Here is a 219,560-nt window from a genome sequence, read left to right on the forward strand (position 1 = left end):
TTCGTCCCGGTCACGACAGCCGCCCTCTCCCCCGCCAGCACCCGCACCCGTGCCCTTTCTCGCATCCGCACGCATACACGTACGGATCGGAAGCCCCCAGCACTCACACCGCTCATGCCTTCACCAGCCCCGTCACATTCCCCCCGAGCGCCAGATACACGTCCTCCAGGCTCGGTGTGGCCAGCGTGAAGTCGTCCAGCGCGGTGAAGGCCGCCCCGCCGGTGACGGTGGCGACGGCCGCGCGGGCCTCCTCGGGTGCCAGCCGCAGCGTCCATCGCCGCCCCGACTCGACGGCCCGGTCGCGCAGCGCGGCGACCTCGGGGACGTGCAGGGGCGCCGACTCCCGCCAGACGAGATCGACGCGCACCTCCCCCGCGACCTGCTCCTTCAGCCCGGCCGGGGTGTCGCAGGCGATCACCCGCCCCCGGTCCAGGACAGCGACCCGGTCGAGAACCGTCTCGGCCTCGATCACGTTGTGCGTCACCAGCAGGACCGTCGTACCGCGCTCGGCGCGCCGCCGGTCGACCGCCGACCACACCGCCCGCCGGGCCACCGGATCCATGCCGGTGGTCGGCTCGTCGAGGACGAGCAGCGGCCGTTCCCCGACCAGCGCGGTGGCGAAGCAGGCGAGCCGCCGCTGTCCGCCGGACAGCTTGCGGATGGGCCGGGCGGTCAGTGGGGTGAGCCCCAGTTCCTCCAGGACGGCGTCCCGTTCCGCCCGCGCCTGCCGGACCTCCAGGCCACGCAGCCGAGCGGTGGTCTCGACGGCGAGCGACACGGTCAGCTCGTCGAGGGCGCTGGACTCCTGGCCGAGGTAGGCGAGGATGCGCGCCGCCCGCTCCGGGTGGCGCACGATGTTGTGGCCCAGGATCTCGACGCTGCCCCGGTCGGGACGCATCAGGCCGGTGATCTGCCGCACGAGGGTCGACTTGCCGGCGCCGTTGGGCCCGAGCAGTCCGAAGATCTCACCGCGCCGGACGTCCAGATCGACGGCGTCGGTGGCCTTCACCTCGGGTGTTCCGGGGGAACCGCGCCGGCCGCGTACCGCCCGATAGGTCTTCGTGAGATCGCGCACCGCGCACACGACATCGTCACCGTGTCGGGCTTCGTGTGCCGTGCGCGTACTCACGAAGGACGAGAGTACGGGGTGCCCGACTCCGCCAGAAATCCAACCCCCGGTCACAAGGGCCCGGCTCACTCCCCGGCGGGCGCGTGCTCCGCGGCCGTACGGACGTCGATCTCGCGCCAGAAACCGGCCCTGATCGCATACCGGTCGTGCTCGTCGATCTGGTCGTCCTTGTGGGCGAGCAGGCCGAAGCGGGCTGCGTAGCGCAGCAGCTCGCCGTCGATGCGGTGCGGGATGCGGGGGTACATCGTGGACAGTTTCTGCAGGTTGGCGGGCTCGGGAAGCCGTTCCATCCAGCGACGCGCGAACACCTGTCCGACCTCGTACGGATCGCCGCCGACCGTGGTGATGTCCTCCTCGCGGTCCGCCCAGCGCTGCTCGGCGGAGGTGAGCTGGGCGAGCGTCGGCATGGCGGCGACCTCGGGGGGCTCGGAGGCCACGCCCGGCCGGTCGACCCAGCCCTTGTCGGAGGACCAGCGCAGGGTCGCGTTCGCGGGCTGCTGGGCGGGCTGGGCGCCGGGGGCCCGCAGCGCGGCCAGGTCCTTGGGGGTCGGTACGCCCTTGGGGGCGGGCACGCGCTCCTGCGCGCCGTTCTGCGCGGCGGGCGCCGTCGCGTGCTCCTGCTGCTCGTCGGCGGCCCGCTCGGCGCCCTGACCGAGCGCCGACTCGGGCAGCGGCGCGGAGAGGATCGCGGCGATCTCGGGCCGGGGCGCGGGCGGCGGCGCGCAGACCCCGCCGAGGTCCTTGGCGCGTACGGCCTTGGTGATCCACGTACGGTCGAGGACGCGCCGCTCGTCGGCCTCGGCGACCAGGTCCTCCGACTGGTTGTAGTCGCCGTCGGCGGCCTGCACGGCCCACAGGTGTACGGCGACGCCGTGCTCCTTGGCGGCCATCATGCCCGGCAGCAGATCGCCGTCGCCGGTGACGAGGACGATGTCGGAGCAGGCGCGGTTGCGGGCCAGCTCGGTCAGCTCGGCGTGCATGGCGGCGTCGACGCCCTTCTGGGCCCACCGTCCGTCGCTGCGGGTCAGGGCGCCGAGGCGGACGGTGACCCGGGGCATCACGCGCAGCCTGCGGTGTTCGGGCTGGGGCACCCGGTCGGGGGCGCCGTCGAACCAGTAGATGCGCAGCAGCGGCCGTTCGGTGTCCGACTCGGCGCGTTCGCGAAGGCCCTGGATGAGGGCGGTGTGGTCGACGGTGATGCGGGACCGCGAGGGCTCTCCGGCGAGAAGACTCGCCGCGGCGCCGAGCAGATACCCGGCATCCACCAGGACGATGCAGCGGTCCACGCGATCCACCCTCTTTCCGGGAGGTTTGCTTCGGGCTTGCTTCGAGTCTGCCCGACCGCGCGGGGGTTAACGGCCCGAACTCGATCTTCGGCGTGGCGTTTCCCTCGTCGGCCGAGGGTCTCACCGCACGACAAGACCTTATTACGCAGGGTAATTCTCCGACATGCACGCTTTGTCGGGTCATGTGAATCTGAAGTCGGTCCTGGTCCCCAGATCCCCCTCAGGAGGCAGATCACCATGGCCAAGAACAAGAAGCAGAGTCGCCAGCAGCACCAGGCGTCCCAGGCCGAGCGCGGTGCCGAAGAGGCGAAGTCCTCCTCGATGGAGTCGCAGGCCGAGCAGCGCGCCACCCAGGTGACTCCCGGTGATATGGCACGCAAGGGCCGGCAGAAGCGATTCGGCCACAACTGAGCCGTTGTTGAAGCTCAAGCACCGCGAGGGGCGCATCCGTCAAGGGCGCGCCCCTCGCACACGTCAGTTGATCAACCGGCCAGGCAGGACGGCCCGAGCAGCACCTTCAGGTCGCCGAAGAGCGCCGGGTCGGGCTTCACCCGGTGCCGGTCGAGCCGCAGCACCGTCGTCTTGCTCGGTCCCTGGAGCCTGATACGGACCTCGCTCTCGCCCTTGTGGTGGCTGAGGATCTCGCCGAGCCTGCTGATCATCGGCGGGGTGACCTTCAGGGCGGGGATGGTGAGGATCACGGGCGCGTTGGTGCCCGCGTTCGACAGGTCGGGGACCTGGAGTTCCATCGCGACCAGCCGGGGCACGTCCTCGCGCTTGTCGAGGCGTCCCTTGACGAACACGACGGCGTCCTCGACGAGTTGGGTCGACACCAGCTGGTAGGTGGCCGGGAAGAACATGCACTCGATGGAACCGGCGAGATCCTCGACGGTGGCGATGGCCCAGGCGTTGCCCTGCTTGGTCATCTTGCGCTGGAGCCCGGAGATGATCCCGCCGATGGTGACGACCGCGCCGTCGGCGTGCTCACCTCCGGTGAGCTGGGAGATACCGGCGTCGGCCTTGTCGGAGAGGACGTGCTCCAGGCCGAAGAGCGGGTGGTCGGAGACGTACAGGCCGAGCATCTCCCGCTCCTGGGCGAGCAGATAGGCCTTGTCCCACTCGTCGGTGGTGAACTCGATGTCGAGACCGAAGCCGGGCTCGCTGGTGTCCTCGTCGCCCATGCCGCCGAAGAGGTCGAACTGGCCCTCGGCCTCTTTCCTCTTCACCGCGACCACGTTGTCGATCATCGGCTCGAAGTGCGCGGTGAGGCCCTTGCGGGTGTGGCCCATGCTGTCGAAGGCGCCGGCCTTGATCAGCGATTCCGTGGTCCGCTTGTTGCAGACGACCGCCTCGACCTTGTCGAGGTAGTCGGGGAAGGAACCGTACTTCCCCTTGGCGTTGCGGGACTTGATGATCGACTCGACGACGTTCGTACCGACGTTGCGCACCGCGGAGAGGCCGAAGAGGATCACGTCGTCGCCCTGGGCGGCGAAGTTGGACATCGACTCGTTGACGTTGGGCGGGAGCACCTTGATGCCCATGCGCCGGCACTCGTTCAGATAGATCGCGGACTTGTCCTTGTCGTCCTTGACCGAGGTGAGCAGTCCGGCCATGTACTCGGCCGGGTAGTTGGCCTTGAGGTAGGCCGTCCAGTACGAGACCAGCCCGTACGCGGCGGAGTGCGCCTTGTTGAAGGCGTAGCCGGCAAAGGGGACCAGGACGTCCCACAGGCCCTGGATCGCTTCGTCGCTGTAGCCGTTCTTCTTGGCGCCGGCCTGGAAGATGGTGAAGTTCTTGGCCAGTTCGTCGGGCTTCTTCTTGCCCATCACCCGGCGGAGGATGTCGGCCTCGCCGAGGGAGTACCCGGCGATGATCTGGGCGGCCTTCTGCACCTGCTCCTGGTACACGATCAGGCCGTAGGTGACCGCGAGGACCTCCTCCAGAGGCTCCTCCAGCTCCTTGTGGATCGGGGTGATCTCCTGGAGCTTGTTCTTGCGCAGGGCGTAGTTGGTGTGCGAGTCCATGCCCATCGGGCCGGGACGGTAGAGCGCCGAGACGGCGGAAATGTCTTCGAAGTTGTCGGGCTTCATCAGGCGCAGCAGGGAGCGCATGGGCCCGCCGTCGAACTGGAAGACGCCGAGGGTGTCGCCGCGCTGGAGGAGTTCGAAGGTCGCCGGGTCGTCGAGCGGGAGGGCCAGCAGGTCGAGGTCGATCCCCTTGTTGGCCTTCACCATCTTGACGGCGTCGTCCATGATCGTGAGGTTGCGCAGGCCCAGGAAGTCCATCTTGAGCAGGCCGAGCGACTCGCACTGCGGATAGTCCCACTGTGTGATGGTCACACCGTCGGTGTGCCGGACCCAGATCGGGGCGTGGTCGACGATGGGCTCGCTGGACATGATGACGCCGGCCGCGTGCACACCCATCTGCCGGACCAGGCCCTCGACGCCCTTGGCGGTGTCGATGACCTTCTTCACGTCGGGCTCGTTCTCGTACATCGACCGGATCTCGCCGGCCTCGCTGTAGCGCGGGTGCGAGGGGTCGGTGATGCCGTTGAGGTCGATGCCCTTGCCGAGGACGTCGGCGGGCATGGCCTTGGTGAGCCGGTCGCCCATCGCGTACGGATAACCCAGCACGCGCGCGGAGTCCTTGATGGCGTTCTTCGCCTTGATCTTGCCGTACGTGCCGATCATGGCGACCTTGTCGGCGCCGTACTTCTCCGTCACGTACCTGATGACCTCGACGCGCCTACGCTCGTCGAAGTCGATGTCGACGTCGGGCATGGAGACGCGCTCGGGGTTGAGGAACCGCTCGAAGATCAGACCGTGCGGGATCGGGTCGAGGTCGGTGATGCCCATGGCGTACGCGACGATCGAACCGGCGGCGGAACCACGGCCGGGGCCGACCGCGATGCCCTGCTTCTTGGCCCACATGATGAAGTCGGCGACGACGAGGAAGTACCCCGGGAACCCCATCTGGATGATGACGTCCATCTCGTACTCGGCCTGCTTCTGGCGGTCCTCGGGGACGTTGCCGTTGAAGCGGCGGTTCATGCCGAGCCGGACTTCTTCCTGGAACCAGGTGACCTCGGTGAAGCCGTCCGGGATGTCGAACTTGGGCATGAGGTTCTTCGCCTCGAACATGCCCGCGGTGTCGACCTGTTCGGCGACCAGGAGGGTGTTGGCGCAGCCTTCCTGCCAGGCGTCCGACTGGTCGATGGCGTACATCTCGTCGGTGGACTTCAGGTAGTAGCCGGTGCCGTCGAACTTGAAGCGGTCCGGGTCGGAGATGTTCTTGCCGGTCTGGATGCACAGCAGCGCGTCGTGCGCCACCGACTCGTGCGCGTACGTGTAGTGCGAGTCGTTGGTGACCAGCGGCGGGATACCGAGCTTCTTGCCGACCCGGAGCAGGTCCTCGCGGACCCGGTGCTCGATGTCGATGCCGTGGTCCATCAGCTCCAGGAAATAGCGGTCCTTGCCGAAGATGTCCTGGTATTCGGAGGCCGCCTTCACCGCCTCGTCGAACTGGCCGAGGCGCAGCCGGGTCTGCAGCTCGCCGGAGGGGCAGCCCGTGGAGGCGATGAGGCCCTCGGACCACTGGGAGATGGTCTCCTTGTCCATACGCGGCCACTTCTGCAGCCAGCCCTCCGCGTACGCGTCCGAGGACAGCCGGAAGAGGTTGTGCAGGCCCGTCGAGTTGGCCGCCCAGATCGTCTTGTGGGTGTAACCGCCGGAACCGGACACGTCGTCACGCTTCTGGTGCGGCTGGCCCCACTGGATCTTCCGCTTGTTGCGCCGGGACTCGGGCGCCACATACGCCTCGATGCCGATGATCGGCGTGACCCCCGCCTTCTTGGCGGTGTGGAAGAAGTCGTACGCCCCATGGAGGTTGCCGTGGTCGGACATGGCGATATGGGTCATGCCCATCTCGTTGCACGCGTTGAACATGTCCTTGAGCCGCGCGGCACCGTCCAGCAGCGAGTACTGGGTGTGGACGTGCAGGTGCGTGAACGGCGGCTTTGACACGGCGTGGCCTCCATGGAAAACACTCGGCGACAGGCTGCGGGCAGTCTGGGGGGACAGCGACGAAGTCTATGCCTCGGCACTGACAGCGGGAGGGGTCTCCCCCCTACCTTGATGCGTGGGTCGCGGGCACTCAGGCGTACCTTCGAACGTTGGAGGGGACACGGAGTGATCCGGCCCGCCGGGCGGCCCGTCCGGCCCCATTCGTCATGCACCACCTGCACCAGGAGGCACCCAGCGATGTCGGTTCCGCAGCTCAGCGCCGAGCACCGCGGCGAGGAGATCCTCACCGTCTTCGACACCGCGTTCGGCCAGCTCCTGGCCGCCGACCCGGCCGCGTTCCGCGTGAAGTTCCGCAAGATGGCGGCCTCGGCGTTCGCGTTCTACCGGGGCACGGCGTGCCTCTTCTACCACGACCTCGACGAGGAGAAGCGGGGCGGTCCGTATCTGGACGACCGCACCGCGCGCGTGTGGATCCACGGCGACCTGCACGCCGAGAACTTCGGCACGTACATGGACTCCCAGGGCCGGCTGATCTTCAACGTCAACGACTTCGACGAGGCGTACGTCGGCCCCTTCACCTGGGACCTCAAGCGCCTCGCCGCCTCCCTGGCCCTCATCGGGTACGCGAAGGCGCTCTCCGACGAGCAGATCAGCGAAGTCGTGCGGACGTACGCGGGCGCGTACCGCGAGCGGATCCACGCCCTGGCGACCGGCGCGAAGAGCGACGAGGTGCCGCCGTTCACCCTGGACACCGCCGAGGGGCCGCTGCTCGACGCGCTGCGCGACGCCCGTTCGCTGACCCGCTTCGGGCTCCTCGACTCCATGACGGAGATCCGTGACTTCGAGCGCCGCTTCGCACCGGGCGGCGGCTCCATCGAGCTGGACGCGGCCACGCGCTACAAGGTGCTGGCCGCCTTCGACGGCTACCTGGAGACCCTGCCGGAGTCGTCCCTGACCCGCCCGGACTCGTACCGGGTGAAGGACGTCGTCGGCCGGCGCGGCATCGGCATCGGTTCGGCCGGGCTGCCCTCGTACAACATCCTTCTGGAGGGTGCCACGGACGCCCTGGAGAACGATGTGGTGATCTACATCAAGCAGGCCCAGACCCCGGCGGTCTCCCGGCACATCACCGACCCGGCGATCAGCGGCTACTTCCAGCACGAGGGCCACCGCACGGTGATCTCGCAGCGCGCCCTCCAGGACCACGCCGACCCGTGGCTGGGCTGGACCGAGCTGGACGGCCGCGGTCAGCTGGTCGCCGAGGTGTCGCCGTACGCCGTGGATCTGGACTGGGGCGACATCGACGACCCGGAGGAGATCGCGGCCGTGGTCGCCGACCTGGGCCGGGCGACGGCCACGATGCACGCGGCGGCGGACGACCAGTCCGGCGAGTCCCTGGTGCCGTTCTCCACGGAGCGGGCCATCGACGCGGCGATCGCGGCCGACGAGGCGGGCTTCGCGGACATCCTGGTGGACTTCGCCCACGAGTACGGCACACGCGCGCGTGCCGATCACCAGATCTTCGTGGACCTGTTCCGCAACGGCCGGATCCCGGGCCTGTAGACACGCCTACAGACACCTCCCGGAGGCCCCTTCCGGACCCCCTGTGGACCGTGCCCGCGCTCACAGGGACCTTTTAGGGGCCTCTTACGGGAGTCCATGACACACTTCCTCCGCTATGGACATATCCGGGACCCAGCTCAGAGCCGTACGCGCGGCGCTGTTCACGGCACTCGTCGTGACGCTCAGCAGCGCGTCGCACGTGCTGCTGTCCCGCGTCCCGCTGCCGATGGGGACGGTGGCCGTGATCGCCGCCGCCGTCTTCGTCGTCGCGTACGCGCTGGCCGGCCGTGAGCGCGGCTTCGGCCGCATCGCGGCCCTGCTGATCCCGCTGGAGCTGGCCGCCGACACGGTCTTCACCACCGGTCAGACGGTGTGTTACGGCCGGGCGGGCGGCCCGGTCACCGGCCCGCTGCGCTCCGTCGGCTTCGACGTGCTGTGCGCCGGCGACAACGTCGGCACCCCGCTGGCACGGGTGGCCGACACCGACCGGGTCGGGGCGCTGCTCGCCCACGCCGACCCGTCGACCGCCTGGCTGCTGCTGGCCGCGCACATCGGCGTGGGACTGCTGGCCGCCGCCTGGCTGCGCCGGGGCGAACGAGCCCTGGGCCGGCTGCTGGAGGCGCTCACCGCCGCCGGCTTCCGCCCGCTGCTGCTGGCCGCCGCAGTGATCGTCCGGTCCGCCCCGGCGGTACGCCGCCTGCCGCGACCGGCGCAGCGCGTCGCGACTCCCCGCGCGCGTCTGCTCACGCACTCCCTGGGACGACGAGGACCGCCGAGTCCGCTCGCCTTCGCCTGAGCGACGGCACCGAGCACCGGCAAGTCCCCTCGTCCATATCCGCGTACGACGCCCATGACGCGTACGCGTTCCCCAGGGAGATCATCAGCATGAGCAAGCGGAACAGCCAGGACGCCAAGAACGCGGCCCGTGAGCGGCTGCGCCAGGAGCGCGAGCGCCAGGCCAAGCGCGACAAGGTCAGGCGGCAGCTCATCGTGGCCGGCGCCGTCGTCGGCGTCCTCGCGATAGCCGGCGGCATCGGCTACGCGGTCGTCCAGGGCAACAAGCCCGGCTACTGGGACGAGGCGAAGGACGCGAAGGTCGTCGCGCCGGCCAACACCACGGGCACGAACGGCACGACGGTGGTCCTCGGCAAGAGCACCGCCAAGAAGACCCTCAAGCTGTACGAGGACCCGCGCTGCCCGATCTGCGCCCAGTTCGAGCAGACGGTCGGCTCGACCCTCAAGGCGGACTTCGACGCGGGCAAGTTCAAGATCCAGTACATCGGCGGCACGTTCCTCGACGGTGACACCGACAGCAACGGAAAGATCGAGATCGGCTCCCGCGGCGAGGGCTCCAAGAACGCGATGAGCGCCATGGGCGCCGCGCTGAACGTGAGCCCGGAGGCGTTCCTGGAGTACAAGACGGCGCTCTACTCGGCGAAGTACCACCCCGACGAGAGCGACGACAAGTTCAAGAGCGACGACTACCTGATCAAGGTGGCGAACACGGTCAGCGCGCTCAAGAACAACACGAAGTTCCAGACCGCCGTCAAGAACGGCACGTACGACGCCTGGGCGCTGGCGATGTCCGAGACGTTCAACACCAACAAGGACGGCGTCAACGGCACCCCGAGCCTGGTGATGGACGGCAAGAAGCTCACGGCCCCGAACAGCGAGAACGCGCCCATGACGGTCGCCGACTTCAACACGGCGATCGAGGCGGCGCTGAAGGCCTGAACAGCGGGTTCCGGTCCGGTCGGAGCGTCTGCCGTACGCTCCGCCGCCCGGCCCCAGTGGACGATCAGCCGAAGAGCGGGCGAACTTTAGTGATTTCGCCCGCTCTACTGGCCTACTGATCAGTAATCTCAGCGCCCGTGACGAGTCGAAGCAGTTCCTCCGAGTCCACGGGCGCCCGGGTCAACTCCCTCGCCCCGCGCCGCCGTACGGTCGTCAAGGCCGCGGCGGCCACCGCAGTACTGGCCGGTCCGCTGGCCGCCGCGCTGCCCGCCAGTGCCGCCGCCGAGACCCCCGCCTTCCTGCACGGGGTCGCCTCCGGCGATCCGCTGCCCGACGGTGTCCTGCTGTGGACGCGGGTGACGCCCACCGCCGAGGCGACACCCGGCTCCGGGCTCGGCCCGGACACCGAGGTGAGCTGGACCGTCGCCCTCGACAAGGCGTTCACGAACGTCGTCTCCAAGGGCTCGACCACCGCGACGGCCGCCTCCGACCACACGGTCAAGGCGGACATCCGTGGCCTCGCTCCCGCCACGGACTACTGGTTCCGCTTCTCGGCCGGCGGCACGGACTCCCCTGCCGCCCGCACCCGCACCGCGCCCGCCGCCGACGCCGCCGTGTCCAACCTCCGCTTCGGCGTGGTCTCCTGCGCCAACTGGGAGGCCGGCTACTTCTCCTCGTACCGCCATCTCGCGGCCCGCGGCGACCTGGACGCCTGGCTGCACCTCGGCGACTACATCTACGAGTACGGCACAGGCGAGTACGGCACCCGCGACACCGTCGTACGCCCGCACGCCCCCACACACGAGATCCTCACGCTGGCCGACTACCGCGTACGGCACGGGCGTTACAAGACGGACAGCGACCTGCAAGCCCTGCACGCGGCAGCTCCCGTCGTCGCGATCTGGGACGACCACGAGTTCGCCAACGACGCCTGGTCGGGCGGCGCCGAGAACCACACCGAGGGCACGGAGGGCGCCTGGGCGACCCGGCAGTCCGTCGCGAAACAGGCGTACTTCGAGTGGATGCCGGTCCGCCCGGCGATCGCGGGCACCACCTACCGCCGCCTCCGCTTCGGCAAGCTCGCCGACCTCTCCCTCCTCGACCTGCGCTCCTTCCGCTCGCAGCAGGTGGCCGTGGGCAACGGCTCGGTCGACGACCCGGAGCGTACGATCACCGGCCGGGCCCAGCTGGACTGGCTGAAGTCGGGACTGAAGGCATCGGACACCACCTGGCGGCTGGTCGGGAACTCGGTGATGATCTCGCCGTTCGCCATCGGCTCCCTCACCGCCGACCTCCTCAAGCCGCTCGCCGAACTGCTCGGCCTGCCCAAGGAGGGCCTCGCCCTCAACACCGACCAGTGGGACGGCTACACGGACGACCGCCGTGAACTCCTCGCCCACCTGCGCTCCAACGCGATCCGCAACACCGTCTTCCTGACCGGCGACATCCACATGGCCTGGGCCAACGACGTGCCCGTGGACGCCGGCACCTACCCGCTGTCCCCGTCGGCCGCCACGGAGTTCGTCGTCACGTCGGTCACCTCCGACAACCTCGACGACCTCCTCAAGGTCCCCGAGGGCACCGTCACCGCGCTCGCCGCGCCGATCATCCGCGCGGCCAACCGGCACGTCCACTGGGTCGACACCGACCGCCACGGCTACGGCGTCCTGGACATCACCGCCGCCCGCGCGCAGATGGACTACTACGTACTCTCCGACCGCACGAAGACGAACGCGACGTCGACCTGGTGGCGTTCGTACCGCACGCCCAGCGGCACGCAGAAGATGGAACGGACGTACGACCCGGTGTAGCCCTGTAGCGGAACAGCCCTACAGGCTCCCTACAGGCTGTCGAGGAAGCCGAGCGCCACCCGCCAGGTGGCCTCGGCCGCCTCCTCGTCGTAGTCCGGGAGGTCGGGGTCGGTGTAGAGGTGACCGGCCCCGGCGTACCGGTAGATCTCCACGTCGGCGCCCGCCTTGCCCATCTGGAGATACCAGGAGCCCAGCCAGTCGTCGGGCTCGAAGGCGTCCGGCTCGGCCACGTGCAGCTGGACCGGCAGCTCGTCCACCGACGCGGTCTCGGCGATGTCCGACGTGCCGTGCAGCAGCAACAGCCCTCGGGCCTTCTCGTCGCCGAGCGCGAGTGTCTGCGCTGTCGCGGCGCCGAAGGAGAAGCCGGCGTACACCAGACCCCGCCCCGAGTAGGGCGCGGCGGCGAGGATCGCCCGCTTGAGCAGCTCGTCCTTGCCTATGGCGTCCTTGCAGGCCCTGCCGTCCTCGACGGTCTCGAAGGTCTGCCCGTCGAAGAGGTCGGGGGTCCACACCTCGTGTCCTGCCGCCCTCAGCCGGTCGGCGGCGGCGGACACGGCGGGACGGAGCCCATAGGTCGAGTGAAAGAGCATGACGTTCATGAGGACATCGTGCCAGCCACCACTGACAACAGCCCCCAGCAGCCGAGCCTCGCAGTGTGCGTGAGGACACCCGAGGTCACATGTTCACGACCCCCGTTCTCCGGTTACGTTCTCCGGCATGGAGAACGTACTGCGCCCGCTGATCGTCCTCGGTGGCTCGGTCGTGCTCACGCTGCTCATCGGCTGGGTCACGGACCGCTTGCTGCGGAAGGCGGACGAACGGCAGACCGAGACACCCCTGTGGGGACTGCTGCGGCAGGCCCGCGTGCCCTACCAGCTCGTCCTGTGCGCGGCACTGCTCCGGGGGTCGTACAACCAGGCCGACCTGCTCCAGGAGCACCATGAAGCCGTCGGCCAGGCCCTGACGCTGGTGCTGATCGGCGCGACGGCCTGGCTGATCGTGCGCATCGCGGTGGCGATCGTGGACACCTCGTACTCGCGGTACGCCCGCGCCCACCGCGACCCGGCCCGGGTCCGCCGGGTCCGCACCCAGGTGTCGCTGATCCAGCGGGTGGTCGCGGCGATCGTGGGCGTCGTGGCGGTGGCGGCGATGCTGCTGACGTTCCCGGCGATGCGCGCGGCCGGCGCCTCGCTGCTGGCGTCGGCCGGCATCCTGGGCATCGTCGCCGGTGTGGCGGCCCAGTCGACGCTGGCCAACATGTTCGCGGGGTTCCAGATCGCCTTCGGCGACATGGTCCGCCTGGGCGACACGGTCGTGGTGGACGGCGAGTGGGGCACGGTCGACGAGATCACGCTGACGTTCCTGAGCGTGCGCACCTGGGACGAGCGCCGCATCACGATGCCGGTGTCCTACTTCACGTCGAAGCCCTTCGAGAACTGGTCGCGGGGCGGCGCCCAGATGACCGGGATCGTCTACTGGCAGCTCGACCACACCGCGCCCATGGAGGCGATGCGCGAGAAGCTCCGCGACCTGCTGCGCGAGTGCCCGGCCTGGGACGGCCGCGCCTGCGACCTGTGTGTCACGGACGCCACTCCGAGCACCATGGAGGTACGCGCGCTGGTGACCGCGAAGGACGCGGACGACGTCTGGAAGGTCCGGGTCCACGTCCGCGAGGGCATGATCCGCTGGCTGACCGAACACCACCCGTACGCCCTCCCCCGGGTCAACACGGCGGACGCGTCCCTGCCCCCGGGCACGGAGGCCGCACGCCGGTCCCAGGACGGAGCACCTCGAAGGGCGCACGAGCCACCACGTACGGCCGGCCGAGGCTGAACCACGGGCGGGTACCTGGGGGCGGGAAGACTCAGAGAGAGCGGCGCATCGCCAGATGCGCGATACCGGCCTCGAAGAACTCGTCCCCGTACCCCGCGTACCCGAGCCGCTCGTAGAACCCCGACGCCGAGGTCTGCGCATGCAGATCCACAGCGCCGAGCCCCAGCTCCTCAGCCGCCCGCTCGATCCCCCGCACCAGCGCGACCCCGACGCCCAGCCCGCGCGCGTCCTTCCGCACCGCGAGCCGCCCGAGCGACCCCACGGACAGATCGCCCCCGGTCCGCCCGGCCGCGGCCTCCCCGTACAGCAACCGCCCCGTACCGAGTGCCACCCCGTCCTCCCGGACGGCCAGCACATGCAGCGCACCGGCGTCGAACTCGTCGTACTCCAGGTCCTCCGGCACGCCCTGCTCCGCGACGAAGACCTCCTTGCGCACCGCGAAGCAGGCCTCGCGGTCGGCGGGATCCTCGACGACACGCACGATGTACGCCGCCGGCAGGCTCATGCGTACGTCTCCTCGCGGACCCGCTCCAGGGCGTTCGCCAGGTCGTCCGGGTAGGTGCTCTCGAATTCGGCCCATGTCCCGTCCCCGGGGTGCTCGAACCCGAGGCGGACGGCGTGCAGCCACTGGCGGGTCAGGCCGAGCCGCTTGGCGAGTGTCGGGTCCGCCCCGTACGTCAGGTCGCCGACGCAGGGGTGCCGGTGGGCGGCCATGTGGACGCGGATCTGGTGGGTGCGGCCGGTCTCCAGTTTCACGTCGAGCAAGGAGGCCGCGCGGAACGCCTCGATGAGGTCGTAGTGCGTGACGGACGGCTTGCCCTCGGCCGTGACCGCCCACTTGTAGTCGTGGTTCGGGTGCCGGCCGATGGGCGCGTCGATCGTGCCGCTCATCGGATCGGGGTGGCCCTGGACCAGCGTGTGGTAGCGCTTGTCGACCGTGCGCTCCTTGAACTGGCGCTTGAGCGATGTGTACGCGCGCTCCGACTTGGCCACCACCATCAGGCCCGAGGTGCCGACGTCGAGCCGGTGCACGATGCCCTGGCGCTCGGCGGCACCGGAGGTGGAGATGCGGTAGCCGGCGGCGGCGAGACCGCCGATGACGGTCGTCCCGGTCCAGCCGGGCGACGGGTGCGCGGCCACGCCCACGGGCTTGACGATCACGACGATGTCGTCGTCGTCGTGCACGATCTCCATGCCCTCGACCGGCTCGGCCACGACCTGCACGGGCGCGGGCGCCTGCGGCATCTCGACCTCCAGCCAGGCCCCGCCGTGCACCCGCTCGGACTTCCCGACCACCGATCCGTCGACCATGACCTTCCCCGCGGCGGCCAGCTCGGCCGCCTTCGTACGGGAGAAGCCGAACATGCGGGAGATGGCGGCGTCGACGCGCTCGCCCTCCAGGCCGTCGGGCACGGGCAGGTTGCGGATCTCGGGAACGGTGCTCACCCGTCGAGTATGCCGGACCGGCCCGGCACCCCCTGACCGAGCCTGTGGATAAACCCCGGCCCAGTACTACAGTCCTACGACTCTTCAGTCCTTGTGGACGGTGCCGTCCGGGTCGAGCCCCTTGAAGGACAGCAGGACGATCAGGATGCCGCCGCAGACGATCGCCGAGTCGGCCAGGTTGAAGACCGCGAAGTGCTTGGGCGCGATGAAGTCGACGACCGCACCCTCGAAGACGCCCGGCGAGCGGAAGATCCGGTCGGTCAGATTGCCCAGCGCGCCGCCGAGCAGCAGCCCGAGAGCGATCGCCCAGGGCAGGCTGTAGAGCTTGCGGGCCAGTCGGGCGATCACGACGATCACGGACGCCGCGATGACCGTGAAGATCACGGTGAAGGCCTCACCCATGCCGAAGGCGGCGCCCGCGTTGCGGATCGCCTCGAACTTCAGCCAGTCCCCGATGATCTCGATCGGCGCGTGGTGCTCCAGCTTGGCGACCACGATCATCTTGCTGACGAGGTCCAGCGCGTACGCCAGCGCGGCGACCGTGAACAGCACGAGGATCCGGCGCTTGCCCCGGGGCCGCTCGTCCGGGCTCGGCGTCCCGGCGTCGTCGGAACCGGGGTGCTCCGGCTCGGCCCCCGCCGCGTCTGGGATGTCCGGCGTACCGATGATGCGCTCCGCCTCTGCCACGTGAGTCCCTCAACCTAGGTTCCTGACTGAGGACGAGGGTACGACACGCCTCCAGGGCCACAGGAGAGCACTGGGCGTTCCACGACAGGTCGGCAGCACGGTCAGTAGCGCCGCTCCTGCTTCTGCTTGCACTCGACGCACAGCGTCGCGCGCGGGAAGGCCTGCATACGCGCTTTGCCGATCGGGTTGCCGCAGTTCTCGCACAGGCCGTAGGTGCCCGCGTCCAGCCGCTCCAGGGCCCGCTCGTCCTGGACGAGCATCTCGCGCGCGTTGGCCGCCAGGGCCATCTCCCCCTCCCGCGTGATGTTCTTCGTACCGGTGTCCGCCTGGTCGTCGCCCGCGCCGTCCCCCGAGTCCCGCATGAGACCCACGAGCGACTGCTCGGACCTGGTGATCTCGGCGCGCAGCCGCAGCACCTCGGACTGCAGCTCGGTGCGTGCCTCCGCCACCTCCTCCGGGGTCCATGGGTCCTCACCGGGGCGTACGGCGAGTTCGCCGGGCTCCGCCGCCGCGGCGAGCCGTGCCTTGGGTACCGCGCTGGGCTTCTTCGCCGCCGTGGCCGTGCCAGGAGTCTTCTTCGCAACCACCGTCGTGGCTCCCGTCGTCTTCGCGGCCTCGGCCGCGCCCGCCTTGTTGGCCGTGCTCTTCGTGGAGGTACGTGTGCCCGCGGCGCTTCCGGAGGCGGCGGTCTTCTTCCCGACGGCCTTCTTGGCGACGGCCTTCTTGGCCGCCTTCTTCGCCACCGCCTTGGTGGCAACCGCCTTCGTACCCGCCGTTTCCGTGGCAGCCGTCTCCTTGACCGCTGTCTTCTTGGCGGCCGCTTCCGAGGCCACCGTTTTCTTGGCGGCCGTCTTCTGGACCGCCGCCTTCTTCGCGGTGCTCTTCTTCACCGCGCTCTTCTTCGGAGCGGCCTCCTTGGGGACGGCTTCCTTGCCCCTGACCCGCTGCACCCCCGCGGCACCCGCCGCACCCTCGGCCGAGCCCCTCGCGGAACCCTCCGCCGCCCCTCCCCGGACGCTCTTCTTGACGTCCGCCCCCTTGCCCCTGCCGGAGGCTTCCGCGGTCGCGGATCCGGTGGATCTGCTGGACGCCGACTGCTGTACGGCGGTCTTTTTCGCCACCATGGCCGCGGCCCCTTCACATATTGTGATCTTGCTCGCGAATCGTGCTGGGACGATAAATCGACTTGAGTCCCGCGGCAACGGGGCACGCCGCCCGATTCGCCCGCCCCGCCGGTCCCGCGGGGCAAGCCTGCAAGCGTTGTGCCCAGCTCCCCGCCGGGTAATCCGCCGAGCCGGGCGTCCCGGAATGCGGACACCCGACCCTCGCCATTCGGGTGGCTCGGAAAACCGGTCGGCCGCTGTCCGTGGGTCGCCGTACACTGGGCGGAGCGAGAAGCGTGGATGGGGACGAGTAGCGACGTACGCAGCCCAGAGCGACCCGGGGACGGTGGAAGCCCGGGGGCGAGCGCGACGCGAAGATCACCCCGGAGCCGCCGGAAGAAAGCCGCAGCGAGGCGAGCAGGACAGCCAAGGCCAGTAGACCCGGTATCGCGACCCCAATGAGGGGGCTCATCGGTGCACACGCAGGCACCGGAGAGCCAAGGAGGGTGGTACCGCGGGAGTACGCCGTACACGGCGTCCGGAGAATTCCGGCTCTCGTCCCTCCGACGGAAGGCAGAAAGTCCGCCGGAGGAAGCTCGCTGATGACAACGCCGACGTACCGCCAGGTGCCCGCCCAGGTCGACCTGCCCGCCCTTGAGCACGCCGTGCTCGACTTCTGGCGCGAGCAGAAGATCTTCGCCAAGAGCCTTGAGCAGTCCGAGGGCCGCCCCGAATGGGTGTTCTACGAGGGCCCGCCCACCGCGAACGGCATGCCCGGTGCCCACCACATCGAGGCCCGCGTCTTCAAGGACGTGTTCCCGCGCTTCCGCACCATGCGCGGCTACCACGTGGCCCGCAAGGCCGGCTGGGACTGCCACGGCCTCCCGGTGGAGCTGGCGGTCGAGAAGGAGCTGGGCTTCTCCGGCAAGCAGGACATCGAGGCGTACGGCATCGCCGAGTTCAACGCCAAGTGCCGCGAGTCGGTGACCCGCCACACGGACGCCTTCGAGGCGCTCACGACCCGCATGGGGTACTGGGCCGACCTCCAGGACCCCTACCGCACGATGGACCCCGAGTACATCGAGTCGGTGTGGTGGTCCCTGAAGGAGATCTTCAACAAGGGCCTGCTCACCCAGGACCACCGCGTCGCCCCCTGGTGCCCGCGCTGCGGCACGGGCCTGTCGGACCACGAGCTGGCGCAGGGCTACGAGACGGTCGTCGACCCCTCCGTGTACGTCCGTTTCCCGCTCACCTCCGGTCCGCTGGCCGGCGAGGCCGCCCTCGTCGTCTGGACGACGACGCCCTGGACGCTGGTCTCCAACACGGCGGTCGCCGCGCACCCCGACGTCACCTACGTGGTGGCGACGAACGGCGACGAGAAGCTGGTCGTCGCCGAGCCGCTGCTCACCAAGGCGCTCGGCGAGGAGTGGCAGCCCACCGGCCGGACCTTCACCGGCGCCGAGATGGAGCGCTGGTCCTATCAACGACCGTTCGAGCTGGTCGAGTTCCCGAAGGACGAGACCGCCCACTACGTGGTGAACGCGGAGTACGTGACGACCGAGGACGGTACGGGTCTGGTCCACCAGTCCCCCGCTTTCGGTGAGGAAGACCTCAAGGTCTGCCGCGCGTACGGCCTGCCGGTCGTGAACCCGGTCCGCCCGGACGGCACCTTCGAGGCGGACGTCCCCCTCGTGGGCGGTGTCTTCTTCAAGAAGGCGGACGAAAAGCTCACCGAGGACCTCCACGCGCGCGGGCTGCTCTTCAAGCACATCCCGTACGAGCACAGCTACCCGCACTGCTGGCGCTGCCACACCGCGCTCCTCTACTACGCGCAGCCGTCCTGGTACATCCGCACCACCGCCGTCAAGGACCGTCTCCTCCAGGAGAACGAGAAGACCAACTGGTACCCGGACACGGTCAAGCACGGCCGGTACGGCGACTGGCTGAACAACAACATCGACTGGGCGCTCTCCCGCAACCGCTACTGGGGCACCCCGCTCCCGATCTGGCGCTGCGAGGAGGACCACCTCACGGTCGTCGGCTCCCGCGCGGAGCTGACCGGGCTCACGGGCACCGACCAGTCGGCCCTGGACCCGCACCGTCCGTTCATCGACGAGGTCACCTTCGCGTGCCCCCAGGACGGCTGCGGCACGACGGCGACCCGCGTCCCGGAGGTCATCGACGCCTGGTACGACTCGGGTTCGATGCCGTTCGCGCAGTGGGGCTACCCGTACAAGAACAAGGAGCTGTTCGAGTCCCGCTACCCGGCGCAGTTCATCAGCGAGGCCATCGACCAGACCCGCGGCTGGTTCTACACGCTGATGGCGGTCGGCACCCTGGTCTTCGACAAGTCGTCCTACGAGAACGTGGTGTGCCTCGGCCACATCCTCGCCGAGGACGGCCGCAAGATGTCCAAGCACCTGGGCAACACCCTGGACCCGATCCCGCTGATGGACCGGCACGGCGCCGACGCCGTCCGCTGGTTCATGGCGGCCGGCGGCTCCCCCTGGGCGGCCCGCCGCGTCGGCCACGGCACCATCCAGGAGGTCGTCCGCAAGACGCTCCTCACCTACTGGAACACGGTCGCCTTCCAGGCCCTGTACGCGCGTACGTCCAACTGGGCGCCCAGCGCGGCCGATCCGGCCCCCGCCGACCGCCCGGTCCTCGACCGCTGGCTCCTGTCCGAACTCCACGCCCTCACCGACCAGGTGACGCAGTCCCTGGAGTCGTACGACACCCAGCGCGCCGGCAAGCTCCTGTCGGCCTTCGTCGACGACCTGTCCAACTGGTACGTACGCCGGTCCCGGCGCCGCTTCTGGCAGGGCGACAAGGCCGCGCTGCGCACCCTGCACGAGGTCGTCGAGACGGTCACGAAGCTGATGGCCCCGCTGACCCCGTTCATCACCGAGCGGGTCTGGCAGGACCTGGTGGTGCCGGTGACCCCGGGCGCCCCCGAATCCGTACACCTGACCTCCTGGCCCGAGGCGGACCTGTCCGCGATCGACCCGGAGCTGTCGAAGCAGATGGTGCTCGTACGGCGGCTGGTGGAGCTGGGCCGGGCCACGCGCGCGGAGTCGGGCGTGAAGACGCGCCAGCCGCTGTCCCGCGCGCTGGTCGCGGCGACCGGTTTCGACACCCTGGACCGCGAACTGCACGCGCAGATCACGGAGGAGCTGAACGTCAGCTCCCTGGCGTCCCTCTCCGAGGTGGGCGGCAGCCTGGTCGACACGACCGCCAAGGCCAACTTCCGCGCCCTGGGCAAGCGGTTCGGCAAGCGCGTCCAGGACGTGGCGAAGGCGGTCGCGAACGCGGACGCGGCGGCGCTGTCCCTGGCCCTGCGCGAGGGCACGGCGTCGGTGGAGGTGGACGGCGAGACGGTGACGCTGGCCCCCGACGAGGTCATCATCACGGAGACCCCGCGCGAGGGCTGGTCGGTGGCGTCCGACTCGGGCGCGACGGTCGCCCTCGACCTGGAGATCACGGAGGAGCTGCGCCAGGCGGGCCTCGCCCGTGACGCGATCCGCCTGATCCAGGAGGCCCGCAAGAACAGCGGCCTCGACGTGGCCGACCGCATCGCCCTCCGCTGGACGTCCACGGACCCGGCGGTGACGGCGGCCCTGACGGAACACTCGCCCCTGATCGCCGACGAGGTCCTGGCAACGGACTTCGCAGGAGGCGAGGCGGACGACACGTACGGCGCCCCCTTCACCGACGAGGGCCTGTCCCTGACGTTCCGCCTGCGCAAGGCGTAACAGCACGTACGAGGGCCCGGTGCAGCGCCCCTTCAGGGGCGCGGGGAACTGCGCGACCAGCCCCCACCGGGCCCGCAGCCAAAGAACCACGAAGCACAACACAAAAGGGCGGGGCCCCGGATAAAAATCCGGGGCCCCGCCCTGAACGCCGCCGACGCCTAAGGCGTAATAAAGGCCGTCAGTTGTCGTCCTCGTCGATCAGGAACCCACGCATCGGCGAGGGAGCCTGACCCATCGGGGACGGGCCCTGCGGCCGGACCGGAGCCATGGGCTGGGTCATGGCCGGAGACATCTGCTGCTGACCGCCGTAGGACGGAGCGGCCGGGCCGGGACCACCCATGCCACCGCCCATGCCCTGGTTGCCGCCGTACGACTGGGCACCGGCGCCGGCCGGAGCCATCGAGGGCGCCGGGGACGGCGGCAGGGATGCCGTGGCCGGAGTGCGCGGCGGGGCCAGCGAGTCGTCGGCCTGGGTCTCCAGCTGACGCAGCTGCGACTCCAGGTAGGACTTCAGACGGGTGCGGTACTCGCGCTCGAAGCCGCGCAGATCCTCGACCTTGCGCTCCAGCGTGGCGCGGGCGGACTCCAGGGAGCCCATCGCGACGCGGTGCTTCTCCTGCGCGTCCCGCTCAAGCGCGTCGGCCTTGGCGCGGGCGTCGCGCTCCAGGCCCTCGGCGCGGCTGCGGGCCTCGCCGACGATCTTGTTGGCCTCGGAACGGGCCTCGGCGATCGCCTGGTCGGCGGTCTGCTGGGCCAGCGAGAGAACACGCGCGGCACTGTCGCCACCGGGACCCTGACCGGGGCCGCCCATCGGGCCACCCATGGGACCGCCCATCGGGCCGCCCATCTGCTGCATCTGACCCTGCATCTGCTGACCGGGCATCTGCTGCATCTGGCCGGGCATGCCGCCCTGGCCCATCTGACCCTGCATCGGACCCTGGCCCATGGGGCCCTGACCCATCTGACCCTGCATCGGGTTCTGACCCATGGGGCCCTGACCCATCGGGCCGGGACCCTGCGGACCACCCTGGCCACCGGGGCCGGGGGGCAACTGCGGCGCACCGCTGGGCAGCTGGGGCGGGCCGCCCATGGGGCCGCCCATCTGCTGCTGCGGCGGGCCCGATATGCCGGCGGGCACCGGGCCGCCCGGTCCTCGCATGCCCTGCTGGGGCATTCCCTGCTGCATGCCTTGCTGGGGCATGCCCTGTTGCTGCATGCCCTGCTGCTGATCCTGTTCCGGAGGCTTGCGCATGCCCTGTTGCTGGTTCTGCGCGGCGGCGCGCGTGGCAGCGGCCAGCTTGGCGCGCAGATCCTCGTTCTCGCGGAGCAGGCGGGTCAGTTCGGCTTCGACCTCGTCGAGGAAGGCATCGACCTCGTCCTCGTCATAGCCTTCTCGGAGGCGGACGGTCGTGAACTGCTTGTTCCGCACATCCTCGGGGGTCAACGGCATCTCTTCACCTCAACGTAGTCATCGGCAGTCGGCAAGACCGTATCGTCCACAGTCACCCCGCGAGTTTGGTCACGACGGTGATCAGGATGTAGACGATGATCATCAGTACGAAGAAGGACAGGTCAAGTGCCACGCCCCCGAGACGCAGCGGCGGAATGAACCGCCGCAGAAGCTTGAGCGGTGGATCAGTGACAGTGTAGGTGGCCTCGAGAACGACCACCATCGCCTTGCCAGGCTGCCACGAGCGGGCGAACTGGAAGACGTAATCCATGACCAACCGGAAGATCAGCACGATGAGGAAACACATCAGCGCGACGTAGAGCACTTGTAGAACCACGCTCATGATCCGTGCTTCCCTCTCCCCTGTTCGGTACTGCTGTCTGGCCCTGCGTATCAGCTCTGGTTGAAGAACCCGCCCTCTGCGATGCGGGCCTTGTCCTCCGCCGTGACATCGACGTTAGCAGGCGACAACAGGAACACCTTCTGCGTCACCCGCTCGATGCTGCCGTGAAGACCAAACACCAAACCGGCCGCAAAGTCGACAAGTCGCTTCGCATCTGTGTCATCCATCTCAGTGAGATTCATGATCACCGGCGTGCCCTCACGGAAGTGTTCCCCGATGGTACGGGCCTCGTTGTAGGTCCGGGGGTGGAGTGTGGTGATCCGGTAAGGCTCTCGTTCCGACACGACCTTGGGCATGATCACCGGTGCGTTCTTCTCCAGGCTTTGGCGTTCTTGTGTGATGGATGCCACGGGCGCGATCCGCGCCGGACGCCCGGACTCGGCGCCAAGCGAGGCGGAATGCGGCACCGGATCACGCGGCGCGGACGGCTGCACCACTCGTACCGATTCGTCCCTTTGGGACTGATGAGGCTGGTGTGACTGGTGCGAACCGTGCGGCTGGTGCGAGGGCTCACGCCGCCGCAGGTCGCGCTCGGGCTCCGGGTCCAGTTCGGGTTCGAAGTCGTCATCGGGGTCGAAACCCCGGCCGTCGTACCCATCGTCCTCCACGAGGCCGAGGTAGACCGCCATCTTGCGCATCGCGCCGGCCATGCTCCGAGTCCTCCGCTCTGTGGTGGATCGACTGACGAATGCCAAGTGCCCGCGATCCACGAGGTCGTTATGCCGCCCCTCGGCGGTAATGACCATATTTTCTGCTGTGGTCCGACTTCCTGGCGACGTTACCCGAGCCTGGGACGGACTCCGAGTACCGCACTGCCGACGCGCACATGTGTCGCTCCGGCCGCCACGGCCTGTTCGAGGTCCGCACTCATCCCTGCGGACACCATGTTCGCAGCCGGATGCCTGTGGCGCATAGCAGTCGACAAATCCATCAGCCGCTCGAACGCCGCCAGTTCACGTCCCGCGTACGGTCCGGTCAGTGGTGCGACGGTCATCAGACCGGCGAGCCGCAGCCCCTCGGCCCCCGCCACGAGGTCGGCCAACTCCCCGATCCCGCCCGGTCCGACGCCTCCGCGCTCCCCTCGCCCGCTCTCCTCCGCGTCGAGCGCGACCTGGATCAGACAGCCCACCTCGCGCCCGGCCCGTACGGCCTCCTTCGACAGCCCGGAGACCAGCCGGTCACGGTCGACGGACTGCACGACCGAGGCGTAACCGACCACGGAACGCACCTTGTTGGTCTGCAGCTGGCCCACGAAGTGCCAGGTGAGCGGCAGATCCGCGCACGCCTCGGCCTTGGGTGCCGCGTCCTGGTCCCGGTTCTCGGCCACATGACGCACACCCAGCTCGCACAGAATCCGCACATCGCTCGCGGGGTAGGTCTTGGTGACGACGATCAGCGTCACCTCCTCGCGCTTGCGGCCAGCCGCCGAGCAGGCCGCCGCGATGCGCTCCTCCACCGCCGCCAGATTCGCGGCGAGTTCGTCCCTGCGTTCCGTCATGTCCTATCAGTCCAGCCAGACATAGCCCGCGAGCCGCCCGGTCGTGCGGTCCCGTCGGTACGAGAAGTGGTCGGCGGACTCCCGCGTGCACACCGGCGACTGCTCCCGGTCGTGCACCCCGAGCCGCTCCAACTGCGCGTGCACCCCCGCCGCCACGTCGACCGCCGGGGTGCCCCAGCTGGTCTCCGCGTACGCGGCCGGTTCGACGGCGGCGACCTCGGCGCGCATCTCCTCCGGCACTTCGTAGCAGCGTCCGCAGACGGCGGGGCCGGTGCGGGCGACGATCCGGGCCGGGTCGGCGCCGAGCGATTCCATGGCGTCCACGGCGGCGGGGACGATTCCGGCGACCATACCGGGCCGGCCCGCGTGGGCCGCGGCGACCACCCCGGCCACCGGATCGGCCAGCAGGACCGGTACGCAGTCGGCGGTGAGGACGGCGAGCGCGAGACCGCGGGTGGCGGTCACCAGGCCGTCCACGGGCGGAGTGAGGCGAGTGGTCCACGGCCCGTCGACCTCGGCGACGTCGTTGCCGTGCACCTGGTTCATCCAGACCACCCGGTCCGGGTCGAGACCCAGCGACTTGGCGGCCAGTTCACGGTTCGTACGGACGGCGTCGGGGTCGTCGCCGACCGCTCCGCCGAGGTTGAGCCCCTCGTACGGAACGGCGCTCACCCCGCCCCACCGGTCGGTGAAGGCGAAGTGCGCGCCGCTCGCGTCGCTCGTTCCGGAGCGCTGTCCTATCACTTCAGGAAGTCCGGCACGTCCAGCTCCTCTGCGGCGCTGTCCGAGTAGGACCGGGACGGCGGGACCGGCGGGGAGACCGGGAGTTCGTTGACCGGCTCCGGGGCGGGTGCCGGGGCCTCCTTCGGCGTGACGCTGCCGAGCGAGCCGAAGGACGGACGGCTCTCGGCCCGTACCGGCGTGGGTTCGTCGCGCTTGGCGCCGGCCGAGCCGAGGATGTTGTCGCGCTTGGCCGGGGGCTGACCCCCGTCGAAGCCGGCCGCGATGACCGTGACCCGGACCTCGTCCCCGAGCGCGTCGTCGATGACGGCGCCGAAGATGATGTTGGCCTCCGGGTGTGCGGCCTCGCTGACCAGCTGGGCGGCCTCGTTGATCTCGAACAGGCCGAGGTCGGAGCCGCCGGAGATGGAGAGCAGGACGCCCCGGGCGCCGTCGATGGAGGCTTCGAGGAGCGGCGAGGAGATCGCCATCTCGGCAGCCGCCACCGCGCGGTCGTCGCCACGGGCCGAACCGATGCCCATGAGGGCCGAACCCGCCTCGGACATCACGGACTTGACGTCCGCGAAGTCGAGGTTGATCAGACCGGGGGTGGTGATGAGGTCGGTGATGCCCTGGACACCGGAGAGCAGGACCTGGTCCGCCGACTTGAAGGCGTCGAGGACCGAGACCTGGCGGTCCGAGATGGACAGCAGGCGGTCGTTGGGGATGACGATGAGGGTGTCGACCTCTTCGCGGAGTTCGGCGATGCCGTCCTCGGCCTGGTTGGCCCTGCGCCGGCCCTCGAAGGTGAACGGGCGGGTGACCACGCCGATCGTGAGGGCGCCCAGGGAGCGGGCGATGTTGGCCACGACGGGCGCGCCGCCGGTGCCGGTGCCGCCACCCTCGCCGGCTGTCACGAAGACCATGTCGGCCCCCTTGAGGACCTCCTCGATCTCCTCGCGGTGGTCCTCGGCTGCCTTGCGGCCGACGGCCGGGTTGGCTCCGGCGCCGAGTCCGCGGGTGAGTTCGCGACCGACGTCGAGCTTGACGTCGGCGTCGCTCATCAACAGCGCCTGCGCGTCGGTGTTGATGGCGATGAACTCGACGCCCTTCAGACCGACCTCGATCATCCGGTTGATGGCATTGACACCACCGCCGCCGACACCGATGACTTTGATGACTGCGAGGTAGTTCTGCGGTGCTGCCACGTCGAAGGCCTCTCGCCTCGAGTTACGTGTCGCCGCCTCGCGGTGCCGCGAACCGACAACTCATGCCGAAGTGGGACGGTCCGAACGCCGACCCGAACCCTAACGTTGAAGTTTAGGGTTACCAGTGTGTCTGTTCCTTGGACTCTTCCGAACAGGACACTAAGTCGACAAGTGGCGCACGTTCAACGAACACGCCGAACCTCCCGTTTTTCTTTTCACCCTATGTGATCAGGCATAGCCATGCCCAACCAGGGTGCTGGCCTGCGCGGATGTGCGTCAACTCCCTGATGACGCAGGGGCGGTGGGAACGCTCACGTCGAAGTGCCGAGCCCCCGGAGCCGCTTTCATGAGAGCGGTGAGGGCCCGCGCCTTCGCGTCGCCCTGCTCACCGCTCCCCCACGCGACGGTCCGGCCGTCGCCCAACTCCAGCGAGATGGAGTCGTACGAACGGACCTTGACGGCCTTGGTGAGGCGCGCGACGGTGCTCGGCAGATCCCCCGCCACCCGCACCGCCTCCCGCGTCAGCCGGTCGCTGCCGAAACGGCGCAGACTCGCGGTCTGCGAACCGGTCCGGGACAGCGTCAATTCCAATGCGGGTACGCCTTCCGGGGCACGGGAAACCGTCGCGAAACGCACGCCTTTCGCGTCCACTTCGACATACTTGCTCCCATTCCCAGGGCTTTTGACAATCAGCACAGGGGTGCGTTCGACCACTTTCAGCCCGATTCCGTGCGGCCAGGATCGGCTGACTTCAACCGAGTCAATTCGGGGCAATTTCCTGAGCAGTCGGGACTCGATGGCTCCGGTGTCGACGGAAACGAGCGGATCCCCGACCGGCACGTCGGCGGCCTCGCGCACCTGCGCCTGCGTCAGAACCCCGGTCCCCGACACCGATACGCGCTCCACACGCGTCCACCGGGACCCGTAGAGGACCCACAGGACGCCTCCGCCGAGGAGGAGCAGGGCGAGGACCAGGATGACGATCGTACGAACCCTGCGCGGCCCCAACCGCCGCAGGAGGCCCGGCAGACGGGGCGGGCCGGAGGTGTCCTGCTGTCGTTCGCCACGTTCGGCAGTCGTCGCTCCGGCCACTGGCCCTGCCCCGCCTTCCCTCGTCGTCGCCTATCGGTGGCGTGAGGCGATCGCCTCGTACACCATGCCGACGAGCAGGTCGTCGGCGTCCCGGCGGCCGAACTCGCTGGCGGCGCGGGACATCTCGTACAGCCGGTGGGGGTCGGCGAGCACGGGCAGGACGTGTCGCTGCACCCACTCGGGCGTCAGGTCCGCGTCGTCGACCAGGAGTCCGCCGCCGGCCTTGACCACCGGCTGGGCGTTCAGCCGCTGTTCGCCGTTGCCGATGGGCAGCGGGACGTAGGCGGCCGGGAGTCCGACGGCGGAGAGTTCGGCGACGGTCATCGCGCCCGCGCGGCACAGCATCATGTCGGCCGCGGCGTACGCGAGGTCCATCCGGTCCACGTACGGTACCGGGATGTAGGGGGGCATCCCCGGCATCTGGTGGACCTGCGGCAGTTCGTTCTTCGGGCCGACCGCGTGCAGCACCTGGATGCCGGCCTGCTGGAGGTACGGCGCGACCCGCTCGATCACCTCGTTGAGGTGCCGGGCGCCCTGCGAACCGCCCGAGACCAGCAGCGTCGGCAGACTCGGGTCGAGCCCGAACGCGGCGCGTGCCTCGGGGCGTACGGCGGCCCGGTCCAGGGTGGCGATGGAGCGGCGCAGCGGGATGCCGATGTAGCGGGCGTCCCGAAGCTTGCTGTCCGGGGTGGAGACGGCGACCTGGGCGGCGTACCGCGAGCCGATCTTGTTGGCGAGGCCGGGGCGTGCGTTGGCCTCGTGGACGACGATCGGCACGCCCAGGCGCTTGGCGGCGAGGTAGCCGGGCAGGGCCACATAGCCGCCGAAGCCGACGACGCAGTCGGCCTTGGTGCGTTCCAGGATCTGCTCGGCGGCCTTGATCGTGCCGCGCAGCCGCCCGGGGACGGTGATCAGTTCGGGGGTGGGCTTGCGTGGCAGCGGGACCGCGGGGATCAGCGCCAGGTCATAGCCCCGCTCGGGAACGAGCCGGGTCTCCAGACCGCGTTCCGTGCCCAGGGCCGTGATCCCCACGGTGGGATCAGCCCTGCGCAGGGCGTCCGCGAGGGCGAGCGCGGGCTCGATGTGGCCGGCGGTCCCCCCACCGGCGAGTACGACATGCACCGAAATTCACCGCTCTCCGGACGAACGCGCCGCCGAGGCACGCCGTCGCATCGTGTTCCATCTCCGGGGGCTCCGATCGGACACCGGACCCCCAGCCCCCCGTTTTCTACCAAAGCGGGGTTGCCGCAACGAAAGCGCCGCCCGCGCACCTGGTTCGTCACGTGCGAAGGCGATCAGCAGTCCGATGGCGAACATGGTCGGAAGCAGGGCGGAACCCCCGTAGGAGAACAGCGGGAGCGGGACACCGGCGATCGGCAGCAGGCCGAGCACCGCACCGATGTTGACCACCGCCTGAGCGGTGATCCAGGTGGTCACGCCTCCCGCGGCATACCTCACGAAGGGGTCCTCCGTGCGTCCGGCCACGCGGATACCCGCATAGCCTAGGGCCGCGAAGAGGGCGAGCACCGACAGCGTCCCCGCCAGGCCCAGTTCCTCACCGGTGACGGCGAAGATGAAGTCCGTGTGCGCTTCGGGTAGTTGCCCCCATTTTTCCACACTCGCGCCGAGGCCCGACCCGAACAGGCCACCGGAGGCGAGCGCGTAGATCCCGTGCACGGCCTGCCAGCAGGAGGTGGCCCCGGTGCCCGGCTCGGTGGCGCCGATGCACTGGAAGCGGGCCATACGGTTGGGGCTGGTCTTGATGAGAACGAGCCCGATGAACGTGGCGATCGACAGCACACCCACGAACAGCCGCGTGGGCGCCCCGGCCAGCCAGAGCAGCCCGAACAGGACGGCGGTGAGGATGATCGCCGTCCCCATGTCACCGCCGAGCATGATCAGGCCGAGCAGCATGAACGTCACCGGGACGAGCGGCACCAGCATGTGCTTCCACTGCGAGAGCAGCCGCTTGTCCTCCTTGCGGGCGATCAGGTCGGCGCCCCACAGCACCAGGGCGAGCTTGCCGAACTCGCTCGGCTGGACGAGAAAGGACCCGCCCAACGAGATCCAGTTCTGATTCCCGTTGATGGACACCCCTATCCCCGGCACTTGCACGAGGACCATCATGAAGACGGACCCGGCGAGGATCGGATAAGCGAGCGCCCGGTGCAGCTTCACCGGCATCCGGGAGGCGGCGAACAGCAGCACCCCGCCGATCGTGGCGGCGAGCAACTGTTTGCGGAAGAAGAACGTCCCGGGCTTGGACAGCTGAAGCGCGGTGATCTGAGAGGCCGAGTAGACCATCACCAGCCCGAGCACGGTGATCAGCAGCGACCCACCGAGGATCACGTAATAGGCGGTCAGCGGCCGGTCCCAGGCCCGCTGGATCCGCCGCTGGAGGGCGCGTACGGGGTTGTCGCGGGGAGGCCGAGGGGCAGCAGGCCGCCGAACCCGCACGGCCCGCTGAACAGGCGGACGCCCAGTACGACTACTGGCGGCCATCAGCGCCTCCGAGAGTGGCGCGCAGCGCCCTCGAAGGGGCGCGGGGAACTGCGCGACCAGCCCCCACCGGCCCGCAGCAAACAAACCGCCGATGATTCCCGAGCCATATCCGACCTCACGCGTCCCTCCAAGGCCCCCGAAGACACCGTCCGCGGCCGAAGACCGACCGTCAGGTCCCCGCCCCGAGTTCGCGAACCGCCTGCGCGAACGCGTCACCGCGTTTGTTGTAGTTGGCGAACATGTCCATCGACGCACAGGCAGGCGCCAACAGCACCGTGTCCCCGGCACCGGCCAGGCCCCGCGCCGAGCGGACCGCCGCGAGCATCGCCCCAGTGTCGGTCCGGTCCAGGTCGACGACGGGTACCTCCGGCGCGTGTCGCGCGAGCGCTTCGCCGATGAGCGCCCGGTCGGCGCCGATCAGCACCACCCCGCGAAGTCGCTTCGCCGACTTGGCGACCAGCTCGTCGAAGGTCGCGCCCTTGGCGAGCCCGCCCGCGATCCACACGATCGACTCGTACGCCGCCAAGGAGGCCTCGGCCGCGTGCGTGTTGGTCGCCTTGGAGTCGTCGACGTACGCGACCCCGTCCACATCGGCCACGTGCGCGATGCGGTGCGCGTCCGGGGTGAAGGCCCGCAGCCCGTCCCGTACGGCCTTCGCGGGCACCCCGTAGGCCCGTGCGAGGGCAGCCGCGGCAAGGGCGTTGGCGATGTTGTGCGGGGCCGGCGGATTGACGTCCGCGACCTCGGCCAGTTCCTGGGCGTTCTGCTGCCGGTTCTCGACGAAGGCGCGGTCGACCAGGATGCCCTCGACGACGCCGAGTTGGGACGGCCCGGGGGCACCGAGCGTGAACCCGATGGCCCGGCAGCCCTCCTCGACGTCCGCCCCACGCACCAGGTCCTCCGTGGCCTTGTCGGCCACGTTGTAGACACAGGCGACCCGATTGCCCTCGTAGATACGGCCCTTGTCGGCGGCGTACGCCTCCATGGAGCCGTGCCAGTCGAGGTGGTCGGGGGCGAGGTTGAGGACGACGGCGGAGTGGGCGCGCAGAGACGGCGCCCAGTGGAGCTGGTAGCTCGACAGCTCGACGGCCAGGACGTCGTACGTCTCCTCGCCGAGGACCACGTCGATGATCGGTGTGCCGATGTTGCCGACGGCGGCCGTACGCAGGCCCGCCGCGCGGAGGATCGAGGCGAGCATCTGGGTCGTGGTCGTCTTGCCGTTGGTGCCGGTGATCGCCAGCCAGGGGGCTGCGTCCGGGCCGCGCAGCCGCCAGGCGATCTCCACGTCACCCACGACGTCCACGCCCGCCGACGCAGCCGCCGCGAACAGCGGTGAACTCGGCTTCCAGCCGGGCGAGGTGACGACCAGTTCGGTCCCCTCGGGCAACGTCTCCGCGTCGCCGAGGCGGACCTCGATGCCGTCCAGGGCCGCCGCGCGTTCCCGGTGGGCCTCGGAGTCGCCGCCGTCCACGACGGTGACGACGGCGCCGAGGGCGGTCAGGGCGCGGGCGGCGCTGATGCCGCTCACGCCGAGTCCGGCGACGGTGACACGCACGCCGTTCCAGTCGCTGCCCTGACCGGACGTCACTTGTCGGCCGCCCATCCCGCGTAGAAGATGCCCAGTCCGACGATCACGCAAATGCCCTGGATGATCCAGAAGCGGACCACGATGAGCACTTCGGACCAGCCCTTGAGCTCGAAGTGGTGCTGGAGTGGCGCCATCCGGAAGACCCGCTTGCCGGTGAGCTTGAAGGAGCCGACCTGGATGACCACCGACATGGTGATCAGCACGAACAGGCCGCCGAGGAGCGCGAGGAGCAGCTCCGTACGGGAGCAGATCGCGAGGCCGGCGAGCGCGCCGCCCAGGGCCAGTGAACCGGTGTCGCCCATGAAGATCTTGGCGGGCGACGTGTTCCACCACAGGAAGCCGAGACAGGCACCCATCAGCGCCGAGGAGACGACGGCGAGGTCCAGTGGATCTCGTACCTCGTAACAGGCGGACGGGTTGGTCAGGGTCGCCGCGTTGGCGCAGGACTCCTGGAACTGCCAGACGCCGATGAACGTGTACGCGCCGAAGACGAGGACGGAGGCGCCGGTGGCGAGGCCGTCCAGACCGTCCGTCAGGTTCACGCCGTTCGACATCGCGAGGATCATGAAGAGCGCCCAGACGACGAACAGCACCGGGCCGATCGACCAGCCGAAGTCCTGGACGAAGGAGAGCTTCGTCGAGGCCGGCGTGTTGCCGCGGTTGTCCGCGAACTGGAGCGAGAGCACCGCGAAGGCGATACCGCCGGTCAGCTGACCGGCCATCTTCGCCTTGGCCCGCAGACCGAGCGAGCGCCGCTTCACGATCTTGATGTAGTCGTCCAGGAAGCCGACCAGGCCCATGCCGCCCATCAGACCGAGCACGAGCAGCCCGGAGAAGGTCGGCGGCTTGCCGGTGATCAGCTTGGACAGGAAGTACGCGGCGATCGTCGCCAGGATGAAGGCGATACCGCCCATGGTCGGCGTACCGCGCTTGGCGTGGTGCTCGCGCGGGCCGTCGTCACGGATGTACTGGCCGTAGCCCTTCCGGGCCAGCAGCTTGATCAGCAGCGGGGTGCCGACCAGCGTCAGGAACATACCGATGACGCCCGAGAACAGGATCTGGTTCATCATCGGGCGGCGACCTCACCCTCGACGCCGCCGACGAGCAGCGCCTGCGCCACCCGTTCGAGCCCGACCGACCGGGACGCCTTCACGAGCACGACATCCCCTGGGCGCAGCTCGCTGCGCAACAGGTCGACAGCCGCCTGTGCGTCGGACACGTGCACCGACTCCTCACCCCACGAACCCTCGTTATATGCGCCCAGTTGGAGCCAGGACGCTTCCCTGCCCCCGACCGCGACGAGCTTGCCGACATTGAGCCGGACGGCGAGCCGTCCGACCGCGTCGTGCTCGGCGAGCGCCTCGTCCCCCAGCTCGGCCATCTTGCCGAGCACCGCCCACGTACGGCCCCCCCTTGCCCGTGAGGCTGTACCCATGGCGGCAAGCGCGCGCAAAGCCGCTCTCATGGACTCGGGGTTCGCGTTGTAGGCGTCGTTGACGATCGTCACGCCGTCCGGGCGCTCGGTGACCTCCATCCGCCAGCGGGAGAGGGAGCCCGCCTCGGAGAGCGCGGTGGCGATCTCGTCTGCGGACATGCCCAGCTCATGGGCGACGGCGGCGGCGGCGAGCGCGTTCGACACGTGGTGCTCACCGTACAGGCGCATGGTCACGTCGCTTGCACCGGAGGGTGTGTGGAGCCTGAAGGCGGGCTGTCCCCTGTCCGTGAGTCGTACGTTCTCGGCGCGTACGTCCGCTTCGCCGGACTCTCCGAAGAAGATCACCTTCGCCTTTGTTCGAGCCGCCATGGCCCGTACGAGGGGATCGTCGGCGTTGAGGATCGCGGTGCCGCCGTCCGCCGCCGAGGGCAGTGCCTCGACGAGTTCGCCCTTCGCTTGTGCGATCTGCTCACGTCCGCCGAACTCGCCGATGTGGGCGGTGCCGACGTTGATGACGAGGCCGATCCTCGGGGGCGTCAGATCCGTCAGGTAGCGGATGTGACCGATTCCGCGGGCGCCCATCTCCAGGACCAGGAACCTGGTCTCCTCGGTGGCGCTCAGCGCGGTCAGCGGAAGTCCGATCTCGTTGTTGAGCGAGCCGGGCGTGAAGACGGTCGGCGCCTTGTGCCGGAGCACCTGGGCGATCAGGTCCTTGGTGCTGGTCTTGCCCGCGGAGCCGGTGAGGGCCACGAGGGTCGCGCCGAGCTTCTGGACCACGTGCCGCGCGAGGGCGCCCAGCGCCCGCTGTACGTCGTCCACGACGATCGCGGGTACGCCGACCCGACGGGACGCCAGTACGGCGACGGCGCCCGCCTCGACGACCTGGGCCGCGAAGTCGTGGCCGTCGACGTGCTCGCCGGCGAAGGCGACGAAGAGGCTGCCGGGCTCCACCTCACGGGAGTCCCTGACGACCTGTCCGGTGACCTGGACCGACGGATCCGGTATGTCGTAAGTCTGCCCGCCGACGACTGCTGCGATCTCGGCGAGGGAGAGGGCGATCACAAGTTCATCCCTGGGTCTTCTGGATGGCTTCTCGAAGCACCTGGCGGTCGTCGAACGGACGGACCACCCCGGCGATGTCCTGGCCCTGCTCATGGCCCTTGCCCGCGACCAGCACGGTGTCCCCGGGCCGTGCGCGGGCCACGGCGGCGGCGATGGCCGCGCCCCGGTCCTCGAACACCTGGACCTCGCCGCGCTCGTGCGCCGGCACGGAGGCCGCGCCCTGGAGCATCGTCGCGAGGATCGCGAGGGGGTCCTCGGAGCGGGGGTTGTCGGAGGTCAGTACGGCGGTGTCGGCGAGCCGGGCCACTGCGGCGCCCATCGGCTCGCGCTTGGTCCTGTCCCGGTCGCCGCCGCAGCCGAGCACGACGTGCAACTCGCCCTCGGTGACCTTGCGGAGGGCCCGCAGCACCGATTCGACGGCGTCCGTCTTGTGCGCGTAGTCGACGACCGCGAGATACGGCTGGCCCACGTCCACCCGCTCCAGGCGCCCCGGCACTCCCGGCACCTCGGCGATGCCGTCGGCGGCGATCTGCGGGTCGAGCCCGGCCTCGGCGAGGGCGACGATCGCGGCGAGGGTGTTGGCGACGTTGAAGGTGCCCGCGAGCGGCGATCTGGCCCTGATCCGCTGGTCCTTGGGGCCGACCACCGTGAACGTCGAGTCCATCGGGCCGATCCGGACGTCGTCGGCGCGCCAGTCGGCGTCCGGGTGCCCCTCGGCGGAGAAGGTGACGACCGGTACGGCGGCCTCCCGGGCGAGCCGTCGGCCGTAGGCGTCGTCGAGGTTGACGACCCCGAGTTTGCTGCGTCGGGGAGTGAACAGCCCGGCCTTGGCCTGGAAGTAGTCCTCCATGTCGGAGTGGAACTCCATGTGTTCCGGGCTGAGGTTGTTGAACACGGCGATGTCGAAGACGCAGCCGTCGACCCGGCCGAGGACCAGCGCGTGGCTGGAGACCTCCATGGCGACCGCCTCGACCCCGCGCTCGCGCATCACCGCGAACAGGGCCTGGAGGTCGGTGGCCTCGGGGGTGGTGCGCTCGGACTTGATGCGCTCGTCGCCGATGCGGGTCTCGACCGTGCCGATCAGTCCGGTGGCCCGGTCCGTCTTCAGACCGCCCTCGACGAGGTACGCGGTGGTGGTCTTGCCGGAGGTGCCGGTGATGCCGATCTGGAGCAGGTCGCGCCCCGGACGGCCGTAGATCGTGGCCGCCAGTTCGCCCATCCGCGCGCGCGGGTCGTCGGCCACCAGCACCGGGAGGCCGGTGGCGGCGGCGCGTTCGGCGCCGGTCGGGTCGGTCAGCACGGCGGCGGCGCCGAGGCCGGCCGCCTGCGTGACGAAGTCGGCGCCGTGCAGCCGGGCCCCCGGGAGGGCGGCGTACAGATCGCCGGGGCGGACGGCGCGCGAGTCATGGGTGATGCCCGTGACCGCGACGACCACGTCCCCCGTGGTCGGGGGCTGTGGGGCACCCAGCTGTCCGGCCAGTTCCGCGAGGGGTGTGGCGGTCACATGAACCGGCCTCGGCGGTCCCGGATATGTCACAGGAACGCCCTTCTGGGTGGATTGGTACTGATCGGCGTTTGGCACGGCGGTGAGCGTACCGGGCGCACCCCCGGACGAGCGAAGTGAGGGCGCGGCCGGGGCGTGCGCCGGGGCGCTGTGCCCCGGGTCGCGAGAGTCGGGAGAGATCGTGTTCACGAGCTGTTTCCTGGCTGGTTTCCGTGCTGATCAGGGTGTGAAGGCCACGGGGAGATTCGCGGCCCTGGCCCCGGTGGGCGGTACCTGAAGGGTCTTCAGGGCGAACTCCATGACCTCCTTGTAGATGGGGCCACAGATCTGGCCGCCGAAGTAACTGCCCTTGGTGGCGTTCTGGATGGCGCAGTAGACGGTGATGCGCGGGTTGTCGGCGGGCGCGAACCCGGCGAACGACGAGGTGTAGCCGTGGTAGCGGCCGGTGGCCGGATCCACGCGGTTGGCCGTACCCGTCTTGCCCGCCACGCGGTAGCCGGGAATGCGCGCCTTGGTGCCGGTGCCCTCCTCGTCGTCCACGACGGACTCCAGCATCCTGGCGAGGGTCTTCGCCGTCTTCTCACTGACGACGCGGGTCTTCTTGGGGTCGGCGGCAGGGGTGAACCGGCCGTCGGCGCCCTTGGTGCCCCGGATCAGGCTCGGCTCCACGCGGACACCGCCATTGGCGATCGTCGAGTAGACGGAGGCCGCCTGGAGCGCGTTGAGGGAGACGCCCTGGCCGAAAGGAATCGTGAACTGCTGCGAGGTCGACCACTCGTCGGGCGGCGCGAGGATGCCCTTGGTCTCGCCGGGGAAGTCGATCCCGGTGTAGCTGCCGAGACCGAACTTGCGCAGATAGGAGTAGAGGACCCGGTTGGACTGCGCCTGCGTCTTGCCGAGCTGGCCGGTGGCCAGGATGGTGCCGATGTTGCTGGACTTGGCGAGCACGCCGTTGAGCGTGAGGTACCAGGTCGGGTGGTCGATGTCGTCCTTGAAGAGCCGGTCGCCCCGGTGCAGCCGGTTGGGCACGACGACATGCGTCGCGGGCGTGGCCACGTTCTCCTCCAGTACGGCGGCCATCGACATGACCTTGGCGGTGGAACCGGGCTCGAAGGCGTCCTGGAGGGCCGCGTTGCCGAGCGCGTCCGGGCTCGCCTTCGTCAGGTCATTGGGGTCGAAGCCGGGCGAGTTGGCCATGGCCAGGATCTGGCCGGTCCGGGTGTCCTGCACTATCACGTACCCGCGGTCCGCCTTCGACTCCTTCACCTGCTCGGTGATGGCGTTCTGCGCGGCCCACTGGATGTCGCGGTCGATGGTCAGTTCGACATCGGTACCGGGCACCGCGGGCGTCTCGGTGGAATCGGCGGTGGGCACCTGCCGTCCCCCTGACTGCGCGTACCGGATCTTGCCGTCCTGCCCGGCCAGTTCGCCGTTCAGCTGCTGTTCGAGGCCGCCGCCGCCCTTGCCGTCGGCGCTCACCCAGCCCAGCAGTCCGGCGGCGAGTCCGCCGTTCGGATAGACGCGCTTGCTCGCGGGCACGGCCAGCACACCGGCGAGGACGTTCACGGTGTCCGGGTCGGTTCCGGACTTGGCCGCCAGGGTCGACTTCAGATCCTTGATCTGCGTCCACACCTGGGGGGTCTGGCGGTGCGCGAGGAGCGTGTAGCGCGTGTTCGGCGTCTTCAGCTTCTTGGCGACGGCGTCCGCGTCCTGCCCGAGGATCGGCGCAAGGAGTGCGGCGGCCTGCTCGGGGGCGTCGGCCAGTTTCGTGCTCTTCGGCGTGAACATCGTCGGGTCGGCGGTGATGTCGTACGCGTCCACGCTGGTCGCCAGTTCGACGCCGTTGCGGTCGGTGATCTCGCCGCGCTCGGCGGCCAGGGTGCGGCCGACGTACCGGTTCTGCTCGGCCTTGGCGGCGTACTCGCTCGCGTCGACGGCCTGCACCTGGAGCAGCCGTACGACGAAGGCGATCAGCACCAGGGCCAGCGCGAGGCTGACCATGCGCAGCCGGGGCCGGGGGCTGCCGAGCCGGATGACATTGGGCCCGCCCGGGCGAGGGGCGGCGGGGCGGCGGGCGGGTCGGGCGCCGGGGCCCGGACGCCGGTCGGCGCCGGGGCGGGCGGACCTGGCCGGGGCGGGCACGCGACGGCGCGGCGGTTCCCTGTCGGACACTTCCGTCACCTGCCGGGGGTCGTGGAGGGGAGGGTGGGGGTGGCTACGGGGACCTGCGCGGCGGACACCGACACGGAGGGGGTCGGCGTAGGCGTAGGCGTCGGCGCAGGGCTCGGAGTAGCGGTCGGCGTCGGGCTGGGCACAGGCTCGGGCACGATCGCCTCGGGCGGGACCACCTCGGGGATCCGCAGCGCCGCCTGCTCGGCCGGGCTCGGGACACCCTTGACGGTGCCGTCGGGGTTCAGGAAGGCCGGGTCGCCGCCGGGCACCATGCCGAGTTCCCTGGCCCGGCGCTGGAGGGCGTCGGGCGCGGCGTAGGCGTCCACGTCGCGCTGGAGGGCCTGTTCCTCGTCGGTGAGGCTCTTGGTGTCCTTCTGGAGGTCGTCGAGGCGGAACCCGCCTTCGCTGAGCGCGGAGTTCAGCACGAGGAGCCCGATGAGACCCCCGCCCAGCAGAAAGACGACGAGCAGGACGAAGGGGGTACGGGCGGCCTGCCCCGGCCCCGCGGGGAAGAGCCGCGCGAGCCGGGCGGCCCGGCCCTTCAGCTCGGGATTCCTACTCACTCACAGTCCCCTCGGCTCACTCGGTGTCCTCCCTGATGCGCTCGGCCCCGCGCAGTCGCGCCGGGGCGGCTCGCCGGTTCTCGGCGACCTCTTCCTCGGTGGGAAGTTCGGCACCACGGGTGAGCAGCTTGAGCCGCGGCTGGTAACGCTCCGGCACGACGGGCAGTCCGGGGGGCGCGGTGTTGGCGGCGCCGGCCGCGAACACCTGCTTGACCAGCCGGTCTTCGAGCGAGTGGTACGACAGGACGGCGATCCGTCCGCCGACGGCGAGGGCCTTCACCGCAGCCGGGATCGCCCGTTCCAGGACGGTCAGTTCACCGTTGACCTCGATGCGCAGCGCCTGGAAGGTGCGCTTGGCGGGGTTTCCGCCGGTGCGCTTGGCGGCCTGCGGCAGCGAGTCGCGGATCAGTTCGACCAGCCGGGCACTGTTGCCGAACGGCTCCTTGTCACGCTCGCGCACGACCGCGGAGACGATCCGCTTGGCCTGCTTCTCCTCGCCGTACGCCCTGAGGATCCGGACGAGTTCACCGGCGGGGTAGGTGTTGAGGACCTCGGCGGCGCTGATCCCGGTCGTCTGGTCCATGCGCATGTCGAGCGGCGCGTCCTGGGCGTAGGCGAACCCCCGGTCGGCCTCGTCGAGTTGCATGGAGGAGACCCCGAGGTCGAAGAGGATCCCGTCGACCTTCGGCAGACCCAGGCGGTCGAGTACGTCGGGCAGCTCGTCGTACACCGCGTGCACCAGCTCGGCCCGCTCGCCGAAGGGGGCGAGCCGCTCCCCGGAGATGCGCAGTGCCTCCTTGTCGCGGTCGAGGGCGACCAGCCGGGCCTCGGGGAAACGGGCGAGGAGCGCCTCGCTGTGGCCGCCGAGGCCGAGGGTGCAGTCGACGACGACCGCTCCGGGCCGCTCCAGTGCGGGGGCCAACAGGTCCAGGCACCGCTGGAGCATCACCGGGACGTGTCGACTCTGGCTCAAGGGGCCCTCTCAGGTCCGGCACGGCCAGCCATACGTACGCGCCGCGCACGCGGGAAATCAAACTTCGCGTCACTTTAGTCCACGGTGACTGCCGGTCAATCAACCGGCCTGCGCGTCGCGGCAACCTGTCCACCGAAGCCGTAAATCGCCAGCAATCACCCGTACGGGTACACTCGCACCACCCGTGTGGGTTACCTCACAACAACGCTCATTGATGTTCTTTGTCCCCTCTCACAGCGGGCCCGGAAGGGCCGTGACCAGTACCGTCATGGTTATGACGACTTCCGCATCAGTTCCCACCGGACCCGAAGGCGCCATACGCACCGAGGGCACCGTCATCGACCGTCTCGTCGAGGCCAACGAGCGCTATGCCGCCGCCTTCACCGACCCGGGGATGGACGCCCGTCCGGTGCTCCGGGTGGCGGTGGTGGCCTGCATGGACGCCCGTCTCGACCTGCACGACGCGCTCGGCCTGGAGCTGGGCGACTGCCACACCATCCGTAACGCGGGCGGTGCGGTGACCGACGACGTGATCCGCTCCCTGACCATCAGCCAGCGGGCGCTCGGCACCCGCAGCGTCATCCTCATCCACCACACCGGCTGCGGCCTGGAGTCCCTCACCGAGGAGTTCCGGCACGAGCTGGAGGTCGAGGTCGGCCAGCGTCCCGCGTGGGCGGTCGAGGCCTTCCGGGACGTCGACCAGGACGTACGGCAGTCGATGCAGCGCGTGCGCACCAACCCGTTCCTGCTGCACACCGACGACGTCCGCGGCTTCGTCTTCGACGTGAAGTCGGGCCTGCTGCGCGAGATCGACCCCGCGTAACCGAACCGGAACGCGCATCCTTACGTATGTCTCTACGAAATTTACCCTGCACTTCAGGGCCGAAAAGGCCGGAAAACCAGACATAGCCCTGCCAGTTATCCACAGGCGAGTGACACGAACCGGTAACGGCAACAAGAATGCGGGTGTGGCGTCACGCGGAACTTCTCCCGCGTGCCGTCCGTGTTTCGGGGTGGGCCGGTCCGCATCGCAGCGCGTCGGCCCGGAGAAAGAACGGGCCTAGGAGGGCCGTGTGACGACCTATGACGATCGAGCGAGCCTCACTGATCTGACCGCCACTGTGGAGCGAGTCCGCAGTTCGGTGGAGGGAGTGATCGAGGGCAAGCCTGAGGTCGTACGGCTTTCGCTGACCGTGCTGCTCGCCGAGGGGCATCTTCTGATCGAGGATGTCCCTGGCGTCGGCAAGACCATGCTGGCGAAGACGCTGGCCAAGTCCATCGACTGTTCCGTGCGGCGCATTCAGTTCACGCCGGACCTGCTGCCCTCGGACATCACGGGTGTGTCCATCTGGGACCAGCAGCGCCGCGACTTCGAGTTCAAACCGGGGGCGATCTTCGCGCAGATCGTGATCGGCGACGAGATCAACCGTGCCTCGCCGAAGACCCAGTCCGCGCTGCTTGAGTCCATGGAGGAACGCCAGGTCACCATCGACGGGACGACCTACGAACTGCCCAGCCCCTTCATGGTGGTGGCCACCCAGAACCCGGTCGAGATGGAGGGCACCTACCCGCTCCCCGAGGCACAGCGCGACCGCTTCATGGCCCGCGTCTCCATCGGCTACCCGAGCGCCGAGGCCGAACTCCAGATGCTGGACGTCCACGGCGGTGTCTCACCGCTGGACGACCTCCAGCCGGTGGCCCACGCGCACGACATCGTGAAACTGGTCGAGGCCGTCCGCAACGTCCATGTCGCGGACTCGGTCCGGCGGTACGCCGTGGACCTGGTCGGCGCCACGCGCAACCACCCCGACCTCAGACTCGGCGCCTCGCCGCGCGCGACGCTGCATCTGCTGCGCGCCGCGAAGGCGTCCGCCGCCCTGAGCGGCCGGGAGTACGCGCTGCCGGACGACGTCCAGGCCCTCGCCGTGGCCGTCCTCGCCCACCGCCTGCTGCCCACCGCCCAGGCCCAACTGAACCGCCGGACGTCCGAACAGGTCGTCCAGGAGATCCTCCAGCGCACCGCGGTACCGGCGGCGCCCCAGCAGCAGAGCGGCTTCGGCATGGGCCGCTCGGCGCCCGACTTCGGGCAGCAGCCGCCCCGGAGGCTTGGATGAGCGCAGGCGCCCCGGGGCACCCGGAGGACGACGACAAGGGCGACAAGGGCGGGGTGCGCACGGCGCTGGCCGGTCTCACCACCCGTGGGCGCTCCTTCCTGGCCGCCGGAGTCGCCGCCGCCATCTGCGCGTACGTCCTGGGGCAGAGCGATCTGCTCCGGGTGGGGCTGCTGCTCTCCGTACTGCCGCTGGTCTGCGCGACCGTCCTGTACCGCACGCGCTACCGGGTGGCGGGCAGCCGCAGGCTCTCCCCCGCGCGCGTGCCCGCCGCCGAGGAGGCCAGGGTCCATCTCCGCATGGACAACGTCTCGCGGCTGCCCACGGGCCTGCTGATGCTCCAGGACCGGGTGCCGTACGTGCTCGGTCCGCGCCCCCGGTTCGTCCTGGACCGGGTGGAGGCGGGCGGGCGCCGCGAGGTGTCCTACCGCGTCCGCTCCGATCTGCGGGGCCGCTATCCGCTGGGCCCGCTCCAGCTGCGGCTGACCGACCCGTTCGGCATGTGCGAGCTGACCCGCTCCTTCTCGACGTACGACACCCTGACGGTCATCCCGCGCGTGGAGGCCCTGCCGCCGGTGCGGCTGACCGGCGAGGCCAAGGGGTACGGCGAGGGACGGCAGCGCTCGCTCGCACTGGCCGGCGAGGACGACGTGATCCCGCGCGGGTACCGCTACGGCGACGACCTGCGCCGCGTGCACTGGCGCTCCACCGCCCGCTACGGCGAGCTGATGGTGCGCCGCGAGGAGCAGCCGCAGCGCGCCCGCTGCACGATGCTCCTCGACACCCGGGGCATCGCCTATCTGGGCGCGGGCCCGGACTCGGCCTTCGAGTGGGCGGTCTCGGGCGCCGCGTCCGTCCTGGTCCACATGCTCGAACGGGGCTTTTCCGTACGGCTGTTGACGGACACGGGCAACTCCGTGCCCGGCGAGGGCGGTGAGGGTTTCGCGGGCGCCAGCCAGGAGTCGGCGGACGCGGCCGGGCTGATGATGGACACGCTCGCGGTGATCGACCACTCGGACGGCATGGACATCTCCCGCGCGTACGACGTGCTGCGCGGCGGCGGTGAGGGACTGCTGATGGCCTTCTTCGGCGACCTCGACGAGGAGCAGGCCCAGGTGGCCGCGAAGATGCGTCAGCGCAGCGGCGGAGCGGTCGCCTTCGTGCTGGACAGTGAGACCTGGGTGCGCGAACCCAACGATGTGCCGGGTCCGGAGGACCCGGGCGAGGAGTCGCTGCGGATGCTGCGCGAGGCGGGCTGGACGGCGGTACGGGTGCCGCGAGGGGCCGCGATGAGCGACCTGTGGCGCCAGGCGGACCGGGAGCGTTCTGGTCTCGGCGTGGTCGGTGGCGGGGAGGGACGGTCATGAGCGGGCGCGCACGACTGGCGCTGTGCGCCTGGGTGGCCACCATGCTGGCGGGGTGTGCCCTGCTGCCGCTGGTCGACGACGTGAGCTGGCTGCTTCAGGTGGCCTTCCTGCTGGGCGTGCAGACGGTCGTCGGTGCGGGGGCCCGGCGGGTGCCGCTGGCCTGGCCGCTGACGGTGGCGGCGCAGTTGCTCGTCACCCTGTTCCTGATGACCCTGGTCTTCGTCCGGGAGCAGGCGTTCTTCGGCCTGATCCCCGGCCCCGAAGCCTTCCAGCAGTTCGGCACGCTGCTCCAGACCGGTACGGAGGACGTCGGGCGGTACGCGATCCCGGCGCCGCTGTCCGACGGCATACGCCTGATGCTGGTCGGCGGTGTGCTGCTGATCGGGCTCGCGGTGGACACCCTCGCGGTGACGTTCCGGGCCGCCGCTCCGGCCGGGCTGCCGCTGCTCGCGCTGTACTCCGTCGCGGCCGGGCTGGCCGACGGCGGCGGTGCCTGGCTGTGGTTCCTGCTGGCCGCGGCGGGCTATCTGATGCTGCTGCTGGCCGAGGGCCGGGACCGGCTGTCGCAGTGGGGCCGGGTCTTCGGCGGCGCGCCACGCGCCCCGGGCGAGCAGTCGTCCGGCGGCGCGATCGCCCCCGTACGCACGGGACGGCGGATCGGCGCGGTCGCGCTGGGTGTCGCCCTGGTGGTGCCGCTGGCGCTGCCCTCGCTCGACGGCGGGCTGCTGGACGCCACCGGGACCGGTGTGGGCACGGGCAGCGGAGGCGGCGGCACGATCTCCGCGGTGAACCCGCTGGTGTCGCTGCGCGACAGCCTGAACGTGGACGAGGACCGCCAGGTCATGTCGGTGCGCAACAGCACCGAGGACACCCAGGACCTGTATCTGCGGATCGTCTCGCTCGACTCCTTCGACGGCACCGCGTGGAAGCCGTCCCAGCGGCACATCCAGGATGTGCCGGACAAGTTCCCGACCCCGCTCGGCCTCAGCGCGGACGTGCGGCGCACCGAGATCACGACCACGATCTCGGCGGCGGACTGGTACGCCCAGGACTGGCTGCCGATGCCGTATCCCGCGACCGGGGTGAAGATCGACGGCAGCTGGCGCTTCGAGCCGGTGGGCCGCACCCTCGTCGGTGACCACGGCCAGAACACGCGTGGTGCGCGGTACACGGTGACGAGCCTGGACGTGCAGCCGACCGCGGAGCAGCTCGCCGAGGCGCCGGAGCCCGACCCGGCGCTGGTGCGTGAGTTCACTCAGGTCCCGGAGTCGCTGCCGGCGATCGTGGCGCGCACCGCGCGCGAGGTCACCGCCGGTTCGACGAACGCCTACGAGCAGGCGGTCAAGCTCCAGGACTGGTTCTCGGTGAGCGGTGGCTTCCGGTACGACACCCAGGTGCAGGTCGGCAGCGGCTCCAACGCGATCGCGAAGTTCCTGCGGGACAAGGAGGGCTTCTGCGTCCACTTCTCCTTCGCGATGGCGTCGATGGCCCGCACGCTGGGCATTCCGGCCCGGGTCGCGGTGGGCTTCGCGCCGGGCACGCCGGAGCCGGACGGCACGGTGTCGGTGGGGCTGCGCGACGCGCACGCCTGGCCCGAGCTGTACTTCGAGGGCGTCGGCTGGACCCGTTTCGAGCCGACCCCGACCCGGGGTTCGGTGCCCGAGTACACGCAGTCCCAGGCACCGGGCAGCACCATCCCGGACCCGGACGTGCCCTCCCAGAACGCCTCCGTTGCGCCCTCCGACTCCGCCTCGGCGAGCGAGACGTGCACGGCGGCGCAGCGGCGGCTGGACGGCGGGTGCGCGAGCGAGTCCGCACAGGTGGCGCTGAGCCAGGGCGACGACGACGGCTGGTGGTCGGCCGCGCTGGGCTGGACGCTGGGTGCGCTGGCCCTGGTGGGTCTGCTGCTGTTGCCGATGCTGTGGCGGCTGCGGATCCGGGCCGTACGGCTCGGGGCGCACGGCCGCAGCGAGGCCGACGCGGCGGTCCACGCCCTGTCGGCCTGGCAGGAACTGACGGACACCGCCTGGGACTTCGGCATCAGCCCGGAGGAGTCTCAGACGCCTCGCAAGGCGGCTGCCCGGATCGTGCGTCTGGGCCATCTCGATCCGCCGGCGGCGGACGCGGTGCACCGGGTCGCGGACGCCGTGGAGCAGGTTCTGTACGCGCCGGTTCCACGCCCGACGGCGGGGCTCGCGGAGGATGTGCGCCGGGTGACCGAGGCCCTGCGCACCACGGTGGGCCGGGGCACGCAGCTGCGTGCGATGTTCGCCCCGCGTTCGACCGTACGAGTGGTGTGGGCCCTGTCGGCGCGCTTGGCGGCGCTCGGTGAGCGCGCGTCGGCGGCCAGGCCGAACCTGCGCAAGCCATGGGGTCAGCACAGCTGACGGCGCGGAGACCGGAAATGGCCGGTGGCCCGAAACCCCTGAGGTTTCGGGCCACCGGCCATTTCACGTCTCGCGGTCGGTCACGATGCCGGGTTCAGTACCCCTAAGGGCTACTGGCCACCCTGCTGTTCGTCACGGCGCCGCTGCCAGCGCTCTTCGATGCGGTCCATCATGGAGCGCCGCTGCCGACCCTGTCGGCGAGCGTGCGGGGCTCCGGGGGCGGCGGCACCCGCGGCGGGCTGTTCACCCGGCTTGGGAGCCTTGCGCCAACCTGTCACGGCCAGGACCGCACAGCCCAGCATGACGAGGAACCCCACCACGCTGACCCAAATCTGCTGTGCGACCATTCCGGCCATGAGGAGCGCGATACCCACGAGGAATCCAGCGACCGCCTGATACACCCGTCGCCGGGTGTACGTGCGCAGCCCGCTTCCCTCAAGCGCTGTCGCGAACTTGGGGTCTTCGGCGTACAGCGCTCGCTCCATCTGCTCAAGCATTCGCTGCTCGTGCTCCGAGAGCGGCACGGAGTCCTCCTCATCGTGCAGTCGCCGGGGCGACCGGGGGTCCCCTTCAGGATAGGCAGGGAATCGCCCCCGTGAAACCCGCCCCTCTACGCCAATTGGCAACCGGAATCCGCCATGGCCGTCCCGGTTCGCTGAAGCGTTCATTCCCCAGCAACCGGCCCGTCATGCCGAGCGGTCTCCCTCGATCATACGGCTCCGGGCGCCCGATCGGGTGGCCTGTGGCGTACTCCATGTGCGGCCGAGCCCCTGATCAGCGGTCCGCCACCGGAGGGGGGCTCAGGCCTCGGCGGCACCCGGCGTCTCGCCGAGCACATGAAGCTGCGTGGCCACGGAGTGGAACGCGGCCTGCTCGGCCGCCGCGGCCTCCAGTTTCAGCAGGGCGTCCAGGGCTCCCGGCTCGGTGTCCACGAGGACGCCGGGCACCAGGTCGGCGAAGATCCGCACACCGTGCACGGCGCCCACGCTCAGGCCCGCGCCCTCGACGAGCGCGGTGAGCTGTTCGGCGGTGAACCGGTGGGGTACGGGGTCGCTCTCGCCCCAGCGGCCGTTCGGGTCGTCGAGCGCCCGCGTGGCCTCCTTGAAGTGCCCTGCGAGGGCGCGAGCGAGCACGGCGCCGCCGAGGCCTGCGGCGAGCAGGCTGAGGACGCCCTCGGGGCGCAGGGCGGCCACGACGTTACGGACGCCCTCGGCGGGGTCGTCCACGTACTCCAGGACACCGTGGCAGAGCACCGCGTCGTAGCCGCCGCGCTCGACGACGTCGAAGAGGCCGTGGGCGTCGCCCTGGACGCCCCGGACGCGGTCGGCGACGCCGGCCTCGGCGGCCCGGCGCTCCAGTGCGAAGAGCGCGTTGGGGCTGGGGTCGACGACGGTGACACGGTGGCCGAGGCGGGCGACGGGCACCGCGAAGTTGCCACTGCCGCCCCCGGTGTCGAGGACGTCCAGCGACTCGCGCCCCGTGGTTTTGACCTGCCGCTCCAGGGCGTCCTGAAGAACCTCCCAGACCACGGCGGTCCGGAGAGAAGCGCGGGGGCGCATCGGGTCCGACACGGCAGTTGACTCCTCGGCGCGGCGCCACCGCTTGTGCGGCGGAGCGAACGGGGCGCCCTCCCGGCCCCGATGGGCTGCGGAAAGGCTGCGGCTTCCCCACCTTATTGCCTCCGGTGACATACCCGGTCATCCGTCTCAGCCCGCGTCGGGGACGCCCCTGTCCCCTGCCCGTGCGGGGCCCGGTCCCGGGGGTGCGTCGGCGTCGCGGTGCGGCTGTGGGAGCACCGGCCGGGAGGACGAGCATCCACTCGGCACCGCCCCGGACGACATCCCCGCGCCATCCGCCTCACCCCACGTCCGAAACGCCGCGCCCCCTCCTGGCGCCGGGGCGTCTCCAGTGCCTGGCGGGGCTGTCGTAGCACCGGCCAGCGGGCAAGCATCCGGTTCAGCATCGCCTCCGACGGCATACCCGGTCATCCGGCTCAACTCGCGTCCGGGACGCCCCGGTCCCCTCCCTGTCGCGGGTCCGGCTCCGGGGGCGTCTCCGGGTCCTGGCGGGGCTGGGGAAGCACCGGCTGGAGGACGAGCATCCGCTCGACGAGGCGCAGGAACATCGCCACGTCGCGTATCAGGTCGTCGGCGTCGCGGTTGCTGGCCGCGCCCTGGATGCCCGCCTCGGCGCGGGCGCGGCGGCGGGCGCCGGAGGCGAACAGGACGCTCCACTCGGCGAGTTCGGGTGCTATCTCGGGGAGCACCTCCCAGGCGCTGCGGATGCGTGCGCGGCGCCTGGAGGTGGGTTCGGGGCGGCCCCGGGCGGCGAGCACCGCGGCGGCGGTGCGCAGGGCGGCGAGGTGGGCGGTGGCGTACCGCTCGTTCGCGGTCTCCAGGACGGCCGCCTCGTCGAGTCCGGCGCGGGCCTGGGCGAGCAGGTCGAGGGCGGCGGGCGGGGCCGTGGCCCGGCGGAGCACGGGGTGTACGTCGCCCGCCGGTCCGGTCAGTGAGGGGGCAGGGCCGGGGGCGCGGCGCCGACGGGCGGCGGCTGCGTTCGAGCTGGCCATGACGAACCTCCTGTCGTCTGTGTGACGGCCCGTCCCGACGGGAGGTGCCGTATGTGCCCATCGTGAGGTATGCCACTGACAATCCGTTCTGACCTGGTCTTTTGCTTCGATCGAAGGTTCGGGTTAGCTTTTGCACTGACCAGTCAGTTCAAAAAGTCGGCGCAGAAAAGGCGCAGAAAATTGGGGGAACCGTGGACGGTCCGCACGGGCTCGGGGTGACCACCCGGGGCTTCGGGCTCAAGGGGCCTCGCGGCTGGGCGTTCCGTGAGGTGTCCTTCGACGCGGAGCCCGGCTCGCTGATCGCGGTGGAGGGCCCGTCCGGATCCGGGCGCACCTGCCTGCTGCTGGCGCTCACGGGCCGGATGAGGGCCACCGAGGGGTCGACCACGGTCGGCGGGTGGAGCCTGCCCAAGCAGCTCGCGGCGGTGCGTCGTGCGAGCGCGCTCGCGCACGTCCCCGGTGTCACCGACCTTGACCCCGCCCTGACCGTCGGGGAGCACCTGCGGGAACGGGCGCTGCTGGAGCGCAGGTTCGGCGGTTCCCTGCGCGGGCTGCTGCGGCCACGGGCGGAACGGGCGGGCGAGGCGAGGCTGCGCGTGGACACCGCGCTGACGGCCGCCGGTCTCGACCGCGAGGCCCTGCCCAAGGGCTCCCGGACCGCCGTACGCGATCTGGAGCGGCTGGAGGCGCTGCGGCTGTCCCTGGCGCTGGCGCTGGTCGGCCGGCCCCGGCTGCTGGGTGTGGACGACACCGACCTGAAGCTGTCGGACGCCGAACGGGCCGAGGTGTGGGCGCTGTTGCGGTCCCTCGCCGAGGCCGGGACGACCGTCGTGGCGGTGTGCAGCGAGGCTCCCGAAGGGGCCGTCGTCGTGTCGACGGCGCCGCAGGAGAAGCCGACGGAGACTCATGAGAAGGAGACGGTGGATGCGCTCCCCGCGACTGGCCGCGCTTGAGCTGAGGCGTTTCGGCCGGGGCAGGCTCCCGCGCGCGGCGCTTGCCTCGCTCCTGTTGCTGCCGCTGCTGTACGGCGCCCTGTACCTGTGGTCCTTCTGGGACCCGTACGGCAGGCTCGACCGGATCCCTGTGGCGCTCGTGAACGACGACAAGGGGGCGAGCGTCTCCGGGAAGAAGCTCGTCGCCGGTGCCGACATCGTCAAGGGGCTGCGCGACAGCGACACCTTCGAGTGGCACGAGGTGAGCGCGGCCGAGGCCCGGGAGGGCGTCGAGGACGGCACGTACTACCTGTCGCTGACCATGCCGGCCGACTTCAGCGCGCGGATCGCGTCGAGTTCGGGCGACTCCCCGGAGACGGGCGCGCTCCAGGTGCGGACGAACGACGCCAACAACTACATCGTCGGGCAGATCTCCCGGACGGTGTTCGGCGAGGTGCGTACGGCCGCCTCCACCAAGGCCTCGCGGTCGTTCCTGGACCGGATCTTCGTCTCGTTCTCCGACATCCACGGGGAGACCGTGAAGGCCGCCGAGGGCGCCGACACGCTCACGGGTGGCATCGACAAGGCCGAGCAGGGGTCCAAGGACCTCGCCGACGGGCTGAAGGACGCCGAGGCGGGCAGCGGCAAGCTGGTCACGGGGCTGAAGAAGCTCGACACGGGCGCGGGCGATCTGGCCGACGGTTCACGGCAGGTCGCGGCGGGCACGCGGACGCTCGCCGACAAGGTCCACGGGGTCTCGGACCGGCTGGGGCCCTTCCTCAGGGACAACGAGAAGACCATTGGGGACACCGCTCAGCTGGTCGCCGACTCGGCCGGTACGGTCCGGCGCAACCTCGGTACCCTGGTGAAGGCCGCCCCGGCCGCCGCCAAGGGCGCCCACGCGGCCTCCGACACCCTGGACGGGGTCTACAGGGCGCGTTGTGTGACCGCGGTGCTGCCCGACGCCGCGTGCGCCGACCTGAAGAAGGCCCGGCAGGCGGCGGCTGACGTGGCGACGGTCGCGGACGACGTCAACACGCTGGTCGCCGACCAGAACGGCGATCTGGACAAACTTGACCAGCACCTCGCCACTCTCCAGAAGCAGGCCCAGGCGCTCGCCGACCGCGCCCCGCGTCTCTCCGAGGACCTCGACGACGCCGTCCGCAAGGTCGACGAGCTGAACGAGGGGGCTGCACAGGTCGCCGCGGGAGCGAAGAAGCTGCACACCGGGCTCTCCACCGCCAAGTCCGGCGCGGTCGCCCTGGACACGGGCGTCGGGGACCTCAAGGCGGGCGCGGACACGCTCTCCGGAGGCATGTTCAAGCTCGTCGACGGCTCCGGGAAGCTCGCCGGCGGGCTGCACGACGGCGCCGCGCAGATCCCCGACTACGACCGTCAGGACCGCGACGCACGCACCGAGGTGATGTCCGACCCGGTCCAGCTCGCCTCCCAGGACCTGCACAAGGCGCCCAACTACGGCACCGGGTTCGCCCCGTACTTCATTCCGCTGTCCCTGTGGGTGGGCGCGATGGTCGCCTACATGCTGATCCCGCCGCTCAACCGGCGGGCGCTCGCCGCGGGTTCCTCGGCCTGGCGCATCACGCTGGCGGGCTGGCTGCCGGTGGCCGCCCTGGGCGTGCTCCAGACCGTGGCCCTGATGTCCGTACTGCACTGGGCGATCGGCCTGGAGATGGTGCGGGCGGCCGGGACGGTGGGCTTCCTGTTCCTGGTCACGGCGTGTTTCGCGGCGATCGTCCAATGGCTGAACGCACGCTTCGGAGCGGCGGGCCGGATCCTCGTACTCGCCTTCCTGATGCTCCAGTTGACGTCCGCGGGCGGCACCTATCCCGTGCAGACCAGCCCCGACTTCTTCAACGCGATCCATCCCTTCATGCCGATGAGCTACGTCGTCGAGGCCCTGCGCAGGCTCATCACGGGCGGTGGGCTCGGCCCGGTGTGGCAGGCGTGTGCCGTGCTGGCCACGTTCACGGCGGGCGCCCTGGCACTGACCGCCGTGTCGGCCCGGCGCAGGCAGGTGTGGACCCTGGACCGGCTGCACCCGGAGCTGAGCCTGTGACGTCTCGTCAGCGTGGGCCCGGTGTTCCTGTGAGAATCAGGGCCATGGAACGCAGCAGCACCCCGTCGGGCGGCAGTACGCGCCGCGAGGCCACCCGGCAGAAGCTCTACGAGGCCGCCGTCACGCTCATCGCCGAACAGGGCTTCTCCGCCACCACGGTGGACGAGATCGCCGAGCGGGCCGGGGTCGCCAAGGGCACGGTCTACTACAACTTCGCCAGCAAGTCCGTCCTCTTCGAGGAGTTGCTGCGGCACGGCGTGGAACTCCTCACCGCCTCCCTGCGGGAGGCAGCGGAGCGGACCGAACGGGACGGCGGCACCAAGGTCGACGCCCTGGACGCGATGATCCGGTCCGGGCTCGAATTCATCAGCCGCTACCCGGCCTTCACCCAGCTCTACGTGGCCGAGCTGTGGCGCACCAACCGGAGCTGGCAGTCGACCCTGATGGTGGTCAGACAGCAGGCGGTTGCGGTCGTCGAGGGCGTCCTGCGGGAGGCCGTGGCGGGCGGCGAGCTGAGCGACGAGATCGACGTCCCACTGACCGCTGCGGCCCTGGTCGGCATGGTCCTGGTCGCCGCCCTGGACTGGCAGTCCTTCCAGCCGGAACGCTCCCTGGACGACGTCCACTCGGCACTGTCCCGGCTGCTCCAGGGACGGGTCGGCGGCAACCGCTGAGCAAGCGGGTCGGGCACATCGGATCTGGGCGCACAGGAAAGCGCCGGTCCGATGTGGCCGCGTCCCCCTCGGGCCACCTCGAACCGGCGCTTCCTTCCTGCTCCCCCGTTTTCCCCGTTCCCCCGTGTTCCCCCGTTGGCCCCCGTGCGGTCGCTCCCCCGGGTCCCCCGGTGTCTCGCTCCCGCCGACAGATCGGCGGAAGGAGCGGTCCAGGGCGCCGGCACCGTTCCGCCGCCCCGTGTCGGCGGTACCGGAGCCGTGCCCTTTTCCGTGGCTCCACTCTCTCGTTCCCGCAGGTAGCGGCCCATCCGTGCGCGTACTCATCTCTCGTCCTAGGTACGTGTACTCAGCACTGCGCACTCACCCCCAGGACGCGTCGTTGCCGACTGGTTACGATCGCCTCCGTGTCCGTACTCCCTCTGGTCTTCACCAGCGGCTGGGCCAGCGGTGTCAACGCGTACGCGGTGGTGCTGCTCCTCGGCTTCTTCGGCGCGACCGGGCTGACGGACGAGGTCCCCGAGTCGCTGCAGCGCCCCGAGGTGCTCGTCGCGGCGGGCGTGCTGTTCCTGTGCGAGGCGGTCGCCGACAAGATCCCGTACGTGGACTCGATGTGGGACGCGGCGCACACCGTGATCCGGCCGGTCTCCGGGGCCGTCGTCGGGGCGCTGCTGGCCGGGCAGAGCGGTTCGCTGTCCGATCTGGCGGCGGGCGCGATCGGCGGTTCGACGGCGCTGGCCAGCCACGCGGTCAAGGCCGGGACGCGGATGGCGGTCAACACCTCGCCGGAGCCCTTCAGCAACGTGATCGTGAGCTTCGCCGAGGATCTCGGGGTCGGCGGCATCGTGACGTTCGCGATGTTCCACCCGGAGGCTGCGGCGATCATCGCGGGCACGCTGCTGCTCGCCGGGCTGGCCCTGCTGTTCTTCCTGGTCTCCCGGATCAGACGGTTCCTGCGGCGCCGGGCCCAGCGGCGGGAGGAGAGACGGCTTGTCAGTGGGGGCGGATAAAGTCCCTGGCATGGCACGAGTTGCGGTGATCGGCGCCGGCATGGGCGCGATGGCGGCCGCTGTCCGGCTGGCCGTCGCGGGCCACCGGGTGGCGGTGTACGAGCGTGGGGAGACGTACGGCGGAGCGGTGCGCCGCTTCGAACGCGACGGCTTCTCCTTCGACACGGGCCCCGGGCTGCTCACCCTGCCCGCGGTCTACCGCGACCTGTTCGTCAAGACCGGCAAGCAGCCCCTGGAGGAGTGCGTCGAGCTGGTCCAGGTGGACCCGTCCGCACGGCACGTCTTCCCGGACGGTACGGCGGTCTCCGTGCCGAACGCGTCCCGCGCGGGCGTCGTCCAGACCCTGGACGCGGCTCTCGGGGCCGGGGCGGGCGACCGCTGGGGCGACTTCCTGGTCAGGGCACGCGAGGCCTGGGACCGCACCCGCAGGCCTCTGCTGGAGGAGCCCCTGTGGACCGACTGGCAGGTGCTGGCCGAGCGCGAGCCCTATCCGGCGGTGCCCCACAAGCGGCTGCTGCGCACCCGTCGGGCCGGCACCCTCGCCGAGATCGGCGCCTGGGAGCTGCGCGACCCGCGCCTGGCCGCTCTCCTGGAGAGCCACGCCCTCGCGTACGGCCTCGATCCCCGGGACACCCCGGCGAGCGCGGCCGTGCTGCCGTACATGGAGCACGCCTTCGGCACCTGGTACGTCCGGGGCGGCGTCCGGGAGTTGGCGCGCGCGGTGTACGAGCGGTGCGTGGCCCGGCGGGTCGAGTTCGTCTTCGGCGCCGAGGTCACGGCGATCGTCGAGAAGGACGGCCGGGCGGCGGGCGTGGAGCTGGCCGACGGGACGGTCGCGGAGGCGGATCATGTCGTGGCGGGCGTGGATCCCGTACGGCTGAGGGCGCTGACGGAGCACGCGCTCGACGGGGACGGTGATGTGATGCCCGACACATCGACGCCGTCGCCGGGCCGGTTCACCGTGCTGCTGGCCCTGCGCGGGGCCCGGGAGGCGGGTGCCGCGCATCGCACGGTCGTGCACGCGTCCGACCGGGAGGCCGAGTTGGACTGGGTGAGCGGGGAGGGCAACGGGCCGGTGCACCCCACGGTGACCGTGCTGCGGCCGGACGATCCCGGACTGCGGCCCGACGAGGAGCACGAGTCCGTGGTCCTGACGGCGACGGCCCCGCCCAAGGGGGACTGGGTCGCGGAGGGCTCGGCCGAGCGGTTCGCGGACCTCGTGGTCGGAGCCGCCGAGGCGGCCGTACCCGGGCTGCGCGAACGCGCCCTGTGGCGGGAGATACGCACGCCCGGCCGGAGCGTCGACGAGACGGGCGCCTTCTGCGGGGGCGTTCCTGCACCGTCCCTCGCGGGCGGGAAGGGGGACTTCCTGCGTCCCGCCAACAGCACCCGGCTGCCGGGGCTGTATCGCGTGGGCGGCTGGTCGCACCCCGGGGGCGGGCTGCCGCACGCGGGGATGTCGGGCGCACTGGTGGCGGGACTGATCGTGGAAGGGCCGGGCTTCAGGGGCTCGCAGTGAGCCACTGGCACCCGACCCCGACACCCTGATGCGGGCGGAACGGCACTGGAAGACGAAGCGGTACTAGAAGCGGTACTGCTGCTCGTCGTACCCGTTCCCGTGCGTCTGCCCGTTGCCGTTGCCCTGGCCGTTGCCGTTGTCCTGGTAGTACTGCTGCTCCGGCGGGAGTTCACCGCCGTACAGCGGGTCGTCGGTGTTGCGCTGCTGCGGGACCCAGACGCCGTTCCCCGGGGTCTCGCCGTAGCCGGCGTTGCCGTACTGGTCCTGGGTGTAGCCCTGCTGGCCGTACTGCTGCTGGTCGTAGCCGGCGTCGTACGAGTTGCCGCCGTAGCCCTGGCCGATGTACGGGTCGGAGTAGGCGGCGTACTGCTGCTGGCCCGAGGCGTCGTAGCCGTACTGCTGCTGGTCGTAGCCGGTGTAGCCGTCGTACCCGTAGTTCTGGTCGGTGCCCTGGGCCGCCGTCGCGTACGACTGGTCCTGGCCCGCGCCCGCGTAGGACTGGTCCTGGCCGTTCGCCGCCGCGTAGGCCGCGTCGCTGTATATGCCGTACGAGCCCGTGTCGTCGGGGAGGGGCTGCGGTTCGTAGACGGCCGTGCTGTCGGCCGCCATGGGCCGACCGGTGCGGGCGGGGGTGAAGACGTCGTCCCGGTCGTAGTCGCGGTCGAAGTCCTGGGCCTGGCGGTACGTTCCGGCACCGGTGTCGTAGGCGTCGTTCCCGAAACCGTCGGCGGGGGTGCCCGCGAAGTCCGTGTCGGCGCCGTTGCCCGGTCCGTACGCGCCCTCGGACGCTTCGAGGTCGGAGACCTCCAGGCTCGGGTCCTTGTACTCCCCCTCGCCACGGTCCCTGCCCTTGCCGAAGCGCGCGAGGAAGCCCGGGCGGCCCGCGACGGCCCAGCCGGCCGAGAAGCCGCTGCGGAACGACAGCGTGACGTAGGTCTGCCCGACCGCGAAGGCCGCGGCGCCCAGACCGATGACCAACACGTTCGGGATGAGCACGCCGAGGACCACGCCGAGGAAGCCGACGAAGGCCAGCAGTCGCCAGCGCAGCCGCGCCTTGTACTGCAACAGCACTTCGCCGAGCAGCCACAGCGCGACGACGCCGAACGCGATGTAGAGGACCGTCCAGCCCATGTACGCCCCTCTCCCAGTGACCGCTACGCAGTGTGTCGTACGCCGGTGCGGCCGGTCTAGGCCCGCTGTGGGTGGTGCAGACCCAGGTTCTCGTAGATTTCCAGCGATGCCGTGGAGTTGTTCAGCGTAATGAAGTGCAGTCCGGGGATTCCCTCGGCCAGCAGTCGCGCGCAGAACTCCGTGGCGAACTCGATGCCAATGGAGCGTACAGCCGCCGCGTCGTCTTTGGCTGTGAGGATCCGCTCTTTCAGAGCCGAGGGGATCGCCGCGTTGCTGAGCTGCGGCAACCGCTCCAGCATCCGCACGCTGGTCACGGGCATGACCTCGGGGATGACGGGGGTCGGACAACCCGCCGCCGCGACCGCGTCACGCAACCGCAGATACGACTCCGGGTGGAAGAACATCTGGGTGATCGCGTAGTCGGCGCCGGCCCGGCACTTGTCGACGAAGTGCGTGACGTCCGTCTCCCGGTCCGGGGAGCGCGGGTGCGTCTCGGGGAAGGCCGCGACACCTACGCAGAAGTCGCCCGACTCCTTGATGAGGCGCACGAGTTCGGCGGCGTACGTCAGACCGCTCGGGTGCGGTACCCACTCGGCCATCGGGTCGCCGGGCGGGTCGCCGCGCACGGCAAGGATGTTGCGGATGCCCGCGTCGGCGTACTGGCCGATGATGTTGCGCAGTTCGGCGATGGAGTGGTTGACCGCGGTGAGGTGGGCGACCGGGGTGAGCGTCGTGTCGGAGACGATCTGCTGGGTCTCCTTGACCGTGCCCGCCCGCGTCGACCCGCCGGCGCCGTACGTCACGGACACGAAGTCCGGGGCGACCGCCTCGACCCTCCTGAGCGCGTTCCACAGGTTCCGCTCGCCCTTGGGTGTTTTCGGCGCCGAGAACTCGAAGGAGAACGTGGTCTTGCCGGAGGCGAGCATGTCACGCACAGTGCGCGCGTGGTCAGTCCTGGTGGACGCGGTTCCGAGGGCCATACCCGCAGGTTAGTCAGGGGGCGGCGGTCCCCCAACCGGATGGCGGAAATTTGCCCTGATTGTCGTCTTGTTGTCCACCCCTCGGACACCCTCGCGACGAACGCCTACAACGAACGCAGCCGCTTGGCGAACTCCGCCGCGGCCGCGCCCGGGTCGTCCGCCTCCGTGATCGCCCGTACGACGACGACCCGGCGGGCGCCCGCCGTCAGCACCTCGTCCAGGTTGCCCAGGTCGATGCCGCCGATGGCGAACCAGGGGCGCTCGGTGGCCAGCCCGGCCGTGTACCGGACCAGGTCGAGGCCGGGGGCGTGGCGGCCCGGCTTGGTGGGCGTCGGCCAGCAGGGGCCCGTGCAGAAGTAGTCGACGCCCTCCTGGACGGCGGCTGCCGCGGCCTCGGACTCGGCGTGCGTGGAGCGGCCCATGAGCACGTCCGGGCCCAGGATCGCGCGGGCCGCCGGGACGGGCAGGTCGCCCTGGCCGAGGTGCAGTACGTCGGCACGGGCGGCGTGGGCGACGTCCGCGCGGTCGTTCACCGCGAGGAGCCTGCCGTGCCGGGCGCAGGCGTCGGCGAAGACCTGGAGGTGGTCCAGTTCCTCGGCGGCCTCCATGCCCTTGTCGCGCAGCTGCACGATGTCGACCCCGGCGGCCAGGACGGCGTCCAGGAACTCGGCCAGGTCGCCCTGGCGGCGGCGGGCGTCGGTGCAGAGGTAGACCCGGGCGTCGGCGAGCCGGGCGCGGGCGGTGCCGGCGTCGGCGTCGGCGGTCGCCCCGGGCACGGTGTCGGTCGTCTCGGGCATACGTGGGTCCCCCCATGGGCGCGCCCCGGGGTGTTCTCCCCGGGAGCGCCCCTCTGTGGCGGCGCAGGGACACGGCCCGTACGCCGAACGGCTGGTCCGGTCAGACGGCGAGCGCCTGGGCGCGGCGCTTCACCTCCGTGCCGCGATTCTCGCTGAGGGCCTGCGCGGGGGTGCCGGGCAGGCTGGGGTCGGGAGTGAAGAGCCACTCCAGCATCTCTTCGTCGGAGAAGCCGTCGTCCCGCAGGAGCGTCAGGGTGCCGGTGAGGCCCTTGACGACCTTCTGCTCGGTCCCGTCGATGAAGGCGGCGGGGACGTGCAGCGCGCGGTTCTCGCCACGGCGTACGGCGATCACTTGGCCCTCCTTGACCAGCTGCCGGACGCGTGTCACCTCGATGTCGAGGATTTCCGCGATGTCGGGCAGCGTGAGCCAGGCGGGGACGAGAGCATCGATCTTTGCGTCAATCTCGGTCACGGGACAAGCCTGCCATCCCGCACTGACAGTCGGAAGCCAGGCCCCTCCGACCTGCGCCGTTCCGGTGCCGCCGAGCCCCCGTCGCGCTATGCCGTGGCCGCCTTCAGGGGCCGGGACGGGTCCCTCAGCGCCTCGGCGTCCATGAGAGCGCCCGCCTCGATCAGGCGGCGCCCCTGGGCCAGGTCCCGGGGGCGGCCCACGGCCAGCAGGGCGACCAGCCGACCCGCCAGCAGCCAGCACACCGTCCAGGCGGGGCCGGCCGGGTCGCCGCGCCACAGGGTGGTGTCGGCGGAGCCGTGGTGGCCGACGTACTGGACGAAGCGGCCGAACTGCTCCGACCAGAAGTACGGGACCGGGTCGTAGACCTCCGGGGACTCCCCGATGATGTTCGCGGCGACCGTACGAGGTCCCTGGAGGGCGTTGTCCCAGTGGTGGACCAGCAGGCGCCGGCCGTACCTTCCCGAAGGGAAGGAGGCGCAGTCGCCGACCGCGTAGACGTCCGTCGCGGAGGTGCGCAGGTGGTCGTCGGCGACGACCTCCCGGTGCTCGCCCAGGGCGACACCCGAGTCCGTCAGCCAGTCCGTGGCCGGGCGGGCCCCGATGCCGACGACGACGGCACCCGCGGGCAGCCGCGAGCCGTCGTCGAGCACCACCGCGCCGGGCTCGACGCGGGCCACGCGCGCGTGGGTGCGCAGCGAGGCACCGCTGTCGGCGTACCAGGCGGCCATCGGCGCGGCCACCTCGGCGGGCAGGGCGCCCGCGAGCGGCCGGTCGGCGGCCTCCACGACGGTGACCGCGCAGCCCGCCTCGCGCGCGGCGGTGGCGAACTCGGCGCCGATCCAGCCGGCCCCGACGACCACGATGTCGTGCTGGCGCGCGAGGACGGGCCGCAGCCGTTCGGCGTCGTCGAGGGTGCGCAGCAGATGCACTCCGGGGACGCCCTCGGTGCCCGGCAGCCGGATCGGTTCGGCGCCGGTGGCGAGGACCAGGGCGTCGTACGGCACTGGCCCGTCGGCGGTGTCCAGCTCGTGTGGGCCGGGGCGGACGCCCAGCACCTCGCGCCCGAGCAGCAGTTCGATGCCGAGGGCCTCGAAGTCGACGTCGAAGGCGGAGCCCTCCGCCTTGCCGAGCAGCACGGCCTTGGACAGCGGCGGCCGGTCGTACGGCTGATGGGGTTCGGCGCCGATCAGCGTGACGGTGCCGGTGAAACCCTGCTCGCGCAGGGCCACCGCGGTCTGCACCCCGGCCATGCCCGCGCCCACGACGACCACGCGCCGCGGCTGCGGCACGCCCCGCGTGCCCTGTGCCTGCGTCTGCTCGCTCACCCGGTCACCATAGACAACTGACAAATTGTCAGTCAGTGGGCGCGGCCCGTGACCTACTCCACACCCGCCTGCTCGACCTGCTCCACCACGCTCGTTCCGCTGCCCGGCTGCGACTCCCACTCCCAGGTCTCCGACAACCGCAGCCGCCCGTCGGGCAGTTCGAGCACCTCGGAGACACAGTGGCCCGAGGACGTCGTCCCGTCCCGCTTCAACTGCACGTAGCGGAAGTCGAGACGGTCGCCTTCCCGCGTCCCCACGAGATGGCCGCGTACGACGTCGCCGCCCGCGTACTCGGCCCAGATCTCGCCGTCCTTCTCGTGGTAGGTGAACCGGGTTCGCGTGCCGACCTGACCCGGTGCCTGGTCCTCGACCGGGGCGAGGACGAGACCGTCGAGCGAGCGGGCCATGGGCGGAGGCTCCCTTACGTGTGCGATGCGCTGCGGGCTAGGGTGGCCAGCGTAAGCACTCGCGGGAGCCCGGACGGACCGGGCTGAGAGGGAGGCTGGCGGCCTCCGACCGTACGAACCTGATCCGGGTCATGCCGGCGAAGGGAGGGGCTGGACGCCCATGTCGCGTACACACACCTCGGACGTCGTTGTCGTCGGAGGCGGGATCATCGGGCTGGTGACGGCCTGGCGGGCCGCGCAGCGCGGGCTCGCCACGACCGTCGTGGATCCCGCGCCGGGCGGCGGGGCCGCTCAGGTGGCGGCCGGGATGCTGGCCGCCGTCACGGAGCTGCACCACGGCGAACAGACCCTGCTCGGGCTGAACCTGGAGTCGGCCCGTCGCTATCCGGACTTCGTGGCCGAGCTGACCGAACTGACCGGCCGCGACCTCGGCTACCGCCGCTGCGGCACCCTCGCCGTCGCGCTCGACGCCGACGACCGCGCCGAACTGCGCGAACTGCACGCCCTGCAACGGCGGTCGGGCCTGGAGTCGGAGTGGCTCTCGGGGCGCGAATGCCGGCGCCTGGAGCCGATGCTCGCGCCGGGCGTGCGCGGGGGGCTGCGGGTGGACGGGGACCACCAGATCGACCCCCGGCGGCTGGCCGGGGCGCTGGTGGACGCGTGCGGGCGGGCCGGGGTGGTGCTGCGCCGGACGTGGGCCGAGCGGCTCGTCGTACGGCGGGGGCGGGCCGTGTCGGTGACGGACTCCGACGGCGACGACCTGGCCGCCGGATCGATCGTGCTGGCCGGGGGCAGCCTCAGCGGGCGGCTCGCGGGGGTCCCTGAGGCCGTGCTGCCGTCCGTACGGCCCGTGAAGGGGCAGGTGCTGCGGCTGACCGTGCCGGAGCGGTACGCGCCGTTCCTGAGCCGTACCGTGCGGGCCGTGGTGCGCGGCAGCCAGGTCTATCTGGTGCCGCGCGAGAACGGCGAGCTGGTCGTCGGGGCGACGAGCGAGGAGCTGGGCTGGGACACGACGGTCACGGCGGGGGGTGTGTACGAGCTGCTGCGCGACGCCCATGAACTCGTCCCCGGGATCACCGAGTTGCCGCTGACGGAGACGCGGGCCGGGCTGCGTCCCGGATCCCCGGACAATGCGCCGCTGCTCGGCCCGACCGCGCTGGAGGGGCTGCTGCTGGCGACGGGGCACTACCGGAACGGGGTGCTGCTGACGCCGGTCACCGGTGATGCGCTGGCGCACGCGCTGGTCACCGGTGAACTGCCGGACGAAGCGCGGGCCTTCACTCCCCGGCGGTTCGACGGCGTACGCATGGAGCGTATGGAGCAGCTCGTATGAATGTTCTGGTCAACGGTCGGCCGCGCGAGGTCTCCCCCGGTACCGCGCTCGACGTTCTGGTGAAGTCCCTCACCGCGGCGCCCTCCGGAGTGGCCGCCGCGCTCAACGAAACCGTCGTCCCGCGCGCGCGGTGGTCGTCGACCCGCCTCTCCGAGGGAGACCGCGTCGAAGTCCTCACCGCCGTCCAAGGAGGCTGAACCATGGCCGACGATCCCTTTGTCCTCGGTGGTACGTCCTTCACGTCCCGGCTGATCATGGGTACGGGGGGTGCGCCCAGCCTCGATGTGCTGGAGCGGGCGCTGGTGGCCTCCGGCACGGAGCTGACGACGGTCGCGATGCGGCGCGTCGATCCCTCGGTGCACGGCTCCGTGCTGTCGGTGCTGGAGCGGCTCGGCATCCAGGTGCTGCCCAACACCGCGGGGTGCTTCACCGCCGGGGAGGCCGTGCTGACGGCTCGGCTGGCGCGGGAGGCGCTCGGTACGGATGTGGTGAAGCTGGAGGTCATCGCCGACGAGCGGACGCTGTTGCCGGATCCGGTCGAGTTGCTGGACGCGGCGGAGGTGTTGGTGGAGGACGGGTTCACGGTGTTGCCGTACACGAACGACGATCCTGTGCTGGCTCGTAAGTTGGAGGACGTGGGGTGTGCCGCTGTTATGCCACTCGGGTCGCCTATTGGGTCGGGGCTGGGGATTCGTAACCCGCACAACTTTCAGCTGATCGTGGAGCACGCGCGTGTGCCGGTGATTCTGGACGCGGGGGCCGGGACCGCGTCCGATGTTGCTCTGGCGATGGAGTTGGGGTGTGCGGGGGTGATGTTGGCGTCGGCCGTTACCCGGGCGCAGGATCCTGTGCTGATGGCGGAAGGGATGCGGTACGGGGTATCCGCGGGGCGGTTGGCCTACCTGGCCGGGCGGATTCCTCGGCGGCACTTTGCTTCGGCTTCGTCTCCTGTTGCTGGGGTTGCCTGGTTGGATCCTGAGCGGCCCGGTTTTTAGGCACCCGGGGTTTCACTTCCGTTTGATTTCCCGCCCGCACCACCCGTTTCCAGCCCGTTAACCAGTGGACCTCTCCTGTGGGGGTTCCTCGCCGTCGGCGGCCGCCCCGTGCGATCTGCGTCACAGGTCGGCTTCAGTCCCGCTGCTTTCCCGGCCGAAACCGTGGGGTTGTCAGCGGCGGCTCGTACACTCACCTGCGTGGATACGACCCTTCAGGACCCTCTCGTCGGGCAGGTGCTCGACGGCCGCTATCGCGTGGACGCGCGGATCGCGGTCGGCGGGATGGCCACGGTCTACCGGGCCGTGGACACCCGTCTCGACCGTGTGCTCGCCCTCAAGGTGATGCATCCGGGGCTCGCGGCCGACGTGTCCTTCGTCGAGCGGTTCATCCGGGAAGCGAAGTCCGTGGCCCGGCTCGCGCACCCCAATGTCGTACAGGTCTTCGACCAGGGCGCCGACGGGTCGTACGTCTATCTCGCCATGGAGTACGTCGCCGGGTGCACCCTGCGTGACGTGCTGCGCGAGCGCGGCGCGCTCCAGCCGAGGGCCGCGCTCGACATCCTGGAGCCCGTGCTCGCCGCACTCGGCGCCGCGCACCGGGCCGGGTTCGTGCACCGCGACATGAAGCCCGAGAACGTCCTGATAGGGGACGACGGTCGGGTCAAGGTCGCCGACTTCGGGCTCGTGCGTGCCGTGGACACGGTGACGAACACCACCGGGGCCGTCATGGGCACCGTCTCCTATCTCGCGCCCGAGCAGATCGAGAGCGGCACCACCGATCCCCGGGTCGATGTGTACGCCTGCGGCATCGTCCTCTACGAGATGCTGACCGGCGACCAGCCGCACTACGGCGACTCCCCCGCGCTGGTGCTCTACAAGCACCTGCACGAGGACGTGCCGCCGCCGTCGGCCCTCGTCCCGGGACTGGCCTTCGAGCTGGACGAACTGGTCGCCCTGGCGACCGCGCGCAACGCCGACATCCGCCCGTACGACGCCGTGGCGCTGCTCGCGCAGGTCCTGGAGACACGCGGCTCGCTCGACGCCGAGCAACTGGACGCCGTACCCCCGCAGGCCGTCGCCTCGGGGCACGACAACGCCGAGGACCTGACGAGCGTCATCCCGCGCGCGGTGTCGGTGCAGCGGGCCCTGAACGTACAGCGGCCTCTGCCCGTCAACGAGGACGAACCCCCCGTCGACGAGCGGCGACAGCACGTCAACCGGACCAGTCGGCTCGGTGCCGTCGCCGCCCCGGAGGCCGCTCCGCCCTCCCGGCGGGCCCCGCGGTCACGGAAGCGGCGTACGCCCATCGCCATCCTCGTCGCCCTGCTGCTCGTCCTCGGGGTGGGCGCGGGCGTCTGGTACATCAACTCCGGACAGTTCACCCAGGTCCCGGCGGTGCTGGCGCAGACCGAGGACCAGGCCAAGGCTCGGTTGGCGGAGGCCGGGCTCGACCTCGGGAAGGTCGACGAGGCCTACAGCGACACCGTGGAGCGCGGCACCGTCATCAGCACCGACCCGGAGGTCGGCGCCCGGATACGGAACAACGACTCCGTGGACCTCACCGTCTCCCTGGGGCCGGAGACCGTGCCGGTGCCCCAGCTCGCCGGTTACCGCCTCGACAAGGCCAGGGCCCAGCTGAAGCGGGCCGGGCTGGAGCCGGGCCGGGTCACCCGGGAGTTCAGCGAGGAAGTGCCCCGGGGTTCCGTGATCAGCACCGACCCCGATCCCGGCACCGAGCGGCGCGCCGGTTCAGCGGTCGCCCTCGTCGTCAGCAAGGGCAGCCCGGTGGAGGTCGCCGACGTCACCGGCGCGACCCTCGCCGACGCGCAGGCCGAGCTGGAGGAGGCCGGGCTCAAGGTCGAGGTCGCCACCGGGACCGTCACCTCGGACGAGTTCGAGGCGGGGCAGGTCGCCGTCCAGTCACCGGAGAGCGGCACCGAGGCGGCCGAGGGCGACACGGTCACGCTCACGATCTCCAAGGGCCCCGAGATGATCGAGGTCCCGGATGTCGTGGGCGACAGCGTCGCCGACGCCAAGGAGGCCCTGGAAGGGGCCGGGTTCCAGGTCGACGAGGACCGGGGGCTGCTCGGGCTCTTCGGCGACACCGTGAAGAAGCAGTCCGTGAAGGGCGGCAAGACCGCCGCCAAGGGGTCGACCATCACCATCACGATCCGCTGACCCCGGAGGCCGACGGATCGTGACATCCGCCGACGGGAGGCGCCGCGTCGCGTGACACCCTGACAGGGTGACCAGCAAGCAGCTCCGCAACCCCGTCGGCGGCCATGTTCCCGTGGCCGGCGGTCTCCACTCCGTCGGCCTGTCCTACGCCCGCGACCTCCTGGCCGAGACCGTCCAGGTCTTCGTCGCCAACCCGCGCGGCTGGGCGACGCCCGTCGGCAGTCCACGCCAGGACGAGGAGTTCCGCGCGGCCTGCGCCGAGGCCTCGATCCCGGCGTACGTCCATGCCCCGTACCTGATCAACTTCGGCTCGCACACCGAGGCGACCGTCGAGCGGTCCGTGGAGTCGCTGCGGCACTCGCTGCGGCGCGGGCGGGAGATCGGCGCGCTGGGCGTGGTGGTGCACACCGGGAGCGCGACGGGCGGACGGGAGCGGTCCGTGGCCCTCCAGCAGGTCCGGGAGCATCTGCTGCCGCTGCTCGACGAGCTGACCCATGACGACGACCCGTTCCTCCTCCTGGAGTCGACCGCCGGGCAGGGCTCCTCCCTCTGCTCGCGCACCTGGGACTTCGGGCCGTACTTCGAGGCGCTCGACGCCCATCCGAAGCTCGGCGTCTGCCTCGACACCTGCCACATCTTCGCGGCCGGGCACGATCTGACCGGGCCCAGCGGGATGCACCAGACCCTCGACCTGCTCGTGGACACGGTCGGCGAGGGGCGGCTGAAGCTGATCCACGCCAACGACTCCAAGGACGTCGTCGGCGCCCACAAGGACCGGCACGAGAACATCGGCGCCGGTCACATCGGCGAGGACCCGTTCCGCGCGCTGATGACCCACCCCGCGACCGAGGGCGTACCGCTGATCATCGAGACGCCCGGCGGGAAAGAGGGGCACGCGGCGGACGTGGAGCGACTGAAGAAGCTCCGGGAATACCCCTAGGGGGTATACGGTTGGTGGGTGAGAACGAGGCCCACGACACCGTGAGACCGTGACACCCGGGGGTTCCCATGGAGCACGAGACACACGCACACCACCAGCACGAACACCACCACGCACCCGCAGCTACCTGGTCCGTGGCCGTCCAGGCCACCCTGCACTGCCTCACCGGCTGCGCCATCGGCGAGGTGCTCGGCATGATCATCGGCACGGCCTTCGGCTGGGGCAACGTACCGACACTGATCCTGGCGATCGTCCTCGCCTTCTTCTTCGGGTACGCGCTCACCCTGCGCGGCGTCCTGAAGGCGGGCGTCGGATTCCGTACGGCCGTCCGGGTCGCGCTCGCCGCCGACACCCTCTCCATCGCCGTGATGGAGCTGGTCGACAACGGCGTGATCACACTGTGGCCCGGCGCGATGGACGCCCAGCTGGACGATCTGCTGTTCTGGGGCGCGCTGGCGATCTCACTGGCGGTCGCCTTCGTGATCACCACGCCGGTCAACAAGTGGACGATCGGCCGGGGCAAGGGCCACGCGGTGGTGCACCAGTACCACCACTGACCTCAGAGCTCGGGGCCGTCCCCCGGCTCCTCCTGGTACGAGTAGCGCTGCTCGCGCCACGGGTCGCCGACGTTGTGATAGCCGCGCTCCTCCCAGAAGCCGCGGCGGTCGGCGGTCATGTACTCGACCCCGCGCACCCACTTGGGGCCCTTCCAGGCGTACAGATGGGGCACCACCAGGCGGAGCGGGAAGCCGTGTTCCGCGGTGAGGAGTTCGCCGTCCTTGTGGGTGGCGAAGATCGTGCCGTCGGACGCGAAATCGGCCAGCCGGAGGTTCGAACTGAAGCCGTACTCGGCCCAGACCATGACGTGTGTGACCTCGGGCGCCGGCGGCGCGGCCTCGAGAATCGTCCGGGCCGGAATTCCGCCCCACTCGGCGCCGAGCATGCTGAACTTCGTGACGCAGTGCAGATCGGCCACGACGGAGTTGTACGGCAGAGCCGTGAACTCCTCGTGGTTCCAGCAGTGCTTCTCGCCGTCGGCGGTGGCGCCGAAGACCCTGAACTCCCAGCGCTCGGGGCGGAATTTGGGTACCGGGCCGTAATGGGTGACCGGCCAGCCGCGTTGCACTCGCTGCCCCGGCGGCAATTCGGGCTGCGCCGCACCCCCTGAATCGCGCTCTCCCGATTCACGTTCCACCGGCTGACCCATGACTCCATCCTGACAGACCAGGCAGAGTGCGCATGACCAGGCCTGTCCAGACATGCACGGATTCCAACAAGTCCGGATAACTTGGACTAAGCATGCCCTAACTTACTAAGTACGCACTTACTGGACGATCTTCGGCGGCGGTGCAATCATTCGGCGGCGGTGCAATCATTCGGCGGCAACCTCCCCAGTTCCCCCCGCTTTGGAAGGAGCCTCTGCAATGCAGGGCGACCCCGAGGTCATCGAATTCCTCAACGAGCAGCTGACCGCTGAACTCACGGCGATCAACCAGTACTTCCTGCACGCGAAGATGCAGGAGAACTTCGGCTGGACGAAGCTCGCGAAGTACACGCGGCACGAGTCGATCGACGAGATGAAGCACGCGGAGGTGCTCACCGACCGGATCCTGTTCCTGGAGGGCCTGCCGAACTACCAGCGGCTCTTCCACGTACGGGTGGGGCAGACCCTCACGGAGATGTTCCAGGCCGACCGGCAGGTCGAGGTCGAGGCGATCGACCGCCTCAAGCGCGGTATCGAGGTCATGCGCGGCAAGGGCGACATCACGTCGGCGAACATCTTCGAGTCGATCCTCGCCGACGAGGAGCACCACATCGACTATCTCGACACTCAGCTGGAACTGGTGGAGAAGCTCGGTGAGGCGCTGTACATCGCGCAGCTGATCGAGCAGCCGGAGAGCTGAGAACCGATCCCTGGGCCTCAGGGCTCAGGCGGCCTCGTCCAGCTGTTCGGCCAGGACCGGCTGACCCTCGTCCACGAGCCCACGGGTCGGGCACGCGCCCCTGCCCAGCAGCGCCTGGATGCGTCGTACGCACGAGCCGCAGTCCGTGCCCGCCTTGCAGGCCGATGCGATCTGGCGGGGGGTGCAGGCACCGTCCGCCGCGTGCTTCTTCACTTGCGCCTCGGTCACTCCGAAGCAGTTGCAGACGTACACGCGGGTCCACCTCCCGACGGGAATCCAAAGGTCGTGCCGTCCCGAAGATCGGTGAGGCTAACCTAACCTTACCCGGCTCACAGAAGGCTTAAAAGTGGCGTGGGGCGCGGATCGTATGTGATCCGCGCCCCACGCCACACTCCTGTAACAGGCGAAAAGCCTGCTGATCTACTACTGGTCGCGGTACATCTCCGCGACCAGGAACGCCAGGTCAAGGGACTGGCTGCGGTTCAGACGGGGGTCGCAGGCCGTCTCGTAACGGTGGTGGAGGTCGTCGACGAAGATCTCGTCGCCGCCGCCCACGCACTCGGTGACGTCGTCGCCCGTCAGCTCCACATGGATACCGCCGGGGTGCGTGCCCAGCTCCTTGTGGACCTCGAAGAAGCCCTTCACCTCGTCGAGCACGTCGTCGAAGCGGCGGGTCTTGTGACCGGAGGCCGCCTCGAAGGTGTTGCCGTGCATCGGGTCGGTCACCCAGGCCACCGTCGCACCCGACGCCGTGACCTTCTCGACCAGCTCGGGCAGCTTGTCCCGGACCTTGTCGGCGCCCATACGGACGATGAAGGTCAGCCGGCCCGGCTCACGGTCGGGGTCGAGACGCTCGATGTACTGGAGCGCCTCCTCGGCCGTCGTCGTCGGGCCGAGCTTGATGCCGATCGGGTTGCGGACCTGGGAGGCGAACTCGATGTGCGCGCCGTCCAGCTGCCTGGTGCGCTCACCGATCCACACCATGTGCGCCGAGACGTCGTACAGCCGTCCGGTGCGGGAGTCGACGCGGGTCAGCGCCGACTCGTAGTCCAGGAGCAGCGCCTCGTGCGAGGAGTAGAACTCGACCGTCTGGAACTCGGCCGGGTCCGTCCCGCAGGCACGCATGAAGTTCAGCGCGTTGTCGATCTCGCGGGCCAGCTGCTCGTACCGCTGGCCGGACGGGGACGACTTCACGAAGTCCTGGTTCCAGGCGTGCACCTGGCGCAGGTCGGCGTAACCGCCGGTGGTGAAGGCGCGGACCAGGTTGAGCGTGGAGGCGGAGGCGTTGTACATCCGCTTCAGGCGCTCGGGGTCCGGGATCCGGGACGCCTCGTCGAAGTCGAAGCCGTTGACCGAGTCGCCGCGGTAGGTCGGCAGGGTCACGCCGTCGCGGGTCTCGGTGCCCTTGGAGCGCGGCTTGGAGTACTGGCCGGCGATGCGGCCGACCTTCACGACCGGCACGGAGGCCGCGTACGTGAGGACGGCGCCCATCTGGAGGAGGGTCTTCAGCTTGGCGCGGATGTGCTCCGCGCCGACGGCGTCGAAGGACTCGGCGCAGTCGCCGCCCTGGAGCAGGAACGCCTCTCCCTTGGCGACGGCCGCCATCCGGGCGCGCAGCTGGTCGCACTCCCCCGCGAAAACGAGCGGGGGATACGACTCCAGCTCCGCAACGACTGCGCGCAGAGCCTCGGTGTCGGGGTACTCGGGCTGCTGCGCCGCGGGCAGGTCTCGCCAGGTGTTGCCAGCGCTCGCGCTGGTCTTAGCGTTCACGGTCACGACCCCAACATTACGGGGTCATGTCGGGCGTCCATCCGCCTGCTCATCAAGTGAGACGGGGTTCGCTCGTTCGGGTCCGGTGGGCGGAATGGCCGGTCCGTGCGCCGGTTCACACCTCGTGTGGCACCCGTGGTGTATGGTCCGTCGCATGTTCGCGCACCCGACCCAGATCCAGAACTGGTGGTGGACCGCTCACCCGGCGGCCCACTGACTGCGCGTACGCAAGTCTTCGCGAAGGCCGCCCGAGGGGCGGCCTTCGGTGTTTCCGCGGACTTCCGCACCGGGCCGTTCCTCTCACTCGACTGACGATGGATGAGGAACGAGGAACCATGCGACTCGACCGGCTCCTGCACGACACCCGCCCGTTCGCCCTGCTCCGCCGTCGTACCCCCGGCCACGATCACGACGTGGTCGAACTGCTGCTCGGCCCGGTGACCACGTACGACCGGCTCGCCGACATCCCCGACGAGGGCCTCGCCCTGATCCCCTACCGCCAGATCCGCGAGCGCGGCTTCGACGTCCGCGACGACGGCACTCCGCTCGCGGTGCTCACGCCCGAGGAGACGTACGAACTCCCGCTGGCGGAGGCGCTGGAGCAGCTCCCCGCGCACGACGTGCGGGTCGAGGGCGGTGGGTTCGACGTCAGGGACGAGGAGTACGCCGACATCGTCGGGCAGGTGCTGCGGGAGGAGATCGGGCGGGGCGAGGGGGCCAACTTCGTCATCCGCCGGACGTACGAGGGTGAGATCCCGGGGTTCGGACGCGCCGACGCCCTCGCGCTGTTCCGGCGGCTGCTGGTCGGGGAGCGGGGCGCGTACTGGACGTTCGTCGTGCACACCGGGGAGCGGACGCTGGTCGGGGCCAGCCCCGAGGTGCACGTGCGGATGTCCGGCGGGACGGTGGTCATGAACCCGATCAGCGGGACGTACCGCTATCCGGCCGAGGGGCCGACCCCCGAGCATCTGCTCTCGTTCCTCGCCGACGGCAAGGAGATCGAGGAACTGTCGATGGTCGTCGACGAGGAGCTCAAGATGATGTGCACCGTCGGTGACATGGGCGGGGTCGTGGTCGGGCCGCGGCTGAAGGAGATGGCCCATCTCGCGCACACGGAGTACGAGTTGCGCGGCCGGTCCTCGCTGGATGTGCGCGAGGTGCTGAAGGAGACCATGTTCGCAGCGACCGTCACCGGGTCGCCCGTGCAGAACGCCTGCCGGGTGATCGAGCGGCACGAGGTCGGTGGGCGCGGTTACTACGCGGGCGCGTTGGCGCTGGTCGGGCGGGACGCGGGCGGGGCCCAGACCCTCGACTCGCCGATCCTCATCCGGACCGCCGACATCGCGCCGGACGGACGGCTGCGGGTGCCGGTCGGCGCCACGCTCGTCCGTGGCTCGGACCCGGCGGGCGAGGTCGCCGAGACCCACGCCAAGGCGGCCGGGGTGCTGGCGGCGCTGGGCGTCGTACCGGGGCGGCCCAGGGAGACGGGCGTACGGCCGAGGCTCGCGGACGATCCACGGGTGCGGGCGGCGCTGGACGGGCGGCGGGCCTCGCTGGCGCCGTTCTGGCTGCGGATGCAGGAGCGGACGGAAGAGCTGACCGGGCACGCGCTGGTCGTCGACGCCGAGGACACCTTCACGGCGATGCTCGCGCACGTCCTGCGGTCGTCGGGCCTCGACGTGACCGTGCGGCGGTACGACGAACCGGGGCTGCGGGAGGCCGTCGTACGGCACGAGGGGCCGTTGGTGCTCGGGCCCGGTCCCGGTGATCCGGGTGATCCGGCCGACCCGAAGATGCGGTTCCTGCGCGAACTGACCGCCGAGGTGCTCCGCGATCATCGGCACGGAGTCCTCGGTGTCTGCCTCGGGCACGAGCTGATCGCGGTGGAGCTGGGGCTGGAGATCGTACGAAAGGAAGTGCCGTACCAGGGCGCGCAGACGGAGATCGATCTGTTCGGGCGGACGGAGACGGTCGGCTTCTACAACAGCTTCGTGGCGCACTGCGACGACGAGACGGCGGCGGAGCTGGCGGCGCATGGGGTTGAGGTCAGCCGGGGTGAGGGTGGGGAGGTGCACGCGGTACGGGGTCCCGGTTTCGCCGGCGTGCAGTTCCACCCGGAGTCGGTGCTGACGCTGGACGGGGCGAGTGTCGTGCGGGAGTTGGTGGCGGGGGTTCAGTCCCTGCGTGCGCGGTAGTTCTTTTGCCGCGGGCCGGTGGGGGCTGGTCGCGCAGTTCCCCGCGCCCCTGAAAGGCCGGGGCTGCGCCCCGTGCCTTCCAGGCCCGCAGGGCCGGAGTTTTTAGGGGCGCGGGGAACTGCGCGACCAGCCCCCACCGGGCCGTCAGCCGAAGAACACACCGACCTCCTCGTACAGCTTCGGATCCACCGTCTTCAGCCTCGCCGTCGCCTCCGCGATCGGAACGCGGACGATGTCCGTGCCGCGCAACGCGACCATCTTGCCGAAGTCGCCGTCGCGGACCGCGTCGATGGCGTGCAGGCCGAAGCGGGTGGCGAGCCAGCGGTCGAAGGCGCTGGGGGTGCCACCGCGCTGGATGTGGCCGAGGACCGTGGTGCGCGCCTCCTTGCCCGTGCGCTTCTCGATCTCCTTGGCCAGCCATTCGCCGACGCCGGAGAGGCGGACATGTCCGAACGGGTCGAGGGACTGGTCCTTGAGGACCATGTCGCCGTCCTTCGGCATCGCGCCCTCGGAGACGACCACGATCGGGGCGTACGAGGCCTTGAACCGTGAGGTCACCCAGGCGCAGACCTGGTCGACGTCGAAACGGTGTTCGGGGATGAGGATGACGTTGGCGCCGCCCGCGAGCCCGGAGTGGATCGCTATCCAGCCCGCGTGGCGGCCCATCACCTCGCAGACCAGGACGCGCATGTGCGACTCGGCGGTGGTGTGCAGCCGGTCGATCGCCTCCGTCGCGATGCCGACCGCGGTGTCGAAGCCGAAGGTGTAGTCGGTGGCGGACAGGTCGTTGTCGATCGTCTTCGGTACGCCGACGACCGGAATCCCGTGTTCGTCGGTGAGACGGGCCGCGACTCCGAGGGTGTCCTCGCCGCCGATCGCGATGAGCGCGTCGACCTGCTGTGCGGCGAGGGTCTCCCGGATACGGGCGATGCCGTTCTCCTGCTTCAGCGGGTTGGTGCGGGAGGAGCCGAGGATGGTGCCGCCGCGCGGGAGGATGCCGCGTACGGCCGGGATGTCGAGGCGGACGCTGGTGCCCTCCAGTGGACCTCGCCAGCCGTCCCGGAAGCCGACGAACTCGTAGTCGTACTCCTGTACGCCCTTGCGGACGATGGCCCGGATGACGGCGTTGAGCCCGGGGCAGTCGCCGCCTCCGGTCAGTACTCCGACGCGCATGGAAAAAGTCCCTTCGCCGCGGATGTCCGACGAAGGATCAGTGTGACGTGCGTCTCACGCCACGTCGAGGCTCCTCACGCGACGCAGAGTCACTCGTCGCCCGGTCACTCGTCGTCGAGGCCGCGCTGTATCGCGTAGCGCACCAGTTCCACCCGGTTGTGCAGTTGCAGCTTGCCGAGGGTGTTCTGGACGTGGTTCTGGACCGTGCGGTGGGAGATGACCAGGCGTTCGGCGATCTGCTTGTAGCTGAGGCCCTTGGCCACCAGCCGCAGTACTTCCGTCTCGCGGTCGGTGAGCTGCGGGGCCTTGGGCTCGTCGGCGCCCGCGGCCGGGGCCGGTTCGGAGGCCAGTCGGCGGTACTCGCCGAGGACCAGACCGGCCAGCCCCGGGGTGAACACGGGGTCACCGACCGCCGTACGGCGTACCGCGTCGAGCAGTTCCTCGGTCGAGGCCGACTTCAGCAGATAGCCGGTGGCGCCCGACTTCACGGCCTCCAGTACGTCGGCGTGCTCGCCGCTCGCCGAGAGGACCAGGACGCGCAGGGCGGGGTTGGACCCGACCAGCTCCTTGCAGACCTGGACGCCGGGCTTGGCGGGCAGGTTCAGGTCGAGCACGAGGACGTCCGGTGCGACGGCGCGGGCACGGCGTACGGCCTGTTCGCCGTCGCCCGCCGTGGCGACCACGTCGAACCCGGACTCGGCGAGGTCGCGGGCGACCGCGTCGCGCCACATGGGGTGGTCGTCCACCACCATCACGCGGAGCCGCCGCTGTGCCTCTTCCCCGTTCACGTTCTCGGTGTCCGTCATCGCTTCTCCGCCTTCCCCCGTGCCGACCTGGTGTCCTTCGGTACCGTCAGTTCGACCTCGGTGCCCTGCCCCGGCACCGAGATCAGCTCGGCGCCGCCGCCGAGATCGCGCAGCCGGCCACGGATCGACTGGGCCACGCCGAGCCGTCCCTCGCCCTCGGCCTGCGCGAGCCGCCCCTCCGGAATGCCGGGCCCGTCGTCGCGCACGGTCACGACGACCGAGTCCGGCTCGTCCTCGACCAGGATCCAGGCCCGGGCACCTTCCCCGGCGTGCTTCCGTACGTTGTCCAGCGCGGCGCCGACCGCCGCGGCCAGTTCCTTGGCTGCGGCCCGGGCGAGTGGCACGGGGGCGCCCGGCTCGGAGAGGGTGACCGTCGAGGTGGCGTACGGGACGAGCAGGGTGCGCAGATCGACCGGGTCCGGCGAGTCCGGGTCGGAATCCGGCTCCCCCGCCGGGTGTACGAGGGTGCCTTGCGCCCCAAGTCCCGTGTGGTCCGGCGTCCTTGGCCCCGACACGAGGCCGCCGGAGACCAGGGCGCGCAGCGCGACCTCCTGCTCGCCGGCCATCCGGCCCAGTTCCCCGGCCTCGCCGCCGAGCACGGCGCCGCGCCGCTGCACCATCGCCAGCACCTGGAGGACGCTGTCATGGATGTCCCGGGCGAGGCGCTCGCGTTCGCGGGTCGCGGCCTCGATCTCCAGGGCGCGGGCGAGGGTGCGCTCGGAGGCGCGGGCGACCTCGACGACGTACCCGATGGCGATGGAGGCGACCCACACCAGGACCACGTTGTGGACGGTGTCGCGGGCCGGGGTGCCGCGCTCGACCAGGTTCGTGACGGCGACCAGCGTCGAGGCGAAGGCCGCCCAGCGCCAGCCGCCCTTGATCGCGAAGGCCAGCACGGAACCGGCCGTCCATATCGACGGCATCGTCGGACCGCCCGAGGCGACCCGCTCGTGCGCGTCGGCGACGGGCGTGAGGAGGATGCCGGTGAGCGCGACGGTGAGGTCGGCGGTGAGGAAGCGCTTGGTGCAGCTGGCCGCGTTGGCCACCTTGGGGAGGGTCGCGAGGGTCCAGACGAACAGCACGGAGAAGTAGGCGACGGCCACCCAGGGCCGGGCGAACCCCTCGTACGAGTTGGCGAAGAGCCCGATCGCGTACAGCATCGTCATGATCCGGTAGCCGGTGAGCGCACGCCACAGCGGCTGCTCGACCGACATCCGCATCACCTTCGGACGCCCGCCCTTGTCCCGTACGGCCAACTCGCGTACGCCCATGTCCCCCCACCCCCGACCCCTGGTACCGCTTACTTGGCGGCCGACCGTTCCTTCTCCAGCGCCTTCTGCGCCTGCTTCTCGGCCTTCGCCGCGTCCGCGATCCGGCGCTTGGCGGCCGACGCGTAGATGTCGACGTACTCCTGGCCGGAGAGCTTCATGATTTCGTACATGACCTCGTCGGTCACGGCGCGGAGCACGAAGCGGTCGTGTTCCATGCCGTGGTACCGGCTGAAGTCGAGCGGCTCGCCGATGCGGATGCCCGGGCGCATCAGCTTGGGCATCACCTTGCCCGGCGGCTGGATCTTCTCGGTGTCGATCATCGCGACCGGGATCACCGGCGCCCCGGTGGCGAGCGCCACGCGTGCGAGGCCGCCGGGCTTGCCCCGGTAGAGGCGGCCGTCGGGCGAGCGCGTGCCCTCCGGGTAGATACCGAACAGCTCACCGCGCTCGATGACCTCGACACCGCTCCTGATCGCGGCCTCGCCGGCGCCGCGCGCTCCGGAGCGGTCGACCGGGAGCTGGCCGACGCCCTTGAAGAAGGCGGCGGTCATCCGGCCCTTGAGGCCGGGCGTCGTGAAGTACTCGGCCTTCGCGATGAAGGTGACCTTGCGGTCCAGGACCGCGGGGAGGAAGAACGAGTCGGAGAAGGACAGGTGATTGCTCGCCAGGATCGCCGGGCCGTCGGCCGGAACGTTCTCCAGGCCTTCCACCCAGGGCCTGAAGGCAAGCTTCAGCGGCACCCCGACGGAAACCTTCATCGCGCCGTACAACAACCGAGTTCCTCCCGTGTCTGTCGATCAGACCTTAACCCGCAGCACTGTCAATGAGCCCGACGGCCCTGGTCGGTGTCAGTGGGGTCGCGTACCGTGAAGTACTCACACCACTCCATGAACAGGAGACCGATGGTGCCGGTCCTTCCTGGAGCCGAGCCGTACCGCCATGAGGGCGGTGAGGTCGGAGTCCTCCTCTGCCACGGTTTCACCGGTTCCCCGCAGTCGCTGCGCCCCTGGGCGGAGTACCTCGCCGAGCGCGGACTGACCGTCTCGCTGCCGCTGCTGCCCGGACACGGCACGCGCTGGGAGGACATGCAGCTCACCGGCTGGCAGGACTGGTACGCGGAAGTGGACCGCGAGCTGCGCGCTCTGCTGGCGCGCTGCACACAGGTGTTCGTCTTCGGTCTGTCGATGGGCGGCGCGCTGACGCTGCGGCTCGCCGCTCAGCACGGCGACCGGATCAGCGGCATCGTGGTCGTCAACCCGGCGAACAAGGTGCACGGCCTTGCCGCGTACGCCCTTCCGGTACTGCGTCATGTCGTGCCCTCGGTGCCCGGCATCGTCAGCGACATAAAGAAGGAAGGCGTCGAGGAGGTCGGTTACCCCAGGGTCCCCCTGCACGCGGCGCACTCGATGCGCCGGTTCTACCAGGTGGTCGACGGTGAACTGCCGCAGGTCACGCAGCCGGTGCTGCTTCTGCACAGCCCGCAGGACCATGTGGTGCCGCCGGCCGACTCGGCCCGGATCCTCAGCCGCGTTTCGTCGACGGACGTGACGGAGATCCTGCTGGAACAGAGCTACCACGTCGCGACGTTGGACCATGATGCGGACCGGATCTTCGAGGAGAGCCACGCGTTCGTCCTCCGGCTCGCACCCGCGGCCGGCAAGGAGGCCACGGACTCGGGCGAGGACTCGGGCGACGTACAGGTGCCGCACCAGAGCCGGCAGGGAGACCAAGTGGGGCAGCAGGAAGGGACGGCCACGGGTGGCTGAGCACGACTCCGACCGTGAGCCGGAGGAGAAGGGCGTGCCCTTCGACGAGGCGGCCGCGTGGGCCGCGATCGTCGAGGCGTACGGCGACGAGCCGCCGGACCCGCCCGGCGCCAAGCCGTTCAAGTCGGTCGAGGATCTCGCGCTGCTCGAACCGGACACGAACGACGAGACCGGTGACGCCGGCGACCCCGACCCGAAGGGCAACGCCGACAAGGTGGCCAAGGGCGACGGGCAGCCCCCGAAGCCGCTGGGCAGCTCCGTCGCCTTCGCCCCGGGCGTCGGCGGGGGCGGCCCGCGCGACTACACGGCGCCGGACGCGACCGAGGACGACTTCGACGATGACGACGAGGGCCACTTCGTCCCGCCGGAGCCGCCTCCGCTGCCCGCCGCCGACACGACCGCCCGGTTCGCCTGGCTGGCGGTGCTCGGCGGCCCGCTCCTGCTGCTGCTCGCCGTCCTGCTGGGCTGGGACATGACCTGGTGGCTGACGACACTGGGCATCGGCGGGTTCCTCGGCGGGTTCGCGACGCTGGTGATGCGGATGAAGGGCGACGAGGACGACGAGGAGGATCCGGGGCGGGGGGCTGTGGTCTGACCCCGGCCACCTGCTTCAGGACGCCGGGATTCTGAGGGCGGCCAGGACCGGCAAGTGGTCCGTGGCCGCCCTCAAGTCTGTCTCCGTCACTCCTGGAAGGCCCGTCGGCACCCCGCAGCCCAGGACCTCGATGCCTGGGGTGGCCAGGATCGCGTCGATGCGCTGGTGCGGGTCGGTGGGGGTCGAGGTGTACTCCGTGCCCCAGGGTGCCGTGGCCCAGCAGTCCTGGAGGCCGGTGGCCAGGCGCCGGAAGCTGCGGCCCGCGGGGCGTTCGTTGAGGTCGCCGCCCGCGACCGCGTGCGGTACGTCCAGTGCGGCGAGCCGGTCGAGGAGCATGCCCGACTGCTCGTACCGCTCGTCCTTCTGCAGGCTGAGGTGACAGCTCAGTACGCCGAGCCGGGCGCCCCCGAAGCGGACGACCGCCGTGGCGAAGCCTCTGCGGTGCTGGCCGGGGGTGAGGGGGAGGAGGACGTCCTCGGTGCGTTCGACTGTCGCGCGCAGGGAGCAGAGGAGGGCGGGGCCGGCGGCGGTGGCTCCGCCGGAGAGGAGTACCTGGCCGGAGGCGGATGCGAGGCGGGCCAGTTTTTTGCGCCAGCGGAAGAAGCGGGGGGCTTCTTGGATGAGGACGAGGTCGGGGGTGCAGGCGGTGATGACTCGGGCGAGGGCGGTGGTGTCGTCTCGCATGGAGCGGATGTTGTAGCTGAGGACTCGGATGACGGCGGAACCGTCGGGGTTTGTACGGGGGTTGGGTAGCGGGGGGGTTGTCGCCATGGTGGTCAAGATACGGAGGCCGATTGGGGGGAATACCGGGAACTCGCCGTGAGGGGTGCGGTTGTTGGCCGTGTGCCGGCCGGTGGGGCTTCTCGCGCCCACGCGGCGGTAGCCGCAGATCAGATACAGCCCCGCGCCCCTAAAAACAAGACCGCTCGCCGTCCCCTTGCAAAGGAACGGCGAGCAGCCACAGCCATGGGGCCTGTTTACATGATCGGGTCGGGTTCGCGGGCCAGGTCCGCTGCTCCCACCATGCCTGCCTTGTTGCCCAGTTGGGCGGCGATGACGTCGGCCACCGGGCGCCAGTTGCCGCCTACCAGCCAGCGTTTGTAGGACTTGCGGATGGGGTCGAGGACCAGTTCGCCCTCGTCCGAGAGGCCGCCGCCGACGATGAAGGCGGAGGGGTCGAAGAGGGAGGCCAGGTCGGCGAGGCCGGCGCCGGCCCAGCGGGCCAGTTCGCGGTACGAGTCGACCGCGACGGCGTCGCCCTGTCTCGCGGCCATCGAGATGTGCTTGCCCTCGATGCCGTCCGGGGTGCCGTCGCCGAGGGAGAGGAGCACCTCGGCGTTCTCGGGGGTCGCGTTGGCGCGCTGCTTCGCGTACCGCACGAGGGCCCGCCCCGACGCGTACTGCTCCCAGCAGCCCTGGCTGCCGCAGCCGCACTGCAGGCCGTCCGGGACCACGCGGATGTGGCCGAACTCGGCGGCCACGCCGAAGTGGCCGCGGCGCAGCTTGTTGCCGATGATGATGCCGCCGCCGAGGCCGGTGCCCAGGGTGATGCAGATGACGTTGCGGTGGCCCTTGCCCGCGCCGAACTTGTACTCGCCCCAGGCCGCCGCGTTCGCGTCGTTCTCGACGACGACCGGCAGGCCCACGCGTGCCTCGACCTTGTCCTTCAGCGGTTCCTGGCGCCAGTCGATGTTGGGCGCGAAGTAGACCGTGGAGCGCTGGCGGTTCACGTATCCGGCGGCGCCGATGCCGACGCCCACGATCTCGTGCCCGGCGCGCGCGCCCTCGACGGCGGCGGCGATGGCGTCCACGATGCCCTCGGGCGTGCCCGGGGTCGGCACCTTGTGGGTCGAGAGGATGTTGCCTTCCTCGTCGACCACACCGGCCGCGATCTTCGTGCCGCCGATATCGACGCCGATGGTGAGTCCCATGAATCCCTCAGTTTCGGTCGAGCCCCGCTACGGCCCACCGTACCCGAGCCCCTGACCCGTCGAGGGGGGTGTCAGTCCAGGTCGATGCGCTCGCCGGACCCGGTGCCCTCGCCCCGGTCGTCACCCCAGTTCTTCGCGCGGTCGGTCTCCCGGGACGTCCAGCGGCGTTCCTGGGACTCGACGGCCGAGCGGTAGGCGGCGAGCAGTTCGTTGCCCGCCGCGGCCAGGTGGTCGAAGACGTCCGGGTTGCGTTCGATCACCGGTTCCACGGCGGCCTTGGCCTGCTGGACGACCTGCTGCACCACCTGCTGGGCGGTGCCCTGGGCGACCGCGCCGAGCAGTGGTGACTGCAGGGACGACAGCTTGTCCGAGACGGCGTCGACCAGCTTGCGCAGTTCCTCGGCGGCGGAGCCGGGGGGCGGGCCGTACCGGGCCCGGCGGCGGGCCTTCTCCGCTTCGAGGTCCTCGGCACAGGCCTTGGCCCACGCGTCGGCGTCGGTGGCGCGCGTCTCGTACGGTGCCTCGTCGGCCGCGTCCCCCTGAGCGGCGTCGGGTGTGGGGCGCTCTTCGCTCATGGCGGACTCCTGACTACGGTTCGTCTCTTTGACGGTACCTGAACGGGTGCGGGCGGTTCATCGTGTCTGCGGCCACAGATCCGGGTCCGGCGCGAAACGGATCCTCAGCTCGCCCTCGCGCAGGGCGGCTCCGGCCACCGTGCAGCGGCGCAGCGCCGAGGGCAACGGGACGATACGGCGGAACGGGCCGACGGTGAGGACGAGATCGTCGCCGCGCCGGACCAGGTCGAGGTCGTCGCGTATCGCGCCGGGCAGCGGGATGTGCCAGACGAGCACGCCGTCGTCGGCGAGGTGGTCGGTGACGGGCCACTCGATGGGGGTGGTGGCCGCGTTGACGGCGGGTGCGCGGAGTGCGGCGAGGTCGTCGGTGCCGCGTGGGTCGTGCCCGAGGTGCGGGACCTGGTGGAGAGGGAGGGCGTACGTCTGCGGCCAGTCCTCCAACGCCTTGCGCTGCTGGGCCGTGATGGAGGCGAGCCAGGGGTCGATGGAGGGTTCCGGCAGGACGCGGTTGGCGATCAGCGTGTCCGTGCGCAGGCCGCGCAGGGCGGCTCCGGTGATGGCGGCGCGTACGGCGTCGGTGCCGGCCGGGCCGGGTTCGGCGACCAGTCGTACGACCGTGCCCGGGTCCTCGACGACCGCGGTGACGGCGGCCAGTTCCACGTCCCAGCGGGCGGCGGCGTCGTACAGCCAGTCCGCGGGCATCGGGACGCCGGCGAGGCGGCCGAGTACGGGGCGCAGGGCGCGGGCGGCCTGGCGTTCGGCCGGGAGGAGGCGGCGCAGATAGCGGCGGAGTTCGTCGGGGAGCGCGAGGAGGGCGAGGGCCTGCGGGGTGGGCGGGAGGTCGACGACCAGGAGGCCGTACGCCTCGGAGAGCGCGGCGTCGCGCAGGGCGCGCAGGAGGGCGAGTTCCTCGGCGCCGGGGAGGGGGGTGAGTTCCTCGGGGTCGAGCCGGGAGGCGCCGAGGAAGTCGAGGACGTTCGTGGCGCGTTCCTGGAAGGCGGTGAGGTCGGCGCGGAAGCGGTCGGCCGCGTCGGGGCGCCAGGCGGTGAGGTGGGGGGTGCCTGGTACGGAGACGGGGTTGGGGCCGGTTTCGATGCCGAGGGCTGCGCCGAGGGTGTCGGTGCGGTCGGTGCTGAGGACGAGGGTGGGGGTGCCGTCGCGCGCCGCGGTCAGTGCGGTGGCCGCAGCGAGGGTGGTGCGGCCGGAGCCGCCTGGCCCGGTAAGGAGGATGGTGCGCATGGGGGTGAACGGTATCTCGCCCCCGCCGCCCCTACCCGTCCCATCCTCGGGGGCTCCGCCCCCGAACCCCCGTATCGCGCTGAACGCGCTCGTCCTCAAACGCCGGACGGGCTGGATATCCAGCCCGTCCGGCGTTTGAGGACAAAGGGGGGTCTGGGGGCACAGCCCCCAGGGATGGGAAGGGTAGGGGCGGCGGGGGCGAGGAAACTACTTGGGCTCCTCCACGCGCTTCTTCAAGCCCGCCAGTGCCCGGTCGATGATGACCTTCTCCGCCTTGCGCTTGATCATCCCCAGCATCGGGATCTTGACGTCCACCGTCAGCTGGTAGGTGACCTCCGTCGCCCCGCCACCCGCCGCCTTCAGGATGTACGACCCGTCCAGCGCCCGCAGCATCTGCGACTTGACGAGGGTCCATGAGACCTCGTTCTCGCCGGTCCAGGTGTAGCCGAGCGTCTGGTCGTCCTTGATCGCCCCGGCGTCCATGACCAGCCGGACCTGCTCGGCACGCCCCTGGGCGTCGGTCTTCAGAACCTCCGCCTCCTTCACCTCGCCGGTCCAGTCCGGGTAACGGGCGAAGTCGGCGATCACCGCCATCACCTCGTTCGGTGCCGCCTCGATCGTGATGCTCGAACTGGTGAATTCAGCCATCGCTGTGGCTCCTCCAGATGCGGTCCGGTGAGGGAGGTTTGGTGCGCACGTATGTGCAGCGTGAAGGCTACCCCGCGCAGCCCGGCCCGCTGTCATCCGCACCCGCACACACCGGACTCACCGGGCTCACCATTCGAGCACCCACGGCTTCCCGCTCCCCGCGAAGTGCCCCACGTTGACGCACTCGGTGGCACCGATCCGCATCCGCCGGGCCAACGGCTGGTGGACATGACCGAACAGCGCGTACCGGGGGCGCGTGCGCCGGATCGCGTCCAGCAGAGCGCGGCTGCCGCGTTCGAAGCGGCGCGCGACCGTGTCGTACACCAGCTCCGGCACCTCCGGCGGGATGTGCGTGCACAGCACGTCGACCTCGCCGAGCGCCTCGACCTTCGCCGCGTACTCCTCGTCGCTGATCTCGTACGGCGTGCGCATGGGGGTGCGCAGCCCGCCGCCGACGAAGCCGAAGACCCGGCCCCCGATCTCCACCCGCTCCCCGTCCAGGACTCGGGTGCCCGGACCGGCGTACTCCGGCCAGAGTGTCGGCATGTCGACGTTGCCGTAGGTGGCGTACGTCGGTGTCGGGAACGCGGCGAACAGTTCGGCGTACTGCTTGCGGACCGCCTTCTCGATGACCGTCGCCCGGTCCGTGCCGACGCCCGCCCACAGCCGGGCCCCCAGTTCGCGCGCCTCCTCGAAGCGGCGGGCCGTGCGCAGCTCCACGAGGCGGCTCGCGTTCTCGGCACCGAAGAGGTCGGGGAAGATGCCGCGCGAGTGGTCGGCGTAGTCGAGGAAGAGGACCAGGTCGCCCAGGCAGATCAGCGCGTCCGCGCCCGCACCGGCCGCGGCCAGGTCCCGCACGTTGCCGTGCACGTCGCTGACCACATGAATACGCGTCCTCAGGTTGCCCTGCGGTGTGGGTGCCATGGCGATCAAGGGTAGGCGTGTGCGGCATGGGTGAACAGGACAGGGGGGGTCCCCGACGGTTACTGGTCAGTCAAGAAAACCGTGCACTACTGTGCGTAAAAGACACCAACCCGTGTGACGCCGCGAACATCTCGCCGGACCCCCCTGTCGTAGCAGCCATACCGACGGGTAACGTCCGGGCAGTCCAGTCCGTGCTCAGGATTTCAACTACGAGGTCCATGAGCACTTGCCCGAGCCATGGACCGCACCGTCGCATCGCACAACGTCGTGGCGCCGGCGCCCTATGAGGAGCAGCAGTCTTGCGCGAGTTCAGCCTTCCGGCTTTGTACGAGGTCCCCGCGGACGGAAATCTGACCGACATCGTCCGTCGAAACGCCGCGCAGCATCCGGATGTCGCCGTCATCGCCCGCAAGGTGGGCGGCGCCTGGCAGGACGTGACGGCCACGACCTTCCTCGCCGAGGTGCACGCCGCCGCGAAGGGCCTCATCGCCTCCGGGATCGAGCCGGGCGACCGGGTCGCCCTGATGTCCCGTACGCGCTACGAGTGGACGCTGCTCGACTTCGCGATCTGGTGCGCGGGCGCGGTGACCGTGCCGGTGTACGAGACCAGCTCCGCCGAGCAGGTGCAGTGGATCCTCAGTGACTCGGGGGCCACCGCGATCGTCGTGGAGCTGGACGGCCACGTGGCCTCCGTCGAGTCGGTGCGCGACCGGCTGCCCGCGCTGAAGCACGTCTGGCAGATCGACGCGGGCGCGGTGGAGGAGCTGGGGCGGGCCGGCAAGGACGTCTCCGACGCGACCGTCGAGGAGCGCAGCTCGCAGGCGAAGGCCGACGATCCGGCGACCATCGTGTACACGAGCGGTACGACCGGCCGGCCCAAGGGCTGTGTGCTCACCCACCGGAGCTTCTTCGCCGAGTGCGGGAACATCGTCGAGCGGCTGCGGCCCCTCTTCCGTACCGGCGAGTGTTCCGTCCTCCTCTTCCTGCCGCTCGCGCATGTCTTCGGGCGGCTGGTGCAGATCGCGCCGATGATGGCGCCGATCAAGCTGGGCCTGGTCCCGGACATCAAGAACCTCACCGACGAACTGGCCTCGTTCCGGCCGACGTTGATCCTCGGTGTGCCGCGGGTCTTCGAGAAGGTCTACAACTCGGCGCGGGCCAAGGCGCAGGCGGACGGCAAGGGCAAGATCTTCGACAAGGCCGCCGACACGGCCATCGCGTACAGCCGGGCGCTGGACGACCCGTCGGGCCCGTCGTTCGGTCTGAAGATCAAGCACAAGACCTTCGACAAGCTGGTCTACAGCAAGCTGCGCAACGTCCTCGGCGGCAAGGGAGAGTTCGCCATCTCCGGCGGCGCCCCGCTCGGTGAGCGGCTCGGGCACTTCTTCCGGGGCATCGGCTTCACGGTCCTGGAGGGCTACGGCCTCACCGAGTCCTGTGCCGCCACCGCGTTCAACCCCTGGGACCGGCAGAAGATCGGCACGGTCGGCCAGCCGCTGCCCGGCTCGGTCGTGCGCATCGCCGACGACGGCGAGGTGCTGCTGCACGGCGAGCACCTGTTCAAGGAGTACTGGAACAACCCGGGCGCGACGGAGGAGGCGCTGGCCGACGGCTGGTTCCACACCGGCGACATCGGCACCCTCGACGAGGACGGCTACCTCCGGATCACCGGCCGCAAGAAGGAGATCATCGTCACCGCGGGCGGCAAGAACGTCGCCCCGGCCGTGATCGAGGACCGTATCCGCGCGCACGCGCTGGTCGGGGAGTGCATGGTGGTGGGCGACGGGCGGCCGTTCGTGGGCGCGCTGGTCACCATCGACGAGGAGTTTCTGGGCCGTTGGGCCGCCGAGCACGGCAAGCCGGCCGGTTCCACCACGGCGTCGCTCGCCCATGACCCGGATCTGCTCGCGGCGATCCAGGGCGCGGTCGACGACGGCAACGCCGCGGTGTCGAAGGCGGAATCGGTGCGGAAGTTCCGCATTCTGGCCTCCCAGTTCACCGAGGAGTCGGGCCACCTGACGCCGTCACTGAAGCTCAAGCGCAATGTGGTGGCGAAGGACTTCGCGGACGAGATCGAGGCGATTTACCGGGGGTGAGTGCCCCATGGGACAGGTAGTTCGTTGAGTGCGGGTCGGTGGGGGCTGGTCGCGCAGTTCCCCGCGCCCCTAAAGGGGGCGCTCATGTCGCCGTGTCTTCCACCAGCACCCGCGCCATCGTCCGTTCCGCGAGTGCCGTGATCGTCACGAACGGGTTGACCCCGATCGAGCCGGGGACCAGTGAGCCGTCGGTGATGTACAGGTTCGAATAGCCCTTCACTCGCCCGTAGTTGTCGGTCGCCTTGCCCAACACGCAGCCACCCAGCGGGTGGTAGGTGAAGTCGTCGGCGAACACCTTGTTGCTGGAGCCGAACAGGTCGTACCGGTAGATGGTGGAGTTGGCCGCGTTGATCCGGTCGAAGAGCTTCTTGGCCATGGCGACGGACACCGCGCTCTGGGCGGCGGTCCAGCCCAGCCGCGCCGAGTCGGTCGCCGAGTCGTAGGTGAACGAGGCCCGCTGCGGATTCTTGGTGATCGCCAGGTACAGACTCACCCAGTGCTCCAACCCCGTCGGCAGCGGGGCGATCTCGGCGAAGACGGGGTTGTCGGCGTTGGCCCAGTCGTCGATGCCCATCACCGGCATCGTCGACTGGTTCGCCCCGACCGTGTCCCACAGGTGGTTGGCCCGCCCGAGCATCACGTTGCCGTTGGTCCCCCAGCCGGTCCCGACGCTGGCGTCGAGCGCGGGCAGCGCGCCCGTCTCCCGGGCCCGGACGAGGAGTTCGGTGGTCCCGACGCTGCCGCCGCCGAGGAAGAGGTAGGTGCACCCGTACTGCTTGGTCGCGACGACCGCGCCGGTGTCGTCGATCCGGTCGGCGGTCAGGATGTACGTCCCGTCGGCGGCCCGGGTGATCGCCCTGACCCGCTCCATGGTGGTGATGGTGACGTTGCCGGTGCCGAGCGCGGAGGCGAGATACGTCTTGTCGAGGCTCTTCTTGCCGTAGTTGTTGCCGTAGATGACCTCGCCGGCGAGCGCGGACTTGGTGGCGGTGCCGGCCGCCTCGCGCTGCATGTAGGCGAAGTCGTAGACGCTCGGTACGAAGGTGGTCTTCAGGCCGGTGTTCTGGGCGTGGGCGCGGGAGATCCGGGAGAAGCGGTACCACTCGGTGGACTCGAACCAGGTGAGGTCGACGGTGTTGACGCCGAGCATCGCGCGGGCTCGCGGGAAGTAAGTGCCGTACATCTCAGTGGCGTTGACACCGGGGAACTGCTCGGCGAAGTACGACTGGAGCGGGGTGACGGCCATGCTGCCGTTGACCAGCGAACCGCCGCCGACACCCCGGCCGAGGAACACGGACATGTTGTTGTAGTGCACGCGGTCCAGGGCGCCGGGGTAGGGGGTGATGTCCTTGTTGACGACGTCCAGCCACAGGAAGCTGGCGAGGGGCGCCTCGGTACGGGTCTTGAACCACATGGAGCGCTTGTCGGGGGCGGAGGTGGAACAGAAGATCTTGCCGTCGGAGCCCGCCGTGTTCCAGAGCCGGCCCATCTCGATGACGAGGGTGCGGATACCGGCCTGGCCGAGGCGGAGGGCGGCGACAGCGCCCCCGTACCCGGAACCGATGACGATCGCGGGGGCGGATTCGACCGCGGCGGGTTCGACCGCCTGGGCCGACTGGAGGCCGACGCGGGTGAATCCGAGAGCGGCGGCCGTCTGGAACGCGGCCATGCCCAGTATTTGACGTCTCGTCAGCTGATGCTGCATCAGCTGACGGTGTATCAGCTTTTCTGTCATGACCGCAGCATCGGCGGAAATCCAGCCTCCGCCTAGTAGGTGCGTACCTATGCGTGCCTACGTATTGGGCACTCCGGACGCATGCGTCACAGCAGCGTCTTCAGCCCCTCGGCCAGCAGGTCCCAGCGCCACTTCTCCTCGACCCAGGCCCGCCCCCGCTCCCCCATCCGGGCGCGCAGTTCGGCGTCGCCGAGCAGGACGGTGATCCGGTCGGCGGTCTCCTCCACGGAACGGCCGCGCACCACCCAGCCGGTCTCGCCGTCCAGGACCGCGTCCGGCGCGCCCCCGGAGTCACCGGCGACCACCGGCAGCCCCGTCGCGGACGCCTCCAGGTAGACGATCCCGAGCCCCTCGACGTCCAGACCGCCCCGGCGCGTCCGGCACGGCATCGCGAAGACGTCCCCGGCGCCGTAGTGGGCGGGCAGCTCGGCCCAGGGCACCGGCCCGGTGAAGCGGACCGAGTCGGCGACCCCGGTCTCGTGCGCGAGCTTGCGCAGCTCCCGCGCGTAGGGCCCGCCGCCGACGATCAGCAGCACCGTCTCCGGCTCGGCGGCGAGGATGCGGGGCATGGCCAGGATGAGTGTGTCCTGCCCCTTGCGAGGAACCAGCCGCGAGACGCACACGATCACGGGCCGGTCGGTGAGCCCGAGCCGCGCGCGGACGGCCCCACCCCCCGACTCCGGGTGGAAGGTCTTCTCGTCGACCCCGGGCGGCAGTTGGACCATCCGCCGAGCGGCCTGCGGACTCAGCGCGGAAGCGATCCGCGACCGCGTGTACTCGCCCAGGTAGGTGATCGTGTCCGTCGACTCGCCGATCCTGCGCAGCAGTTGACGCGCCGCCGGCAGCTGCGCCCACCCGGCCTCGTGACCGTGGGTCGTCGCCACCAGCCGCTCGGCGCCCGCCTTCCGCAGGGCCGGCGCCATCAGCCCGAGCGGCGCCGCCGCCCCGAACCACACCGACGTACAGCCGTGTTCACGCAGCAGCCCGACGGCCCGCGCGGTGACCGCCGGTGTCGGCAGCAGCATCGTCGTCCGGTCCCGTACGACGGTGAAGGGCTGCTCGGCGTCGAAGGCGGCGGTGGCCCGGACGCCCTCATGGCCACGCTTCCAGGTGGAGGCGTAGACGACGAGCTGTGCGGGGTCGAGCCGCAGCGCCATGTTGTGCAGGAACGCCTGGATACCGCCCGGCCGGGGCGGGAAGTCGTTCGTCACGATCAGGGTCTTGTGCATCGCCGCCGACCCTACCGAACCGTCTCCCGCACCCTCCCAGAACCCTCACAGATGCCAGGCCCCGTTTGATGGCATTCGCACAGCCGAGCGGGAGATCATGTCCGCGCATCGGTTGACGTACGCACACCGCACGGCGGCACGAACAGGGGTTCAGGTGGACATCGCTGGCAGAGACCGGCCGCGGCTGCCCGTGGCGCTGCTGGGCACCTGGGGCCTGACCCGGCTGCTCCTGCTGCTGTTCGTGTTCAAGGTGTTCGTCTTCCCGGGCCCGGACGTCACGAGCGATGTCTCGGTGATCTACCACGGCTGGTACGAGGTGCTGCGCGAGGGCACCTTCCCGCTGGCCGACGTCACCTGGCAGTACCCGCCCGCCGCCGCCCTGGCGATCCTCTCCCCCGCGACCCTGCCCTTCCTGTCCTACGCCCAGGCGTTCTTCGTCCTGGCGTTCGTGGCGGACCTGACAGTCCTCTCCCTCCTCCTCTACGCGGGTCTGCGCCCCGGCCGGACGCTGCGCGGTGCCTGGGTGTGGGTGGTGGGCGTACCGCTCCTCGGCCCGACCGTGTACGCCCGGTACGACGTGATGGTGACCGCCGTGGCCGTGGCCGCGCTGCTCGCCGGTGCCCGGCATCCGCGCCTCATGGGCGCCCTGACGGCCTTCGGGGCGCTGCTGAAGGTCTGGCCCGCGCTGCTGCTCGTAGGGGCCGTACGACGCCGGGCATGGGCCTCGGCGGCGGTCACGGCGGCGGCGCTGGCGTCGCTCTTCGCTGTGACGATGCCCGGCGCCTTCGCCTTCCTGACCTTCCAGGGCGACCGGGGCACCGAGGTGGAGTCGCTGGGCGCCCTTGTCTTCCATGTGGGCCGGCACTTCGGCTGGGAGGGGCAGGTGGCGCTGAACTACGGCTCCATCGAGTTCCTGGGCCCGTTCGTGGGGACGGTGAGCACGGTGGCGTTGCTGCTGACGGTGGTCGCCTTCGGCTGGCTGCTGCTGTGGCGCCTGTGTGCGACCCGCTTCCGTCCGCACACTCTGGCGGACGCGGCGTTCGTGGCGGTGCTGCTGTTCACGGTGACCAGCCGAGTCATCAGCCCCCAGTACATGGTGTGGCTGGTGGGCCTGGCGGCGGTCTGCCTCTGCTTCCGCGCGAGCACGATGGTGTTGCCGGCCGCCTTGGTGGTGATCGCCTGCCTGGTGACGGTCCTGGAGTTCCCCATCGGCTTCGCCCACGTCGTCGCCAGCGACACCTACGGCATGACCCTCCTGTTCACCCGCAACGGCCTCCTGGCGGTCGCGGCCCTGACGGCGTCCCTGGAACTCTGGCGCACGACGGTCCCACCCCGCCGGGCCCCACTCCCCCCGATCCCGAACCGCCCGACCCACGAGAAAGAACCTCTGGGCTCGCCCTGACACCTCTTTTCGCCCCCGCCGCCCTTACCCGTTCCCATCCTGGGGGCTGCCGCCCCCAGACCCCCGCTCGGCCTGAACGGCCTCGTCCTCAAACGCCGGACAGGCTGACTGGGGGTGCGTGCGGGTGGGTGGGAGAGTCGCGCTGAACGCGCTCGTCCTCAAACGCCGGACGGGCTGGAGGGTGCCTGGGCTCGCCTTGCAGCATGCGCGCCGGCCACCCCGGCCAACCCGCTTTCGGCTGGGGGTCCGGGGGTTATCCCCCGGGAAGACGCAGTAGCCCGTCCGGCGTTTGAGGACAAGGCCCGTTCAGGGCCGTAGCGGGGGTCTGGGGGCGCAGCCCCCAGGGATGGGAAGGGTAGGGGCGGCGGGGGCGAAGAACTACACCAGCTGAGCCCGCAGATAGTCCCGCCACAACCCCGTGAACTCCGCCGGCGTCGTCCCCAGCACGTCCGCCATCGCCCCCTCCACAGCCCCCGCCCGCGTCCCGTGCGCCCCCACCGCCCGGTAGAACTCCCCCAGCCGCACCTCCCCCCACCGATCGGCGATCAGCCGACACGCCAGCCAACCCCCCTCGTACGCCTGCGCCAACTTCCCCGCATCCCCACCGAACCCGAAGTCCGAGTCCCGCGGAAGCGCCTCCGGCACCTCCCCGGAGGCCACGGCCCGCGCCAGTTCGGGCGCCGCCTGGACCGCCGTACGGCCCGTGGACCGGTAGCCGACCCAGTCCGCGTACCCCTCGGACAGCCACAGGGGCGTGGCGGCCGTGGTGGCGGTACGCGTCGCCACGTGCGTGGTCTCGTGGGTGAGCACGACCTGCTTGCCGAAGTCCCCGAGCACCCCGTACGCCTCGGGGTTGACGATGACCCGGTCTGCCGGCGCCTTCGCCGACCCGCCCACCTCCCCGGTCGTGACCGCCGCGATCCCCCGGTAGGAGGAGGCGGGCGACCCGAGCAGCCCGGCCATCCCCTCCAGCGACTTCGGTACGAGGACCACGACCCGTCTCGTCCACGCCCGGCCCCACGCCTCCGTCACCGCGGGCACGGCCCGGTCGGCGAGACCCGCGTACAGGCGCAGGGACTCCGTCGACTGCCCGACCCCGAGGACGAGGCTGTGCATGCCGTGCACGGCCTGCACGGTCCCCTGGTCCCACAGCTGCTGGCCGGTCTTCCGGGCGGGCTCGTCGGCGTCGACGTACCACTGCCCGCCGTCCCGCTCGGTGAGGCGCAGTGTCCGGCCGACCTTCACTGGTGCCTTGTCGATGCCCTCGACGCGGTAGCTCAGCTCCACGTCGGCGGTCGCCGCCTCGCCGTCGGTGCGGTGCAGGGCGGTCAGCCGGTACGACCAGGCCGCCAGCGGGAGCGCGCGCAGCCGGGTGAACTCCCCCGGCGCACCGGTCCGCGCGTACGCCGGTCCGTCACCGGCCAGGACGGCGGCGGCCCGCCGGTCCAGCAGCCGTCGTACGTCGGCGGAGGCGGTGTCGGTGCCCGACGAACCGCCGCCGCACGCTACGAGAGCGACGAGCGAGCCCAGGACCAGCCAGAGCGCCACACCCCGGACCCGCCACGCATCCCACGCCCGCCTTCGACCAGCCACGCCGACGATCGTACGGGCCGACTGTGGAGAAAGCGGACGGTCAGACCCTGGTGACCGACGACACCGGCATCATGCCCACCGGGTCGTACCGCACCGGCGCGCCCGGATAGGGGGCGTGGATCACCTGGCCGTTGCCCACGTACATCCCGACGTGGCTGGCATCGGACCGGTAGGTGACCAGGTCGCCGGGCTGGGCCTGGGAGAGCGGGACCTGCTGGCCGGCGTACCGCTGGGCCTGCGAGGTGCGCGGCAGGGAGACCCCTGCCTGCGCGTACGACCACTGCATCAGGCCCGAGCAGTCGAAGCCGGAGGGCCCGCTGGAGCCCCAGATGTACGGGCTGCCCAGGGCCGCGCGGGCCGCGGCGACGGCCGTTGCCGCACGGGCGTTCGGTGCGGCGGCGTTCCCGGGGTCGGGCAGGTCGGCGCGGTCGGAACGGGAGGCCCGGTCGTAGGCGGCGCGGTCGGCGGACGGCAGGGAGTTGAGCAGCGCCCGCGCCTTGGCCAGCTTCCGTTCGACGGTCCGCTTGTGCGTCGCGACCGCCTTGCGGCTCTTGTCGAGTTCGGTGAGCTTGCCGGTGGCCTCCGAGCGCTCCTGGGCGAGTTCCCGCATGGCCGACTGGAGTTCCCGCAGCTCACCGGCCTGGTGGACGCTGATCCGGTCGAGCGCGGCGGCCTTCTCCAGGTACTCGTCCGGGTCGTCGGAGAACAGCAGGGCGAGCGAGGGGTCCATGCCCCCGGCCCGGTACTGGGCGCCCGCGAGCGAACCGAGCGCCTCCCGCATGGTGTTGATGCTCTCCTGCTGCCGGGCGATCCGGTCCTGCGCCCGGGTCACCTGCTCGCGCAGCGCGTCGGAGCGCTCGTCGGCCCGGTTGTAGGACTCGGTGGCCTTCTCGGCCTCCGCGTAGAGCCGGTCCACCTCGGCCCGGGTGTTGCCACCCGGCGCGGCGACGGCCGACGGCACGGCGGCGCCGAAGGCGGCCGCGGCGGCGGACAGCACGGTGAGAACGGTGCCCGCGGCGGCGGCGCCCCGGTCGAACCCGGACGGTGCAAGGCGGCGATGGAACCCCACGAGAAGCCGCACTCCTTCCGCTGGCTGACGCTGACGTGCCCCCGGTATTGGGGGGCGCGGCAGACAGTAGCCGTGCGACTACGCGTGGGCCAAAGACCTCGACGGCCACACACAGTCACGCCCCGCCTATGACGCAGGTCATCGGCGGGGCGCGGGGTCAGCGAAGGGTGTCGGGATTCGCCCGTTCGGGCGTCAACGTGTCCTGATCTTGAACAGACCCGGAAGGAGTACGACGATCCGATCCGGCGAAGAGCAGATCAGATCCGTACACCGAACTGGAAGGGCATGTTGTCGATCGACTCGTACCGCACGACCGTGCCGCTGCGCGGCGCGTGCAGGACCTGGCCGTTGCCGGCGTAGAAGCCGACGTGGTGCTGGTCGCTGTAGAAGATGACCAGGTCACCGACCTGGAGATCGCTCTGCGAGTAGATGCGCGTCCCCGCGCTGGCCTGCGCCTGCGAGGTGCGGGGGATGGTGATGCCGGCCTGGGCGAACGCCCACGACGTGAAGCCCGAGCAGTCGAAGGAGTCGGGGCCCGAGGCGCCGTAGACGTACGGCGAGCCGATCTTGCTCTGCGCGGCGGCGTACGCGGAGCCGGCGCGGCCGGTGACGGCCGCCGCACTGCTCAGGGCGGAGCGCTCGCTGGCCCGGGTGGCGCGGGCGTCGGCGGCGGCGAGGGCCGCCTTCTCCGCGGCCGTCATCGAGTTGAGGATCTTGCGCGCCTCGGAGAGCTTGCTCTGGACTTCCTTCTTCTTCTTGGCCAGCTCGGCGCGGGTGTCCGCGAGGTCCGCGAGCTTCTCGGTGGCCTCGGAGCGCTGCTGGGCGAGCGCGCGCTGCTTCTCCGTGACCTTCTTGAGCGTCTCGACCTGCTGACTGCTCAACTGGTCCATCGTGGACGCCTTGTCGAGGTAGTCGTCGGGGTCGGCGGAGAGGAAGAGCTGCACGGAGGGGTCGATGCTGCCCGTGCGGTACTGGGCGGCGGCGGCGAGTCCGAGGCTGTCACGCAGCTCGTTGAGCTCTTCCTGGCCGCGGGCGACGTTGTCCTGGAGAGTGGAGATCTCCTTCTCCAGCTTGTCCTGCTTCTCCTGAGCACCGTTGAGCTTCTCGCTCGCCTGCTCGGTCTGCTCGTAGAGCTTGTCGACCTTGGCCTTGACCTCGTCCTTGCTCGGCTTCTCGCTCGGCGCGGCGTTCGCGGCGTTGGCGCTGAGGGCCACGGCGGCGGCTGCGGCGGTGGTGAGCACGGTCACACGGGTGCGGCTCGGCTGCTTCGGTCGACGATGGGACGCCACGGAGGCGAACTCCTTCTTCTCCCGCCGTCACTCCCATTGAGTGATCACCCGAGCGGAGGTTCGAGGCCTGACCCTAGTGACCTCCCTGTGATCACTTCAAATCCTCGCATGAAAAATGTTTGTCACACGTGCATTCTTTACACACAACTCACATCAGGTAACGCCCGTTTGACACTACGTTGCGTGACAGTTCCGCCAATTCGGGCATTCAGCGCGTACGTTACGGACCGCCGTCAGCCGCGCGAGAACCGCTTCAGCAGCACCACCGAAGCCACCGGCCGCGCCCCCGCCTTGGCGATCCCGTCGGCCACCTCGCGGTCCGTCGAGACGACGATGACCGGCCGGCCCGGCGGCTCCGCGCGCACCAGCTGACGGATCAACTCGTCGGCGGTGACACCGGCCTTGGAGAACAGCACCCGCACCCCGCGCGGCGGCGCCAGCAGCACCGGAGCGGCCAGTTCGGCCCCGTCGAAGACACAGGTGACCTCGGCGCCGGTCTGCGCGGCGAGCTGCGAGAGCTGCCCGAGCAGCCTCAACCGCTGCTTCTCCAGGGGCATCTGGGGATAGCCGGTCTTGGTGACGTTGTACCCGTCGACGACCAGATGGGCCTGCGGCAGCGCGAGAAGCTGGTCGAGAATGGCGGGGTCATTTTCGGACAGGGCCCGCGCGGCGATGTCTTTCGGGGTCATTCGTCCCGGTTCGACCGCGTCCACGGTCTCGGCCGGCCGCACCGACACCGGCGGCAGCGCCAGTTCCCGCCGCAGCCCCTGGGCCGCGTCGAGTACGGTGTCGAGCAGCAGCCGTACGCGCATGTCCTCGACGCTCCGCCCCTCCCGGGCGGCGCGTCTGCTGGCCTCAAGGGCCGCCTCGACCTCCACGAGCCGCCCCTTGAGCCGCCGGGCCTCGCTCTCGGCCGCGGAGACCTGGGCGTGCTCCTCGGTCCGTACGGCGTCGATCTCGGCGTGCACCTTGCGCAAGGCGGCCTCGCCACGCTTGACGTCACTGAGGGCGGCGCGCAGCTTGCGGTGAAGCGATTCGGCTTCCTTCTTGGCCGACTCCAGCTCCGTGCGCAGCCGCTCGGTCTCGGTACGGGTGAGGTCGCGGGCGGCGCCCAGTTCCTCGCGCAGCCGCTCCAGCTCGGCCCGGCTCTCCTCGTCGGCGCGCTCGGCGTCGGCCCGCTGCGCCTCCTCACCGGCCGCGGCGACGAGCTTCACCCAGCCCGTGGGCCGCAGCACATAGGCCGCGGCGGCCACGTCCAGTGGATCGGCGGCCGGCGGCGGCGACCCCGCGTCGAGAGCGCCCGCCAGCTCGGCCTGCGCCTCCCGCAGCTTCTCCCCGATGCGCTGCCGGAACAACGTGTCGGTCTCCAAGGCGGCAGCCATGGCATTGCCGGCGAACTTGGCCCGCCGATTGGGTGCGAACCGCGCGTACTGCCGCAACTGGGCGGGCAGTTCGGCCACGGTCAGCCCGCCGAAACCATCGGACACGATCTGTACGACGCGCCTGCGCACGCCGTCGGGCAGCGGGCGGTCGAGCACCTCGGCGGCGCCGTCGCCCGGCCCCCCGCCTGTGGTCTCCACCATCCGTCACCCCAGCCCATTCCTGTGCGGGGCCCGCTCCCTGTCAGGAGCCGGCGCCCGGCCTGTCCACGAGTTCCACCTGATCCACGGCGTTGCACCAGCGGCAGCGCACCGACTCGATGGTCTCACTGACCACCTCGCGCTCCTCCACGTTCGGCGCCCCGGCGAGGTCCAGGTGCACGTACTCCACCACCTTGGAGGAGCGGGTCACGTCGAAACGCGTGAGGTTGCCGCACAGGGCACAGCGCCACCGGGTCGTCTCGGTCGGCAGAGGAACCGTCATCGTGGATATGTTCGCTTTCCTTCTAGTGTCCGTGCTGCGCCAGATTCCCTGGAGCGTGTGGCTCGTAACCCTAAGGCCTGGTGGGTACCCACCGCCCGTCCGTCCACAGCGGCGAGGCGGTCTGCACTGTTCGGTCCCGTTACGTCATGCTCTGTAGCCATGATCGGCAAGTTCGAAAAGTGGCGTACGGCGGCCCCCGGACCGGTCCACAGGTCGATCCACAGGTCGATTCGCGTCCAGTCGGCGCCGGTGACGTACGGCCTGATCGCCGTGTGCTGCCTTCTGTTCGTCATCGGCCCCGCCTCGGGCCTCAACCCCGGCTACGGCACCGGGGACGCCCTGCTCGCCGCCCAGCGCGCCTACTTCCGCCGCTGGGGCGTGGTCCCCGCCGACCTCTTCGCGGGCGCCCCGCGCGCCACGCTCACCCCGGCGACGGCGCTCTTCGTGCACGGCAGCTGGGTCCACCTGCTGGGCAACATGCTCTTCCTCTACGTCTTCGGCGCGATGACCGAGGAACGCCTCGGCCACCTGGAGTTCGCCCTCTTCTACCTGGGCTGCGGCTACCTCGCCCTGCTCGGCTACGCCGCCGCCAACGCCGGCTCGCAGCAGACGCTGGTGGGGGCGTCCGGTGCGATCTCGGCGATCCTGGGCGCGTTCCTGTACCTGTTCCCAGGCGCCCGCGTCACAAGCCTCTTCCCGTTCCTCTTCTTCCTCCCCCTGCGCTTCCCGGCCTGGCTGACCCTCCCCTTCTGGGCGACCCTCCAGTGGGTGGCGGCGGGGAGGGCGTCGTCGGGCCCCGGGGTGGCGTACTTGGCGCACGTCGTGGGCTTCGGCCTGGGCTTCGCGTACGCGTGGGTGCGATACGGCGGTGCGACTAAAGTGAGGGCCCCAGTGAAGGCGCCCGAGGGAGAGAACCAGCCGTGATCACCGCGATCGTGCTCATCAAGACCAGCGTGGACCGGATCCCCGAGATCGCGGAGAGGATCGCCGCGCTGGAAAGCGTGAGCGAGGTCTTCTCCGTCACCGGCACGTACGACTTGATCGCGATGGTCCGAGTCAAGGCCCACGAGGACCTGGCGGAGATCATCCCGGGCAGCATCAGCAAGATCCCGGGCGTGGAGGCGACGGACACCCACGTGGCGTTCCGGACCTACTCCCAGCACGACCTGGAGGCAGCGTTCGCGATCGGGCTCGATTCGTAGGGTTCATCGGCGGGTGCGGGTGCGCTGTGGCTTGTCGCGCAGTTCCCCGCGCCCCTAGGTTCGCTGCAGCCGGCCCGGATTGTCAGACCGCCGGAACGCACCGCCCGTCCTCGGTCCGGTACTGCCACCGAGCCCCGTCCCGCACAAGCTCCTTCACCGCACCCACGAACCGCTCGACATGCTCGTCCGGCGTACCCGCCCCGAAGCTCACGCGAATGGCGTTGAGCGACTTCTCGCCGGGAGCCGCCTCAGGCGCCCCACACTCCCCCTGAGTCTGCGGGTCACTCCCCAGCAGCGTCCGCACCAGCGGATGCGCGCAGAACAGCCCGTCCCGCACCCCGATCCCGTACTCCGCGGACAGCGCCGCCGCGAAGTGCGAGCTGTTCCACCCCTCGACGACGAACGAGATGACCCCGACCCGGGGCGCGTCGTCCCCGAACAGCGAGAGAACCCGGACCTCGGGCACCTCCGCCAGCCCCGCCCGCACGGTGTCGATCAGGTACTGCTCCCGGGCCACCAGCGAATCGAAGCCGGCCTCGGTGAGCGCCTTGCACGCAGCCGCGATCGAGTAGGCCCCGATCACGTTCGGCGACCCCGCCTCGTGCCGCGCCGCGCTGTCGTGCCACTCCACGTCCACTCCCCCGTCCGCACGCCGCGTGACCTTACGACTGGCGCCGCCCCCCGCGAGGTACGGATCGGCCGCCCGCAGCCAGTCGGCACGCCCGGCCAGGACACCGGAGCCGAAGGGCGCGTACAGCTTGTGCCCGGAGAAGGCGACCCAGTCGACGTCCAGGTCCTGGACGGAGACGGGGTGGTGCGGGGCGAGCTGGGCGGCGTCCAGGACGATCCGGGCACCGTGCGCGTGGGCGGCGGCGGCCAGCTCCCGTACGGGCCACAGCTCACCGGTGACGTTGGACGCGCCGGTGACGCAGACGAGGGCCGGGCCGTGAGGGTCGCGGGCGGCGAGGGCCTCCTCCAGCGTGGCCACGGCCTGCTGCGGGGTACGCGGGGCGTTGAGGTAGGTGACCTGGGCGTCCTTCCAGGGCAGCAACGAGGCGTGGTGCTCGGTCTCGAAGACGAAGACCTGGCACCCGGCGGGGAGCGCGGCGGCGAGCAGGTTGAGGGAGTCGGTGGTGGACCGGGTGAAGATCAGCTGGTCGTCGGCCCGGCAGTCCAGGAACTCCGTGACCGTCCGGCGGGCGTTCTCGAAGAGGTCCGTCGACAGCTGGGAGAGATAGCCGGCGCCCCGGTGCACGCTGCCGTAGTAGGGCGCGTACGCCGCCACGTCGTCCCAGACCCGCTGGAGCGCGGGCGCGCTGGCCGCGTAGTCGAGCGCCGCGTAGGTGACCTCGCCACCGGTGACGAGCGGGACGGTGACATCTCGGCCGAGAACGGGCAGAGGCGAACAAACCGTCTGGGCGGCGGCAACGGTGGAGACAGACATGGCGAACTCCCGTGAGAGACAAGAGGAATCACCGCGCGAGCGCATACGGCTCAAGCACGGGAAGGAAGGAAAAAAGGGTGCGCGGAGGCGGGGCTCGGCAGCCCTATCGCATTCGCTTGCTCACGGAAGACTCCCTCGAACGACCAGGACCCCTGGTGTCGAGAGGGGCCCGCGCTTGCCGTAAGCCTTGCTGCTTACGGCCTGGTCTTCATCCCGGGGCACCCCGCCACGGACGGAGGGTTGCCGGACAGTCGGCCGGGGCCTCATGACTGTCACTCATGACCTGGTGCAGAAAATACGTGAAGTGATCGACGCCCCGCAACCCGTGTCCGGATCGCGGGACGCCCATCGGCACGGAATTACTTGTTGGTGGCCGCCACCCAGCGCTCCAGCGTCCGCTTGGCCGCACCCGAGTCGATCGACTCCGCAGCCCTCTCCATACCGGCCCGGAGCTGCTCGGCGAGCGGTCCCCCGGTCGGATCCAACGCCACGAGCGCCGCCGCCGAGTTCAGCAGTACGGCATCACGTACAGGCCCGGTCTCACCGTCGAGGAGACGGCGGGCCACCTCCGCGTTGTGCGCCGGGTCGCCGCCGCGCAGCGCCTCCACCGGCACCAGTTCGAGTCCGGCGTCGCGCGGGTCGAAGGTCTCCTCGGTGACCTTGCCGTCCCGGACGATCCAGACGTGGGAGGTGGCCGTGGTCGTCAGTTCGTCGAGGCCGTCGTCACCGCGGAAGACCAGGGAGGAGTTGCCGCGTTCGGCGAAGACACCGGCGACGATCGGTGCCATCAACGGGTCGGCGACGCCCACCGCCTGGGCCTTCACCTTCGCCGGGTTGGTCAGCGGACCGAGGGCGTTGAACACCGTACGGATGCCCAACTGGCCGCGGGCGGCGCCCGCGTGACGCAGCGCCGGGTGGAACTTGATGGCGAAGCAGAAGGTGATGCCGGCCTCCTCGGCCACCTCGGCGACCCGCTGCGGGGTCAGATCGAGGTTGACGCCGAGCTTGGCCAGGACGTCCGAGGAGCCCGACGCCGACGAGGCCGCCCGGTTGCCGTGCTTGACGACCTTGGCGCCGGTGCCGGCCACGACGAGCGAGGACATCGTGGAGATGTTCACCGTCTTCGCGCCGTCGCCGCCCGTGCCGACGATGTCGACGGTCCGCCCGGACACCTCGATGACGTTCGCGTGCTCGTACATCGCCCGGACCAGGCCGGTGATCTCCTCCACCGTCTCGCCCTTGGCGCGCAGCGCCACCACGAACCCGGCGATCTGCGCGTCGGTCGCCTCGCCCCGCATGATCTGGTCCATCGCCCAGGCCGTGGCGTCGGCGCTCTGGTCCCGGCCGTACAGCAGGGCGTTCAGCACCTCGGGCCAGGAACGGCCCGCCGCGGTGTCGCCTCCTGCGGGGGTCACAGCGCTCATAAGGCCGCTCCAGGGTGTCGTACGAGAGGGGAACTCTCGACAGTCAGAAAGTGTGCTCCCACCCTATCCAGCCAGGGGCACGGCAAAGGGCCCCGTCCGGTGATCGGACGGGGCCCTTCGACTGTGTGGCGAAGCGAGGGGATCAGTGGTGGCCGTGGCCGCTCGTGATCTCCTTGTACTCATCGGCGGTCGGCTTGGCGATCTGGCCGTCCTCGCCGTAGTACGACTTGCTGAGCTTGGCCCGCAGCTTCTCCGGGCCCTTCACCTTGCGCTCGACACCGTTCTCGTCGACCGTCGCGCCGATCGCGGCCGGCTCGTACTGCTCGTGAGCCGTGAGCGTGTGCAGGGCCTCCTGGCTGAGCGGCTCGTGCACCTCGATGAACTCACCGTGCGGCAGGCGCTTGATGATGCCCGACTCGCGGCCGTGCAGCACCTTGTCCTTGTCGCGGCGCTGGAGGCCGAGGCAGATCCGCTTGGTGGCGATGAACGCGAGGACCGGGGCGACGAAGAACGCGATGCGGACGAACCAGGTGATCGCGTTGATCGACAGGTGGAAGTGGGTGGCCCAGAGGTCGTTCCCACCACCGATCAGCAGCACCATGTACCAGGTGATCCACGCGACACCGAAGGCCGTACGGGTCGGCGCGTTGCGCGGGCGGTCCAGGATGTGGTGCTCGCTCTTGTCGCCGGTGACCCAGGACTCGATGAACGGGTAGACCGCGATCGCGACCAGGACCAGCGGGAAGATGATCAGCGGGATGAACACACCCAGGACGAGTGTGTGACCCCAGGCGTTGATCTCCCAGCCCGGCATGACACGGATCAGGCCCTCGGAGAAGCCCATGTACCAGTCGGGCTGCGCGCCGGTGGACACCTGGTCCGGACGGTAGGGGCCCATGGTCCAGATCGGGTTGATCGAGGCGATGGCCGCGATGACCGCGATGACACCGAAGACCAGGAAGAAGAAGCCTCCGGCCTTGGCCATGTAGACCGGCAGCAGCGGCATGCCGACGACGTTGTTGTTCGTCTTTCCGGGGCCCGCGAACTGCGTGTGCTTGTGGTAGAAGACCAGGATCAGGTGCGCCACCAGCAGGCCGAGCATGATGCCCGGCAGCAGCAGTACGTGGACCGAGTAGAACCGGGCCACGAAGTCGCCGCCCGGGAACTCGCCGCCGAACAGGAAGAACGACAGGTACGTGCCCACGACCGGCACGGACAGGACCGCGCCCTCCATGAAGCGCACACCGGTGCCGGAGAGCAGGTCGTCCGGGAGCGAGTAGCCGGTGAACCCGGTGAACATGCCCAGGACGAACAGCAGGAATCCGAACACCCAGTTGACCTCGCGGGGCTTGCGGAACGCACCCGTGAAGAACACGCGCATCATGTGCACGAACATGCCGGCGAGGAAGATCAGCGCCGCCCAGTGGTGGATCTGCCGGATCAGCAGACCACCGCGCACATCGAAGGAGATGTGCATGGTCGAGTTGAACGCCTCGGACATCAGCTGGCCCTGCAGCGGGATGTAGCTGCCGTGGTACTCCACCTCGTTCATCGACGGGTGGAAGAACAGCGTCAGGTACACACCCGTGAGGATGATGATGATGAAGCTGTAGAGGCAGACCTCGCCCAGCATGAACGACCAGTGGTCGGGGAAGATCTTGCGCATGTTGGCCTTGGCCAGGCCGTAGATGCCCAGCCGGCCGTCGGCCCAGTCGGCGACCCGCTCACCGGCGGGCGCCTTCTCGCGCGACGAACGCGCGTCCGTGGTGTTTGCCGTAGTGCTCATCCGCGCTCCCAGAAAGCAGGACCGACGGGCTCGGAGAAGTCGCCGAGCGCCTCAAGGTAGCCCTCGTCGTTCACGCCGATGCGCAGCTGCGGCAGGGCGTGACCGGCGGGGCCGAAGATCACCCGGGCGCCGTCGGAGAGGTCGAAGGTGGACTGGTGGCAGGGGCAGAGCACGTGGTGCGTCTGCTGCTCGTACAGGGAGATCGGGCAACCGACGTGGGTGCAGATCTTCGAGTACGCCACGATGCCCTCGTGGGACCACTCGAGCTCGCGCTTGTCCTTGATGTTGTCCGGCTGGATGCGGACGATCATCAGGGCGGCCTTGGCGATCTCGGTCTGGAACTCGTGGTCGTCCTCCTCCAGGCCCTCGGGCTTGGCGAAGGTGAGTGAACCGACCACGACGTCCGAGGGACGCAGCGGCTCGTTCGTGTTCATGTTGACGAGCAGCTTGCCCTTGGACCACAGGGTGTGGCGGAGCTTCGTCCCGGGCAGCGGGCCGAGGTCGCGGAGCAGGACGACGCCGGAGAGCGGGAACAGGGCCAGCGCGCCGAACATCGTGTTGCGGACCAGCTTGCGCCGGCCGATCGCGGACTCCTTGGCGCCCTGCTTGAAGTCGGCCAGGACCTTCGCCTTGACCTCGGGCGGCGCCGCGATCGCGTGCCGCTCGTCGACGAGTTCCTCGTCGGACATCAGGGTGCGGGCCCAGTGGACCGCGCCCGCGCCGATCGCGAAGAGCGCGATCCCGAGGGTCAGGCCCAGCGCGAAGTTCAGCGCGTTGATGTGCCCGATCGGGAAGACGTAGATCGCCTTGTCGTGCGGGATCCCGACGTACGAGGCGATGAAGCCGACGGTGGCCAGCATCGACAGCGTGAACATGAAGGCGACCGCGCGCTCGGACCGCTTGGCGGCCCGCTCGTCGATGTCCTGGACGCGGTGCTCGTGGGGCGGCAGCCCCGGGTCCGCGAACGGGTCCTTGTCGTCGGCTACGCCCACAGCACCGTGATTGTGCTGGTCGGTGGCCCGCTCGGCGGGCAGGTTCTCTTCTGGAATGTCTTGGCTACTCATGACTTCTTGGCCTTTGCGGTCCGAGCGGCGACCCAGACGGCGACCGCGATGAGCGCTCCGAGGCCGAAGATCCAGGCGAACAGGCCCTCACTGACCGGTCCGAGACCGCCCAGACCGAGACCGCCGGGCTCCACGGTGTCATCGCCGTTGACCGCGTCGAGGTACGCGATGATGTCCTTCTTGTTCTTCTCCGACAGCGTCGTGTCGGGGAAGGACGGCATGTTCTGCGGGCCGGTCTGCATGGCCTCGTAGATGTGCTTCGGGTCGACACCCTCAAGGTCCGGGGCGAACTTGCCGTGCGTGAGCGCACCGCCCTTGCCGGTGAAGTTGTGGCACTGGGCGCAGTTGGTGCGGAAGAGTTCGCCACCCTTGGCGATGTCCGCGCCGTCGGGGCCGTACTGCTCCTCGGTCGGCACGGACGGACCGGCGCCCAGCGACGCGATGAACGCCGCGAGCTGGTCGATCTCGGCCTGCGAGTAGATGTTCTTCTTCTTCGGGATCTGCGCGCCCTGCGAGGTCGCGGCCGGCATACGGCCGGTCGCCACCTGGAAGTCGACCGCCGCGGCGCCCACGCCCACCAGGCTCGGACCGTCGGAGGTGCCCTGACCGCCGGTGCCGTGGCAGCTTGCGCAGCCCACGGAGTACAGCCGCTGTCCCTCGGTGATGGTGAGGGACTGGGCGGTTTCATCGGCCTGTGCCTTGCTCGCGGGTGCGAGTGTGGCGTACAGCCCCCCGACGGCCGCCAGCGCGATGAGTAGGACGACGACCGCCGCCAGCGGATGGCGTCGTCGTGCGGAGAGCTTTTTCACGGATTACCCCGGTGTCAGGATCTTCAGCGTCGAGTCTTCTGGGAGGTATCGGGCGGACCCGATGTGAGGATCGGGCGGGCCCGGCTACTTGATCATGTAGATCGTGGCGAAGAGCCCGATCCAGACGACGTCGACGAAGTGCCAGTAGTAGGACACGACGATCGCGGCGGTCGCCTGCTCATGAGTGAACCTTCGTGCCGCGTACGTCCTGCCGAGGACGAACAGGAAGGCGATGAGACCGCCGGTCACGTGCAGACCGTGGAACCCGGTGGTCAGGTAGAACACCGAGCCGTACGGGTCCGACGAGAGCGAGAGGCCCTCGTGCTTGACCAGCTCGGTGTACTCGAAGACCTGACCGCCGATGAAGATCGCACCCATCACGAAGGTGACGATGAACCACATCCGGAGCTTCTTCACATCACCGCGCTCGGCGGCGAACACGCCGAGCTGGCAGGTGAGGGAGGAGAGCACCAGGATCGTGGTGTTGGCCGCCGAGAACGGGAAGTTCAGGTTGGAGGCCATCTCCTTCCAGTGATCCGGACCGGTCACCGATCGCAGGGTGAAGTACATCGCGAAGAGGGCCGCGAAGAACATCAGCTCGGAACTCAGCCAGATGATGGTTCCGACGCTGGTGAGGTTCGGCCGGTTGACCGACGGGTGCGCGTGCCCGGTTTCTACTGTCGTTGCTGTCGCCACGACCGACATTATGTCGGTCGCTTATCCCGCCCTCACCCCGGGGGGTGCCGTTCGGAGTGTTGGTGGGGTGTGTCCAGCCCGTATGGCCCATCGGACAGCCGTGTGAGCGGTGTTCCGACGGTGTTCAGACCGGGGGTCCGAAGGAGTAGCATCCGGCTGTCCGTACGACGCTGATGTCTCGGAGGGAACAATGCAGCCGACCGCCACGGTGCTGGTCTACAGCGACGACTCCAACACCCGCGAGCAGGTGCGGTTGGCGACGGGGCGGCGGCCTGCGCCGGATGTTCCCGCCGTCGAGTTCCTTGAGTGTGCGACTCCCGCTGCTGTCCTGAAGGAGTTGGACAAGGGCGGGATCGATGTGTGCGTGCTTGATGGTGAGGCCGTGCCCATGGGGGGCATGGGGATGTGCCGGCAGATCAAGGACGAGGTGTTCGAGTGTCCGCCGGTGCTGTTGCTGATCGGGCGGCCTCAGGATGCGTGGCTGGCGACGTGGTCTCGGGCGGACTCGGCGGTCACCTTGCCGGTGGATCCGGTGGAGTTCGCTTCTGCGTTGGCTTCACTGTTGCGGTCGAAGAAGGCACTCAGCGCCTAGGGGGGGGTGGGGGGTTCGGTTTTCGTGGCGGGTGCTGCGCCGTTGTGGCTTGTCGCGCAGTTCCCCGCGCCCCTGACTGCTCCTCAGGCTGACGTCGGTCGTAGCTTTGCCGTCTGGACAGTGGTCTGGCCTGCTGTCGTGCCGTTTGTCAGGGCACTTCCCGCTTGCCATTTCTGCCAGTTGAGGTTCCAGTCGCCGAAGCCGTTGCCGAAGGTTTCCATGGTGTCGCCGTAGGAGTTGACCACCTTGACCACGTCGCCCTCGCGGACGGTGTCGAAGAACCACTCGGCGTTGCCGGTGCTCATGCCGGTGCAGCCGTGGCTGACGTTGGCGGAGCCCTGGGAGCCGACCGACCAGGGGGCGGCGTGGACGTACTCGCCGCTCCAGGTCACCCGGGTGGCGTAGTAGACCGGCAGGTCGTAGGACTCGGCGCTGCCCTCGGCTATGCCGATGCTGGTGCCGCGCATGCGTACGAAGTACTCCTTGCCTAGTACGACCTTGACGCCGTTGCGGGTCTCGAAGCCGGGCTTGCCCGTGGTGACCGGGATGGTGTTGATCACCTCGTCGTTCTTGTAGACGGTCATCTCGTGGGACGACGCGTCTGTGACGGCGACGACCCGGTCGCCGGTGGTGAACTTCAGGGGCTTGGCCGTGCCACCCCAGAGGCGGTCGGCGATCTTGATGCCGGGCAGGTTGCTGTGCACCTGGACGGTGGCCTTGGCGGGCCAGTACTCCTTGGGGCGGTAGTGGAGTTCCTTGTCGTCCACCCAGTGCCACGCGCCCTCGGCGGCGGGGGTCGAGTCCACCTTGAGGGCGCGCTCGACTATCGCGCGCTGCGCCTTCTCCCGTACGGGCTGGCTGAGTTCGGCCGTCACCGGCTGGCCCACGCCGTAGGTGCCCGCCTTCGGGCCGAAGGTGACGTTCAGGCGCTTCTTGGTGGTGGGCCTGCTGGTGTCGAAGGCGATGGTCTCGCGGCCGGGGGCCCCGTCCTCGTCCTCGGTGCTCACGCGGACCGTGTAGCGGGCGCCCGCGGCCAGGGGTGAGGTGCTGTGCCAGCGGCTGCCGTCGGCGGAGAGTTCGCCGGCCACGTAGCGTCCGGTCGCGTCGACGGCCGTGACGTCCGTGATGCGGCCGTCTGAGTCCTCGGAGGTGACCTCCAGGGGCTTGTCCGGGTCGGCCTTCTTCCCGTCGTCGACGGAGCCGCCGAAGGAGATCTGCTCAGCCGCGTCGTACGGCTTCGCCGAGAGGGGGTGACCGTCGGAGCCGCAGGCGGTGGCGGAGGCGCCCAGGGCGGCCACCAGGAGGGTGCAACTGACGACCGTACGGTTACGCGGTGAGTGGCTCATGCCCTCACGCTAAGAACGTACGTCGGCCTCGGCGCGGCGGGTGATCCGTGCGGGGGAACGAGGGCGTGGCAAAAGAGGGAGCCCGGACTCTCCTGACGGAGTGTCCGGGCTCCCTTGGGTGCCGAGCGTGTTACTGGGTGCGGTTCTCACCGCGGTAGTACTCGAAGACCCAGCCCCACAGGCCGATCAGGAGCAGCGGGGCCGCGAAGTACGCCAGCCACCAGCCGATCGCGACGCTCAGGAAGAGCAGCGCGCCGCCGATCGCCAGCGAGAGCGGCTGCCAGCTGTGCGGGCTGAAGAACCCGACCTCGCCGGCGTCGTCCGCGATGTCCGCTTCCTTGTTGTCCTGGGCGCCCACGTCGACCCGCCGGGCCGTGAAGGCCAGGTAGTAGCCGACCATGATGCACAGGCCGAAGGCGAGGAAGAGCGCCGTGGTGCCCGCCGGCTCCTTCGACCACACGCCGTAGACGATCGCCATGGCGAGGACGAAGACGGCGAGCCAGATGAACATCTTGCCCTGGACCTTCACTTGCCCGCCTCCTTGCCGCCGACGAGGGCCTTCTCGCCGTGACCGGCGTTCTCCAGCTGGTCGAGCGCGGCGATCTCCGGGTGGTGCAGGTCGAACGCCGGGGATTCACTGCGGATACGCGGCAGGGTGAGGAAGTTGTGGCGCGGGGGCGGGCAGGACGTGGCCCACTCCAGCGAGCGGCCGTAGCCCCACGGGTCGTCGACCTCGACCTTCTTGCCGTACTTCGCGGTCTTCCAGACGTTGTAGAAGAACGGGAGGACCGAGAGGCCGAGCAGGAACGAACTGATCGTCGAGATCGTGTTCAGGGCCGTGAAGCCGTCGGCCGCGAGATAGTCCGCGTACCGGCGCGGCATGCCCTCGGCGCCCAGCCAGTGCTGGACGAGGAAGGTGCCGTGGAAGCCGATGAACAGGGTCCAGAAGGTGATCTTGCCGAGGCGCTCGTCGAGCATCTTGCCCGTCATCTTCGGCCACCAGAAGTGGAAGCCGGAGAACATCGCGAACACCACGGTGCCGAAGACGACGTAGTGGAAGTGCGCCACCACGAAGTAGGAGTCCGAGACGTGGAAGTCCATCGGCGGCGACGCCAGGATGACACCGGTCAGACCACCGAAGGTGAAGGTGATGAGGAAGCCGGTGGCCCAGAGCATTGGTGTCTCGAAGGACAGACTGCCCTTCCACATGGTTCCGATCCAGTTGAAGAACTTCACGCCCGTTGGGACGGCGATGAGGAACGTCATGAAGGAGAAGAACGGGAGGAGGACGCCGCCGGTGACGTACATGTGGTGGGCCCACACCGTCACGGACAGGCCGGCGATGGCGATGGTCGCGCCGATCAGGCCCATGTAGCCGAACATCGGCTTGCGGGAGAAGACCGGGATGACCTCGCTGATGATGCCGAAGAACGGCAGGGCGATGATGTACACCTCTGGATGCCCGAAGAACCAGAACAGGTGTTGCCACAGCAAGGCGCCACCGTTTGCGGCATCGAAGACGTGTGCGCCGAATTTCCGATCCGCCTCCAGCGCGAAGAGCGCGGCGGCGAGCACGGGGAAGGCGAGCAGGACCAGGACCGCGGTCAGCAGCACGTTCCACACGAAGATCGGCATGCGGAACATGGTCATGCCGGGGGCGCGCATGCAGATGATGGTGGTGATGAAGTTGACCGCGCCGAGGATGGTGCCGAAGCCGGAGAAGGCCAGGCCCATGATCCACAGGTCGGCGCCGATGCCGGGGGAGCGGACGGCGTCGGAGAGCGGGGAGTAGGCGAACCAGCCGAAGTCGGCCGCGCCGGAGGGGGTGAGGAAGCCGCCGACGGCGATGAGGGAGCCGAACAGGTAGAGCCAGTAGGCGAACATGTTCAGCCGCGGGAAGGCGACGTCGGGGGCGCCGATCTGGAGCGGCATGATCCAGTTGGTGAAACCGGCGAACAGCGGTGTCGCGAACATCAGCAGCATGATCGTGCCGTGCATCGTGAACGCCTGGTTGAACTGCTCGTTCGACATGATCTGCAGACCCGGCCGGGCCAGCTCGGCGCGCATGAACAGCGCCATCACGCCACCGATGCAGAAGAACGCGAACGACGTCACCAGATACAGCGTGCCGATCGTCTTGTGGTCCGTGGTGGTGAGCCACTTGATGACCACGTTGCCGGGCTGCTTGCGCCGTACCGGCAGCTCGTTCTCGTACGAGTCCTCAGCTGCGGCGGCACCCTGGGGTTCGTTGAGGATGCTCACAGGTTTGTCGTCTCCCGGTTCTTCTCGTGGCTCGTCTGCGCGATGCCGGCGGGAATGTAACCGGTCTGCCCCTTCTTCGCGAGGTCCTTGAGGTGCTGCTCGTAGCGCTCGGGGGAGACGACCTTCACGTTGAACAGCATCCGGGAGTGGTCGACGCCGCAGAGTTCCGCGCACTTGCCCAGGAAGGTGCCCTCCTTGTTGGGGGTCACCTGGAAGGCGTTGGTGTGGCCCGGGATGACGTCCTGCTTCATCAGGAACGGCACGACCCAGAAGGAGTGGATGACGTCACGCGAGGTGAGGACGAAGCGGACCGTCTTGCCCTTGGGGAGCCAGAGGGTCGGACCGGGGTTCCCGGTCTGCGGGTTCTTCGTCGCGGGCGTGCCGACGTCGTAGACACCGCCGGCGTCGGCCGGGAAGTCCTTCTTGAACCGGTCCGGAATGGCCGCCAGGTTCTCGTCGGTGTTCGCGTCGCCGGTGGAACCCGGAACGTTCTCGATGTAGTTGAAGCCCCAGCTCCACTGGAAGCCGACGACGTTGACCGTCAGGTCGGGCTTCTTGGAGGTGTCGAGGAGCTTCGACTCGTCACGTGCCGTGAAGTAGAAGAGCACCGAGACGATGATCAGCGGAACCACGGTGTACAACGCCTCGATGGGCATGTTGTACCGGGTCTGCGGGGGTACCTCGACCTTGGTGCGGCTGCGCCGGTGGAACATGGCGCTCCACAGGATCAGGCCCCAGACCAGCACGCCGGTGGCGAGCGCGGCTGCCCAGGATCCCTGCCACAGGGAGAGGATCCGAGGGGCCTCTTCCGTGGTGGGGGTGGGCATACCAAGGCGGGGGAAGTCCTTGTATGTGCAACCGGTCGCGGTCACCAGGACCAGGCCCGCAGTCATCGCCTGCAGCAGCTTCCGCCGCATCGGGCGCCGCGGCGTGGGGGTACCGCCCGCGCCCTTCAGGCAGCGGGGGAGGTCGGAGCCGTTGGGACTCACGTAGCGCCTTCCCGAGAGTCTCGCCCGCGCGGGTTGGCTGCGGCCTGCCTTCTGGGGGTCGGTCGCCGCGCTGCGTCGGGCAGGGGTTTGGATGTTTATGCGGACCAAACCCTACTGGACGCAATTTGGGGTCGCGCGGGGAGGGTCCCCAACGCGCCGGGGGTCACCCCGAAGGGGTCTGGGCGCCCAATGGGGTGGGGGGTTCTTGGTGGTTGGCGGGTGCGGGTCGTGTGTGGCCGGTCGCGCCCCGCGGCGGAGCCGCTGATGACACAGCCCCGCGCCCCTGGGTGGGACCTCGTACCCCTTCTTGAGGACTTAGCGTTGGTGTGTGTCCTACTTCGATGCTGCCTCTGCTGCTCCCCTTCATCCTGTTGCTCGGCAGGCTCTGCTTGCGTCGCTCGATGAGGGGTGGGCCGATCCCGCACGTTTGTACAGGGAGGGGCGGCGGGCTCGGTTGTTGCTCGACGCGGCTCGGGAGGCTGCCGCAGAGGCGGTTGGGTGCCGTCCCGATGAGCTGACGTTCATGTCGTCCGGCACCCGGGCGGTGCACGTCGGCATGGCGGGCGCTCTTGCCGGGCGGCGTCGCGTCGGACGCCACCTGATCGTGTCAGCGGTCGAACACTCGTCGGTGCTCCATTCGGCGGAGGAGTGGGAGTCGTCGGGTGGGGAGGTGACCACGGTCGCGGTGGATCGTGGCGGTTCCGTTGCCGTCGAGGGGTACGAGGACGCCCTCCGGTCGGACACCGCGCTGGCCTGTCTCCAGTCGGCCAACCACGAGGTGGGGACCGAGCAGCCGGTCGCCGGGGTGGCCGAGGTGTGCCGGGCGGCCGGGGTGCCGTTGCTGGTGGACGCGGCGCAGTCGCTCGGGTGGGGGGCGGTGGCCGGGCCCTGGTCGTTGCTCGCCGCCAGTGCCCATAAGTGGGGTGGGCCCTCCGGGGTCGGGCTGCTGGCCGTGCGTAAAGGGGTGCGGTTCGCGGTTCAAGGGCCCGTGGACGAGCGGGAGTCGGGGCGGGCGGCCGGGTTCGAGAACCTGCCGGCGATCGTCGCGGCGGCGGCTTCGCTGCGTGCCGTACGGGCCGAGGCGGCCCAGGAGGCGGTACGGCTGCGGGAACTGACGGAGCGGATCCGGGCGCGGGTGCCTCAGCTGGTCCCGGACGTGGAGGTGGTCGGCGATCCGGTGGGGCGACTGCCCGGGGTCGTCACCTTCTCCTGTCTCTATGTCGACGGGGAGACTCTGCTGCACGAGCTGGATCGGGAGGGCTTCTCCGTCTCGTCCGGATCGTCCTGTACGAGCAGCACCCTGACGCCGAGCCATGTGCTGCGCGCGATGGGCGTACTGAGCGAGGGCAATGTGAGGGTGTCGCTGCCCGTCGGGACCCCGGCCGAGGACGTCGAGCGGTTCCTGACCGTCCTGCCGGGTGCGGTGGCGACCGTACGGGAGAAGCTGGGCGCGCCGGTTCCGGTGACGGTACGGGAGGACGACACCCTCGTCGTGGACGCCCTCGGCAAGCGGTGCCCGATCCCGGTGATCGAGCTGGCGAAGGTCATCGGCGACGTCCCGGTGGGCGCCACGATCCGCGTCCTCTCGGACGACGAGGCGGCCCGCCTGGACATCCCGGCATGGTGCGAAATGCGGGAACAGGAATACATGGGCGAGGAGCAGGCGGAGAAAGGAACGGCATATCTAGTCCGCCGGTTGAGCTAAACGCGCCCGATAGGGGCGCGGGGAACTGCGCGACCAGCCCCCACGCACCCGCAGACGAAAAACTCAGCCCAGATGCCCCTGAACCTCCACCGCGGCCTCATCCCCATAAGCCTTACGGAACCGCTCCAGGAAGTTGACCCGCCGCAACTGGTACTCCTGGGTGCCGACAGTCTCGATGACCAACGTGGCAAGCATGCATCCCACCTGCGCCGCCCGCTCCAGCGAAACCCCCCACGCCAGCCCCGACAGGAACCCCGCCCGGAACGCGTCACCGACACCCGTCGGCTCGACCTTCGCCTCCTCCTCCGGGCAGCCGACCTCGATCGGGTCCTCGCCGTCGCGCTCGATGCGTACGCCCCTGGCGCCGAGGGTGGTCACCCGGGTGCCGACCTTGGCGAGGATCTCGGCGTCGGACCAGCCGGTCTTGGACTCGATGAGGCCCTTCTCGTACTCGTTCGAGAAGAGGTACGCCGCGCCCTCCAGCAGGACCTTGATGTCGTCGCCGCCCATGCGGGCGATCTGCTGGGAGAAGTCCGCGGCGAACGGGATGGACCGGGTGCGGCACTCCTCGGTGTGGCGGAGCATCGCCTCCGGGTCGTCCGCGCCGATCGAGACCAGGTCGAGGCCGCCGACGCGGTCGGCGACGGTCTTCAGCTCGATGAGCCGGGCCTCGCTCATCGCGCCGGTGTAGAAGGAGCCGATCTGGTTGTGGTCGGCGTCGGTGGTGCACACGAAACGCGCGGTGTGCAGCGTCTCGGAGATCCGGACCGAGTCGGTGTCCACGCCGTGGCGGTCCAGCCAGGCGCGGTACTCGTCGAAGTCGGCGCCGGCGGCCCCGACCAGGATCGGCGTGGTGCCGAGCTGGCCCATGCCGAAGGCGATGTTCGCACCCACACCGCCCCGGCGTACGTCGAGGTTGTCGACCAGGAAGGACAGCGAGACCGTGTGCAACTGGTCCGCCACGAGCTGGTCGGCGAAACGGCCGGGGAAGGTCATGAGGTGGTCGGTGGCGATGGAGCCGGTGACTGCGATACGCACGGCGAGGACACTCTCCTGCAAGGGGAGGCGGATTGACAGTTCACGCTACCCGGTCGGCCCGTGCGCGCTGTAGCAGGCAAAACTACCCGATAGTAGATCTTTCTCGGACGGGTATCCGGTGCATACGGTTCCGGTATGACGAACTTCAAGGTCAACCCGGTCCAGCAGGTGCGCCACGACCTCGAAGGCGGCCTGGCCTCCCTGCGCGGCGACTGCGCCCGGATGGCACCGCACTGGGCGGCTCCGGACCGGGTCGTCACCCTGCCCGTCTCTCCGTCCCGTATCCATGGAGTGACGGTCCCGCAGGCCTCGGCGCTGCTGGTGGACGCGATGTCCGAGTACGGCTACTGACGGGCGGCGACCGGCGGCACCCCGCCGACCAGCGCTCGAAGGGAACCGTGCGCTCCCCCGTTGCGTCCCATCGCTGTCCCCCGTAAAGAGGACGCGGTGTACGACCCCACGGTGCCTGTCGGTGACAGGACCGGGCCGGTCGGGACAGCCGGGACAGCTGGGAGCCGAAGGAGCGATGCGGTGAACACCGAGCGACCCGATCACGACGACGCCGACGACAAGGCCCCCGAGGCCGACGCCGGCGGCACCACCGAGGCCGTACCGGAGGAGAGCGGCGCGGAGGAGCGCCCGTCCCCGCGCCGGTCCCCGGTCCTCGTCGCCTCGGTCGCCGCCGCGGTCCTGCTCGTCGGGGGCGGCGGGGCGTATCTCGCCACCAGCGCGACCGGCGGCTCGGGCGGCGGCCGTACGGACAACACCGCGGCGCCCGGCGGCGACGGCACCACTCCCCCGGCGCTGGCCCTCGACGGCTACACCGGGGGCGACGGCACGGGCGGTACGAGCGGAATCGCGCCCGGCGAGCCCGACCCGAACGGCGTGACCTATCGCGCCGACGGCACGCTGCCCGCCGGGCCCGCCTCGGCGCCCGTGTACTCGACGGCGGAGGACGAGATCACCGCCGCCGAGGTGACCCGGCTGGCCGAGGCGCTCGGCGTCGAGGGGAAGCCGGTCACGGAGGCCGAGAGCTGGCTGGTCGGCGCGGCGAAGGACGGCACGGGTCCGGTTCTGCGGGTGAACAAGCAGGCGCCGGGGACCTGGTCCTTCAGCCGGTATCTCGCGGGCGGCACCGACAACTGCGAGAGCACGACCGTGTGCACGCAGAACTCCGGCGACGAGACGACCGTGAAGCCGGTGAGCGAGGCGGTTGCGAAGAAGGCCGCGGCGCCGATCCTGAAGGCGGTCGGCCAGGACGACGCGAAGCTCGACGCCAGTCAGCTCATGGACACCCAGCGGGTGGTGAACGCCAACCCGGTGGTCGGCGGGCTGCCGACGTACGGCTGGACGACCGGCATCCAGGTCAGCGCACAGGGCGAAGTGGTGGGCGGCAGCGGCCAGTTGGCGACGCCGGTGAAGGGCGACACGTATCCGGTGCTGGGCGCCAAGGCGACGCTGGCCCTGCTCAACGAGCCCGGGGCGGTGACGACTCCCGAGCCGCGCATGGGCATCGGCGGCTGCGCCACCCCCGTACCGCTGAAGGACCGTCTGGAGGCGCCGTGCGGTACGACGACGCGGGCGAAGGAGTCGCTCACCGTCGACAAGGCGGTGTTCGGGCTGGCCTCGCACTCCGTGTCCGGGCGGCCGGCGCTGGTGCCGTCGTGGCTGTTCGAGGTACGGGCGGAGGGTGCCGCCGAGAGCTTCACGGTGACGTATCCGGCGGTCGATCCCAAGTATCTGGCCGGGGCCGGGAGCGGTGCGGAGCCGTCTCCGACGGCCACGCCGACCGCGCCGGGCGACGAGCCGTCGGCCCCGACGACGACGCGTGACACGAAGATCGAGGGCTACACGGTCGCCGACGACGGCAAGGAGCTGACGGTGGGCTTCTGGGGCGGGGTGTGCAGCAAGTACTCGGCCTCGGTGGAGGAGAACGGCGAGGTGACGGTGACCGTGACCTCGACGACCGAGAAGGGCAAGGTCTGCATCATGCTCGCCAAGGCCACGTACGAGACCGTACGGCTGGACGAGCCTTTGGGTGACCGGAAGGTCGTCGGGGCGGACGGGCAGGCGATCCCCGAGGGCGACTTCGCCAAGAGGTGACCCTCGGCACAGATGAAGGCGGCGCCCCCGTCGGAGGGGGGCGCCGCCTTCCTGTTGGGCTATGGCCTAGCTGAAGGAGTCGCCGCAGGCGCAGGAGCCCGTCGCGTTCGGGTTGTCGATCGTGAAGCCCTGCTTCTCGATCGTGTCGACGAAGTCGATGGAGGCGCCGCCGAGGTAGGGAGCGCTCATCCGGTCGGTGACGACCTTGACGCCGCCGAAGTCCTTGAGAACGTCACCGTCGAGGGAACGCTCGTCGAAGAACAGCTGGTAGCGCAGACCCGAGCAACCGCCGGGCTGAACCGCGACGCGCAGGGCGAGGTCCTCGCGGCCTTCCTGGTCGAGCAGGGCCTTGACCTTCGCCGCGGCGGCGTCGGACAGGATGATGCCGTCGGTGACGGTGCTGGTCTCGTCCGATACGGACATCTACATCTCTCCCGGGTTGTACGGAGACTGCTTGCCGACGAGTGCAACCGGCGGGGCCGCGGATTCATTCCGGGCCGAGAGTCTGTCTTTCCGTTCTCCCTCCATGCTCGCACACACGCAAGAACGCGAACAGCGACCTGTGGACGGACTCCGGACAGGCCGCGGGATTCATGTCACATCGACGCTATGGACCTCGTCAAAGTGACGTGAAGGGCTTACCATAGATAGCGTCAATTCGACGAAAAGGTCCATCCTTCATCAGCACAGCCCGCAGAACAGAAAGGGTGCGTGTCGTGACCACCGCCCAGACCCAGGAACTCGACGTACAGCCGTCGCCCCTCGCCCTGCTGCTCCTCGGCCGTGAGGCCGACCCGCGGAGCGAGCGTGGCGTCGAGTGTCCCGGCGACCTGCCCTCCCCCTCCGACCCGGACCTGGTGGCACGTGCCCGTGCGGCCAAGGAGAAGCTCGGCGACAAGGTCTTCGTGCTCGGCCACCACTACCAGCGCGACGAGGTCATCCAGTTCGCGGACGTCACGGGCGACTCCTTCAAGCTGGCCCGGGACGCGGCGGCACGGCCGGAGGCGGAGTACATCGTCTTCTGCGGTGTGCACTTCATGGCCGAGTCGGCGGACATCCTGACCGGCGACGAGCAGAAGGTGGTCCTGCCCGACCTGGCCGCCGGCTGCTCGATGGCCGACATGGCGACGGCCGAGCAGGTCGCCGAGTGCTGGGACGTCCTGACGGAGGCCGGGGTGGCCGAGCAGGTCGTACCCGTGTCGTACATGAACTCCTCGGCGGACATCAAGGCGTTCACCGGCAAGCACGGCGGCACGATCTGCACCTCGTCCAATGCCGAGCGCGCCCTTGAATGGGCGTTCGAGCAGGGCGAGAAGGTCCTGTTCCTGCCGGACCAGCACCTGGGCCGCAACACGGCCGTACGGGACATGGGCATGTCGCTCGACGACTGCGTCCTGTACAACCCGCACAAGCCCAACGGCGGCCTGACCGCGGAGCAGCTGCGCGACGCCAAGATGATCCTGTGGCGCGGCCACTGCTCGGTGCACGGGCGGTTCTCGCTGGACTCGGTGAACGACGTCCGGGCGCGCATACCCGGGGTGAACGTCCTGGTCCACCCGGAGTGCAAGCACGAGGTGGTGGAGGCGGCGGACTACGTCGGCTCGACCGAGTACATCATCAAGGCCCTGGAGGCGGCTCCGGCCGGTTCCAAGTGGGCCATCGGGACCGAGCTGAACCTGGTACGCCGGCTGGCGAACCGTTTCGCGCCCGAGGGCAAGGAGATCGTCTTCCTCGACAAGACGGTCTGCTTCTGCTCGACGATGAACCGCATCGACCTCCCGCACCTGGTCTGGACCCTGGAGTCCCTGGCCGAGGGCAAGCTGGTGAACCAGATCTCGGTCGACCGGGAGACGGAGGCGTTCGCGAAGCTGGCGCTGGAGCGGATGCTGGCGCTGCCGTAGGGCCCGTTCCCACCTCGGGCCCGGTGCCCCGCTGTCACCCCGAGTCGGGTTCCCGCTCGGGGTGCGCGGGGTCGATGCCGAAGACCGTGCCGTCCGGGGTGGCCGCGATCAGCGCGCCGCCGTACGGCAGCACCGCGGGCTTGATCGCGTCGCCGTTCGATACCTGCTCGACGCGCGCGGGCGTCTCCCAGAGCAGCGTGCCCTCGCGGGCGTCGAGCGCGGCGACCCGGCCGCTGGGGCTGGCCGCGTACAGGGTGCGGGTCCCGGTGTCGTAGGTGGGCGGGCCCGAGTGCTCGACGCCGGTCCGGGTCGTCCACAGCTGCTTGCCGGTCAGCGGGGACACGGCGCTCACCTGGCCGTCGGCTCCGGTGATCCAGAGGGTGTCGGCGGCCAGTGTCACCGAGCCCGTGTAGGGCTTCGCCGGTATCGTCTTGGTGCTCGTCCCGGTGTCCGGGTCCACCAGCAGGAACATGCCGGACGTCCCGTCCTCGGCGGACGCCTGTCCGTCGGTTCCCGCCACCATGACGACCAGTCTGCCGCCGGCGCCGCCGAGCAGGGCGGTCTGGTACGGGACCTCGAACCGCCGGACCACCGAGCCGTCGGACAGGTCCAGTTGGAGAATCTGGGCGGCCCGGGGGTCGTCCGTCATCGGGAGGCAGTGCGCGTACAGGCTCGTGCCGACGGTGGTGAACGTGCAGGAGGTGTCGGCCGGCAGCTGCGTGGTCCAGCGGTCGGAGCCGGTGCGCGGAGAGCGGGCCGTCACCAGTCGGCCGCCGGCGTCGGTGGTCATGACGAGGTCGCCGGTCAGGGCCACCTCGATGTTGGTGTCGTTCACCTCACGGGACCACAGCTCGTCGCCGCTCTCCGTGTCGACGGCGACCACGCGGGTCGTCGCGTCGACGGAGTTCTCGTTCGCGTAGGCGGCGTACCGGACGAGCATCGCGCCGTCCCGCACTCCGAGGAGCGCGAAGTCGTTCCGGCCCCCGCCGCCTCCTTCGGCGGCCGTCGCGAGGGAGGAGCGCCAGACGGTGGCGCCGGTACGGCCGTCCAGCCGTACGGGCAGGATGCTGCTGCCCGCGCAGTAGACGGCGTCCTCGTACCGCTGGCAGGTGGAGTCGCCCCGGTTGCCGTTCTCCGTGCCCAGCGGGTTGACCTCGCCCCGCTGGGCCGTCTCCAGCACCGTCGTCCGCCAGGGCTGCCAGCCGGTGGGCACCGCGGCCCACCGGGAGTTCGCGGCCGGGGCGGTGCCCACCGAGGAGTCGTCCGCGAAGCCCGGCCCGAAGCGGATGTACCACCCCGTCGCCAGGACCAGCACGCCCAAGGTGCAGACCGTCGCCAGCACCGGGCGGACCCGGCGGCCCCGTGCCCGTCTGGCCCTGGCGCGTGTGACGCGGGTGGGAGCCGCCGGGTCGGCACCACCGGCGTGGGTCTCCTCGATGGTCCGCAGCACGTCCCGGCGGAGCGTCACGGTACCCGGGTCACCGGGGTCGGGTTCGGGCAGGACCGCCGCGAACTCCCGGGCCAGCGCGTCGAGTCCGGGCCGGTCGGCGACCTCCTTGGTCAGACAGCGCTCCAGGACCGCGCGCAACGGCTGCGGCACGCCGTCCAGTTCGGGCGCCTCGTGGACGACCCGGAAGGCGGTCATGTAGGGGCTGTCGGCGTCGAAGGGGCCGCGTCCGGTCGCCGAGAACACCAGGAGCGCCCCGAGGGAGAAGACGTCCGAGGCGGGTCCGACCTTGCGGGCGTCGGTGAACTGCTCCGGCGACATGAAGGGCGGGGTGCCGATCATCTGGCCGGTCTCGGTCAGGGTCTGGTGGTTCTCGGCGGCGCGGGAGATGCCGAAGTCGATGACGCGGGGGCCGTCGTCGGCCAGCAGGACGTTCGCCGGTTTCAGGTCGCGGTGCACGACCCCGGCCCGGTGGATGTCCCGCAGTGCCTCGACCAACCCGAGGGCCAGCTGGCGCAGTTCGGCCGGGCGGAGGGCGCCGCCCTCGCGGATCCGGTCGGCGAGGGAACGTCCTGGCACGTACTGGGTGGCCATCCAGGGCCGTACCGCCTCGGGATCGGCGTCCACGACCGGTGCGGTGAAGGCGCCGCTCACCTTGCGGACGGCCTCGATCTCCTGCCGGAAGCGGGCACGGAAGACCTTGTCCTCGGCGTACTGGGCGTGCACGACCTTCACGGCGACCTCACGCCCGGAGCGTGATCTGCCCCGGTAGACGATCCCCATGCCGCCGGAGCCGAGCCGGTCGACCAATTTGTACCCGCCGACCGATTTCGGGTCCTCCTTGTGCAGCAGCACGCCCGAATCCCCTTCCCATGTACGGCAGTTCGAGCCACACAATACGGAACCCGATCACGCCGACGGCCGGGTACCGAACCTTGGGGGTTCGGTACCCGGCCGCCATGGGGTCGGACGGACGGTCACACGCCCGCGGGCTCCGCCTCCTGCACCGGGGTGCCCGTCCTGTCGGCCTTCTTCGCCGCCTTCTTCTTCGCCCGCCGTTCCTTCCGCAGCTCCACCATCGCGTAGAGCGTCGGCACCAGGAGCAGCGTCAGGAGCGTCGATGTGATCAGGCCGCCGATGACGACCACCGCGAGCGGCTGGGCGATGAAACCGCCCTCGCCCGTCACGCCCAGCGCCATCGGGAGCAGGGCGAAGATGGTCGCCAGGGCCGTCATCAGGATCGGGCGGAGACGGTGCCTGCCGCCTTCCACCACGGCTTCGACGACTCCGTAGCCCTGGCCGCGGTACTGGTTGATCAGGTCGATCAGCACGATCGCGTTCGTCACCACGATGCCGATCAGCATCAGCATGCCGATCATCGCCGGGACGCCCATCGGCGTGCCTGTGATCACCAGCAGGCCGATCGCGCCGGTCGCCGCGAACGGGATCGACACCAGCAGGATCATCGGCTGGATCAGCGAACGGAACGTCGCCACCAGGAGCATGAAGACGATCGCGATCGCCGCCAGCATCGCCAGCGCCAGGTTCTTGAACGCGTCGTCCTGATCCGAGGTCACCCCGCCGATCTCCGCCGTCGCGCCCTCCGGGAGCTTCAGCGCGTCCAGCTTCGTCGTGAGGTCCGTGCTGACCGCACCCGTGTTGTCGCCGGTCGGGCGAGCGGTGATCGTCGCGGCCCGCTGGCCGTCGATCCGGGTCATCGACACCGGGCCGTCGACGAGCTGTACGTCCGCGATGTCACCGAGCTTCACCGCGCCAAGCCGGAGCGCCTTCAGCTCGTCGAGCGTCTCGGCCGGCTTCGCCGCCCTGATCACGACGTCGCGCTCGGTGTCGTCCAGGATCGCCTTGGCGGCCGTCGTGCCCTTGACCGCCTCGGCCACCGCCGCGCCCAGCGTCTGCTGGTTGTAACCGGCCGCCGCCGCCTTGGAGTTGGCCCGTACCGAGATGCGCGGCACGCTCTGCGCCAGGTTGCTGGTGACGTCGGTGACGTCGTCCAGGCCCGCCACCGTGTCGCGTACCTCGTCCGCCGCCTCGCGCAGGACGTCCGCGTCGGCCGCCTTCACAACCACGCTCAGGTCCTGGCTGCCGAAGCCGTCACCGGCCGCGATGGTGGTCGTACCGATGCCGGAGAGCTTGGCGAGGCCCTCCTCGATCCGGTCCTGGACGTCGTCCGCCGACGCGGAGTCCTCCAGCATGATCTGGTACGAGGCCTGGTTGGTGTCCGTGCCGCCGCCGAAGGCCGCCAGGAAACCGGACGAGCCGATCGTCACCTGGTAGTCCTTGACGCCCTTCACGTCCGCGAGCAGCTGCTCGACCTTCTGCGCCTGTACGTCGGTCGCCGCCAGGCTCGTACCCGGCTTCAACTGCTGCTTGACGGTGAGGACTTCCTGCTCGCCCTGGTCGAAGAAGTTGGTCTTCAGGAGCGGGGCCATGCCGAAGGTGCCGATCAGGACGACCGCCGCGATCGCCACGCTCATCAGCCGGCGCCGGGTCGCGAACCGCAGGACAGGCACGTACACACGCTGGAGCCTGCTCTTCGCCTCCTTCTCCTCGGCCAGCCTGCGGGCCTCGTCCGCGTCGTCCGGGGTGTCCTTGGGGGCGCGCAGGAACCAGTACGAGAGGACGGGTACGACCGTCAGGGAGACCAGGAGCGACGCCAGCAGGGCCGCCGTCACCGTCAGGCTGAACGCGCCGAACAGCTGGCCGACCATGCCGCCGACGAGGCCGATCGGCAGGAACACCGCGACCGTCGTGAGCGTCGAGGACGTCACCGCGCCCGCGACCTCCCTGACCGCCTTGAGGATCGCCTCCTGGCGCTCCTCGCCGTAGCCGAGATGGCGCTTGATGTTCTCCAGGACCACGATCGAGTCGTCGACGACCCGGCCGATCGCGATCGTCAGCGCGCCCAGCGTCAGCATGTTCAGGGACAGGTCCCTGGTCCACAGGACGATCAGCGCCAGGACCACCGACAGCGGGATCGAGACCGCCGTGACGAGGGTCGAGCGGACCGAGGCCAGGAAGACCAGGATCACGATCACCGCGAAGAGCAGGCCGAGGCCGCCCTCCGTGGTCAGGCCCTTGATGGACTTCGCCACCGCCGGGCCCTGGTCGCTGACCACCGTGATGGTCGAACCCGCGCCCAGGTCCTTGCGCATGTCGGCGAGCTTGTCCTCGACCGCGTCCGAGATCGCGACCGCGCTGCCGTCGTTGTCCATCGTGACGCTGACCGCGAGGCTCGGCTTGCCGTCCGTACGGGTGATCGAGTCGGCCTTCGCCGACTCCTGCTTGACGGCCGCGACGTCGGCGAGGCGCACCGGCCTGGCCTGGGAGCCGGGCGCGCCCGTCACCATCAGGTCCTCGATCTGCTGGACCGAGGTGAAGCCGCCGCCGACCTGGACCGTGCGGTTGTTGCCGTCCTCGTCGAAGGAGCCTGCCGGGACGGTCGCGCCGCCCGCCTGGAGCGCCTGGGCGAGGGCCGCGGAGGTGAGGCCCGCCGCCGTCAGCTTCTTGTCGTCCGGGGTGACGGTGATCTGGAGGTCCCGTACCCCGTCGACCGTGACCTGGCCGACGCCGTCGATGGCCCGCAGGTCGGGGACCACCGTGCGGTCGAGCCGGTCGGCGAGGGCCTGCTGGTCCTGGTCGGACGTCACGGCGAGGACGACGGTCGGGATGTCGTCGGTCGAGCCGGCGACGACCTGCGGGTCCACATCGTCCGGGAGCAGCACGCGGGCCCGGTTGACGGCCTGCTGGACGTCGGCCACGAGTTGCTTGGTGTCGTTGCCGAAGTCGAAGGACGCCGTGATCAGGGCGTTGCCCTCGCTGGCCGTGGAGGTGACTCCGGTGATGCCGTCGACGCCTTCGAGGTTGTCCTCGATGGGCTCGACGACCTGCTTCTCCACCACATCGGGGGACGCACCCTGGTAGGGCGCCAGCACGGACACCACCGGGAGTTCGATGGTGGGCAGCAGCTGTTGCTTGAGCTGCGGTATCGCTATCGCTCCGAAGACGATCGCGACGATCGACATCAGCCCTATCAGGGCCCGTTGCGCGAGGCTGAACCTGGACAGCCAGGACATGGGTGAGCGTCTCTCTTCTGTGGCCTGAGCGGAGGAAGGGCGCACGCGTGACACCTACACGCATCACACATATGAGCGCCTGCCCCTACACCCTGAGCCATAGGGCACCCCTGTTTCGTAGCCCTCAGGTCCCGTTTCCTTACCCGGTTCCTACTCCGGCCGCAGTACGCCCTTCGAATCTCACTCCACCCTTGGCCGTACCAGCCCCGACTCGTACGCGATGACGACGAGTTGGGCCCGGTCCCGGGCGCCCAGCTTGGCCATGGCCCGGTTGACGTGCGTCTTCACCGTCAGCGGGCTGACTTCGAGGCGTTCCGCTATCTCGTCGTTGGAGTGCCCGCCGGCCACCTGTACGAGCACCTCGCGCTCCCGTCCGGTCAGCGCGCCCAGCCGCTCGGCGCGGGCCGGGTCGCGGCCGTCGTCCAGGACGTCGCCCTGTGCGAGGAACTGGGCGATCAGCCCCTTGGTGGCGGCCGGTGACAGCAGTGCCTCGCCGCCGAAGGCGACCCGGATGGCGTTGAGCAGTTCGTCGGGCTCGGCCCCCTTGCCGAGAAACCCGGACGCGCCCGCGCGCAGCGACTGCACGACGTACTCGTCGACCTCGAACGTCGTCAGCATGACGACCCGTACATGCGCGAGCCCGGGATCCGCGCTGATCAGCCGGGTCGCGGCCAGCCCGTCAGTCCCCGGCATCCGGATGTCCATCAGCACGACGTCGGCCCGCTGCTCCCGCGCGAGCCGCACCGCCTCCGCCCCGTCGGACGCCTCCCCGACCACCTCCATGTCGGACTCCGAGTCCACGAGCACCCGGAAGGCGCTGCGCAGCAGGGCCTGGTCGTCGGCGAGCAGGACACGGATCGTCATGGGCGGCCCTCACAAATCGTCATGCGCGTTTCATACGTCGTCGTGCGCGGCTCATACGGGGGTGGCGGCGCTGTCCGCGGCTCGCGGGCTGCTCTTCACCGGCAGGATCGCATGCACCCGGAAGCCGCCTCCGTATCGGGGACCTGCGGTGCAGTCGCCGCCGACCGCGGTGACCCGCTCCCGCATCCCGAGCAGCCCGTGCCCGCCGCCCTCCTCCGGCCCGTCGTCCTGCCCGGGCCCGTTGTCGAGCACGGTGATCTCGATGTTCGGGCCCACGCGTACGACGCTGACCTCGGCCTTCGCCTCCGTCCCCGCGTGTTTCTGTACGTTCGTCAGGGCTTCCTGGATCACCCGGTAGGCGGCCAGGTCGATGGCCGCGGGGAGGGTGGTGCCCTGGTCGGCGCGGGCGACCTCGACCTGGAGACCGGCGTTGTGGAAGGTGCCGACCAGCTCGGCGAGCCGGTGCAGACCAGGGGCGGGCTCGGTGGGCGCCTCCGGGTCCCCGGACTGCCTCAGCAGCCCGACGGTCGCGCGCAGCTCGTTCAGTGCGGAGCGGCTGGCCTCCCGTACGTGGGCGAGGGCCTCCTTGGCCTGGTCGGGGCGCTTGTCCATGACGTGCGCGGCGACTCCGGCCTGGACGTTGACGAGGGCGATGTGGTGGGCGACCACGTCGTGCAGATCACGGGCGATCCGCAGCCGCTCCTCGGCCACCCGGCGACGGGCCTCCTCCTCACGGGTGCGTTCGGCCCGCTCGGCGCGCTCTCTTATGGCGTCCACGAAGGCCCTACGGCTGCGTACGGCGTCCCCGGCGGTCGCGGCCATGCCGGTCCAGGCGAAGATGCCGAGGTTTTCCTGCGCGTACCAGGGCAGGGGGCCGGCCAGCATCGCGGAGCCGGTGAGGACGGTCATCGTGAGGAGGCCGACGCGCCAGGTGGTGGGGCGGTCGGTCGTCGACGCGACGGTGTAGAGGGCGATCACGGCGGACATCGCGACGGGGGCGCGGGGATCGGCGGTGATGGACTCGACGACGGAGGCGGTGCCCGTGACCGCGAGCACCTTCATGGGGGCGCGGCGGCGGAAGACGATCGCGGCGGCGCCGAGCACCATGAGGACCAGGCTCAGGGCGTCGGGGTTACGGGCGGTCCAGCCGCCGCCGTGCTTGCCGTGCGGGTCGACGAACGAGGCGGCCAGCATGCAGACGAGGACGGCCGCGGCGAGGGCCACATCCAGCACGAGGGGGTGCGCCTTGAGGTGACGCCGGGCGCGCTGGAGGGTGCTCACGTTTGTCAAGGTAACCCACCTGGGCGTTGAGCCGAATGGAACCTCAGCCCGGGATCAAGCCGTCGTCGCCCAGTAGTTCCCGGACCTCCTCCAGCGTCGCGTCCGGCGACGGGAGGATGAGGTCCGACGGGTCCAGGGCGTTGTCCGGCAGGGGTTCGCCGAGATCGCGGACCTTGTCCAGCAGGAGGTGGAGGGTGCGGCGGAAGCCGGGGCCGTCGCCGGTCTCCATCTCCGCCAGGAGCACGTCGTCCAGCTTGTTGAGTTCGGTGAGGTGGCTGTCCGCCAGCCTCACCTGCCCCTCCCCCATGATCCGTACGATCATGTCGCCCTCCTCAGGCGTGGGCTACTGCTTGTCGAACCGCGGAGTGTCCTTCGGCTGCTGCTGGGACTGCTGCTGGCCCGCACCGCCCTCGATGGCCTGCTGTCCCGACGACGAACCGCCGGCCAGCTCGGCCTTCATGCGCTGCAGCTCCAGCTCCACATCCGTACCACCGGAGAGCCGGTCCAGCTCGGCCTGGATGTCGTCCTTCGCCATGCCCGTGGGGTCGTCGAGGGCGCCCGAGGCGAGCAGCTCGTCGATCGCGCCGGCCCGCGCCTGGAGCTGGGCCGTCTTGTCCTCGGCCCGCTGGATCGCCAGGCCGACGTCGCCCATCTCCTCGGAGATGCCGGTGAACGCCTCGCCGATCCGGGTCTGGGCCTGGGCGGCGGTGTACGTCGCCTTGATCGTCTCCTTCTTCGTACGGAAGGCGTCGACCTTGGCCTGGAGGCGCTGCGCCGCAAGGGTGAGCTTCTCCTCCTCGCCCTGGAGGGTCTGGTGCTGTGTCTCCAGATCGGTCACCTGCTGCTGGAGGGCGGCACGGCGCGAGAGCGCCTCACGGGCCAGGTCCTCACGGCCCAGCGCGAGCGCCTTGCGGCCCTGGTCCTCCAGCGTGGAGGACTGCTTGTTCAGCTGGGCGAGCTGCAGCTCCAGGCGCTTGCGGCTGGTCGCCACGTCGGCGACTCCGCGGCGCACCTTCTGGAGCAGTTCCAGCTGCTTCTGGTACGAGTAATCGAGGGTTTCGCGCGGGTCCTCGGCCCGGTCAAGGGCCTTGTTCGCCTTCGCGCGGAAGATCATCCCCATACGCTTCATGACACCGCTCATGGGCTTCGCGCGCCCCCTTCTGACGGACTCCAGCTCCAGCACCTGCAACAGGACCAACAGTACGGGCCCTGCCTCCATTACCGCACTGTTCCGGGCCCGATGCGCTCATCCCCAAGGACGACTGCGATCTGTCCCACTCCGGCGTAGGGAGTAGGTGGCCCCCTACTGTCTGTCCACTGTTCTCTCCCTCGTCCGGTGTTGTTCCCGTGCTTCTACAGACGTCCGGTGTTGCCGGATCGTTCCCCACTCGGCTGGGGTCCATGCCCCGATACCCCTTACCCTTGGGTTTTGTGTTCCGTAGCCGCGCCAAGGAAGAGAAGGCCCCCGCCGACAAGGCGGCCGTGACCGACTCCAAGCAGACCCGTGACCCGCAGGCCCCGAAGGGCAGGCCCACTCCCAAGCGGAGCGAGGCCCAGACCCAGCGCCGCAGCGTGGCCAATACGCCGAAGACGCGCAAGGAGGGGGCCAAGCGACAGCGCGAGGAGCGCCGTGCCGCGATGGACCGCCAGCGCCAGGCCCTCGCCAGCGGGGACGAGCGTTATCTCCCCGCCCGCGACAAGGGCCCGGTGCGCCGCTTCTCGCGCGACTTCGTGGACTCGCGCTTCTGTGTCGCCGAGTTCTTCCTGCCGATGGCCGTCGTCATCCTCGTGCTGAGCATGGTGCGGGTCGGCGCGCTGCAGAGCATCGCGCTGCTGCTGTGGCTCTTCGTGATCGTGCTGATCATCGTCGACTCGGTCGGTATCGCGATCCGGCTGCGCAAGCAGCTGGCCGCCCGCTTCCCGAACGAGCGGACGAAGGGCGCGGTCGCCTACGCGCTGATGCGCTCCCTCCAGATGCGTCGCCTCCGGCTGCCGAAGCCGCAGGTCAAGCGCGGAGAGCGGCCCTGAGCACTACGCCTTTCTCCGGGGGAGCGGCGGATGCCTGGCTGCACAGGCTGGGCGGGCTGCGGAATGTCGTACGGCAGGAACTGGTGGCCCGGCAGCTCGACGAGCAGATAGCCGGGCGGTTTCCGGTCGGGCAGCGGTTGCGGGTCCTTGACGTCGGTATGGGCCAGGGCACGCAGGCGCTGCGGCTGGCCCGGGCCGGTCATCAGGTCACCGGTGTCGAGAAGGACCCGAAGATGCTCGGCGCGGCCCGCGAGGCCCTCGCCGCCGAGCCGGAGGGCATCCGTGACCGCGTCCGTCTCTTCGAGAGCGACGGCCGCGACACCGGGGTGCACTTCCTCCCGGGCAGCTTCGACGTGGTGCTCTGCCATGGCGTACTGATGTACGTCGAACTGCCGGACGCCCTGCTGGCGGGGCTGGCGCGGATGCTGGCGCCGGGTGGGCTGTTGTCGTTGCTGGTGCGCAACGGGGACGCCCTGGCCATGCGGGCGGGGCTTGCCGGGGACTGGGCAGGTGCCCTGGGTGCCTTCGACACGGACTCCTACACGAACCGGCTCGGGCTTGAAGTGCGGGCCGATCGGTTGTCGGTGTTGACGGGGACGCTTGCGGGGATCGGGGCGCCGTTGCACGCGTGGTACGGGGTGCGGGTGTTTACGGATACGGCGTCCGACGACGCCGAGATTCCGGGCGAGGCCGAGGTTGAGGCGTTGCTGGCCGTGGAGGAGCGGGCGGGGCGGACGGATCCCTATCGGCAGGTGGCTGCGTTGCTGCACCTGTGTGGGGTTCGGGGCTGAGGGGTTGTATGTTGGCCACCGGCCGGTGGGGGCTGGTCGCGCAGTTCCCCGCGCCCCTAAAGCGCCCCTGAAGGGGCGCTTTAGGGGCGCCCCTTCAGGTACCGCTACGCGTCCTGGGCGTCGTGCAGGCTCATCGGGCCGTAGATCTCTGTCGTGTCCTCGAAGAGCCGTACCTGGTCCGTGCCGCCTGCGAGAAGGTCCTTCCAGTACTCACCGATCCAGGACTCGGCGTCCCCCTGCGTCGTGAACTCCTCGGGCTCCACCGCGGGCTGGACCTCCGCCCCGTCGGTCTTCTCGAACCGCCACGTCCATGCCGCCATGTACGCCTCCCAGATGTGAACCGCTGCAGACCAGGAGCCTGATCTTGCTCCGGCTCCTGGTCCGAGAGCCTATCCGGACGCGCAAGACCTGCGGGGACACGCGAAAATCAGGTTCGTGGAACTCACTCTGCTCGGCACCGGTGCCCCCGCGGGACTCCCCCGCCCCGACTGTGCGTGCGCGGCCTGTACCGGCGCGCTCGGCGTGCACGCGCGGGCGGCCACCGCGCTGCTCGTGGACGGCTCGCTGTTGCTCGACCTCACCCCCGGCGCCGTACTCGCGGCCGCGCGCGCGGGGCACTCCCTGGGCGGCGTGCGGCAGGTGCTGCTGTCGCATCCGCACGACGGGCCCGCCGTCGAGGTGCCGGCGGGGCTGCCGCAGCCCGGACGGGTGCCGGACGGGCGGGAGTTGGCGCTGCTGACCGGGCACCGGGTGCGCGCGGTCCCGATGGACGCGCCGGGCACGGGGTACGCGGTGACCGGTCCGGACGGGCAGCGGCTGCTGTATCTGCCGCCGGGTGGGGCGCCGTCCGGGCTGGACGAGAACGGTCCCGCGTACGACATGGTCCTCGCGGATGTCGTGGGGCGGCCGGACGCGCTGGCCCGGCTGCGGGCGGTGGGTGCGCTCGGGCCGGCCACGGACGTGATCGCCGTCCATCTGGACCATGACGTGCCGCCGGGTGCGGAGCTGCGGCGCAGGCTCGCGGCGGCGGGTGCGCGGGCGGTGGCGGACGGTACGACGTTGACGGTCGGGGTGTACGAGGACGTGCCGGACGTGCCTCGGCGGACGCTGGTGCTGGGGGGTGCGCGCTCCGGGAAGTCGGTGGAGGCTGAGCGGCGGTTGGAGGCGTTTCCGGATGTGCTGTACGTGGCGACGGGCGGGGCGCGGAACGGGGACGGGGAGTGGGCGGCGCGGGTGCACGCGCATCGGGAGCGGCGGCCTGGGTCGTGGAGTACCGCCGAGACCTGCGACCTCGTGCCGCTGCTGGAGGAGGACGGGGCGCCGCTCCTCATCGACTGTCTGTCGTTGTGGCTGACGGATGCGATGGATCGGGTGGGGGCGTGGGACGACGCGGAGTGGGCGGGGGGTGGGGAGAAGGAGCTGCGGCGGCGGGTACGGGAGTTGACGGGGGCGGTTCGTTCCACGCGCCGAACTGTCGTCGCCGTGTCGAACGAGGTGGGCTCGGGGATCGTCCCGGCGACGGCGTCCGGACGCCGCTACCGCGACGAGCTGGGACGCCTGAACTCGGCGTTCGGGGCGGAGTGCGAGCACGTACTGCTGGTGGTGGCGGGCCAGGCGGTCGTACTCCGGGGCTGAGGCCGGGTGTGGCTGGGGTGAGGGTGGGTCGCGCAGCCCGGCGCTGTACGGGGTGCCGCTGCGCCCACCCGTGCCGCCCCTAGCGGCACGCATGCCCGCAGCTATGCGGATTGGCGCGCCCCGTAGGGGGCGCGAGGAACTGCGCGCTCAACCCCCACCGGCCCGCAGCCGGGCAGCTAGGGACGGGCGGGTCTTCAGGGGCGCGGGGAACTGCGCGACCAGCCCCCGCCGGGCCGCGGCTACCGCACCGCCCCTCCCCTCCTCGCGATGATTCGGTACGTGTTCGCCAAGCGCGCCCTGCGCAGCAGAGCCTGCGGCTCGCGGCGATCCGTCGTGATGATCGTGCAGCGCTGGGACTCCAGTTCCGTCACCAGGTTCGCCGGCGGCATCAGGTGGAGGTGGCGAGGCTGGGCGTACCACGGCCACCACCTCCCCAGCAGCGTGCCGACCGCACAGTGCGGATCCGGGACCTCGATCAGAAGGTGACCGCCCGGCCGCAGGACCCGAAGAGCCGCGCGGAGTTCCTCACGGGGATCCGGCGTGTGCTCCAGGTGATGGAACATGCTGACGACGTCGTAGCGGGCGCGCAGGCCGTTGACGATCCTCTCGTCGGTCAGGCGGCCCCGGTACGCCTCCTCGATGTGGCCCGAGGCGCGGGCCTTCTGGACGCGGCGGGTGGTGTCCACCCCGTCGAACGCCGTGTAAGGGAAATAGCGCTTCGCCGCCGCCGGGAACGCCCCCTCCCCCGTCCCCACGTCCAGCCAGCTCTCCGGCTCCGGAAAGCGCAGCATCGCCCGGGCCGCCGCCCGGTGCCGACGGGCCGCGACCGGGTGCCGGGCCTCGGGCAGGTCCCGGTGGTGGAAGGCGAGGCCCTCCGCGGTGAGGCGCGGGTTCTGGAAGGCGTGCGCGCAGTCCCCGCACTCGTCGACCACGAACGTCCCCGGCCCGCGCCGCCCCCGCTGTCGGAGGTCCGGCGCTCGCAGGCGGGTGCGTAGCCGCTTCGAACCGCACCAGGGGCAGTTCTCCCGACGCGGCTCGTGGAACCCGTCGATCGTCCCGGTCTCCTGTGGGGCGGGGGGCATGGGCGGCTCCTGCCGACTGCGGTGCTCCGACATTGCGTATCAAAACGTTACGTAGGGGATCGTGATCCCGGGTGCAATGACATGGCTTCCACGTGGCGGCGCCCTGTTCGATCGCTGCCGGTACTGTTCGGCGAATGAGCTCGCTTAATCTCGACGACTTCACCGATCTGATCGAGCGTCCCGACGGCGGTGTGCGCCGCGACGCGGAGGCGCGCAGGGAGCGCCAGATCGTGCCGCCCGGATCACTCGGGCGCCTCGACGACCTGGGTGAGTGGCTGGCGGCGGCGCAGTCCTCCGTACCGGTGAAGCCGGTCGAACGGCCGCGTGTCGTGCTGTTCGCGGGGGATCACGGGATCGCCGGGCAGGGCGTGTCGGCGCGGCCCGCCGGCAGCGCCGATCAGTCGGTCCGGGCCGTGCTCGACGGGTCCAGCCCCGTCGCCGTGCTCGCACGCCGGCTCGGGGTGCCCGTACGGGTCGTCGACATGGCGCTGGACTGCGAACCGGACGCCCTGCCCGACGGGGTCGCCGGGCACCGGGCGCGGCGCGGCAGCGGGCGGATCGACATCGAGGACGCGCTGACCCTGGAGGAGGCGGAGGCCGCCTTCCTCGCGGGGGTCGCCGTGGCCGACGAGGAGGCCGACTCCGGTACGGATCTGGTGGTCCTCGGCGATGTGAGCGTCGGCGGGACCACGCCCGCGTCAGTGCTGGTGGCCGCGTTGTGCGGGACAGACGCCTCCGTCGTCACCGGGCGGGGCGGGCTGCCGATCGACGACCTGGCGTGGATGCGCAAGTGCGCCGCGATCCGTGACGCGCTGCGGCGGGCCCGGCCGGTGCTCGGGGACCAGTTGCAGCTCCTCGCCACGGTGGGCGGCGCCGATCTCGCCGCGACGACCGGGTTCCTGTTGCAGGCCGCGGTGCGCAAGATGCCGGTGATCCTGGACGGTGTCGTATCGGCCGCCTGTGCGCTGGTCGGCCAGCGGATCGCCTTCCGGGCGCCGGACTGGTGGCTCGCCGGGCACAACAGCGGGGAGCCGGCCCAGGCGAAGGCCCTGGACCGGATGGCGCTGGAGCCGCTGCTCGACCACGGCGTGACCGTGGGCGAGGGTGCCGGGGCACTGCTGGCCCTGCCGCTGGTGCAGGCCGCGGCGGCCCTGGCGGCAGAGCTTCCCGAGGTCCCCGAGGCGCCCAAGACGGAGGAGGCGACTCCCGAGGTCACGGCGGAGACCTCCGAGGCAGAGGGCCTCTGACCGGCGGGACACATGGGGCACACGGCATGAAATGCCCCATATGATCTCCCTCTATGGGAGATGCCCCGCTCGCGCCGAACGTTCAGCGACGCCCCAGCACCACCGCCTCACGGCGAGCCGCCGCGTTCGCCGTCTGGTATCTGCGGGTCGTCACCTTCGTCAATCTCCTCAGCGCGGTGTGGGTCTCCTTCGGGAACGACGTACGGCGGCACAACGAGGAGAACTTCTACACGCCGTACCTGCTGACCGCCGGTTTCGCCTCCGGTGTGTTCACGATGTTCCTCGCGATCACCATGCGGCGCCGCAAACGGGCCGCCTGGATCCTGAACATCGTGCTCGGCTCGCTGTTCCTGCTGCTGTTCGCGCTCGCGATGTTCTTCGCGGAGATCCGGGAGCACGCGCAGAACTGGGTCTCGCTCGTCCTCACCGCGGCCTTCGTCGCCGCGCTCGTCGTGGGAAAGCGGGAGTTCTACGCCAAGGGCGACCGGTCCAACCCGCGGCTCGCCGCCGCCGTCGCGGTCGGCGGGCTGCTCGTCTGCTCGCTCCTCGCCGCGCTCCTCGTCACCGTCGCCAACCAGGCGGACGACAGCCACCGTTCGACGTTCCTGGAGCGCTGGTACTACGGCACGATGCGGCTGATCTCCGTCGCCGCCGACGACTCGGGCTTCACGGGGATCTCGACGCCCAACTGGGTCGACGTCGTCATCAACGTCATGAGTACGCTGCTGATCCTCGCCGTCCTCTACGTCGCCTTCCGCTCCCGTCGTGCCGTCGACCCGCTCACCGAGGACGACGAGACCCGGCTGCGCGCCCTGCTCGACCGCAACGGCGACCGCGACTCCCTCGGCTACTTCGCCCTGCGCCGCGAGAAGAGCGTCATCTGGTCCCCCACCGGCAAGGCCGCCGTCGCCTACCGCGTCGTCGGCGGGGTCTCGCTCGCCGCCGGTGATCCGATCGGCGACCCGGAGGCCTGGCCCGGCGCCATCGACCCCTGGCTCGCCGAGGCCCGCGTCCACGGCTGGATCCCGGCCGTGATGGGGGCGGGCGAGGAGGCCGGGACGGTGTACGCGCGGCACGGTCTCGACGCCCTCGAACTCGGCGACGAGGCGATCGTGGAGACCGCCGAGTTCACGTTGGAGGGGCGGGCCATGCGGACCGTCCGGCAGGCCTACAACCGGGTCAAGCGGGCCGGGTACACCGTGCGCGTCCGCCGTCACGCGGACGTCCCGGCCGAGGAGATGTCGTACCTCCTCCAGCGCGCCGACGACTGGCGGGACGGCGAGACCGAGCGCGGGTTCAGCATGGCGCTCGGACGGCTCGGCGACCCGGAGGACGGACAGTGCGTGATGCTCGAATGCGCGGATAGCCGCGCGGGGGGAGGCGGCGAGTTGAGGGCCGTGCTCTCCTTCGTGCCCTGGGGGCCGAACGGCCTCTCGCTCGACCTCATGCGGCGCGACCGGGACTCCGACAACGGGCTGATGGAGTTCATGGTGATCGAGCTGCTCCAGCGCGCCCAGGAGATCGGGATCACTCAGGTGTCGCTCAACTTCGCGATGTTCCGTTCCGTCTTCGAACGTGGCGGGCGCATCGGCGCGGGGCCGGTGCTGAGGCTGTGGCGGTCGCTGCTCGGCTTCTTCTCCCGCTGGTGGCAGATCGAGTCGCTGTACCGCGCCAACGCGAAGTACCGGCCCATCTGGGAACCCCGGTTCCTGCTCTTCGAGAAGAGCGCGGACCTGCCGCGCATCGGCATCGCCGCGGCCCGCGCGGAGGGCTTCCTGGAGGCACCGGGACTGCCGAAGTGGCTGCACCGGAAGCACCTGGAGTCGAAGAGATGACAGCGGGGAGTTGAGTGATGGGTACGGTCGTCCGCTGGGCCCGCGCCGAGTGGGGGCCCTTGTACGACGCCGTACGTGAGCCCCTTTTCCGGCGCCGGTGGCGGGCGCTGCCCATGACGCTCGGCGCCGTCTGTCTCACCGCGCTCGTCCAGTTCACGCAGAACCAGTCCTGGGGCTACCGGTTCGTGCAGAACCTCGGTGCCGTCCGCGCCGAGGACCCCCTCTGGCCGGCGCTGCTCCGCACCCCGCTCTCCCTCTTCGTGCCCGCCCTCGACCTGCCGGTGTGGGGCGCACTGGCGCAGATCCTGGTCGTCTTCGGCATCGCGGAGATCTGCCTCGGCTGGTGGCGCACCCTCGTCATCGCGTACGTCGCCACCCTCGCGGGCACGCTCTACGCGCGCGTGGGGATCGCCGTGGGCCCGTCGGGCTTCCTCGGGCTGCCCGGCGCGGACGCGCATGTCGTGGACACCGGCCCGTCGGCGGCCGTGGTGGGCCTCGCCGTGTTCCTGGGCTGGCGCTACCGGGCGTACGTGACCGCCGGTGCGGTGATCGTCGCGATGGTGGTGGAGGTGGTCCTCAAGGACAACCTCGCGGGCAAGGAGCACCTGGCGGCCATCGTGGCCGTACTCGTCCTGTGCGGGGTCTCGGCGCTGCGTCACGGACGTACGACGGGAGCCCGGGCGGGCTCGGGGTCGGGCTTGCCGCCGATCAGGTCCTGAATGCGGCGGCGGGGGCCGGCCCAGCGGCGGTCGTGGCGGTAGGCGCGCAGGGTGGAGAGGGAACGGGAGCGCGGGCGGCGGACGTAGAAGCGCTTCGCCCAGGGCGAGCCGGGGCGGGCCAGCCGGATCGCGCCGATGATCGCGACGAAGGGGACGATCACGCCGAAGATCGCCGTGCGGGGCTTGCCCTTGCTCAGGGCGAGGAGGGAGAAGAGGAAGTTGATGCCGACGCTGACCATGGCGCCGCCCCGGTTCTGGAGGTCCTCGTCGCTGAGGTCGTTCACGCCGAACGGCAGGAAGCCCAGGAGGACCAGGCCGACCAGGGCCGCCGTCAGCACCACCACCTCTACGCTCTGCCGGCCGGCCTCGGTCCAGTAGACGTCGTCGAGGTGCAGGATCAGCGCGAACTCGTCCAGCACCAGACCCGCGCCCATCCCGAAGAGCACCGCGCACAGGCCCGCGCCGAACCCGTGCTGTCCGCTGGCCACGGCCCCGAACCCGCCCACGACGGTCAGGACGACCCCGGGCACGACGTGATGGATGTGCATCCCGCCCGCCTTGACGTTGCCGAACGGGCCCTTGCCCGCGCGGATCATCCGGGTGACGACCCGGGTGATGAGGAACGTCAGGACGAAGGCGGCGAGCGCCAGGAGCAGCGGCAGCTTGCCCGGCTCGATGATGTTCCGCTCCAGCCAATGACCCATGCGCGCACTTTATCCGCTTATACGACGTTATCGACTGCTTGCCTCACCGGCGCCCTGGGCAGGTCGCACCGTCACGGGTACTCTGCGCCGGTGTCCACGCCTCCGCCGCCCACCGAGCCGCCCAGGCCCTCCGAGCCTCCGTCCGACTCCCCGCCCTCCGATCCCCTGGACGGGCTCCGGTTCGCCTTCGGCACGCTGACCGTGCTGCCGGTGAAGGTGACCCGCTGGGACCGGGACGCGGCGCGCGGCGGGATGCTGTGCGCGCCGGTGGCCGGTCTGGCCGTCGGTGCGTGTGCCGCCCTGACCGGTCTGCTGCTGCTCTTCCTGGGCGCGGGTGCGCTGCTCGCCGCCGTCGCCACGGCCGCCGTGCCCGCCGTGCTCACCCGGGGGCTGCATCTCGACGGTCTCGCCGACACCGCCGACGGGCTGGGCAGCGGCAAGCCCGCCGAGGACGCGCTGCGCATCATGAAGCAGTCGGACATCGGCCCGTTCGGGGTGATCGCCCTCCTGTTCGTGCTGCTGGCCCAGGTGGCCGCGCTCGCACAGCTGTACGGCGACTCATGGGCCCGGGGTGCGCTCGCCGCCGTCGTCTCGGCGACCGCCGCCCGGCTGGCCCTCACGCTCGCCGCCCGCACGGGCGTACCGGCCGCGCGGCCCGAGGGGCTGGGGGCGGCGGTCGCGGGCACGGTGCCGGTGCGCTCGGCGTTGCTCGTGGCGGCCCTGGTCGCCGCCCTGGCGGCCGGCTACGGGGCGTTCTTCGGGGCATTCGACATCGTCCGTACGGCCTTCGCGGTCATCGTGGCCTGCGCCGCCGCCGAACTCCTCCTCCAGCGCTGCACGCGCCGCTTCGGCGGGGTCACCGGCGACGTCTTCGGCGCCCTGGCGGAGACGGCGGCGACGACGGCGCTGGTCGTGCTGTCGCTGGGGTAGTGCGGACGGGCGCCTCCTCGGACGCGGAGCCCAACTCGGGCTCTCCGCAGACCACTTGACCACGGGTGAGCCACCGGAACGCGGCCAGGATTCATATCGAACCCCGGTACGATCTGCGCTTCAGCGGCGCCGGACGCGTTCGGCGCGACCCTCGTGGAAGGACACCGAGACACAGTGCAGGCTCCGCTGCCACGCCGGTCGAAGGGGCCGTCGGCGATCGCCGCGGCCTCCGCTGCCGTCGCCAACTCGGATTCCGGGTCCGAGGACGATTCCGAGCCCCGCCCGGAACCCGAGGCCCCGACACCGCCGTTGTCCGCGGCGGCGGCCGCGTTCGTGGTGGAGGAGCTGGCAGAACCCGCGACGCCCGCGCAGACATCGGCGCAGCCCGCGAAGACCGTGAAAGCCACTGTCGCGCCGCCTCCGGCCGGGCGGCGGTTGCCCCAAGTCGCCCTGCTGGCCGGTGCCATCGTGGTCGGGGCCGCGCTGATCGGCGGTGCCATCCTCGCGGTCGGCGCCGATGACGACGACGGGCAGGCGTCGGCGTCGCCGCCGAGTGCCGTACCGGGCACCACCCAGGGCGGCGGGCCGTCCGCGAGCGAGCCGAGCAGGCCCGGCTCGGCCTCGCCGTCCGTCTCGCTGTCCGCCTCGCCGTCGGCGAACCGCACCAGCGCGTCGCCGAAGTCACCGACCGCGGAACCCACCAAGGACAGCGGTGCCGGCGCGCCCGTCCAGGACAAGCCGTCCGCCACCGTGGCCGCCGACGACAGCGGCAGTACCGCGAACGGGTCGGTCAGCGTCGATGCCGACACCTCCTGCACCGCCACCGCGGGTTCCGGCGCCATGACCGGCTACTTCGCCTGCGCATCCGCCGGAAACGTCCGCCTCCAGGTCACCTTCCACACCTCGGAGCGCTTCCTGCACGCCTTCTTCGACACCGACGGCAACACCGCGACCGGTTACCGGCTCCCCTATCCGTCACCCTCGGCCCTCGGCGCCGACTACATGATCGAGAACGGCGTCCTCTACCGGAGCCGGTCGACCAGCTGGAAATGGAGCGAGATCACAGCCCGTCCCACGGAGACGGTCAGCGGCTCCACCTACACCTGGACGCTGCCGCTGAGCCGGCTCGGCTCACCGACGGGTACGCAGCGGGTGCAGTTCAACGCCGGAACCGACTTCACTCCGGTACTCACCTTCAGCCCGAAGTAGCCTATCCGCTCCGCAGAAGCGAAACCGGACACCGAGCGTAGGCTCGTGCCGGGTGTACCAACCCCGGTACGGACTACCCCAAGGGCCGGATTTAGGGTCGCTTGTCGGGCCCGGTCGACCCACTCCACTCGGCCACAGAAACTTTTCAGACGGAAGCGAGAATTCACCACCGTGACTGCTCTCACTCTCAGCACCGCCGCGGCGCCCGGCCTCCGGGCCGACGCGATCGTCGTCGGTGTCGCCAAGGGCACCAAAGGACCGGTTGTCGCACCGGGCGCCGAGGCCGTGGACCAGGCGTACGACGGCAAGCTCGCCGACGTCCTGGGAACCCTCGGCGCCTCCGGTGCCGAGGGCGAGGTGACCAAGCTGCCCGCTCCGGCCGGCTTCAAGGCGCCCATCGTCGTGGCCGTCGGCCTCGGCCCGCTGCCCGAGAAGGACGAGACCTTCGGCGCCGAGTCGCTGCGCCGGGCCGCCGGTGTGGCCGCCCGCACCCTCGCCGGCGCCAAGAAGGCCGCCTTCGCCCTGCCCATCGAGGACGCGGCCGACGCCGGTGCGATCGGCGAGGGCGCGCTGCTCGGTGCGTACTCCTTCGACGCGTACAAGGAGATCGGCAAGGCCGGCAAGGACGCGAAGAACGGCAAGGCGCCGCTCGCCGAGGTCGCCCTGCTCGGCGGCAAGCCGCGCGACGCCGCGTACAAGGCGGCCGTCGCCCGTGCCACCGCCGTGTCCGAGGAGCTGAACCGCGCCCGCGACCTGATCAACACCCCGCCGAACGACCTCAACCCGGAGGCCTTCGCCGCCGTCGCGCAGGCCGCGGCCGAGGAGCACGGCATCGGGGTGCAGGTGCTCGACGTGGCGGCGCTGGAGGAGGGCGGCTACGGCGGCATCCTCGGCGTCGGCATCGGTTCCGCCGCCGGGCCCCGGCTGGTGAAGCTGACGTACACGCACGAGGCCGCGAGCAAGCACCTCGCGTACGTCGGCAAGGGCATCACCTACGACTCGGGCGGCATCTCGCTCAAGCCCGCCGGGCACAACGAGACGATGAAGTGCGACATGAGCGGGGCGGCGGCGGTCTTCGCAGCCGTGGTCGCCGCCGCGCGGCTCGGCCTGGAGGTCAACGTCACCGGCTGGCTGGCGCTCGCCGAGAACATGCCGTCCGGCTCCGCCACCCGTCCCGGTGACGTGCTGCGCATGTACAGCGGCAAGACGGTCGAGGTCCTCAACACCGACGCCGAGGGCCGGCTCGTCCTCGCCGACGCCCTGTGGGCCGCCTCGGCGGAGAAGCCGGACGCGATCGTCGACGTGGCGACGCTCACCGGCGCGATGATGCTGGCGCTGGGGAACCGGACGTACGGGATCATGGCGAACGACGACGCGTTCCGCTCCGCGGTGCACGAGGCGGCGGAGGAGGTCGGGGAGGCGGCGTGGCCGATGCCGCTGCCGGATCACCTGAAGAAGGGGATGGAGTCTCCGACCGCCGACATCGCGAACATGGGTGAGCGGTACGGGGGTGGGCTGGTCGCGGGGTTGTTCCTGCGGGAGTTCGTGGGTGAGGGGATCACTTGGGCGCACCTCGACATCGCGGGGCCCGCGTTCAACGAGGGTGGGCCTTTCGGTTACACACCCAAGGGTGGGACCGGGACCGCGGTTCGTACGTTGGTGCGGCTGGCTGAGTTGACTGCTGTCGGCGACCTGGGCTGAGGGGCGTTTTTGTGACGGGACCTCGTGGGCGGGTAGTCCGAGGTCCCGTCGCGCCCAGTAGCTCGGTTCCTGGTGTTGTTCGGCGGGTGCGGGTCGTGTGTGGCTTGTCGCGCAGTTCCTCGCGCCCCTAGGGGGGTCACCTCGCCCCTTGATGAAAAGTGTGTGGGGTGTCCGTCACACCAGCCCGGCGTCTCTTCTGCGTCCGACAAGTGCGAAGATGGGGCTCGGCAGGATAGGGCCCCCACCACAGGGCCGAAGAAAGACGGCCGGACACCAGCCGCCGCCCGGTCACTGACGACCGGCGTACGGCGCACATGCATGGAGGACGTGACGTGGCGAACGACGCCAGCACCGTTTTCGACCTAGTGATCCTCGGCGGTGGCAGTGGCGGGTACGCCGCGGCGCTGCGCGGGGCCCAGCTGGGGCTTGACGTCGCCCTGATCGAGAAGGACAAGGTCGGCGGCACCTGCCTGCACCGGGGATGCATCCCCACCAAGGCCCTGCTCCACGCGGGCGAGATCGCCGACCAGGCCCGCGAGAGCGAGCAGTTCGGTGTGAAGGCCACCTTCGAGGGCATCGACATCGCCGGGGTCCACAAGTACAAGGACGGCGTGATCGCCGGTCTGTACAAGGGACTCCAGGGGCTCGTCGCCTCCCGCAAGGTCACCTACATCGAGGGTGAGGGGCGGCTCTCCTCCCCCACCTCCGTCGATGTCAACGGGCAGCGGATCCAGGGCCGCCACGTCCTGCTGGCGACCGGCTCCGTGCCGAAGTCGCTGCCGGGCCTGGAGATCGACGGCAACCGGATCATCTCCTCGGACCACGCCCTCGTCCTGGACCGGGTGCCGAAGTCCGCGATCGTCCTCGGTGGCGGTGTCATCGGCGTCGAGTTCGCCTCCGCCTGGAAGTCCTTCGGCACCGACATCACGATCATCGAGGGGCTGAAGCACCTCGCTCCCCTCGAGGACGAGAACTCCTCCAAGCTTCTTGAGCGCGCGTTCCGCAAGCGCGGCATCAAGTTCAACCTGGGCACGTTCTTCTCCAAGGCCGAGTACACCGCCGACGGCGTCAAGGTGACCCTCGCCGACGGCAAGGAGTTCGAGGCCGAGCTGCTGCTGGTGGCCGTGGGCCGCGGGCCCGTCTCCGCCGGCCTCGGCTATGAGGAGCAGGGCGTCGCGATGGACCGCGGCTATGTCCTGGTCGACGAGTACATGCGGACGAACGTCCCGACGATCTCCGCCGTCGGTGACCTGGTCCCGACGCTCCAGCTCGCGCACGTCGGCTTCGCCGAGGGCATCCTGGTGGCGGAGCGTCTGGCCGGTCTGAAGGCCGTCCCGATCGACTACGACGGTGTCCCCCGGGTGACGTACTGCCACCCCGAGGTCGCCTCCGTGGGCATCACCGAGGCCAAGGCCAAGGAGATCTACGGTGCGGACAAGGTCGTCGCTCTGAAGTACAACCTCGCGGGCAACGGCAAGAGCAAGATCCTGAACACCTCGGGCGAGATCAAGCTCGTCCAGGTCAAGGACGGTGCCGTGGTCGGCGTCCACATGGTCGGCGACCGCATGGGCGAGCAGGTCGGCGAAGCCCAGCTGATCTACAACTGGGAGGCGCTGCCGGCCGAGGTCGCGCAGCTCATCCACGCCCACCCGACGCAGAGCGAGGCGCTCGGCGAGGCCCACCTGGCCCTGGCCGGCAAGCCGCTGCACTCCCACGACTGACCCTCGGTCGACGGACGACGACACAGACTTCCGCAATTCGTAAGGAGCAACCGAAACCATGGCGGTTTCCGTAACCCTTCCGGCGCTCGGTGAGAGCGTCACCGAGGGCACTGTCACCCGCTGGCTGAAGGCCGAGGGCGAGCGCGTCGAGGCCGACGAGCCGCTGCTGGAGGTGTCGACCGACAAGGTCGACACCGAGATCCCCTCGCCCGTCTCCGGTGTCCTGGCGTCCATCAAGGTCGCCGAGGACGAGACGGTCGAGGTCGGCGCCGAGCTGGCCCTGATCGACGACGGCAGCGGCGCCCCCGCTGCCGCCCCGGCCCCGGCTGCCGAGCCCGTAGCGGCTCCGGCGGCTGCCCCGGCCCCCGCCCCCGTGGCCGAGGCGCCCGCCGCCCCGGCTCCTGCCCCCGCCGCGGCTCCGGCCGCCGCCGCTCCCGCGGGTGGTGCCTCCGGCACCGACGTCACCCTCCCCGCGCTCGGCGAGAGCGTCACCGAGGGCACCGTCACCCGCTGGCTGAAGTCGGTCGGCGACAGCGTCGAGGCCGACGAGCCGCTCCTTGAGGTGTCCACCGACAAGGTCGACACCGAGATCCCGGCGCCCACTTCCGGTGTGCTCCTGGAGATCGTGGTCGGCGAGGACGAGACCGCCGAGGTCGGCGCCAAGCTGGCCGTGATCGGCGCCCCGGGTGCCGCTCCGGCGGCTGCCCCGGCACCGGCCGCCCCGGCACCGGCGCCCGTCGCCGCCGCCCCGGCGCCCGCTCCGGCCGCGCCCGTCGCGCCCCCGGCCCCCGTGGCTCCGCCCGCCCCGGCTCCGGTCCAGGCCGCGGCTCCGGTCGCTCCCCCGGCGCCCGCGCCGGTCGCGCCCGCCCCCCCGTCGGCGGAGCCGACTAAGGCAGCACAGCCCCCGGCTCCGGCTCCCGCCGCCGCGCAGGCCACCGACGAGGGTGCGTACGTGACCCCGCTGGTGCGCAAGCTCGCCGCCGAGAACGGCGTCGACCTGGGCACCGTCAAGGGCACCGGCGTCGGCGGCCGTATCCGCAAGCAGGACGTCCTCGCCGCCGCCGAGGCCGCGAAGGCCGCGGCTGCCGCTCCGGCGCCCGCTGCCGCCGCCGCCCCGGCCGCCAAGAAGGCTCCGGCCCTGGAGGCCTCTCCCCTCCGCGGCCAGACCATCAAGATGCCTCGCATCCGCAAGGTCATCGGCGACAACATGGTGAAGGCCCTGCACGAGCAGGCCCAGCTGTCCTCGGTCGTCGAGGTCGACGTCACGCGGCTGATGCGCCTGCGCAACAAGGCCAAGGACTCCTTCGCGGCCCGCGAGGGCGTCAAGCTCTCCCCGATGCCGTTCTTCGTCAAGGCGGCGGCCCAGGCGCTGAAGGCGCACGCGCCCGTCAACGCCCGGATCAACGTGGACGAGGGCACGATCACCTACTTCGACACCGAGAACATCGGTATCGCGGTGGACTCCGAGAAGGGCCTGATGACCCCGGTCATCAAGCACGCGGGCGACCTCAACATCGCCGGCATCGCCAAGGCCACGGCCGAGCTGGCGGGCAAGGTCCGGGCCAACAAGATCACCCCGGACGAGCTGTCCGGCGCGACCTTCACCATCTCCAACACCGGCTCGCGCGGCGCGCTCTTCGACACGATCATCGTGCCGCCGAACCAGGTCGCGATCCTGGGCATCGGCGCGACGGTCAAGCGTCCGGCGGTCATCGAGACGGAGGAGGGCACGGTCATCGGCGTACGCGACATGACGTACCTGACCCTGTCCTACGACCACCGCCTGGTCGACGGCGCCGACGCGGCCCGTTACCTGACGGCCGTCAAGGCGATCCTGGAGGCAGGCGAGTTCGAGGTCGAGCTGGGCCTCTGACCAGCCTCGTTGCAGTACGTACGGTGCCCCGCCGGAGTCCTCCGGCGGGGCACCGTCGTATCAGCAAGGGGCCGGAACGCGCCCCTTAGGGGCGCGGGGAACTGCGCGACCAGCCCCCACCGGCCCGCAGCGGGCGAACCACCTGTCCAGCAGAGCACTCAGTGGGGCTTCAGCTTGTTGTCCGTCCAGCCCACCAGCGTCTCCACCCACACGTTCGGGATCGCCAGCTTGGCGGCCTTCGGGAGGTGCCGGGTCCGATAGGCCTTCAGGACGTCGTACGTGGCGTCCAGGCAGTCCCTGGAGGTCAGCTCGCCGGTCTTCGGGTCGACGCCGACCAGAAACCCGCGCCCCTCGACGACGGGGATCATCTCCCGGGCCGCCGGAACATCGCTCCGTGACGAGTTCGTACAGCGATAGCGGCTGTACGGGTGGTCGGACTTCCCGGGATAGTGCGCGTCCCGGGACATCTCGCTCAGCATCCTCTTGTACGAGCCCTCCGCGTGCCAGGCCCCGATGTCACCGCCCGGCGGGGTGTACAGCTTGCCCGACGGGTTCTCGACCGCTCCGTACACCCAGCGGTCGGTGCCCGTGATCCGGAAGCCCCAGCCGACGTGCCCGAACTTCTGCGCACCGTCGGGCTTCACGAAGACGCACGCCCCGCCGGAGCGCCGGGGCCCGGCGGCGGCCGACATGCCCTGGAGCCCCTCCGCGGTACCGGTCACCGCGGCCGGTTTCTCCTCACCACTCGTGACGGAGCCCGACCGGCACCCCGTCCCGCCCACGACCACCCCGGCCACCACCACCGCGACCCACAGCCCGAAACCGTTCATCCCATCCCCCGATGGTCCGAGGGACGCACCGTTCGCGACCCTCCGCAGACGGCGACACCGTTTCGGGCTACCGGGTTTCGCCGGTAACACGGCGGTGACGACTCCGGACCGAGTCCGGTACAGGATCACGCCACCGCACTTTCCGGCCAACTGGCGCTTTTCAATCGATCCAATTCCAAAAACGCACAGCAAACGAAAAGCGAAAGGATTGGTTCCCCTCAGAGTCCACAAAAGAAGCAGGACCCCTCGCGTTTCTTTGGAATTCACCTTGCTCACGGCTCGAAGCAACCCATACGATCAACGCGGCGCCAAGGTGGTGGTTCCTCAAGGGGATGAGGTTCCGCCATCGACTGGGGGGGTGCTCCGACGAGGCCAAGGCGGTGCTTATCCCTGCCCCTCCGTTTCCCTTCATGCACCACTGGATCGCACGAAAAGGAACGGAACCCAAGAAATGTCTCTCAGCAGAAGCAAGAGATTCGCCCTCGCCCTGGCGGGCGCGGCGGCTCTCACCCTCGGCAGCGCGGGAATCTCGGCGGCCAGCTCCGACGGCGGCACCATCTACAACACCACGGGCGGCGCTGCCGTCTGGTTCAAGGCGTACGGGGACCACGTCTGGGTCGCGGACATCGAGGCCGACGGCCACTCCGCGGTCGGCCTGTCGTACGTCCCGTACGACGGGGTCGACACCGAGAACTGGGTGACGGGCGGCAACGGCACCACGGTCGACTTCAACTACGACTTCACCGAGAACGCATACGTCTACTACAGGGCGTGCGTCGGGGAGTCGGGCACGGGAGACTACTTCTCCTGCAGCAGCTGGTACACCGCCGTCGCCTGACCCGACCGCCAAGACTCTCGCGGGGCGGGCGGCCGGCCGCCCGCCCCGTGCTGGAAGGCAACATGAAAACACTGCGTATCCTGGTAACTGCCTTTCTGGCCACGGGACTTGCCACCGGCTGCTCGGCGGACGACAAGAGCGCCGAGACACCCGTGAAGGTCGGCCCTGTTTCCACACCGACGGCGGCGACCACGACGAAGATGCCCCTCGCGGCCTATCTGCCGACCGAGGACGAGCTGAAGACCCTGGCCAGGGCCCAGACCTCACTCCTGCGCGACTGCATGGCCGAGTACGGTTTCACCGACTCCGAGCTCGAAGCGCCGTCGGACTGGCTGCTGTTCAAGGACATCGGCGAGGGAACCGACCTTCCGGTCACCCTCGAACAGGCACAGCAGTACGGCTACCACCCGGCGGGCACCGACACCGGCGGCGACAGCGACGACCAGGAGAGCGACTCGGGTTCCGACCCGAAGTCCGGTCTGCCCGCGCTGGCGACCGGGGAGAAGGAGACCGAGCTGCTGGTGGCCAACGGCCAGGCGGTCGCGGGCGCCTCCGCCTCCCCCGCCGCCGGACAGCGGGTGAACGGCAAGGAGGTCCCCGCAGGAGGCTGTGCCGGCCGCGCCCAGCAGACGATCGCCAAGGACGCCCCCGCGCTGAAGAAATTCGGCTCGGACAACGCGGACCCACTGAACGCCATTCTGGAAATACGGGCGGAATCCCACAGCAGCGCCATGCAGACCACTCTCTTCGAGAACATGGAGAAATCGTGGTCCGCATGCATGAAGAAATCCGGCTTCTCTTACGGAAGCCTGAAATCCGCCGCCGAGGACGGGGAATGGTCGACCAATCAGGTGGCCAGTGAACGCGAGATATCCGTGGCCACCGCCGATGTGAAATGCCGGATGTCCGCCAATTACCTGGGCGTGACCGAGGCCGTGTTCCTCGCCTACGAGAAACAGGCCGTGGAGGACAACGCCGAGCTGCTCCAGGCCGTGCGGGACTACTACGACGCGATGCTGCGCAACGCGGCCAAGGTCGTGTGACCGATGGCCGAAGGACTTGTACGGCGGCGCCGCGTCCTGGCCATGGTGGCCGGGGGCGCGGCGCTGTTCGCGGGCGGCGGTGTGGCCGCCTCCCTGTACGTGAAGTCGCCCGCCCAGGCGGTCGCCGACACCAAGGCGCCCGAGCCCGACGTCCTCACCGCCGAGGTCGAGCGCCGGGTGCTCGCCGACACCGTCGTCCTGCGCGGCACCGTGCGCGCGGGCCGGACGGTCACGGTGACCCCGTCCGCCACCACCTCCGGCGAGAGCGGTGCCGGCGGCTCGGTCATCGCGTCCAAGCTGCCGTACGCCGCCGGTGACGACGTGAAGGCGGGCAAGGTGGTCGCCGAGGTGTCCGGGCGCCCGGTGATCACCCTTAGGGGCAGGGTCGCCGCGTACCGGGATCTCAAGCCCGGCTCGAAGGGCGACGACGTGACCCAGCTCCAGCGGGCGCTGGCCGACCTCGGGTACAGCAGCGGAAGTGACACCACGGGCGTCTTCGGCACCGGCACCCAGGACGCCGTCGAGCGGCTCTACGCCGACCTCGGCTACGACCCGAGGCCGGCCTCGACCGGCGGCGACGAGGCGGCGGCCCAGGCGGTGGAGAGCGCGGAGGACTCCGTACGCAACGCCGAACGGATGCTGGAGGACGCCGAGGCCGTGGAGCAGCCCGACACCACCCAGGTGAAACGGGCCCGGGAGGATCTGGCGGACGCCCGGGAGGACCTCGCGGCGGCCCGGCTCCAGGCCGGCGCGATGCTGCCCGCCGCCGAAGTCGTCTTCCTGCCCTCGTTCCCGGCCCGCCTGGACGCGGTCGGCGCGGCCGTCGGCGAGCCCGTCTCCGGCACCCTGCTCACCCTGTCCTCGGGCGATCTGGTGGTCCAGGGCGGCGCGGCGGCCGACGAGAAGACGCTGCTGCGCAAGGGACAGAAGGCCCAGATCCTGTCCGAGCTGACCGGCAAGGAGTTCGCGGGCAAGGTGTCCACGGTCGCGACGACACCGACGACGAGCAGCGGCCAGGGTTCCGGGAGCGGCTCCGGGAGCAGTTCCGGAAGCTCGGGCGGATCGGGAGGCTCCGGGGCCGACACCGCCACGTACGCCGTGGTCGTCGTACCGGACACGGCCCTGCCCAGATCGCTGACCGGCCAGAACGTCCGGATCACCGTCACGTCGGCGGCCACCGGCGGCAAGGTGCTCGTGGTGCCGGTCGCCGCAGTCACCTCCGGCACCGACGGCCGGACCACCGTGACGGTCCTGCGCGGTGCGCGCAAGGAGCGCGTGGAGGTCCGTACGGGCGCCACCGGGGACGGATACGTGCAGGTCACGCCGGTGAACGGGACTACGGTCGGCGCGAGCACGGGGACCGGTACCAGTCTCGACGCGGGCGACCCGGTCGTCGTGGGCACGTCGTCATGACGGAGCCCGTGCCCGCACCGGAGGTCGCCACCGCTCCCCCGCCGCCGGTCATCGAGTTCCACGGGGTCGGACTGACGTATCCCGGGCCGCCGCCCGTGCCCGCGCTGCTCCCCTGCGACCTGACCGTCCTCACCGGCGACTACGTGACCGTCGTAGGGCCGTCCGGGTCGGGGAAGTCGACGTTCCTGAACATCGCCGGGCTGCTGGACCGGCCCACCTCCGGGCGCTATCTCCTCGACGGGGTCGACACCGGGGCGGTCCGGGACGCCGGGCGGACGGCCCTGCGCGGCCGGCGGATCGGGTTCGTGTTCCAGTCCTTCCATCTGCTGCCGCACCGCAGCGCCCTGGAGAACGTCACGCTCGCCCTCCTCTACAACGGCACCCCGCGCAGGCAGCGGCTCGTGCTGGCCCGCGAGGCCCTGGAACGGGTGGGCCTGGGCCACCGGCTCGACGCCGTGTCGTCCCGGCTGTCCGGCGGTGAACGCCAGCGGGTGGCCATCGCGCGTGCCGTGGTGGCCCGCCCCTCCCTCCTGCTGTGCGACGAGCCGACCGGCAACCTGGACACGGCCACCGCCGAGTCCGTACTGAGCCTCCTCGACCAGTTGCACGACGAGGGCATGACCCTGCTGGTCATCACCCACGATCGCGAGGTCGCCGCCCGGGGCCGGCGCACGGTCACGATCCGCGACGGAGTCCTGCGCGAGCAGGAACACCAGGAGTATCAGGAGAGCGGGGTACGGACGTGATCCGCTTCCGGCGCGCACCCCGCCTCACCACCCGGATGAGCCTGCGGGACCTGGTCTCCGAGGCGCTGGGCGGGCTGCTCCAGCGGCCCGGACGGTCGGCGCTGACCAGCCTGGGAACCGTTCTCGGCGTGGGCACCTTCGTCGCCGTACTGGGGCTGACGGCGACCACCTCGGCGCAGATCGACAGTACGTTCAACGCGCTCACGGCGACCGAGGTGACCGTCGAGGACACCGGTGGGGGCGACGCCGGCGACGTGCCGCTGTCCTTCCCCGACGACGCGCAGCAGCGGGTCGAGAAGCTGCACGGCGTCGAGCACGCGGGCGTGTACTGGCAGGTCGGGCTGGAGGGGCGGGAGGACGACACCGTACGGGCCACCCTGACCGGGGACGCCGGTGACGGGGAGCGCGGGGCGAGTGTCGTCGCGGCGGACCCGGGGCTGCTCGGGGCCGTGGAGCCGACGCTGCGCGAGGGGCGGCTGTTCGGCACCTGGCACAGCGAGCACCGCCAGCCGGTCGCCGTGCTGGGCGCGGGCCTGGCCTCGCGGCTGGGCATCACCTCGCTGGAGAACGCCCCCGCCGTCCACATCGGCGGCCGGGCCTTCACGGTGGTCGGCATCCTGGACGACGTGGAGCGCCAGACGAGCCTGCTGCTGTCGGTGATCGTGCCGCGCACCACCGCCGAGGACATCTGGGGCCCGCCGGACGACAGCAGCCGGGCGAAGATGCTGGTGTCGACGGACGTCGGCGCGGCCCGGCAGATCGCCGACGAGCTGCCCGTCGCGCTCGACCCCGCGCACCAGGACCGGTTCGGCGCGGTACCGCCGCCCGACCCGAAGGCGCTGCGCTCCTCGGTCTCCAACGACCTCGGACAGCTGTTCCTGCTGCTGGCCTGTGTCTGTCTGGTGATCGGCGCGGTGGGCATCGCGAACACGACGCTGGTCGCGGTCCTGGAACGCACCCCGGAGATCGGGCTGCGCCGGGCGCTGGGGGCGCGCGGCATCCATGTGACCGGCCAGTTCCTCACCGAGTCGGCGGTACTGGGGCTGCTCGGCGGCCTGGTCGGGGCGAGCGTCGGGACCCTGGTCGTGGTCGGGGTCGCCGTGGCCCAGGACTGGACGGCGGTGGTGGAACCCCTGACGGTGGCGACGGCCCCGGCCGCCGGAATGCTCACGGGGCTGCTGGCGGGGGTGTATCCGGCGTGGCGGGCCGCGCGGATCCAGCCGGTGGAGGCGTTGCGCCGCTGAGGTCGGCTACACGTTCGTACGCCTTCGTACGTGTTGTGGCGTGCGCCCTGTCCGGTCTGTAACGCTCGTCTCACGGACGCCCGCACTCGCGCCCGGAAACCCTCTGGACAGGGACGCGGCCGTATTGTCTATAGGTCAACGCCCCTGGGGCCGAAGCCCCTCCCTCAAGGAGCCCTCATGACCGCGCCCGTCGTCCACTCGCTGCGCGAGCAGATCCGCGAGCACATCGTGGAGGGGATCGTCAGCGGGCGCTGGAAGCCGGGCGAGCGGATCGTCGAGCGCCGGATCGCGACCGAGCTGGAGGTCAGCCAGACCCCCGTACGGGAGGCGCTGCGCGAGCTGGAGTCGCTGCGGCTGATCGAGTCGGCCCCCAACAAGGGCGTCCGGGTACGGAATCTGACCGCAGCCGACCTGGAGGAGAGCTACCCCGTCCGGGCCGGCCTGGAGGCCATCGCGGCCGAGCTGGCGGCGGCGAAGCTGGCGGACGACTGCTCGGCCCTCGAACCGCATGTCGCCGCCCTGTACGAGGCCGACCGCGCGGCGGACGGAACCGGCCAGGTCAGGCACACGGTGGCGTTCCACCGCGAGATGGTGCGCGCGGCCGGGAACTCGGTGCTGCTGCACACCTGGGAGGGGCTGGGCATCGAGGTGTTCACCGCCCTGTCGATCCGCTGGCTGGGGACGGTCCAGCAGTCGTACGCGGAGGAGCACGAGGAACTGGTCGCCGCGTTCCGCCGCCGGGATCCACGGATCGCGGAACTGGTGAAGGCGCATGTGCTGGGGTGCGCGCCGCGTCCTTGACGCAAGCGAGCCCATAGGCGCTCACCTGCGAAAATCCCGGGAAAGCGCGGCACCCCGTGCCCACCCGCAAGGCACCCCGTGCCTACTTTCTCGTGATCAAGAGGTTTTGCCCTTCAACCCTTTGATCGATCATCGATCAGCGAGTTATTGTCGCCGACGGACCCCTACAAGGGTCCACCGCCCTGTCCTGCCAAAGACCAAGGGCACCCCCCTTCGACCGAGGAAGGCGGCGACATGACCGACCCCAAGGCCATCCAGCCGAGCGAGCTCGACCAGCTCCCCGACCGCGACCCCGAGGAGACCGCCGAATGGCAGGCCTCGCTGGACGCGGTCACCAAGGCGGCCGGGCCGCACCGTGCCGCGTATCTGATGCGCCGCACACTGGAGCGCGCCGAGGGCAACGGCATCGCGCTGCCCAAGCTCCTGGAGACGGACTACGTCAACACCATCCCGACCGCCGCCGAGCCCGTGGTGGACGGCGACGAGGCGATGGAGCACCGGATCGCCGGCTGGAACCGCTGGAACGCGGCGGCCATGGTGACCCGGGGCAGCAAACACGGCGTCGGCGGCCACATCGCCACGTTCGCGTCGGCCGCCTGGCTGTACGAGACGGGCTTCAACCACTTCTTCCGGGGCAAGGAGGGGGACGGTTCCGGTGACCAGCTGTACATCCAGGGCCATGCCTCCCCCGGTATCTACGCTCGCGCCTTCCTCGACGGCCGGCTGACCGAGGACCACCTCGACAACTTCCGCCGCGAGTCGGGCGGCAACGGCCTCCCGTCGTACCCGCACCCGCGCCGGCTGCCCTGGCTGTGGGAGTTCCCGACGGTGTCGATGGGCCTCGGCCCGCTGTCGGCGATCTACCAGGCACGCTTCAACCGCTACCTCACCAGTCGCAGCATCAAGGACGTCTCGGCGTCCCATGTGTGGGCGTTCCTCGGCGACGGCGAGATGGACGAGCCGGAGTCGACGGCGGCACTGGCGCTGGCCTCCCGCGAGGGCCTGGACAACCTCACCTTCGTCATCAACTGCAACCTCCAGCGCCTCGACGGCCCGGTCCGCGCGAACTTCAAGATCGTGCAGGAGCTGGAGGCCCAGTTCCGCGGTGCGGGCTGGAACGTCATCAAGACGCTGTGGGGCACGGCGTGGGACGAGCTGTTCCGGCTCGACACCACGGGCGCGCTCGTCCGCCGCCTCCGCGAGGTACCGGACGCCCAGGTGCAGACGTACCAGACGCGTGACGCCGCCTACATCCGCGCCGACTTCTTCGGCAAGGACCCGGCGCTCGCCGAGATGGCGAAGCTGCTGAGCGACGACAGGATCCTGGAGTGCTTCCACCTGTCGCGCGGTGGCCATGAGTCGCGCAAGGTGTACGCGGCCTACAAGGCGGCGCTCGCCCACAAGGGCGCGCCGACGGTGATCCTGGCCCAGACGGTCAAGGGCTTCACGCTGGGCGAGGGCTTCGCGTCGAAGAACGCCAACCACCAGATGAAGAAGCTGACGACGGACGAGTTCAAGCAGATGCGTGATCTGCTCGAACTCCCCATCAAGGACAGTGACTTCGTCGACGGGGTGGTCCCCTACGGCCACCCGGGCGCCGACTCCCCCGAGGTCCGCTACCTCCAGGAGCGCCGCGCGGCCCTGGGCGGCCCGGCTCCGGCCCGCCGCACGCACGCGCTGGCCCCGCTCCCGGCCCCCGCCGAAAAGGCGTTCACGTCGTTCGACAAGGGCTCCGGCTCGCAGAACGTGGCGACGACGATGGCCTTCGTACGCCTGGTCAAGGACCTGGTCCGCGACAAGGAGACGGGCCGCCGCTGGGTACCGATCGTGCCGGACGAGGCACGTACCTTCGGCATGGAGAGCCTCTTCCCCTCCCTCGGGATCTACTCCCCCAAGGGCCAGACGTACGAGCCGGTCGACCGTGACCAGCTGATGTACTACAAGGAGGCCAAGGACGGTCAGATCCTCAACGAGGGGATCACCGAGGCCGGTTCCATGGCGGACTTCATCGCCGCGTCGACGTCGTACTCGACGCACGGCGAGCCGATGATCCCCTTCTACATCTTCTATTCGATGTTCGGCTGGCAGCGCACGGCCGACCAGATGTGGCAGCTCGGCGACCAGCTCGGCCGCGGCTTCCTGGTGGGCGCGACGGCCGGCCGTACGACGCTGACCGGCGAGGGCCTGCAGCACGCGGACGGCCACTCCCCCGTCATCGCCGCGACGAACCCGGCGGCGCTGTCGTACGACCCGGCGTTCGCGTACGAGGTCGCGGTGATCGTGAAGGACGGCCTGCGCCGGATGTACGGCGAGGCGGCGCCGGGCGAGGACCCGAACGTCTTCTACTACCTGACGGTGTACAACGAGCCGATCCCGCAGCCCGCGAAGCCGGCGGCGCCGGGGCTCGACGAGGGCATCGTCAAGGGCCTGTACCGCTTCAACACGGCGGAGTCGGCGGGGTTGTCCCCGGCGGCCAACGCGCCGCGCATCCAGCTGCTCGGGTCCGGTACGGCGATCCACTGGGCCCTGAAGGCGCAGCGGCTGCTCGCCGAGGAGTGGGGTGTGGCGGCGGACGTGTGGTCGGCGACGTCCTGGACCGAGCTGCGGCGGGATGCGCTGGAGGCGGATGCGGCGCTACTGCGGGGCGAGGAGCGCGTCCCGTACGTCCGTCACGTGCTCCAGGGTGCCGAGGGCCCGGTGCTGGCGGTGTCGGACTACATGCGCCAGGTGCCCGACCAGATCGCGCAGTGGGTCGAGCAGGACTACTCGTCGCTGGGCGCGGACGGATTCGGCCTGTCGGACACGCGGGACGCTGCGCGGCGGTACTTCGGGGTGGACGCGGAGTCGATCGTGGTGGCGGGGTTGGCGCAGTTGGCTCGGCGGGGTGAGGTGAAGGCGACGGCGGTGAAGGAGGCACGGGAGCGGTACGGGCTGTAGGGCTCGCTGTTTTTCGCCCCCGCCGCCCCTACCCGTTCCCATCCCTCGGGGGCTGCCGCCCCCGAACCCCCGCTGTCGGCCCTGAACGGGCCTTGTCCTCAAACGCCGGACGGGCTAAAAGATCAAGCACCGGCCGGGGCTGGTTTTCAGCCCGTCCGGCGTTTGAGGACGAGCGCGTTCAGCGCGATGCGGGGGTTCGGGGGCAGCGCCCCCGAGGATGGGAACGGGTAGGGGCGGCGGGGGCGGAACAATGGCGTCATGCGTGCTGCTCGTCTCATCAAAATGGTGCTGCTTCTTCAGGCCCGGCCCGCCATGACCGGCGCCGAGCTGGCCCGGGAGCTGGAGGTCTCCGAGCGGACCGTCGCCCGGGACGCGCAGGCGCTGTCCGAGGCGGGCGTGCCCGTGTACGCCGACCGGGGACGGGTCGGCGGATACCGGCTGGTCGGCGGATACCGCACCCGCCTCACCGGACTGGCCCGCAGCGAGGCCGAGGCCCTGTTCCTGAGCGGAGTACCGGGCGCCCTGCGCGAGATGGGCCTGGAGGACACCGCCTCGGCGGCCCGCCTCAAGGTGGCCGCCGCGCTCCAGCCCGCCCTCCACGACACCCCCCGCACAGCGGCCCAACGCTTCCACCTGGACGCCCCCGCCTGGTTCAGCGAACCCCCCACCCCCGAGTCGCTGCCCACCGTCGCGGAAGCCGTGTGGGACGACCGTACGATCCTGGCCCGCTACCGTCGCGGCCCCGCCGACACCGACGTGGAGCGCACGCTGGAGCCGTACGGACTCGTCCTCAAGGCGGGCGTCTGGTACCTGTGCGCCCGCGTCCCGGAACACGCAGACACTGCCCCCTTCCGGGTGTACCGCGTCGACCGGTTCACCTCCGTCCAGGTGTCCGCCGAGCGCGAGCGCTTCACCCGCGACGACACCTTCGACCTCCCCGCGTTCTGGGCGGAGCGCGCGGCACAGTTCGCGCGGTCGATCCTGCGCGCGGAGGTCGTCGTACGGCTCTCGGCGGAAGGGGCGCGCAGACTGCCGTACGCCGTCGATCCTGTCGCTGCCAGGGACGCGCTGTCCGCCTGCGGCGACCCCGACGACCAGGGCCGGGTCACCGTGACGCTCGGGGTCGAGTCGGCGGAGGTCGCCCATACGCAGTTGGCGGCGCTCGGGCCGGAGGCGGAGGTGCTGGCTCCGGCGGAACTGCGGACGCGGTTCGCACAGGACGCACGACGGCTCACCGCCCTGTACACCCCATCACAATCCGTGCAGCTCCACGTGCGCGCCTCTCCCCCAGGGCCGATGCTGGACCCGTGATGGACGAGACGGAGTTCTGGGAGCTGGTGGACGCGACCCGTGAGGCCGCCGAGGGTGACCCCGAGGATCAGGCCGATCTGCTGGTCGAGCGGTTGCTCCAGCTCGATCCGGACTCGGTCCTCGACTTCGCCCGGCACTTCGAGTCGCGCTACAACCGCGCCTACCGCTGGGACCTGTGGGGCGCCGCCCGCGTACTGCTCGACGGGGCCGGCGAGGACGGCTTCGACTTCTTCCGGTGCTGGCTGATCGGGCAGGGGCGGGAGGTCTTCGAGGGCGCTCTGCACGGCGATCCCGACTCGCTCGCCGATCTGCTCGACGACTTCGACGACGAGATCGACGGGGACGGCGAGGAGCTGGGCTACGCGGCCGACGAGGCGTACGAGCAGCTCACCGGCACCGTCACCCCTGACCTGGGTATTCCGCCCGCGCCCGCGGAGCCCGAGGGCACGCCGCTCGACCTGGCGGACGAAGGCGCGCTCGCCGACCGGTTCCCCAAGCTGTGGCAGCGCTTCAAGGGCGGCTAACCGCCTGCCCGCCCGTCCTTCAGGCTGCCGCGCCCCGGCGGCGGGTCAGGTCCGACGGGATGTACGCCTGCTGCGTGTGGTCGGCCCGTACCGCGTGGTGCATGGGGGCCGCGTTGGCCTGGTCGAGGGCGGAGGCCGTGACCGCCGCCGGGCCCAGGACGACCGTCGCCACCGCGCAGAGCACGGTCCACGGGTTGCGCGCGGCCCCGGCCCAACTCCCGGAAGACCTCTTGCCGTCGGCCCGCTCCAGCGGGTTCGTACGACTGCTGCTGTTCATGATCCCCACCTCCAGTCAGTGCGTACGACGAAGGTAGGACCGGGAGTTGGGGCACTTCGTTGAGTGCGCTGTGGCGTACCTGTGAGGCTGCTTCCGGCTTCCGCCTCAGCGTCTGCCCTGGAGGCGCGCCGCCGTCTGTCTGATCGCCGGGAGGCGGGCCGTGAGGGCGGCGCCCGGGCAGCTCGTCATGTAGCCCTCGGTGTGGCCAGCCAGGGCGGGCAGGGAGACGGTGGTGCCGGAGCGGTACCGGCTCAGGCTGTTGCTGGAGACCAGGGGGACGCGGGTGCGCGGATCGATGCCCGAGAGGCCGAGTTTCCAGGCGGCGAGGGCGGCGATCGCGTCGGTCATGGCCCGCGGCACGGGCACGCCCGCGGTGAAGGTGCCGAGGGCGGCGATGCCGGTGGTGCGGTGGTTGAAGCCCTGGGTGTGGGCGCCGGTGACGGGGCGGTCGACACCGCCCGCGCGGCCCTCGTAGATGGTCCCGCAGCGGTCGACGACGAAGTTGTAGCCGATGTCGTCCCAGTCCCGGGTGCCGGTCTGGCCCGCGTACAGATAGCGGATGATGCGGGGCGCGTCGGCGCAGTCGTAGCCGTTGGGCGAGTCGGTGTGGTGGATGAACACGGCGACGACCCGGTCGTCGTAGCGCGGCGGCGGCTGGCTGCGTTCGGCGTCCGCGATCCACGCGGTACGGGGCACGATGCGCGGCTTGGCGGAGGGGTGGGCGACGGCAGGGCGGGCCGCGACGGGGTGGGCGGGGCGCGCGGTCGTACGGTCGACGCCTGCCGCGCACAGGACCAGGCCGACGGCGGCGGCGATTCCGGGCAGGCAGGCGAGCACCGCGCGGACGGCGCCCGGTACGCGGTGGACACGCGGGTCACCCGTGGACCCCTTGGACCCCATGGGCCCAACTGTGGGTGGGTTCCGTTCCGCCCGCGATGTGTGGTGTGCCACTTGGTGGAACCAACGTCCCGGTCCGGGACGTTTTTAGAGGTCCGGGGATCTGAAGCGCCTGTGGGACCGACGTGCGGCTGATCACCGGGCCCGTCCCGCGCGTACTACCGCATGTAAACCGCATGTACAGGGGGACCAAGGGGTCCAGGAGAGAGGCGGCCGGAGTGGACCTGCTCGACATCCTGCTGTTGCTGGTGATCCTCGGCTATGCCGCGTCCGGTTACCGGCGCGGTCTGGTGGCGGGCTGTGTCTCACTGGCGGGGTTCGTGGGCGGCGCCGTCATCGGGGTGTGGGTGCTGCCGTGGATCATGGAGCTGGTCGAGGCCGGGACACCCGGCGCCACGGTGACGGCCGTGCTCACGGTGCTGGTGCCGGCGGTGGTGGGTCATGAGCTGATGGGCAGATTCGCGCTGAAGCTGCGCCGCGAGCTGGACCAGGGGCCGCTGCGGGTCGCCGACGGGGTCGGCGGGGCCGTGGCCAACGCGATCGCCGTGCTGATGGTGTCCTGGGTGGCCGCGAGCGTCCTGGGCGCCTCCTCCTCACCGCTGGTCACGACGGCGATCCGGGACTCGGCGCTGCTGGGCGCGGTGCAGAACGCGATGCCGGAGACCACCCCGACCTGGTTCTCGCGGGCCACGTCCGCCCTCACCCAGGCGGGCTTCCCGCAGGTCTTCAACCCCTTCGAGAACGAACCGGCGACGAGTGTCGCCAAGCCCACCGGTGACAGTGTCACGGCGAGCGCGACGAACGCGGCCAAGATGAGCACGGTCAAGGTCGAGGGCGTCGCGGGCAACCAGGGCCGCGAGGGCAGCGGTTTCGTCTACTCGGCCCGGCATGTGATGACCAACGCCCATGTGGTGGCGGGCATCGACGACCCGACCGTCCGGGTGGGCGGCGTCGGGACGGCGTACGAGGCGCGGGTGGTGCTCTTCGACCCCGACAAGGACGTGGCCGTGCTGTACGTCCCCGATCTGCGCGCCCCCGTGCTGCGCTTCGACGACAGCGCGGAGCGGGGCGACTCGGCGGTGGTCGCGGGCTATCCGCAGGACGGCGACCTGAATCTGCAGGCGGCGACGGTCGCCGACAAGGTGCGGGCGCGGGGCCAGAACATCTACAACAGCGAGACGGTGACCCGCGAGATCTACTCGATCCGCTCGACCGTCCGCCCGGGCAACTCCGGCGGCCCGCTCCTCACCACGGACGGCGAGGTGTACGGCGTGGTCTTCGCCCGCTCCACGTCCGACGACGAGACGGGCTACGTCCTGACGGTGGACGAGGTCTCCGGCGACGCCGAACGCGCGGCGACCTCGACGACACCGGTGGACACGGGCGACCTGGTCACGTCGTAGACGTCCTGGCGGCTCATTGGCGGCTCCTTGGCTGCTCCTTGATGGCTACAGCTCCCGGCCCATGAGTACGTCGTCCACGAACTCCCCGTCCAGGAGGAACTCCCGGGGCTGTATGCCCTCGACGACGAAGCCCTCCGACTCGTACAGCCTGCGGGCCGGGGCGTTGTGTCCGAGGACGCGCAGCGAGAGGCGCAGGGCGCCCCGGCGGCGGGCCTCGGCCACGGCGGCCCTGATCAGCAGCCGCCCCACGCCCATGCCGCGCGCCTCGTCGGAGACGGCGAGCCCCTGGATCTGCCGGACGTGCGCGTTCGACGCGAGCGGAGTGGGGCGGGCGAGCTTGACATAGCCCACGACCCGGCCGTCCCCGGTCGCGGCGACCAGATGGTCGCGCGGGTCGGACGTCTCGAAGAACGGCGTGTACGGCGGTCTGGCTCGGGGTGTGACGGAGTGCAGGGTGGACCATGTGGCGCGGTCGAGCCGGCCGAGGGCGTCCTCGTCGCCGGGCAGGGCGAGGCGCACGAACGGCTCACTGCTCTCGTACGCGTCGTTCGGCCGGTGTGATCGCTGGGAGTCGGGCGGCATGGAGATCACTGTAGAGCGGGGGTACGACAACGGGTCCGGGGCAGGTGGCGCAGGATAGGACCATGGAACGCTCGCGAATCGCGGTGGCCGGTGCGTCCGGTCTCATCGGTACGGCCCTGGTGCGGTCCCTGACCGCCGACGGGCACGAAGTGCGCCGCCTGGTACGGCACGCGCCCCGGACGAAGGACGAGGTCCGCTGGGACCCCGCGGGGCGGACGGTCGACACGGCCGGACTGGTGGGCTGCGACGCCGTGGTGAACCTGGCCGGGGCGGGGGTCGGGGACCGGCGCTGGACGGACGCGTACAAGCGGACGATCCGGGAGAGCCGGCTCCTGGGGACGGCGACGCTCGCCGAGGCGGTCGCCTCGCTGGACGAGCCGCCGCGGGTCTTCGTGAACGGCAGCGCGATGGGCTACTACGGGGAGACCGGCGAGCGGGCCGTGGACGAGGACGCCCCCGCGGGGGACGGTTTCCTGCCGTCGCTGTGCGTGGAGTGGGAGGCGGCCACTGGCCCGGCCCAGGAGGCGGGCGTACGGACGGTCTTCGCGCGGACCGGGCTGGTGGTGGCGCGCGGTGGCGGGGCCTGGGGAAAGCTGTTTCCGCTGTTCAAGGCGGGTCTCGGTGGGCGGATGGGCGACGGGCGGCAGTACTGGTCGTTCATCTCGCTGCACGACGAGGTGGCCGCGATCCGGCATCTCATCGACACCGACGGGCTGTCCGGGCCGTTCAACCTGACCGCGCCGCAGCCGCTCACCAACCGCGAGATCACGGCGGCGATGGGGCGCGTGCTGCACCGGCCCACTCTCTTCACGGTGCCCTCCCCCGTGCTGCGGCTGGTGCTGGGCGAGATGTCCGGGGATGTGCTCGGCAGCGCGCGGGTGCTGCCGAAGCGGCTGCTCGAGTCCGGGTTCACGTTCGCGTTCCCGGAGATCGACGACGCGATCCGGGCGGCGCTCGCCTGACCCTCCCCCGCGCCCCGGGTCCGCACCCCGGTTGACCGTGTGCGACGGCATGCGACCGCCGTGCGACCGTGCCCTGTTCATGCGCGACTTCCGCCTGCCGCGAGCCGCCCTACTCTCGGTCCGAACGGTCCGAACGACCGAACTCGCTTATCCCGTACGCCTGTTGGGGCAGCGGAGCCCCGGCCGGCCGCGTCACACCGCGATCGAGGGAGGGCACGTGCTTGAGCCCGCGCACCAGGCGGACGTCGTCATTGTGGGGGCCGGGGTCGCCGGACTCGCGGCCGCCCATCGGCTGACCAGCGCAGGAGTAACGACCGCGGTCCTGGAGGCCGCCCCTTACGTCGGGGGCCGGATGGCGACCGAGAAGGTCGACGGTTTCCGGCTCGACCGGATCGGGCAGCTGCTGTCCACGTCGTATCCGGAACTGCGGCTGACCCCGGGCCTGGACGCGCTCGTCCTGCGTCCCTTCGCACCCGGTGTCCTGGTGCACAGCGACGGACGCAGGCACCGCGCGGGCGCTCCGCTGAGCGGCGGGGGCGCACGGGGCGCACTCGGCGCGGTGCGCGCCCTGGCAAGCGCCCCCGGGCCGGCGAGGACGGCCAGGTCCCCCCGGCCGGTGGCATCGGCGGGGGCGCGCACCGGCGCACCGCTCGCCGGGGCGGTCGGCGGCGCGGTCGACCAGGCCCGGCTGGGCGCCGCCCTTGGCCGACTCGCCGCTGTCCCCGTCCAGCGCCTGCTGGCCCGCCCCGAGCTTCCTGCCGCCCACGCCCTGGCCAACCGCGGCCTGCCCGCACGGACGATCGAGGGCTTTCTGCGCCCGCTGCTGGCCGCACTGCTCTGCGACCCCGAGCTGACCACGTCGAGCCGGTGCGCGGATCTCGCGCTGCGGGCGTTCGCGAGCGGCCGGCTGTGCGTGCCGGAGGGTGGCGCGGAGACCCTGCCGGAGCTGCTCGCGCGGACACTGCCGCCGGGCACGGTGCACACCGGGGTGCGGGTCACGTCCATCGCCACCAACCTCGTCACCACCGCCGACCACGGCGAACTGCGCTGCCGTGCCCTGCTGGTGGCGACCGACGCCCGCGCCGCCGCCGATCTGCTGCCCGGCCTGCGCGTACCCGACTTCCACCCGGTGACCGTCGTCCACCACACGGCCGACGAGCCCCCGGAGACCGGCGCGTTCCTGCTCCTGGACGCGGACCGCCGGGGCCCGGTCGCGCACACGTCGGTGATCAGCCGCGTGGACCCGTCCCGCTCCCCCGCGGGCCGCCCGCTGATCTCATCAACGGTGCTGGGCCCCCCTCCACAGGACGTGGACACGGCGGTACGAGCCCACCTGTCCCGCCTCTACGGCACGCCGACCACCCACTGGGAGACCCTCGCGGTACACCACACCGCCGAGGCAGTCCCGGCAATGCGCCCACCCCACGACCTACGCCGCCCGGTACGCCTCCTGGCGGGCCTGTACGTATGCGGCGACCACCGGGACACCAGCACGGTCCAGGGCGCCCTCCACTCCGGCCACCGAGCCGCGTCAGCGATCCTGACGGACCTGGGCGCGGACCCGGTGCGGGTACCGGAGCCGTTGCCCAGGTGTACTACGGCAACGGCCGAGGCAGCCTGAGCGGGTGCGGGCCTGACAGCGACGGTTCGACCGCGCCCCTTCAGGGGCGCGGGGCTGTATCGATATGCGGCTCCGCCGCGTGGGCGCGACCAGCCACGACGGCGCCGCAGTGAACCGACTACCCGAGCGCGGCAACCTTGTCCCGGTACCCCCTGACAGGCGCCGCGTCCCGATACGGCTCCAACCGCCGCTCGAAGTCCCGCACATACTCTGTCGCCCGCACCGACCGCATCTCGGCCGCCGCCCCCGCCGCCTCGGCCCCCAACTGACAGGCCTGGTCCAGCTCGCCAAGCCCCAGCCGGGCCGAAGCGAGCACGACCCGGCAGAAGAGCCGACTGCGAGCGAAAGCGGGCGCACGCAACTGCAACGAGCGCTCCGCATGCTGCGCGGCGGCCCGGAACTGCTGCAGATCCCGGTGACAGTGCCCGAACTCGTCGGCGAGCTGCGCCTCGTCGAAGAACCGAGCCCAGTGCGGCACCTCGTCGCCGGGCCGAGCCGCTTCGAGGGCACGCTCGGCCCGTACGAGCGACGCGGTGCAGGCTCGGACCTCACCGAGCACCCCATGGGCACGCGCCTCGCACGCGTGCAGCAGCGACTGCACGACGGGCGGCGCGGTCGTACCGACGCCCTGCTGGGCCACCCGCGCGAGCTGCACGGCCTCCCGCCCGTGCCCGAGGTAGACGGCCTGCCGGCTCATGGTGGCCAGCACGTACGAGCCGTACGCCCGGTCCCCCGCCGCCTGCGCGAGCCGCAGCGCCTGCACGAAGTACCGCTGGGCGAGCCCGTGCGCGGCGATGTCGTACGAGGTCCAGCCCGCGAGCCGGGTGAGGTCGGAGGCCGCCGCGAACAGACGGCGGCCCGTCTGCTCGCCGTACGTGCCGCGCAGCATGGGCTCGGTCTCGTGTTCGAGGTAGCGGACGAGGGCCTGTCTGGCGTGGCCGCCCCCATAGGCGTCGTCGAGGGTGCGGAACAACTCGCCCACTGACCGGAGGGCGGCGATGTCACCTCCGGTGACCTTCTGCCCGGGCCCGCGCTCGGCCTGCCCGCGCTGCCGGGGCACGCCTGGCCGCCCCTGCACGGGCACCCGGACGGCGGGCGGCTGGTCACCGCGGCCGACCCGGTCGTCGGGCCGCCCGATCAGCCAGTCCCGGCTGGGCACGACGAGCCCCGCCGGGGTGAAGGCGATCTTGCGCAGTTCGGCATGGCTGCCGGAGTCCTTGCGCCACAGGCCGCTGACGATGTCGACGGCCTCCTCGGGAGTGGCCGCGAACTCCAGCCCCGCGTAGACGGGCGCACAGGCGTCGAGCCCGAGGTCCTGGGCGGTGAGCCGGCGTCCGAGACGCCGGGTGAACACCTCGGCGATGAGGGCGGGGGTGGTGCCGCGGGGCTGCTGTCCGCGCAGCCATCGGGTCACCGATGTCTTGTCGTATCTGAGATCGAGTCCGTGTTCAAGGCCGAGCTGGTCGACCCGACGGGCCAGACCCGCGTTGGAGAATCCCGCTTCTGCGATGAGCGCGGCGAGCTGTCGATTGGGAGTGCGCTGCGCGGGTCGTTCCGTCATCTGCGGTGCGGTCTCCTGCCTTCGGGCCCTCTGATGTGCCCGGTTTGCTGGTGAGCAGCCCTTTATGGCCTGGCGAACGGCGCGAATGTAGCGGAGCGTAAGCAGCCGATCGCACATTTCGCCGTACATTCATCCGATCGTGTGAGGATTGGGCGCCGGACTGACGGGCAGCGGCCGGACGTACAGTGGCTTGGGCGCGTTATGTGCCTGACGGAACCAGGGAGCCAGGTAGCCGGGGAGGCGCTTGCCGTGAGTGAGTTGCGGTTCGTCCGAATGGGATTCGGCGCGGAGGGCGCAGAGGGCGCCGCCGGCACCGATGGCGTCGCGTACGTCGACTACCAGGAGGCCTGGGACGAGCAGCGCCGGGTGCACGCGGCCCGTTTCGCGGACGAGATCCCCGACACCTGCCTGCTCCTCGTGCACCCCCCGGTCTACACGGCCGGCCGGCGTACCGACCCGAGCGAGCGTCCCCTCGACGGCACTCCGGTCATCGACGTGGACCGCGGCGGCAAGATCACCTGGCACGGCCCCGGCCAGCTGGTGGGCTACCCCATCCAGAAGCTGCCGCGTCCGGTGGACGTCGTGGCGCATGTACGGCGGCTGGAGGAGGCGCTGATCCGGACGTGCGCGGAGTTCGGGGTGGAGACGTCTCGGGTGGAGGGGCGGAGCGGGGTGTGGGTGCTGGGGGACCCGGTGGAGTCCCGCCCCGCGGCATCGCTCGGCGGTCTCTCCCTGGACCTGGACCCGCGCCTGACGGACGACGAGTTCGACCCCCGGCTGAACGGACCCGAGTACGCGCCCTCGAACGCCGGGCAGCGCCGCGAGGACCGCAAGCTGGCGGCGATCGGGATCCGGGTGGCGAAGGGCGTCACGATGCACGGCTTCTCGCTGAACGTGAACCCGGACAATGTGTGGTTCGACCGGATCATCCCGTGCGGGATTCGCGACGCGGGGGTTACGTCGCTCGCGAACGAGCTGGGGCGGGATGTGACGGTGGGGGAGGTGCTGCCGGTGGTGGAGCGGCAGTTGCGGGAGATTCTGGAGGGGGCGGAGTTGCGGGCACGGGTGGTGGCGTAGGGGGCTTTTTCTTCGCCCCCGCCGCCCCTACCCGTTCCCATCCCTGGGGGCTGCCGCCCCCAGACCCCCGCTGTCGGCCTGAACGGCCTCGTCCTCAAACGCCGGACGGGCTGAAAAACTAGCCCCTCCGGCGTTTGAGGAGCGGGGTCTGGGGCGGAGCCCCAGAAGGATGGGACGGGTAGGGGCGGCGGGGGCGAGAAAAAACCGCCCCGGGAATGCACCCCTCGTCCCGAAGGTTGCCCGTCTCGTAGGGCGGGAAGCGCACGGGCGTACCCTGGTGTACGCCGAAGAATCGAAGCTACAGGGAGCCATCGTGTCCGCAGTCGCACCCGACGGACGCAAGATGCTGCGCCTGGAGGTCCGGAACGCCCAGACCCCCATCGAGCGCAAGCCCGAGTGGATCAAGACCCGGGCGAAAATGGGTCCCGAGTACACGAAGATGCAGAACCTCGTGAAGAGCGAGGGCCTGCACACCGTCTGCCAGGAAGCCGGCTGCCCCAACATCTACGAGTGCTGGGAGGACCGCGAGGCCACGTTCCTCATCGGCGGCGACCAGTGCACCCGCCGCTGCGACTTCTGCCAGATCGACACCGGCAAGCCCGAGGCCCTGGACCGCGACGAACCCCGCCGCGTCGGGGAGTCCGTGGTCACCATGGATCTGAACTACGCCACCATCACCGGCGTCGCCCGTGACGACCTGGAGGATGGCGGGGCATGGCTGTATGCCGAGACCGTCCGCCAGATCCACGAGCAGACGGCGGCACGCGAGGCCGGCCGGACCAAGGTCGAGCTGCTCGCGCCCGACTTCAACGCCGTACCGGAGCTGCTGGCCGAGGTCTTCTCCTCCCGCCCCGAGGTCTTCGCGCACAACGTCGAGACGGTCCCCCGCATCTTCAAGCGCATCCGCCCGGGCTTCCGCTACGACCGCTCGCTCAAGGTCATCACCGACGCCCGCGACTACGGTCTGGTGACCAAGTCCAACCTGATCCTCGGCATGGGCGAGACCCGCGAGGAGGTCAGCGAGGCGCTCCGGCAGCTGCACGAGGCCGGGTGCGAGCTGATCACCATCACGCAGTACCTGCGTCCGACCGTCCGGCACCACCCCGTCGAACGCTGGGTGAAGCCGCACGAGTTCGTCGAGCTGAAGGAGGAGGCCGAGCAGATCGGCTTCTCCGGGGTCATGTCCGGCCCGCTGGTGCGTTCTTCGTACCGCGCCGGCCGCCTTTACCAGATGGCCGTCGAGAAGCGCGGCGCGTACATCGCCTCGCAGGCAGTCTGAACCGGTCCCTCGGCGCCTGACACACCGTCACCCACCCTGCCCAGCAAGGGCGCAGCAGACGTGTGAATTCGCGCACAAGTAACTACCCGCCAGTAACGGCCGATTCCGTGCGGTCCTGACCGTCCTCCCAGTTGGGGGCATACGTCAGGGCCGCATCGGCGTTTTCACCTTCCGTATCAAGGCTTCATCGGTGTTTGACCGGCAGGTCACGCCCTGGTAACACCAATCAGTGACCCTGTCTTTACACGATGTGCACCCTTACCCAGAGCCGTTCCGAGGGGGGACCACCACCATGCAGGCCGCGCCCGTCCGCGCCACACCCATTCCGTCGTTCACCGACGCACTGCGTGCCGTCGAGTCGCTGCTGATGAGCAGCGGCCAGCGCACCGCCCGTCAGAACGCCTGGACCTCCGTCCTGGAGGACCGCCGTCGCGCCAAGGACCGGGTCGAGGCGCAGCGCGTCCTCGAACAGGCCCTGGCCACCCGCCCCTGACCCTCTCTCCCGCTTCCTCACGGCACCGCCGTCGTCGGCGCTTCCAGGGCCACGTAGACTTCACGGCATGGCGAGGAAGGAAACCGCGGCGGACGCCGCGAACCCCGGGCGACTCAAGCAGATCGCCCTGACGTACAAGATGACCCGCAAGGCCGACAAGAAGATCGGTCTTGTACTCGCGGCTGTCGGAATCTTCACCTTCGGTGTCTTCCTCGCGATCGGCTTCCTGATCGGTCACCCGATCTATCTCGGAATTCTCGGGCTCCTGCTCGCCTTCCTCGCGACGGCGATCGTGTTCGGGCGCCGGGCCGAGCGGGCCGCGTTCGGACAGATGGAGGGCCAGCCGGGTGCCGCGGCAGCCGTGCTGGACAACATCGGCCGGGGCTGGACGACGACTCCGGCGGTGGCGATGAACCGCAGCCAGGACGTGGTGCACCGCGCGGTCGGCAAGGCCGGCATCGTGCTGGTCGCCGAGGGCAACCCGAACCGGGTGAAGAGCCTGCTGGCCGCCGAGAAGAAGAAGATGGCCCGTATCGTCGCGGACGTGCCGGTGCACGACCTGCTGGTCGGCACGGGCGAGGGCCAGATCGAGCTGAAGAAGCTCCGTACGACGATGCTCAAGCTGCCGCGCGTTCTCGCCGGCCCCCAGGTGACCGCCACCAACGACCGACTGCGGGCGATGGGCGACCTGATGAGCAACATGCCGCTGCCGAAGGGCCCCATGCCGAAGGGGATGCGCATGCCGCGCGGCGGCAAGATGCGCTGACGCCCACTCTCTCCCTCGTACGACGTTGGGGGCGCCCGGATCACTCCGGGCGCCCCCAACGTCGTACTGCACGGAAAAGTGTCAGATCCGTACTTCCACCGTGCGCGCCAAGCGGTCGTGCAGCCCTCGGCCGTCGCGGTCCCAGATCAGGGGCGGGAGGGCGAGGAAGAACAGGATCGTTCGCAGCGTGGCGCGCGGCGGGCTGACGCGGCCGGTGTCCAGGGCGACGACCCGCAGGCCGAAGAGCCGCTTGCCCGGGGTGAAGCCGAGTGTGCCCAGGGTGAGCAGGAGCAGGGCCAGGAGGATGAGCGGTGCCCAGACCTGCGCGGCCTCGTTATAGCTGTCCGTGACCAGGCCGTATGCGATCAAGAGGCACAGGCCCCAGTCGACGGCCAGGGCGCCGAGCCGGCGGCCCGGGCGGGCGATCGAGCCGGGGCCCTCCTCGGGCAGGCCGAGCTGTTCGCCCCGGTATCCGAAGTCGACACCGGCTTCCTCCGCGGCTGCGCGCGGTCCGGAGAGCCACGAGCCGATTGCGTCCCTGTTGTCCACCCGACCACCGTACTGCGCCCGATTTTCGATACCTACAGGTGGGTCGCCCGGCCGGAGTCCGGTTAACTTGGTCGAAACAAATGGGTCATGCCTGAGAAATCACCTGTCCCTAAGGTCGGATCCAACGTGTGCCACCGCACTGGCCGCACGAACGAACTACCACCCCGGCACGGACGGCTGGGAGTAGGAGGAGCTGGATGTTCCAGAATGCCGACGAGGCCAAGAAGTTCATCGCGGACGAGGACGTCAAGTTCGTCGACGTCCGATTCTGCGATCTGCCGGGTGTGATGCAGCACTTCACGCTGCCGGCGACGGCCTTCGACCCGGACGAGGAACTTGCCTTCGACGGCTCCTCGATCCGCGGCTTCCAGGCCATCCACGAGTCCGACATGGCGCTCCGCGCCGACCTGTCCACCGCGCGTGTAGACCCGTTCCGCAAGGACAAGACGGTCAACATCAACTTCTTCATCCACGACCCGATCACGGGCGAGCAGTACTCCCGTGACCCGCGGAACGTGGCGAAGAAGGCGGAGGCGTACCTGGCGTCGACGGGCATCGCCGACACGGCCTACTTCGGCCCCGAGGCGGAGTTCTACGTCTTCGACTCCGTCCGCTTCGCGACCCGCGAGAACGAGTCCTTCTACCACATCGACTCCGAGGCGGGCGCCTGGAACACCGGTGCGCTGGAGGACAACCGCGGCTACAAGGTCCGCTACAAGGGCGGTTACTTCCCGACCCCGCCGGTCGACCACTTCGCCGACCTGCGTGCGGAGATCTCCCTGGAGCTGGCCAACTCCGGCCTCCAGGTCGAGCGCCAGCACCACGAGGTGGGCACCGCCGGCCAGGCCGAGATCAACTACAAGTTCAACACGCTGCTCGCCGCGGCCGACGACCTCCAGCTCTTCAAGTACATCGTGAAGAACGTGGCGTGGCGCAACGGCAAGACCGCGACCTTCATGCCGAAGCCGATCTTCGGCGACAACGGCTCGGGCATGCACGTCCACCAGTCGCTGTGGACCGGCGGCCAGCCGCTCTTCTACGACGAGGCCGGCTACGCGGGCCTGTCGGACACCGCCCGCTACTACATCGGCGGCATCCTCAAGCACGCCCCGTCGCTGCTCGCGTTCACCAACCCGACGGTGAACTCGTACCACCGCCTGGTCCCCGGCTTCGAGGCCCCGGTCAACCTGGTGTACTCGCAGCGCAACCGCTCCGCCGCGATGCGTATCCCGATCACGGGCTCGAACCCGAAGGCCAAGCGCGTCGAGTTCCGTGCGCCCGACTCCTCCGGCAACCCGTACCTCGCGTTCTCGGCCCTCCTCCTGGCGGGCCTGGACGGCATCAAGAACAAGATCGAGCCGGCCGAGCCGATCGACAAGGACCTCTACGAGCTGGCCCCCGAGGAGCACGCGGGCGTCTCCCAGGTCCCGACGTCCCTCCCGGCCGTCCTCGACTCCCTGGAGCGCGACCACGAGTTCCTCCTCCAGGGCGACGTGTTCACGCCGGACCTGATCGAGACGTGGATCGACTTCAAGCGCACGAACGAGATCGCGCCGCTCCAGCTGCGTCCGCACCCGCACGAGTTCGAGCTGTACTTCGACGTGTGATCGACCCAGTTCGGTACGTCAGCGCCCTCGCCCCGGTTTTCGGTGGCGGGGGCGCTGTCATACGTACGGACTATGCTGAAAAGACCTCGCACAGGCACTCGCACAGGCATGGAACCGGACGGGATCAGAGAGGCAACGGGGATGACAGGCAGGCCCGAACAGGACGACAGTGAGCGGGAGTTCGACATCAAGTGGGCGGACAACGCCGAGCTGAAGGAGCCCTCCGCTCGGGCCCGGATGCTGGCCGCCCGCTGGAAGGAGAATCCGCCGGAAGCCGTGCCGTTCCGGGGTGAGCCCGAGGGGGCGGGGCCGCGCAGGTCGTCGTGGATATCGACGGCCGTGGTCCTTGGCTGTGTCGCCGCGGTCATCCTGGTGCTGGGGTACGTCCAGTTCCAGGCGCCGTACTAGCCGTACCGGCGGTTCTGGCCGTCCTTATATCGCGCGACCGGGCGGGGTGGGCCTGTGCGCGGTATGTCGTCCGGCAGGTGGGAGGTGACCCGGCTGCCTTGTATCGGGACCGGTGTGCCCGGGCCGGACGACCCGGCGCTGTCTCACGGTGCCGTTGCCGGGCCGACGGAGCGCGGGATGCGGGCCGACGCGGAGTCACTGTGGCCGCTGCTCGGGCATTCCGACACCAGGGTGCGGGCTCGGGCGGTGGCGGGGTTCCCGGCGCTGGATGTGACGGACGTACGGGGCTGGCAGGCGCCGGCCGGTGGCCCGCGCTGGTCGGCGGAGGTGGTCGAGTTGCTGACCCGGGGCGGCAGCTGTCCAGGTAGTGCCTGCTGAGCGGGCGCGACCGGTATCAGGTCGGCATCGGAGCCGAGCAAGGTGGTCGCGCCGCTTGCCCCAGGGCGGCATCTGTCCAGCAGGTACAGGCTGAGCGGGCGTGACCGGTCCGAGGTCGGTATCGGGGCCTAGCCTTTGCTGGGCCTAGGGGTGGTCGCGACCGCTTCATGGGGTGGGGCGGGTGCACACTGGGCAGTGGGGCGAGTGCCTGACTGCGGGGTGGTACCTATGCCGAACCGGGTGCGGAGCGATCGAGGGCTGACCGTGCGGATGACGGTCACGCTGTTTCTGCTCGGACTGCTGTACGTGGCCTTTGTCGCCGCGTTGATCGTGTTGCTGAAGTCCTGGGTGCTGGTCGTGGTGGTCGCGGCGGCGTTCCTCGGTGCGCAGTACTGGTTCTCCGACCGGGTCGCCCTCTTCGCGATGCGCGGGCGGGTCGTGGAGCGGGAGGAGTATCCGCAGCTCCATGGGGTGATCGACCGGCTGTGTGCCGTGGCCGATCTGCCCAAGCCCGTGGTCGCCGTTTCGGATATGGACATGCCCAATGCCTTTGCTACCGGGCGCAACGCCGATCATGCCGTGGTGTGTGTGACCACCGGGCTGCTGCGGCGGCTGGAGCCTGCCGAGCTGGAGGGTGTGCTCGCGCACGAGCTGTCCCATGTCGCGCACAAGGACGTCGCCGTGATCACCGTCGCGTCCTTCCTCGGCGTCATCGCCGGGCTCATCGTGCGGTTCGCCTTCTACTCGCAGTTGTTCGGCGGAGGCCGGCGGGATCAGAACACCGCTGTCGTCTTCATGGCCGTGATGGGTGTCTCCGCCGCTGTGTACTCGATCAGTTTTCTGCTGATCCGTGCCCTGTCCCGGTACCGGGAACTGGCCGCCGACCGCTCCGCCGCGCTCCTCACCGGGCGGCCCTCGGCACTGGCCTCCGCGCTCACCAAGGTCTCCGGTGACATCGCCAGGATCCCGTCGAAGGACCTGCGGACCGCGCAGGCCTTCAACGCCTTCTACTTCACGCCCGCCCTCGGCAAGGAGCCGGGCCTGGCACGGTACTTCTCCACCCACCCCAGCCTGGAGCAGCGGCTCGACCAACTGGGGCAGATCTCGAACGAGTTGGGAGAGGCTGCGACTCCTGGCAGCAGCGGCTCCGGGAAGGTGTGAGGGAGGAGGCTTTATGGGGCTGCTTGACATTCTGCTCGGGCGTACCAAGCCCGTCGCGCCCGATCTCGACCGGCTGTTCGGGCTGCCCTCGGCCGCGGTGACCCTCCAGGCCGCGGCCGGCTTCACGCCCACGGGCCGCGGGTCGGTGTGCTTCGCCACCGTGGAGGGCGCGGCCTTCGACGACGTACGCAAGGAGGTCCAGGCGCTGCTCGACGCGGACACGGAACGGACCGGGCCGCCGGTCGAGCTGGTCCGGGACGAGTACGGGTACTCGTGGCTGGTGTCGTGGCGCGGGCCCGAGGATCTGCCCGCGCTCGTGGGGGATCTGCACGCGGTCAACAGCGCGTTGGAGGCCAGTGGGTTCGGGCCTCAGTTGTTGTGTTCCGTGGTCGGGTTCGAGGATCCCGACGGTTCGGGAGAGGGTGCCCGGCGGCTTGCGCTTGTCTATCTCTACAAGCGCGGGACCTTCTATCCCTTCTCTCCGCTGGCCGGCGGTGACAGTCACGGTCAACAGCGGGACAGTTCCCTGGAGTTGCAGGTGCGCGCCGCGCTCTCCGGGGATCTGCGGATCGAGGAGGATCTGAGCCGGTGGTTCCCGGTGTGGGGTGCCCCCGGTCTGTGAGGTGACAGACCGGGGGCACGCCCTGTTACTGGCCCTTGCGGTCCTGGCGGCGGGACTGCACGGGGCGCTCACGGCGGTAACGGCGCTCCCACTTGGCCTGCTGGTCCCTGCGCTGACGGTAGGCGCGGTAGCTCGCGGGCGAGGAACCCGCGGCCGGGCCGCCCGCTCCTCCGGCTCCGGACGAGGGGGCCGCTGTGCCGCTCCCCGTACGGCCGTAGCGGAAGTAGACGTAGAGCAGGCCTGCGGCGCCGAGCCACAGGATGCTGTTGTTGAAGCCCATGATGATCAGAACGACGGTCGCGGAAATGATCAAGGTGCCCATGACGGGACTCCTTGTGGTGGCGTGGGTGGTTGAGCGGTGATGTGCGTGACGGTGTGCTCCGACGGGGCGCTGGGGGTGGGCGTCCCTCCGTCGGTGCGTAGAGAGTAGCCCCGAGTCCCGTAAGTGACGCCTGTCCGGCGAGAAGCGGTGTCTACGGCTTCGCTACGCCTGTCCAGCGTAGGGACGGAGGGGTAGGCGGCGCATCTGCATTTCTCCGTGCACGGCGTGAGTGAATGGCTCATGAGTGAATGGGCTCATGAGTGAGCTGCTTCCCTTCACGTACGACTTCGACGGTGAACTACTCGGCGGGGTGTACGGGGGTGACCCGGGCGGGGATCCGGGTGCGGCGACCGTCGTTCTGCTGCACGGCGCCGGCAACGGAAGCAAGGAGCGACTGCTGCCGCTGCTCGCCGAGTTCGTCGCGCGTGGCTGTCACGGGCTCGCCTTCGACTTCTCGGGGCACGGTGAAAGTACGGGCGCGCTCGGCGAGTTGAGCCTGCGGCGGCGGTTCGAGCAGGCCGTCGGGGTCATCGGGGCGCGGGTTCCCGGGGACGGTCCGCTCGTGCTGGTGGGGTTCAGCATGAGCGGGCAGACCGTGGCGGATCTCGCGGGGCACTACGGGGAGCGGGTCGCCGCGCTGGCGTTGTGCGCGCCCGCCGTGTACGGGGGCGAGGCGTGGGACGTGCCGTTCGGTGACGGGGACGGGCGCTTCAGCAAGTTGATCCGGACGCCGGGGAGTTGGCGCGGGGCGCCCGCGCTGGATGCGCTGCGGGCGTACGACGGGCGGGCGGTGCTGGTCGTTCCGGGCAGCGATCATGTCATTCCGGCCGAGGTGACCGATGCGGTGACGGAGTCGCTGGCGGCGCGTGCGCAGTTCACCCGTCTCGAACTCCCCGACGCCGACCACTTCTTGGGGCTCTGGTTCCGCGAACACGCCGAGGCTCGGCGGGAGTTCGTGGACGCGGTGCTCACCGGTCTCGGCGACCGGGGGTGGACGGCGACGCGGGCCTGGGTGGCCGAGCAGTTGCCGGAGGGGGCTGCCGTGCGTGACTCGCGGACGTTGTACGGCGGTTGGAGCTCTCAGATGCGGCGGCTCACCCTGGATGACGGCAGTGGTGTGGTGCTGCGGTCGTTCGTGAAGCCGTTCTTCCGGCATCACGGGCCGGGGCTGCTGGCCCGGGAGGCGGACGTACTGACGCTGCTGGCGGATCGGGAGAGTGTGCCCGCGCCTCGGCTGATCGCGGTCGACGCCGATGCCGAACACTGCGACCATCCCTCGTTGTTGATGTCGTTGCTGCCGGGGCGGGTACGGGTCGACGCCTCCGAGGAGGACCTGGAGCGGCGGCTGGATCTGCTCGCGGGTCAACTCGTACGGATCCATGAGGGCGTACCCGAGAAGCTGCCGCGTGACTACCAGGCCTGGACGTCTCCGGAGCGGGTGCGTGCCCCCGGCGGGGTGCTGTGGGAGCGGGCCGTGGACGTGATTCGGCGGGCGGCTCCCGCGTACGAGGGGTGCTTTCTGCATCGGGACTTTCATCCCGGGAACGTTCTCTTCGAGGGGGAGGGTGAGGAGTTGCGGGTCAGTGGGGTCGTGGACTGGGTCGAGACCTCGTGGGGGCCCGCCGATCTCGATGTCGCGCACTGTTCGACGGCGGTCGCGTTGTTGTACGGGGTGGAGTACGGGCTGGGGTTCGGGGAGCGGTATGTGTCGCTGGGCGGGCGGCGGCTGGCCGACGGGCGGGAGCACTTGTACTGGCGGTTGCTGGATGCGCTGGGGTATGCGCCTGATGCGGGGAAACTGGCGGGGCCCTGGAGGGAGTTGGGGCGGGGGGATTTGACTGCGGAGGTGCTTGGGGGGCGGTTGCGGGGGTATGTGGGTGGGTTGTTGGAGCGGTATGCGTGAGGGGTGGGTGGGGTGGATTCTTTCGCCCCCGCCGCCCCTACCCGTCCCATCCCGTTCCTGGGGGCTGCGCCCCCAGACCCCCCTTCGGCCTGAACGGCCTCGTCCTCAAACGCCGGACGGGCTGGAAGATCCAGCCCGTCCGGGTTCCTGTTCCGCTTGTTCAGCGGGAGTAGCGCATCAGGGCTCGGACCATGTGGCAGGTCGTGTCCGACGGGGGGTGGATGCCGATCAGGTCTGCCGCGCTGCGGATCGTTTCGTTGCGGGCCTGGTTCGGCATGTAGACGCCCGAGTCGAGCAGGGCGATGGCCAACCGCATCGCCTTGAGGCGGCGGTTGTGGGTGACGTACCACTCACGGGGGCGGCCCGGCGGCAGCGGGCGCTTCTCCACTGGGGCGTACGGCAGTTCGAGCAGGACCCCCCTCCTGGCGGTGGACTGGGTGGGCGACGGCTTGAGAGCGGCAGCGGGCACAGGCATCCTCCTGTCGCGGTCAGAGTGGCACCGGAACGCCCGGCGACACCCTCGAACACTTATCCCATTCTACTGCCTGGCACTGACAAAAGGCCCTGGCCACAAGGCCTCTTGCGCACCCTGAGCCCCATGGAAATCTGGCTCGACCCGGCCTGTTCCAAGTGCCGCGGAGCACCGTCGCCGCTCGACGCCGAGGGTGCCGAAAACGCCGTGCGGGATGCCCTGTCCCGGTGACCGAGCGCGTGACGTACGTCACTTCGGTGGCTTCCGTAACCGCTGAGTAACACCGTTCGGTATCTCGTACATAGCGACGTCCGCTCCCCTATCTCTTCAGGAGGCGCGCATGTCGCGTAGGAGAACTGTCAGTACGAAGAAGAAGCTCGCGCTGTTGGTCAGTGCCGTGGCGGTGGCGGGCGGTGGTGCCTTTGCCATGGCGGCCACCTCCAACGCGGCGCAGACCGCCGCCGACTCGACCGTCTGCCAGGGGCTCGCCACCGCCCTCGGCAACAACCAGAAGTTCATCGCGGGACAGCAGGCCAGTCCGGACGCCCAGTCGGCCGCCCGGATCGCCAACCGTGAAGCGGTCATCGCGCAGATCAAGGTCCAGCAGGAAGCGTCCGGGTGTGTGGTTGGGGAGTCGGCTCAGGACTCCCAGGTCGCACCGCCCGCCGCGCAGCCTGTCACTCAGGCCCCGTCTCCGACTCGGACCGCCTCGCCCGCGGCGCCCGCCGCCCCTGCCGTGCCCGCCAACGGGCAGCAGGTCTGCACCGGGTCCACCGTCACCCTCTCCGGGGAGGGCGGTGCGCCCGCCGCGTCCAGCAACCAGTTCCCCGCCGGGACCACGTTGCGCGTCACCAACCTGGACAACAACAAGTCCACGACGGTGAAGGTCACCTCGGTCTCCGGCAGTTGCGCCCTTCTCAACAACGCGGCCTTCGAGCAGGTCCGCGAGCCCGGCAAGTTCCTGATCCGCCGGGCGCTGATCGAGAAGGTGGGGTGAGGGTCCAGCGTCGGCATCTGCTCGGACAAGGGTCCTGTCGCTCTCGGCCAGGGGTGGCAGGGCCCTTCCGTGTGCGGGCGCGTCGCCGTCCGGGGCCCTCTCAACCCCTTCGCATACGAGGTCCCGGGGGCGCCCGCCCCGTTTCCCCTCCGTCGCTCCCCCGGCCTCCGCACGTGAAACTCACCACAAGAACACCAGGTAACACGGGGTTCACATTCGAGCAATGATCGGGAAATCGCCTGTTGACAGGCTCGCGGGTAACAGGAAGCGGCGCCCCAGTGCCGCAGCGCCGCAGCACCCGCAAGTGCGCCTAGACCCACCCCGAAGGATGGTCCCGTGACCTTCAAGGCTGAGTACATTTGGATCGACGGCACCGAGCCGACGGCCAAGCTCCGCTCCAAGACCAAGATTCTGGCCGACGACGCCAAGGGCGCCGAGCTGCCGATCTGGGGCTTCGACGGGTCTTCCACGAACCAGGCCGAGGGGCACTCCTCGGACCGCGTGCTCAAGCCTGTCGCCTCCTTCCCGGACCCGATCCGTGGCGGTGACGACATCCTCGTCATGTGCGAGGTCCTCGAGATCGACATGACGCCGCACTCGTCCAACACGCGTGCCGCGCTGACCGAGGTGGCCACGAAGTACGCCGCTCAGGAGCCGATCTTCGGCATCGAGCAGGAGTACACCTTCTTCGACGGCTCCCGTCCGCTGGGCTTCCCCGAGGGCGGCTTCCCGGCCCCCCAGGGCGGCTACTACTGCGGTGTCGGCGCCGACGAGATCTTCGGTCGCGAGATCGTCGAGGCCCACCTGGAGAACTGCCTCAAGGCCGGTCTCGCCATCTCCGGCATCAACGCCGAGGTCATGCCCGGTCAGTGGGAGTTCCAGGTCGGCCCGGTCTCCCCGCTGGAGGTCTCCGACCACCTGTGGATCGCCCGCTGGCTGCTCTACCGCACCGCCGAGGACTTCGGCGTCTCCGCGACGCTGGACCCGAAGCCGGTGAAGGGCGACTGGAACGGCGCCGGTGCGCACACCAACTTCTCCACCAAGGCGATGCGCGAGGGCTACGACGCGATCATCACCGCGTGCGAGTCCCTCGGCGAGGGCTCGAAGCCGCTCGACCACGTCAAGAACTACGGCGCCGGCATCGACGACCGCCTGACCGGTCTGCACGAGACCGCCCCGTGGAACGAGTACTCGTACGGTGTCTCCAACCGTGGCGCCTCGGTCCGTATCCCGTGGCAGGTCGAGAAGGACGGCAAGGGCTACATCGAGGACCGCCGCCCGAACGCCAACGTCGACCCGTACGTCGTGACGCGGCTGATCGTCGACACCTGCTGCGAGGCCCTGGAGAAGGCCGGCCAGGTCTGATCCCCGGTTTGACCAGATAGTGAGAAGGGGTGTCCACCACACGGTGGACACCCCTTCTCTGCTTCCCCTCCTCTCTGCTTCAATAGGGACCATGGCCAGCTTCCAGAAGTACCTCGCGACAGGTCGCCACGACCTCGAGCCCTTCTGGCCTTCCCGTCAGCACCATGACTTCGACCGGGTGTGTTGTCGCGCGATGAACGCGCCGGCCCTCTAACGCCGTACTCCCGGCCTTCGGCCAGCGCGCAGTCGACGTACGTCAGACCAGACGACCTCCTCGCGCGAAAGAGCTGACCTCTCATGGCGACCACCACTCGCTCCCTCTCCCCCGTCTCTCCGCTCTCCCCGGCCCCCGCGTCCCCCAACGGCTCCGCACGGCACCGACTGCGTGCCGTCGACCGGGACGAGGTGGTCGACGTCACGGACTTCCTGCCGCCGGGCGCCACCTGGCTGCCGGCTCCCCCGCACACCCTGCCCACGCTGCCGGGCCAGCCGCCGATGATCGGCTACCTGGTGCTCGTACCGGCCGACCAGCAGCCTCCCGTACTGCCGTTCGCGCTCCCGGACCCGGAGCCGGCCCTGGAGCCGGAGCAGCCGGGTACCGACGGCGGGCGTCCCCTCGTACGCGTCGACAACGTGCAGCGCACCGCCGAGGTCGACGGGCAGCCGCTGGATCTCACGTACCTGGAGTTCGAGCTGCTCGCCCATCTGGTCGCGCACCCGAACCGGGTGCACACCCGCGACCAGCTGGTCACCACGGTGTGGGGCTACGGGCATGTCGGCGACGGCCGCACCGTCGACGTCCACATCGCCCGGCTGCGCCGCAAGCTCGGTACGGAGCACCGGCAGGCGATCCAGACGGTTCGCCGGGTCGGGTACAAGTACACGCCCCCGACCGCGCGTTGAGCTGTCACCCGTACCCAGGGGTGTGCCTGACACCACCCCCCGGTACGGGTGTTCGCGCCAGTGACCGGGCCGGGTGCGCTCAGCGAGACTGACCGTATGGACCGTATGGGCGACGCCATCGACGCACGCGTTCGGGTTCGGGCTCGTACGGTCGTGCTTGCCGGGGCACGGGCCCTGCTGCTCGCCGTGGCCTCGATCGGCGGGTCGGCGCTGCTCCTCGTGCTCTCCCTCGTCTCCCTCGCTCTCGTGCCCGTCCTGGGCGTCGGGCTCCTGACCACACCTGTGGTCGTCAAGTGGGTGCGGGCGTGGGCCAATTGGCGGCGGCTGATGGCCGTGCGGTGGGGCGGGGTGCGGATTCCGCCCCGGTATCGGGTGGTGCCTGCGGACGCGGGGCGGTGGGCGCGGACGCTCGGAGTGCTGCGGGATCCGGCCACCTGGCGGGAGTTCGGGTGGCTGCCCGTCGACGCCGTGCTCGGGTTCGTGACCGCGCTGGTGCCGGCGGCGCTGCTCCTGTACCCGTTCGAGGGGTTCGCGCTGGCCCTGGGGCTGTGGCGGGTGTTCACTGACGGGACGTACGTCGGCTGGTGGTACGGGTTCGTGCCGGTCGGCGGGCAGGACAGCGCGCTCGCCGCCGGTGCCCTCGGGGCCGTACTCCTGCTCGCCTCCTGGTGGCTGACGCCCGCCCTGCTGCGGTTCCACTTCCTGTTCACCCGGGCCCTGTTGGGCGCCGGACGCGGTGAACTCGCCGAGCGGGTGCGGGTGTTGACCGAGACGCGGCGGGACGCCGTGGACACCTCCGCCGCCGAACTCCGGCGTATCGAGCGGGACCTGCACGACGGGGCGCAGGCGCGGCTGGTCGCCATGGGGATGGATCTGGGGACCGTCGAGGCGCTCATCGAGAAGAACCCGGAGAAGGCACGGGAGTTGCTCGCGCGGGCCCGGCGCTCCTCCGCCGAGGCGCTCGCCGAACTGCGCGACCTGGTGCACGGCATCCATCCGCCGGTGCTCGCCGAGCGCGGACTGGGCGACGCCGTAAGGGCGTTGGCGCTGCGGCTCCCCCTCGACACCGAGGTCGCGGTCGATGTCGAGGGCGGGCGGGCCGACGCGCCCGTCGAGTCGGCGGCCTATTTCGCGGTGAGCGAGGTGCTGACCAACGCCGTGAAGCACTCCGGCGCCGAGCGGGTGTGGGTCGATCTGCGGTACGGGGAGGGGGCGTTGCGGATCGTCGTCACCGACAACGGGCGCGGCGGGGCCCGTGTCGGGGGCGGGTCGGGGCTGGCCGGGGTCGAGCGGCGGCTCGGTACATTCGACGGCGTCCTGGCCGTCAGCAGCCCCGTGGGCGGTCCCACCATGGTGACCATGGAGATTCCTTGCGAGTTGTCCTAGCCGAAGACCTGTTCCTGCTGCGCGACGGCCTGGTCCGGCTGCTGGAGGCGTACGACTTCGAGATCGCCGCCGCGGTGGAGAGCGGCCCCGAGCTGGACCGGGCGCTCGCCGAACTGGCACCGGACGTCGCCGTGGTGGACGTACGACTGCCGCCGACGCACACCGACGAGGGGCTGCAGTGCGCGCTGCGGGCCCGCCGGGCGCGGCCGGGGCTGCCGGTGCTGGTGCTGTCGCAGCACGTGGAGCGGCTGTACGCGCGGGAGCTGCTGGCCGACGGGGACGGCGGGGTCGGCTATCTGCTCAAGGACCGGGTGTTCGACGCGGAGCAGTTCGTGGACGCCGTACGACGGGTCGCGGCGGGCGGTACCGCCATGGACCCGCAGGTGATCCAGCAGCTCCTTGCGGGGCGCGCCGGGGACGGCCGGCCGCTGGGGCGGCTGACGCCCAGGGAACTGGAGGTGCTGGAACTGATGGCGCAGGGACGTTCGAACGCGGCGATCGCGGGGCATCTTGTGGTCACGGAGCGGGCGATCGCCAAGCACACGTCCAACATTTTCGCCAAACTCGGACTCGAGGTGTCGGACGACGACAATCGCCGTGTCCTGGCGGTACTCGCCTATCTGGACCAGGGGCGTTGAAAGCGCACGAAAGTCGACGATGTCCGTCCCCGTTCGACGATATCCGCCCCCTGGTCGGGTACTTGCCGTAAGAGATCCGCAACTCCCGGTATTGCAGGTGAAGTTGGGGTCGAATTGTCCCGCGAACCTCTCACCAATTTCTGAGGCGGCTGAACACTCCTGGGACGCCCCGCGTATCTGATGGCGCCGCTTCACTCCTGTCGGGCGCCTCGATAGCCCCGCAAGGAAGTCAGAGGAGTTCCATGGGACGCAATGCACGTAAACGACGCTCACCACTGGCCGTTCGCGCCGTGGCCGCATCCGCGGCCCTCGCGATCGGTGGTGGTGGACTTGTCTGGGCGAATTTCTACGCCTCGGCGCACGAGGAGAACGGCGCCCAGAACCAGACCAAGGCCGCTGCCGCGCAGGTAGCGACGATCGACTGCCCGGATGTCGGCCAGAAGCTCACCAAGGTGCCGAAGAAGGCCCGCAAGGCCGTTGCCCTGGAGCTGTCGAAGCTGGACCAGCAGGTCACGGACGCCTACAAGCGTCTCGCTGACACGCGTCAGGCTCAGGCGGGGGACGCCAGCTACGTCGACAACGCCATTCTCAGCCCGCTGAAGTCCAAGCGCACGGCCACCATCGACCGGATCAACATCAACATCCGGAACGCGGGCGGTCAGGGCGGCCAGGCCGACCAGCTCGCCGGTTGTACGGGTGTGCCGGCCGAGCAGCCGGAGGTCGTCGACGGCAACGGGAACGGCAACCAGAACAACGGCGGTAACCAGAACAACAACGGCGGGAACAACAACGGCGGCAACCAGAACAACGACGGTCAGGACCAGAACAACGATGGTCAGGACCAGGGCAATGACGGCCAGGACCAGGGCGGCGACGCCGGTCAGGACCAGGGCAACGGCGGTCAGGCCGGCAACGGCCCGGTAGCCGCCGACTTCCAGGACATCACGCAGGTCCAGCCGAACGGCGGCCCGCAGGGTGTGAACGGCAACGGGCTTCCGGCGAACGGCGACTCGGGTTCGACGGGCTCGTTCACCACGGTCTGTGGCACCAACGAGAACGAGAACCGCAACTCGGACAACGTGATCGTCGCCCCGGGTGTCAGCAACGGTGCCCAGCACCAGCACGACTACGTCGGCAACCAGGCCAACAACGCCTTCGCGAGCGACCAGGACCTGGCCAACGGCAACACGACCTGCCAGAACCAGGGCGACAAGTCGTCGTACTTCTGGCCGGTGCTGCGTGTGCAGGACGGTCAGAACGACATCGACGCGAACGCCCCCGGTGGCGGCCAGGACGGCAACGTCGGCACGATCCTCCAGCCCGCCGAGGCGCAGCTGAAGTTCGTCGGCAACAAGACGAGCGATGTCGTCGCCATGCCGACGGCCCTGCGCATCATCACCGGTGACGCCAAGTCCTTCGTGAACGGCCTGAACAACGCCAACACGAACTGGAGCTGCACCGGCTTCGAGGACCGTCAGCTGACGGACAAGTACCCGATCTGCCCGCAGGGCAGTGACGTGGTGCGGACGTCCTTCTTCCAGAGCTGCTGGGACGGGCAGAACATCGACAGCGCCAACCACCGGACGCACGTCGACTTCGTCGAGCAGGACGGCAGCTGCTCCAACGGCTTCCAGGCCATCCCGCAGCTCCAGGTCCGCCTGGTCTACAAGGTCGCCGCTCCGCAGATCAACAACGGGCAGGTCGTCAACCCCTTCGCGGTGGACGCCTTCCCGGACCAGCTGCACAAGCCGATCACCGACCACAACGACTTCATCAACTTCTTCGACCAGAACACGATGAACCAGATGGTCCAGTGCATCAACAGCGGTCAGAACTGCCAGTGACCTGCTGAGCAGGGCGCACAAGGCACAAAGGAAGCCGGCGGTGGGATTTCCCACCGCCGGCTTCTCGCTTGCCTTCCCGGGCCCGCCCGGACTTCCTGAGCCGGGCCCGATGCCCTGCGGTCAGCTGCTGTGACCGGTGCTGTTGTGGCTGCCACCGGGATTCATGTGCGCGGATCCCTCCTCCAGGGCCCCGCCGAGCGAGTCCTGCAGTGCCGCGACCGTCTTCTCCGGACCGACGGCGACCCACTTGCGGCCGACGAGGTAGTAGCCGCCGTAGTCCTTCGCCCCGCTGAGCCATTCGGCCTGGCCGCGGTCGGTGGCGAACGTCGCGAGGACGAACTTGCCGTCGGAGTTCTTGCAGATGGCCTGGCGGATCGTGTCCGCGTCCGTCTGCATGTTCGGCTTGCAGCCCGCCTCGCTCGCCAGGTGTTCGAGGCTCCCGGTCGCAGCGACCGGCACCGCGTCGGTGGCATCGTGCCCGGACGCGTGCTCGTCACCGCCCCCGCAGCCCGTGAGCGCCAGCCCCAGCACCGCCACGGCTCCGACCGCCGCACTTTTCGGTCGCGTCAACCTCATCTGTCGTTCCTCCGGTCGTTCCGACGCCGAGCCCGTTCGGCCCATGCCGCAGAGGGCCCAGGCAAGGGGCCTCTTCTTCGATACGGCTCCCACGCGCCCAGCGCTCAATCGGTTCACCTCCGCCGCACACCCGGGGCCTCTCAGGGCGCGCCAGGTGACCATCCACCGATTCGCTCGTTCTGCTGAACGTGCAGTCACAGGATGTCGCCTCGAACCCCCACCCCACCACCGGCACCAACGCCAAGGGCCGCCCCGTCGTCGACGTGGAGCAGGCCGAGGCCGCGCTCGTCGAGCACTACCCGCGGCTCGTCCGGCTGGCCTATCTGGTGCTGCCGCCGAGCCTCGGGCGGAACAGGCGCGTCCTGACCGCGCACGCCCTCGTCCAGCGCGCGCTGCCCAGGGGCCGCACCTCCTCGGCCACGATCCCGGCCCAGTCCAAGGGCCGTGCGGGCGACGCCGGTTACGCGCTGGTCCGCCTCCAGGTGCTGCGTACGGCGCTCGCCGCCGGGCAGCCGTGGCGGGGCCGTACGCTGCCCAAGCGGTCACAACTGCCGCCGCTGCTCCCCCAGGTGTGGGGCCTGCGCCTCTTCCCGCGGTCGGGCGGCGCCGACGAACTCGCCCTGGACCAGCGACTGTCGGCCCTGTCCGGCCCCGCCCGGGCCGCGTACGTCCTGCGCGGTCTGGAGCAGCTCCCGGACGGCGACGTACGCACCGCCCTGGAGGCCGCCGGGGTCGACCGGCCGACCGAGGCGCTCCGCGAGGCGGACGAGGTCCCGGCGCAGTACGCGCTGCTCGACTCCGCCGAGTTCGACCCCTGTTCGCTCCACGCCCGCCCCACCGACCTGATGCGGCGCAGGCAGCACCTCAAGGCGGCGCTCGTCGCGGCGGCGGCCGTCGCGGTGTGCGGCACGCTGCTCGGGATGCCCGGCGGCGGCTGGGCCCCGGACGGCGCCGCCGCCCCCGCGTACGCACAGAACCCGGCCGCCGAAGCCGCCCTGGATCCCGCCCAGTTGACCCTCGTACCGGCCGCCGCCTGGAAGTCCTCCGCGCGCACCGACTTCTCCGTCTGGCCCGCGCGCGGCGACCTCGTCGGCGACAGCGCCCTGCTGCGCCGCGCCCTCGCCGTCTGGGCCCGCCCCGGCGAGACGGTCCAGGTCTCGGCGACCCCGGGCACCCCGTCCGGCGGCCCGGCGGGACCGCCCCAGCTCCTGTACGCCGGCACGGTCGACGCGGCTCGCGTGGTGATCCTTTACGACGGTCTGCGCATCGCCCGGTACGCCGAACCGAAGGACGGCACGGCCGGGGCCGCGCTCGACTTCGCCCGGGTCGACGGCGCGAGCGGCGCGGAGGCCGACGCGGTGGTCCTCGACCGGGCCGACGGCAACGTCCGCTATCTGACGGCGCCTTGGGTGCTCAAGGCGGAGATGCGGGACCTGCGTAAGCCTGCGGCGACGCCGATCGACCTGGGGCTGACCGACGGGGTGACCGGGCCGTTGGCCAGCCCGATCGCGCAGAAGGGCGCGTGTCAGTCCTGGAACACGCTCCAGGTGACGGACACCGGGGGTGCGCGTCTGCTGAGCGACCTCGCGGAGCTCGTTCCGGCGCACCTGACTTCGGGGCGCCCGGGTGCGCCGCGCGAGGCGTCTGCGCCGGCGGCGCTGGCCACGTGGTCGCCCTTCGCGTGCTCGCTCGCCGCGATGCACTCTCAGGGGGTACGGAGTGTGAACGCCTGGCAGTACGCGGAGCAGCCGCTGCCGGACGGGAGTGGGGCTGCGGACTGGGTGTGCACCCGGGCGGAGACGTGGCGGGGTGGTGGGGCTCGGGTGTTGGCGCAGTTCCATACGCCTGGTGGGCAGTATGGGGCGGTGGCTGCGAAGTCGGAGAGTTCTGCGGCTTGTGGGCCGCGGGATCCGAATGTGCTGGCTGGGGTGCTGTGGAAGTCGGGGGGTGGTGAGTGGTTCATGCTTGCGGCCGGCGCTGAGAACACGGCGTCCATTACGGCTACTGGTGGGGTTGACTCGACGGTGCGGGGTGCCTTGCTGGCGGCCAGGACCGAGCAGGGGGCTCAGGCTGGGTTGAAGGGGACTTTGAAGGATGGGCGGGGTATTGGGGGGTTGCGTTAGCGGGTGCGGGTCCGGTGGGGGCTGGTCGCGCAGTTCCCCGCGCCCCTGAAGGGGCGCGTCGGTGCACCGCGAATTGGGCAGCACCCTCTAGCTGACACTCTTGTCAGCAAGTCCGTGCACGAGGGTTCCCCCGTCCCCTACCCGTCAGTACATTGACGCCATGTCCAATATCAAGGCGCGCAAGGTGTCCTTCTCCTGGGAGGGGACGCCGTTGCACTGGGTGCCGGGGGATGCGTTCACCTCGCACACCATCAATGTGCTGCATCTGCTGTTGCCCGCCGGGGAGCGGTGGTTCGTGCATGTGTACAAGCAGGTGCTGCCTTATATACGGGACGAGCGGCTGCGGGCGGATGTCGTCGGGTTCATCGGGCAGGAGGCCATGCACTCCCAGGCCCATGACGAAGTCCTGCCGCATCTGCGGGAGTTGGGGCTCGACCCGACGCCCTACACCGCTCAGGTCGACTGGCTCTTCGAGAGGCTGCTCGGGGACCGGAGCCCGTTGCCCGGCCGCCGGGGCCGGGAGTGGTGGCTCATGGAGCGGGTCGCCGTCATAGCGGCCATCGAGCACTACACGGCGTTCCTCGGCGACTGGATACTCAACGCGTCGGAGCTGGACCGGCGCGGCGCCGATCCGACGATGCTGGATCTGCTGCGCTGGCACGGCGCCGAGGAGGTCGAGCACCGGTCGGTCGCCTTCGATCTGTTCACGCATGTCGACGGGGGTTATCGGCGGCGGGTACGGACCTGGCTGACCGGGCTGCTGGCGATGTTCTTCCTGTGGCAGCGCGGGGTGCGGTTCTTCATGGCGAACGACCCGGCCCCAGGACTCCGCAAGCCGACCTTCCGGGGCTTCTACGTGCGCGGGAAGCGCGGTCTGCTGCCGTCTACCTGGGCCATGGCGAGATCGGTGCCGCGCTATCTCCGGCGTGACTATCACCCCTCCCAGGAAGGGTGCACCGAGCAGGCCGTCGCCTATCTGGCCTCCTCCCCCGCCGCCGTCGCCGCCGACAAGGGCGCCGCCTGATGCCCCGGCCGCTGGCCCTCGCGCTCACCGCCGGGGCCGCGCTGCTCGCCCGGCGGGCCATGCGGCGCCGGATCGAGGGTTCGCCGCTGTGGCCGCTGCCCGCGCTGGCGGAACCGGTCTCCGGCCGGCCGCGCTCCCGGGCCCTGCGGCTGACGGTCGCCGCGCACGAGGTGGTTGCCGAGGGGGTCGTACAACTGCGGTTGGAAGGGCGGGAGTTGCCGGGCTGGGAGCCGGGGGCGCATCTCGATCTGGTGCTGCCTTCGGGGCTCGTACGGCAGTACTCGCTGTGCGGGGACCCGGCGGACACCTCGGCGTACACCGTGGCCACGCGGCTCGTCCCGGACGGGCGCGGGGGCTCGCGCGAGGTGCACGAGGGGCTGCGGGCGGGCATGACCGTCGAGGTGCGCGGCCCGCGCAACCGCTTCCCGCTCGCCCCTGCTCCGGCGTACGTCTTCGTGGCCGGCGGGATCGGCATCACCGCGATCCTGCCGATGATCCGGGCGGTGGCCGACCAACCCGGCCTGGAATGGCGGCTGTTGTACGGGGGTCGGAGTCGGGCCTCGATGCCCTACCTCGCCGAGATCGAGAAGCTCGGCGCGGGCACCGGCCGGGTCACCGTCGTCGCCGAGGACGAGGACGGGCTGCCCGATCTCGACGCGCTGTTCACGGGCGTGGCGGCGGAGCTGCCCGAGGGCACCGCCGTGCACTGCTGCGGCCCTGAGGGGTTGACGGCGGCGGTCGAGGCGCGGATTCCCGAGGGTGCCGTACTGCGGCTGGAGCGGTTCGCTCCGCGTACGTCGGCTGCGGGCAACCAGTCCTTCGAGGTCGAACTCCGGCGCAGCGGGCGGACGTTGACGGTGGCCGCCGACTCGACCGTACTGGCCGCCGTACGCAAGGAGTTGCCGGACACCGCCTACTCGTGCGAGCAGGGGTTCTGCGGGACGTGCCGACAACGCGTACTGGCAGGCGAAGTCGACCATCGCGACGAGCTGCTGAGCGATGCCGAGCGGGCGGACTCGATGCTGATCTGCGTGTCGCGCGCACGACGTGGTCCACTTGTGCTGGATTTGTGAACACCCCGGGTCGGACCGGTCCGTTGAGGGCCGTAATCGATCGGTAAGGTGTTCGCATGACAACCGGGGTTCGCCGCAGAATGGGAGTCGAGGAACGCCGGCAGCAGTTGATCGGCGTCGCCCTCGAACTGTTCAGCCGCCGCTCGCCCGACGAGGTCTCCATTGATGAGATCGCGTCGGCCGCGGGCATCTCGCGCCCACTGGTCTACCACTACTTCCCCGGCAAACTCAGCCTGTACGAGGCCGCGTTGAAGCGCGCGTCGGACGATCTGGCGGGCCGGTTCGTGGAGCCGCACGAGGGTCCGCTGGGGACGCGGCTGCTGCGTGTGATGCGCCGGTTCTTCGACTTCGTCGACGAACACGGGCCCGGTTTCGCGGCGTTGATGCGCGGTGGTCCGGCGGTGTCGGCGGACGGGGTGCGCTCGGCGGCCGGCAACGCCCCGGCGACGAACGCGCTCATCGACGCCGTACGCCAGGCCGCGTACGTCGAGATCCTGTCGCATCTGGAGCTGGACGCCGAACACGCGCCCGCCCGGCTGGAGTTGGTCATCCGGACGTGGATATCGCTCGTCGAGTCGACCGCGCTGATCTGGCTGGACGGGCGGCGCGTGCCGCGGGCCGAGCTGGAGGCGCAGCTCGTGCACGACTTCGCGGCGCTGGCCGCCGTGAGCGCCGCCTATGACGAGGAGATGGCCGCGCTGCTGCGCCGGATGCTCAAACAGGAGCCCACCGACGGCCCGTTCACCGATCTGGTCGCACGGCTCATCTCGCTCGCGTCGTAGACGAGGGGCGGGTCAGGCGTCGAACTTCCGGTAGGAGTCGTCGAGTTCGCGGACCTCGACCGAGGCGTGCAGGGCGAGGCCCTCGACGGGCTTCACATGGGTGCGCACCAACTCCAGTACGGCTTCCGTCAGTTGGTTCTTCGTCTCGGTCGTGCGGCCGGTCAGCATGCCGATCCAGACGTGCACGATGGCGTGGCCTTCGGTGTCCGCGCCGACCGTGGCGTCCTCAGTGCGGCGGAACTGTGTCTTGCACGCCTCGGGCGTCGCCTTCGCCGTCGCGACGACCTCCTCGTGCAGCGCGAGCGCGAACGCACGCCGGTCGAAGGCCTCGGCCAGCGGACCCGAGTAGTCGACGGTGATCTGCGGCATGGGTCAATCCCCTGTTCTAGGACTGGTACGACTTCTGCGACGGTATGGCCAGCTCACCCTAACGGGCGGGCCCCGCAAGGGGGCGCGGGGAACTGCGCGACCAGCCCCCACCGGCCCGCGGCCGACGAACCACAGGTCCCTCAGAACGTCTACTCGGCGAGTCGCAATGCCAGCATCGCGATGTCGTCCTCCCGTTCGTGGCCGAAGCAGACCAGCAGGGTGTCGCAGAGGGCGTCCAGGCCGGGCAGGGCGCCGGTGGCGGCGGCGCGGAGGTGTTCCAGGGAGTCCGCGAGGTCGGTGCCCCGGGTCTCGATCAGGCCGTCGGTGACCATCAGGAGCCGGTCGGTGGGTTCGAGGAAGAGTTCGGTGGGCGGCGGATGGGGCAGGCCGATACCGAGCAGCGGGCCCTCGGCCTTGGCGTAGTCGGCGCTGCCGGTGTCGCGGATGAGCAGCGGCGGGATGTGGCCCGCGTTGGCGATGAGGGTGCGCCCGGTGCCGGGGTCGACGTGGACCAGGCAGACGGTGGCCGTGACCTCGGGGTGGTAGCGCTGGAGCATCCGGTCGAGACGCTCGGCGAGCACGGCCGGGTCGCTCTCCTCGACGCTGTAGGCGCGCAGCGCGTGCCGGATCTCGACCATGACGGTGGCCGCGTCCAGCGAGTGCCCGACGACGTCGCCGACCGCGGTGAGCACACCGTCGTCGGTGCGCAGGGCGGCGTAGAAGTCGCCGCCGATCTCGGCGTCCTGCGACGCGGGCACGTACCGGACGACGACGTCGATGCCCGGCAGCTCGGGGAGCCGGTCGGGGCGGGGCAGGAAGCTGTGCTGGAGGGTGAGGGCGACATGCCGCTCGACCTGGTACATGAGGAGCGGTTCGGCGGCGAGCACGGTGGCCTGGGCGAGCCGGGCGACCAGGGACTCCTTCTCTGGGCTCACCCGGCGCACACTGCGGGTCGGGGTGGCCAGGCACACCGCCGCTCTGCCGTCGTGGGTGGGGATCAGCACCAGGCGCGCGTCGTGCTCGACGCCCGGCCGGAAGAACCCGACGGGCCACAGCGGCGCGGGCACCGTGGTGATCTGCACCCCGCTCTGGCCACGGGAGAGGCGCCGGAGCAGCCCCGCCACGACCCGGTGGGCGCCCTCGTCGGGCATGGCGAGCGAGGTGCGGTCGCGGGAGGTCGCGCGGTACAGCTCGTCGTCCGGGCCGAGGAAGAACACGGCGGCGGGCTGGCCCGTGAGGCGTGCGGCGCCGTCGGCGGCGGCGTCCGCGAGTTCCTGGAGGGAACGCGCCGCCTGGATGGTGAAGATCGTCTCCGACAGCCGGGTCAGCCGCCGGGCCAGCGCCTGGTCGTCGGCCCGCAGCCGGGCCGCGCGCACCGCGGCCCGCAGCACCGCGTCGATCTCCTCGGGCTCGGCGGGCACCGACAGATACGCCTCCCCGCCCGCGTCCAGCCCGTCGCAGCGGTCCCCCGGGGTGACGCCACCGGCCGAGAAGTGCACGACGGGCAGTCCTGCCATGTGCGGCCGGGCCTTGAGGCGGCGGCACAGCTCGACGCCGCTCATGTCGGGCAGGTGCACGTCGATGAGGGCCACGTCGGGCAGCATGCCCTTCCGCAGCCGTACGTCGAGTTCGGCGAGCGCCTCGTTGCCGCTGGCGACGACCACCACCTGGTGACCGGCGCGGCGCAGCAGCGCGCCCATGGCGTAGCGGCCGGCCGCCGAGTCGTCCACGACGAGCACGGTGGTGTCCGCCGTGTCTGACCACTTGCCGTTGCCGTCCATCTGGCCGCCCTTGGACACACCGGGTTGAGTGTCTGCCCCACCAAGATAATGCCCTTGTCAGGAGGTGCGGGAAAATACCGCGACGGTCCTTGCCGGAACGGCGAACGTGCCCGATTCCCGCTCGTACGTGGCCGACTTGACGACGGCGTCAACTCCCGCCCGCAGCACGGGATGCAGCGCGTACGAGGTCCCGGCGAGCGAGCCGACCCGCTGCTCACCGCGCTGGGGCGTCGCGTTGAACACGATGACGAGATCGCCGAGTTCCATGGTGATCACGCCAGGTGTCTCGTCCTTGCCGGACAGCGGGAAGGAAAGCTTTGCCTGCACCTGGCCCGCCGTGTCGAGGGAGAACACGCTTTCTGTCGTACGAATTCTCAGCAGGTCCTGGTACGCGGCCGAGGCACCCTCGATCTGAGCGCAGCCGACCCCGACGGTACTGGTCGCCAACAGGGGCTTGGCGTAAGGCCACTTGGCGGCGTTGTCGGTCGCTGTCGGCAACCCACGTCCGAATCCGTTGCCGTCGGCGCAGTTCCAGTGGATGGCGTTGAACCAGTCGCCGCTGTCGTAGGAGTTGCGGTCGAGGGACTTGGAGCGCAGCAGGTCGGTGCCCGCCTGGGAGAGGGCCGGGCCCTGCGAGAGGGTGGCCGTGGCCATGGCGAGGACCTGCATACGGGCCCGGTCGGCCGCGCTCGTCGTCGCGGGCAGCTTGAAGGCGAGGGCGTCGAACAGGGACTCGTTGTCGTGCGCGTCGGCGTAGGCGAGAGAGTCGCCAGGCGCTTCCGCGTATCCGGCGGGCTGGCCGTTGTAGTCGACCTGGGCGCCGGTGACGTCCTTGCCGTCGGTGTCGGTGAAGCGGTAGGCGGCGAGGTTGCCGGTCAGGCCGACCTTGATGAGGTCCTGGTAGTGCAGGAGGCGGGCCTTCTGCTCGGCCGAAGTGCCGTTGTTCGTCGAGGAGTTGGGGTCGGTGTAGAGCCCGGACGCGAAGCCCTGGACGCCGGGGTCCTCGTCGAAGGGGCCGCCGCCGCGTACGGCGTCCCGGGCGCGGTCGGAGAAGGTCGCGATGCCCGTCCCCGCCATGTTCTTCTGCGTGGCCTGGACGAAGCGGGCGTCGTCGGCGACCTCGCCGAAGTTCCAGCCCTCCCCGTACAGGATGATCTTCTTGCCGTCGACGCCGTCCTTCTTGAGGGTGAGCGCGTCGAGGGCCTTGCGGACGGCCAGGATGTTGGCCTTGGGGTGGTGGCCCATCAGGTCGAAGCGGAAGCCGTCGACCTTGTACTCCTTGGCCCAGGTGACGATCGAGTCGACGACGAGCTTGCCCATCATGGTGTTCTCGGGCGCGGTGTTGGCACAGCAGGTGGAGTTGGCGACCGTACCGTCGGCGAGGAGCCGCTGGTAGTAGCCGGGGACGACCTTGTCGAGGACGCTCGTCTTCGCCTGCCCGCTGGCCGGGGTGTGGTTGTAGACGACGTCCATCACGACCCGCAGCCCGTCGCTGTTGAGCGACTTCACCATCTGCCGGAACTCGACCGTGCGCCGCGTCCCGTCCGGGTCGCTCGCGTACGAGCCCTCCGGGACGGTGTAGTGGTACGGGTCGTAGCCCCAGTTGTAGGCGTCCTTCGCGGCGATCTTCGCGACGCACGCCTGCTGCTGGTCGGAGTCGGCGGCGTAGGAGGCGAGGTCGCAGTCGACGGTCGCCTGGTCCGCCTTCTTCTCGGGGATGGTGGCGATGTCGAAGGCGGGGAGGAGATGGACGTACGAGGTGCCCGCCTTCGCCAGTGCGCGGAGGTGCTTCGAGCCGTCGCTGTCCTTGTCGGTGAAGGCGAGGTAGGTGCCCTTGTCCTTGGCGGGCACGGTGTCGTCGGCAACCGAGAAGTCCCGGACGTGCAGTTCCTGGATCTGGGCGTCGTTGAGCGGTACGGCCTTGGGCTTGGTGTAGGTCGTCCAGCCGCTGAGGGCAAGGGACTTGTCGTCCAGGTCGACGACGAGGCTGCGCTCGGAGTCGGCGGTCAGGGCGACGGAGTACGGGTCGGTGACCTCGTTGGTGACGATCGCGGAGACGCTGGGCGCCCAGACCTTCACTACGTACCGATAGGGCTTGTTCTTCCAGGACTTGGAGCCGGTGACGGACCAGACGCCGGTGGTGTCGTTCCGCTTCATGGCGACCGTGGAGCCGTCGAGGTCGAGGTACACCGACTGTGCGGTGGGTGCCCAGACCGAGAGGGTGGGGCGGCCCTTGTCGAACGTCGGCCCGAGGTCGGCGGCCGATCCGTCATAGAGATCGTCCAGTACGCCGGCGATCTGGACGCCCGTCGCCGCCAACACGGCCCCGTTGGCGGCCCGTTGGGAGGCGACGAGCTGGCCGCGCAGGGCCTCGCGGACCCTGTCTCGGTCACGTGGGTCGACCGTCCAGGCGGTGTACGCCTTCAGGTGCGGGAACTTGGCCTTCTGGGCGTCGGTGAGGGCCGACCTGGTGAGGCGGAGCCAGCGTTCGTCGGTGCTGGTCAGCGTGCCGTTGTTCGCGGTGATCGAGCCGGTGCGGGAGTAGAGCAACTGGGTTGAGGCGGCTGCGTCGTTGCCGTTCCAGGCGAGGGTGTTGCGGTCGATCCAGACGGCCTTGGAGGTGGTCAGGTCGAGGGCGGCCGAGCTGCCCGCCGGCTGCGGGAGCAGGTACTTCTCCTGGCCGTTCAGGAGCCACACCTCGTGGCCGTTGGTCTTGAGGTCGAGGGCCTGGTCGGTGGAGAGGTCCTTCTCGTCGCCCTTGTGGATGATGTAACTGAGGCTGGTGGCACCGGCGTTGAGCGGTACCTCGTAGACCGCGCCGTACGCGTCGGTGCGGACCGGCTCCAGGGGCTTCGCCCAGTCGGTGGGGTTCGCGGCGCCGGACCAGACGTGCAGGCCCCAGCCGTCGTAGTCGCCGTCGGCGCGGTGGTAGTGGAGGACCGCCTTGGAGGTGTCCTGGTCGGGGTAGTCGGCGGTGGGCTTCTCCGTGAGTACGGCTTCCTTGCCCTGCTCGGCCCAGATCTCGCCGGTCCTGGTGACGTCGATCGAGCGGTCGGCGGAGACGTCCTTGTTGCCGTCCTTGTCGATGACGAGGTAACTGACGCTGGATGCACCGGGCTTGAGCTTGACGTAGGCGAAGGCGCCGTACGCGTCCCGCCCGATGAAGTCGTGGCCGGCCGGCCAGGTGGTGCCCTCGCCGTCGGCGATGTCGCCCCAGGCGTACAGGCGCCAGTCGGTGTAGTCGCCGTCCGCGCGCTTGTAGTGGACGATCGCGTAGTCGCGCGAGGAGGCCGTGGGGACCTCGGGGGCGGGCGGGGTGCCCGTGGTGGAGGTCGCCGTGGTGCTTGCCGTACGTCCTGCGCTGTCGACCACAACTGCCTTGTAGCGCAGGGCGGTTCCGGGGGCAATGTCCTTGCCGAGGGTCTGGGTGACCCGGTAGGGCGCGTGGTCGGCCGAGCCGAGGGTCTGCCACTTGCCGTTGCCGACCTGGGCGGCGAAGACGACACGGTTGAGCTGGTCGGTGCCAGTCCCGCTGCCGCCGTCGACGTCTGCGGTGATGTTCACCGTGCCGGTGGCGCCGGGGGCCGGGGCGGTGAGGGTGAGGGAGGGCTTGGTGGCGGGGGCGGCGAGCTTGGCGGTGGCCTTGAGGACGATGGCGGCGCCGGGCGGGACGGTGACGGTGAGCTTGCGGTCGGTGCCGCTGGTCGCCGTGGCGTCGGTGCCGTAGATGCCCTTGAAGGCCATGTTCGGCGAGCCGGTCGCGAAGGTGGCGGTCTTCGCCTCGGCCGCGTTGTTGAAGGCGACGACGTACTCGGTGCCGGACTTGGCGTCGGTGCGGGAGACGGCGTAGACGCCGGGGCCGTCGGCCGCGTAGCGCTCGGTCTGGATGCCGTCGGTGAGGGCGGGGTTGGCCTTGCGGAGGGCTGCGAGAGCACTGATCTGCTTGTAGAGCGGTGCACTCGTGTCGTAGGCGTCGCTCGCGTGGGTGCGGTCGGTGCCGAGTTCGTCGTCGTCGAGGTAGTCGGTGACCTTCGAGGCGAACATGGTCTGACGGGCGTCCTTGTCACCGCCCGCGCCGGTGAAGCCCTGCTCGTCGCCGTAGTAGACCACCGGGTTGCCCCGGCTGAGGAACATCAGCTCGTTGGCGAGCCGGTCCTTGGCGAGGAGTTCGGCGTCGGTGGCGGTCGGGTCGTCCTGTTTGAGGAAGGAGCCGATCCGGCCCATGTCGTGGTTGCCGAGGAAGGTGACCTGCTCGTACGCGTTGGCCTTGTCGGTCGTGTACTTGTAGTCGTCGCCGAAGACCGAGGCGAGCTTCTGGGCGCTGCCGCCCTGGGAGGCGTAGGCGCGGGCCGCGTCCTGGAAGGGGAAGTCGAGCGTGGAGTCGAGGCGGCCCTGGGTGACGTACGGCGAGGTCACTGACGTATCGGCGGAGTAGACCTCGCCGAACATGAAGAAGTCGTCGCGCCCGTGCTGTGCCGCGTACTTGTCCAGCGCGGTGGCCCACTGGGTCCAGAACTCCATGTTGACGTGCTTCACGGTGTCGATCCGGAAGCCGTCGATGTCGAAGTCCCGTACCCACTTCTCGTAGATCTTCTCCATGCCGGAGACGACCTCGGGGCGTTCGGTCCACAGGTCGTCGAGGCCGACGAAGTCGCCGTAGGTCGCGGACTCGCCGGCCCAGGTGGAGTCGCCCCGGTTGTGGTACATCGTCGGGTCGTTGAGCCAGGACGGGACCTTGGTGTTCTTCTTCGCGGCGGGGATGGTGGGGGTGCGCGGGAAGGAGTCGGTGTCGACCTTCGGGAATTTTCCCGTGCCCGCATAGTCGGCGTCGTCGAACGGCTCGCCGTCCTTGGTCAGATACGGGAAGGCGCCCTTGGAGAGGTAGTCGTAGGACTTCTCCTCGTAGTCGACGACGTCGGCGGTGTGGTTGGTGATGACGTCGAAGAAGACCTTCATGCCCTTGGCGTGCGCCTTGGAGATAAGGGTTTCGAGGTCCTGGTTGGTGCCGAAGTGCGGGTCGACCTGGGTGAAGTCGGTGATCCAGTAGCCGTGGTAGCCGGCGGAGGCGTTCGCCCCGGTGCCCTGTACGGGCTCGTTCTTGAAGATCGGCGCCAGCCAGATGGCGGTGGTGCCGAGGCCCTTGATGTAGTCGAGCTTGCCGGTGAGGCCCTTGAGGTCGCCGCCCTGGTAGAAGCCCTTGTCGGTGGGGTCGTAGCCGGTGGCGAGGCGTGAACCGGTGAGTCCGCCCTGGTCGTTGGCCTTGTCGCCGTTGGCGAAACGGTCCGGGAGGACGAAGTAGAACTGCTCGCGGGTGAGGTCGTTGCGGGCGGCGGTCTTCGCCAGCTTCGCGTCGGACGGGGGCGCGGGCGGGGTGGCGGCTCCGGCGGCACCGGCGGCCAGCGGCTGGACGAGGGCCGCGACGAGCGCGGTCACGGTGAGCGCGGCGACTCGGCCGGCATGGGCGGAACGGGTGGTACGGCGCCTTGTCGGCGACGGCCATCTCGGTATCACGGATGGACTCCTTGCGATCACGGCTCTTCGGGTCCGACCCCGCGCGACCGTACCGCCGCCGAAAGGTTTCCAGCAAGAGGCTTGAAAGTAACGGAAAGAACTTTCAGCAGGCGGACTTGCCCGTGTAGATCGCGAGGGCCGTGTTGGAGCCGAGCGTCGCGGTGAACTGACCCGAACTGTTCACGGTCACCGACGTGTTGCTCTGCACGTTGCAGTACGTCCCCGCGGCGAGCGAGGTCTGGTAGGTACGGCTCAGACTGCTCGACTCGTGGTTGATGGCGACGAAGCCCTTGGCACCCCGCCCGAAGGCGATCGCATCACCCCCGTTGTCCCACCAGTTGGTGACGGACTCACCGCGCGTCGCGTTGCGGAAGGCGACCATGCGGAGGATCTCCGGCCAGGCGTGCTGGCACTTCCAGCCGTCCTGCCAACAGGCGGTGACCGAACCGCCGTTGGGCGGACCCGCGTCCGTGTCGGAGAACTCGTACCCGGAGTTGATGTCGGGCGCACCGTACGGATAGGCGAGCATGAAGACGTTGGCGAGGGTGTAGTTGGCGTTGTCCTTGTAGCTGAGCGTGGAGCCGTTGCGCTCGGTGTCGTGGTTGTCGACGAAGACACCGGAGACCGAACTGCTCATGTAGCCCCAGCCCTCGCCGTAGTTCTTGAGGTAGGCGAGGTTCTCGTTGTTGAAGACGCGCTTGAGGTCGTAGGCGTACCGGAACTCCTGCACGTCCCCGTTGCCGGTGTACTCGGTAGGCTGGACGGCCTCTCCGCTGCCGTAGATGACCTCCTGCTTCCAGTAGACGGACGTGTTGCTGAGCCGGGACTTGATGTTGGCGAGGTCGGTGGCCGGGATGTGCTTGGCGGCATCGATCCGGAAGCCGTCGACTCCGTACCCGAGCAGGGAGTTCATGTACCCGGCGATGGCGGAGCGGACGTACTCCTCACCGGTGTCCAGGTCGGCGAGCCCGACGAGTTCGCAGTTCTGGACGTTGGTGCGGTTGGTGTAGTCGCTGATGGTGGCCGTGCAGTCGTCGAAGTCGAAGGACGAGTACAGACCGGGGTAGTTGTACTTCGTGTACGAAGAACCGCCGGTGCCGGTGCCACTTCCCGCCGACATGTGGTTGATGACGGTGTCGACGACGACCTTCACACCGGCCGCGTGACACGTGTTCACCATGCTCTGGAAGGCGGTGGCGTCACCGAGCCGCCCGGCGATCTTGTAGCTGACGGGTTGGTACGACGTCCACCACTGCGAGCCCTGTATGTGCTCGGCGGGCGGCGAGACCTGGACGTAGCCGTACCCGGCGGGGCCGAGGGTGTTGGTGCACTCCTTCGCGACCGAGGCGAAGTTCCACTCGAAGAGGACGGCGGTGACGTCCTTGGTGCCGGGCGGGGAGGCGTAGGCGGCGCCCGTCGGGACGGCGAGCGCGATGGACGCGCCGGCCGCGAGGGCGAGCGCGCCGGAGAGGGTTCTGCTGGCCATGTCGGGGGTCCTTCTCCGTTGAAGGTCCAAGCAAGATCCGTTGCCGATTCTTGCTGCAAGATGACTGAAAACTTTCAGCCGACCAGAAGGTACGAGTCCGCTTGTGGGGCGGTCAACCCTTGGGACACTTCCTCTTCACGCGCGCGAAATCTCTTCACAACGAGGGGTGTTGAGTACTCGGGCGCGCCTTGGCAGCGGCAGGAGAGTTGGAGACGGCCGTGGCTTCGTCACTAAAGGGACCGGGCAAAGTCGGCGAGCGTGCGAAAGTCGTTCTCGCGCAGTCCGATACGCGGGTTGACGTGGTGCAGAAGCCCAGGCCCGCAGGGGCCGCCGCCGGGCCGAGAGCCCTCCGTGTTCGTCCGGGGTTCCGCTGTCCCTGGGGCACTCTGAGTGTGGTGTATCCGTCGGGGCGCTTCTCCGGCTCCCCCCAGGTCTTGCTCTCAGCGTCGCCTGCGCCGGGGAAGCGTAGCCGCAGCGATCGTCTCGGCGTCGCGATGGGAGACCACTCCTCGACCCCACGAACGCGCTGTTCCTGAACCGAACGAACCGTTGCGGAGCTCAGGGCCGCCGAACCCGCCAAAGGCAGTCAGATTCGGCGGTTCCGGCATGAACGGATCCGGCCCGTCCGCCGTACCCTTACCCGAATCGAGGCGGGCCGCGAGTACCGCGGCCTCGGGGGACGAGAGGCGATCATGGCGGCGACGAGCGACTCGGTGCGAAGAGGCACCGTGCTTCCGGTGGACGCGGCACGTTGGGCGATGTGGGGTTTTGTCGTCGTCAATGTGGTGATCGTCGAGGCGTTGTTCGTGAGCGCCGGTTCGGGCAAGAACGGGGTGCTCACGGTCGCGAAGTTCTTCGGGCTGCACGCGGCGCTGCTGATGCTGTTCCAGCTGCTGCTGGTGGCCCGGCTGCCGTGGCTGGACCGGCGTATCGGGATGGACAGGCTCACGGTGTGGCACCGCTGGGTCGGCTTCACTCTCCTGTGGACCGTCCTCACCCACGCCACACTCGTGGTCCTCGGCTACGCGACCCTCGACGACACGTCCATGGGGAAGACGTTCGTCGCCCTGAGCGGCGTGACTGCATCCCTGTTGGGCATGCTCGCCGCGGGCATCATCCTCGTCATCGGCGTGATCTCCACCCGGTCCCTGCGGCGGCGGCTGCCGTACGAGGTCTGGCACGGGCTGCACCTGTTGCTCTACGTCGCCCTGGGACTGGCGTTCGTGCACCAGTTGGAGGAGACCACCACCTTCACCTCCTCGGCGTTCGCCGAGGCCTACTGGTGGATCCTGTGGCTGTTCTCCTTCGGCGCCCTGCTGACCGGACGGATCGCCGTGCCCCTGTGGCGCAACGCCTATCACCGGTTCGAAGTCACGGCCGTGGTGCCGGAGTCGGACAACGTGGTCTCCGTGTACGTCACCGGCCGCCACCTCGACAAACTCCCCGCCCGTGCGGGCCAGTTCTGCATCTGGCGCTTCCCCGGACACAACCACTGGTGGCTGGCCAACCCCTTCTCCCTGTCGGCGGCGCCCGACGGACAGGGCCTGCGCCTCACCGCCAAGGCCGTCGGCACCACCAGCGCCGGCCTGCGCCACGTCCCGGTCGGCAGCCGCGCCTTCGTCGAGGGGCCGTACGGGGCGTTCACCTCGCTGCACCGCTCTCGGCCCGGCGCCCTCCTGATCGCCGGCGGCGTGGGCATCACCCCCGTGCGGGCGATGCTTGAGGAACAGTCGGCCGGCGACACCGTCGTGCTGTACCGCGTCCGCAGCGAGGCCGACGCCGTGCTGCTGAACGAGATCCGCCGGCTGATCGCGCTCCGCGGCGGCCGACTGCACCTCCTCACCGGCAGAACCACCGAAGGCACCCCGCCGTTCGGCCCGGACAACCTGCACCGGCTCGTCCCCGACGTCACCGAACGCGACGTGTACGTCTGCGGCCCGCCCGCCATGACCGCGGCCGCGCTCGCCGGTCTGCGAGAGCTGCGCGTCCCCACGCGACAGGTGCACTCCGAGAAGTTCGGCCTCGCCTGACCGGGAGCAAGCCGGTATCCACTGCCGACCACAGCCCGTCGTCCACGGACACCTCGCCGCTCGACCTGCTGCAACAGGTCGAGAGCGTTGAAGGATCTGCGGTGGCGGGCTCCGCTCGCGGGCCCAGCAGTCAGCGGTAGTAGGGCTCGACTGCGGCCCGTACCTCGTCGAGCAGCGCGGGGCCGTCCTGCGGCACGGGCGGTCGGCTGCTGCCCGGCCTGATGTCCAGGAGCTGTTCGTTGGACAGGGCGAACACCACTCGCCGCAGACCTGCCCATTGGATGACGGCCTCGCACATCCCGCACGGCTGGCAGCTGGTGTACATCGTGGTGCCCGCCGCCATCTGTGTGTCGAGCTCTCTTGCGGCCCACCTCGCCAATTTGAGTTCCGGGTGTGCGGTGACGTCGTTGTCGGTGAGGGTGGTGTTGTACTCCTCGGCCAGGATCGTCCCGTCCGGTCCTGCCAACAGAGATCCAAAGGGCGGGTTGCCGCTCGCGCGTGCCTTGGCCGCGAGCGAGATGGCCTGTCGGAGGAGGGTGTGGTCGTCGGGTGTGGTCATGACTGCTCCGTCGTGGTGCGGGATGGGGCGCCGGGCTCGTAGAAGTGTGCGGCCACGGTGGCGAGGGCCTGCCAGGCCGCCTGCGGGTGACACGTCGCGCGGGGGTCGCCCAGGTAGGTGTCGAGGACGACGGACTTGGCACCCAGCAGCCGCAGTTGGTCGAGATCGTCCATGATCTGGTCGATGGTGCCCTCACCGGCGAGCCGTCCCGCTCCGTCGACCGGTTCCCTGGTGAGTCGCAGGGCGATGCGGGGAGCCAGGGCGGGCACGGGCAAGTGCTGCTCGGCCGCGTACGTCTCCAGCCTGCCCGCGGCTTCGCGCAGCCACGGCACGGTGGGGCGCAGCGGATGCCATGCGTCTCCGAGCCGTACGGCCCGGCGCAGCCCCGCGTCGCTGTTTCCGCCGACCCACACCGGGATCCGGCGCTCTCCGTAGGACGCGGTGTCCTTCCAGGCGGCCCGGATGTCCCGCAGGTGGTCGTCGGTCAGCTGTCCGCGCTGCGAGAACGGGATGCCGAGGGCGGCGAACTCCTGCCGTGCCCAGCCCACTCCCACGCCGAGGACCAGCCGGCCGCCGCTCAGCTCATTCAGATTGGCCGCCATTCGGGCGGAGAGCAGCGGGTGCCGGTAGGGAGCGATGAGGACCGTCGTGCCGAGCTGGATACGGGTGGTGAGGCCTGCCAGCCAGGACAAGGTGGTGAAGGGCTCGTAGAAGGGTGCCGGATAGCGCTCGGCGACATCCGGCGTGATGGCTATGTGGTCCGAGATCATCAGCAGGTCGAAGCCCAGGCCCTCTACGGTCCGGGCCCAGCCGCGCAGCACTCCGGGTCCAGTGCCCGGGCCGAAATTGGGGACGTTCACTCCGATCTTCACAGGGCCCAACCCTAGGCAGGAGGTATGGGTCGTCAGAAGGGATTCCCGCCTGTTCAGAGGCGTTTCAGCCGTGGATCCGCCGGTAAAATCGGCGTATGACCGAGAGTCTCGACGCGACGGACTGGGCGATCCTGACAGAAGTCCAACGGGACGGCCGGATCCCGTTCACCGAGCTGGCACGGCGGGTGAACCTGAGCGCGTCGGCGACCAAGGAGCGAGTGCGCCGACTCGAGGAGGCCGAGGTGATCACGGGGTATCGTGCGGAGGTGAACCCGGAGCGGACCGGTTACCCGGTGATGGCGGTGGTCCGGCTCAAGTACCCGGGGCCGGGAACCCGGCACGAGCCGCTGCGCTGGCTGCTGGCGGAGCGCCCGGAGATCCTGGAGTGCCTGCGCACCACCGGAGACGACTGCTACATCATGAAGGTGGCGGCCACGTCGACGGCCCACCTGGAGGAGATCGTCGACGAGCTGGCCGAGTTCGGGAGCACCACCACCAACCTCGTCCTCAGCCGGACGCTCCCGCTGCGCGGCCCTGGGGTGCCTCGGGGGAACACCGTCAGGTAGACCCGGATGCTTCACTGTGCAACTGACGATCGCTGACCGGTAGTTGCAGACGTGGAACAGTCCGGACGAGTTGCCGACCGCAGCAGGGCCCGCTGCCCCGACAACTGGGCAGCGGGCCCTGAAGGTACGACCTGTACGACCTCAAGTGCCCGCGCGAAGCGGCCTCGTCGGCTTCTCAGACCGTGGTCGTCCACCACACCGTCGTGTCCGCCGGCAGCTTCGCCTCGTCGGCCACCACGGTCACCTCGCCGCTCGCGACCAGGACCTCCCCGTACGCCGGAATCGTGACCGCCTCGCCGCTCGTGTTCGCGACGCACACGAACTGGCCGCGTCGGAAGGCGAGTACGCCCTGAGGGGCCTTCAGCCACTCGACCGAGTCGCCCGCGCCGAGGCCCGGGTGTTCGCGGCGGGCGGTGAGTGCCGTGCGGTACAGCTCCAGGGTGGAGCCGGATGCACCGGTCTGCGCCTCCACGCTCAGCTCCGCCCACTCCTCCGGCTGCGGAAGCCAGCTCCCGCCCGCGCCGAAGCCGTACGACGAGCCCTCCCGCGTCCATGGGATCGGCACCCGGCAGCCGTCGCGGAAGCCGTCCTGGCCCGCGCCGCGGAAGTAGGCGGGGTCTTGGCGGACCTCGTCCGGGAGGTCTACGACGTCCGGCAGGCCCAGCTCCTCGCCCTGGTAGACGTACGCCGAACCGGGCAGCGCCAGCATCAGCAGGCTGGCCGCGCGGGCCCTGCGCAGGCCCAGGGCGCGGTCTCCGGCGAGGCGGATCTGGGTGCCGAGGCCGGGCTCGTTGGCGAAGCGGGTGGCGTGGCGGGTCACGTCGTGGTTCGACAGGACCCAGGTGGCGGGGGCGGCTACCGGGCGCATCGCGTCCAGCGTGCGGTCGATGACCGTCTTCAGCTCCGTCGCGTCCCAATACGTCGCCAGGTACTGGAAGTTGAAGGCCTGGTGGAGTTCGTCCGGGCGGACGTAGTTCGCCGTGCGCTCGATGGTCGGGGTCCAGGCCTCGGCCACGAAGATGCGTTCACCCGCGTACTCGTCGAGGATCAGGCGCCATTCGCGGTAGATGGCGTGTACGCCGTCCTGGTCGAAGAACGGCATGACATCGTTGCCCAGAAGCTTGACCTGGTCGTGGGTTCCGAGGTCGGGGAGGCCCTCCGCCTTCACCAGGCCGTGTGCCACGTCGATACGGAAACCGTCGACGCCCATGTCCAGCCAGAAGCGGAGGACAGAGCGGAACTCGTCCCCGACCGCCGGGTGTTCCCAGTTGAAGTCGGGCTGCTCGGGCGCGAAGAGATGCAGATACCAGTCGCCGGGGGTGCCGTCGGGCTCCGTGATCCGCGTCCACGCCGGGCCACCGAAGACCGACTCCCAGTCGTTGGGCGGGAGTTCGCCGTTCCCGCCCTTGCCGGGGCGGAAGTGGTAGCGGTCCCGGAGGGGTGAGCCGGGGCCCTCCGCCACCGCCCGCTTGAACCACTCGTGCTGGTCGGAGGAGTGGTTGGGGACCAGGTCGACGATGATCCTGAGGTTCAGCTCGTGGGCGTCTCGGATCAGGGCGTCGGCGTCCAGGAGGTTGCCGAACATCGGGTCCACCGCGCGGTAGTCGGCGACGTCGTAGCCGGCGTCGGCCTGCGGGGAGGCGTAGAAGGGGCTGAGCCACACGGCGTCGACGCCCAGGTCGCGCAGGTACGGCAGGCGGGAGCGTACGCCTTCCAGGTCGCCCATGCCGTCTGCGTTGCTGTCGGCGAAGCTGCGGGGGTAGACCTGGTAGATGACCGCGTCGCGCCACCAGTCGCGGTGGGCGGCGACGTTGGCGGGCGTGGCTGCGGAGGTCGGGGCCTGAGCGGCGGAGTGCTGGCTCATAACGTCCTTGATGTGTAACGGAGTTCGGGTCATGGGTGGTTTCTGCTGGTTTTGAGGCTGCGGGCCGGTGGGGGCTGGTCGCGCAGTTCCCCGCGCCCCTAAAAGCAGGGCGTGGCCGAACCGTGGGACATAAGCGGACGCGGTGGCGGCGGGGTCGGATGGCCACCGCGTCCGCCACCCGCGCGGCAGATGACGCGCGGGAGTTCACTGGACCTGGGTCAGCCCTTTGTGCCGCCCGCTGTCAGGCCCGCCACCAGGTTCTTCTGGACCAGGTAGAAGAAGGCCGAGACAGGTATCGCGACCAGTACCGCTGTGGCGGCCATCAGGTTGCGCTGGGCGTCGTGTTCGCTCACGAAGCTCTGGAGCCCGACCGCGAAGGTGTACTTCGTGTCCGACAGCATGAACGTCGAGGCGAAGGCGACCTCGCCGAACGCCGTGATGAAGCTGTAGAACGCGGCGACCGCCAGGCCCGGCTTGGCGAGCGGGAGGATCAGTCGCGCGAAGGTGCCGAAGGGGGTCAGCCCGTCGACGCGTCCCGCCTCGTCGATCTCGAAGGGGATCGTGTCGAAGTATCCCTTGAGCAGCCAGGCGCAGTACGGCACGGCCGTCGAGCAGTAGACCAGGATCAGACCGAAGTAGTTGTCGATGAGCTGGAGGTCCGAGAGGATCTGGTACATCGGGACGATCAGTACGGCGATCGGGAACATCTGGGTCACCAGGAGCACCCACATGAACTTGCGGTAGCCGGGAAAGCGCATCCGCGACACCGCGTACCCCGTGGTCGCCGCGACCAGCACCCCGATGACCGTCGTACCCAGCGAGACGATCAGCGAACTCTTCATCCAGTCGAAGAAGTTGGTGTGCTGGAGGACGAACGAGTAGTTGTCGAACGTCATCTTGTCCCAGATGCGCCCGGGGTGGAGATAGTCGTCCTTGTCCGGGCCGAGGGACAGGAAGAACAGCCAGGCGATCGGGAACAGCGCGATCAGGCTCGCGACGGTCAGGATGCCGTGGGAGGCGAGGGACGTGGCGAGGCCGCGCCGGCCGCGTCCCCCGGGCTGCGGGGTCACAGGGGAATCGGCCGGGCCCGTGGGCCCCGTCGGCTCGGACTTCTCAACTGTCATGGCACTCATGGGTACGGAAGCTCCTGCCTCAGTTCGCGAGCTGCTGCTCATCGCGGTTCAGCCAGCGGCGGTAGAAGGAGGTGAAGACGACGAGGATGGCCAGCAGCAGCATGCCGTAGGCCGCCGACTGCGCGAAGTCGCGCGGCTGTTGGCCGAAGCCGAGGTAGTAGGCCCAGGTCACGAGGATCTGCGCGTCGGGCGCGGTGGTGCCGAACAGCAGGAAGATCACGGCGAACTGGTTGAACGTCCAGATGATGCCCAGGAGTACGACCGTCGAGCTGACGGAGCGCAGGCCCGGCAGCGTGACGTACCAGAACTTCTGCCAGGGGGTCGCGCCGTCCATGTCCGCGGCCTCGTAGAGGGTGGAGTCGATGGACTGGAGGCCGCCGAGCAGCGAGACCATCATGAACGGCACACCGCACCAGGTGTTGACCATGATCGCGGCGAACCGCTGCCAGAAGGTGTCCTCCAGCCACAGCGGGGTCGGCAGATGCACCGCGTCGAGCATCGAGTTGATGATGCCGCCGTCGGCGAGCATGAACCGCCAGCCGAACACGGTGACGAAGGTGGGCACGGCCCACGGCAGGACCAGGATCAGCCGGTAGAAGGTGCGACCGCGCAGCTTCTGGTTCAGCAACAGGGCCAGGCCCAGACCGATGCAGTAGTGCAGGGTCACGCAGAGCGCGGTCCAGACGATCGTCCAGATGAAGTGCGACCAGAAGCGGTCGTACGCGGTGTCGCCCCACAGGATGTCGGCGTAGTTGTCGAGGCCGATGAACTTGTAGGTGGCGTCGATGTGGTTGACGCCGATCGTGCGGGCCGAGTTGAGGCTGTTGGCGTCCGTGAGCGTCAGATAGAAGCCGCGCACGAGCGGGTACAGCACGAGTCCGCCGAGCACGACGACCACGGGGGCGATCATCGCGTACGCGTACCAGTACCGCTGATAGGCGTGCTTGAGACGATCGAGCCGTCCGGGCCGCTGCCCGGGCTCACCGCGGCGCTTGCCGGTCGCGCGGTCGATGGCGACTGTCATGGTTCGACACCTTCTGGAAGATCCTGGAAAGTCAGAAGATCAGGGGGTACGGCCGACAGGCCGACGACCGTCGGAACTGTCCCCCGGGTCCGACTGGGCAGTTCCGACGGCCGATCGGGGTCACTTGCTGAAGTCCGGGACCAGCTTGGCGATCGCGGTCTCCGCGTTGCTCAGGCCCTTGTCGAGGGACTCCTTGCCGGCCGCGATCTGCGGCAGCTCGGTGTCGAGCGGACCCCACAGCGAGCTGTACTCGGGCAGGGCCGGGCGGGGCTGGGCGGCCGAGAGGACGCTCTGGTAGCCGGCGATGCCCGGGTCGGCCTTCACCTGGGCGGTGTATGCGTCGTCGCGGGTGGGCAGCGTGGAGTTCTTCAGGGCGATGGTCTCCTGGGACTTCGCCGAGGTCATGAAGTTGAGGAACTTCAGCGCGGCCTTCTGGTGCGCGGAGTCCGAACCGGCGTACACGGAGAGGTTGTGGCCGCCGGTCGGGGCGCCCGCCTTGCCGGTGGAGCCGGCCGGGACGGTGGCGATGCCCAGGTTGGCCTTGTCCTTGAACGCGGTGCCCTTGTAGAAGTTGGTGATCTCCCACGGGCCCTGGACGATCGCGGCGACCTTGCCGTTGACGAACGCGTCCTGGATGTGGGCGTAGGCGTCCGCGGTGGTGTCGGCCTTGTGCAGGCCCTTGCCGTCGAACAGGCCGAGCCAGGTCTCGTAACCCTTCTTGGCGGCGGCCGAGTTGACGGTGATCTTCTTCGTGGCGGCGTCGACGGTGTCGGTGCCCTCGCCGTAGAGGAAGTTCTGCGCGTAGTAGGCCTGGGTGGAGCCCCAGTAGCCGTCGACGCCCGTCTTGGTCTTGATGGTGGCGGCGGCCGTCTTCAGGTCGGCCCAGGTCTTCGGGGCCTCGGTGATACCGGCCTTCTCGAAGAGTTCCTTGTTGTAGACCAGCGCGAGGGTGTCGGTGACGATCGGGACGCCGTACGTCTTGCCGTCGTACTTGGCCTGTTCGATCAGGCTGGGCTGGAACTTGGCCTCGTCGGCGAGGGCCTCGGTGCCGTCGAGCGGCAGGAAGTAGCCCTTCTTGGCGAAGGCGGGGGTCCAGCCGACCTCGGAGCGCAGCACGTCCGGGGCGCCCGAAGCTGCCGCGGCGGTGTCGAACTTGTTCTGGGCCTGGTCGAAGGGGACGTTGACGTACTTGACCTTGATGTCCTTGTTGGCGGCCTCGAACTCCTTGACCAGGGCCTGGTACGTCGGTGCCTCGTTGGTGGCGTTCGTGGTGTCCCACCAGGTGATGGTGACCGGGCCGTCGGCCTTGTCGCTGCCGCTGTCGTCTCCGCCGCAGGCCGTCGCCGCGAGGGCGATGGACGCCACCAGCGCGGTGGCCGCTATGCCACGCCGCATGAGTTCTCCTTCGAGGGTGAAAGCCCGTGTACTGGCGGTAACGGCCCCGTCCGCCGTTTCCGCCGTTGTGCCGGCCGCTCCGTTGCCGCCGCCGGGCGACGTGAACGTAACAGCCATGTAAGCGTTACGAAAGACCTTGCAGAAAAAAAGTGCAAGAACCGACGACAGTTACCGTGCCGTGACCCGCCCGACACCGCTCCGAGCCCGCCTCGAACCCGTCCCATACCCGCCCTGACCCCGCCCTGGGCCTGCTCTCCGCCGTCGATCAGCGCGATCCGGGACTCTTGTGCAAGACTCTGCAAGCTCTTGCTAACCAGGCCCGACCAGAACACCGAGGGAGCGCGATGACGCAGCAACCCCCAGCGGCAGGCGGCCGTTCCGGCCGTCCGGTGGGTCGTTCGACCGCCCGTGCCCGACGGATGTTCGGTGGGCAAGGGGAGGGCCGGCCGGTACAGTCCAGCCCTGTGACCACACGGCTTGCCGACATCGCCGCCCAGGCGGGGGTGAGCGAAGCGACGGTCAGCCGGGTCCTCAACGGGAAGCCGGGCGTCGCCGCCACCACCCGCCAGTCCGTGCTCGCCGCCCTCGACGTACTGGGGTACGAGCGCCCCGTCCGGCTGCGGCAGCGCAGTGAGGGCCTGGTGGGCCTCATCACCCCGGAGCTGGAGAACCCCATCTTCCCGGCCCTGGCGCAGGTCATCGGCCAGGCCCTGACCCGGCAGGGTTACACCCCGGTCCTCGCCACCCAGACGCCCGGCGGCTCCACGGAGGACGAGCTGACGGAGATGCTCGTCGACCGGGGCGTGGCCGGCATCATCTTCGTCTCCGGACTGCACGCGGACACCTCCGCCGACATGCAGCGCTACGAGCAACTGCGCGCCCAGGGCGTGCCGTTCGTGCTGGTCGACGGCTTCTCCCCCAAGGTGCAGGCGCCGTTCATCTCCCCCGACGACCGCGCGGCGATGAACCTCGCGGTCACCCACCTCGTCTCCCTCGGCCACACCAACATCGGTCTCGCGCTCGGCCCGAAGCGTTTCGTGCCGGTCCAGCGCAAGATCGAGGGCTTCGTGCGGACGATGCAGGATCTGCTGGGCCTGACAGCACAGGACGTCGAGACGCGCCTCGTCCAGCACTCCCTCTACACCCTGGAGGGCGGCCAGGCGGCGACCACGGCTCTCATCGACCGCGACTGTACGGCGGTGGTGTGCGCGAGCGACATGATGGCGCTGGGCGCGATACGGGCGGCCCGGCAGCGCGGTCTGGAGGTCCCCCGGGACATCTCGGTCGTGGGCTTCGACGACTCCCCCCTGATCGCCTTCACCGACCCGCCCCTCACCACGGTCCGCAAGCCGGTCCCGGCGATGGGCCAGGCCGCCGTACGCACGCTCCTTGAGGAGATCGGCGGTACGCCCGCCCCGCACAGCGAGTTCGTGTTCATGCCCGAGCTGGTGGTTCGGGGTTCGACGGCTTCGGCCCCTGGGGAACGAACTCGTTCCTAGGTAGTAGTTCGGGGCGCCTGTCCCTGCCGTAGAACGTGCGGGTCGTACAGGACCAGGGGATGATCTGGGAGGGGGCCGAATCTGGCAGACTCTGTGTCCATGGGTGAGACGACCGTGACGACGAAGGAAGGCCACGACATGGCCGCTCCGCACTCTGTCGCGGGTCAGGCCGGCCGACCGGACCCGGCAGACGCGACGGACGCCGAGGTGAACGGCCGTGCGGGCAATGCCTTCCTGCGCAGGCTGCGCGCTCCGCGCCGGCCACGCCTGTGGTTCGAGATCCTGCTGATCGCGGTCAGTTACTGGACGTATTCGCTCATCCGCAACGCGGTACCGGAGCAGAAGGCCGAGGCGCTGCGCAACGCGGACTGGATCTGGAAGACCGAGCACAGCCTGGGCATCGCCTTCGAGGAATCGGTCAACCACGCGATCAACTCGGTGACTTGGCTGATCGTGGGCATGAACTACTACTACGCGACGCTGCACTTCGTCGTCACGCTCGGTGTTCTCGTGTGGCTGTACCGCAGTCACCCGGGCCGTTACGCGGCGACACGTCTGACCCTCTTCGCGACCACGGTCGTCGCACTGGTCGGTTACTACCTGTATCCGCTGGCCCCGCCCCGGCTGATGAACGGCGGCGACTTCATCGACACGGTGATGATCCACCACACCTGGGGTTCGATGGCCTCCGGCGACCTCAAGCACATGTCGAACCAGTACGCGGCGATGCCGTCGATGCACATCGGCTGGTCGACGTGGGCCGGTCTGACGATCTTCGCCCTGGCGAGCGTGCCGTGGGTGCGCGTCCTCGGCCTGCTGTACCCGATGGCGACCCTGCTGGTGATCGTCGCCACGGCCAACCACTTCTGGCTGGACGCGGTGGGCGGCCTCATGTGCCTGAGCTTCGGCTTCCTGGTGGCCCGCCTCTGGTACGGCAAGCTGCCGTACGCCCTTCCGAAGCTGGTCCCGGTGCAGGGGCAGGGCGGACCGCTGCTCCCAGTCAAGCCATAGCTTTATGGCCGACGAGGGCGGTTCCTACGCGTCCTATGCGGACGCCGCCCCGTAGAACAGCGTGTCCACGACGCCCCGGGCCCGTCGGGTGGTCCTGCGGTACGCGTCGATCATGTCGCCGACATGTCCCGGCCCGTACCCCAGATACCGCCCCACCGCGCCCAGTTCACGCCCGTCGGAGGGGAAGGTGTCCCCGGCCCGTCCGCGTACCAGCATCACGGCGTTGCGGACCCGGGTGGCCAGGACCCATGCCTCGTCCAGTATCGCGGCGTCCTCCCCGGAGATGAGGTCGGCGGCGCAGGCGGCGGCGAGGGCTTCGCGGGTACGGGTGGTCCGCAGGCCGGGTTCGGCCCAGCCGTGCTGGAGTTGCAGCAGCTGGACGGTCCACTCCACGTCCGAGAGACCGCCCCGCCCGAGCTTGGTGTGCAGGGTCGGATCGGCACCGCGAGGCATCCGCTCCGACTCCATACGGGCCTTGAGGCGCCGGATCTCGCGCACCGCGTCGTCGCCGAGCCCCTCCGCCGGGTAACGCAACGGGTCGATCAGCTCGATGAAACGGCGCCCCAACTCCAGGTCCCCGGCGACGACTTCGGCCCGCAGCAGCGCCTGGGACTCCCAGACGAGGGACCAACGCCGGTAGTAGGCCTCGTACGAGGTGAGGGTGCGGACGGTCGGCCCGGACTTGCCCTCGGGGCGCAGATCCGCGTCGATGAGCAACGGCGGGTCGGAGCTGGGCACTTGGAGGAGCCGGCGCATCTCGGAGACGACGGCGTTGGCGGCCTTGGCGGCCTCTTCCTCGCCGACGCCCTCACGTGCCTCGTGCACGAACAGCACATCGGCGTCGGAGCCGTAGCCGAGTTCGTGCCCGCCGAATCGGCCCATGCCGATCACCGCGAACCGGGTGGGCAGGGTGTCGCCCCACCCGTCTCGCACGACAGCCCTCAGGGTCCCGGCGATGGTCGCGGCCGTGATGTCGGAGAGTGCGCTGCCGACCAGGTCCACGAGGGCGCCCTGATCGGCGGCGGCGGGCGACTGCTCGGTGCCGTAGGAGCCGACGATGTCGGCGGCGGCCGTACGGAAGAGTTCGCGTCGGCGGACACCGCGCGCGGCGTACACGCCCTGTTCACCGGTGTCGGCGCGGCCGACGGCGGACAGTATCTCCTGCTCCAGGTGGGCGCGTTCGCGTGGCTCCAGCTGGCCTCCGCCGTCGCCGTCACCGAGGAGCGCGACGGCTTCCGGGGCCCGCATGAGCAGGTCCGGTGCGAGACGCCCGGCGGACAGAACCCGGGCCAGGTTCTCGGCGGCGGCCCCCTCGTCCCTCAACAGCCGCAGATACCAAGGGGTTCGGCCGAGCGCGTCGGACACTTTACGGAAGTTGAGCAGCCCGGCGTCCGGGTCGGCGGAGTCGGCGAACCAGCCCAACAGGACGGGCAGCAGGGTCCGTTGGATGGCGGCCTTCCGGCTCACCCCACTCGCCAACGCCTCCAGGTGCCGCAGGGCGGCGGCCGGATCGGCGTACCCGAGCGCGACCAGCCGCTCCCGGGCCGCACCGGTGCTCAACCTGCTCTCGCCGGGGGCGAGTTGGGCGACGGCGTCGAGCAGCGGCCGGTAGAAGAGCTTCTCGTGCAGCCGCCGTACGACGGACGCGTGCCGCTTCCACTCGCGGTTCAACTCGGCGACAGGGTCGGTACGCAGCCCCAACGAGCGCCCGATGCGCCGCAGATCGGCCTCGTCCTCGGGAACGAGATGAGTACGCCGCAGCCGGAACAGCTGGATCCGGTGCTCCATGGACCGCAGGAACCGATAGGCGTCGTCGAGCTGGACGGCATCGGCACGCCCGACGTACCCACCGGCGGCGAGCGCGTTGAGGGCGTCGAGGGTGGTCCCGCTCCGCAGGGAGGTGTCGGCACGCCCGTGCACCAACTGAAGCAGCTGCACGGCGAATTCGACATCACGCAGACCACCGGGCCCAAGCTTCAGCTCCCGCTCGACCTCGGCGATGGGAATGTTCTCGACGACCCGACGGCGCATCTTCTGCACGTCGTTGACGAAGTTCTCGCGCTCGGCGGCGTGCCAGACGAGGGGGGCGAGCGCGGCGACGTACTCCGCGCCCAGCTCGGGGTCGCCGGCGACCGGCCGGGCCTTGAGCAGCGCCTGAAACTCCCAGGTCTTGGCCCAACGCTGGTAGTAGGCGAGATGACTGCTGAGCGTCCGCACGAGCGGACCATTGCGCCCCTCGGGCCGCAGATTGGCGTCGACGGGCCAGATACTGCCCTCGATGGTGGTCTCGGAACAGATCCGCATGAGGTGCGAGGCGAGGCGTGTGGCGGCGCGCATGGCTTTCTGCTCATCGGCCCCGTCGACGGCTTCCCCGACAAAAATGACATCGACGTCGGAGACGTAGTTCAGCTCGTGGCCGCCGCACTTGCCCATGGCGATGACGGCGAGCCGGCAGATCGAGGCGTCCTCGGGTGCGGCGGTCCGGGCGATGGCGAGGGCGGCGCGGAGGGTGGCGGTGGCGAGGTCGGCGAGTTCGGCGGCGGTCTGGGCGATGTCGGTCGTGCCGCACACATCGCGGGCGGCGATGGACAGCAGGCAGCGCCGGTAGGCGACGCGCAGCGACACGGGGTCGGTGGCCTCGGCGAGCCCCCGCTCGAACTCCTCCACCCCCGGGTGGAGATCCCGGGGCTCGTACATGACGAGGGCGTGCCAGTCGCGTGGATGCCGGATGAGGTGATCTCCGAGGGCGGCGGAGGCACCGAGCACCCCGAGCAGCCGGTCGCGCAGCGGCTTGGCCGCTATCACCGTGTCCAGCAGCTCGTGCTGGGCGGTCCGCCCGTCCTGCGCCTCGACGAGCCGGACGAGCCCGAGCAGCGCGAGGTCGGGGTCGGCGGTCGCGCCCAGCGCGTCGAGCAGCACGGGGTCGTCCCGCAGAGAGGCCAGCCCGGCACTTTCGAGCAGCCGCTCGGCCCCGGAGGGATCGGTGAAGCCGTGCCGCAGCAGCCGCGTGAAGGTACTGCTCCTGCGCCCCGGCGCCATCATCCTGGGCCTCCCCATCGGATCTAGGTCGTGCGGCCTTGAGCGTAACCGGAGAGGGTGGGTGAAGCACCGGGGCGGGGTATGGGGTTTCCGTCCCGACGGCCGCCGGGACGGGCTCCCGGCCCAGGCTCCGGCTGCCGGCGGGCGCGCCGATTCCCTGCGGTCACCTGCGGGCGGCGTGACGCCACCCACCGGCCCGGCGCGGTCGGCGGCGCCGGGCCGGCCGCCGAGGTCCGCCCTAGGAGGGACGGGCCCGCCGCGCCACCGCCCGGCAGGGCCGCCGGTATCAGCCGACGACGGCCGTGACCGACCGGAAGAAGTCGGCCCGCCCCGCCGACCAGGCCGCCGGAGCCCCAAGCTCCGGGTCCCGGCCGACACGCCGGCTCCCTGGTGGCGTGACGCCACCCACAGGTCCGGCGCGGTGGCCGGCACCGGACCGACCGCCGGGATCCGCCCGGAGAGGGACGCCCCCACGCCCCTCTGCCACCCGGCGGCACAGGCCGCAGGGCGTGGTCGACCGAGAGAAGCTGGCCCGCCCCACCAGCCCACCTCGCCTCGACTTGACCGACGGCGCCGGGCAGGCCGCCGAGGTCCGTCCGCGGAGCGGCAGCGCGCCGGGTCAGCGGGTCACGACCGCCGTGGCCGGACGTGTGAGGTCGGTTGACACCGTGTCGCCCGGGGCGTGGCCCTGGGGTGCGGTGCCGTCGGGGGGCGGTAGGACGGCCGCGGTGAGGGGCTGGCCTGCTATGGGGACCAGGACGCGTCGTACGGTGCCGGCCTGTCCGTCGGTCGGCAAGGATGCGTACTGGACGTCCAGGCACTGTTTTCGCAGCGCGTCCGCCGCGTCCCGTACGGGTGTCCCGGGCTCGACCGTCGGAAGGACGACCCGGTGGCTGGATCGGCGGTCGAGGCCCTCGCAGGCCGGGGTGTCCGGTCGCGCGGGCCCCGTGGTCTCGCGCGACGCGGACAGCGTGAGGCGGACGAGGTCGTCGGCGTCCGCTCCCGTGACGTCGATCCGGATGATCCCCCGGCGCAGCTGCTCCACGGGGTGCCCGTCGAGGTCGGCCCGCACCTGGTCCGCCGTGTCGACCAGGAACCCCGACTCGACCGAGGGCTCCTCAGGGGGCCACGGCCGGGACGCCCACCCCCGCGAGGCGCGCTCCGGGGTGTGCGGCGCGGGCCAGTGTCGGAGCACCACCAGCAGCTGGTCGTCGGGGCGGGTGAAGGGGTGGGCGCGTCCCTCGACCGAGGTGAACGCCCCGGCCGACCGGACGGCGGCACGCGACTCTCCGTCGATCCGGACCCCGCCCCGGGACCCGAGTGTGAACCGCACGTCGGAGAACTCCGTGCTGTCGCTCGCCGCCTCGGCGGTGGCGGGCGCGCCCTCGCACCCGGCGGTGAGGAGCGCGGCGACAAGGGCAGCTGCGCCGACGAGACAGGACGAGTGGAACATGTAGGACAAGTTAGACAAGTGGACGCGCATGGCATGCCTCCGTGGGGCCGGCGCAGGCGGCCCGCTCGACCGCCTGCCTCGACACTGCGCGTGCCAACGCCCGCAGCCCATTCGTCATTTGGCGAATCTCCGGCATTCCCGGCGTCACCGAGACCCGCGGGCGTACATTCGGAACCACGCGAGAACCGGCCCCGGGAGGCCGTCATGACAGCAGCAGCCGGTACGACGGCCCAGGCCCACCTACGACGCATGGCGGACGTCCTCGCCGAGGCACGGGAGGACACGTCGGACGACGTACCGCCGAGATGCCTGCTGACCGGTCTGCAGAGCCTCGTACCCTGCGACGCCGTCAGCTTCTCGGAACTGGACATCCCGACCAGGCGCCACATCACCGCGCAGGAGACGGTGGTCGAGGACGAGAACTGCGAGATGGAGCCGTACTGGCGCTGGCGCCACCAGCACCTCCAGTGCCGGCGAGTCACCTCACAGCCGCGCAGCAGCCCCGAGATCACCCAGCTGACGGACTTCATGCCGGTCCGCCGGCTGACGAACCTGGCGATCTACACCGAGTTCCTCCGGCCGACCAAGTGCATCGCGGCCATCGCCCTGCCCACCGCCCCGGGCCGTACCCGCGTCTACCAGCTCCTCCGCGACGACCCGAAGCCGTTCACCGACGCCGAGATGACCACCCTCTACCTGCTGGCGCCCCACCTGTACACGATCTACCGCGAAGCGGCCCTCAGACGCCGTCAGCCCGTCCGCCTGACCGAACGTGAACTCGACGTCCTGCGCTGTGTGGCCCTGGGCATGACCACCCCGCAGATAGCCGAGCAGCTGACGGTCTCCCCGAGCACGGTCCGCAAGCACTTGGAGAACGCGTTCGGCCGCCTGGGCGTCTCCAGCCGCGCGGCGGCGGTGGCACGGGTGTTCCCTGAACCGGAGGCTCTCTGACGAGCCCCATGACGCCCATGACTCCGGCGAAGGGATCACATGGAACCGCAGGCCGAGCTGGACCCCCGCTACAGCGAGGAGACCGCCACCCCTCCCCCATGGCCCGAGACAGAAGCACGGCTCACCGCGGCGGAACTCTTCTGGATCTCGACGGTACGACCCGACGGCCGCCCCCACGTCACCCCGCTGCCCGCGATCTGGTCGCGCGGCGCGCTGCACTTCTGCACGGGCCCCGAGGAGCGCAAGGCGCGCAACCTCGCCCAGAACCCGCAGGTCGTGCTGACGACGGGCACCAGCACCTGGAACAAGGGGTACGACCTGGTGGTGGAAGGCGAGGCGGTACGGGTGTCGGACGACGACCGTCTGCACGAGCTGGCCGCGGCCTGGGAGGCCAAGTACGGCAGCTTCTGGCACTTCGAGGTGCGGGACGGTCACTTCCAGCACGGCTCCGGACACGCTGTGGTCTTTTCGGTGGCGCCCCGCACGGTTTTCGGCTTCGGTAAGGGGGAGCCGTTCAGCCAGACGCGCTGGCGGTTCGGCTGAATGCCCTGAGCGCCCTGAGCGCCCGTCAAGGACGACGTGAAGCGATCTGGAGGACTGCCATGCAGTACACGCTCGAAGTGATCCCGCTGCCCGTGAGCGACATCGACCGGGCCCGCGACTTCTACCGCGACAAGGCCGGTTTCCACGTCGACATCGACCAGGAGGTCATGCCGGGAATGCGCATCGTCCAGCTGACGCCACCGGGCTCGGGCTGTTCGATCGCCCTCGGCGACAGCATCTGGGACACGATGGACGGCCCGACCCCGGCCCCCGGCTCGTACCAGGGCCTCCAGCTGTGCGTCCCCGACATCAAGGCGGCCCACGCCGAGCTGACGGAACGCGGCCTGGAGGTCTCGGACCCGATGCAGTTCTCCCCGGACGACGGCGCGACGTTCATGTACTTCAAGGACCCGGACGGCAACGGCTGGGCGATCCAGGAGTACCGGGTACGGGCACAAAAGCCCCTGCACGAGCTGCTCGGCGAACTGGCGGCGCGCCCCTAAAGGGGGCGCAGCCCCCCTTTAGGGGCGCGGGGAACTGCGCGAGAAACCCCCACCGGCCGCAACAGGAAAAGCGGCCGGTGGACCCCAAGACGGCCCCTAAAGAACCGGCAGATTCTTCCGCAGCTCAAAGGCGGTCACCTCGGACCGGTACTCCTCCCACTCCTGCCGCTTGTTCCGCAGGAAGAAGTCGAACACGTGTTCGCCGAGCGTCTCGGCGACCAGTTCGCTGCGCTCCATCAGCGTCAGAGCCTCGCCCAGGTTCTGCGGCAGCGGCTCGATGCCCATCGCGCGCCGCTCCGCGTCCGAAAGCGCCCACACGTCGTCGTCGGCGCCCGGCGGCAGCTCGTAGCCCTCCTCGATGCCCTTGAGGCCGGCGGCCAGCAGGACGGCGTACGCCAGGTACGGGTTCGCGCCCGAGTCCAGGGAGCGGACCTCCACACGCGCGGAGCCGGTCTTGCCGGGCTTGTACATCGGGACGCGCACCAGGGCCGAGCGGTTGTTGTGGCCCCAGCAGATGTACGAGGGGGCCTCGCCGCCGGCGCCCGCCGTGCGCTCCGAGCCGCCCCAGATGCGCTTGTACGAGTTCACCCACTGGTTGGTGACCGCCGCGATCTCCGCCGCGTGCTTCAGCAGGCCCGCGATGAAGGAGCGGCCGACCTTGGAGAGCTGGTACTCCGAGCCGGACTCGTAGAACGCGTTCCGGTCGCCCTCGAACAATGACAAGTGCGTGTGCATGCCGCTGCCGGGGTGCTCGCTGAACGGCTTCGGCATGAACGTCGCGTTCACGCCCTGCTCCAGCGCCACCTGCTTCATCACCAGGCGGAACGTCATGATGTTGTCCGCCGTCGAGAGCGCGTCCGCGTAGCGGAGGTCGATCTCCTGCTGGCCGGGGGCGCCCTCGTGGTGGGAGAACTCGACCGAGATGCCCATCGACTCCAGCATCGTGATGGCCTGGCGGCGGAAGTCCTGGCCGACGTGGGTCGGGGTGTGGTCGAAGTAGCCGGAGTTGTCGGCCGGGGTCGGGCGGGTGCCGTCGAGCGGCTTGTCCTTCAGGAGGAAGAACTCGATCTCCGGGTGGGTGTAGAAGGTGAAGCCCAGGTCGGAGCCGCGGGTGAGGGCGCGCTTGAGGACGTAGCGCGGGTCCGCGAAGGACGGGGAGCCGTCCGGCATGAGGATGTCGCAGAACATCCGGGCCGTACCGGGCGCCTCCGCGCGCCACGGGAGGATCTGGAACGTCGACGGGTCCGGCTTGGCGATCATGTCGGACTCGTACACACGGGCGAAGCCCTCGATCGCGGAGCCGTCGAAACCGATGCCCTCGTCGAAGGCCTGCTCCAGCTCGGCCGGGGCCACGGCCACGGACTTGAGGAAGCCCAGCACGTCCGTGAACCACAGCCGGACGAACCGGATGTCACGCTCCTCCAACGTCCGGAGCACGAACTCCTGCTGCTTGTCCATCTTCCGCTTCCCCATCCTTGCTGGTCAGGCCGCCTGTCTCCCGCACCACGGAAGGCGGTCGGGCACCTGAGCATCCCACCACAACAGCATTTCATGCGCATTGCGCACCTTGATCGTCCAGCCGACCTCGGAGTGAACGCCTCACGTACGGCGAGTGGACCGCTCTGCAGCCCATCTTGCCTGTTCGCGGCGATATCCGTAATGGGCGACCACCGACCGGAACCGTTGCGGACCATCGGGGCCGACGATCACCCGCCACGGATTACGATCAGGGGACCGACCGTCCCTTTCCCCGTCCCTTTCCCCAGAAGGATCGATCCCATGGGTTCCGCCAAGAAGAGCGCCAAAGACAGCGGCAGCGGCAGCGCGGCGCGCAAGGCGCGCATAGAGGAGATGCGGCGCGCCGAGCGCTCGCGCGAGCGCCGGAACCGGATCCTCACGATCGGCGTGAGCGTCGTCATAGTGGCCGGCCTCGTTGTCGGTGCGACGGTCCTCGTGCGGTCGCAGTCCGACGACGACAGCACCACCGCCGCGAGCGACTCCAAGGGCACGGGCAAGTTCGTCACCGGCGCGGACGGTGTGAAGACCTGGGACAAGAAACTCACCCAGAACCACGTCACCAAGACCGTGAACTACCCGATGGAGCCCCCGGTCGGCGGTGACCACAACCAGGTCTGGATGAACTGCAACGGTGACGTATACACCAAGGCGATCAACAACATGAACGCCGTGCACTCGCTGGAGCACGGCGCTGTGTGGGTGACGTACAACAGCAAGGCGTCGAAGACCGACATCGACGCGCTCGCGGCCAAGGTGAAGAAGACGCCGTACACGCTGATGAGCCCGGACGACAAGCAGGCGGACCCGATCATGCTCTCCGCGTGGGGCAAGCAGCGCACGGTGACCAGCGCCACCGACCCGAACGTGGACAAGTTCTTCTCGGAGTTCGTCCAGGGCGACCAGACCCCCGAGCCGGGTGCCGCCTGCACGAACGGGCTGTCCCAGTGATACGGGCGCCCTGGATCGCCGCTGCCGCCGTGACGGCGCTCGTCGCGGCCGGCGGGATCACCTACGCGGTCGCCGACGGCGACGACTCCGGGATGACGGCGCCCGCCGCCGACTCGGCGGACGCCGGGTTCGCCCGTGACATGGCCGTCCATCATCAGCAGGCCGTCGAGATGTCGTACATCGTGCGTGACCGGACGGACAACGAGGAGATCCGGCGTCTCGCGTACGACATCTCGCAGACGCAGGCCAACCAGCGCGGCATGCTGCTGGGCTGGCTCGACCTGTGGGAGCTGCCGAAGGTGTCCTCGGACGCGCCCATGTCCTGGATGGACATGGCGGGCATGGCCGACGGCAAGGACGGCGCGCTGATGCCGGGCATGGCGACCAACACCGAGCTGACGAAGCTGGGCAAGCTCAGCGGCAAGCAGGCCGAGGTCTTCTATCTCCAGCTGATGACCGAGCACCACCAGGGCGGTATCCACATGGCCGAGGGGTGTGTGGAGCGGTGCGAGGTGGGGGTGGAGAAGCGGCTCGCGCAGGGCATGGTCAACGCGCAGGAGTCGGAGATCTCCCTGATGGCGGGGATGTTGAAGGAGCGCGGCGCCAAGGCCCTCTCCTAGGAGCCCGGTTCAGCAGTTCCTGAGTGCCGGTTCAGCAGTTCCTGGGCGCCGGTTCAGTGGGACGGTTGGGGCGTACACCCCAAATCGCTTGCGTATACGGTTCCTTGGGGGCTTCTTGGCCCAGCCATTCCCCCCGGATTCCCCTGGCATGAACGGTTCATCGCGAGAGTGGCCAGCGGCGAGTGATCACTCGTCTTGCTCGCGTTGAACCGCATCAGGGGGTTCCATGAGATCCAATCGCGCCATCAAGCGCGCCGGGGTGAGCCTGGCAGCGACACTGCCTCTGCTCGCCGGCGCGCTGGCGCTCGGCATACCCGCGGCCCATGCCGCGGACGCCCCGGGCCGGGACACGCTCGCCGGCACCAGGCCCGCGTGGGCCACCGCCAAGGCCGACAAGGGAGCCACGTCCGACAGCTCCAAGGTCTCCGCCCGGGTCTACTTCGCCGGCCGGGACGCCACCGGTCTGGCCGCGTACGCGAAGGCCGTCTCCGACCCGACGTCCGCCGTGTACGGCAAGTACCTCACCGCCGCGCAGGTCCAGCAGCGCTTCGGGGCCTCCCCGGCCCAGGTCGCCGCGGTCAAGGCGTGGCTGACGTCGGCGGGCCTCAAGGTCACCGGCGTGACGGCGCACTACATCACGGTGACCGGTGACGTGGCCGCCGCCGAGAAGGCCTTCGGCACGCAGCTGCACAACTACGCCAAGGGCAAGCGGACCTACCGGGCTCCCGCAAAGACGGCGTCCGCGCCGGAGAGCCTGGACGGTGCCGTCCTGACCGTCACGGGTCTGGACAACGCCCCGCACAAGGCGACCCACGACGACACGCTGCCGGCGCCGGAGACGGTGTTCCGCAACTCCGGGCCGTTCTCGACGTACTACGGCTCGAACACCGCCACCACGCTGCCGACGGCGTACGGCAAGCAGATCCCGTACGCCGTCGAGGGCTACACGGGCAAGCAGCTGCGGGCCGCGTACGGCGCGGGCAGCTGGACCGGCAAGAAGGTGCGCGTCGCCATCACCGACGCCTACGCCTCGCCGTACATCGCCGGCGACGCCGCCACCTACGCGGCCAAGCACGGCGACGCCGCCTACCGGAGCGGCCAGCTCAAGCAGGTCCTGCCGACGGACTACCGGTACACCGAGGAGTGCTCCGCGGCCGGCTGGTACGGCGAGGAGACCCTCGACGTCGAGGCCGTGCACGCGGTCGCACCGGCGGCGGACATCACGTACGTCGGCTCGGCGTCCTGCACCGACGACGACCTGCTGGACTCCCTCGGCACGATCGTCGACAAGCACCTCGCGGACATCGTCTCCAACTCGTGGGGCGACATCGAGGCCAACCAGACCCCGGACCTGGCCGCCGCCTACGACCAGGTGTTCAAGCTGGGCGCGGTCGAGGGCATCGGCTTCTACTTCTCCTCCGGCGACAACGGCGACGAGGTCGTCAACACCGGCGTGAAGCAGGTCGACACCCCGGCCAACTCGGCGTGGGTGACGGCGGTCGGCGGTACCTCGCTGGCGGTCGGCAAGGGTGACGCGTACCAGTGGGAGACCGGCTGGGGCACCGAGAAGGCCTCGCTGTCGGCCGACGGCAAGAGCTGGACGAACTTCCCGGGCGCCTACACCTCGGGCGCGGGCGGCGGCACCAGCGCGACCGTCGCGGAGCCCTTCTACCAGAAGGGCATCGTGCCGGGGTACCTGGCCAAGGCGGTCAGCGAGAAGGGCAACCGGGTCGTCCCGGACATCGCGGCGATCGCGGACCCGAACACCGGCTTCAAGGTCGGCCAGACCCAGACCCTGCCGGAGGGCGGCGTCGCGTACAGCGAGTACCGCATCGGCGGTACGTCCCTTGCGGCGCCGGTGATCGCGGCCGTACAGGCCCTCGCGCAGGAGGCCCGCGGCGGCGCGCCGATCGGCTTCGCCAACCCGGCGATCTACGCCAGGTACGCCGCCCACGCGGGGCTCTACCACGACGTGACCGACAACCCCACGGGGTACGGGCTCGCCGTGGCACGCCTGGACTTCACCAACGGCTACGACGCCACGGACGGGATCCTCACCTCCGTCCGCAGCCTCGGCAAGGACAGCTCGCTCCAGGCCGTACGCGGCTACGACGACGTGACCGGCGTGGGTACGCCCGCGAAGGGTTACGTGGAGTCGTACCGCCGCTGAGGCAGCTCCCGTGTTGATGGGGTGGCGGAGGGACGTGGGGTGACCCACACCTCTCCGCCACCCCATCGCGTCGCATTGACGATTACACTTGGCGGCGTGCCTCAACTACGCCTCGCCCTGAACCAGATCGACTCGCGCGTCGGCGACATCGCCGGGAACGCGGAATCGATCCTCCGCTGGACCCGGCACTCCGCCGAGCAGGGAGCGCATCTAGTGGCGTTCCCGGAGATGGTGCTGACCGGGTACCCCGTCGAGGACCTCGCCCTGCGCTCCTCCTTCGTGGAGGCGTCCCGCGCGGCCCTGCGCTCGCTCGCCGCGCGTCTGGCCGAGGAGGGCTTCGGCCACCTTCCGGTGGTCGTCGGCTACCTCGACCGCTCCGAGACCGACCTGCCGAAGTTCGGCCGCCCGGCGGGCTCCCCGCGCAACGCGGGCGCGGTGCTGCACGGCGGCGAGGTGATCCTCACGTACGCGAAGCACCACCTCCCCAACTACGGCGTCTTCGACGAGTTCCGCTACTTCGTGCAGGGCGACACCATGCCGGTGCTGCGGGTACACGGTGTGGACGTGGCCCTGGCCATCTGCGAGGACCTGTGGCAGGACGGCGGCCGGGTCCCGGCGGCCCGCTCGGCGAAGGCGGGCCTGCTGCTCTCGATCAACGCCTCCCCCTTCGAGCGCGACAAGGACGACACGCGCCTGGAGCTGGTCCGCAAGCGCGCCCAGGAGGCGGGCTGCACGACCGCCTACCTGGCGATGGTCGGCGGCCAGGACGAACTGGTCTTCGACGGCGACTCGATCGTGGTGGACGGGAACGGCGAGGTGATCGCGCGGGCCCCCCAGTTCACGGAGGGCTGCGTGGTCCTGGACCTGGACCTGCCGGCGGCGCTACCGGACGCGCCGACGGGCGTGGTGGACGACGGCCTGCGCATCGACCGGGTGGTGCTGTCGGAGGAGCCGCTGCCGACGTACGCCGCTGAGCTGACGGGCGGCTACGCGGAACGCCTGGACGACGCCGAGGAGATGTACTCGGCGCTGGTCGTGGGCCTGCGAGCGTACGTGACGAAGAACGGCTTCAGGTCGGTGTTGATCGGCCTCTCGGGCGGCATCGACTCCGCCCTGGTGGCAGCCCTGGCGTGCGACGCGGTGGGCGCGGAGAACGTGTACGGCGTGGCGATGCCGTCCAAGTACTCCTCCGACCACTCGATCGGCGACGCGGAGGAACTGGCTCGCCGGACGGGGCTGAACTTCCGTACGGTGCCGATCGCGCCGATGTTCGACGCGTACATGGACTCCCTGGGCCTGACGGGCCTGGCGGAGGAGAACCTCCAGTCCCGCCTGCGCGGCACGATGCTGATGGCGATCTCGAACCAGGAGGGCCACATCGTGCTGGCCCCGGGCAACAAGTCCGAACTGGCGGTGGGTTACTCGACGCTGTACGGCGACTCGGTGGGGGCGTACGGCCCGATCAAGGACGTGTACAAGACGTCGATCTTCCGGCTGGCGGAGTGGCGCAATCGGGCTGCGGTTGAGCGGGGCCAGACGCCGCCGATCCCGGAGAACTCGATCACGAAGCCGCCGAGTGCGGAGTTGCGTCCGGATCAGGTGGACACGGACTCCTTGCCCGACTATCCGGTGCTGGACGCGATTCTCGAGCTGTACGTGGACCGGGACACGGGGGCCGATGCGATCGTCGCGGCCGGGTACGACGCGGAGTTGGTGACCCGGGTGCTGCGGATGGTGGACACGGCCGAGTACAAGCGGCGGCAGTATCCGCCGGGGACGAAGATCTCGGCGAAGGGGTTCGGGAAGGATCGGCGGCTGCCTATTACGAATGGGTGGCGGGAGTCGGTTTGAGGGGTGGGGGTGGAGGTGCGCTTTGATGGGTTTCGCCCCCGTCGCCCCTACCCCCAGTGGCTCCGGCTGTGGACGGTCCCTGCCGCGTCACCTGCTATCGCGCGCCCGGGCTACCTTGCTACACCACGCTCCGGTCAAGAAAGTCGATCACAGCCCTGGCCAGCGCTACGCGGTGGTCGGACAGAGAGTGATCCGTCATGAAAACCCGATGTTCGAGACAGGGAACTGCGTACGTCTGGTAAGCGGCAACCACGGGTTCATGGTGGATCTGGACAGGGGCTACTTCATCCCGACCTGCGCCAACCAGGAGTACGGGCCGGTCAGCGAGTCGAGGGGCCAGCCGGGCAAGGCCCCACTCGGTCCCGGTGCTCTCTATCTCCGACACCAGTGCTTCCCCGCTCGTGCCCCGCAGCGGAAGCAACTCCCCTTCAAACGCAGTAACGAATGCGGCGCGGGCCACGGGGTCCATCCGGCATCTGGCCCCGACCGCACCGAGGTCGAAACCCGCGACAGAGGCAACGGCGCGCACCTGAGAATCCGCGGCGGCGGTCATCAGCGCTGCGAAACCTCCCAGGCTGTGGCCTACGACCGCAATCCGCTCCGCGTCCAGGCGATACTCGGCCACAGTGCCCGGCTCACGCAGCGCGGTAACGACGCGGGCGCTGTCTTCAAGGACGTGGCACCAGGCATACGTGCCGCCGACGCCCCAGGAGCCCCGGTAGTGGAAGACCACCGTGGCATAGCCCGCGCGGCGCAGCGCCTGCGCAAGGTCGAAGTTTCGCTCGTTCCCCGGGAATCCATGCAAAAGCACCACCACCGGGTGTGGACCGGGCCCCGGCGGCAGGTGGAGGAGTCCCAGCAAGCTCTCACCCGCGCTGCGGACGTTCAGCGGGACCGTGGCGGCCGGTGGCCCCAGACCGACGACCGGGTCCGCTGCGACAGGGTCGGGCCGCAGTTCTCCTGCGTCGGGCATGGGGCCTCCAGTTCCAAACGACCGCCAACCATCGGGACGCTAGCAGGCAGTACTCACGCCGCCGATGGCGCGGGATGCCATTCTCACCAAGACTTCGACTCCTTGACGTGAGTGAAGGGATACGGACCTCAGCCGATCAGGGTGCCCCTCATTCCGACTACCTAACGCAGTCTTGAAAACGCGTAACGTCATAATCTGGGAGGCGATGAACTTCTCGGCAGGGTGTGATCGCGGCCGGGAGTGCAGGCACCGAACAGGGAAGCTCGGACCGCTTGTTCACTCCGGGGATTGGGGGACTCATGACGACCGAAGCGCTGGCTGGACTCGCAGCTGCTGGCGGAGCAGCACTGGTTGGGGCGATGGCCACGGACGCCTGGCAGACGGCACGCACACGTTTCCTCCAATTACTCGGACGGGACCACCGCCGGGACTGCATTGAAGGTCAGCTGGAGGCACAGGCGGATGTGGTGGAACGCACCACCGAGAGCCACCAGGAGGAAGCTCGCGCAGCACTTCTCCCGGCATGGCAGTTTCAGTTGGCGGACTTCCTCCAGCAGCACCCCGAAGCCGAGCAGGAGTTGCGGCAGGTGATCGAGCAGGTGCGGTCGGAGTTGCCCGAGAAGTACCAGCGGCAGGTGGAAGCGCAGTTCGAGGTGCGCGCCGGACGGGATGCCTACACCTCCGCACAGGACATGACCGTCACGCATCACAATGGAGACCGCTCCTCGCCATGACTGCACCGCACTCGGAGCAACCGAGCATCTGGATCGGAGCTGACCGGGACACTTACGCCGCCGCCAACAACCTGCATGTTCACCATCACGGAGAGAATTTCGGCCCCGCCGGCCAAGTGTCCATCGTGCCCCGGCAACTGGTCTATCCAGCGCGAGGCCGTCAGGGGGTCATTGAGTCCCTGCTCGCTACTCCCTCCGGGACGGTACATGTGGTGTGCGGCACCGGAGGGTCCGGCAAGACCACAGTCGCACTGGCCGTCGCGGCGGAAGCCCGGGCTCGGGGCGCCGAGGTGTGGCAGTTGTCCGCCGTGGACGCCGCTACGTTCGACGCTCATTTGCGTGCTCTTGCCGTGCGGCTGGGTGTCGGCATCGAGCGACTCAGGCTCGCCTGGTCGGGCTCGGCCGGTGACGCCCCCGACCTTGTGTGGGAAGCGTTGGAGCAGCGGACGCGACCATGGTTGCTGATCGTCGACAACGCCGACGACTTGGGGCTACTGGCAGGCGCGGACGGCCACGTAGAGGACGGCACCGGCTGGATCCGCCGCCCGCCGACGCCAGGACGGTTGCTGATCACCAGCCGCAACCAGAACCACGAGGCATGGGGGACCTGGGTGGGTCTGCACCCGCTCGGCATTCTCTCTCGCGGGGCAGCGACAGAACTACTCCTCGACCGAGCCCCCACAGCGGGAAGCGGAGCCCAGGCCGCCGCGCTCTCCGATCGACTCGGCCACCTGCCACTGCTGCTCCACCAGGCCGGTCTCTATATCTCCCGTGCCGACCGCAATCCCCCGTGGCCGGGCGCGCCTCGCTGCCCTCGAACCTTCGAGGCGTATCGCATCGCACTCAGCGACCGTCTCAACGAACTACTGGACAGCCCAACCGGCCAGCCATCGCACCTGCCGCGCCAACGAGCCACCGCGACATGGGAAGTCACCCTCGATCTCCTGGCCAGGCGGCAGTTGAGCCACGCCAGGCCGCTGCTCCGACTGCTGGCGCACTTCGGTGACGCACCCATCCCATACGCAGAGGTGCTGCCCTGCTCCGCCCTTCACACCTCCCGGCTGTTCCAGCTCCAGCCCGGGGCCGACCTCCAACAAGCGATCAACGCGCTTGCCGAATACGCCCTGGTCACCACCCAGGTTCCCGGCAGCGACGCTGACGATGCAGCTGGTTACACAGTGACCCTTCATCCCCTTGTCGCCGAAGTCACCCGGCAACTCGACGAGGTCCGCCGGTACCGTGCCGAGTATCTCGCGCTGGTCGCCCAGGGCCTGCACGACGGTGCGGCCAGACATGACCCTCGCAGCCCATCCGACTGGCCTTTCTGGCACCTCGCCACCGCGCATCTGCGCTGTTTACTTGAACAGGCGGGGGACTGGGACCCCGGTCCGGATGCGGAGACCATGACCGTCGCGGCCATCGCCTGCATCGAGTACGCCAGGGACGCCGGCCTGTACGACCTCGCGAAAGCCACGGTTGATCGCGCCACCACGGTGTGCGCCTCACTGCCGGCCGATGGTCGAACTGCCCTGAGGCTGCGTCTCGAACGTGCGCGGCTCACCGGCCTGGCCGGTGACATCGCAGCGGCCGAGTCGGAGTGCCGCGCACTGCTCGATATCCAGCGCCGGTTGCTGCACGACGCCGATCCCCACACCCTGTGGACCCAACATGCCCTGGCCCATGTGCTTGACCGGCGCGGAGACCTGGACGGGGCTGAGGCGGAATACCGGGCAGTCCTCGAAGGCCGCTCACGGATCCTCGGTACCGATCACATCGATACCCTGTGGACCCGGCACAACCTGGCCTGGATCGCCTGCCAGCGGGGCGACCTGGCTGTGGCCGAGGGGGAGTACCGGGCATTGTTGGAGGACCGTTCACGGATCTTGGGCTGCGACCATCCGCACACCCTGTACACCCGGCATGCACTGGCCTGGGTGCTCGGCCAGCAGGGCAACCTGGCAGCAGCGGAACCCGAATACCGGGCGGTGCTGGAGGACCGTTCACGGATCTTGGGCTGCGACCATCCGCACACCCTGTACACCCGGCATGCACTGGCCTGGGTGCTCGGCCAGCAGGGCAACCTGGCA

189 protein-coding genes, 1 pseudogene and 2 riboswitches are annotated in these 219,560 nt (G+C 70.1%); of the genes and pseudogenes, 93 read left to right on the plus strand and 97 right to left on the minus strand.

Features of this window, described 5'->3' with window-relative positions; all coding sequences use genetic code 11:
• Positions 1–112 precede the first annotated feature (112 nt).
• Together ACFYXF_RS15780 and ACFYXF_RS15785 are read right to left on the minus strand one after the other, a co-directional pair.
• On the minus strand, positions 113–1,084 hold the full coding sequence (locus tag ACFYXF_RS15780) for an ABC transporter ATP-binding protein (RefSeq protein WP_389350361.1): 972 nt from the start codon (positions 1,082–1,084) through the stop codon (positions 113–115).
• Between the two features lie 110 nt (positions 1,085–1,194).
• Positions 1,195–2,415 (minus strand): NYN domain-containing protein, encoded by a 1,221-nt coding sequence (locus ACFYXF_RS15785; RefSeq protein ID WP_389350125.1) that lies wholly within the window; start codon positions 2,413–2,415, stop codon positions 1,195–1,197.
• 237 nt (positions 2,416–2,652) lie between these two features.
• Here ACFYXF_RS15785 and ACFYXF_RS15790 point away from each other — a divergent pair, with 237 nt between their 5' ends.
• On the plus strand, positions 2,653–2,826 hold the full coding sequence (locus ACFYXF_RS15790; RefSeq protein ID WP_369035085.1) for a hypothetical protein: 174 nt from the start codon (positions 2,653–2,655) through the stop codon (positions 2,824–2,826).
• A 71-nt stretch (positions 2,827–2,897) separates the two neighbouring features.
• On the opposite strand, the gene dnaE is transcribed toward ACFYXF_RS15790, so the two are convergent.
• Positions 2,898–6,437 carry a DNA polymerase III subunit alpha gene (dnaE, locus tag ACFYXF_RS15795; RefSeq protein ID WP_389350126.1) on the minus strand — a complete coding sequence of 1,180 codons (3,540 nt, stop codon included), beginning with the start codon at positions 6,435–6,437 and terminating at the stop codon, positions 2,898–2,900.
• Positions 6,438–6,674: 237 nt separating this feature from the next.
• Between dnaE and ACFYXF_RS15800 the strand changes: the two genes are divergently transcribed.
• The 4 genes from ACFYXF_RS15800 (at position 6,675) to ACFYXF_RS15815 (ending at position 11,545) form a co-directional block, all read left to right on the plus strand.
• The gene (locus ACFYXF_RS15800; RefSeq protein WP_389350127.1) at positions 6,675–8,000 is read left to right on the plus strand and encodes a DUF2252 domain-containing protein; all 1,326 of its coding nucleotides are present in this window, start codon (positions 6,675–6,677) and stop codon (positions 7,998–8,000) included.
• A gap of 115 nt (positions 8,001–8,115) precedes the next feature.
• Positions 8,116–8,796, plus strand: coding sequence for a hypothetical protein (locus ACFYXF_RS15805; protein WP_389350128.1), 681 nt, complete (start codon positions 8,116–8,118; stop codon positions 8,794–8,796).
• 89 nt (positions 8,797–8,885) lie between these two features.
• Positions 8,886–9,734: a thioredoxin domain-containing protein gene (locus tag ACFYXF_RS15810; protein WP_389350129.1), complete on the plus strand. Its 849-nt coding sequence runs from the start codon at positions 8,886–8,888 to the stop codon at positions 9,732–9,734.
• 137 nt (positions 9,735–9,871) lie between these two features.
• Complete coding sequence (locus tag ACFYXF_RS15815; protein WP_389350130.1) at positions 9,872–11,545, plus strand: alkaline phosphatase D family protein; 1,674 nt, start codon at positions 9,872–9,874, stop codon at positions 11,543–11,545.
• 29 nt (positions 11,546–11,574) lie between these two features.
• Here the strand turns inward: ACFYXF_RS15815 and ACFYXF_RS15820 are convergent, their stop codons facing one another.
• Positions 11,575–12,144 carry a dienelactone hydrolase family protein gene (locus tag ACFYXF_RS15820; protein WP_389350131.1) on the minus strand — a complete coding sequence of 190 codons (570 nt, stop codon included), beginning with the start codon at positions 12,142–12,144 and terminating at the stop codon, positions 11,575–11,577.
• 118 nt (positions 12,145–12,262) lie between these two features.
• Here ACFYXF_RS15820 and ACFYXF_RS15825 point away from each other — a divergent pair, with 118 nt between their 5' ends.
• Positions 12,263–13,378, plus strand: a complete 1,116-nt coding sequence (locus ACFYXF_RS15825) for a mechanosensitive ion channel family protein (RefSeq protein WP_389350132.1) — start codon at positions 12,263–12,265, stop codon at positions 13,376–13,378.
• A gap of 31 nt (positions 13,379–13,409) precedes the next feature.
• On the opposite strand, the gene ACFYXF_RS15830 is transcribed toward ACFYXF_RS15825, so the two are convergent.
• The 4 genes from ACFYXF_RS15830 to ACFYXF_RS15845 all read right to left on the minus strand — a co-directional run bounded on the left by ACFYXF_RS15830 (position 13,410) and on the right by ACFYXF_RS15845 (position 16,635).
• The gene (locus ACFYXF_RS15830) at positions 13,410–13,883 is read right to left on the minus strand and encodes a GNAT family N-acetyltransferase (RefSeq protein WP_389350133.1); all 474 of its coding nucleotides are present in this window, start codon (positions 13,881–13,883) and stop codon (positions 13,410–13,412) included.
• The gene (locus tag ACFYXF_RS15835; protein ID WP_389350134.1) at positions 13,880–14,824 is read right to left on the minus strand and encodes an RluA family pseudouridine synthase; all 945 of its coding nucleotides are present in this window, start codon (positions 14,822–14,824) and stop codon (positions 13,880–13,882) included. The genes ACFYXF_RS15830 and ACFYXF_RS15835 overlap by 4 nt, the downstream gene beginning before the upstream one ends.
• Positions 14,825–14,908: 84 nt before the next feature.
• Complete coding sequence (gene lspA / locus ACFYXF_RS15840) at positions 14,909–15,511, minus strand: signal peptidase II (protein ID WP_389350135.1); 603 nt, start codon at positions 15,509–15,511, stop codon at positions 14,909–14,911.
• 101 nt (positions 15,512–15,612) lie between these two features.
• Positions 15,613–16,635, minus strand: a complete 1,023-nt coding sequence (locus ACFYXF_RS15845) for a TraR/DksA C4-type zinc finger protein (protein ID WP_389350136.1) — start codon at positions 16,633–16,635, stop codon at positions 15,613–15,615.
• 581 nt (positions 16,636–17,216) lie between these two features.
• On the opposite strand from ACFYXF_RS15845, the gene ileS reads away from it, so the two are divergent.
• Positions 17,217–20,366, plus strand: a complete 3,150-nt coding sequence (gene ileS, locus ACFYXF_RS15850) for an isoleucine--tRNA ligase (RefSeq protein ID WP_389350137.1) — start codon at positions 17,217–17,219, stop codon at positions 20,364–20,366.
• Positions 20,367–20,544: 178 nt separating this feature from the next.
• On the opposite strand, the gene ACFYXF_RS15855 is transcribed toward ileS, so the two are convergent.
• The 16 genes from ACFYXF_RS15855 to rsmH all read right to left on the minus strand — a co-directional run bounded on the left by ACFYXF_RS15855 (position 20,545) and on the right by rsmH (position 38,536).
• Positions 20,545–21,816: a DivIVA domain-containing protein gene (locus ACFYXF_RS15855; protein WP_389350138.1), complete on the minus strand. Its 1,272-nt coding sequence runs from the start codon at positions 21,814–21,816 to the stop codon at positions 20,545–20,547.
• Between the two features lie 52 nt (positions 21,817–21,868).
• On the minus strand, positions 21,869–22,159 hold the full coding sequence (locus tag ACFYXF_RS15860) for a YggT family protein (protein ID WP_369035412.1): 291 nt from the start codon (positions 22,157–22,159) through the stop codon (positions 21,869–21,871).
• Between the two features lie 50 nt (positions 22,160–22,209).
• A complete protein-coding gene (locus tag ACFYXF_RS15865; RefSeq protein ID WP_389350139.1) occupies positions 22,210–22,869 on the minus strand; it encodes a cell division protein SepF in 660 nt (219 codons plus the stop codon).
• Between the two features lie 128 nt (positions 22,870–22,997).
• Complete coding sequence (locus ACFYXF_RS15870) at positions 22,998–23,717, minus strand: YggS family pyridoxal phosphate-dependent enzyme (RefSeq protein WP_389350140.1); 720 nt, start codon at positions 23,715–23,717, stop codon at positions 22,998–23,000.
• A gap of 6 nt (positions 23,718–23,723) precedes the next feature.
• Positions 23,724–24,461, minus strand: coding sequence for a peptidoglycan editing factor PgeF (gene pgeF, locus ACFYXF_RS15875; protein WP_389350141.1), 738 nt, complete (start codon positions 24,459–24,461; stop codon positions 23,724–23,726).
• The gene (gene ftsZ, locus ACFYXF_RS15880) at positions 24,458–25,645 is read right to left on the minus strand and encodes a cell division protein FtsZ (RefSeq protein ID WP_389350143.1); all 1,188 of its coding nucleotides are present in this window, start codon (positions 25,643–25,645) and stop codon (positions 24,458–24,460) included. The genes pgeF and ftsZ overlap by 4 nt, the downstream gene beginning before the upstream one ends.
• A gap of 276 nt (positions 25,646–25,921) precedes the next feature.
• A complete protein-coding gene (locus ACFYXF_RS15885; protein ID WP_389350144.1) occupies positions 25,922–26,737 on the minus strand; it encodes a cell division protein FtsQ/DivIB in 816 nt (271 codons plus the stop codon).
• Positions 26,738–26,767: 30 nt separating this feature from the next.
• Positions 26,768–27,859, minus strand: a complete 1,092-nt coding sequence (gene murG / locus ACFYXF_RS15890) for an undecaprenyldiphospho-muramoylpentapeptide beta-N-acetylglucosaminyltransferase (RefSeq protein WP_389350145.1) — start codon at positions 27,857–27,859, stop codon at positions 26,768–26,770.
• A 6-nt stretch (positions 27,860–27,865) separates the two neighbouring features.
• On the minus strand, positions 27,866–29,239 hold the full coding sequence (ftsW, locus tag ACFYXF_RS15895; protein WP_389350146.1) for a putative lipid II flippase FtsW: 1,374 nt from the start codon (positions 29,237–29,239) through the stop codon (positions 27,866–27,868).
• Positions 29,240–29,408: 169 nt separating this feature from the next.
• On the minus strand, positions 29,409–30,842 hold the full coding sequence (gene murD / locus ACFYXF_RS15900; RefSeq protein WP_389350147.1) for a UDP-N-acetylmuramoyl-L-alanine--D-glutamate ligase: 1,434 nt from the start codon (positions 30,840–30,842) through the stop codon (positions 29,409–29,411).
• Positions 30,824–31,897 carry a phospho-N-acetylmuramoyl-pentapeptide-transferase gene (gene mraY, locus ACFYXF_RS15905; RefSeq protein WP_369035403.1) on the minus strand — a complete coding sequence of 358 codons (1,074 nt, stop codon included), beginning with the start codon at positions 31,895–31,897 and terminating at the stop codon, positions 30,824–30,826. Before mraY ends, murD begins: the two co-directional genes overlap by 19 nt.
• On the minus strand, positions 31,894–33,324 hold the full coding sequence (murF, locus tag ACFYXF_RS15910) for a UDP-N-acetylmuramoyl-tripeptide--D-alanyl-D-alanine ligase (protein ID WP_389350148.1): 1,431 nt from the start codon (positions 33,322–33,324) through the stop codon (positions 31,894–31,896). Before murF ends, mraY begins: the two co-directional genes overlap by 4 nt.
• A 4-nt stretch (positions 33,325–33,328) precedes the next feature.
• Positions 33,329–35,017, minus strand: a complete 1,689-nt coding sequence (locus tag ACFYXF_RS15915) for a UDP-N-acetylmuramoyl-L-alanyl-D-glutamate--2,6-diaminopimelate ligase (protein ID WP_389350149.1) — start codon at positions 35,015–35,017, stop codon at positions 33,329–33,331.
• A gap of 30 nt (positions 35,018–35,047) precedes the next feature.
• Entirely contained in the window at positions 35,048–37,000 is a 1,953-nt protein-coding gene (locus ACFYXF_RS15920) for a peptidoglycan D,D-transpeptidase FtsI family protein (protein WP_389350150.1), read from the minus strand.
• Positions 37,001–37,005: 5 nt separating this feature from the next.
• On the minus strand, positions 37,006–37,563 hold the full coding sequence (locus ACFYXF_RS15925; RefSeq protein WP_389350152.1) for a septum formation initiator family protein: 558 nt from the start codon (positions 37,561–37,563) through the stop codon (positions 37,006–37,008).
• A 16-nt stretch (positions 37,564–37,579) separates the two neighbouring features.
• The gene (gene rsmH / locus ACFYXF_RS15930; RefSeq protein ID WP_389350153.1) at positions 37,580–38,536 is read right to left on the minus strand and encodes a 16S rRNA (cytosine(1402)-N(4))-methyltransferase RsmH; all 957 of its coding nucleotides are present in this window, start codon (positions 38,534–38,536) and stop codon (positions 37,580–37,582) included.
• Positions 38,537–38,810: 274 nt separating this feature from the next.
• On the opposite strand from rsmH, the gene ACFYXF_RS15935 reads away from it, so the two are divergent.
• The 4 genes from ACFYXF_RS15935 (at position 38,811) to ACFYXF_RS15950 (ending at position 44,401) form a co-directional block, all read left to right on the plus strand.
• A complete protein-coding gene (locus ACFYXF_RS15935) occupies positions 38,811–39,359 on the plus strand; it encodes a beta-class carbonic anhydrase (protein WP_389350154.1) in 549 nt (182 codons plus the stop codon).
• Between the two features lie 250 nt (positions 39,360–39,609).
• Positions 39,610–40,650 (plus strand): AAA family ATPase, encoded by a 1,041-nt coding sequence (locus ACFYXF_RS15940; protein WP_389350155.1) that lies wholly within the window; start codon positions 39,610–39,612, stop codon positions 40,648–40,650.
• Positions 40,647–42,014: a DUF58 domain-containing protein gene (locus ACFYXF_RS15945; protein ID WP_389350156.1), complete on the plus strand. Its 1,368-nt coding sequence runs from the start codon at positions 40,647–40,649 to the stop codon at positions 42,012–42,014. The genes ACFYXF_RS15940 and ACFYXF_RS15945 overlap by 4 nt, the downstream gene beginning before the upstream one ends.
• On the plus strand, positions 42,011–44,401 hold the full coding sequence (locus tag ACFYXF_RS15950) for a DUF3488 and DUF4129 domain-containing transglutaminase family protein (RefSeq protein WP_389350157.1): 2,391 nt from the start codon (positions 42,011–42,013) through the stop codon (positions 44,399–44,401). Before ACFYXF_RS15945 ends, ACFYXF_RS15950 begins: the two co-directional genes overlap by 4 nt.
• Before the next feature lie 110 nt (positions 44,402–44,511).
• On the opposite strand, the gene ACFYXF_RS15955 is transcribed toward ACFYXF_RS15950, so the two are convergent.
• The 3 genes from ACFYXF_RS15955 to ACFYXF_RS15965 form a co-directional block, all read right to left on the minus strand.
• On the minus strand, positions 44,512–44,925 hold the full coding sequence (locus ACFYXF_RS15955) for a DUF3040 domain-containing protein (RefSeq protein ID WP_369035393.1): 414 nt from the start codon (positions 44,923–44,925) through the stop codon (positions 44,512–44,514).
• Positions 44,926–45,201: 276 nt separating this feature from the next.
• The gene (locus tag ACFYXF_RS15960) at positions 45,202–45,972 is read right to left on the minus strand and encodes a methyltransferase (RefSeq protein WP_389350158.1); all 771 of its coding nucleotides are present in this window, start codon (positions 45,970–45,972) and stop codon (positions 45,202–45,204) included.
• A 422-nt stretch (positions 45,973–46,394) separates the two neighbouring features.
• Complete coding sequence (locus tag ACFYXF_RS15965; RefSeq protein WP_389350159.1) at positions 46,395–46,970, minus strand: SAV_6107 family HEPN domain-containing protein; 576 nt, start codon at positions 46,968–46,970, stop codon at positions 46,395–46,397.
• A gap of 191 nt (positions 46,971–47,161) precedes the next feature.
• Here ACFYXF_RS15965 and ACFYXF_RS15970 point away from each other — a divergent pair, with 191 nt between their 5' ends.
• The 5 genes from ACFYXF_RS15970 to ACFYXF_RS15990 all read left to right on the plus strand — a co-directional run bounded on the left by ACFYXF_RS15970 (position 47,162) and on the right by ACFYXF_RS15990 (position 53,179).
• On the plus strand, positions 47,162–47,923 hold the full coding sequence (locus ACFYXF_RS15970; RefSeq protein ID WP_389350160.1) for an ATP-binding cassette domain-containing protein: 762 nt from the start codon (positions 47,162–47,164) through the stop codon (positions 47,921–47,923).
• Entirely contained in the window at positions 47,895–49,979 is a 2,085-nt protein-coding gene (locus ACFYXF_RS15975; RefSeq protein ID WP_389350161.1) for a YhgE/Pip family protein, read from the plus strand. The genes ACFYXF_RS15970 and ACFYXF_RS15975 overlap by 29 nt, the downstream gene beginning before the upstream one ends.
• 44 nt (positions 49,980–50,023) lie before the next feature.
• A complete protein-coding gene (locus ACFYXF_RS15980; RefSeq protein WP_389350162.1) occupies positions 50,024–50,653 on the plus strand; it encodes a TetR/AcrR family transcriptional regulator in 630 nt (209 codons plus the stop codon).
• A 404-nt stretch (positions 50,654–51,057) separates the two neighbouring features.
• Positions 51,058–51,660 carry a DUF4126 domain-containing protein gene (locus tag ACFYXF_RS15985; RefSeq protein WP_389350163.1) on the plus strand — a complete coding sequence of 201 codons (603 nt, stop codon included), beginning with the start codon at positions 51,058–51,060 and terminating at the stop codon, positions 51,658–51,660.
• A gap of 10 nt (positions 51,661–51,670) precedes the next feature.
• A complete protein-coding gene (locus ACFYXF_RS15990) occupies positions 51,671–53,179 on the plus strand; it encodes a phytoene desaturase family protein (protein ID WP_389350164.1) in 1,509 nt (502 codons plus the stop codon).
• A gap of 63 nt (positions 53,180–53,242) precedes the next feature.
• Here ACFYXF_RS15990 and ACFYXF_RS15995 read toward each other — a convergent pair whose 3' ends face one another.
• From ACFYXF_RS15995 to ACFYXF_RS16020, 6 genes are all read right to left on the minus strand, one after another.
• Positions 53,243–54,310 (minus strand): hypothetical protein, encoded by a 1,068-nt coding sequence (locus ACFYXF_RS15995; RefSeq protein ID WP_389350165.1) that lies wholly within the window; start codon positions 54,308–54,310, stop codon positions 53,243–53,245.
• Between the two features lie 56 nt (positions 54,311–54,366).
• Positions 54,367–55,290 (minus strand): methylenetetrahydrofolate reductase [NAD(P)H], encoded by a 924-nt coding sequence (gene metF / locus ACFYXF_RS16000; protein ID WP_389350166.1) that lies wholly within the window; start codon positions 55,288–55,290, stop codon positions 54,367–54,369.
• A gap of 104 nt (positions 55,291–55,394) precedes the next feature.
• Positions 55,395–56,087, minus strand: coding sequence for a thiamine phosphate synthase (gene thiE / locus ACFYXF_RS16005; RefSeq protein ID WP_389350167.1), 693 nt, complete (start codon positions 56,085–56,087; stop codon positions 55,395–55,397).
• Positions 56,088–56,187: 100 nt separating this feature from the next.
• The gene (locus ACFYXF_RS16010; RefSeq protein WP_369035382.1) at positions 56,188–56,559 is read right to left on the minus strand and encodes an Rv2175c family DNA-binding protein; all 372 of its coding nucleotides are present in this window, start codon (positions 56,557–56,559) and stop codon (positions 56,188–56,190) included.
• An 86-nt stretch (positions 56,560–56,645) separates the two neighbouring features.
• A complete protein-coding gene (locus ACFYXF_RS16015) occupies positions 56,646–57,884 on the minus strand; it encodes an NAD(P)/FAD-dependent oxidoreductase (protein WP_389350168.1) in 1,239 nt (412 codons plus the stop codon).
• 53 nt (positions 57,885–57,937) lie between these two features.
• Positions 57,938–58,291: a hypothetical protein gene (locus ACFYXF_RS16020; protein WP_389350169.1), complete on the minus strand. Its 354-nt coding sequence runs from the start codon at positions 58,289–58,291 to the stop codon at positions 57,938–57,940.
• A gap of 51 nt (positions 58,292–58,342) precedes the next feature.
• Positions 58,343–58,454: riboswitch (TPP riboswitch) on the plus strand.
• Between ACFYXF_RS16020 and thiO the strand changes: the two genes are divergently transcribed.
• The 6 genes from thiO (at position 58,452) to ACFYXF_RS16050 (ending at position 64,294) form a co-directional block, all read left to right on the plus strand.
• Positions 58,452–59,624 carry a glycine oxidase ThiO gene (gene thiO, locus ACFYXF_RS16025; RefSeq protein WP_389350170.1) on the plus strand — a complete coding sequence of 391 codons (1,173 nt, stop codon included), beginning with the start codon at positions 58,452–58,454 and terminating at the stop codon, positions 59,622–59,624. It overlaps the preceding riboswitch by 3 nt.
• Positions 59,621–59,821 (plus strand): sulfur carrier protein ThiS, encoded by a 201-nt coding sequence (gene thiS / locus ACFYXF_RS16030; protein ID WP_389350171.1) that lies wholly within the window; start codon positions 59,621–59,623, stop codon positions 59,819–59,821. Before thiO ends, thiS begins: the two co-directional genes overlap by 4 nt.
• Before the next feature lie 3 nt (positions 59,822–59,824).
• Positions 59,825–60,619 carry a thiazole synthase gene (locus ACFYXF_RS16035; protein ID WP_389350172.1) on the plus strand — a complete coding sequence of 265 codons (795 nt, stop codon included), beginning with the start codon at positions 59,825–59,827 and terminating at the stop codon, positions 60,617–60,619.
• Positions 60,620–60,817: 198 nt separating this feature from the next.
• Positions 60,818–62,797, plus strand: coding sequence for a Stk1 family PASTA domain-containing Ser/Thr kinase (gene pknB, locus ACFYXF_RS16040; RefSeq protein ID WP_389350173.1), 1,980 nt, complete (start codon positions 60,818–60,820; stop codon positions 62,795–62,797).
• 67 nt (positions 62,798–62,864) lie between these two features.
• Positions 62,865–63,737, plus strand: coding sequence for a deoxyribonuclease IV (locus ACFYXF_RS16045; protein ID WP_389350174.1), 873 nt, complete (start codon positions 62,865–62,867; stop codon positions 63,735–63,737).
• A 68-nt stretch (positions 63,738–63,805) separates the two neighbouring features.
• Positions 63,806–64,294 (plus strand): DUF4396 domain-containing protein, encoded by a 489-nt coding sequence (locus tag ACFYXF_RS16050; protein WP_389350175.1) that lies wholly within the window; start codon positions 63,806–63,808, stop codon positions 64,292–64,294.
• 2 nt (positions 64,295–64,296) lie between these two features.
• Here ACFYXF_RS16050 and ACFYXF_RS16055 read toward each other — a convergent pair whose 3' ends face one another.
• Positions 64,297–64,944, minus strand: a complete 648-nt coding sequence (locus tag ACFYXF_RS16055; protein ID WP_389350176.1) for a sulfite oxidase-like oxidoreductase — start codon at positions 64,942–64,944, stop codon at positions 64,297–64,299.
• A 217-nt stretch (positions 64,945–65,161) separates the two neighbouring features.
• Here ACFYXF_RS16055 and bfr point away from each other — a divergent pair, with 217 nt between their 5' ends.
• Entirely contained in the window at positions 65,162–65,641 is a 480-nt protein-coding gene (bfr, locus tag ACFYXF_RS16060) for a bacterioferritin (protein WP_369035373.1), read from the plus strand.
• Positions 65,642–65,665: 24 nt separating this feature from the next.
• On the opposite strand, the gene ACFYXF_RS16065 is transcribed toward bfr, so the two are convergent.
• Together ACFYXF_RS16065 and ACFYXF_RS16070 are read right to left on the minus strand one after the other, a co-directional pair.
• Positions 65,666–65,893 (minus strand): bacterioferritin-associated ferredoxin, encoded by a 228-nt coding sequence (locus tag ACFYXF_RS16065; protein ID WP_389350178.1) that lies wholly within the window; start codon positions 65,891–65,893, stop codon positions 65,666–65,668.
• A 171-nt stretch (positions 65,894–66,064) separates the two neighbouring features.
• Complete coding sequence (locus tag ACFYXF_RS16070) at positions 66,065–67,417, minus strand: class II 3-deoxy-7-phosphoheptulonate synthase (protein WP_330291667.1); 1,353 nt, start codon at positions 67,415–67,417, stop codon at positions 66,065–66,067.
• A 148-nt stretch (positions 67,418–67,565) separates the two neighbouring features.
• On the opposite strand from ACFYXF_RS16070, the gene ACFYXF_RS16075 reads away from it, so the two are divergent.
• Both ACFYXF_RS16075 and ACFYXF_RS16080 read left to right on the plus strand, forming a co-directional pair.
• On the plus strand, positions 67,566–67,628 hold the full coding sequence (locus tag ACFYXF_RS16075; protein WP_389350362.1) for a trp operon leader peptide: 63 nt from the start codon (positions 67,566–67,568) through the stop codon (positions 67,626–67,628).
• A 118-nt stretch (positions 67,629–67,746) separates the two neighbouring features.
• Positions 67,747–69,606, plus strand: a complete 1,860-nt coding sequence (locus ACFYXF_RS16080; protein ID WP_389350179.1) for an anthranilate synthase family protein — start codon at positions 67,747–67,749, stop codon at positions 69,604–69,606.
• A 144-nt stretch (positions 69,607–69,750) separates the two neighbouring features.
• On the opposite strand, the gene ACFYXF_RS16085 is transcribed toward ACFYXF_RS16080, so the two are convergent.
• The 4 genes from ACFYXF_RS16085 to ACFYXF_RS16100 all read right to left on the minus strand — a co-directional run bounded on the left by ACFYXF_RS16085 (position 69,751) and on the right by ACFYXF_RS16100 (position 73,614).
• The gene (locus ACFYXF_RS16085) at positions 69,751–70,779 is read right to left on the minus strand and encodes a 6-phosphofructokinase (RefSeq protein WP_389350180.1); all 1,029 of its coding nucleotides are present in this window, start codon (positions 70,777–70,779) and stop codon (positions 69,751–69,753) included.
• A 104-nt stretch (positions 70,780–70,883) separates the two neighbouring features.
• Positions 70,884–71,585, minus strand: coding sequence for a response regulator (locus tag ACFYXF_RS16090; RefSeq protein ID WP_389350181.1), 702 nt, complete (start codon positions 71,583–71,585; stop codon positions 70,884–70,886).
• On the minus strand, positions 71,582–72,856 hold the full coding sequence (macS, locus tag ACFYXF_RS16095) for a MacS family sensor histidine kinase (RefSeq protein ID WP_389350182.1): 1,275 nt from the start codon (positions 72,854–72,856) through the stop codon (positions 71,582–71,584). The genes ACFYXF_RS16090 and macS overlap by 4 nt, the downstream gene beginning before the upstream one ends.
• Positions 72,857–72,885: 29 nt before the next feature.
• The gene (locus ACFYXF_RS16100; RefSeq protein WP_389350183.1) at positions 72,886–73,614 is read right to left on the minus strand and encodes a lysophospholipid acyltransferase family protein; all 729 of its coding nucleotides are present in this window, start codon (positions 73,612–73,614) and stop codon (positions 72,886–72,888) included.
• A 147-nt stretch (positions 73,615–73,761) separates the two neighbouring features.
• On the opposite strand from ACFYXF_RS16100, the gene ACFYXF_RS16105 reads away from it, so the two are divergent.
• Together ACFYXF_RS16105 and ACFYXF_RS16110 are read left to right on the plus strand one after the other, a co-directional pair.
• The gene (locus tag ACFYXF_RS16105; protein ID WP_389350364.1) at positions 73,762–74,622 is read left to right on the plus strand and encodes an alpha/beta hydrolase; all 861 of its coding nucleotides are present in this window, start codon (positions 73,762–73,764) and stop codon (positions 74,620–74,622) included.
• Positions 74,615–75,217, plus strand: coding sequence for a hypothetical protein (locus tag ACFYXF_RS16110; RefSeq protein WP_389350184.1), 603 nt, complete (start codon positions 74,615–74,617; stop codon positions 75,215–75,217). Before ACFYXF_RS16105 ends, ACFYXF_RS16110 begins: the two co-directional genes overlap by 8 nt.
• 15 nt (positions 75,218–75,232) lie before the next feature.
• Here the strand turns inward: ACFYXF_RS16110 and ACFYXF_RS16115 are convergent, their stop codons facing one another.
• The 6 genes from ACFYXF_RS16115 to ACFYXF_RS16140 form a co-directional block, all read right to left on the minus strand.
• Positions 75,233–75,988, minus strand: coding sequence for an endonuclease/exonuclease/phosphatase family protein (locus ACFYXF_RS16115; protein WP_389350185.1), 756 nt, complete (start codon positions 75,986–75,988; stop codon positions 75,233–75,235).
• A gap of 206 nt (positions 75,989–76,194) precedes the next feature.
• Complete coding sequence (locus ACFYXF_RS16120) at positions 76,195–77,148, minus strand: ROK family glucokinase (protein WP_369035362.1); 954 nt, start codon at positions 77,146–77,148, stop codon at positions 76,195–76,197.
• A 71-nt stretch (positions 77,149–77,219) separates the two neighbouring features.
• Positions 77,220–77,723, minus strand: coding sequence for a DUF5304 domain-containing protein (locus ACFYXF_RS16125; RefSeq protein WP_389350186.1), 504 nt, complete (start codon positions 77,721–77,723; stop codon positions 77,220–77,222).
• A gap of 57 nt (positions 77,724–77,780) precedes the next feature.
• Positions 77,781–78,962: an ArsA family ATPase gene (locus tag ACFYXF_RS16130; protein ID WP_389350187.1), complete on the minus strand. Its 1,182-nt coding sequence runs from the start codon at positions 78,960–78,962 to the stop codon at positions 77,781–77,783.
• Between the two features lie 207 nt (positions 78,963–79,169).
• Positions 79,170–79,610 (minus strand): SRPBCC family protein, encoded by a 441-nt coding sequence (locus tag ACFYXF_RS16135; RefSeq protein WP_389350188.1) that lies wholly within the window; start codon positions 79,608–79,610, stop codon positions 79,170–79,172.
• 126 nt (positions 79,611–79,736) lie between these two features.
• The gene (locus ACFYXF_RS16140) at positions 79,737–80,492 is read right to left on the minus strand and encodes a metallophosphoesterase (protein WP_389350365.1); all 756 of its coding nucleotides are present in this window, start codon (positions 80,490–80,492) and stop codon (positions 79,737–79,739) included.
• 341 nt (positions 80,493–80,833) lie between these two features.
• Between ACFYXF_RS16140 and ACFYXF_RS16145 the strand changes: the two genes are divergently transcribed.
• Positions 80,834–82,630: an AMP-dependent synthetase/ligase gene (locus tag ACFYXF_RS16145; RefSeq protein WP_389350189.1), complete on the plus strand. Its 1,797-nt coding sequence runs from the start codon at positions 80,834–80,836 to the stop codon at positions 82,628–82,630.
• Between the two features lie 82 nt (positions 82,631–82,712).
• Here ACFYXF_RS16145 and ACFYXF_RS16150 read toward each other — a convergent pair whose 3' ends face one another.
• A complete protein-coding gene (locus ACFYXF_RS16150) occupies positions 82,713–84,299 on the minus strand; it encodes a GMC oxidoreductase (protein ID WP_389350190.1) in 1,587 nt (528 codons plus the stop codon).
• A gap of 152 nt (positions 84,300–84,451) precedes the next feature.
• Positions 84,452–85,594 carry a glycosyltransferase family 4 protein gene (locus ACFYXF_RS16155; RefSeq protein ID WP_389350191.1) on the minus strand — a complete coding sequence of 381 codons (1,143 nt, stop codon included), beginning with the start codon at positions 85,592–85,594 and terminating at the stop codon, positions 84,452–84,454.
• A 154-nt stretch (positions 85,595–85,748) separates the two neighbouring features.
• Here ACFYXF_RS16155 and ACFYXF_RS16160 point away from each other — a divergent pair, with 154 nt between their 5' ends.
• Positions 85,749–86,996 (plus strand): glycosyltransferase 87 family protein, encoded by a 1,248-nt coding sequence (locus tag ACFYXF_RS16160; RefSeq protein ID WP_389350192.1) that lies wholly within the window; start codon positions 85,749–85,751, stop codon positions 86,994–86,996.
• A 378-nt stretch (positions 86,997–87,374) separates the two neighbouring features.
• On the opposite strand, the gene ACFYXF_RS16165 is transcribed toward ACFYXF_RS16160, so the two are convergent.
• From ACFYXF_RS16165 to ACFYXF_RS16185, 5 genes are all read right to left on the minus strand, one after another.
• Complete coding sequence (locus ACFYXF_RS16165) at positions 87,375–88,589, minus strand: hypothetical protein (protein WP_389350193.1); 1,215 nt, start codon at positions 88,587–88,589, stop codon at positions 87,375–87,377.
• Positions 88,590–88,629: 40 nt separating this feature from the next.
• Positions 88,630–89,658 (minus strand): NlpC/P60 family protein, encoded by a 1,029-nt coding sequence (locus ACFYXF_RS16170; RefSeq protein ID WP_389350194.1) that lies wholly within the window; start codon positions 89,656–89,658, stop codon positions 88,630–88,632.
• Positions 89,659–89,915: 257 nt separating this feature from the next.
• Entirely contained in the window at positions 89,916–90,947 is a 1,032-nt protein-coding gene (locus ACFYXF_RS16175) for an NlpC/P60 family protein (RefSeq protein ID WP_389350195.1), read from the minus strand.
• A gap of 233 nt (positions 90,948–91,180) precedes the next feature.
• Complete coding sequence (locus ACFYXF_RS16180) at positions 91,181–92,530, minus strand: NYN domain-containing protein (RefSeq protein WP_389350197.1); 1,350 nt, start codon at positions 92,528–92,530, stop codon at positions 91,181–91,183.
• Positions 92,531–92,570: 40 nt separating this feature from the next.
• Entirely contained in the window at positions 92,571–92,810 is a 240-nt protein-coding gene (locus tag ACFYXF_RS16185) for a hypothetical protein (protein ID WP_369037379.1), read from the minus strand.
• A 159-nt stretch (positions 92,811–92,969) separates the two neighbouring features.
• On the opposite strand from ACFYXF_RS16185, the gene ACFYXF_RS16190 reads away from it, so the two are divergent.
• Together ACFYXF_RS16190 and ACFYXF_RS16195 are read left to right on the plus strand one after the other, a co-directional pair.
• The gene (locus ACFYXF_RS16190; protein ID WP_389350198.1) at positions 92,970–93,734 is read left to right on the plus strand and encodes a rhomboid family intramembrane serine protease; all 765 of its coding nucleotides are present in this window, start codon (positions 92,970–92,972) and stop codon (positions 93,732–93,734) included.
• Positions 93,731–94,012, plus strand: a complete 282-nt coding sequence (locus ACFYXF_RS16195) for an Lrp/AsnC family transcriptional regulator (RefSeq protein ID WP_389350199.1) — start codon at positions 93,731–93,733, stop codon at positions 94,010–94,012. The genes ACFYXF_RS16190 and ACFYXF_RS16195 overlap by 4 nt, the downstream gene beginning before the upstream one ends.
• Before the next feature lie 82 nt (positions 94,013–94,094).
• On the opposite strand, the gene ACFYXF_RS16200 is transcribed toward ACFYXF_RS16195, so the two are convergent.
• The 6 genes from ACFYXF_RS16200 to ACFYXF_RS16225 form a co-directional block, all read right to left on the minus strand.
• Positions 94,095–95,456 carry an aminotransferase class V-fold PLP-dependent enzyme gene (locus ACFYXF_RS16200; protein WP_389350200.1) on the minus strand — a complete coding sequence of 454 codons (1,362 nt, stop codon included), beginning with the start codon at positions 95,454–95,456 and terminating at the stop codon, positions 94,095–94,097.
• A gap of 166 nt (positions 95,457–95,622) precedes the next feature.
• Positions 95,623–95,740, minus strand: a riboswitch (SAM riboswitch).
• A 75-nt stretch (positions 95,741–95,815) separates the two neighbouring features.
• Positions 95,816–96,880 (minus strand): anthranilate phosphoribosyltransferase, encoded by a 1,065-nt coding sequence (trpD, locus tag ACFYXF_RS16205; RefSeq protein ID WP_389350201.1) that lies wholly within the window; start codon positions 96,878–96,880, stop codon positions 95,816–95,818.
• 142 nt (positions 96,881–97,022) lie between these two features.
• On the minus strand, positions 97,023–98,666 hold the full coding sequence (locus ACFYXF_RS16210; protein WP_389350202.1) for a cytochrome bc complex cytochrome b subunit: 1,644 nt from the start codon (positions 98,664–98,666) through the stop codon (positions 97,023–97,025).
• Positions 98,663–99,730 carry a Rieske 2Fe-2S domain-containing protein gene (locus tag ACFYXF_RS16215; RefSeq protein ID WP_389350203.1) on the minus strand — a complete coding sequence of 356 codons (1,068 nt, stop codon included), beginning with the start codon at positions 99,728–99,730 and terminating at the stop codon, positions 98,663–98,665. Before ACFYXF_RS16215 ends, ACFYXF_RS16210 begins: the two co-directional genes overlap by 4 nt.
• Positions 99,727–100,539: a c-type cytochrome gene (locus ACFYXF_RS16220; RefSeq protein WP_389350204.1), complete on the minus strand. Its 813-nt coding sequence runs from the start codon at positions 100,537–100,539 to the stop codon at positions 99,727–99,729. Before ACFYXF_RS16220 ends, ACFYXF_RS16215 begins: the two co-directional genes overlap by 4 nt.
• 84 nt (positions 100,540–100,623) lie before the next feature.
• Positions 100,624–101,244, minus strand: coding sequence for a heme-copper oxidase subunit III (locus ACFYXF_RS16225; RefSeq protein WP_369037386.1), 621 nt, complete (start codon positions 101,242–101,244; stop codon positions 100,624–100,626).
• 181 nt (positions 101,245–101,425) lie between these two features.
• On the opposite strand from ACFYXF_RS16225, the gene ACFYXF_RS16230 reads away from it, so the two are divergent.
• Positions 101,426–101,827, plus strand: a complete 402-nt coding sequence (locus tag ACFYXF_RS16230) for a hypothetical protein (RefSeq protein ID WP_389350205.1) — start codon at positions 101,426–101,428, stop codon at positions 101,825–101,827.
• A gap of 83 nt (positions 101,828–101,910) precedes the next feature.
• On the opposite strand, the gene ACFYXF_RS16235 is transcribed toward ACFYXF_RS16230, so the two are convergent.
• From ACFYXF_RS16235 to coxB, 4 genes are all read right to left on the minus strand, one after another.
• On the minus strand, positions 101,911–103,173 hold the full coding sequence (locus tag ACFYXF_RS16235; protein WP_389350206.1) for an Ig-like domain-containing protein: 1,263 nt from the start codon (positions 103,171–103,173) through the stop codon (positions 101,911–101,913).
• A gap of 130 nt (positions 103,174–103,303) precedes the next feature.
• Positions 103,304–103,702: a cytochrome c oxidase subunit 4 gene (locus ACFYXF_RS16240; RefSeq protein ID WP_369037389.1), complete on the minus strand. Its 399-nt coding sequence runs from the start codon at positions 103,700–103,702 to the stop codon at positions 103,304–103,306.
• Entirely contained in the window at positions 103,699–105,435 is a 1,737-nt protein-coding gene (gene ctaD, locus ACFYXF_RS16245; RefSeq protein ID WP_389350207.1) for a cytochrome c oxidase subunit I, read from the minus strand. Before ctaD ends, ACFYXF_RS16240 begins: the two co-directional genes overlap by 4 nt.
• Positions 105,432–106,424 carry a cytochrome c oxidase subunit II gene (coxB, locus tag ACFYXF_RS16250; protein ID WP_389350208.1) on the minus strand — a complete coding sequence of 331 codons (993 nt, stop codon included), beginning with the start codon at positions 106,422–106,424 and terminating at the stop codon, positions 105,432–105,434. Before coxB ends, ctaD begins: the two co-directional genes overlap by 4 nt.
• Before the next feature lie 328 nt (positions 106,425–106,752).
• Between coxB and ACFYXF_RS16255 the strand changes: the two genes are divergently transcribed.
• Positions 106,753–108,129, plus strand: a complete 1,377-nt coding sequence (locus tag ACFYXF_RS16255) for a cysteine desulfurase/sulfurtransferase TusA family protein (protein ID WP_389350209.1) — start codon at positions 106,753–106,755, stop codon at positions 108,127–108,129.
• 63 nt (positions 108,130–108,192) lie between these two features.
• Here the strand turns inward: ACFYXF_RS16255 and ACFYXF_RS16260 are convergent, their stop codons facing one another.
• Complete coding sequence (locus ACFYXF_RS16260) at positions 108,193–109,167, minus strand: carbohydrate kinase family protein (RefSeq protein WP_389350210.1); 975 nt, start codon at positions 109,165–109,167, stop codon at positions 108,193–108,195.
• Between the two features lie 135 nt (positions 109,168–109,302).
• Between ACFYXF_RS16260 and ACFYXF_RS16265 the strand changes: the two genes are divergently transcribed.
• Positions 109,303–109,518, plus strand: coding sequence for a hypothetical protein (locus ACFYXF_RS16265; protein WP_389350211.1), 216 nt, complete (start codon positions 109,303–109,305; stop codon positions 109,516–109,518).
• 180 nt (positions 109,519–109,698) lie between these two features.
• Positions 109,699–111,270, plus strand: a complete 1,572-nt coding sequence (locus ACFYXF_RS16270) for a hypothetical protein (protein ID WP_389350212.1) — start codon at positions 109,699–109,701, stop codon at positions 111,268–111,270.
• 66 nt (positions 111,271–111,336) lie between these two features.
• Here the strand turns inward: ACFYXF_RS16270 and ACFYXF_RS16275 are convergent, their stop codons facing one another.
• Entirely contained in the window at positions 111,337–111,693 is a 357-nt protein-coding gene (locus ACFYXF_RS16275; RefSeq protein ID WP_369036767.1) for an iron-sulfur cluster assembly accessory protein, read from the minus strand.
• 293 nt (positions 111,694–111,986) lie between these two features.
• On the opposite strand from ACFYXF_RS16275, the gene nadA reads away from it, so the two are divergent.
• Positions 111,987–113,171 carry a quinolinate synthase NadA gene (nadA, locus tag ACFYXF_RS16280; protein WP_389350213.1) on the plus strand — a complete coding sequence of 395 codons (1,185 nt, stop codon included), beginning with the start codon at positions 111,987–111,989 and terminating at the stop codon, positions 113,169–113,171.
• Positions 113,172–113,205: 34 nt separating this feature from the next.
• On the opposite strand, the gene ACFYXF_RS16285 is transcribed toward nadA, so the two are convergent.
• The 6 genes from ACFYXF_RS16285 to ACFYXF_RS16310 all read right to left on the minus strand — a co-directional run bounded on the left by ACFYXF_RS16285 (position 113,206) and on the right by ACFYXF_RS16310 (position 121,998).
• Positions 113,206–115,473 (minus strand): protein kinase, encoded by a 2,268-nt coding sequence (locus ACFYXF_RS16285; protein ID WP_389350214.1) that lies wholly within the window; start codon positions 115,471–115,473, stop codon positions 113,206–113,208.
• Between the two features lie 122 nt (positions 115,474–115,595).
• Entirely contained in the window at positions 115,596–118,712 is a 3,117-nt protein-coding gene (locus tag ACFYXF_RS16290) for an efflux RND transporter permease subunit (protein ID WP_389350215.1), read from the minus strand.
• Positions 118,713–118,892: 180 nt separating this feature from the next.
• Positions 118,893–119,576, minus strand: coding sequence for a response regulator (locus ACFYXF_RS16295; protein WP_389350216.1), 684 nt, complete (start codon positions 119,574–119,576; stop codon positions 118,893–118,895).
• 51 nt (positions 119,577–119,627) lie between these two features.
• On the minus strand, positions 119,628–120,857 hold the full coding sequence (locus tag ACFYXF_RS16300; protein ID WP_389350217.1) for a sensor histidine kinase: 1,230 nt from the start codon (positions 120,855–120,857) through the stop codon (positions 119,628–119,630).
• A gap of 43 nt (positions 120,858–120,900) precedes the next feature.
• On the minus strand, positions 120,901–121,179 hold the full coding sequence (locus ACFYXF_RS16305) for a hypothetical protein (RefSeq protein ID WP_389350218.1): 279 nt from the start codon (positions 121,177–121,179) through the stop codon (positions 120,901–120,903).
• A 21-nt stretch (positions 121,180–121,200) separates the two neighbouring features.
• Positions 121,201–121,998: a PspA/IM30 family protein gene (locus ACFYXF_RS16310; protein WP_389350366.1), complete on the minus strand. Its 798-nt coding sequence runs from the start codon at positions 121,996–121,998 to the stop codon at positions 121,201–121,203.
• Positions 121,999–122,258: 260 nt separating this feature from the next.
• Here ACFYXF_RS16310 and ACFYXF_RS16315 point away from each other — a divergent pair, with 260 nt between their 5' ends.
• Both ACFYXF_RS16315 and ACFYXF_RS16320 read left to right on the plus strand, forming a co-directional pair.
• On the plus strand, positions 122,259–122,885 hold the full coding sequence (locus ACFYXF_RS16315) for a DUF3043 domain-containing protein (protein ID WP_369036760.1): 627 nt from the start codon (positions 122,259–122,261) through the stop codon (positions 122,883–122,885).
• A gap of 83 nt (positions 122,886–122,968) precedes the next feature.
• Complete coding sequence (locus ACFYXF_RS16320) at positions 122,969–123,676, plus strand: class I SAM-dependent methyltransferase (protein WP_389350219.1); 708 nt, start codon at positions 122,969–122,971, stop codon at positions 123,674–123,676.
• Positions 123,677–123,780: 104 nt separating this feature from the next.
• On the opposite strand, the gene ACFYXF_RS16325 is transcribed toward ACFYXF_RS16320, so the two are convergent.
• Positions 123,781–123,996 (minus strand): hypothetical protein, encoded by a 216-nt coding sequence (locus ACFYXF_RS16325; protein ID WP_369036758.1) that lies wholly within the window; start codon positions 123,994–123,996, stop codon positions 123,781–123,783.
• A gap of 115 nt (positions 123,997–124,111) precedes the next feature.
• On the opposite strand from ACFYXF_RS16325, the gene ACFYXF_RS16330 reads away from it, so the two are divergent.
• Complete coding sequence (locus tag ACFYXF_RS16330; RefSeq protein ID WP_389350220.1) at positions 124,112–125,311, plus strand: bifunctional adenosylcobinamide kinase/adenosylcobinamide-phosphate guanylyltransferase; 1,200 nt, start codon at positions 124,112–124,114, stop codon at positions 125,309–125,311.
• Between the two features lie 239 nt (positions 125,312–125,550).
• On the opposite strand, the gene ACFYXF_RS16335 is transcribed toward ACFYXF_RS16330, so the two are convergent.
• Positions 125,551–126,393, minus strand: coding sequence for a class I SAM-dependent methyltransferase (locus ACFYXF_RS16335; RefSeq protein ID WP_389350221.1), 843 nt, complete (start codon positions 126,391–126,393; stop codon positions 125,551–125,553).
• Between the two features lie 134 nt (positions 126,394–126,527).
• Between ACFYXF_RS16335 and cobT the strand changes: the two genes are divergently transcribed.
• From cobT to ACFYXF_RS16350, 3 genes are read left to right on the plus strand one after another with little or no spacing between them, the layout of a single operon-like run.
• The gene (gene cobT / locus ACFYXF_RS16340; RefSeq protein ID WP_389350222.1) at positions 126,528–127,640 is read left to right on the plus strand and encodes a nicotinate-nucleotide--dimethylbenzimidazole phosphoribosyltransferase; all 1,113 of its coding nucleotides are present in this window, start codon (positions 126,528–126,530) and stop codon (positions 127,638–127,640) included.
• Positions 127,641–127,693: 53 nt separating this feature from the next.
• Positions 127,694–129,475, plus strand: a complete 1,782-nt coding sequence (locus tag ACFYXF_RS16345) for a phosphatidylglycerol lysyltransferase domain-containing protein (protein ID WP_389350223.1) — start codon at positions 127,694–127,696, stop codon at positions 129,473–129,475.
• 17 nt (positions 129,476–129,492) lie between these two features.
• Entirely contained in the window at positions 129,493–130,194 is a 702-nt protein-coding gene (locus tag ACFYXF_RS16350) for a hypothetical protein (RefSeq protein ID WP_389350224.1), read from the plus strand.
• On the opposite strand, the gene ACFYXF_RS16355 is transcribed toward ACFYXF_RS16350, so the two are convergent.
• The gene (locus ACFYXF_RS16355; protein WP_389350225.1) at positions 130,131–130,898 is read right to left on the minus strand and encodes a hypothetical protein; all 768 of its coding nucleotides are present in this window, start codon (positions 130,896–130,898) and stop codon (positions 130,131–130,133) included. The genes ACFYXF_RS16350 and ACFYXF_RS16355 overlap by 64 nt on opposite strands.
• Positions 130,899–130,988: 90 nt before the next feature.
• Between ACFYXF_RS16355 and ACFYXF_RS16360 the strand changes: the two genes are divergently transcribed.
• The 5 genes from ACFYXF_RS16360 to sucB all read left to right on the plus strand — a co-directional run bounded on the left by ACFYXF_RS16360 (position 130,989) and on the right by sucB (position 138,332).
• A complete protein-coding gene (locus ACFYXF_RS16360; RefSeq protein ID WP_389350226.1) occupies positions 130,989–131,828 on the plus strand; it encodes an adenosylcobinamide-GDP ribazoletransferase in 840 nt (279 codons plus the stop codon).
• A 174-nt stretch (positions 131,829–132,002) separates the two neighbouring features.
• Positions 132,003–133,037 (plus strand): hypothetical protein, encoded by a 1,035-nt coding sequence (locus ACFYXF_RS16365; protein WP_389350227.1) that lies wholly within the window; start codon positions 132,003–132,005, stop codon positions 133,035–133,037.
• Between the two features lie 171 nt (positions 133,038–133,208).
• Positions 133,209–134,738 (plus strand): leucyl aminopeptidase, encoded by a 1,530-nt coding sequence (locus tag ACFYXF_RS16370; RefSeq protein WP_389350228.1) that lies wholly within the window; start codon positions 133,209–133,211, stop codon positions 134,736–134,738.
• Positions 134,739–135,070: 332 nt separating this feature from the next.
• Positions 135,071–136,459, plus strand: a complete 1,389-nt coding sequence (gene lpdA / locus ACFYXF_RS16375; RefSeq protein WP_389350229.1) for a dihydrolipoyl dehydrogenase — start codon at positions 135,071–135,073, stop codon at positions 136,457–136,459.
• A gap of 58 nt (positions 136,460–136,517) precedes the next feature.
• Positions 136,518–138,332 (plus strand): 2-oxoglutarate dehydrogenase, E2 component, dihydrolipoamide succinyltransferase, encoded by a 1,815-nt coding sequence (sucB, locus tag ACFYXF_RS16380; protein WP_389350230.1) that lies wholly within the window; start codon positions 136,518–136,520, stop codon positions 138,330–138,332.
• 158 nt (positions 138,333–138,490) lie between these two features.
• On the opposite strand, the gene ACFYXF_RS16385 is transcribed toward sucB, so the two are convergent.
• Entirely contained in the window at positions 138,491–139,162 is a 672-nt protein-coding gene (locus ACFYXF_RS16385; protein ID WP_389350231.1) for a hypothetical protein, read from the minus strand.
• A gap of 451 nt (positions 139,163–139,613) precedes the next feature.
• On the opposite strand from ACFYXF_RS16385, the gene ACFYXF_RS16390 reads away from it, so the two are divergent.
• The 9 genes from ACFYXF_RS16390 to ACFYXF_RS16430 all read left to right on the plus strand — a co-directional run bounded on the left by ACFYXF_RS16390 (position 139,614) and on the right by ACFYXF_RS16430 (position 150,019).
• The gene (locus ACFYXF_RS16390; RefSeq protein ID WP_389350232.1) at positions 139,614–140,000 is read left to right on the plus strand and encodes a hypothetical protein; all 387 of its coding nucleotides are present in this window, start codon (positions 139,614–139,616) and stop codon (positions 139,998–140,000) included.
• 62 nt (positions 140,001–140,062) lie between these two features.
• Positions 140,063–141,043 (plus strand): hypothetical protein, encoded by a 981-nt coding sequence (locus ACFYXF_RS16395; RefSeq protein WP_389350233.1) that lies wholly within the window; start codon positions 140,063–140,065, stop codon positions 141,041–141,043.
• Between the two features lie 3 nt (positions 141,044–141,046).
• A complete protein-coding gene (locus ACFYXF_RS16400) occupies positions 141,047–142,456 on the plus strand; it encodes a peptidoglycan-binding protein (RefSeq protein WP_389350234.1) in 1,410 nt (469 codons plus the stop codon).
• Positions 142,453–143,202, plus strand: a complete 750-nt coding sequence (locus ACFYXF_RS16405; RefSeq protein ID WP_389350235.1) for an ABC transporter ATP-binding protein — start codon at positions 142,453–142,455, stop codon at positions 143,200–143,202. The genes ACFYXF_RS16400 and ACFYXF_RS16405 overlap by 4 nt, the downstream gene beginning before the upstream one ends.
• Before the next feature lie 35 nt (positions 143,203–143,237).
• A complete protein-coding gene (locus tag ACFYXF_RS16410; protein ID WP_389350367.1) occupies positions 143,238–144,446 on the plus strand; it encodes an ABC transporter permease in 1,209 nt (402 codons plus the stop codon).
• Positions 144,447–144,623: 177 nt separating this feature from the next.
• Complete coding sequence (locus ACFYXF_RS16415) at positions 144,624–145,247, plus strand: GntR family transcriptional regulator (protein ID WP_369036745.1); 624 nt, start codon at positions 144,624–144,626, stop codon at positions 145,245–145,247.
• 234 nt (positions 145,248–145,481) lie between these two features.
• Positions 145,482–148,184 (plus strand): pyruvate dehydrogenase (acetyl-transferring), homodimeric type, encoded by a 2,703-nt coding sequence (gene aceE / locus ACFYXF_RS16420; RefSeq protein ID WP_389350236.1) that lies wholly within the window; start codon positions 145,482–145,484, stop codon positions 148,182–148,184.
• A gap of 258 nt (positions 148,185–148,442) precedes the next feature.
• A complete protein-coding gene (locus ACFYXF_RS16425; protein ID WP_389350237.1) occupies positions 148,443–149,495 on the plus strand; it encodes a helix-turn-helix transcriptional regulator in 1,053 nt (350 codons plus the stop codon).
• Complete coding sequence (locus ACFYXF_RS16430) at positions 149,495–150,019, plus strand: DUF4240 domain-containing protein (RefSeq protein WP_389350368.1); 525 nt, start codon at positions 149,495–149,497, stop codon at positions 150,017–150,019. Before ACFYXF_RS16425 ends, ACFYXF_RS16430 begins: the two co-directional genes overlap by 1 nt.
• 19 nt (positions 150,020–150,038) lie before the next feature.
• Here ACFYXF_RS16430 and ACFYXF_RS16435 read toward each other — a convergent pair whose 3' ends face one another.
• Together ACFYXF_RS16435 and ACFYXF_RS16440 are read right to left on the minus strand one after the other, a co-directional pair.
• Positions 150,039–150,296: a hypothetical protein gene (locus tag ACFYXF_RS16435; protein ID WP_389350238.1), complete on the minus strand. Its 258-nt coding sequence runs from the start codon at positions 150,294–150,296 to the stop codon at positions 150,039–150,041.
• 105 nt (positions 150,297–150,401) lie between these two features.
• On the minus strand, positions 150,402–151,196 hold the full coding sequence (locus ACFYXF_RS16440) for a peptidoglycan recognition protein (protein WP_389350239.1): 795 nt from the start codon (positions 151,194–151,196) through the stop codon (positions 150,402–150,404).
• A 215-nt stretch (positions 151,197–151,411) separates the two neighbouring features.
• On the opposite strand from ACFYXF_RS16440, the gene ACFYXF_RS16445 reads away from it, so the two are divergent.
• Complete coding sequence (locus ACFYXF_RS16445) at positions 151,412–152,596, plus strand: MarP family serine protease (protein WP_389350369.1); 1,185 nt, start codon at positions 151,412–151,414, stop codon at positions 152,594–152,596.
• Positions 152,597–152,641: 45 nt separating this feature from the next.
• On the opposite strand, the gene ACFYXF_RS16450 is transcribed toward ACFYXF_RS16445, so the two are convergent.
• Positions 152,642–153,178 carry a GNAT family N-acetyltransferase gene (locus ACFYXF_RS16450; RefSeq protein WP_389350240.1) on the minus strand — a complete coding sequence of 179 codons (537 nt, stop codon included), beginning with the start codon at positions 153,176–153,178 and terminating at the stop codon, positions 152,642–152,644.
• Positions 153,179–153,240: 62 nt separating this feature from the next.
• Between ACFYXF_RS16450 and ACFYXF_RS16455 the strand changes: the two genes are divergently transcribed.
• Together ACFYXF_RS16455 and ACFYXF_RS16460 are read left to right on the plus strand one after the other, a co-directional pair.
• Entirely contained in the window at positions 153,241–154,140 is a 900-nt protein-coding gene (locus ACFYXF_RS16455) for a TIGR01777 family oxidoreductase (protein ID WP_389350241.1), read from the plus strand.
• 217 nt (positions 154,141–154,357) lie between these two features.
• Positions 154,358–155,761 carry an NAD(P)/FAD-dependent oxidoreductase gene (locus tag ACFYXF_RS16460; protein WP_389350242.1) on the plus strand — a complete coding sequence of 468 codons (1,404 nt, stop codon included), beginning with the start codon at positions 154,358–154,360 and terminating at the stop codon, positions 155,759–155,761.
• 118 nt (positions 155,762–155,879) lie between these two features.
• On the opposite strand, the gene ACFYXF_RS16465 is transcribed toward ACFYXF_RS16460, so the two are convergent.
• Positions 155,880–157,322 (minus strand): regulator, encoded by a 1,443-nt coding sequence (locus ACFYXF_RS16465; protein ID WP_389350243.1) that lies wholly within the window; start codon positions 157,320–157,322, stop codon positions 155,880–155,882.
• A 249-nt stretch (positions 157,323–157,571) separates the two neighbouring features.
• On the opposite strand from ACFYXF_RS16465, the gene lipB reads away from it, so the two are divergent.
• The 4 genes from lipB to ACFYXF_RS16485 all read left to right on the plus strand — a co-directional run bounded on the left by lipB (position 157,572) and on the right by ACFYXF_RS16485 (position 160,937).
• Positions 157,572–158,399, plus strand: a complete 828-nt coding sequence (gene lipB, locus ACFYXF_RS16470; protein ID WP_389350244.1) for a lipoyl(octanoyl) transferase LipB — start codon at positions 157,572–157,574, stop codon at positions 158,397–158,399.
• A gap of 313 nt (positions 158,400–158,712) precedes the next feature.
• Positions 158,713–159,678 carry a lipoyl synthase gene (lipA, locus tag ACFYXF_RS16475; RefSeq protein WP_389350245.1) on the plus strand — a complete coding sequence of 322 codons (966 nt, stop codon included), beginning with the start codon at positions 158,713–158,715 and terminating at the stop codon, positions 159,676–159,678.
• 292 nt (positions 159,679–159,970) lie between these two features.
• Complete coding sequence (locus ACFYXF_RS16480) at positions 159,971–160,171, plus strand: hypothetical protein (RefSeq protein ID WP_389350246.1); 201 nt, start codon at positions 159,971–159,973, stop codon at positions 160,169–160,171.
• Between the two features lie 67 nt (positions 160,172–160,238).
• Positions 160,239–160,937, plus strand: coding sequence for a DUF4191 domain-containing protein (locus ACFYXF_RS16485; protein ID WP_105975996.1), 699 nt, complete (start codon positions 160,239–160,241; stop codon positions 160,935–160,937).
• Between the two features lie 81 nt (positions 160,938–161,018).
• Here ACFYXF_RS16485 and ACFYXF_RS16490 read toward each other — a convergent pair whose 3' ends face one another.
• Positions 161,019–161,486 carry an RDD family protein gene (locus tag ACFYXF_RS16490; protein ID WP_389350247.1) on the minus strand — a complete coding sequence of 156 codons (468 nt, stop codon included), beginning with the start codon at positions 161,484–161,486 and terminating at the stop codon, positions 161,019–161,021.
• 197 nt (positions 161,487–161,683) lie between these two features.
• Here ACFYXF_RS16490 and glnA point away from each other — a divergent pair, with 197 nt between their 5' ends.
• The 5 genes from glnA to ACFYXF_RS16515 all read left to right on the plus strand — a co-directional run bounded on the left by glnA (position 161,684) and on the right by ACFYXF_RS16515 (position 165,662).
• Positions 161,684–163,093 (plus strand): type I glutamate--ammonia ligase, encoded by a 1,410-nt coding sequence (gene glnA / locus ACFYXF_RS16495; protein WP_235479713.1) that lies wholly within the window; start codon positions 161,684–161,686, stop codon positions 163,091–163,093.
• A gap of 141 nt (positions 163,094–163,234) precedes the next feature.
• On the plus strand, positions 163,235–163,501 hold the full coding sequence (locus ACFYXF_RS16500) for a hypothetical protein (protein WP_389350248.1): 267 nt from the start codon (positions 163,235–163,237) through the stop codon (positions 163,499–163,501).
• A gap of 177 nt (positions 163,502–163,678) precedes the next feature.
• Positions 163,679–163,879, plus strand: a complete 201-nt coding sequence (locus ACFYXF_RS16505; RefSeq protein ID WP_389350249.1) for a hypothetical protein — start codon at positions 163,679–163,681, stop codon at positions 163,877–163,879.
• 228 nt (positions 163,880–164,107) lie between these two features.
• Positions 164,108–165,040 (plus strand): zinc metalloprotease HtpX, encoded by a 933-nt coding sequence (htpX, locus tag ACFYXF_RS16510; protein ID WP_389350250.1) that lies wholly within the window; start codon positions 164,108–164,110, stop codon positions 165,038–165,040.
• A 13-nt stretch (positions 165,041–165,053) separates the two neighbouring features.
• Positions 165,054–165,662 (plus strand): hypothetical protein, encoded by a 609-nt coding sequence (locus ACFYXF_RS16515; protein WP_389350251.1) that lies wholly within the window; start codon positions 165,054–165,056, stop codon positions 165,660–165,662.
• A gap of 25 nt (positions 165,663–165,687) precedes the next feature.
• Here the strand turns inward: ACFYXF_RS16515 and ACFYXF_RS16520 are convergent, their stop codons facing one another.
• Entirely contained in the window at positions 165,688–165,984 is a 297-nt protein-coding gene (locus ACFYXF_RS16520; protein WP_389350252.1) for a hypothetical protein, read from the minus strand.
• Positions 165,985–166,240: 256 nt separating this feature from the next.
• Here ACFYXF_RS16520 and ACFYXF_RS16525 point away from each other — a divergent pair, with 256 nt between their 5' ends.
• Entirely contained in the window at positions 166,241–167,887 is a 1,647-nt protein-coding gene (locus tag ACFYXF_RS16525; RefSeq protein WP_389350253.1) for an alpha/beta fold hydrolase, read from the plus strand.
• Positions 167,888–168,047: 160 nt separating this feature from the next.
• Here ACFYXF_RS16525 and ACFYXF_RS16530 read toward each other — a convergent pair whose 3' ends face one another.
• The gene (locus ACFYXF_RS16530; RefSeq protein WP_369030873.1) at positions 168,048–168,356 is read right to left on the minus strand and encodes a hypothetical protein; all 309 of its coding nucleotides are present in this window, start codon (positions 168,354–168,356) and stop codon (positions 168,048–168,050) included.
• A 129-nt stretch (positions 168,357–168,485) separates the two neighbouring features.
• Between ACFYXF_RS16530 and ACFYXF_RS16535 the strand changes: the two are divergent.
• The 7 genes and pseudogenes from ACFYXF_RS16535 to ACFYXF_RS16565 form a co-directional block, all read left to right on the plus strand.
• Positions 168,486–168,572, plus strand: a pseudogene (locus ACFYXF_RS16535) (arsenate reductase family protein); the annotation flags it as partial.
• Positions 168,573–168,699: 127 nt separating this feature from the next.
• Entirely contained in the window at positions 168,700–169,356 is a 657-nt protein-coding gene (locus ACFYXF_RS16540; protein WP_389350254.1) for a hypothetical protein, read from the plus strand.
• 336 nt (positions 169,357–169,692) lie between these two features.
• Positions 169,693–170,721 carry a glutamine synthetase gene (gene glnII / locus ACFYXF_RS16545; protein WP_389350255.1) on the plus strand — a complete coding sequence of 343 codons (1,029 nt, stop codon included), beginning with the start codon at positions 169,693–169,695 and terminating at the stop codon, positions 170,719–170,721.
• Positions 170,722–171,018: 297 nt separating this feature from the next.
• Positions 171,019–171,624: a winged helix-turn-helix domain-containing protein gene (locus ACFYXF_RS16550; protein WP_389350256.1), complete on the plus strand. Its 606-nt coding sequence runs from the start codon at positions 171,019–171,021 to the stop codon at positions 171,622–171,624.
• A gap of 105 nt (positions 171,625–171,729) precedes the next feature.
• Positions 171,730–173,010 carry a sensor histidine kinase gene (locus ACFYXF_RS16555; protein WP_389350370.1) on the plus strand — a complete coding sequence of 427 codons (1,281 nt, stop codon included), beginning with the start codon at positions 171,730–171,732 and terminating at the stop codon, positions 173,008–173,010.
• The gene (locus ACFYXF_RS16560) at positions 172,995–173,648 is read left to right on the plus strand and encodes a LuxR C-terminal-related transcriptional regulator (RefSeq protein ID WP_389350257.1); all 654 of its coding nucleotides are present in this window, start codon (positions 172,995–172,997) and stop codon (positions 173,646–173,648) included. The genes ACFYXF_RS16555 and ACFYXF_RS16560 overlap by 16 nt, the downstream gene beginning before the upstream one ends.
• Positions 173,649–173,890: 242 nt before the next feature.
• Positions 173,891–175,492, plus strand: a complete 1,602-nt coding sequence (locus tag ACFYXF_RS16565; protein ID WP_389350258.1) for a DUF1996 domain-containing protein — start codon at positions 173,891–173,893, stop codon at positions 175,490–175,492.
• 120 nt (positions 175,493–175,612) lie between these two features.
• On the opposite strand, the gene ACFYXF_RS16570 is transcribed toward ACFYXF_RS16565, so the two are convergent.
• Positions 175,613–176,068, minus strand: a complete 456-nt coding sequence (locus tag ACFYXF_RS16570) for a hypothetical protein (RefSeq protein ID WP_389350259.1) — start codon at positions 176,066–176,068, stop codon at positions 175,613–175,615.
• A gap of 188 nt (positions 176,069–176,256) precedes the next feature.
• Between ACFYXF_RS16570 and ACFYXF_RS16575 the strand changes: the two genes are divergently transcribed.
• The 4 genes from ACFYXF_RS16575 to ACFYXF_RS16590 all read left to right on the plus strand — a co-directional run bounded on the left by ACFYXF_RS16575 (position 176,257) and on the right by ACFYXF_RS16590 (position 181,070).
• The gene (locus tag ACFYXF_RS16575; protein WP_389350260.1) at positions 176,257–178,191 is read left to right on the plus strand and encodes a hypothetical protein; all 1,935 of its coding nucleotides are present in this window, start codon (positions 176,257–176,259) and stop codon (positions 178,189–178,191) included.
• 160 nt (positions 178,192–178,351) lie between these two features.
• Positions 178,352–179,215: a metal-dependent hydrolase gene (locus tag ACFYXF_RS16580; protein WP_389350261.1), complete on the plus strand. Its 864-nt coding sequence runs from the start codon at positions 178,352–178,354 to the stop codon at positions 179,213–179,215.
• Positions 179,215–180,288: a PDR/VanB family oxidoreductase gene (locus ACFYXF_RS16585; protein ID WP_389350262.1), complete on the plus strand. Its 1,074-nt coding sequence runs from the start codon at positions 179,215–179,217 to the stop codon at positions 180,286–180,288. Before ACFYXF_RS16580 ends, ACFYXF_RS16585 begins: the two co-directional genes overlap by 1 nt.
• A gap of 56 nt (positions 180,289–180,344) precedes the next feature.
• Positions 180,345–181,070 carry a TetR/AcrR family transcriptional regulator gene (locus ACFYXF_RS16590; protein WP_389350263.1) on the plus strand — a complete coding sequence of 242 codons (726 nt, stop codon included), beginning with the start codon at positions 180,345–180,347 and terminating at the stop codon, positions 181,068–181,070.
• Positions 181,071–181,082: 12 nt separating this feature from the next.
• Here ACFYXF_RS16590 and ACFYXF_RS16595 read toward each other — a convergent pair whose 3' ends face one another.
• From ACFYXF_RS16595 to ACFYXF_RS16610, 4 genes are all read right to left on the minus strand, one after another.
• The gene (locus ACFYXF_RS16595) at positions 181,083–181,439 is read right to left on the minus strand and encodes a 5-carboxymethyl-2-hydroxymuconate Delta-isomerase (RefSeq protein ID WP_389350264.1); all 357 of its coding nucleotides are present in this window, start codon (positions 181,437–181,439) and stop codon (positions 181,083–181,085) included.
• Between the two features lie 149 nt (positions 181,440–181,588).
• On the minus strand, positions 181,589–183,220 hold the full coding sequence (locus ACFYXF_RS16600) for a SpoIIE family protein phosphatase (protein WP_389350371.1): 1,632 nt from the start codon (positions 183,218–183,220) through the stop codon (positions 181,589–181,591).
• A gap of 57 nt (positions 183,221–183,277) precedes the next feature.
• Positions 183,278–188,731, minus strand: coding sequence for a pullulanase-type alpha-1,6-glucosidase (pulA, locus tag ACFYXF_RS16605; protein ID WP_389350265.1), 5,454 nt, complete (start codon positions 188,729–188,731; stop codon positions 183,278–183,280).
• A 103-nt stretch (positions 188,732–188,834) separates the two neighbouring features.
• Positions 188,835–190,217 carry an alpha-amylase family protein gene (locus tag ACFYXF_RS16610; protein WP_389350266.1) on the minus strand — a complete coding sequence of 461 codons (1,383 nt, stop codon included), beginning with the start codon at positions 190,215–190,217 and terminating at the stop codon, positions 188,835–188,837.
• A 692-nt stretch (positions 190,218–190,909) separates the two neighbouring features.
• Between ACFYXF_RS16610 and ACFYXF_RS16615 the strand changes: the two genes are divergently transcribed.
• Complete coding sequence (locus ACFYXF_RS16615; protein WP_389350267.1) at positions 190,910–192,247, plus strand: ferric reductase-like transmembrane domain-containing protein; 1,338 nt, start codon at positions 190,910–190,912, stop codon at positions 192,245–192,247.
• Positions 192,248–192,377: 130 nt separating this feature from the next.
• On the opposite strand, the gene ACFYXF_RS16620 is transcribed toward ACFYXF_RS16615, so the two are convergent.
• Entirely contained in the window at positions 192,378–192,806 is a 429-nt protein-coding gene (locus ACFYXF_RS16620) for a nucleoside deaminase (protein WP_389350268.1), read from the minus strand.
• Positions 192,803–193,678, minus strand: a complete 876-nt coding sequence (locus tag ACFYXF_RS16625) for an LLM class flavin-dependent oxidoreductase (RefSeq protein WP_389350269.1) — start codon at positions 193,676–193,678, stop codon at positions 192,803–192,805. The genes ACFYXF_RS16620 and ACFYXF_RS16625 overlap by 4 nt, the downstream gene beginning before the upstream one ends.
• Positions 193,679–193,773: 95 nt before the next feature.
• On the opposite strand from ACFYXF_RS16625, the gene ACFYXF_RS16630 reads away from it, so the two are divergent.
• Positions 193,774–194,244 (plus strand): Lrp/AsnC family transcriptional regulator, encoded by a 471-nt coding sequence (locus ACFYXF_RS16630; RefSeq protein WP_389350270.1) that lies wholly within the window; start codon positions 193,774–193,776, stop codon positions 194,242–194,244.
• A gap of 175 nt (positions 194,245–194,419) precedes the next feature.
• On the opposite strand, the gene ACFYXF_RS16635 is transcribed toward ACFYXF_RS16630, so the two are convergent.
• The 4 genes from ACFYXF_RS16635 to ACFYXF_RS16650 form a co-directional block, all read right to left on the minus strand.
• On the minus strand, positions 194,420–196,108 hold the full coding sequence (locus ACFYXF_RS16635) for a glycoside hydrolase family 13 protein (RefSeq protein ID WP_389350271.1): 1,689 nt from the start codon (positions 196,106–196,108) through the stop codon (positions 194,420–194,422).
• Positions 196,109–196,326: 218 nt separating this feature from the next.
• The gene (locus ACFYXF_RS16640; protein ID WP_389350272.1) at positions 196,327–197,241 is read right to left on the minus strand and encodes a sugar ABC transporter permease; all 915 of its coding nucleotides are present in this window, start codon (positions 197,239–197,241) and stop codon (positions 196,327–196,329) included.
• Positions 197,242–197,260: 19 nt separating this feature from the next.
• A complete protein-coding gene (locus ACFYXF_RS16645) occupies positions 197,261–198,265 on the minus strand; it encodes a carbohydrate ABC transporter permease (RefSeq protein WP_389350273.1) in 1,005 nt (334 codons plus the stop codon).
• 120 nt (positions 198,266–198,385) lie between these two features.
• Entirely contained in the window at positions 198,386–199,660 is a 1,275-nt protein-coding gene (locus ACFYXF_RS16650) for an extracellular solute-binding protein (protein WP_389350274.1), read from the minus strand.
• A 464-nt stretch (positions 199,661–200,124) separates the two neighbouring features.
• On the opposite strand from ACFYXF_RS16650, the gene ACFYXF_RS16655 reads away from it, so the two are divergent.
• The gene (locus ACFYXF_RS16655) at positions 200,125–201,159 is read left to right on the plus strand and encodes a LacI family DNA-binding transcriptional regulator (protein ID WP_268828249.1); all 1,035 of its coding nucleotides are present in this window, start codon (positions 200,125–200,127) and stop codon (positions 201,157–201,159) included.
• A 99-nt stretch (positions 201,160–201,258) separates the two neighbouring features.
• Positions 201,259–202,170, plus strand: coding sequence for a phosphatase PAP2 family protein (locus ACFYXF_RS16660; RefSeq protein WP_369030848.1), 912 nt, complete (start codon positions 201,259–201,261; stop codon positions 202,168–202,170).
• Positions 202,171–202,203: 33 nt separating this feature from the next.
• Here ACFYXF_RS16660 and ACFYXF_RS16665 read toward each other — a convergent pair whose 3' ends face one another.
• Together ACFYXF_RS16665 and ACFYXF_RS16670 are read right to left on the minus strand one after the other, a co-directional pair.
• Entirely contained in the window at positions 202,204–205,212 is a 3,009-nt protein-coding gene (locus tag ACFYXF_RS16665) for a bifunctional [glutamine synthetase] adenylyltransferase/[glutamine synthetase]-adenylyl-L-tyrosine phosphorylase (RefSeq protein WP_389350275.1), read from the minus strand.
• Positions 205,213–205,828: 616 nt separating this feature from the next.
• A complete protein-coding gene (locus tag ACFYXF_RS16670) occupies positions 205,829–206,662 on the minus strand; it encodes a hypothetical protein (RefSeq protein ID WP_389350276.1) in 834 nt (277 codons plus the stop codon).
• Positions 206,663–206,866: 204 nt separating this feature from the next.
• On the opposite strand from ACFYXF_RS16670, the gene ACFYXF_RS16675 reads away from it, so the two are divergent.
• From ACFYXF_RS16675 to ACFYXF_RS16685, 3 genes are read left to right on the plus strand one after another with little or no spacing between them, the layout of a single operon-like run.
• Entirely contained in the window at positions 206,867–207,613 is a 747-nt protein-coding gene (locus ACFYXF_RS16675) for a response regulator transcription factor (RefSeq protein WP_389350277.1), read from the plus strand.
• Between the two features lie 39 nt (positions 207,614–207,652).
• Entirely contained in the window at positions 207,653–208,156 is a 504-nt protein-coding gene (locus tag ACFYXF_RS16680) for a pyridoxamine 5'-phosphate oxidase family protein (RefSeq protein WP_389350278.1), read from the plus strand.
• Between the two features lie 59 nt (positions 208,157–208,215).
• Positions 208,216–208,659, plus strand: coding sequence for a VOC family protein (locus ACFYXF_RS16685; RefSeq protein ID WP_389350279.1), 444 nt, complete (start codon positions 208,216–208,218; stop codon positions 208,657–208,659).
• A 96-nt stretch (positions 208,660–208,755) separates the two neighbouring features.
• Here ACFYXF_RS16685 and ACFYXF_RS16690 read toward each other — a convergent pair whose 3' ends face one another.
• Positions 208,756–210,117 (minus strand): glutamine synthetase family protein, encoded by a 1,362-nt coding sequence (locus tag ACFYXF_RS16690; protein ID WP_189146573.1) that lies wholly within the window; start codon positions 210,115–210,117, stop codon positions 208,756–208,758.
• 321 nt (positions 210,118–210,438) lie between these two features.
• On the opposite strand from ACFYXF_RS16690, the gene ACFYXF_RS16695 reads away from it, so the two are divergent.
• The 4 genes from ACFYXF_RS16695 (at position 210,439) to ACFYXF_RS16710 (ending at position 215,766) form a co-directional block, all read left to right on the plus strand.
• A complete protein-coding gene (locus ACFYXF_RS16695; protein WP_389350280.1) occupies positions 210,439–211,125 on the plus strand; it encodes a DUF3105 domain-containing protein in 687 nt (228 codons plus the stop codon).
• Positions 211,101–211,745: a DUF305 domain-containing protein gene (locus ACFYXF_RS16700; protein WP_389350372.1), complete on the plus strand. Its 645-nt coding sequence runs from the start codon at positions 211,101–211,103 to the stop codon at positions 211,743–211,745. The genes ACFYXF_RS16695 and ACFYXF_RS16700 overlap by 25 nt, the downstream gene beginning before the upstream one ends.
• Positions 211,746–211,971: 226 nt before the next feature.
• Positions 211,972–213,915: a protease pro-enzyme activation domain-containing protein gene (locus ACFYXF_RS16705; protein WP_389350281.1), complete on the plus strand. Its 1,944-nt coding sequence runs from the start codon at positions 211,972–211,974 to the stop codon at positions 213,913–213,915.
• 96 nt (positions 213,916–214,011) lie between these two features.
• Entirely contained in the window at positions 214,012–215,766 is a 1,755-nt protein-coding gene (locus tag ACFYXF_RS16710) for an NAD+ synthase (RefSeq protein ID WP_389350282.1), read from the plus strand.
• A 118-nt stretch (positions 215,767–215,884) separates the two neighbouring features.
• Here ACFYXF_RS16710 and ACFYXF_RS16715 read toward each other — a convergent pair whose 3' ends face one another.
• Entirely contained in the window at positions 215,885–216,739 is an 855-nt protein-coding gene (locus ACFYXF_RS16715) for an alpha/beta hydrolase family protein (protein ID WP_389350283.1), read from the minus strand.
• Positions 216,740–217,038: 299 nt separating this feature from the next.
• Here ACFYXF_RS16715 and ACFYXF_RS16720 point away from each other — a divergent pair, with 299 nt between their 5' ends.
• Together ACFYXF_RS16720 and ACFYXF_RS16725 are read left to right on the plus strand one after the other, a co-directional pair.
• On the plus strand, positions 217,039–217,473 hold the full coding sequence (locus ACFYXF_RS16720) for a hypothetical protein (RefSeq protein WP_389350284.1): 435 nt from the start codon (positions 217,039–217,041) through the stop codon (positions 217,471–217,473).
• Positions 217,470–219,560, plus strand: a 2,091-nt coding sequence (locus ACFYXF_RS16725) for a tetratricopeptide repeat protein (RefSeq protein ID WP_389350285.1), incomplete at its 3' end; no start/stop codon positions are given. The genes ACFYXF_RS16720 and ACFYXF_RS16725, both read left to right, overlap by 4 nt.

It is taken from the genome of Streptomyces sp. NPDC002680 (assembly GCF_042889145.1).
Taxonomy (GTDB): domain Bacteria; phylum Actinomycetota; class Actinomycetes; order Streptomycetales; family Streptomycetaceae; genus Streptomyces; species Streptomyces adonidis.

Bases quoted from the DNA above. Each gene is read 5' to 3' on its own strand.
- ACFYXF_RS15790 (WP_369035085.1), top strand. From the start codon at position 2,653: ATGGCCAAGAACAAGAAGCAGAGTCGCCAGCAGCACCAGGCGTCCCAG.
- ACFYXF_RS15800 (WP_389350127.1), top strand. From the start codon at position 6,675: ATGTCGGTTCCGCAGCTCAGCGCCGAGCACCGCGGCGAGGAGATCCTC.
- ACFYXF_RS15805 (WP_389350128.1), top strand. From the start codon at position 8,116: ATGGACATATCCGGGACCCAGCTCAGAGCCGTACGCGCGGCGCTGTTC.
- ACFYXF_RS15810 (WP_389350129.1), top strand. From the start codon at position 8,886: ATGAGCAAGCGGAACAGCCAGGACGCCAAGAACGCGGCCCGTGAGCGG.
- ACFYXF_RS15820 (WP_389350131.1), bottom strand. From the start codon at position 12,144: ATGAACGTCATGCTCTTTCACTCGACCTATGGGCTCCGTCCCGCCGTG.
- ACFYXF_RS15825 (WP_389350132.1), top strand. From the start codon at position 12,263: ATGGAGAACGTACTGCGCCCGCTGATCGTCCTCGGTGGCTCGGTCGTG.
- ACFYXF_RS15830 (WP_389350133.1), bottom strand. From the start codon at position 13,883: ATGAGCCTGCCGGCGGCGTACATCGTGCGTGTCGTCGAGGATCCCGCC.
- ACFYXF_RS15845 (WP_389350136.1), bottom strand. From the start codon at position 16,635: ATGGTGGCGAAAAAGACCGCCGTACAGCAGTCGGCGTCCAGCAGATCC.
- ileS (WP_389350137.1), top strand. From the start codon at position 17,217: ATGACAACGCCGACGTACCGCCAGGTGCCCGCCCAGGTCGACCTGCCC.
- ACFYXF_RS15855 (WP_389350138.1), bottom strand. From the start codon at position 21,816: ATGCCGTTGACCCCCGAGGATGTGCGGAACAAGCAGTTCACGACCGTC.
- ACFYXF_RS15860 (WP_369035412.1), bottom strand. From the start codon at position 22,159: ATGAGCGTGGTTCTACAAGTGCTCTACGTCGCGCTGATGTGTTTCCTC.
- ACFYXF_RS15865 (WP_389350139.1), bottom strand. From the start codon at position 22,869: ATGGCCGGCGCGATGCGCAAGATGGCGGTCTACCTCGGCCTCGTGGAG.
- ACFYXF_RS15870 (WP_389350140.1), bottom strand. From the start codon at position 23,717: ATGACGGAACGCAGGGACGAACTCGCCGCGAATCTGGCGGCGGTGGAG.
- ftsW (WP_389350146.1), bottom strand. From the start codon at position 29,239: ATGGCCGCCAGTAGTCGTACTGGGCGTCCGCCTGTTCAGCGGGCCGTG.
- murD (WP_389350147.1), bottom strand. From the start codon at position 30,842: ATGGGCGGCCGACAAGTGACGTCCGGTCAGGGCAGCGACTGGAACGGC.
- mraY (WP_369035403.1), bottom strand. From the start codon at position 31,897: ATGATGAACCAGATCCTGTTCTCGGGCGTCATCGGTATGTTCCTGACG.
- ACFYXF_RS15935 (WP_389350154.1), top strand. From the start codon at position 38,811: ATGACGACTTCCGCATCAGTTCCCACCGGACCCGAAGGCGCCATACGC.
- ACFYXF_RS15945 (WP_389350156.1), top strand. From the start codon at position 40,647: ATGAGCGCAGGCGCCCCGGGGCACCCGGAGGACGACGACAAGGGCGAC.
- ACFYXF_RS15950 (WP_389350157.1), top strand. From the start codon at position 42,011: ATGAGCGGGCGCGCACGACTGGCGCTGTGCGCCTGGGTGGCCACCATG.
- ACFYXF_RS15965 (WP_389350159.1), bottom strand. From the start codon at position 46,970: ATGGCCAGCTCGAACGCAGCCGCCGCCCGTCGGCGCCGCGCCCCCGGC.
- ACFYXF_RS15975 (WP_389350161.1), top strand. From the start codon at position 47,895: ATGCGCTCCCCGCGACTGGCCGCGCTTGAGCTGAGGCGTTTCGGCCGG.
- ACFYXF_RS15980 (WP_389350162.1), top strand. From the start codon at position 50,024: ATGGAACGCAGCAGCACCCCGTCGGGCGGCAGTACGCGCCGCGAGGCC.
- ACFYXF_RS15990 (WP_389350164.1), top strand. From the start codon at position 51,671: ATGGCACGAGTTGCGGTGATCGGCGCCGGCATGGGCGCGATGGCGGCC.
- ACFYXF_RS15995 (WP_389350165.1), bottom strand. From the start codon at position 54,310: ATGGGCTGGACGGTCCTCTACATCGCGTTCGGCGTCGTCGCGCTGTGG.
- metF (WP_389350166.1), bottom strand. From the start codon at position 55,290: ATGGCCCTCGGAACCGCGTCCACCAGGACTGACCACGCGCGCACTGTG.
- thiE (WP_389350167.1), bottom strand. From the start codon at position 56,087: ATGCCCGAGACGACCGACACCGTGCCCGGGGCGACCGCCGACGCCGAC.
- ACFYXF_RS16020 (WP_389350169.1), bottom strand. From the start codon at position 58,291: ATGGCCCGCTCGCTCGACGGTCTCGTCCTCGCCCCGGTCGAGGACCAG.
- thiO (WP_389350170.1), top strand. From the start codon at position 58,452: ATGTCGCGTACACACACCTCGGACGTCGTTGTCGTCGGAGGCGGGATC.
- thiS (WP_389350171.1), top strand. From the start codon at position 59,621: ATGAATGTTCTGGTCAACGGTCGGCCGCGCGAGGTCTCCCCCGGTACC.
- ACFYXF_RS16035 (WP_389350172.1), top strand. From the start codon at position 59,825: ATGGCCGACGATCCCTTTGTCCTCGGTGGTACGTCCTTCACGTCCCGG.
- ACFYXF_RS16050 (WP_389350175.1), top strand. From the start codon at position 63,806: ATGGAGCACGAGACACACGCACACCACCAGCACGAACACCACCACGCA.
- ACFYXF_RS16055 (WP_389350176.1), bottom strand. From the start codon at position 64,944: ATGGGTCAGCCGGTGGAACGTGAATCGGGAGAGCGCGATTCAGGGGGT.
- bfr (WP_369035373.1), top strand. From the start codon at position 65,162: ATGCAGGGCGACCCCGAGGTCATCGAATTCCTCAACGAGCAGCTGACC.
- ACFYXF_RS16080 (WP_389350179.1), top strand. From the start codon at position 67,747: ATGCGACTCGACCGGCTCCTGCACGACACCCGCCCGTTCGCCCTGCTC.
- ACFYXF_RS16085 (WP_389350180.1), bottom strand. From the start codon at position 70,779: ATGCGCGTCGGAGTACTGACCGGAGGCGGCGACTGCCCCGGGCTCAAC.
- ACFYXF_RS16090 (WP_389350181.1), bottom strand. From the start codon at position 71,585: ATGACGGACACCGAGAACGTGAACGGGGAAGAGGCACAGCGGCGGCTC.
- macS (WP_389350182.1), bottom strand. From the start codon at position 72,856: ATGGGCGTACGCGAGTTGGCCGTACGGGACAAGGGCGGGCGTCCGAAG.
- ACFYXF_RS16100 (WP_389350183.1), bottom strand. From the start codon at position 73,614: ATGAAGGTTTCCGTCGGGGTGCCGCTGAAGCTTGCCTTCAGGCCCTGG.
- ACFYXF_RS16115 (WP_389350185.1), bottom strand. From the start codon at position 75,988: ATGGCGACAACCCCCCCGCTACCCAACCCCCGTACAAACCCCGACGGT.
- ACFYXF_RS16120 (WP_369035362.1), bottom strand. From the start codon at position 77,148: ATGGGACTCACCATCGGCGTCGATATCGGCGGCACGAAGATCGCGGCC.
- ACFYXF_RS16125 (WP_389350186.1), bottom strand. From the start codon at position 77,723: ATGAGCGAAGAGCGCCCCACACCCGACGCCGCTCAGGGGGACGCGGCC.
- ACFYXF_RS16130 (WP_389350187.1), bottom strand. From the start codon at position 78,962: ATGCGCACCATCCTCCTTACCGGGCCAGGCGGCTCCGGCCGCACCACC.
- ACFYXF_RS16135 (WP_389350188.1), bottom strand. From the start codon at position 79,610: ATGGCTGAATTCACCAGTTCGAGCATCACGATCGAGGCGGCACCGAAC.
- ACFYXF_RS16150 (WP_389350190.1), bottom strand. From the start codon at position 84,299: ATGGCCGCGTTCCAGACGGCCGCCGCTCTCGGATTCACCCGCGTCGGC.
- ACFYXF_RS16155 (WP_389350191.1), bottom strand. From the start codon at position 85,594: ATGCACAAGACCCTGATCGTGACGAACGACTTCCCGCCCCGGCCGGGC.
- ACFYXF_RS16180 (WP_389350197.1), bottom strand. From the start codon at position 92,530: ATGGTGGAGACCACAGGCGGGGGGCCGGGCGACGGCGCCGCCGAGGTG.
- ACFYXF_RS16185 (WP_369037379.1), bottom strand. From the start codon at position 92,810: ATGACGGTTCCTCTGCCGACCGAGACGACCCGGTGGCGCTGTGCCCTG.
- ACFYXF_RS16190 (WP_389350198.1), top strand. From the start codon at position 92,970: ATGATCGGCAAGTTCGAAAAGTGGCGTACGGCGGCCCCCGGACCGGTC.
- ACFYXF_RS16200 (WP_389350200.1), bottom strand. From the start codon at position 95,456: ATGTCTGTCTCCACCGTTGCCGCCGCCCAGACGGTTTGTTCGCCTCTG.
- trpD (WP_389350201.1), bottom strand. From the start codon at position 96,880: ATGAGCGCTGTGACCCCCGCAGGAGGCGACACCGCGGCGGGCCGTTCC.
- ACFYXF_RS16210 (WP_389350202.1), bottom strand. From the start codon at position 98,666: ATGAGCACTACGGCAAACACCACGGACGCGCGTTCGTCGCGCGAGAAG.
- ACFYXF_RS16215 (WP_389350203.1), bottom strand. From the start codon at position 99,730: ATGAGTAGCCAAGACATTCCAGAAGAGAACCTGCCCGCCGAGCGGGCC.
- ACFYXF_RS16225 (WP_369037386.1), bottom strand. From the start codon at position 101,244: ATGTCGGTCGTGGCGACAGCAACGACAGTAGAAACCGGGCACGCGCAC.
- ACFYXF_RS16230 (WP_389350205.1), top strand. From the start codon at position 101,426: ATGCAGCCGACCGCCACGGTGCTGGTCTACAGCGACGACTCCAACACC.
- ACFYXF_RS16235 (WP_389350206.1), bottom strand. From the start codon at position 103,173: ATGAGCCACTCACCGCGTAACCGTACGGTCGTCAGTTGCACCCTCCTG.
- ACFYXF_RS16265 (WP_389350211.1), top strand. From the start codon at position 109,303: ATGACGAACTTCAAGGTCAACCCGGTCCAGCAGGTGCGCCACGACCTC.
- ACFYXF_RS16275 (WP_369036767.1), bottom strand. From the start codon at position 111,693: ATGTCCGTATCGGACGAGACCAGCACCGTCACCGACGGCATCATCCTG.
- ACFYXF_RS16290 (WP_389350215.1), bottom strand. From the start codon at position 118,712: ATGTCCTGGCTGTCCAGGTTCAGCCTCGCGCAACGGGCCCTGATAGGG.
- ACFYXF_RS16295 (WP_389350216.1), bottom strand. From the start codon at position 119,576: ATGACGATCCGTGTCCTGCTCGCCGACGACCAGGCCCTGCTGCGCAGC.
- ACFYXF_RS16305 (WP_389350218.1), bottom strand. From the start codon at position 121,179: ATGATCGTACGGATCATGGGGGAGGGGCAGGTGAGGCTGGCGGACAGC.
- ACFYXF_RS16310 (WP_389350366.1), bottom strand. From the start codon at position 121,998: ATGAGCGGTGTCATGAAGCGTATGGGGATGATCTTCCGCGCGAAGGCG.
- ACFYXF_RS16315 (WP_369036760.1), top strand. From the start codon at position 122,259: ATGCCCCGATACCCCTTACCCTTGGGTTTTGTGTTCCGTAGCCGCGCC.
- ACFYXF_RS16325 (WP_369036758.1), bottom strand. From the start codon at position 123,996: ATGGCGGCATGGACGTGGCGGTTCGAGAAGACCGACGGGGCGGAGGTC.
- ACFYXF_RS16335 (WP_389350221.1), bottom strand. From the start codon at position 126,393: ATGCCCCCCGCCCCACAGGAGACCGGGACGATCGACGGGTTCCACGAG.
- cobT (WP_389350222.1), top strand. From the start codon at position 126,528: ATGAGCTCGCTTAATCTCGACGACTTCACCGATCTGATCGAGCGTCCC.
- ACFYXF_RS16345 (WP_389350223.1), top strand. From the start codon at position 127,694: ATGGGAGATGCCCCGCTCGCGCCGAACGTTCAGCGACGCCCCAGCACC.
- ACFYXF_RS16350 (WP_389350224.1), top strand. From the start codon at position 129,493: ATGGGTACGGTCGTCCGCTGGGCCCGCGCCGAGTGGGGGCCCTTGTAC.
- ACFYXF_RS16355 (WP_389350225.1), bottom strand. From the start codon at position 130,898: ATGGGTCATTGGCTGGAGCGGAACATCATCGAGCCGGGCAAGCTGCCG.
- sucB (WP_389350230.1), top strand. From the start codon at position 136,518: ATGGCGGTTTCCGTAACCCTTCCGGCGCTCGGTGAGAGCGTCACCGAG.
- ACFYXF_RS16385 (WP_389350231.1), bottom strand. From the start codon at position 139,162: ATGAACGGTTTCGGGCTGTGGGTCGCGGTGGTGGTGGCCGGGGTGGTC.
- ACFYXF_RS16390 (WP_389350232.1), top strand. From the start codon at position 139,614: ATGTCTCTCAGCAGAAGCAAGAGATTCGCCCTCGCCCTGGCGGGCGCG.
- ACFYXF_RS16395 (WP_389350233.1), top strand. From the start codon at position 140,063: ATGAAAACACTGCGTATCCTGGTAACTGCCTTTCTGGCCACGGGACTT.
- ACFYXF_RS16400 (WP_389350234.1), top strand. From the start codon at position 141,047: ATGGCCGAAGGACTTGTACGGCGGCGCCGCGTCCTGGCCATGGTGGCC.
- ACFYXF_RS16405 (WP_389350235.1), top strand. From the start codon at position 142,453: ATGACGGAGCCCGTGCCCGCACCGGAGGTCGCCACCGCTCCCCCGCCG.
- ACFYXF_RS16410 (WP_389350367.1), top strand. From the start codon at position 143,238: ATGAGCCTGCGGGACCTGGTCTCCGAGGCGCTGGGCGGGCTGCTCCAG.
- ACFYXF_RS16415 (WP_369036745.1), top strand. From the start codon at position 144,624: ATGACCGCGCCCGTCGTCCACTCGCTGCGCGAGCAGATCCGCGAGCAC.
- aceE (WP_389350236.1), top strand. From the start codon at position 145,482: ATGACCGACCCCAAGGCCATCCAGCCGAGCGAGCTCGACCAGCTCCCC.
- ACFYXF_RS16425 (WP_389350237.1), top strand. From the start codon at position 148,443: ATGCGTGCTGCTCGTCTCATCAAAATGGTGCTGCTTCTTCAGGCCCGG.
- ACFYXF_RS16430 (WP_389350368.1), top strand. From the start codon at position 149,495: ATGGACGAGACGGAGTTCTGGGAGCTGGTGGACGCGACCCGTGAGGCC.
- ACFYXF_RS16435 (WP_389350238.1), bottom strand. From the start codon at position 150,296: ATGAACAGCAGCAGTCGTACGAACCCGCTGGAGCGGGCCGACGGCAAG.
- ACFYXF_RS16440 (WP_389350239.1), bottom strand. From the start codon at position 151,196: ATGGGGTCCAAGGGGTCCACGGGTGACCCGCGTGTCCACCGCGTACCG.
- ACFYXF_RS16450 (WP_389350240.1), bottom strand. From the start codon at position 153,178: ATGCCGCCCGACTCCCAGCGATCACACCGGCCGAACGACGCGTACGAG.
- ACFYXF_RS16455 (WP_389350241.1), top strand. From the start codon at position 153,241: ATGGAACGCTCGCGAATCGCGGTGGCCGGTGCGTCCGGTCTCATCGGT.
- ACFYXF_RS16465 (WP_389350243.1), bottom strand. From the start codon at position 157,322: ATGACGGAACGACCCGCGCAGCGCACTCCCAATCGACAGCTCGCCGCG.
- ACFYXF_RS16480 (WP_389350246.1), top strand. From the start codon at position 159,971: ATGCAGGCCGCGCCCGTCCGCGCCACACCCATTCCGTCGTTCACCGAC.
- ACFYXF_RS16485 (WP_105975996.1), top strand. From the start codon at position 160,239: ATGGCGAGGAAGGAAACCGCGGCGGACGCCGCGAACCCCGGGCGACTC.
- glnA (WP_235479713.1), top strand. From the start codon at position 161,684: ATGTTCCAGAATGCCGACGAGGCCAAGAAGTTCATCGCGGACGAGGAC.
- ACFYXF_RS16500 (WP_389350248.1), top strand. From the start codon at position 163,235: ATGACAGGCAGGCCCGAACAGGACGACAGTGAGCGGGAGTTCGACATC.
- ACFYXF_RS16505 (WP_389350249.1), top strand. From the start codon at position 163,679: ATGCGGGCCGACGCGGAGTCACTGTGGCCGCTGCTCGGGCATTCCGAC.
- htpX (WP_389350250.1), top strand. From the start codon at position 164,108: ATGCCGAACCGGGTGCGGAGCGATCGAGGGCTGACCGTGCGGATGACG.
- ACFYXF_RS16515 (WP_389350251.1), top strand. From the start codon at position 165,054: ATGGGGCTGCTTGACATTCTGCTCGGGCGTACCAAGCCCGTCGCGCCC.
- ACFYXF_RS16520 (WP_389350252.1), bottom strand. From the start codon at position 165,984: ATGGGCACCTTGATCATTTCCGCGACCGTCGTTCTGATCATCATGGGC.
- ACFYXF_RS16525 (WP_389350253.1), top strand. From the start codon at position 166,241: ATGAGTGAGCTGCTTCCCTTCACGTACGACTTCGACGGTGAACTACTC.
- ACFYXF_RS16540 (WP_389350254.1), top strand. From the start codon at position 168,700: ATGTCGCGTAGGAGAACTGTCAGTACGAAGAAGAAGCTCGCGCTGTTG.
- ACFYXF_RS16550 (WP_389350256.1), top strand. From the start codon at position 171,019: ATGGCGACCACCACTCGCTCCCTCTCCCCCGTCTCTCCGCTCTCCCCG.
- ACFYXF_RS16555 (WP_389350370.1), top strand. From the start codon at position 171,730: ATGGGCGACGCCATCGACGCACGCGTTCGGGTTCGGGCTCGTACGGTC.
- ACFYXF_RS16565 (WP_389350258.1), top strand. From the start codon at position 173,891: ATGGGACGCAATGCACGTAAACGACGCTCACCACTGGCCGTTCGCGCC.
- ACFYXF_RS16570 (WP_389350259.1), bottom strand. From the start codon at position 176,068: ATGAGGTTGACGCGACCGAAAAGTGCGGCGGTCGGAGCCGTGGCGGTG.
- ACFYXF_RS16580 (WP_389350261.1), top strand. From the start codon at position 178,352: ATGTCCAATATCAAGGCGCGCAAGGTGTCCTTCTCCTGGGAGGGGACG.
- ACFYXF_RS16585 (WP_389350262.1), top strand. From the start codon at position 179,215: ATGCCCCGGCCGCTGGCCCTCGCGCTCACCGCCGGGGCCGCGCTGCTC.
- ACFYXF_RS16590 (WP_389350263.1), top strand. From the start codon at position 180,345: ATGACAACCGGGGTTCGCCGCAGAATGGGAGTCGAGGAACGCCGGCAG.
- ACFYXF_RS16595 (WP_389350264.1), bottom strand. From the start codon at position 181,439: ATGCCGCAGATCACCGTCGACTACTCGGGTCCGCTGGCCGAGGCCTTC.
- ACFYXF_RS16600 (WP_389350371.1), bottom strand. From the start codon at position 183,220: ATGGACGGCAACGGCAAGTGGTCAGACACGGCGGACACCACCGTGCTC.
- ACFYXF_RS16610 (WP_389350266.1), bottom strand. From the start codon at position 190,217: ATGGCCAGCAGAACCCTCTCCGGCGCGCTCGCCCTCGCGGCCGGCGCG.
- ACFYXF_RS16615 (WP_389350267.1), top strand. From the start codon at position 190,910: ATGGCGGCGACGAGCGACTCGGTGCGAAGAGGCACCGTGCTTCCGGTG.
- ACFYXF_RS16620 (WP_389350268.1), bottom strand. From the start codon at position 192,806: ATGACCACACCCGACGACCACACCCTCCTCCGACAGGCCATCTCGCTC.
- ACFYXF_RS16630 (WP_389350270.1), top strand. From the start codon at position 193,774: ATGACCGAGAGTCTCGACGCGACGGACTGGGCGATCCTGACAGAAGTC.
- ACFYXF_RS16635 (WP_389350271.1), bottom strand. From the start codon at position 196,108: ATGAGCCAGCACTCCGCCGCTCAGGCCCCGACCTCCGCAGCCACGCCC.
- ACFYXF_RS16640 (WP_389350272.1), bottom strand. From the start codon at position 197,241: ATGAGTGCCATGACAGTTGAGAAGTCCGAGCCGACGGGGCCCACGGGC.
- ACFYXF_RS16645 (WP_389350273.1), bottom strand. From the start codon at position 198,265: ATGACAGTCGCCATCGACCGCGCGACCGGCAAGCGCCGCGGTGAGCCC.
- ACFYXF_RS16650 (WP_389350274.1), bottom strand. From the start codon at position 199,660: ATGCGGCGTGGCATAGCGGCCACCGCGCTGGTGGCGTCCATCGCCCTC.
- ACFYXF_RS16660 (WP_369030848.1), top strand. From the start codon at position 201,259: ATGGGTGAGACGACCGTGACGACGAAGGAAGGCCACGACATGGCCGCT.
- ACFYXF_RS16665 (WP_389350275.1), bottom strand. From the start codon at position 205,212: ATGATGGCGCCGGGGCGCAGGAGCAGTACCTTCACGCGGCTGCTGCGG.
- ACFYXF_RS16670 (WP_389350276.1), bottom strand. From the start codon at position 206,662: ATGTTCCACTCGTCCTGTCTCGTCGGCGCAGCTGCCCTTGTCGCCGCG.
- ACFYXF_RS16675 (WP_389350277.1), top strand. From the start codon at position 206,867: ATGACAGCAGCAGCCGGTACGACGGCCCAGGCCCACCTACGACGCATG.
- ACFYXF_RS16680 (WP_389350278.1), top strand. From the start codon at position 207,653: ATGGAACCGCAGGCCGAGCTGGACCCCCGCTACAGCGAGGAGACCGCC.
- ACFYXF_RS16685 (WP_389350279.1), top strand. From the start codon at position 208,216: ATGCAGTACACGCTCGAAGTGATCCCGCTGCCCGTGAGCGACATCGAC.
- ACFYXF_RS16690 (WP_189146573.1), bottom strand. From the start codon at position 210,117: ATGGACAAGCAGCAGGAGTTCGTGCTCCGGACGTTGGAGGAGCGTGAC.
- ACFYXF_RS16695 (WP_389350280.1), top strand. From the start codon at position 210,439: ATGGGTTCCGCCAAGAAGAGCGCCAAAGACAGCGGCAGCGGCAGCGCG.
- ACFYXF_RS16705 (WP_389350281.1), top strand. From the start codon at position 211,972: ATGAGATCCAATCGCGCCATCAAGCGCGCCGGGGTGAGCCTGGCAGCG.
- ACFYXF_RS16715 (WP_389350283.1), bottom strand. From the start codon at position 216,739: ATGCCCGACGCAGGAGAACTGCGGCCCGACCCTGTCGCAGCGGACCCG.
- ACFYXF_RS16720 (WP_389350284.1), top strand. From the start codon at position 217,039: ATGACGACCGAAGCGCTGGCTGGACTCGCAGCTGCTGGCGGAGCAGCA.